The sequence below is a fragment of the Achromobacter sp. JCM 18799 genome (assembly GCF_055395645.1).
Window position 1 is genome coordinate 2,124,155 of the sequence record NZ_AP043866.1, and the last position, 225,943, is coordinate 2,350,097.

The 225,943-nt window shown below is 66.9% G+C and carries 199 protein-coding genes and 1 pseudogene (2 of these 200 cut by a window edge); 75 read left to right on the plus strand and 125 right to left on the minus strand.

The window, feature by feature from the left end; translation table 11 throughout:
- On the plus strand, positions 1–507 hold the 3' portion of the coding sequence (locus ACZ5YA_RS10055) for a helix-turn-helix domain-containing protein (protein WP_464092449.1). 348 nt of this gene lie to the left of the window's left edge; the window shows 507 of its 855 coding nt (coding positions 349–855); the start codon falls outside the window, past its left edge; its stop codon occupies positions 505–507.
- Positions 508–541: 34 nt separating this feature from the next.
- Here the strand turns inward: ACZ5YA_RS10055 and nadB are convergent, their stop codons facing one another.
- The 7 genes from nadB to ACZ5YA_RS10090 all read right to left on the minus strand — a co-directional run bounded on the left by nadB (position 542) and on the right by ACZ5YA_RS10090 (position 8,502).
- Entirely contained in the window at positions 542–2,104 is a 1,563-nt protein-coding gene (gene nadB / locus ACZ5YA_RS10060; protein ID WP_464092450.1) for an L-aspartate oxidase, read from the minus strand.
- Positions 2,105–2,124: 20 nt separating this feature from the next.
- A complete protein-coding gene (gene nadA / locus ACZ5YA_RS10065) occupies positions 2,125–3,264 on the minus strand; it encodes a quinolinate synthase NadA (protein ID WP_118934730.1) in 1,140 nt (379 codons plus the stop codon).
- Between the two features lie 146 nt (positions 3,265–3,410).
- Positions 3,411–4,199, minus strand: coding sequence for a PhzF family phenazine biosynthesis protein (locus ACZ5YA_RS10070; RefSeq protein WP_464092451.1), 789 nt, complete (start codon positions 4,197–4,199; stop codon positions 3,411–3,413).
- Between the two features lie 93 nt (positions 4,200–4,292).
- Positions 4,293–4,790 (minus strand): transporter suffix domain-containing protein, encoded by a 498-nt coding sequence (locus ACZ5YA_RS10075; RefSeq protein ID WP_059372576.1) that lies wholly within the window; start codon positions 4,788–4,790, stop codon positions 4,293–4,295.
- A gap of 14 nt (positions 4,791–4,804) precedes the next feature.
- Positions 4,805–5,863 (minus strand): DUF2955 domain-containing protein, encoded by a 1,059-nt coding sequence (locus ACZ5YA_RS10080; protein ID WP_464092452.1) that lies wholly within the window; start codon positions 5,861–5,863, stop codon positions 4,805–4,807.
- Entirely contained in the window at positions 5,853–6,962 is a 1,110-nt protein-coding gene (locus ACZ5YA_RS10085) for an HlyD family secretion protein (protein ID WP_464092453.1), read from the minus strand. The genes ACZ5YA_RS10080 and ACZ5YA_RS10085 overlap by 11 nt, the downstream gene beginning before the upstream one ends.
- Positions 6,955–8,502, minus strand: coding sequence for an efflux transporter outer membrane subunit (locus tag ACZ5YA_RS10090; RefSeq protein ID WP_464092454.1), 1,548 nt, complete (start codon positions 8,500–8,502; stop codon positions 6,955–6,957). Before ACZ5YA_RS10090 ends, ACZ5YA_RS10085 begins: the two co-directional genes overlap by 8 nt.
- A gap of 245 nt (positions 8,503–8,747) precedes the next feature.
- On the opposite strand from ACZ5YA_RS10090, the gene ppk2 reads away from it, so the two are divergent.
- The 3 genes from ppk2 (at position 8,748) to ACZ5YA_RS10105 (ending at position 10,452) form a co-directional block, all read left to right on the plus strand.
- On the plus strand, positions 8,748–9,569 hold the full coding sequence (gene ppk2 / locus ACZ5YA_RS10095) for a polyphosphate kinase 2 (RefSeq protein ID WP_059372564.1): 822 nt from the start codon (positions 8,748–8,750) through the stop codon (positions 9,567–9,569).
- A 46-nt stretch (positions 9,570–9,615) separates the two neighbouring features.
- A complete protein-coding gene (locus tag ACZ5YA_RS10100) occupies positions 9,616–9,870 on the plus strand; it encodes a hypothetical protein (protein ID WP_059372561.1) in 255 nt (84 codons plus the stop codon).
- 135 nt (positions 9,871–10,005) lie between these two features.
- Entirely contained in the window at positions 10,006–10,452 is a 447-nt protein-coding gene (locus ACZ5YA_RS10105; RefSeq protein WP_059372558.1) for an SRPBCC family protein, read from the plus strand.
- A 22-nt stretch (positions 10,453–10,474) separates the two neighbouring features.
- On the opposite strand, the gene ACZ5YA_RS10110 is transcribed toward ACZ5YA_RS10105, so the two are convergent.
- Positions 10,475–11,059, minus strand: a complete 585-nt coding sequence (locus ACZ5YA_RS10110; protein WP_306636669.1) for an SAM-dependent methyltransferase — start codon at positions 11,057–11,059, stop codon at positions 10,475–10,477.
- A gap of 126 nt (positions 11,060–11,185) precedes the next feature.
- Here ACZ5YA_RS10110 and ACZ5YA_RS10115 point away from each other — a divergent pair, with 126 nt between their 5' ends.
- Positions 11,186–11,647, plus strand: coding sequence for a DUF1801 domain-containing protein (locus ACZ5YA_RS10115; RefSeq protein WP_059372553.1), 462 nt, complete (start codon positions 11,186–11,188; stop codon positions 11,645–11,647).
- 39 nt (positions 11,648–11,686) lie between these two features.
- Here ACZ5YA_RS10115 and ACZ5YA_RS10120 read toward each other — a convergent pair whose 3' ends face one another.
- Positions 11,687–12,643: a LysR family transcriptional regulator gene (locus ACZ5YA_RS10120; RefSeq protein ID WP_118932489.1), complete on the minus strand. Its 957-nt coding sequence runs from the start codon at positions 12,641–12,643 to the stop codon at positions 11,687–11,689.
- A 160-nt stretch (positions 12,644–12,803) separates the two neighbouring features.
- On the opposite strand from ACZ5YA_RS10120, the gene ACZ5YA_RS10125 reads away from it, so the two are divergent.
- On the plus strand, positions 12,804–13,814 hold the full coding sequence (locus ACZ5YA_RS10125; RefSeq protein ID WP_059372549.1) for a Bug family tripartite tricarboxylate transporter substrate binding protein: 1,011 nt from the start codon (positions 12,804–12,806) through the stop codon (positions 13,812–13,814).
- 28 nt (positions 13,815–13,842) lie between these two features.
- Entirely contained in the window at positions 13,843–15,558 is a 1,716-nt protein-coding gene (locus ACZ5YA_RS10130) for an N-acyl-D-amino-acid deacylase family protein (RefSeq protein WP_464092455.1), read from the plus strand.
- A gap of 34 nt (positions 15,559–15,592) precedes the next feature.
- On the opposite strand, the gene ACZ5YA_RS10135 is transcribed toward ACZ5YA_RS10130, so the two are convergent.
- Positions 15,593–16,513, minus strand: coding sequence for a LysR family transcriptional regulator (locus tag ACZ5YA_RS10135; protein ID WP_306636665.1), 921 nt, complete (start codon positions 16,511–16,513; stop codon positions 15,593–15,595).
- Positions 16,514–16,653: 140 nt separating this feature from the next.
- Between ACZ5YA_RS10135 and ACZ5YA_RS10140 the strand changes: the two genes are divergently transcribed.
- Positions 16,654–17,058, plus strand: coding sequence for a RidA family protein (locus ACZ5YA_RS10140; RefSeq protein WP_464092456.1), 405 nt, complete (start codon positions 16,654–16,656; stop codon positions 17,056–17,058).
- An 18-nt stretch (positions 17,059–17,076) separates the two neighbouring features.
- On the opposite strand, the gene ACZ5YA_RS10145 is transcribed toward ACZ5YA_RS10140, so the two are convergent.
- Entirely contained in the window at positions 17,077–17,685 is a 609-nt protein-coding gene (locus ACZ5YA_RS10145; protein ID WP_059372540.1) for a helix-turn-helix domain-containing protein, read from the minus strand.
- Between the two features lie 133 nt (positions 17,686–17,818).
- On the opposite strand from ACZ5YA_RS10145, the gene ACZ5YA_RS10150 reads away from it, so the two are divergent.
- Together ACZ5YA_RS10150 and ACZ5YA_RS10155 are read left to right on the plus strand one after the other, a co-directional pair.
- Entirely contained in the window at positions 17,819–18,787 is a 969-nt protein-coding gene (locus ACZ5YA_RS10150) for a Bug family tripartite tricarboxylate transporter substrate binding protein (protein ID WP_464092457.1), read from the plus strand.
- Positions 18,788–18,801: 14 nt separating this feature from the next.
- Positions 18,802–19,677 (plus strand): TauD/TfdA dioxygenase family protein, encoded by an 876-nt coding sequence (locus ACZ5YA_RS10155; protein WP_059372535.1) that lies wholly within the window; start codon positions 18,802–18,804, stop codon positions 19,675–19,677.
- 27 nt (positions 19,678–19,704) lie between these two features.
- On the opposite strand, the gene ACZ5YA_RS10160 is transcribed toward ACZ5YA_RS10155, so the two are convergent.
- Positions 19,705–20,184 carry a thioesterase family protein gene (locus ACZ5YA_RS10160; protein ID WP_251881867.1) on the minus strand — a complete coding sequence of 160 codons (480 nt, stop codon included), beginning with the start codon at positions 20,182–20,184 and terminating at the stop codon, positions 19,705–19,707.
- A 361-nt stretch (positions 20,185–20,545) separates the two neighbouring features.
- On the opposite strand from ACZ5YA_RS10160, the gene ACZ5YA_RS10165 reads away from it, so the two are divergent.
- Entirely contained in the window at positions 20,546–21,100 is a 555-nt protein-coding gene (locus tag ACZ5YA_RS10165) for a hypothetical protein (RefSeq protein WP_118932494.1), read from the plus strand.
- Positions 21,101–21,115: 15 nt separating this feature from the next.
- A complete protein-coding gene (locus ACZ5YA_RS10170; protein ID WP_464092458.1) occupies positions 21,116–21,571 on the plus strand; it encodes a GNAT family N-acetyltransferase in 456 nt (151 codons plus the stop codon).
- A gap of 5 nt (positions 21,572–21,576) precedes the next feature.
- Here the strand turns inward: ACZ5YA_RS10170 and ACZ5YA_RS10175 are convergent, their stop codons facing one another.
- A complete protein-coding gene (locus ACZ5YA_RS10175; RefSeq protein ID WP_118932495.1) occupies positions 21,577–22,557 on the minus strand; it encodes a GlxA family transcriptional regulator in 981 nt (326 codons plus the stop codon).
- A 170-nt stretch (positions 22,558–22,727) separates the two neighbouring features.
- Between ACZ5YA_RS10175 and ACZ5YA_RS10180 the strand changes: the two genes are divergently transcribed.
- Both ACZ5YA_RS10180 and ACZ5YA_RS10185 read left to right on the plus strand, forming a co-directional pair.
- Positions 22,728–23,084, plus strand: coding sequence for a DUF1428 domain-containing protein (locus ACZ5YA_RS10180; protein ID WP_059372524.1), 357 nt, complete (start codon positions 22,728–22,730; stop codon positions 23,082–23,084).
- Between the two features lie 52 nt (positions 23,085–23,136).
- A complete protein-coding gene (locus tag ACZ5YA_RS10185) occupies positions 23,137–23,640 on the plus strand; it encodes a VOC family protein (protein WP_118932497.1) in 504 nt (167 codons plus the stop codon).
- Here the strand turns inward: ACZ5YA_RS10185 and ACZ5YA_RS10190 are convergent.
- A complete protein-coding gene (locus ACZ5YA_RS10190) occupies positions 23,637–24,158 on the minus strand; it encodes a DUF1993 domain-containing protein (RefSeq protein WP_118932498.1) in 522 nt (173 codons plus the stop codon). The two genes, ACZ5YA_RS10185 and ACZ5YA_RS10190, sit on opposite strands and share 4 nt — an antisense overlap.
- Before the next feature lie 113 nt (positions 24,159–24,271).
- Positions 24,272–25,354 carry an extracellular catalytic domain type 1 short-chain-length polyhydroxyalkanoate depolymerase gene (locus tag ACZ5YA_RS10195; RefSeq protein WP_059372518.1) on the minus strand — a complete coding sequence of 361 codons (1,083 nt, stop codon included), beginning with the start codon at positions 25,352–25,354 and terminating at the stop codon, positions 24,272–24,274.
- A 210-nt stretch (positions 25,355–25,564) separates the two neighbouring features.
- On the opposite strand from ACZ5YA_RS10195, the gene trhA reads away from it, so the two are divergent.
- Positions 25,565–26,209, plus strand: a complete 645-nt coding sequence (gene trhA / locus ACZ5YA_RS10200) for a PAQR family membrane homeostasis protein TrhA (protein ID WP_059372515.1) — start codon at positions 25,565–25,567, stop codon at positions 26,207–26,209.
- Between the two features lie 18 nt (positions 26,210–26,227).
- Here the strand turns inward: trhA and ACZ5YA_RS10205 are convergent, their stop codons facing one another.
- Positions 26,228–27,415 carry an FAD-dependent oxidoreductase gene (locus ACZ5YA_RS10205; protein WP_118932500.1) on the minus strand — a complete coding sequence of 396 codons (1,188 nt, stop codon included), beginning with the start codon at positions 27,413–27,415 and terminating at the stop codon, positions 26,228–26,230.
- A gap of 63 nt (positions 27,416–27,478) precedes the next feature.
- Positions 27,479–28,246, minus strand: coding sequence for an AraC family transcriptional regulator (locus ACZ5YA_RS10210; protein ID WP_118932501.1), 768 nt, complete (start codon positions 28,244–28,246; stop codon positions 27,479–27,481).
- A 175-nt stretch (positions 28,247–28,421) separates the two neighbouring features.
- Here ACZ5YA_RS10210 and ACZ5YA_RS10215 point away from each other — a divergent pair, with 175 nt between their 5' ends.
- Together ACZ5YA_RS10215 and ACZ5YA_RS10220 are read left to right on the plus strand one after the other, a co-directional pair.
- On the plus strand, positions 28,422–29,234 hold the full coding sequence (locus tag ACZ5YA_RS10215; RefSeq protein WP_118932502.1) for a sulfite exporter TauE/SafE family protein: 813 nt from the start codon (positions 28,422–28,424) through the stop codon (positions 29,232–29,234).
- A 209-nt stretch (positions 29,235–29,443) separates the two neighbouring features.
- Complete coding sequence (locus ACZ5YA_RS10220; RefSeq protein ID WP_059372506.1) at positions 29,444–29,857, plus strand: DUF4168 domain-containing protein; 414 nt, start codon at positions 29,444–29,446, stop codon at positions 29,855–29,857.
- A 36-nt stretch (positions 29,858–29,893) separates the two neighbouring features.
- Here the strand turns inward: ACZ5YA_RS10220 and ACZ5YA_RS10225 are convergent, their stop codons facing one another.
- Positions 29,894–30,328 (minus strand): helix-turn-helix domain-containing protein, encoded by a 435-nt coding sequence (locus ACZ5YA_RS10225; RefSeq protein WP_118932503.1) that lies wholly within the window; start codon positions 30,326–30,328, stop codon positions 29,894–29,896.
- Between the two features lie 80 nt (positions 30,329–30,408).
- Between ACZ5YA_RS10225 and ACZ5YA_RS10230 the strand changes: the two genes are divergently transcribed.
- Positions 30,409–30,903 (plus strand): DUF2938 domain-containing protein, encoded by a 495-nt coding sequence (locus ACZ5YA_RS10230; protein WP_464092459.1) that lies wholly within the window; start codon positions 30,409–30,411, stop codon positions 30,901–30,903.
- Between the two features lie 93 nt (positions 30,904–30,996).
- Entirely contained in the window at positions 30,997–31,695 is a 699-nt protein-coding gene (locus ACZ5YA_RS10235; RefSeq protein ID WP_059372498.1) for a glutathione S-transferase family protein, read from the plus strand.
- A gap of 24 nt (positions 31,696–31,719) precedes the next feature.
- Here ACZ5YA_RS10235 and ACZ5YA_RS10240 read toward each other — a convergent pair whose 3' ends face one another.
- From ACZ5YA_RS10240 to ACZ5YA_RS10265, 6 genes are all read right to left on the minus strand, one after another.
- Positions 31,720–32,481, minus strand: a complete 762-nt coding sequence (locus ACZ5YA_RS10240) for an ABC transporter permease (protein ID WP_059372491.1) — start codon at positions 32,479–32,481, stop codon at positions 31,720–31,722.
- Positions 32,478–33,401, minus strand: coding sequence for an ABC transporter ATP-binding protein (locus ACZ5YA_RS10245; RefSeq protein WP_059372488.1), 924 nt, complete (start codon positions 33,399–33,401; stop codon positions 32,478–32,480). Before ACZ5YA_RS10245 ends, ACZ5YA_RS10240 begins: the two co-directional genes overlap by 4 nt.
- 104 nt (positions 33,402–33,505) lie before the next feature.
- On the minus strand, positions 33,506–34,435 hold the full coding sequence (locus tag ACZ5YA_RS10250) for a dihydrodipicolinate synthase family protein (protein WP_464092460.1): 930 nt from the start codon (positions 34,433–34,435) through the stop codon (positions 33,506–33,508).
- Positions 34,436–34,437: 2 nt separating this feature from the next.
- Positions 34,438–35,610 (minus strand): L-rhamnonate dehydratase, encoded by a 1,173-nt coding sequence (locus tag ACZ5YA_RS10255; protein ID WP_118932506.1) that lies wholly within the window; start codon positions 35,608–35,610, stop codon positions 34,438–34,440.
- A 45-nt stretch (positions 35,611–35,655) separates the two neighbouring features.
- Positions 35,656–36,690, minus strand: a complete 1,035-nt coding sequence (locus tag ACZ5YA_RS10260) for a 4-hydroxythreonine-4-phosphate dehydrogenase PdxA (RefSeq protein ID WP_464092461.1) — start codon at positions 36,688–36,690, stop codon at positions 35,656–35,658.
- Between the two features lie 7 nt (positions 36,691–36,697).
- Positions 36,698–37,672, minus strand: coding sequence for a Bug family tripartite tricarboxylate transporter substrate binding protein (locus ACZ5YA_RS10265; protein WP_059372475.1), 975 nt, complete (start codon positions 37,670–37,672; stop codon positions 36,698–36,700).
- 127 nt (positions 37,673–37,799) lie between these two features.
- Here ACZ5YA_RS10265 and ACZ5YA_RS10270 point away from each other — a divergent pair, with 127 nt between their 5' ends.
- Both ACZ5YA_RS10270 and ACZ5YA_RS10275 read left to right on the plus strand, forming a co-directional pair.
- On the plus strand, positions 37,800–38,732 hold the full coding sequence (locus ACZ5YA_RS10270; protein ID WP_280016793.1) for a LysR family transcriptional regulator: 933 nt from the start codon (positions 37,800–37,802) through the stop codon (positions 38,730–38,732).
- Between the two features lie 109 nt (positions 38,733–38,841).
- On the plus strand, positions 38,842–39,183 hold the full coding sequence (locus tag ACZ5YA_RS10275; RefSeq protein ID WP_059372471.1) for a zinc ribbon domain-containing protein YjdM: 342 nt from the start codon (positions 38,842–38,844) through the stop codon (positions 39,181–39,183).
- A 47-nt stretch (positions 39,184–39,230) separates the two neighbouring features.
- On the opposite strand, the gene ACZ5YA_RS10280 is transcribed toward ACZ5YA_RS10275, so the two are convergent.
- The 10 genes from ACZ5YA_RS10280 to ACZ5YA_RS10325 all read right to left on the minus strand — a co-directional run bounded on the left by ACZ5YA_RS10280 (position 39,231) and on the right by ACZ5YA_RS10325 (position 47,278).
- Entirely contained in the window at positions 39,231–39,467 is a 237-nt protein-coding gene (locus tag ACZ5YA_RS10280; protein WP_059372469.1) for a hypothetical protein, read from the minus strand.
- Positions 39,468–39,482: 15 nt separating this feature from the next.
- The gene (locus ACZ5YA_RS10285) at positions 39,483–39,692 is read right to left on the minus strand and encodes a FixH family protein (RefSeq protein WP_059372466.1); all 210 of its coding nucleotides are present in this window, start codon (positions 39,690–39,692) and stop codon (positions 39,483–39,485) included.
- Positions 39,693–39,712: 20 nt separating this feature from the next.
- Positions 39,713–41,203, minus strand: a complete 1,491-nt coding sequence (ccoG, locus tag ACZ5YA_RS10290; protein WP_280016792.1) for a cytochrome c oxidase accessory protein CcoG — start codon at positions 41,201–41,203, stop codon at positions 39,713–39,715.
- A gap of 76 nt (positions 41,204–41,279) precedes the next feature.
- Positions 41,280–42,230, minus strand: a complete 951-nt coding sequence (gene ccoP / locus ACZ5YA_RS10295; RefSeq protein ID WP_464092462.1) for a cytochrome-c oxidase, cbb3-type subunit III — start codon at positions 42,228–42,230, stop codon at positions 41,280–41,282.
- Positions 42,227–42,403, minus strand: a complete 177-nt coding sequence (locus tag ACZ5YA_RS10300) for a cbb3-type cytochrome oxidase subunit 3 (protein ID WP_054452859.1) — start codon at positions 42,401–42,403, stop codon at positions 42,227–42,229. The genes ccoP and ACZ5YA_RS10300 overlap by 4 nt, the downstream gene beginning before the upstream one ends.
- Before the next feature lie 2 nt (positions 42,404–42,405).
- Complete coding sequence (gene ccoO, locus ACZ5YA_RS10305; RefSeq protein WP_059372459.1) at positions 42,406–43,131, minus strand: cytochrome-c oxidase, cbb3-type subunit II; 726 nt, start codon at positions 43,129–43,131, stop codon at positions 42,406–42,408.
- Between the two features lie 10 nt (positions 43,132–43,141).
- Complete coding sequence (gene ccoN / locus ACZ5YA_RS10310) at positions 43,142–44,629, minus strand: cytochrome-c oxidase, cbb3-type subunit I (protein WP_059372455.1); 1,488 nt, start codon at positions 44,627–44,629, stop codon at positions 43,142–43,144.
- A gap of 149 nt (positions 44,630–44,778) precedes the next feature.
- Positions 44,779–44,940: a cbb3-type cytochrome oxidase assembly protein CcoS gene (gene ccoS, locus ACZ5YA_RS10315; RefSeq protein ID WP_042794347.1), complete on the minus strand. Its 162-nt coding sequence runs from the start codon at positions 44,938–44,940 to the stop codon at positions 44,779–44,781.
- Positions 44,937–45,911, minus strand: coding sequence for a P-type ATPase actuator domain-containing protein (locus ACZ5YA_RS10320; protein WP_059372454.1), 975 nt, complete (start codon positions 45,909–45,911; stop codon positions 44,937–44,939). Before ACZ5YA_RS10320 ends, ccoS begins: the two co-directional genes overlap by 4 nt.
- A 98-nt stretch (positions 45,912–46,009) precedes the next feature.
- Entirely contained in the window at positions 46,010–47,278 is a 1,269-nt protein-coding gene (locus ACZ5YA_RS10325) for an adenosylmethionine--8-amino-7-oxononanoate transaminase (protein WP_306636649.1), read from the minus strand.
- Between the two features lie 148 nt (positions 47,279–47,426).
- Here ACZ5YA_RS10325 and ACZ5YA_RS10330 point away from each other — a divergent pair, with 148 nt between their 5' ends.
- The 5 genes from ACZ5YA_RS10330 (at position 47,427) to ACZ5YA_RS10350 (ending at position 59,944) form a co-directional block, all read left to right on the plus strand.
- Entirely contained in the window at positions 47,427–48,614 is a 1,188-nt protein-coding gene (locus ACZ5YA_RS10330) for an aminotransferase class I/II-fold pyridoxal phosphate-dependent enzyme (protein ID WP_464092463.1), read from the plus strand.
- Positions 48,615–48,640: 26 nt separating this feature from the next.
- On the plus strand, positions 48,641–49,297 hold the full coding sequence (locus tag ACZ5YA_RS10335) for an alpha/beta fold hydrolase (protein ID WP_464092464.1): 657 nt from the start codon (positions 48,641–48,643) through the stop codon (positions 49,295–49,297).
- On the plus strand, positions 49,294–50,730 hold the full coding sequence (gene bioD / locus ACZ5YA_RS10340; RefSeq protein WP_118932514.1) for a dethiobiotin synthase: 1,437 nt from the start codon (positions 49,294–49,296) through the stop codon (positions 50,728–50,730). Before ACZ5YA_RS10335 ends, bioD begins: the two co-directional genes overlap by 4 nt.
- A gap of 376 nt (positions 50,731–51,106) precedes the next feature.
- Entirely contained in the window at positions 51,107–55,285 is a 4,179-nt protein-coding gene (locus ACZ5YA_RS10345; RefSeq protein WP_464092465.1) for a TolC family protein, read from the plus strand.
- 9 nt (positions 55,286–55,294) lie between these two features.
- Positions 55,295–59,944: a hypothetical protein gene (locus ACZ5YA_RS10350; protein WP_464092466.1), complete on the plus strand. Its 4,650-nt coding sequence runs from the start codon at positions 55,295–55,297 to the stop codon at positions 59,942–59,944.
- A gap of 33 nt (positions 59,945–59,977) precedes the next feature.
- On the opposite strand, the gene ACZ5YA_RS10355 is transcribed toward ACZ5YA_RS10350, so the two are convergent.
- From ACZ5YA_RS10355 to aceA, 5 genes are all read right to left on the minus strand, one after another.
- A complete protein-coding gene (locus tag ACZ5YA_RS10355) occupies positions 59,978–61,105 on the minus strand; it encodes a hypothetical protein (RefSeq protein ID WP_251881891.1) in 1,128 nt (375 codons plus the stop codon).
- Between the two features lie 11 nt (positions 61,106–61,116).
- Complete coding sequence (locus ACZ5YA_RS10360) at positions 61,117–61,365, minus strand: DMT family transporter (protein WP_059372439.1); 249 nt, start codon at positions 61,363–61,365, stop codon at positions 61,117–61,119.
- A gap of 86 nt (positions 61,366–61,451) precedes the next feature.
- Entirely contained in the window at positions 61,452–62,330 is an 879-nt protein-coding gene (locus ACZ5YA_RS10365) for a decaprenyl-phosphate phosphoribosyltransferase (RefSeq protein ID WP_464092467.1), read from the minus strand.
- On the minus strand, positions 62,327–63,082 hold the full coding sequence (locus tag ACZ5YA_RS10370; RefSeq protein ID WP_464092468.1) for an HAD family hydrolase: 756 nt from the start codon (positions 63,080–63,082) through the stop codon (positions 62,327–62,329). The genes ACZ5YA_RS10365 and ACZ5YA_RS10370 overlap by 4 nt, the downstream gene beginning before the upstream one ends.
- Before the next feature lie 84 nt (positions 63,083–63,166).
- Positions 63,167–64,486 (minus strand): isocitrate lyase, encoded by a 1,320-nt coding sequence (gene aceA / locus ACZ5YA_RS10375; RefSeq protein WP_464092469.1) that lies wholly within the window; start codon positions 64,484–64,486, stop codon positions 63,167–63,169.
- 324 nt (positions 64,487–64,810) lie between these two features.
- Here aceA and queF point away from each other — a divergent pair, with 324 nt between their 5' ends.
- The gene (gene queF, locus ACZ5YA_RS10380; protein ID WP_059372432.1) at positions 64,811–65,635 is read left to right on the plus strand and encodes an NADPH-dependent 7-cyano-7-deazaguanine reductase QueF; all 825 of its coding nucleotides are present in this window, start codon (positions 64,811–64,813) and stop codon (positions 65,633–65,635) included.
- 15 nt (positions 65,636–65,650) lie between these two features.
- Here the strand turns inward: queF and ACZ5YA_RS10385 are convergent, their stop codons facing one another.
- From ACZ5YA_RS10385 to ACZ5YA_RS10445, 13 genes and pseudogenes are all read right to left on the minus strand, one after another.
- Entirely contained in the window at positions 65,651–66,652 is a 1,002-nt protein-coding gene (locus ACZ5YA_RS10385; protein ID WP_059372430.1) for a cytochrome-c peroxidase, read from the minus strand.
- 112 nt (positions 66,653–66,764) lie between these two features.
- On the minus strand, positions 66,765–68,069 hold the full coding sequence (locus ACZ5YA_RS10390) for an MFS transporter (RefSeq protein ID WP_118932519.1): 1,305 nt from the start codon (positions 68,067–68,069) through the stop codon (positions 66,765–66,767).
- Between the two features lie 203 nt (positions 68,070–68,272).
- Positions 68,273–68,845 (minus strand): CDP-diacylglycerol--glycerol-3-phosphate 3-phosphatidyltransferase, encoded by a 573-nt coding sequence (gene pgsA, locus ACZ5YA_RS10395; protein WP_059372426.1) that lies wholly within the window; start codon positions 68,843–68,845, stop codon positions 68,273–68,275.
- A 235-nt stretch (positions 68,846–69,080) separates the two neighbouring features.
- Positions 69,081–70,907 (minus strand): excinuclease ABC subunit UvrC, encoded by a 1,827-nt coding sequence (gene uvrC / locus ACZ5YA_RS10400; protein ID WP_059372423.1) that lies wholly within the window; start codon positions 70,905–70,907, stop codon positions 69,081–69,083.
- Positions 70,870–71,928 carry a beta-N-acetylhexosaminidase gene (gene nagZ, locus ACZ5YA_RS10405; RefSeq protein ID WP_464092470.1) on the minus strand — a complete coding sequence of 353 codons (1,059 nt, stop codon included), beginning with the start codon at positions 71,926–71,928 and terminating at the stop codon, positions 70,870–70,872. The genes uvrC and nagZ overlap by 38 nt, the downstream gene beginning before the upstream one ends.
- Positions 71,929–71,985: 57 nt before the next feature.
- A complete protein-coding gene (gene acpS / locus ACZ5YA_RS10410; RefSeq protein WP_059372419.1) occupies positions 71,986–72,417 on the minus strand; it encodes a holo-ACP synthase in 432 nt (143 codons plus the stop codon).
- 48 nt (positions 72,418–72,465) lie between these two features.
- A complete protein-coding gene (pdxJ, locus tag ACZ5YA_RS10415; protein WP_464092471.1) occupies positions 72,466–73,206 on the minus strand; it encodes a pyridoxine 5'-phosphate synthase in 741 nt (246 codons plus the stop codon).
- The gene (locus tag ACZ5YA_RS10420; protein WP_059372413.1) at positions 73,203–74,690 is read right to left on the minus strand and encodes an efflux transporter outer membrane subunit; all 1,488 of its coding nucleotides are present in this window, start codon (positions 74,688–74,690) and stop codon (positions 73,203–73,205) included. Before ACZ5YA_RS10420 ends, pdxJ begins: the two co-directional genes overlap by 4 nt.
- Positions 74,687–77,920, minus strand: a complete 3,234-nt coding sequence (locus ACZ5YA_RS10425) for a multidrug efflux RND transporter permease subunit (protein ID WP_059372411.1) — start codon at positions 77,918–77,920, stop codon at positions 74,687–74,689. The genes ACZ5YA_RS10420 and ACZ5YA_RS10425 overlap by 4 nt, the downstream gene beginning before the upstream one ends.
- A 62-nt stretch (positions 77,921–77,982) precedes the next feature.
- On the minus strand, positions 77,983–79,245 hold the full coding sequence (locus ACZ5YA_RS10430; protein WP_118932520.1) for an efflux RND transporter periplasmic adaptor subunit: 1,263 nt from the start codon (positions 79,243–79,245) through the stop codon (positions 77,983–77,985).
- A gap of 185 nt (positions 79,246–79,430) precedes the next feature.
- Positions 79,431–79,794, minus strand: a pseudogene (locus tag ACZ5YA_RS10435) (helix-turn-helix domain-containing protein).
- A gap of 191 nt (positions 79,795–79,985) precedes the next feature.
- Positions 79,986–81,179 (minus strand): patatin-like phospholipase family protein, encoded by a 1,194-nt coding sequence (locus ACZ5YA_RS10440; RefSeq protein ID WP_251881899.1) that lies wholly within the window; start codon positions 81,177–81,179, stop codon positions 79,986–79,988.
- Between the two features lie 33 nt (positions 81,180–81,212).
- Complete coding sequence (locus tag ACZ5YA_RS10445) at positions 81,213–81,803, minus strand: DUF4136 domain-containing protein (RefSeq protein WP_059372399.1); 591 nt, start codon at positions 81,801–81,803, stop codon at positions 81,213–81,215.
- 158 nt (positions 81,804–81,961) lie between these two features.
- On the opposite strand from ACZ5YA_RS10445, the gene ACZ5YA_RS10450 reads away from it, so the two are divergent.
- Positions 81,962–82,756 carry a TOBE domain-containing protein gene (locus ACZ5YA_RS10450; protein ID WP_059372396.1) on the plus strand — a complete coding sequence of 265 codons (795 nt, stop codon included), beginning with the start codon at positions 81,962–81,964 and terminating at the stop codon, positions 82,754–82,756.
- Positions 82,757–82,761: 5 nt separating this feature from the next.
- Here the strand turns inward: ACZ5YA_RS10450 and ACZ5YA_RS10455 are convergent, their stop codons facing one another.
- The 8 genes from ACZ5YA_RS10455 to ACZ5YA_RS10490 form a co-directional block, all read right to left on the minus strand.
- Positions 82,762–83,448 (minus strand): ATP-binding cassette domain-containing protein, encoded by a 687-nt coding sequence (locus ACZ5YA_RS10455; protein ID WP_118932522.1) that lies wholly within the window; start codon positions 83,446–83,448, stop codon positions 82,762–82,764.
- Entirely contained in the window at positions 83,445–84,131 is a 687-nt protein-coding gene (gene modB, locus ACZ5YA_RS10460; protein WP_059372387.1) for a molybdate ABC transporter permease subunit, read from the minus strand. The genes ACZ5YA_RS10455 and modB overlap by 4 nt, the downstream gene beginning before the upstream one ends.
- Positions 84,132–84,154: 23 nt before the next feature.
- Complete coding sequence (gene modA, locus ACZ5YA_RS10465) at positions 84,155–84,913, minus strand: molybdate ABC transporter substrate-binding protein (protein WP_118932523.1); 759 nt, start codon at positions 84,911–84,913, stop codon at positions 84,155–84,157.
- Between the two features lie 119 nt (positions 84,914–85,032).
- Positions 85,033–85,383 (minus strand): adenosylmethionine decarboxylase, encoded by a 351-nt coding sequence (gene speD / locus ACZ5YA_RS10470; protein ID WP_059372381.1) that lies wholly within the window; start codon positions 85,381–85,383, stop codon positions 85,033–85,035.
- On the minus strand, positions 85,380–85,544 hold the full coding sequence (locus ACZ5YA_RS10475) for a hypothetical protein (RefSeq protein WP_165867829.1): 165 nt from the start codon (positions 85,542–85,544) through the stop codon (positions 85,380–85,382). Before ACZ5YA_RS10475 ends, speD begins: the two co-directional genes overlap by 4 nt.
- 4 nt (positions 85,545–85,548) lie before the next feature.
- Positions 85,549–87,018, minus strand: coding sequence for a DUF4178 domain-containing protein (locus ACZ5YA_RS10480; RefSeq protein WP_059372379.1), 1,470 nt, complete (start codon positions 87,016–87,018; stop codon positions 85,549–85,551).
- A 6-nt stretch (positions 87,019–87,024) separates the two neighbouring features.
- Positions 87,025–88,056, minus strand: a complete 1,032-nt coding sequence (locus tag ACZ5YA_RS10485; RefSeq protein WP_059372377.1) for an SPFH domain-containing protein — start codon at positions 88,054–88,056, stop codon at positions 87,025–87,027.
- Between the two features lie 41 nt (positions 88,057–88,097).
- Positions 88,098–88,484 carry a DUF350 domain-containing protein gene (locus ACZ5YA_RS10490; RefSeq protein WP_306637463.1) on the minus strand — a complete coding sequence of 129 codons (387 nt, stop codon included), beginning with the start codon at positions 88,482–88,484 and terminating at the stop codon, positions 88,098–88,100.
- A gap of 89 nt (positions 88,485–88,573) precedes the next feature.
- Here ACZ5YA_RS10490 and ACZ5YA_RS10495 point away from each other — a divergent pair, with 89 nt between their 5' ends.
- The 3 genes from ACZ5YA_RS10495 (at position 88,574) to ACZ5YA_RS10505 (ending at position 93,063) form a co-directional block, all read left to right on the plus strand.
- On the plus strand, positions 88,574–90,085 hold the full coding sequence (locus tag ACZ5YA_RS10495; protein ID WP_059372374.1) for a polyamine aminopropyltransferase: 1,512 nt from the start codon (positions 88,574–88,576) through the stop codon (positions 90,083–90,085).
- Positions 90,085–91,719: an NAD(P)-binding protein gene (locus ACZ5YA_RS10500; protein WP_464092472.1), complete on the plus strand. Its 1,635-nt coding sequence runs from the start codon at positions 90,085–90,087 to the stop codon at positions 91,717–91,719. The genes ACZ5YA_RS10495 and ACZ5YA_RS10500 overlap by 1 nt, the downstream gene beginning before the upstream one ends.
- A gap of 96 nt (positions 91,720–91,815) precedes the next feature.
- Positions 91,816–93,063 carry an NAD(P)/FAD-dependent oxidoreductase gene (locus ACZ5YA_RS10505; protein ID WP_464092473.1) on the plus strand — a complete coding sequence of 416 codons (1,248 nt, stop codon included), beginning with the start codon at positions 91,816–91,818 and terminating at the stop codon, positions 93,061–93,063.
- Positions 93,064–93,111: 48 nt separating this feature from the next.
- Here ACZ5YA_RS10505 and ACZ5YA_RS10510 read toward each other — a convergent pair whose 3' ends face one another.
- The 3 genes from ACZ5YA_RS10510 to ACZ5YA_RS10520 all read right to left on the minus strand — a co-directional run bounded on the left by ACZ5YA_RS10510 (position 93,112) and on the right by ACZ5YA_RS10520 (position 96,189).
- Positions 93,112–93,906 carry an ABC transporter ATP-binding protein gene (locus ACZ5YA_RS10510; RefSeq protein WP_464092474.1) on the minus strand — a complete coding sequence of 265 codons (795 nt, stop codon included), beginning with the start codon at positions 93,904–93,906 and terminating at the stop codon, positions 93,112–93,114.
- 2 nt (positions 93,907–93,908) lie between these two features.
- The gene (locus tag ACZ5YA_RS10515) at positions 93,909–94,799 is read right to left on the minus strand and encodes an ABC transporter permease (RefSeq protein ID WP_059372366.1); all 891 of its coding nucleotides are present in this window, start codon (positions 94,797–94,799) and stop codon (positions 93,909–93,911) included.
- Positions 94,800–95,217: 418 nt separating this feature from the next.
- Positions 95,218–96,189, minus strand: a complete 972-nt coding sequence (locus ACZ5YA_RS10520; protein ID WP_059372365.1) for an ABC transporter substrate-binding protein — start codon at positions 96,187–96,189, stop codon at positions 95,218–95,220.
- Positions 96,190–96,461: 272 nt separating this feature from the next.
- Between ACZ5YA_RS10520 and ACZ5YA_RS10525 the strand changes: the two genes are divergently transcribed.
- Complete coding sequence (locus ACZ5YA_RS10525) at positions 96,462–97,418, plus strand: aldo/keto reductase (RefSeq protein WP_059372362.1); 957 nt, start codon at positions 96,462–96,464, stop codon at positions 97,416–97,418.
- A gap of 42 nt (positions 97,419–97,460) precedes the next feature.
- Here the strand turns inward: ACZ5YA_RS10525 and ACZ5YA_RS10530 are convergent, their stop codons facing one another.
- The 11 genes from ACZ5YA_RS10530 to ACZ5YA_RS10580 all read right to left on the minus strand — a co-directional run bounded on the left by ACZ5YA_RS10530 (position 97,461) and on the right by ACZ5YA_RS10580 (position 110,110).
- Positions 97,461–98,432 carry a Bug family tripartite tricarboxylate transporter substrate binding protein gene (locus ACZ5YA_RS10530; RefSeq protein ID WP_251881914.1) on the minus strand — a complete coding sequence of 324 codons (972 nt, stop codon included), beginning with the start codon at positions 98,430–98,432 and terminating at the stop codon, positions 97,461–97,463.
- Positions 98,433–98,617: 185 nt separating this feature from the next.
- Entirely contained in the window at positions 98,618–100,159 is a 1,542-nt protein-coding gene (locus ACZ5YA_RS10535) for a malonate--CoA ligase (RefSeq protein ID WP_464092475.1), read from the minus strand.
- Positions 100,160–100,164: 5 nt separating this feature from the next.
- Positions 100,165–100,956, minus strand: a complete 792-nt coding sequence (locus ACZ5YA_RS10540) for an enoyl-CoA hydratase/isomerase family protein (protein ID WP_059372354.1) — start codon at positions 100,954–100,956, stop codon at positions 100,165–100,167.
- Positions 100,957–100,999: 43 nt separating this feature from the next.
- Complete coding sequence (locus tag ACZ5YA_RS10545; protein ID WP_059372352.1) at positions 101,000–102,316, minus strand: malonyl-CoA decarboxylase domain-containing protein; 1,317 nt, start codon at positions 102,314–102,316, stop codon at positions 101,000–101,002.
- A complete protein-coding gene (locus tag ACZ5YA_RS10550) occupies positions 102,267–103,019 on the minus strand; it encodes a GntR family transcriptional regulator (RefSeq protein WP_251882076.1) in 753 nt (250 codons plus the stop codon). The genes ACZ5YA_RS10545 and ACZ5YA_RS10550 overlap by 50 nt, the downstream gene beginning before the upstream one ends.
- Positions 103,020–103,188: 169 nt before the next feature.
- Entirely contained in the window at positions 103,189–103,959 is a 771-nt protein-coding gene (locus ACZ5YA_RS10555) for a class I SAM-dependent methyltransferase (protein WP_059372341.1), read from the minus strand.
- A 33-nt stretch (positions 103,960–103,992) separates the two neighbouring features.
- The gene (locus ACZ5YA_RS10560) at positions 103,993–105,024 is read right to left on the minus strand and encodes an acyl-CoA dehydrogenase family protein (protein ID WP_118932531.1); all 1,032 of its coding nucleotides are present in this window, start codon (positions 105,022–105,024) and stop codon (positions 103,993–103,995) included.
- A gap of 5 nt (positions 105,025–105,029) precedes the next feature.
- The gene (locus ACZ5YA_RS10565) at positions 105,030–106,217 is read right to left on the minus strand and encodes an acyl-CoA dehydrogenase family protein (protein ID WP_464092476.1); all 1,188 of its coding nucleotides are present in this window, start codon (positions 106,215–106,217) and stop codon (positions 105,030–105,032) included.
- Positions 106,218–106,221: 4 nt separating this feature from the next.
- Positions 106,222–107,190, minus strand: coding sequence for a Bug family tripartite tricarboxylate transporter substrate binding protein (locus ACZ5YA_RS10570; RefSeq protein ID WP_059372333.1), 969 nt, complete (start codon positions 107,188–107,190; stop codon positions 106,222–106,224).
- 29 nt (positions 107,191–107,219) lie between these two features.
- Positions 107,220–109,310, minus strand: coding sequence for an acetate--CoA ligase family protein (locus ACZ5YA_RS10575; RefSeq protein WP_464092477.1), 2,091 nt, complete (start codon positions 109,308–109,310; stop codon positions 107,220–107,222).
- Entirely contained in the window at positions 109,307–110,110 is an 804-nt protein-coding gene (locus ACZ5YA_RS10580) for an enoyl-CoA hydratase (protein WP_251882067.1), read from the minus strand. The genes ACZ5YA_RS10575 and ACZ5YA_RS10580 overlap by 4 nt, the downstream gene beginning before the upstream one ends.
- 112 nt (positions 110,111–110,222) lie before the next feature.
- Between ACZ5YA_RS10580 and ACZ5YA_RS10585 the strand changes: the two genes are divergently transcribed.
- Positions 110,223–110,993, plus strand: a complete 771-nt coding sequence (locus tag ACZ5YA_RS10585) for an IclR family transcriptional regulator (protein WP_059372324.1) — start codon at positions 110,223–110,225, stop codon at positions 110,991–110,993.
- A 63-nt stretch (positions 110,994–111,056) separates the two neighbouring features.
- Here ACZ5YA_RS10585 and bktB read toward each other — a convergent pair whose 3' ends face one another.
- Positions 111,057–112,238, minus strand: coding sequence for a beta-ketothiolase BktB (bktB, locus tag ACZ5YA_RS10590; RefSeq protein WP_054452951.1), 1,182 nt, complete (start codon positions 112,236–112,238; stop codon positions 111,057–111,059).
- A gap of 155 nt (positions 112,239–112,393) precedes the next feature.
- Between bktB and ACZ5YA_RS10595 the strand changes: the two genes are divergently transcribed.
- A complete protein-coding gene (locus tag ACZ5YA_RS10595) occupies positions 112,394–113,299 on the plus strand; it encodes a LysR family transcriptional regulator (protein ID WP_059372321.1) in 906 nt (301 codons plus the stop codon).
- Positions 113,300–113,380: 81 nt separating this feature from the next.
- Positions 113,381–113,821 (plus strand): CBS domain-containing protein, encoded by a 441-nt coding sequence (locus ACZ5YA_RS10600; protein ID WP_059372318.1) that lies wholly within the window; start codon positions 113,381–113,383, stop codon positions 113,819–113,821.
- Positions 113,822–113,851: 30 nt separating this feature from the next.
- On the opposite strand, the gene ACZ5YA_RS10605 is transcribed toward ACZ5YA_RS10600, so the two are convergent.
- On the minus strand, positions 113,852–114,616 hold the full coding sequence (locus ACZ5YA_RS10605; RefSeq protein WP_059372315.1) for a sulfite exporter TauE/SafE family protein: 765 nt from the start codon (positions 114,614–114,616) through the stop codon (positions 113,852–113,854).
- Positions 114,617–114,900: 284 nt separating this feature from the next.
- On the opposite strand from ACZ5YA_RS10605, the gene ACZ5YA_RS10610 reads away from it, so the two are divergent.
- The 3 genes from ACZ5YA_RS10610 to ACZ5YA_RS10620 all read left to right on the plus strand — a co-directional run bounded on the left by ACZ5YA_RS10610 (position 114,901) and on the right by ACZ5YA_RS10620 (position 120,102).
- A complete protein-coding gene (locus ACZ5YA_RS10610) occupies positions 114,901–116,529 on the plus strand; it encodes an FxLYD domain-containing protein (RefSeq protein ID WP_251882061.1) in 1,629 nt (542 codons plus the stop codon).
- A 179-nt stretch (positions 116,530–116,708) separates the two neighbouring features.
- Positions 116,709–119,300 (plus strand): bifunctional aconitate hydratase 2/2-methylisocitrate dehydratase, encoded by a 2,592-nt coding sequence (gene acnB / locus ACZ5YA_RS10615; RefSeq protein WP_118932535.1) that lies wholly within the window; start codon positions 116,709–116,711, stop codon positions 119,298–119,300.
- A gap of 202 nt (positions 119,301–119,502) precedes the next feature.
- Complete coding sequence (locus tag ACZ5YA_RS10620; protein WP_054452962.1) at positions 119,503–120,102, plus strand: transglycosylase SLT domain-containing protein; 600 nt, start codon at positions 119,503–119,505, stop codon at positions 120,100–120,102.
- A gap of 16 nt (positions 120,103–120,118) precedes the next feature.
- Here the strand turns inward: ACZ5YA_RS10620 and ACZ5YA_RS10625 are convergent, their stop codons facing one another.
- From ACZ5YA_RS10625 to ACZ5YA_RS10660, 8 genes are all read right to left on the minus strand, one after another.
- Complete coding sequence (locus tag ACZ5YA_RS10625; protein ID WP_251882059.1) at positions 120,119–122,323, minus strand: TonB-dependent receptor; 2,205 nt, start codon at positions 122,321–122,323, stop codon at positions 120,119–120,121.
- A 252-nt stretch (positions 122,324–122,575) separates the two neighbouring features.
- The gene (locus tag ACZ5YA_RS10630) at positions 122,576–124,084 is read right to left on the minus strand and encodes a M81 family metallopeptidase (protein ID WP_464092478.1); all 1,509 of its coding nucleotides are present in this window, start codon (positions 124,082–124,084) and stop codon (positions 122,576–122,578) included.
- Positions 124,081–125,364: a Zn-dependent hydrolase gene (locus tag ACZ5YA_RS10635; RefSeq protein WP_280016657.1), complete on the minus strand. Its 1,284-nt coding sequence runs from the start codon at positions 125,362–125,364 to the stop codon at positions 124,081–124,083. The genes ACZ5YA_RS10630 and ACZ5YA_RS10635 overlap by 4 nt, the downstream gene beginning before the upstream one ends.
- Before the next feature lie 39 nt (positions 125,365–125,403).
- Positions 125,404–126,102 carry an ABC transporter ATP-binding protein gene (locus ACZ5YA_RS10640; protein WP_464092479.1) on the minus strand — a complete coding sequence of 233 codons (699 nt, stop codon included), beginning with the start codon at positions 126,100–126,102 and terminating at the stop codon, positions 125,404–125,406.
- On the minus strand, positions 126,099–126,878 hold the full coding sequence (locus ACZ5YA_RS10645) for an ABC transporter ATP-binding protein (protein WP_251882051.1): 780 nt from the start codon (positions 126,876–126,878) through the stop codon (positions 126,099–126,101). The genes ACZ5YA_RS10640 and ACZ5YA_RS10645 overlap by 4 nt, the downstream gene beginning before the upstream one ends.
- Positions 126,875–127,864 carry a branched-chain amino acid ABC transporter permease gene (locus tag ACZ5YA_RS10650; RefSeq protein WP_059372299.1) on the minus strand — a complete coding sequence of 330 codons (990 nt, stop codon included), beginning with the start codon at positions 127,862–127,864 and terminating at the stop codon, positions 126,875–126,877. The genes ACZ5YA_RS10645 and ACZ5YA_RS10650 overlap by 4 nt, the downstream gene beginning before the upstream one ends.
- A complete protein-coding gene (locus tag ACZ5YA_RS10655) occupies positions 127,864–128,721 on the minus strand; it encodes a branched-chain amino acid ABC transporter permease (RefSeq protein WP_059372296.1) in 858 nt (285 codons plus the stop codon). Before ACZ5YA_RS10655 ends, ACZ5YA_RS10650 begins: the two co-directional genes overlap by 1 nt.
- An 89-nt stretch (positions 128,722–128,810) precedes the next feature.
- The gene (locus ACZ5YA_RS10660) at positions 128,811–130,010 is read right to left on the minus strand and encodes an ABC transporter substrate-binding protein (RefSeq protein ID WP_059372294.1); all 1,200 of its coding nucleotides are present in this window, start codon (positions 130,008–130,010) and stop codon (positions 128,811–128,813) included.
- A 319-nt stretch (positions 130,011–130,329) separates the two neighbouring features.
- Here ACZ5YA_RS10660 and ACZ5YA_RS10665 point away from each other — a divergent pair, with 319 nt between their 5' ends.
- Positions 130,330–131,163, plus strand: a complete 834-nt coding sequence (locus ACZ5YA_RS10665; RefSeq protein WP_059372291.1) for a FadR/GntR family transcriptional regulator — start codon at positions 130,330–130,332, stop codon at positions 131,161–131,163.
- Positions 131,164–131,208: 45 nt separating this feature from the next.
- On the opposite strand, the gene ACZ5YA_RS10670 is transcribed toward ACZ5YA_RS10665, so the two are convergent.
- Genes ACZ5YA_RS10670 through ACZ5YA_RS10680 form a run of 3 tightly spaced genes read right to left on the minus strand, consistent with a single transcriptional unit; the run spans position 131,209 to position 134,629 of the window.
- Positions 131,209–132,195: a Bug family tripartite tricarboxylate transporter substrate binding protein gene (locus ACZ5YA_RS10670; protein WP_059372289.1), complete on the minus strand. Its 987-nt coding sequence runs from the start codon at positions 132,193–132,195 to the stop codon at positions 131,209–131,211.
- 47 nt (positions 132,196–132,242) lie between these two features.
- On the minus strand, positions 132,243–133,745 hold the full coding sequence (locus ACZ5YA_RS10675) for an AMP-binding protein (protein ID WP_280016659.1): 1,503 nt from the start codon (positions 133,743–133,745) through the stop codon (positions 132,243–132,245).
- Positions 133,742–134,629 (minus strand): SDR family oxidoreductase, encoded by an 888-nt coding sequence (locus tag ACZ5YA_RS10680; RefSeq protein WP_054453670.1) that lies wholly within the window; start codon positions 134,627–134,629, stop codon positions 133,742–133,744. The genes ACZ5YA_RS10675 and ACZ5YA_RS10680 overlap by 4 nt, the downstream gene beginning before the upstream one ends.
- Positions 134,630–134,777: 148 nt before the next feature.
- On the opposite strand from ACZ5YA_RS10680, the gene ACZ5YA_RS10685 reads away from it, so the two are divergent.
- Both ACZ5YA_RS10685 and acnA read left to right on the plus strand, forming a co-directional pair.
- Entirely contained in the window at positions 134,778–135,707 is a 930-nt protein-coding gene (locus ACZ5YA_RS10685; RefSeq protein ID WP_118932540.1) for a LysR family transcriptional regulator, read from the plus strand.
- Positions 135,708–135,975: 268 nt separating this feature from the next.
- Complete coding sequence (acnA, locus tag ACZ5YA_RS10690) at positions 135,976–138,681, plus strand: aconitate hydratase AcnA (protein WP_059372277.1); 2,706 nt, start codon at positions 135,976–135,978, stop codon at positions 138,679–138,681.
- 74 nt (positions 138,682–138,755) lie between these two features.
- Here acnA and ACZ5YA_RS10695 read toward each other — a convergent pair whose 3' ends face one another.
- Positions 138,756–139,532, minus strand: a complete 777-nt coding sequence (locus ACZ5YA_RS10695) for a DODA-type extradiol aromatic ring-opening family dioxygenase (protein WP_251882042.1) — start codon at positions 139,530–139,532, stop codon at positions 138,756–138,758.
- Between the two features lie 210 nt (positions 139,533–139,742).
- On the opposite strand from ACZ5YA_RS10695, the gene ACZ5YA_RS10700 reads away from it, so the two are divergent.
- From ACZ5YA_RS10700 to efp, 3 genes are all read left to right on the plus strand, one after another.
- Complete coding sequence (locus ACZ5YA_RS10700; RefSeq protein WP_059372273.1) at positions 139,743–140,945, plus strand: DUF2863 family protein; 1,203 nt, start codon at positions 139,743–139,745, stop codon at positions 140,943–140,945.
- A 6-nt stretch (positions 140,946–140,951) separates the two neighbouring features.
- Positions 140,952–142,064: an elongation factor P maturation arginine rhamnosyltransferase EarP gene (earP, locus tag ACZ5YA_RS10705; RefSeq protein WP_251882040.1), complete on the plus strand. Its 1,113-nt coding sequence runs from the start codon at positions 140,952–140,954 to the stop codon at positions 142,062–142,064.
- A 135-nt stretch (positions 142,065–142,199) separates the two neighbouring features.
- Positions 142,200–142,760, plus strand: coding sequence for an elongation factor P (efp, locus tag ACZ5YA_RS10710; protein WP_006225610.1), 561 nt, complete (start codon positions 142,200–142,202; stop codon positions 142,758–142,760).
- Positions 142,761–142,829: 69 nt separating this feature from the next.
- Here efp and ACZ5YA_RS10715 read toward each other — a convergent pair whose 3' ends face one another.
- The 6 genes from ACZ5YA_RS10715 to ACZ5YA_RS10740 all read right to left on the minus strand — a co-directional run bounded on the left by ACZ5YA_RS10715 (position 142,830) and on the right by ACZ5YA_RS10740 (position 148,969).
- Positions 142,830–143,288 carry a DUF1178 family protein gene (locus ACZ5YA_RS10715; RefSeq protein WP_059372268.1) on the minus strand — a complete coding sequence of 153 codons (459 nt, stop codon included), beginning with the start codon at positions 143,286–143,288 and terminating at the stop codon, positions 142,830–142,832.
- Between the two features lie 138 nt (positions 143,289–143,426).
- Positions 143,427–144,131, minus strand: a complete 705-nt coding sequence (locus ACZ5YA_RS10720) for a DUF2968 domain-containing protein (RefSeq protein WP_464092480.1) — start codon at positions 144,129–144,131, stop codon at positions 143,427–143,429.
- A 117-nt stretch (positions 144,132–144,248) separates the two neighbouring features.
- The gene (locus ACZ5YA_RS10725; RefSeq protein WP_464092481.1) at positions 144,249–145,646 is read right to left on the minus strand and encodes a sigma 54-interacting transcriptional regulator; all 1,398 of its coding nucleotides are present in this window, start codon (positions 145,644–145,646) and stop codon (positions 144,249–144,251) included.
- 49 nt (positions 145,647–145,695) lie between these two features.
- Positions 145,696–147,738 (minus strand): pilus assembly protein TadG-related protein, encoded by a 2,043-nt coding sequence (locus ACZ5YA_RS10730; protein WP_464092482.1) that lies wholly within the window; start codon positions 147,736–147,738, stop codon positions 145,696–145,698.
- A gap of 102 nt (positions 147,739–147,840) precedes the next feature.
- Positions 147,841–148,284, minus strand: a complete 444-nt coding sequence (locus tag ACZ5YA_RS10735; RefSeq protein WP_059372263.1) for a DUF3613 domain-containing protein — start codon at positions 148,282–148,284, stop codon at positions 147,841–147,843.
- A 22-nt stretch (positions 148,285–148,306) separates the two neighbouring features.
- Positions 148,307–148,969 carry a tetratricopeptide repeat protein gene (locus ACZ5YA_RS10740; protein ID WP_464092483.1) on the minus strand — a complete coding sequence of 221 codons (663 nt, stop codon included), beginning with the start codon at positions 148,967–148,969 and terminating at the stop codon, positions 148,307–148,309.
- Between the two features lie 159 nt (positions 148,970–149,128).
- On the opposite strand from ACZ5YA_RS10740, the gene ACZ5YA_RS10745 reads away from it, so the two are divergent.
- Positions 149,129–150,508 carry an IS4 family transposase gene (locus ACZ5YA_RS10745; protein ID WP_086911694.1) on the plus strand — a complete coding sequence of 460 codons (1,380 nt, stop codon included), beginning with the start codon at positions 149,129–149,131 and terminating at the stop codon, positions 150,506–150,508.
- Here ACZ5YA_RS10745 and ACZ5YA_RS10750 read toward each other — a convergent pair.
- From ACZ5YA_RS10750 to ACZ5YA_RS10805, 12 genes are all read right to left on the minus strand, one after another.
- A complete protein-coding gene (locus ACZ5YA_RS10750; protein WP_464092484.1) occupies positions 150,440–150,718 on the minus strand; it encodes a hypothetical protein in 279 nt (92 codons plus the stop codon). The genes ACZ5YA_RS10745 and ACZ5YA_RS10750 overlap by 69 nt on opposite strands.
- Complete coding sequence (locus tag ACZ5YA_RS10755; RefSeq protein WP_187774096.1) at positions 150,718–151,713, minus strand: type II secretion system F family protein; 996 nt, start codon at positions 151,711–151,713, stop codon at positions 150,718–150,720. Before ACZ5YA_RS10755 ends, ACZ5YA_RS10750 begins: the two co-directional genes overlap by 1 nt.
- A gap of 12 nt (positions 151,714–151,725) precedes the next feature.
- Positions 151,726–152,649, minus strand: a complete 924-nt coding sequence (locus tag ACZ5YA_RS10760; protein WP_464092485.1) for a type II secretion system F family protein — start codon at positions 152,647–152,649, stop codon at positions 151,726–151,728.
- Positions 152,649–154,010 (minus strand): CpaF family protein, encoded by a 1,362-nt coding sequence (locus ACZ5YA_RS10765; RefSeq protein ID WP_118935012.1) that lies wholly within the window; start codon positions 154,008–154,010, stop codon positions 152,649–152,651. Before ACZ5YA_RS10765 ends, ACZ5YA_RS10760 begins: the two co-directional genes overlap by 1 nt.
- 33 nt (positions 154,011–154,043) lie before the next feature.
- Entirely contained in the window at positions 154,044–155,372 is a 1,329-nt protein-coding gene (locus ACZ5YA_RS10770; protein WP_280016666.1) for a pilus assembly protein CpaE, read from the minus strand.
- Positions 155,369–156,730 carry a type II and III secretion system protein family protein gene (locus ACZ5YA_RS10775; protein WP_118935008.1) on the minus strand — a complete coding sequence of 454 codons (1,362 nt, stop codon included), beginning with the start codon at positions 156,728–156,730 and terminating at the stop codon, positions 155,369–155,371. The genes ACZ5YA_RS10770 and ACZ5YA_RS10775 overlap by 4 nt, the downstream gene beginning before the upstream one ends.
- 65 nt (positions 156,731–156,795) lie before the next feature.
- Complete coding sequence (gene cpaB / locus ACZ5YA_RS10780) at positions 156,796–157,755, minus strand: Flp pilus assembly protein CpaB (RefSeq protein WP_118935006.1); 960 nt, start codon at positions 157,753–157,755, stop codon at positions 156,796–156,798.
- A complete protein-coding gene (locus ACZ5YA_RS10785) occupies positions 157,752–158,243 on the minus strand; it encodes a TadE/TadG family type IV pilus assembly protein (RefSeq protein ID WP_464092486.1) in 492 nt (163 codons plus the stop codon). The genes cpaB and ACZ5YA_RS10785 overlap by 4 nt, the downstream gene beginning before the upstream one ends.
- 1 nt (position 158,244) lies before the next feature.
- A complete protein-coding gene (locus ACZ5YA_RS10790; RefSeq protein ID WP_464092487.1) occupies positions 158,245–158,706 on the minus strand; it encodes a TadE/TadG family type IV pilus assembly protein in 462 nt (153 codons plus the stop codon).
- Positions 158,652–159,158, minus strand: a complete 507-nt coding sequence (locus ACZ5YA_RS10795; RefSeq protein WP_464092488.1) for a prepilin peptidase — start codon at positions 159,156–159,158, stop codon at positions 158,652–158,654. Before ACZ5YA_RS10795 ends, ACZ5YA_RS10790 begins: the two co-directional genes overlap by 55 nt.
- Before the next feature lie 156 nt (positions 159,159–159,314).
- Complete coding sequence (locus ACZ5YA_RS10800; protein ID WP_054453678.1) at positions 159,315–159,515, minus strand: Flp family type IVb pilin; 201 nt, start codon at positions 159,513–159,515, stop codon at positions 159,315–159,317.
- 128 nt (positions 159,516–159,643) lie between these two features.
- Positions 159,644–160,474, minus strand: coding sequence for an MHYT domain-containing protein (locus ACZ5YA_RS10805; RefSeq protein WP_059372243.1), 831 nt, complete (start codon positions 160,472–160,474; stop codon positions 159,644–159,646).
- A gap of 546 nt (positions 160,475–161,020) precedes the next feature.
- Here ACZ5YA_RS10805 and ACZ5YA_RS10810 point away from each other — a divergent pair.
- The 3 genes from ACZ5YA_RS10810 to ACZ5YA_RS10820 all read left to right on the plus strand — a co-directional run bounded on the left by ACZ5YA_RS10810 (position 161,021) and on the right by ACZ5YA_RS10820 (position 165,390).
- Entirely contained in the window at positions 161,021–162,682 is a 1,662-nt protein-coding gene (locus ACZ5YA_RS10810; protein WP_464092846.1) for a ShlB/FhaC/HecB family hemolysin secretion/activation protein, read from the plus strand.
- Positions 162,683–163,028: 346 nt separating this feature from the next.
- A complete protein-coding gene (locus ACZ5YA_RS10815; protein ID WP_464092489.1) occupies positions 163,029–164,816 on the plus strand; it encodes a collagen-like triple helix repeat-containing protein in 1,788 nt (595 codons plus the stop codon).
- 28 nt (positions 164,817–164,844) lie between these two features.
- Positions 164,845–165,390, plus strand: coding sequence for a MarR family winged helix-turn-helix transcriptional regulator (locus ACZ5YA_RS10820; protein WP_464092490.1), 546 nt, complete (start codon positions 164,845–164,847; stop codon positions 165,388–165,390).
- 39 nt (positions 165,391–165,429) lie between these two features.
- Here ACZ5YA_RS10820 and ACZ5YA_RS10825 read toward each other — a convergent pair whose 3' ends face one another.
- The 7 genes from ACZ5YA_RS10825 to ACZ5YA_RS10855 form a co-directional block, all read right to left on the minus strand.
- Complete coding sequence (locus ACZ5YA_RS10825) at positions 165,430–167,127, minus strand: ABC transporter ATP-binding protein (RefSeq protein ID WP_280016640.1); 1,698 nt, start codon at positions 167,125–167,127, stop codon at positions 165,430–165,432.
- The gene (locus ACZ5YA_RS10830; protein WP_464092491.1) at positions 167,124–168,620 is read right to left on the minus strand and encodes an ABC transporter permease; all 1,497 of its coding nucleotides are present in this window, start codon (positions 168,618–168,620) and stop codon (positions 167,124–167,126) included. The genes ACZ5YA_RS10825 and ACZ5YA_RS10830 overlap by 4 nt, the downstream gene beginning before the upstream one ends.
- A 5-nt stretch (positions 168,621–168,625) precedes the next feature.
- Positions 168,626–169,603, minus strand: coding sequence for an ABC transporter permease (locus ACZ5YA_RS10835; protein WP_059372223.1), 978 nt, complete (start codon positions 169,601–169,603; stop codon positions 168,626–168,628).
- On the minus strand, positions 169,600–171,837 hold the full coding sequence (locus tag ACZ5YA_RS10840; RefSeq protein WP_464092492.1) for an ABC transporter substrate-binding protein: 2,238 nt from the start codon (positions 171,835–171,837) through the stop codon (positions 169,600–169,602). The genes ACZ5YA_RS10835 and ACZ5YA_RS10840 overlap by 4 nt, the downstream gene beginning before the upstream one ends.
- A gap of 121 nt (positions 171,838–171,958) precedes the next feature.
- Entirely contained in the window at positions 171,959–172,615 is a 657-nt protein-coding gene (locus ACZ5YA_RS10845) for a thermonuclease family protein (protein WP_464092847.1), read from the minus strand.
- A 116-nt stretch (positions 172,616–172,731) separates the two neighbouring features.
- Entirely contained in the window at positions 172,732–173,736 is a 1,005-nt protein-coding gene (locus ACZ5YA_RS10850; RefSeq protein ID WP_059372212.1) for a magnesium and cobalt transport protein CorA, read from the minus strand.
- 63 nt (positions 173,737–173,799) lie between these two features.
- Positions 173,800–175,905 (minus strand): ATP-dependent helicase, encoded by a 2,106-nt coding sequence (locus ACZ5YA_RS10855; protein WP_059372831.1) that lies wholly within the window; start codon positions 175,903–175,905, stop codon positions 173,800–173,802.
- A 119-nt stretch (positions 175,906–176,024) separates the two neighbouring features.
- Between ACZ5YA_RS10855 and ACZ5YA_RS10860 the strand changes: the two genes are divergently transcribed.
- On the plus strand, positions 176,025–176,921 hold the full coding sequence (locus ACZ5YA_RS10860; RefSeq protein WP_306637460.1) for a DUF72 domain-containing protein: 897 nt from the start codon (positions 176,025–176,027) through the stop codon (positions 176,919–176,921).
- Here ACZ5YA_RS10860 and pdxR read toward each other — a convergent pair.
- Positions 176,907–178,427, minus strand: coding sequence for a MocR-like pyridoxine biosynthesis transcription factor PdxR (gene pdxR / locus ACZ5YA_RS10865; protein ID WP_353506935.1), 1,521 nt, complete (start codon positions 178,425–178,427; stop codon positions 176,907–176,909). The two genes, ACZ5YA_RS10860 and pdxR, sit on opposite strands and share 15 nt — an antisense overlap.
- A gap of 95 nt (positions 178,428–178,522) precedes the next feature.
- Here pdxR and ACZ5YA_RS10870 point away from each other — a divergent pair, with 95 nt between their 5' ends.
- From ACZ5YA_RS10870 to ACZ5YA_RS10880, 3 genes are all read left to right on the plus strand, one after another.
- A complete protein-coding gene (locus tag ACZ5YA_RS10870) occupies positions 178,523–179,788 on the plus strand; it encodes a 4-aminobutyrate--2-oxoglutarate transaminase (RefSeq protein WP_464092493.1) in 1,266 nt (421 codons plus the stop codon).
- A gap of 124 nt (positions 179,789–179,912) precedes the next feature.
- Positions 179,913–181,382, plus strand: coding sequence for an NAD-dependent succinate-semialdehyde dehydrogenase (locus ACZ5YA_RS10875; protein ID WP_054453045.1), 1,470 nt, complete (start codon positions 179,913–179,915; stop codon positions 181,380–181,382).
- 148 nt (positions 181,383–181,530) lie between these two features.
- Positions 181,531–182,385 carry an inositol monophosphatase family protein gene (locus ACZ5YA_RS10880; protein ID WP_059372208.1) on the plus strand — a complete coding sequence of 285 codons (855 nt, stop codon included), beginning with the start codon at positions 181,531–181,533 and terminating at the stop codon, positions 182,383–182,385.
- A gap of 161 nt (positions 182,386–182,546) precedes the next feature.
- On the opposite strand, the gene ACZ5YA_RS10885 is transcribed toward ACZ5YA_RS10880, so the two are convergent.
- The 7 genes from ACZ5YA_RS10885 to ACZ5YA_RS10915 all read right to left on the minus strand — a co-directional run bounded on the left by ACZ5YA_RS10885 (position 182,547) and on the right by ACZ5YA_RS10915 (position 192,164).
- The gene (locus tag ACZ5YA_RS10885) at positions 182,547–183,365 is read right to left on the minus strand and encodes an NAD-dependent protein deacetylase (protein ID WP_118933837.1); all 819 of its coding nucleotides are present in this window, start codon (positions 183,363–183,365) and stop codon (positions 182,547–182,549) included.
- Between the two features lie 53 nt (positions 183,366–183,418).
- Positions 183,419–184,366, minus strand: a complete 948-nt coding sequence (epsC, locus tag ACZ5YA_RS10890) for a serine O-acetyltransferase EpsC (RefSeq protein WP_059372204.1) — start codon at positions 184,364–184,366, stop codon at positions 183,419–183,421.
- A 174-nt stretch (positions 184,367–184,540) separates the two neighbouring features.
- Positions 184,541–185,590, minus strand: coding sequence for a UDP-glucose 4-epimerase GalE (galE, locus tag ACZ5YA_RS10895; RefSeq protein WP_464092494.1), 1,050 nt, complete (start codon positions 185,588–185,590; stop codon positions 184,541–184,543).
- An 8-nt stretch (positions 185,591–185,598) separates the two neighbouring features.
- Positions 185,599–187,266: a glucose-6-phosphate isomerase gene (gene pgi / locus ACZ5YA_RS10900; protein WP_464092495.1), complete on the minus strand. Its 1,668-nt coding sequence runs from the start codon at positions 187,264–187,266 to the stop codon at positions 185,599–185,601.
- A 13-nt stretch (positions 187,267–187,279) separates the two neighbouring features.
- Positions 187,280–188,683 (minus strand): phosphomannomutase/phosphoglucomutase, encoded by a 1,404-nt coding sequence (locus tag ACZ5YA_RS10905; protein WP_059372196.1) that lies wholly within the window; start codon positions 188,681–188,683, stop codon positions 187,280–187,282.
- 20 nt (positions 188,684–188,703) lie between these two features.
- Positions 188,704–190,965, minus strand: coding sequence for a GNVR domain-containing protein (locus ACZ5YA_RS10910; protein ID WP_059372194.1), 2,262 nt, complete (start codon positions 190,963–190,965; stop codon positions 188,704–188,706).
- A 62-nt stretch (positions 190,966–191,027) separates the two neighbouring features.
- On the minus strand, positions 191,028–192,164 hold the full coding sequence (locus ACZ5YA_RS10915) for a polysaccharide biosynthesis/export family protein (protein ID WP_059372191.1): 1,137 nt from the start codon (positions 192,162–192,164) through the stop codon (positions 191,028–191,030).
- 242 nt (positions 192,165–192,406) lie between these two features.
- On the opposite strand from ACZ5YA_RS10915, the gene ACZ5YA_RS10920 reads away from it, so the two are divergent.
- From ACZ5YA_RS10920 to ACZ5YA_RS10980, 13 genes are all read left to right on the plus strand, one after another.
- Entirely contained in the window at positions 192,407–193,816 is a 1,410-nt protein-coding gene (locus tag ACZ5YA_RS10920; protein ID WP_059372189.1) for an undecaprenyl-phosphate glucose phosphotransferase, read from the plus strand.
- A gap of 46 nt (positions 193,817–193,862) precedes the next feature.
- Positions 193,863–194,315: a GDP-mannose mannosyl hydrolase gene (locus tag ACZ5YA_RS10925; RefSeq protein ID WP_059372823.1), complete on the plus strand. Its 453-nt coding sequence runs from the start codon at positions 193,863–193,865 to the stop codon at positions 194,313–194,315.
- Positions 194,316–194,320: 5 nt separating this feature from the next.
- Positions 194,321–195,751 carry a mannose-1-phosphate guanylyltransferase/mannose-6-phosphate isomerase gene (locus ACZ5YA_RS10930; RefSeq protein WP_059372188.1) on the plus strand — a complete coding sequence of 477 codons (1,431 nt, stop codon included), beginning with the start codon at positions 194,321–194,323 and terminating at the stop codon, positions 195,749–195,751.
- A 76-nt stretch (positions 195,752–195,827) separates the two neighbouring features.
- The gene (locus ACZ5YA_RS10935; RefSeq protein ID WP_059372186.1) at positions 195,828–196,190 is read left to right on the plus strand and encodes a VanZ family protein; all 363 of its coding nucleotides are present in this window, start codon (positions 195,828–195,830) and stop codon (positions 196,188–196,190) included.
- 10 nt (positions 196,191–196,200) lie between these two features.
- The gene (gmd, locus tag ACZ5YA_RS10940; RefSeq protein ID WP_013395110.1) at positions 196,201–197,310 is read left to right on the plus strand and encodes a GDP-mannose 4,6-dehydratase; all 1,110 of its coding nucleotides are present in this window, start codon (positions 196,201–196,203) and stop codon (positions 197,308–197,310) included.
- A gap of 6 nt (positions 197,311–197,316) precedes the next feature.
- The gene (locus tag ACZ5YA_RS10945; protein WP_054453071.1) at positions 197,317–198,270 is read left to right on the plus strand and encodes a GDP-L-fucose synthase family protein; all 954 of its coding nucleotides are present in this window, start codon (positions 197,317–197,319) and stop codon (positions 198,268–198,270) included.
- A 38-nt stretch (positions 198,271–198,308) separates the two neighbouring features.
- Positions 198,309–199,625, plus strand: coding sequence for an oligosaccharide flippase family protein (locus ACZ5YA_RS10950; protein WP_464092496.1), 1,317 nt, complete (start codon positions 198,309–198,311; stop codon positions 199,623–199,625).
- 20 nt (positions 199,626–199,645) lie between these two features.
- Positions 199,646–200,548 carry a glycosyltransferase family 2 protein gene (locus ACZ5YA_RS10955; protein ID WP_059372182.1) on the plus strand — a complete coding sequence of 301 codons (903 nt, stop codon included), beginning with the start codon at positions 199,646–199,648 and terminating at the stop codon, positions 200,546–200,548.
- Positions 200,549–200,575: 27 nt separating this feature from the next.
- Positions 200,576–201,871 carry an O-antigen ligase family protein gene (locus tag ACZ5YA_RS10960; protein WP_118933839.1) on the plus strand — a complete coding sequence of 432 codons (1,296 nt, stop codon included), beginning with the start codon at positions 200,576–200,578 and terminating at the stop codon, positions 201,869–201,871.
- Complete coding sequence (locus ACZ5YA_RS10965; protein ID WP_464092497.1) at positions 201,864–202,994, plus strand: glycosyltransferase; 1,131 nt, start codon at positions 201,864–201,866, stop codon at positions 202,992–202,994. The genes ACZ5YA_RS10960 and ACZ5YA_RS10965 overlap by 8 nt, the downstream gene beginning before the upstream one ends.
- Positions 202,995–203,007: 13 nt before the next feature.
- Positions 203,008–203,895 (plus strand): glycosyltransferase family 2 protein, encoded by an 888-nt coding sequence (locus tag ACZ5YA_RS10970; RefSeq protein ID WP_059372178.1) that lies wholly within the window; start codon positions 203,008–203,010, stop codon positions 203,893–203,895.
- A complete protein-coding gene (locus tag ACZ5YA_RS10975) occupies positions 203,892–204,452 on the plus strand; it encodes a putative colanic acid biosynthesis acetyltransferase (protein WP_059372172.1) in 561 nt (186 codons plus the stop codon). Before ACZ5YA_RS10970 ends, ACZ5YA_RS10975 begins: the two co-directional genes overlap by 4 nt.
- The gene (locus tag ACZ5YA_RS10980) at positions 204,449–205,705 is read left to right on the plus strand and encodes a glycosyltransferase WbuB (RefSeq protein WP_059372821.1); all 1,257 of its coding nucleotides are present in this window, start codon (positions 204,449–204,451) and stop codon (positions 205,703–205,705) included. Before ACZ5YA_RS10975 ends, ACZ5YA_RS10980 begins: the two co-directional genes overlap by 4 nt.
- A gap of 149 nt (positions 205,706–205,854) precedes the next feature.
- Here the strand turns inward: ACZ5YA_RS10980 and ACZ5YA_RS10985 are convergent, their stop codons facing one another.
- The 3 genes from ACZ5YA_RS10985 to ACZ5YA_RS10995 all read right to left on the minus strand — a co-directional run bounded on the left by ACZ5YA_RS10985 (position 205,855) and on the right by ACZ5YA_RS10995 (position 209,802).
- Complete coding sequence (locus ACZ5YA_RS10985; RefSeq protein ID WP_059372171.1) at positions 205,855–206,520, minus strand: response regulator transcription factor; 666 nt, start codon at positions 206,518–206,520, stop codon at positions 205,855–205,857.
- Between the two features lie 360 nt (positions 206,521–206,880).
- Positions 206,881–207,633 (minus strand): response regulator transcription factor, encoded by a 753-nt coding sequence (locus tag ACZ5YA_RS10990; protein WP_059372168.1) that lies wholly within the window; start codon positions 207,631–207,633, stop codon positions 206,881–206,883.
- A gap of 564 nt (positions 207,634–208,197) precedes the next feature.
- Entirely contained in the window at positions 208,198–209,802 is a 1,605-nt protein-coding gene (locus ACZ5YA_RS10995) for a glucosamine inositolphosphorylceramide transferase family protein (protein ID WP_118933841.1), read from the minus strand.
- 381 nt (positions 209,803–210,183) lie between these two features.
- Between ACZ5YA_RS10995 and ACZ5YA_RS11000 the strand changes: the two genes are divergently transcribed.
- The 10 genes from ACZ5YA_RS11000 to ACZ5YA_RS11045 all read left to right on the plus strand — a co-directional run bounded on the left by ACZ5YA_RS11000 (position 210,184) and on the right by ACZ5YA_RS11045 (position 224,585).
- A complete protein-coding gene (locus ACZ5YA_RS11000; RefSeq protein ID WP_059372165.1) occupies positions 210,184–210,849 on the plus strand; it encodes a TetR/AcrR family transcriptional regulator in 666 nt (221 codons plus the stop codon).
- A 47-nt stretch (positions 210,850–210,896) separates the two neighbouring features.
- Positions 210,897–213,245 (plus strand): acyl-CoA dehydrogenase, encoded by a 2,349-nt coding sequence (locus ACZ5YA_RS11005; protein ID WP_118933842.1) that lies wholly within the window; start codon positions 210,897–210,899, stop codon positions 213,243–213,245.
- A 29-nt stretch (positions 213,246–213,274) separates the two neighbouring features.
- Positions 213,275–214,570: an acetyl-CoA C-acetyltransferase gene (locus tag ACZ5YA_RS11010; protein WP_464092498.1), complete on the plus strand. Its 1,296-nt coding sequence runs from the start codon at positions 213,275–213,277 to the stop codon at positions 214,568–214,570.
- Positions 214,567–216,525: a 3-hydroxyacyl-CoA dehydrogenase NAD-binding domain-containing protein gene (locus ACZ5YA_RS11015; protein WP_464092499.1), complete on the plus strand. Its 1,959-nt coding sequence runs from the start codon at positions 214,567–214,569 to the stop codon at positions 216,523–216,525. Before ACZ5YA_RS11010 ends, ACZ5YA_RS11015 begins: the two co-directional genes overlap by 4 nt.
- A gap of 77 nt (positions 216,526–216,602) precedes the next feature.
- The gene (locus ACZ5YA_RS11020; protein ID WP_059372156.1) at positions 216,603–217,925 is read left to right on the plus strand and encodes an OmpP1/FadL family transporter; all 1,323 of its coding nucleotides are present in this window, start codon (positions 216,603–216,605) and stop codon (positions 217,923–217,925) included.
- A gap of 67 nt (positions 217,926–217,992) precedes the next feature.
- On the plus strand, positions 217,993–220,383 hold the full coding sequence (locus tag ACZ5YA_RS11025; protein ID WP_464092500.1) for a 3-hydroxyacyl-CoA dehydrogenase/enoyl-CoA hydratase family protein: 2,391 nt from the start codon (positions 217,993–217,995) through the stop codon (positions 220,381–220,383).
- Positions 220,384–220,523: 140 nt separating this feature from the next.
- On the plus strand, positions 220,524–221,723 hold the full coding sequence (locus ACZ5YA_RS11030) for an acetyl-CoA C-acyltransferase (protein ID WP_464092501.1): 1,200 nt from the start codon (positions 220,524–220,526) through the stop codon (positions 221,721–221,723).
- 17 nt (positions 221,724–221,740) lie between these two features.
- Positions 221,741–222,286, plus strand: coding sequence for a PaaI family thioesterase (locus ACZ5YA_RS11035; protein ID WP_059372151.1), 546 nt, complete (start codon positions 221,741–221,743; stop codon positions 222,284–222,286).
- Entirely contained in the window at positions 222,250–222,840 is a 591-nt protein-coding gene (locus ACZ5YA_RS11040; protein ID WP_059372149.1) for a chalcone isomerase family protein, read from the plus strand. The genes ACZ5YA_RS11035 and ACZ5YA_RS11040 overlap by 37 nt, the downstream gene beginning before the upstream one ends.
- A gap of 47 nt (positions 222,841–222,887) precedes the next feature.
- A complete protein-coding gene (locus tag ACZ5YA_RS11045; protein WP_059372148.1) occupies positions 222,888–224,585 on the plus strand; it encodes an AMP-binding protein in 1,698 nt (565 codons plus the stop codon).
- A 57-nt stretch (positions 224,586–224,642) separates the two neighbouring features.
- Here the strand turns inward: ACZ5YA_RS11045 and ACZ5YA_RS11050 are convergent, their stop codons facing one another.
- Positions 224,643–225,943 carry the 3' portion of a sulfatase-like hydrolase/transferase gene (locus ACZ5YA_RS11050; protein WP_306636550.1) on the minus strand. It continues 268 nt past the right edge of the window, so only the last 1,301 of its 1,569 coding nucleotides appear in the window; its start codon lies off the right edge, out of view — the gene reads right to left on this strand; the stop codon is at positions 224,643–224,645.

Genomic DNA, 225,943 nt, shown 5'->3' on the forward strand with positions numbered 1-225,943 from the left:
CAGGGCTGTTGGCGCTTGCTGCACAAGATCGTCGCGCCGCAGGACCACCCCGGCGCGGACCTGGATGCCGAGGTCGAGGCCCTGCTGCAAGCGGCGATCGAATCGTCCATCGAGCCGGATCGCCCGCGCAACCAGATGCCCGCGGCGCCGGCGCTGGACCGCCGGCTGCGCGCGGCGATCGCCTACATGCGCGAGCACGCCCATGAACCGATCACGGCGGAAGAGGTCGCCAGCCGCGTGGGACTGTCGCGCGGCCATTTCTTCGCGCTGTTCCGAGATCAGCTCAATACCACGCCGCAAGTCTTCTGGAGCGCCGTGCGCGTCGAAGAAGCCGTGCGCCTGCTGGTGCACCAGGAGCAGCCCCTGACCTCCGTGGCGCTGGACCTGGGCTTCTCCACGCCCGGCAATTTCTCCCGCTTCTTCCGCGAGCACATGGGCGTGTCGCCGTCGCGCTTCAGGCGCGCGGCGACGGGCGCCGCGCAGCATCTGCTGACCGGGGTTTCCTGAGCCGCCGGCCGGCCGGAAACTGCCCTGCCCGCGCCTACGCGGTTGCGGCAGACGCGCGCGGCCGCAAATCCACGGCGTCCGAGCCAGGCCGGTCCCGGTTGAAATGCGCCCCCCTGCTCTCACCGCGCGCACTCGCCGCCCGCACGATGAGATCAGCCGCCAGGGCGAGGTTGCGCAGCTCCAGCAATTCCAGGCTCAAGCCCTCGCGCAGCAACCGCGCGTCCGTCTCTGCTCGCAGCGGACCGATGAATGCGGCCGCGCGCGCCAGCGAGGCATCGCTGCGCAGCACGCCCACGTCCCGGCTCATCAACTGGCGCAGGTCGCGCCGCAGCCGCGCCAGATCGGGCGACGCCGGCACGGCGGTTGCGTCGGCAGCCGGAGTTCGATGCGGAACATCGGCCGGCACCTGGCCCAAGATGTCTTGCGCGGCAGCCCGTCCCGTCACCACGCACTCCAGCAGCGAATTGCTGGCCAGACGGTTGGCGCCGTGCAGTCCGGTGCATGCGGCTTCGCCCACCGCGTACAAGCCGGACAGATTGCTGCGTCCGGCCTGGTCGGCAACGATGCCGCCGCAGGTGTAATGCGCGGAGGGCGCAACCGGGATGGGAGTCGTCGTAATGTCGACGCCCAGCGCCAGGCAGCGCGCCTGGATGGTAGGAAAATGTTCCCGCAGGAATCCCGGCGATTGGTGGCTGATATCCAGGTACACGCACTCCAGCGCATGGCGTTCCATTTCGCCCTGGATCGCACGGGCGACGATATCGCGCGGCGCCAACTCGGCGCGGGCATCGTAGGCCGGCATGAAGCGCGCGCCATCGGGCAGGCGCAGTATGCCGCCCTCGCCGCGCACCGCCTCGGAAATGAGGAATCCTCCCGCTTGCGCATGGTGCAGGCCGGTAGGATGGAATTGCGTGAACTCCATGTTGGCGATCCGGCAGCCCGCGCGCCAGGCCATGGCGATGCCGTCGCCGGTCGCGGCCGGCGGCGCGGTAGTCGTCTGGTATGCCTGCCCCGCGCCGCCCGTGGCCAGCACGACATGGCTGGCGGACGCATCGAAAATCCGTCCGCTGCGCAGGTCCAGCAGGCGCACGCCGCGGCAACGCGCCGCAGCCGTACCTGCGGCGCCGTCCAGGATCAGGTCCACGGCGCAATGCGCCGGCAGCAACGTGATGCCGGCTTGCCGCCGCACGCGGTCCTCCAGGGCCGCGACGATGGCGCTGCCGGTCGCGTCCGCCGCGTGCGCGATACGGCGCAGGCCGTGCCCGCCTTCACGCGTCAGATGCAATCCGCCGAGCTCCGGCGTGAACGCGACGCCCTGCTCCTGCAGCCAGGCTATCGCGCCGCACGCCCGGGAAATGATGTTCCGCGTGGCCGGCAGATCGCACAGGCCGGCGCCCGCGACCAGGGTATCGTTGACGTGCGCCTCGACGCTGTCGTCGGCGCCCAGCGGCGCGGCAATGCCCCCCTGGGCGCGGTTGCTGGCGCTGTCGCGCAGTTCGCCCTTGGACACGAGGGCGACCCGTTTGCGCGGGGCCAGTTCCAGCGCCGCGGCCATGCCGGCCAGGCCGCTGCCGATGATGATGACGTCGAATTCCATGAGCGGACCTCCGCTAGTCCCTAGGCCGGCCCGACGCTGGCATACAGCGCCGTGTCGCGCGCGAAGTCGCCGCTGGCCTGCACGCGGCGCTTGCGCCGTTCCGCGAAGTCCAGCATGCGGTCGATCGGCGCCTTGGCGCGCAGGCCCAGCGCGGGGTCCAGTGTGATTTCGTTGCGACCATGCTCCAGCGTCCCGGCCAGGTTGCCCAAGGCATTCATGGCCATCCAGGGGCAATGCGCGCAGCTCTTGCAACTGGCGCTGTTGCCCGCGGTGGGCGCGGCCAGGAAGGTCTTGCCGGGCGCTGCGGCGCGCATCTTGTGCAGAATGCCCTGGTCGGTCGCGACGATCAGCAGCTCCGCGTCGAACTTGCGCGCGGCATCGATCAGCTGCGTGGTCGAGCCCACCACGTCGGCCTGCGCCAGCACGGCGGCGGGCGATTCCGGATGCGCCAGCACCTTGGCTTGCGGGTGCTCGGCGCGAAGCAGTTCCAGTTCGGTGCCCTTGAACTCGTCATGCACCAGGCAGGACCCCTGCCACAGCAGCATGTCGGCGCCGGTCTGGCGTTGCACGTAGTCGCCCAGATGGCGGTCCGGCGCCCACAGGATTTTCTCGCCGCGCGCATGCAGGTCGGCGATCACGTCCAGCGCAATCGACGAGGTCACGACCCAGTCCGCGCGCGCCTTCACTTCGGCGCTGGTATTGGCGTAGACCACCACCGTCCGATCCGGATGGGCATCGCACCAGGCGGCGAAATCGGCGGCCGGACAGCCCAGGTCCAGCGAGCAGGTGGCGTCCAGGTCCGGCATCAGGATGCGCTTGTCCGGGCTCAGGATCTTGGCGGTCTCGCCCATGAAGCGCACGCCGGCCACCACCAGCGTGCGGGCCTCATGGTCGCGGCCGAAGCGCGCCATCTCCAGCGAGTCGCCGACGCAGCCGCCGGTCTGTTCGGCCAGTTCCTGCAACTCCGCATCGACGTAATAGTGCGCGACCAGCACGGCGCGCTCCCGCGCCAGCAGTTCGCGTATGCGCGCCACGCAGGCGGCGCGTTCGCTGGCTGGCAAGGGTTCGGGCACGCGGGCCCAGGCCTGGCCGACGGCGCTGGGGCAGCTCGGTGTGGCAGGCAGATCGAATTCGACGTACCGGCGATTGGGGGTGTCCATGGACGCGTCTCCTCGCGAGATTTTATGCTCATATTGAGCATTTATTGGGCAAAAAAAGAGCACGGCTTATGCTAGTGTTGAGCATAAACCGTGTCAACGTCTCTTTTGTTACGCCGCCGCGAGCCGGGGCAGCGCCCCGCCCGGCCTCAGATGAAGATCGTGCCGCGCAGGTACAACGCCGCCTGGCCGCTGATGATCACCCGGCCGTTATCCAACACCTCGCATTGCAACTGCCCCTTGCGCGCCCCGCCCTGCTGCGCGCTCAGGCTGCGCTTGCCCAGGCGTTGGGCCCAGTACGGCGCCAACGAGGTGTGCGCCGAGCCGGTCACCGGATCCTCGTTCACGCCCACCCGCGGCCCGAACCAGCGCGACACAAAGTCGAACTGCCCAGACGGCGCCGTCACCGCCACCCCGCGCGTGTCGAAGCCCGCGAGCGCGGCGAAGTCCGGCTTCAGGGCATCGATGCGCGATTCATCGTCGATCACCACCAGATAGTCGTCCGTCTTGTAGAACGCCTGCGCGCCCGGCAGGCCCAGCGCCTGCAGCAGGCCCGGCGGGATCGGCTGCGCTTCGGGCCGCTTGGCTGGAAAATCCATCGCCAGCCGGTCGTCCGCGCGACGCACCTGCAGTTCGCCGCTGCGCGTGGCAAAGCGCAGCACGTCTTCCGTTGCGCCCAGCTGTTCGAACAGCACCCAGGCCGATGCCAGCGTGGCATGGCCGCACAGGTCCACCTCCACCGCGGGCGTGAACCAGCGCAGTTCGTGGACATCGCCCTTGCGCACGAAGTAAGCGGTTTCGGACAGGTTGTTTTCTTCTGCGATGCGTTGCAGCGTTTCGTCCGGCAGCCAGGCCTGCAGCGGCACGACCGCCGCGGGGTTGCCGCCGAAGGGCGCGGCAGTGAAGGCGTCTACCTGATAGATGTCGAGTTGCGGCATGGCGGGTCCTGGTTGATGGCTGAGGTTGCGCGTCGGAACGCGAGCCGGCATTTTCCTACGAAAACGCCGGCTTCGATCGTGGCGGCCTGCCCGCTAGACCGTGCGCACGAACAGCGCCCTCAGCTTGTTCCAGAAATCCCCACCCAGCACGAAGAAGCTGGCAATCAGCATGAGGTCTCCGGCCAGCTGGGCCTGCCACAGATTGGGCCGCAGGCCTGGCCACATTTCGTCTATGTAGGGTTCCAGCGCCGAGGTCAGGATGGGCAGCAGGAACATGACCAGGCCGATGGCATGGCGCACGGGGCCAACCTTCTGCACGGGAGCGAGTTTCTTGGCCTGGCCGAACACGATGGACTTCAGCCGCTGGAAGCCCTCCTTGCCCATGACTGCGATGCAGCTCAGCAGCAAGACCTTGTTGGCGATGAAGATGGTGCCGGTCAACGCGGCGATGCGCGGACCCGGCACGTCCATATAGCCCGCCACCGGAAGGAGGAACCACAGGGCGAAGGCGATGATGAACAATCCGATCCCGCATTTGAAGCGCCACCCCGCCGAGTGCGAGGGTGGGGCCGGTTCGTCTGGCAATGACATGGCTGCCTCCTGATTCAAGCGTCTGAGGGGACTGCGGTTGAAGGATTCCGCCGGGATTCCCGGCTGTCCGGCGCCCGGGGTTCGAGCAGGCGCAGCATCAGGCAGGCATAGAGCGTGACGCCGATGAACAAGCCCATGCGCACCGCGAACGCGGTGTAGACGTCCTTGCCGGCGGCGCTGTCCTGCACTGACTGGCCCAGCAGGATGACGAGCGTCACCAGCGTGTTCAGCCAGAAGCTGGGCGGATGGCGGGTCGGAACCAGCCGGTAGAGCTTGCGCGCGGCCATGAGGCCGAACAGCAGCATCCAGAGAAAGAACATCCACAGGTTCACGAACAGGCTCAAGGCGCACCAGAAGGCGACCGCCAGCGCGCCGCCCAGCAGGGTCGAGCCCAGCAGTTCGCGGGCCGCGCCCTGCGCGGCGGTGACGCAGCTCTGGCGCCCCAGGCTGACCGATTTCAGGATGATGGGCATGTAGCCCAGCGGGTCGGTCAGCGCCAGCAGGAACGCCGGCATCACCACGAGCGCGGCCCGCAGGGCCAGCCGGCTGGCCGCGTCCGGCGGCAGGACCGGCGCCGCGGGCGGCGCGGGCGCGGCCGCTGGCTCGGGGAACAGCAGATGGCAGCCGCCCAGCGCCAGGACCGCGACCAGCAGCCCTTTGCCCAGCGCTTCGATCACCAGGGCGGCCAGCGCGAAGTCGACGGTGCCGGCGGCGGAAATCATGGTCAACCCGATGATGAGAAAGGTCGACAGCAGGTTGTTGCCGCCGCGCAGGCCGTGACGGAAGGCGAAGTAAAGGCACAGTGCGATGAGCAGCACCCCGCTCAAAGGGTAGTAGCGCAGCAAGGGACTCAGCAGCAGGCCGATCGCGGTGGCAAGCAGCGCCATCAGCAGCAGGCCCAGCCCGCTCTTTAACGACAGGGGCCGGTTCATCGATGCCAACAGCATGACGCCCAGCACCGGCGCGACCATGGGGATGGGCAGGGCCAGGCCGTAGCTGATGGCCGTGCAGAAGGCGGTGCCCGCGCCCACGCGCAGGGCGCGTCGCCCGCGGGGATCGGGATCAGTATGCATAGGAAAGCCAGCTCATCAGCCGCATGTATGCGCGGCCCAGCAGGTTGAGCGGATTGCCGGAACTGGGAAACGCCATGACCTCGGCCTGGCCGCCCACGCGCACGCCGCTCAACGCCGGCAAGTCGCCGGGATCGAATTCCACAATGACTGGAAAGCGCTGCGCGGGCCGCAGCCAGTCGCGGCTGTTCTGCACCGTGGGCAGGCTGCCAGGCGGCGTGCCGGGCCCCACGTTGACGCCATACCCGACGCTGCGCACGCGGCCCTTGAAGATCTGCCCGGGCAGCGCGTCCAGGATGATGGCCACCGGCGTGCCGGGCTCCATGTGGCCCAGGTTGTTCTCGGTCATTTCAGCGCTGATCCAGACGTCGTGGATCGCGATCAGCGTCATGACGGGATTGCCGGCGGCTGCGAATTGCCCGGCGTCGGTGCGCAGGTCGGTGATCAAGCCTGCGGAACGCGCCCGCACCTGCGTATTGGCCAGGTCCAGCTCGGCTTTCTCCACGGCGGCGGCGGCGCTGCGCAGCTTGGCGTTGTCTTCCTCGCTGCCGCCTTCCTGTTCGCGCGCGCGCTGCACCTCGGCGCGCGCGGCCGCGACCTGGCTGATGGCCTGCGTCAGATTCGCCCGCGCGATTTCCAGCCGCCGCAGCGATACGGTGCCCTGATCCTGGCGGTATAACCCTTCGAGCCGGGTGCTGTCCTGGCGGGCTTTCAGCTCGTTGGCCTGCGCCGCGCGCAAAGAGGCCTGCGCCGAATCGATGCCCGCGGTGCCGGCGCCGATCTGCCTGCGCGTGGACTCCAGGTCCGCGCGGGCGCGGTCGACGGCAATGCGGTAATGCTCCGGGTCGACGTCGAACAGCGCCGCGCCAGCTTCGACGTCCTGGTTGTTGCGCACATACACCCGGGTCACGCGCCCCGAAACCTCGGAGGCCACCGGCACGACAAAGGCCTGCACCCGCGCCTGCTGCGTGTACGGCGTATAGCGGTCGGCCAGCAGATACCAGGCCAGGCTCAGCACGATGAACAGGACCGTCCAAAGGACGCCCTTTTTTGCGGGATCCGGCGCGGGGGCCGCGGCGGGCGGGGACGGCGAGTCACTCATCGGATCGCACCTTTTGAGCGGACACGGCGGCGGCGGAGGCAGGCGCCGGTTCGGATAGCAGATCGCCCCAATCGGTGCGCTGCCGCATCTGTTCGCGGGTCGCCGGGTCGAGCACCGGCTCCGCGCTATACCAGCCGCCGCCCAGGGCCTTGTAGAGGGCGATGAGGTCGCTCACGGCGCCGCCCCGGTTCACGACGTACGCATCCTGCTGGACGGCCAGCGCCTGCTGCGCGTCCAGTACCCGCTGGAAATCGGTATAGCCTTCGCGGTAGAGCGCGTTGGCCAGCGTGAGCGAACGCCCCGCGGCCTGCGCCGACTGCTGCAGGATGCCGTCGCGTTCCAGCGCCTTGATCAGGCCGCTGGCCGCGTCGTCGGCTTCGCGCGCCGCCTGCCGGACGTCGTCCTGGTAGGCCACGATCAGCTGCTGCAGCCGGGCGTCCTGCACCCGCACATTGTTTTGCAGGCGGCCGTGGTCGAACACGTTCCAGCTGAGGACGGGGCCGGCCAGCAGCGCGGCGCCGCCCGCCGTGCCCGCCAACGAGGTGGCGGACCAGGCGATGCTGCCCAGCAAGGTCAGCGAGGGATAGAGGTCCGCCGCGGCCACGCCCACCTGCGCCGACTGCGCGGCGATGCGCAGTTCGGCTGCGCGGACGTCGGGACGGCGCAGCAGCAGATTGGCGGGCACGTCCTGCAGCACGGCGCGGTCGACCAGCGGCACCTCCGCCGTCTTGTCGTCCAGTTCCGGCATGGGACCGGGCGGCCGGCCCGCCAGGACCGCCAGGGCGTTGCGGGTCCGCATGATCTGGCTTTCGAATTCGGGAATGGTGCCGAGCGTGCTCAGGTACTGCGTGCGGGCCTGCTGCAGGTCCAGTTCGTCGGTCTCGCCGCTGCGGAACAGCTTTTGCGTGATCTCGTAGCTGCGCTTCTGGATGGCGGCATTGTCGCGGGCGATCCGCAGCCGCGCCTCGGCGGTGCGCAGCGCGTAGTAGCTCTCGGCCACCTGCGCGTGCAGCAGCACCAGCACGTCGTCGCGATTGGCCTGGGCCTCGAAGTACAGGGCGTCGGCCGACTCGATGGCGCGGCTGAACCGGCCCCAGAAGTCCAGCTCCCAGCCTATGTCGAGGCCGGCGCTGTATTGCCAGAAGCTGCTGGGGCGCAGGTTGCCTTCGGCCGAACGCGAGGACCGGTGCTGGTAAAGGGCGTTGGCCCCGACCACCTGGGATTGCGGGTAGCGCCCGCTCTGGGCGATGCCCAGCTGCGCGCGCGCTTCCATGATGCGCAGGCCGGCGATGCGCAGGCCCGCGTTATTGGCGTCGGCCTGGGCGATCAGGGCCTCCAGGATGGGATCGCCGAAGATCTGCCACCACTGCCGGGCGTCCGGCTGCAATTGCTGGCGGCTGGCCTGCTGCAGCGCGGGTGTGCTCCAGTCCGCGGCCCAGCTGGTGCGCTGGGGCTCGAAGTCCGGCCCCACACGCATGCAGCCGCCCAGGCAGAGCATGCCGATCAGCAACAGCCGATTCGAACAGGTCAGCGGCGACATCGGGTATCGGGTCCGTGTAGAGCCTAACCGCCAAGGTCCACGACGCAGCTCCAGCCTTGCCGAAGCGCGGCGTGCGAATTGATTCTATTGACCTTTTCCGCTTACCGCCAGCGGATCGTTTTGACGCAGGCACTAGATAAAAAGTACTGCTGCGGCGAGCTTGTGTACAAGCGCCAACGGTCGGCGCTACAGTGAAAAATTCGAACCCTCCCACCCTTACCGCGCAGCATATTCTGGAGTCCGTCATGAACGCTCAGAAGAAAGCAGCAACAGAGGACAAACCGCTGGCGCAAGCCAAGCTCTCGGGCAAGAAATACGCCGAGGAACTGGCCCGGCTGCACGTGGAACTGGTCAGGCTCCAGGAATGGGTCAGCCAGACGGGCGCCAAGGTCTGCATCCTTTTCGAAGGACGCGACGGCGCCGGCAAGGGCGGGACGATCAAGGCAATCACCGAGCGCGTCAGCCCGCGCGTGTTCCGGGTGATCGCCCTGCCCGCCCCCTCGGACCGCGAGAAAACCCAGATGTACGTGCAGCGCTACCTGCCCCACCTGCCGGCCGCGGGCGAGATCGTGATCTTCGACCGCAGCTGGTACAACCGGGCCGGCGTCGAGCGGGTGATGGGGTTCTGCTCCAAGGACGACGTCAAGATCTTCCTGAAAGGCGTGCCGCTGGTTGAACGGGCCATCATCGGCTCGGGCATCATCCTGCTGAAGTACTGGCTGGAAGTCAGCGAGGAAGAACAGACCCGCAGGCTGCAAGCCCGCATCACGGACGAGCGCAAGGTCTGGAAGCTGACCAAGATGGACCTGGATTCCTACAGCCGCTGGTACGACTACTCGCGCGCCCGCGACGACATGTTCGCGGCCACGGACACCAGCGTATCGCCCTGGTTCGTGGCGCAGTCGGACGACAAGAAAAAGGCGCGCCTGAACATCATCAGCCACCTGCTCTCCCAGATTCCGTACAAACGCATGCCGCGGGCCAAGGTCAAGCTGCCCAAGCGGCAGAAGGCGGGCGGCTACCGCGATCCGGGGCATCCGTTGCGCATGGTCCCCGCCAAATTCTGAGCGGCGCTCGCCTCCGACGCCCGCGGAGTCCCCAAGGAGAACGATCATGGCTGCCCTGCTGATCAACCAAGTGGAAGAAAGCACCTCGGACGAGGACATCCGGAGTTTTCTCATGAAGTACGGCTTTCCGTCCTTCGACCGCATCCAGCGCGTGCCGAGCGAGGGGGAGCGGCCAGCCGTCCTGGTGACGTTTGACGGCACGGGTCCCGAGGAGCTGCGTGCGCTCGCGCCCCGCATCCATCAGGTGTTCTGGAAAAACCACACCATCGCGGTACTGGTGATGCGCGAGCCCATCGAATAAGGGGCCGCATTGCACCCGTCCAAATCGTGACCAGATGTGCTTTTTAAGGGTTTGTCCCAGGATTCCGGCTGTCGATTTCCGGTCAACTCGTACGTCGTGTCAGTACGCACAACTTTCCTTAAAGGCGGACTCACCATGACTACCGGAACCGTAACCCTCCACCGCGTAATGCGCGCGCCGGCCGAACGCATCTATCGGGCCTTCCTGGAGCCCGACGCGATCGCGCGCTGGCTTCCCCCTTACGGCTACACCTGCCAGGTCCATCAACTGGACGCCAGGGTCGGCGGCATGCACAAGATGTCGTTCCGCAATTTCGGCACGGGCCATAGCCACGACTTCGGCGGCGAATACCTGGAATTGGCGCCGGGCCAGAAGATCCGCTATTCAGACCAGTTCGACGATCCGAACCTGCCCGGCCGCATGCAGACCACCGTTACGCTGCGGCAGGTCGCCTGCGGCACGGAGGTGAGCATCGTGCAGGAAGGCATACCGGCGGCGATACCGCCGGAGATGTGCTATCTGGGCTGGCAGGAGTCGCTGGCGCAACTGATGCGGCTGGTGGAACCGGAGATTCCCGAGTGAGGGGCGGGCCTGCCGCCCGCCTTCACTTCTTTCTGGCGATGAACTGCACCACGCATGCCGGTCCCGTGTGGAATATGCCCTCGATGACGTCGCGTTCGATTTCCCGCGCAAGCAGCACCTGGCAATCCGGAAACTCCTGCTCCAGGTCCGCGCGCGCCATCAGCATGTCCGCATCCGGGGGGCCGCCAGTGCCACGGCCGAACTGCGCCTTCCGGTATGCCTCCAGCAAGATGATGCCGCCTGGCCGCAAGGACCGTTCTGCCAGGCGGTGCAGTCTCTTGCGCACATGGCTGGGCGTGTGGGCGAAGATCGACACGATGGCGCCAAAGGAGTCCGGCGGCGGCTCGTACTCGGCCAAGTCCGCCTTTTCGGTGCGGATCGATACGCCCTGCGCCCCCGCCAGCCTGCGCGCCTTGGCCAGTCCGACCGCGGAGCCGTCCACGCCAAGCACGTCCAGACCCAACGAGGCCAAGAAGACGGCATTGCGTCCCTCTCCTTCGGCCAGGCTTAGCACCGGCCCGCAGAGCAGGCCGGCGTTTTCCGCCAGGAAGGCGTTCGGCTCGGTTCCATACACGTATTCTTCAACGGCGTAGCGTTCATCCCACATCTGCTTGAACTCCCAGGTTGCTGGTCAGTGGCCGCGGCAAGAAAACACTTCCAGTCCGCCGCGTGCCGGAATGCAGATAGTCTTTCACTTCAAGTCGACTTGAGGTCAAGCAAAAGGAGCCCGTGCATGGCAGAAAAGTCCCCCGCAAAATCGGTGAAAACCAGCAGGCAGGCAGATTCAGATTCGCAACCCGTCCTGCTGTCCGGCGGCAATCCCCAGATCGCCAAAGGCGCGGGCGACGCGCCGGTGCAGGCCTACATCGCGGCCATGCCGGGCTGGAAAAGCGATCTCGGACGCCGCCTGGACGCGTTGATCGAGCGCGCCGCGCCCGGCGTGCAGAAGGCGGTCAAGTGGAACTCGCCGCTGTATGGCCTGGACGGCCAGGCCTGGTTCCTGAGCATCCATTGCTTTACCAAGTACGTGAAGGTAGCGTTCTTTCGCGGCGCGCAGCTGCGGCCCGTGCCGCCGGGGCCATCCAAGAGCCAGGACACGCGTTATCTCGACATCCGCGAGGACGACGAGCTGGACGAAGCGCAGTTCATGGACTGGGTGCAGCAGGCCAGCGCGCTGCCCGGCGAACGGATGTAGGCGCGGATCCAGGCATTCAGCCGCCCTCGGGCCGGGATGCTAGCGCCGTGCCCGGCGCTTCTTCCCGGCGGCGGCCTGCGGCCCGGCCGCGCCGGACAGCAGGTCCTGCACCAGCTCGATGACCCGCTCGGCGGTCGGGGACAGCGTGCGGCGCGCGCGGTGGATGACGCTGTAGGTCAGCGGGCCGGCGGCGGGATAGGAGAGCGGCAAGGGCTCCAGCACGCCCTGCGCCAGCTCGGCCGCGATGGCCTCGCGCGTGCAGAACAGCACCACGTCGCTACCCAGCGCCACCTCGCGCAGCGTGGCGACGCTGTCGCATTCGAAGGCGATGGGCAGGTCTTCCGGGCGCGCCACCTGGTACAGCCGGGCCAGGTACTCGCGCGCCCGCAGCGGCAGGTCGGTGGCGGCCAGCCGGTACTGCGCCAGCGCGGCGCGCAGTCGCGGCTTGCCCAGGCCCTGCAGCGGATGGCCGGCGCGCGTGAACAGGCCGCCGTGCTGCGGCGGCAAGGGCCGCACCGAAAAGTCATCGGGCGGCGGCAGGCTGTGCGTCACGGCCACCGCGAAATCCAGCTTGTCCTGCTGCAGCTTGTCCAGCAGGCGCTGCCAGCTTTCGATCTCGACGTGCACGCTCAAGCCCGGATGTTCGCGCGCGATGCGCACCAGCAGCGGCGACAGGAATCCGGCCGCCGGAAACGCCCCCACGCCCAGATTCACGCGGCCAGTGTCGTGGCCGCGGATCAATTCGGCTTCGCGCCGCAGGTCGCGGGTTTCTGCCAGGATGCGCTGCGCGCGCTCCAGCACCATGCGCCCGGCCTGCGTGGGCGTGACGCCCGTGGACGCCCGGTCCACCAGCACCAGGCCCAGCGAGTCCTCCAGCGACTGGATGCTGCGGGTCAACGCGGACTGCGTCAGATGCAGCCGCTGCGCCGCGCGGGAGTAGTGCTTTTCCTCGACCAGCACGGCGTAGTGCTGGAGCGACCGTATTGTGAGGCTCATGTATTTTTCTCATCAATATTGCGCCAAATATGCATTTGATTGAGCGCAAAGGCAAGACTACAAAAGACTTGCCGCGACGGAAAATTGCAGCGCCGGCGCCCTGTGGTGAACCTCATTCCAGAGCAATGCCTGACATTGCCTACCCCCAGGAGGAGACAATATGAACCGCAAGTCGTTCTTGAAGCTGTTGGGTAGCGGCGGGGCTGCCATGCTGGGCGCCCTGGCCTGTCTTTCGGCGACGGCCGCGCCGGTGACGCAGGCCCCACCCTGGCCGGGCGGCGGCAAGCCCATCCGCCTGGTGGTGCCGTTTCCGGCCGGGTCCGGGTCGGACGCGCTGGCGCGCATGCTGGCGATGAAGGTCACGCAACGCACCGGGGCGCCAGTCATCGTCGACAACAAGCCCGGCGCCGGCACCATGATAGGCGCGCAGGAAGTGGCCCGCGCCAGCCCCGATGGCTACACCCTGCTCTACACCATCGTCGTCACGCACACGCAGAATCCGCATCTGTACAAAAAGCTGCCCTACGACCCGGTGAAGGATTTCACCCCGGTCATCCAGGTGGTGCGCTCGGCCACCGTGCTGGTCGCCAACAAGGACGCGCCCTTTTCGACCACGGCGCAGATGATCGACTACGCCCGGGCCAATCCTGGCAAGCTGAACTTCGCTTCCTACAGCCCCGGGTCCACCTCGCATCTGAACGGCGAGATACTCAAGCAACAGACCGGCATCGACATCGTGCACGTGCCCTACAAGGGCACCGCCGACGCCAGCCGCGCGCTGTTGGCGGGCGACGTCCAGGTCTATTTCGACGGCACGGCCACCGCCGTGGAGAACGCGCGCGCCGGCAAGGTCAAGCTGCTGGGCCCGGCCACCGACCGCCGCCTGAGCGTGCTGCCGGACCTGCCTACCCTGAAGGAGCAAGGCATACCCGGGCTGGACATCGTCGGCTGGCAGGGCATTTTCGGCCCCGGCGACATGCCGCCGGCGCTGGCGGAGCGCGTGGCCCAGGTGTTCCGCGAGGCGCTGGAAACACCCGAAGTGACGCAGAGCATCGTGTCGCAGGGCAATGAGGTCAGCGGCGCGGGACCGAAGGAATTCTCGCAGATCGTCCAGCGGGACAGCGAACGCTGGGGCGCGGTGATCAAGCGCATCGGCCTGGTCCTCCAATAAACCCGGCGCGTATCGAAAGGAGAGCGCAATGCATGATCTGGTCATCCGCGGCGGCACGATCGTCGATGGGTCGGGCCGGCCCCGCTACCAGGCGGACCTGGCGATCGAAGATGGACGCGTGGTCCAGGCCGAAGGCCGGGCCGGCGCCGCCCGCCGCGAGATCCGCGCAGACGGCTGCCTGGTCGCCCCGGGCTGGGTGGACATCCACACCCACTACGACGGCCAGGCCACCTGGGACCCGTACCTCAGCCCTTCCACCTGGCACGGCGTCACCACGGCCATCATGGGCAACTGCGGCGTGGGCTTCGCTCCCGTCAAGCCCGAGCGGCGCGAATGGCTGATCAAGGTCATGGAGGGCGTCGAGGACATCCCCGGCTCGGTGCTGTCCGAAGGCATCCAGTGGGACTGGGAGACCTTTCCCGAATACCTGGATGCGCTGGACCGCCGCCCCAAGGCCCTGGACGTGGGCGCGCAGATCCCGCACAGCGCGGTGCGCGCCTATGTGATGGGCGAACGCGCCATCCACCACGACGAGGCCTCGCCCGCCGACCTGATCGCCATGCGCGAAGTGGTGCGCGCAGCGCTGGAGGCCGGCGCGGTGGGCTTTTCCACCTCGCGCACCTTCCTGCACAAGTACGACGAGCGCAAGTATCCGCCCGGCACCTTCGCCACCGGCGAGGAGATCACCGCCCTGGGCTCGGTCATGGGCGAAGTCGGACATGGCGTGTTCCAGATGACCGCCAACCATCCCGCCATGGAAGGCGAAATGCCCTGGCTGGAGCAACTGGCCCGCCACAACCGCCTGCCCGTGCTGTTCAACCTGCAGCAGACCGACGCCGCGCCGGATGTGTGGAAGCAGATCGCCAGCAGCCTGGACCGGGCGCACCGCGAAGGCGTGCCGCTGCTGGCAGGCATCAGCGGACGTCCGCTGGGCATCCTGTTTTCGTGGCAGAGCACACTGCATCCGTTCATCGCGCATCCCAGCTACCAGGCGCTGCATGCCCTGCCGCTGGCGGAAAAGCTGGCCCGCCTGCGCGACCCCGCCACGCGCAGCCGCATCATGAACGAACAGCGCGGCCTGCTGGACCGACGCGCCGAAACGCTGTTCAGCAGCTTCCACAAGATCTACCGGCTGGGCAGCGATCCCGACTACGAGCCGCTACCCGAGGAAAGCGTGGCCGCCATGGCGCAGCGCAGCGGCCGCGCGCCGTTGGAGATCGTCTACGACCTGATGCCGGAGAACGAAGGCCAGGCCATCCTGTACTACCCGTCGTTCAACTATTCGTACGAGAACCTGGACCATCTGCACCAGCTGATGCAGCAGCCCTACACGGTCAACAGCCTGTCCGATGGCGGCGCGCATTGCGGCTACATCTGCGACGTGAGCATGCCCACCTTCATGCTCAGCCACTGGGCCCGCGACCGCCGCCGCGGCCCGCTGCTGGACCTGGAGCACGTGGTCAAGCGCCAGACGCGCGACACCGCCAGCGTGTACGGGCTGCTGGACCGGGGCCTGCTGCAGCCTGGCTACAAGGCCGACGTCAACATCATCGATCCCGATGCGGTACGCGTGCATTGCCCGGAGATGGTGTTCGACCTGCCCGGCGGGGGCCGCCGCCTGATCCAGCGCGCCGACGGCTACGTGGCCACGCTGGTCAACGGTCTGCCGATTTTCGAAGGCGGCGCGGCCACCGGCGAACTGCCGGGCAAGCTGCTGCGCGGCGCACGCAGCCAGCAGGTTTGAACAAGGCAAGGCCGGTCCGGGTCGCGCGCGAGGCTCAGGCGCGCGGCGGCTCGGGCGTGTACTGCCCCAACAGCCCGGCGACCCAATCGATGAACACGCGCAGCTTGGCGCTCACGTGCCGGTTGGGCGGAAACGCCACGTACATCGGCATGGAATCCAGGCGCCAGTCCTGGAACAGCGGCACCAGCTCGCCGCTGTCGACGTGAGCGCGTGACATATAGTCGGGCAGCCAGAGCACTCCCAGCCCGGCCAGACCGGCCGCCAGATAGGCGTTGCCGTCGTCGACCGCCAGCACATGGCGGCCATGCACCTTGATGCTCTCGCCGTCGCGGCGCATGGCGTAGGGCAGCGCCTTGCCGTTGCGCGCCCATAGAAAGCCCACGATGCGGTGGTGCGTGTCCTCCAGCTCGCGCGGATGCGCGGGCGTGCCGGCGCGCTCCAGGTACTCCGGCGCCGCGTACACGCCCAGCCGCAGATCGCCCACGCGGCGCGCCATCAGCGACTGGTCGGCGAGTTCGCCGCCGCGCACCACGCAGTCGACGTTCTCGCCGATCAGATCGACGATCCGGTCGCTCACGCCCATGTCCAGCTGGATGTCGGGGTACTGCGCGTGGAACGCCGGCAATGCCGGCACCAGCACCAGGCGCGCCAGCGGGCTGGGCACGTCCACGCGCAAACGCCCCCGCGGCGCCGCCGAGGCCCCGGACAGGCTGGTCTCGGCATCGTCCATATCGGCCAGCAGCCGCAGCACGCGTTCATAGTAGGCCGCGCCGTCGGCCGTCACGTTGACCTTGCGGGTGGTGCGGTTCAGCAGCTTGACGCGCAAGCGCGCCTCCAATTGCTGCACCAGTTGCGTCACGCTGGTCTTGCTCATGTGCAGGGTCTCGGCCGCCTTGGTGAAGCTGCCGGTTTCCACCACGCGGGCAAAGGCCTGCATCGCGTCGAAACGGTCCATCTCTGCTCCCGCTCTTCCAGATTATTTGGATTCTACAAACAGTGATGGCTGGACTTGCCCGTTTATCGCGGCGACGCGGCCGCCTACAGTCCCTGCATCGTTAACGCCGGGCCGCAAGCGGCCCACAGATGGAGATAAGCATGACCCAACGCGACGTCGTTTTTCCGCCCGGCCGCCAGGCCCTGTATGAACGCAACCGCTATTCCCCCGCGATCCGCTCCAACGGCTTTCTGTTCGTTTCGGGACAGGTCGGCAGCCGCGACGACGGCACGCCGGAGCCGGACCTGCAGGCGCAAGTCCGGCTTGCGTTCCGCAACTTGCAGGCCGTGCTGGCGGCGGCCGGCTGCAGCTTCGACGACGTGGTCGACGTGACGGTGTTCATGGTCGATCCGGCGGCCAAGTTCGAGAAAATCTGGCAGGTGGTGCCGAAGTACTGGGGCGAGGCGCCGCATCCGACGCTGACCGCGGTGGGCGTGACCTGGCTATACGGCTTCGACTTCGAGATCAAGGTGATCGCGAAATTGCCGCAAGCTGCCGAAAACTGAATCCCCGCCACGCCACGCTCACACCACGCCGACCCGGATCACCCCGGCGATGGTCTGCGCCGCCTGCTGCAAGGCGGGTACCATGTCGGCTTCCAGCCGGTTCCCTTCCACTTCCGGGGCGGCCACCGAAATCCCCACCGACAACAGGCGCGAGCCGGCCTGCGGCACGGGCACGGCCACCGACACCTGGTTGCTGTCCGGATAGTCGAACCGGGTCCACTCCCCCGGCGCCAGGCGCAAGCCGCCGGCCAGCGCGCTGGCCGGCGGCAGCACGCTGCCCACGCGCAGGTTCATCACCACCAGGCGGCGGCGTTCGGCCGGCGCCATGGCGCGGCCGATGATGATCACGCCTTCGGGGTTGGCCTCGCCCAGGTTGGACGTGCCGGAATAGGCGTCGGCCAGGTTCTGCAGGATCTCCTGCACGGCGTCCGTCACGCCCAGGCTTTCCATGGCGGCAAAACCCAGTTCGAACACCAGCGGCGTAAGGCGCCAGCGGCTGTCTTCGCGCGCCGCGTAGCCCTCTTCTTCCAGCGTCTGCAGAAACCGCAGCACGGTCGCGTGCGGCAGGTCCACGGCGCGGGCCAGTTCGGCCAGCGTGGGCCGGCCGTTGCCGCGGAAGGCCCGCATGATGGATAGACACCGTTGAATCGATCTATTATTCTTCAATCGTTCACCTAATAAACGTATTGATCACTAGGTGAACGATACACATAAACGACGCTCCCGGCAAGACCGGCGAGCCCGGGAAGGAGACATAGCTATGAAACGCATCGCACTCGCCTTGGCGGCGGGTCTCGTGTTCTGTACGGGATCCGCCGCGGCGCAAGCAACCTGGCCGGCGCAGCCAGTCAAATGGATCGTGCCCTACCCGCCGGGCGGATCGACCGACATGCTGGCCCGCTTGGTCAGCCACAAGCTCGGCGAACGGTTGGGCCAGCCCGTCATCGTCGAGAACAAGGCCGGGGCCGGCGGCAACATCGGCACCGATTTCGCGGTCAAGCAGCCGGCCGACGGCTACACCATCGTGATGGGCAATATCGGCCCCATCTCCATCAACCCCGCCCTCTATCCGGACCTGCCCTACAAGCCGCAGCGCGACCTGGCGCCCGTCACGATGCTGATGAGCGTGCCCAACCTGCTGGTGGTCAATCCCGCGCTGCCGGTGCGCTCGGTGCAGGAACTGATCGCCTACGCGAAGAAGTCGAAAGCGCCGCTGGACTACGCCACCCCCGGCGCCGGCACCTCGCTGCACCTGGCGGGCGAACTGTTCGCCTCGTCCGCAGGCGTGCGCCTGACCCACGTGCCTTACCGCGGCAGCGCGCCGGGCTTGAACGACACCGTGGCGGGCCACGTGCCGATGATGTTCGACAACATGCCGTCGGCGCTGCAACTGGTGAAGGCCGGCAAGCTGCGCGCGCTGGCGATCACCAGCACGGCGCGCTCGCCGCAGCTGCCCGACGTGCCGACGATGGCGGAGGCCGGCCTGCCGGGCTACGAGATCGCCGGATGGTTCGGCGTGCTGGCGCCGGCGGCCACGCCCAAGCCCATCGTCGAGCGCCTGAACAAGGAACTGCTGGCCGTGCTGGCCATGCCCGACGTGCGCGAACAGATCGGCGCCATGGGCGGCATCATTTCGGCCGAAGGGCCAGCGGACTTCAGTCGCTACATCGCGGCGGAAACCGACAAGTGGGGCGCGCTGGTGAGCAAGGCGCAGATCAAGCTTCAATAGGCAAGGAGACAAGCATGACCACGTATCGCCATCTGGAAACCCAACCGATAGCCGGCGCGCTGGGCGCCGAAATCCGCGGCATCGACCTGTCACGGCCGCTGTCGGACGACCAGTTCGACGAGGTGCGCAACGCGCTGCACGAGCACCTGGTGGTGTTCTTCCGCGACCAGCAGCTGACGCCGCAGCAGCATATCGATTTCAGCTCGCGCTTCGGCGAGCTGCTGGAAGTGCCTTTCGTGCGGGCGCTGGAAGGACACCCCACCATTCTGCCCGTCATGAAGGGCCGCGCCGAAACCACCCGGCGCCTGTTCGGCGGACTGTGGCACACGGACATGAGCTACGCCGAAGAACCGCCGCTGGGCTCGGCGCTCTACGGCCGCGTCATTCCACCCTACGGCGGCGACACCATGTGGGCGAACATGTACCGCGCCTACGACGCGCTGTCGGACCGGCTGAAGCAGATCCTGGACGGGCTGGGCGCGGTGCACAGCGCGGTGCGCTCCTATGGCGCGGGCGGCGCGGTGGTGAACAACGGCGACCCCGCCCACAAGATGGACGTGCGCACCGACGACCGCGCCACGAGCGAGGTGATCCACCCCGTGGTGCGCGTACACCCGGCCACGGGCAGGAAGGCGCTGTACGTGAACAGCACCTACACCTTGCGCTTTGACGGCATGACCCAGGAAGAAAGCGAGCCCCTGCTGCAATTCCTGTACCGCCACGCGGCGCGGCCGGAGTTCACCTGCCGCTTCCGCTGGGCGCCGGGCTCGCTGGCGCTGTGGGACAACCGCTGCACCCAGCACCTGGCCATGAACGACTACGACGGCTTCGACCGCGAGATGCACCGCACCACGATCTCGGGCGACCGGCCGATCGCGGTCGCGCGCTGAGCGGTCAGGCCGGTCAGGCGCGATGACTCAACGCGGCGGCTTCAGCGGCAAGAGCCGCCGGTAGCCGGCCGGCAGCGGCTGGGCGGCGTGCGCCGCGACCGTGCGCGCCAGCCGTTGCGCCAGCTCCGGCGGAAACGGCTTGGCGCGCCGCGTTTCCAGGTCCACGTGCAGCGACAGCTGCTCCATCGTGGCCGCGACGTAGCCGTCGCGGGTCTGCATCAGCTCCATCAGGCACAGCAGGCGCTTGTCGTCCGCTTCCAGCAGGCGGATGCGCAGCGCCAGCGGATCGCCCGCCAGCACTTCACGCAAATAGGCCACGTGCACGTTCATCGTGTAGATGCCGCAGCGCGTGGCCTCGGTGTAATCCAGCCCCACCCCCACCTCGCGCAACAACTGGAAGCCGACGCGGTCGAAGATGCCCACGTAATGGGCGGCGTTCATGTGGCCGTACTCGTCGATCCAGGCGGGATCCACGCTCAGGGTCGTGGACGGAAGGACTGATGTCATGGTTTCCTCGGGGGCAGGGTTGGGCGAAGCCCTTGACCATAGCCGACGCCCGCTGATGGAGCAACGCCTGCGACTACGCGGCGGGAAGTCCGCCAAAGGCGGTACGCCCTGCGGACCGCAAGCCGTGCCGGCCATCGCCCATCGAACTCATCCTTTGCGCCAGCCGGCGCCGGCCAGACGGCCGATGCGTCGCCGCGCCGCCGGAACAATCGTCCATATGCGCACGGCCACCTTGCCGATGGTCGAACTGCGCCATATCCCGCACCCTGGCGGACAGGCGTAAATGGACAAGTTCGCGTCTTGATTCTCAAGGCGACGCTGACAACGCGCAGGGGCGCGCGCTCGAGGTCGGGGAACCAAGATGAATATCCTGCTGGCGTTCGCGCCGTTCATCGTGTTTGTCATCATTGAAAGAACCGTCGGCGTGCTGGAAGGGCTTGCCGCCGGCACTTTCGTATCCGCCGGGCTGGTGCTGCGCGACTGGCTCAGCCCCGAGCGGCGCATCAAGATCCTGGAAACCGGCACGCTGCTGCTGTTCATGGGGATGACCCTGTATGCCCCGATGGCGGACGGGGATTCCTGGACCATCGCCCAGGCGCGCCTGCGGGTCGATGCCGGCATGCTGCTTCTGGTGTTGCTGACCCTGGCGCTGCGCCGGCCGTTCGCGCTGGAATACGCACGCGAAAAGGAACCGGAATACGTCTGGAAGAACCGCCGCTACGCGCGCATGAACTATGCCGTGACCACAGCCTGGGCGCTGGCGTTTGCGAGCATGGTGGCGGCCGACGCGTTGCTGCTGTACAAGCCGCAGTTGCCGCAGGCGGTCGCCATCGCAGTGACGGTGGCGGCGCTGGCCGGCGCGATGAAATTCACCGCTTGGTATCCGGACAGAGTGTCGGCTACAACACTCAGGTAGCCCACCCGGGAGAGCATGATGCCCCCTCCAGGAAATGAAGTCGAAGTCGTGCTCGCCACCCAGGCCAGCGCCGCGCTGGTCGCGGCATTCGCCCGTCTCTTGCCGCAACTGTCCAGAACCGCGGCGCCGCTGACGCGCGAGGCGCTGGACGAGATCATCCGATCCCCGTGCACACACCTGTTCGTCGCCACCATGGGCAGCGACAAGCGCATCGTCGGCACGCTGACGCTGGTGCACTTCCGCATTCCCACCGGCGTGCGGGCGTGGATCGAAGACGTGGTGGTGGACGAACAGGCCCGCGGCCTAAAGGTCGGCATGGCGCTGACGCATGCCGCCATCGTCAAAAGCCGCGAACTCGGGGCCAAGACGCTGGACCTGACCTCCAACCCGAGCCGGCTGTCCGCGCACCACCTGTACGAGTCCGCGGGCTTTGTGATGCGCGATACGCGGGTGTACCGGCACCAGGGCTGAAGCCGCTACTGAAAGTGGTAGCGCTCGCGGTAACCCACCGGCGACATGCCGCAATACTTGCTGAAGATGTCGCGGAAGGCCTTGGTGTCGTTGTAGCCGACTTCGTACATGACTTCGGCCACGCTCTTGCGCGAGGTCTCCAGGCGCTTCTTGGCGGCTTCCACCCGCACCCGCTGCACGTACTCGACGATGCTGTTGCCGGTGGCCTGGCGAAAGCGGCGCTCCAGCGTACGGCGTCCCATGGCATGACGGTCCGCCAGTTCCTCGACGGTGATCTTTTCCGTGTAGCGGCCTTCGATGTAATCCTGCACCGCGCGCACGACCTCGTCGGCGTGCGACTTCTGCCCCACGAACACCGAGAACGGCAACTGGCTCTGGCGGCTCCAGTCCAGCTGGAAGTACTTGGCGCACCAGATGGCGGTGTCGCGGTCGGTGTACTTTTCGATCAGGTGCAGCACCAGGTGCGCCGCGGAGAACGCGCCGCCGCTGGTGTAGATGCCGTTGTCCGCCATGACGACGCGGTCGCTGACCCATTGCACGCTGGGAAACAGGCTGGCGTAGAGGTTCTGGGCCACCCAGTGGACCACCGCCTGCTGGCCGTCCAGGACGCCGCCCGCAGCCAGCAGCGCGGCGCCCATGCACAGGCTGGCGACTTCGCCGCCCTCGCGGTGATGGCGCGACAGCCATTCGATCAGTTCGCGGTTGGACAGCACCGCGTCGGACACCGAACCCAGCAGCGGCGGCGCGATGCAGATGTCGATGTCGTGGGCATCGGCCAGGACCATGTCGGCCTGCACCGTGATGCGGCCCTGGTCCAGCCGGACTTCGCGGGTCAGGGCCAGCGTGCGCACCGTGAACCTGGGTTCGCGCCCGTGCGCGGCCAGGTATTCATTGGCGACCAGGAAGCCATGCCGGGCGGTTTCCAGCGAGGCGATGTTCGCCCCCAGGGGCAGTAGGAAGGCGACGTTTTTCATCCTGCAAAGCATACGCCTGCCAACTGTCGCAATCCACCCTCAAGATTGTCGCAATCGCCTATCTGAAATCGCCGGCGATCCCGATACAGTGACACTTACCGGAATGAGATCCGGGGTAGCGCCAAGGCGGCTTGCGGGACGTCCTGGCGCGGAACAGAACAACGTGGATCAAGGAGTTACTGATGGAAAAGTATGTAGACGGCTTCCTGCTGCCCGTACCCAAGGCCAACCTCGAAGCCTACCGGAAGATGGCGCAGCAAGCGCAGACGGTCTGGCTGGAACACGGCGCGCTGGATTACCGCGAATGCGTGGCGGAAGAAATCGACAAGGAAGGCGCCGGCTCGTTCAGCGCCGCCGCGGGCGCGCGCGAGGGGGAAACGGTGGTGTTCGCCTGGATCACCTACCCCAGCAAGGCGGATCGCGACCGGATCAACGCCAAGGTCATGGCGGACCCGCGCCTGGCGGAGCACTGCTGCGACGACGTGTTCGATATCAAGCGCATGTGCTGGGGCGGCTTCACCACTCTGGTAGGCGACTGAGGCGGCGGGATCCGTTCCCGCCCGTTCAAACGGAACAATCTGGAGATACCTCATGGCAAACCCTGCAAGCAAACCCATCCCCGACGGCATGCACACGCTCACCCCGCACATCGTGTGCGAAGGCGCGGCGCAGGCCATCGACTTCTACAAGAAAGCCTTCAACGCCGAGGAACTGGCCCGGCTGCCCGGCCCCAACGGCAAGATCATGCATGCCGCCATACGCATCGGCGATTCCGTGATGATGCTGATGGACGACTTCCCCGAGTGGGGCAGCCTGGGCCCGAAGGCGCTCAAAGGCACGCCCGTGACCCTGCATCTCTACGTGAACGACGTAGACGCCGCCATGAAGCAGGCGGTGGCGGCCGGCGCCCAGGTGACCATGCCCGTGGCGGACATGTTCTGGGGCGACCGCTACGGCCAGGTGGTGGACCCTTGCGGGCACCGCTGGTCCATCGCCACGCACAAGTTCGACCTGACGCCGCAGGAAGTGCAGGAGAACATGGCGAAGATGGGTCCGATGGAAGGCTGCGGCGACGCGTCAAAGAAGCAAGGCTAGGCAGCCGGCTGCGGATACGGCCCCAGGAAATCGAGCTTGCCGATCTTCACGCCCGCGTGGCGCAGGATGGCGTAGGCCGTCGTGACGTGGAAGTAGAAGTTCGGCAGCGCGAACGTCAGCAGGTAGTCGTCGCCGCGGAACTCCTGCTTGAAGTCGCCGAACGCCAGCGAAACCTTGCGGCCTTCGGCGCCATCCAGCCGGTCCGCGGGCACGTCCTGTAGATACGCGACGGTGGCGGCGATGCGCTGCTGCAACTGTTCGAACGTGGTTTCCTCATCCGGAAACTTGGGCGCTTCCACCCGCGACAGGCGCTGCACCGCGAACTTGGACGCGTCGCTGGCGCGCTGGATCTGGCCGCTCAACGGGTACATGTCCGGCGCCAGCCGGGCATTGACCAGTTCGGCCGGGTCCATGCCGGCCGCCGCCGCGTGGTCGGCGGCCTTTTGCAGCAGCGCGGCCAGCACGTTCAGGCCGCGGACGAAGGCAGGCACGCTGGCCTGATACATGGAAAGTGACATGGCTGGACTCCGGACAGGGACGAGGCGGCTGGCGCGGAACGCGCCGGGAATACGCTGATCTTACTGCCGTGGCCGGGACGGGACTGCCGCCCGCTGCGCGGACCGACCCCGGCTTATTCCGCCTGTCCGCGCGCCGCGCGGCGGTGCGTCTGGAAGAAGCGCCAGATCAGCGCCGAGGCATCCGGTCCGTTGCGCGCGTGATAGCGCACCGAGGCGTCGCCGCCGCTCCAGGCGTGCTCCACCAGCGTGATTTCGCATAGCCGCAGCAGCGTGCGGCTGCCGCGCAGCATATCGACGCGACGGTAGGATTTCTCCGTGCCCAGTCCCAGCACGCGCTCGACCGGCACGCTTTCGGGCGGCAGATCGTTGACGGCGCGGAACTGTTCGAACAATTGCCTGGCGTTTCGCGGCGCCACCGTCGGATCCAGCTGCCCCTGCAGAATCATGGCGGGCATGCCCAGGCGGAACACTGCCGGGTCCGCGACTTTTTCCAGCAAGGGCAGCAGCGGCTTGAGCGCGCCGCGCCGCATGGTGCCGATGCCGCCCGCAGCGCTGTGGGCATCGCCCGCAACCGGCCCGGAATGCATGGCCAGGGCGGCAATCAGGCGCGGATGCCGCAAGGCCACCAGCGCGGCCATGCCGGCCCCGGCAGACAATCCCGCGATGTAGACGCGTTCGGGGTCCAGCGCATGCCGGGCGCACTCCGCGCGGATCAGGGCGGCGATCAGGTCCGCTTCCGCCCCGCCGTGCGCGTCATCGGGCTGGAACCAGCGCCAGCAGCGCTGCACCTGACGGGTCATCGATTGCTGCGGATACAGCACCATGAAGCCGCCCGCGTCGGCCCATTGATTCATGCGCGAACCGCGGGCGAACGACAGCGCCGTCTGCCTGCAGCCATGCAGCATCACCACCAGCGGCATGCCGGCGCGCGGCGCCGCGGCGGGCGTGTAGCGCGCGAAAGTGAGACGGCGGCCCTGGGCATCGGAAAATTGCCGGGAGGCTTCCCAGCGGCCGGTCCCCAACGACGGCGCGGCAGCGCTGCGGGAAGCGGAGGCCGCAGCGGGCTTGGCGGCCCGGCGCTTGGGCGCGCTGCGCTTCTTGGCAGCCTTGGGCGTGGCCATGCGCAAGGCCGCGCGCTGCAGCTTGCCGATCTTCTTCGCGGCCTTGAAAAACAAGTTGGTGAAACTGCGCGCCATTGCTGGGCCTCGGCCAGTAAACCTGCGTTTGCTTGCGCGCTGAATGTATCACAGAGTAACTTCCAGGCAGCGCTTTCGGGACGCCGACACGCAGGTCGATTTGCAGTAGATCAAACGGAGACCGCCTCGGCCGCGACCGGCTGGCTCGCCGCCTTGAGCCGCCGCCCCAAAGCGCCTAAGGTGTAGGCCTGAACCAACCTAGACGCATTCATGTTTCCCAACGACAGACCCCAGACCCTGGGCGAGGAAATCGCCAATGCCATCAGCCACGGCGTCGGCGCGGCGGGCGCCGTGGCCTCCGCTCCCATCCTGATCCTGGCCGCCGTGCGCCAGGGCGATGCCGCCTTCATCGCGGGCGCCGCGGTCTTCGCCGCGACGATGTGCCTGCTGTACCTGGCGTCCACCATCTATCACGCGCTGCCCAAGAGCCGCGCCAAGCAGCTCTTCAACGTGCTGGACCATTCCGCCATCTATCTGCTGATCGCGGGCACCTACACGCCTTTCGCCCTGGGCGCCCTGCGCGGCCCCTGGGGCTGGACCCTGTTCGGCCTGGTCTGGGGCATGGCCCTGCTGGGCGTCGGGCTGAAAGCCAGCAAGCGGCTCAACCGCCCCGCCATCTCCACGGGCCTGTATCTGGCGATGGGCTGGCTGGTGATCATCGCGGTCAATCCCCTGATCGAGCGCGTGCCCACGGGCGGCCTGTGGTGGCTGGTGGCGGGCGGGCTGGCCTATACCGGCGGCGTGGTGTTCTTCGTGCTCGACAACCGCTGGCGCTACAGCCATTTCATCTGGCATCTGTTCGTGCTCGCCGGCACTGCGTGCCACTTCTTCGCCGTGCTCTGGTACGCGGCCTGAGGGCCGCCGCGCGGCGGATCAGCCGCGGCCCGGCTCCCCCGGCTGCGGCATGGCGAGCAGGCCGCGCTTCATCAGCGACTTCATCCCGGGCACGAGCAGCCCGCCACCGAACAGCAGGTCGCGCCACAACCCCGGCCCCGAAGCCTGGAAACATGGCGTCAGCGCCCGGCTGAGGCTCTGGTACAGGCGCGAAGGCAATAACCGGCTGCGGGCGTAGCGCGCCGGTCCCGCTGCGGCGCCGTGCTGCCCCAGGGCCCGCGCCAGCGCCATCGCATCCAGCACCGCCAGCGTCGTTCCCAATCCCAGCTGAGGACTCATCGCGTGGCCCGCGTCGCCCACCGCGCAATACGGGCCGGCAGCCAAGCCGCGCGGCCAGGTATGCCGGTATGTGGCCACCGCCAGGTCCTCGTGCCGCGAAATCTGATCCACCACGGGCGCGGCCTCGGGCCACAGGGACAGCATGCGGTCCTTCCAGGCGCCGATGGGCGCGGCGCGCCAGGCCGGCAAGGCGTCGTGCCGGATGCTCCAGAACAGCGACAGCCGCACGCCCTGGGGGCCGATCTCGGTGGGCAGCAGGCCCATCATTTCGCGGGTGCCGCGAAAGCGCTGCAGCAGCTGCGTCGCCCCGCTCCAGCCGGGCGTCCAGAACTGGCCCCACAACGCGCCCCAGGCGTAGGCGCGCGAACTCGCCGCCAGGCCGACCTGCTCGCGCAGCGCGGACGCGGCGCCATCGGCCACCACGAACACATCGAAACTGGACTCGGCGCGGGCTTCCCCCGCGCCGTGCGTCACGTGGGCCCTGCCCTCGCGGGTCGCCAGCGTCTCGACCGGACAGCCGAACGAGAACTCGGCGCCCGCGCGCCGCGCGGCCTCGAACAGCACTCCGCCCAAGGCTGCCCGCGTCACGGCCCGCGCGCCGTCACCCACGTAATCGATGTCCACGACTCGCCAGCCGCGATGCGACAGGCCCAGCAGGCGGTCGATCGGCGCGCCTACGTTCAGCGCCGCGACGTCGACGCCCAGGGATTTGAGCGCGCGCACCCCGGGCGGCTGCAGCAGCAGCCCGGCGCCCAGCGTGGTGAACCCCTGGTGTTTTTCAAAGACGCGCACCTGATGGCCGGCTTGCGCCAGCGCCAGCGCGGCGGCCAGTCCGGCGCTGCCCGCGCCGGCGATGCCGATGGATAACGGCGTATGCGTAGTGGTCATGGAATGGCGTGGCCCGGCGGCCCGAAGGGGCCGCCACGGGAGCCGGCATAGTACCAACTGCCTTCAGCTCTCGCGCAGATACTCGGTGGGCGGGCGGCCCAGCACCCGCCGGAACATCGTGGAGAAGGCCGCCGGGCTCTGGTAGCCGAAATCCAGCGCAATGGCGGTCACCGACTCGCCCGAGGCCAACCGGGCCAAGGCCAGCACCACGCAGGCGCGCTGCCGCCATTCCGAAAACGCCATGCCCGTCTGCTGTCGGAAATGGCGGCTGAAGGTGCGCGGGCTCATGTGCAGGCGCTCGGCCCAGGCCCGCGGCGCGGCGCGCGCGTCAGGCGCCGCGATGAAGGCCTTGCACAAGGGCGCCAGGCGCCTGTCGCGTGGCAGCGGGATATGCAGCGGCAGCACCGGCGCGCGCTCGACCTCATGCAGCAGCAGGGCCGCCAGCGCGCCGTCACGCCCCGCCAGATCGTAGGCGGGAGGCATGTCGACCGCGTCCAGCAATAGCTGCCTCAACAGCGGCGACACCTCGATCACTTCGCAGGCCTCGCGGTCCGCGCGCGCCGAACCCGGCTCGATGTAGGCGCTGCGCGTGCTGACGTCCAGCATTCGGACCTGATGCGTCACGCCGGCCGGGATCCATACCGCGCGCTGCGGCGGCACCACCCAGTTGCCGTCGCGCGTGACCACGTGCATGACGCCGGTTGCGCCATACAACAGTTGCGCGCGGCGATGCGCGTGGGCCGGCAGCAGCCGGCCAGGCGGATAGTCGTTGCCGATGGCGACGACGGCGCGGTCCAGATGGTCGTAGCGGTCGATGTGGGTATTGCGCATAGTCTGGGACGCATGGCCTGTCTGAGGCGCATGGCCTGGGACTCATGGCCTGTTGATGCCGCCTGCCCGGCGGCAGGTCGATTGGCCGAAACTCGAACATTATTGTCTCATCCTCGAAAGCGGGCCACCTTCGGCCGCCGTATCGTGGCGTTTTCCCCCCTGGAAGGACGCAGCAATGCTTTATCTGGTTCTGGCCCTGTTCGGCTGCTTGAGCGGCGTGACGACCGTGCTGTTCGGCTTTGGCGGAGGCTTTGTGGTGGTGCCCGTGCTGTATGCGGTGTTGACGGCGGCGCACGGCGCGCACGACGCCATCGGCCTGGCGGCCATGCACATCGCGGTGGCCACGTCCACCTGCGTCATGATCGTGAATTCGGTGGCGGCCACGCGCAAGCACCAGCGCGCCGGCAACATCCTGCGGGCCTATGTCTGGCCGCTGGCCGGCTTCATCGCCGCAGGCGCGGCGTTGGGCGCGCTCGCCGCCACGCGCGCCAGCGGCGACTTCGTGCGCTACGCCTTCATCGCCTATCTGGGCGTGACCATCCTGGATTGCCTGCTGCGCCAGGGTTTCATGGCCCAGGAGGACGCGCATCCCCGGCCTCTGGACCGCGGCGTCCTGGTCGGCGGCGGCGTGATCATCGGCGCGGTGGCGGCCTTCCTGGGCGTGGGCGGCAGCGTCATGACGGTGCCGCTGCTGCGCCGCCGCGGCCTGCCCATGGCCAAGGCGGCGGCCATGGCCAATCCGCTGACGCTGCCGGTGGCGGTGGTGGGAACACTGACCTACATGGCTGCGGCCGGCGGCCTGGCCGACCCGCTGGCGCCCTGGATCGTGGGCTATGTGGACCTGCTGGCCTTCGCCGCGCTGGCGCTGGGGTCGCTGGCCGGCATCCGGCTGGCCGCGCCGCTGATCCCGCGCATCCCGGACCACCTGCACGCCCGCGTCTACGTGCTGCTGCTGGCGCTGGTGCTGCTGAGCATGCTGATCGTATAGACCCGTCCCGCATAAATTTAAGGAAACATCGCGGCCAGCAGCGACTACGAAACCGCGCAAAACGTTTCGGCCGCGCCCCGGGGGGCTCCCTCCCGGGGCGCGCGCGCATCCCGTGGCCTGCCGAAACAGGAAAACACATCGCGAAACTTGCCCCCGCACCGTCCGGGTCGTCATCATGGCCCGACATTCAACCGGAACAAGGAGGTTTCATGCAGCGTTCCACTTATGCATTCCTGTCCGCCGCCCTGCTGGCGACGGCGCTGTCCGGTGCTCCCGCCCTTGCGCAGCAAGCCAGCCAGGCGCAAGGCCAGGCCCAGGCTCAACCGCGCATGGCGCCCCCGCCCGCGATCCAGCCGACCGACCAGCAATTGCAGCGTTTCGCTTCGGCATCGCAGAAGATTTCCGGCGTCGTCGACGAGTACCGCCCCAAGGTCGACGCCGCCAAGACGGATGCCGCCAAGCAGAAGGTCGTCGAGGAAGCCGACGCCAAGATGGTGAAACTGGTGCAGGCCGACGGTCTGAGCGTCGACGAATTCAACGGCATAGGCCAGGCCATACAGCAGGACCCCCAGCTCAAGCAACGCCTGATGAGCATGAGCAAGGGCGCCCCCGCCGCGAAGTAAGGCTCTCCGAGAGCCAGCCCTGGCGCCATCCGCCCATTACGGGTGGATGGCGTTTTTTTGCTTGCCGGCCGCCGCCCTGTTCTGCTTCAACCGTCCCGCGGCGGCCTTCAACAGCCGCTGGAAAGTCGGGCATTGCGCATGGTTGGCGGCGGGACATACCGCGGCATGGCGCAGGCCCTGGCTCATCGCCCGCAGGCGCTTGATGGTCGCATCGATGCTGTCGGCCTTGTCCAGCAACAACTGCCTGTCCACCCGCAACGCGCCCTCGGGCGAGAGCATGGCCTGGATCTCGTCCAGCGACAGGCCACCGGCCTGCCCCAGCGCGATCAGCGCCAATTGATCCAGCACGCCAGGCGCGAAACGCCGGCGTTCGCCGGCGGCGCTGACCGCCTTGATCAAGCCCTTGTTTTCATAGAAGCGCAGCGTGGAGGCCGGCAGGCCCGTGCGCCGGGCGACTTCCGAAATATCCATGGCGCCCTCCTTGACTTGAAGTTGACTTCAACTTCTATCATGCCTGCAAACAATGCGGTCGGCAATGCAAGGAACAAGACATGGAATCGATGGAAGTGGCGGCAAAAGTGGTTTTGATCGGTATCGGCGCGACGATCGTGATGGACGTGTGGGGCATGCTCCAGAAGGCCTTGGGCATGCCCACACTGGGCTATGCGCTGGTCGGCCGGTGGGCCGGCCACCTGTGCCGGGGCACGCTTGCCCACGCCAATATCGGCCGGGCCGAGCCCGTCGCGGGCGAATCGGCGCTGGGATGGACGATCCACTACGCCGTGGGTCTCGTCTTCGCCGCGCTGCTGGTCGGCATCGAGGGCGCGGCATGGCTGCGCGATCCCACATGGCTGCCCACCCTGGCCGTGGGCGTCGCGACCGTCGTGATGCCGTTTTTCGTCATGCAGCCCGCCATGGGCGCGGGGATCGCCGCGTCCCGCACGCCCACGCCCTGGAAGAACCGCCTGCGCAGCCTGGCGACGCATGCGGTGTTCGGCTGCGGCCTGTATCTGTCGGCGGCGGCGCTCAGGCAGGTGTGGAACTGACCGCGGCGCAAGGCGCCCGCCCGCCGTCTGTCCTGCGCAACCGGTTATCCTGTTCCGGTTTCCCTCATCGACACGTAGAAGGAGCGCAGTATCTTGACCCCGGATCTCACTCTCTATGACCTGGCTGGCGCCGATGCGTCGCTGCGCTTCAGCCCGCATTGCTGGAAGACCCGCATGGCCCTGGCCCACAAGGGCCTGACCGCGACGACCGTGCCGTGGCGCTTCACGGAAAAGGAAGCCATCGACTTTTCCGGCCAGAAACTGGTGCCGGTGCTGGTGCATGGCGAACATGTCGTCAGCGATTCCTGGCAGATCGCCTGCTACCTGGAAGACACCTTCCCCGAGCGGCCCTCGTTGTTCGGCGGCGCCAGCGGTCGCGCGCTGAGCCTGTTCGTGAATTCATGGTCGGACACGACCCTGGTGCCGACGCTGGCGCGGTTGCTGCTGCCCAGCATCCACGGCCTGATCCACGAAAAGGACCGGGACTATTTCCGCGCCACGCGGGAGAAGCGCTTCGGCAGGCTGGAAGACCTGCCGGCGGGCTATGAAGACCAGATCGCCGCGCTGCGCGCGGCGCTGCTGCCCTTGCGGCAGATGCTGGGCAAGCAGCCCTATCTGGCAGGCGCTCAGCCGGCCTATGCCGACTATGCGGTGTTCGGCATGTTCATGTGGGCGCGCTGCACCAGCACGCTGGAACTGCTGGCCCAGGACGATCCGGTCCACGCCTGGCGCGAGCGCCTGCTCGACGCGCATGACGGCCTGGCCCGCCGCGCGCCGGCGGCGCAAGCCTGAGCCGCCGCGCCCGGTCTGTCTGCGCTAGGTCTTCAGCCGGTAACCGGTCTTGAAGATCCAGCGCACCCCAATCAGGCAGGCCAGCAGGAACACCAGCGTCATGCCCACGCTGACGCCGACGCTGACGTCCGCGACGCCATAGAAGGCCCAGCGAAAGCCGCTGACCAGATACACCACCGGGTTGAACAGCGTGGCGGTCTGCCAGAACGGCGGCAGCATCTTGATGGAATAGAAAGTGCCGCCCAGGAAGGTCAGCGGCGTGATGATCATCAGCGGGATGATCTGCAGCTTTTCGAAGCCGTCGGCCCAGATGCCGATGATGAAGCCGAACAGGCTGAAGGTCACGGCCGTCAGCACCAGGAAGCCCAGCATCCAGAACGGATGCGCGACCTCGAACGACACGAACAGCCGCGCCGTGGCCAACATGATGAGCCCCAGGATGATGGACTTGCTGGCTGCGGCGCCCACATAGCCCATGACGATCTCCACATAGGAGATGGGCGCCGAGTGGATTTCGTAGATGGTGCCCGAGAAGCGCGGCATGTAGATGCCGAAGGACGCGTTGGCGATGCTTTGCGTCAGCAGCGCCAGCATGATCATGCCAGGCACGATGAAGGCGCCGTAGCTCACGCCGTCGATCTCGACCATGTGCGAGCCGATGGCTGAACCGAACACCACGAAATACAGCGAGGTGGAGATCACGGGCGACAGCACGCTCTGCATCAGCGTGCGCCACGCGCGGGCCATTTCAAACAGGTAGATAGCGCGGATGGCGTAGAAGTTCATGATTGACCGTGCACCAGGCTGACAAAGATATCCTCGAGAGAGCTTTCCGACGAATTCAGGTCGGTGAATTCGATCTCCAGGCGCGACAGTTCATGCAGCAGCCGGGAGATTTCCCCGCCGCCCTGGTTGTCGTAGGTGTAGACCAGCTTGTGCCCGTTGTCGGACAGGTCCAGCTGGAAGGCGTCCAGCGCCGTCGGGATGCCCGGCAGCGGCGCCTTCAGGGTCAGCGCCAGCTGGCGCTTGCCCAGCTTGGCCATCAGCGCGTGCTTCTCTTCGACCAGGATGATCTCGCCCTTGCGGATAACGCCGATGCGGTCGGCCATTTCCTGGGCTTCCTCGATGTAGTGCGTGGTGAGGATGATGGTGACGCCGCTTTCGCGCAGCCGCCGCACCATTTCCCACATGCCGCGCCGCAGCTCCACGTCCACGCCGGCGGTGGGCTCGTCCAGGAACAGGATCGCGGGTTCATGCGACAACGCCTTGGCGATCATGACGCGCCGCTTCATGCCGCCCGACAGCGCCATGATGCGGCTGTCCTTCTTGTCCCACAGGGACAGGTCGCGCAGCACCTTCTCGACGTAGGCGTGGTCGGTGGGCTTGCCGAACAGGCCGCGGCTGAAGTTGACGGTGTTCCAGACGCTTTCGAACGCGTCGGTGGAAATTTCCTGCGGCACCAGGCCGATCTTGGCGCGGGCCGCGCGGAACTCCGTGACGATGTCGTGGCCATCGGCCAGCACGCGGCCGGCGGTGGGATTGACGATGCCGCAGATGATGCTGATCAGCGTGGTCTTGCCCGCGCCGTTGGGCCCGAGCAGGGCGAAGATCTCGCCGCGCCGGATGTCCAGGTTCACGCTCTTGAGCGCCTGGAATCCGGATGCGTACCGTTTGGATAGATCCTGAACTGAAATGACCGGCTGCACACGCGCCCCCGACTGGATGGATAGCCAGGGATTTTAACCGTCACGCGCGACAGGCTTGTTCGCCGTGACGGAACAGTGTGTTTGGCGGGCTGATCAATCCCTGCTCAACGCCCCCAGCGCAGGACCAGCGGATCCAGGCGGCTCGCGGTCTCCAGCAGGCCCTGCCGGACCTCCGCGCGCATGGCCGGCCACGGGTGCCGCGGCGCATCGCAGGCGATCACGCCGCCGGCCTTCATCAAGGCCTTGGCCGTGAGGATGCCGCCCTGCCGGTTCTCGTAATTGATCAGGGGCAGCCAGCGCTCGTACAGGCGGTAGGCCTCGTCGCGCTTGCCCGCGCGGTGGGCCTCGATGATGGGCCGCAGGCCATCGGCGAAACCGCCGCCGGTCATGGAGCCGGTGGCGCCGGCATCCAGGTCGGGCAGCAGCGTGATGGCTTCCTCGCCGTCCCAGGGTCCTTCCACGGTGTCCCCGCCCAGCGCGATCAGGTCGCGCAGCTTGGAGGCCGCGCCCGCGGTCTCGATCTTGAAGTAGGCGACGTGCTCGATCTCGCGCGCCATCCGCGCCAGCGCCGCGGCCGACAACGGCGTGCCGGCGACCGGCGCGTCCTGGATCATGATGGGGATGTCCACCGCGTCCGACACGCGCTGGAAGAATCCCGTCACCTGTTCCTCGGACACGCGGATCGTCGCGCCATGGTAAGGCGGCATGATCATCAGCATCGCGGCGCCCTGCTCCTGCGCGCGCCGGCTGCGCGCGGCGCAGACCTGGGTGCTGAAGTGCGTGGTGGTCACGATCACCGGCACGCGGCCGGCGACGTGCTCCAGGATGGTCCGCGTCAGGACTTCGCGCTCGTCGTCAGACAGCACGAACTGCTCGGAAAAATTGGCCAGGATGCAAAGCCCGTCGACGCCCGAGTCGATCATGAAATCCACGGCCCGCTTCTGGCTGGGAAGGTCCAGCTCGCCGGATTCGGTGAAGGTGGTGGGCACGACCGGGAAGATGCCGCGATAGCGCGGGTTCTGGTAGGTAGCCATGGTTATTCGATGATGTTGAAGTCTTTGAGGTATTCGGTCTTCAGCGTCAGGCCCAGCCCCGGCTTGTCGTCGTCCAGGTCGATGAAGCCTTCCTTGGCCACCGGCTCGCCATCGAAGATGTAATAGAACAGCTCGTTGCCGACCTCCACGTCGAACATGGGGAAGTACTCGCTCATGGGCGAGGCCAGCGTGCTCATGGTCAGGTGGTAGTTGTGCATCTGGCCGGCATGCGGCACCACCGGCACGCTGTAGGCCTCGCACAGCGCGTTGATCTTGTGCGCCGCCGTGATGCCGCCGACGCGGTTGGTGTCGTACTGCACCACCGACACCGCCTTGCGGTCCAGCAGCTGCTTGAAGCCGTAGAGCGAGAATTCGTGTTCGCCGCCGGAGATCGGGATCGAGGTGAGCTGGTTCAGTTCCGCATAGCCGTCGATGTCGTCGGCGATGACGGGTTCCTCCAGCCAGCGCGGCTCGAACTTCTCCAGCTTGGGCAGGATGCGCTTGGCGTACTCAAGATTCCAGCCCATGTAGCACTCCAGCATCAGGTCGGTGTCGTAGCCGATCACCTCGCGCACCGCCTCCACCGACTTCAGGTTCTCCGACACGCCTTTCTGCAGGTGCGCCGGGCCATAGCCGAAGCGCATCTTGAAAGCGGTGAAGCCCTGGTCCAGATAGGTCTGGGCCTCTTCCTGCATGGCCTTCAGGTCGGTGCGATAGAGCTTGGAGTAATAGACCGGGATCTTTTCCTTGGTGCGGCCGCCCAGCAGCTTGAAGACCGGCTTGTTCACCGACTTGCCCAGGATGTCCCAGATGGCCAGGTCCACCGCCGAGATCGCCGCCATGGTCACGCCCTTGCGGCCCCAGGCATGGGTGGACCGATACATGCGCTGCCACAGGTATTCGTAGTCCCAGGGATCCTGCCCGATCACCAGCGGGGCCAGGTACTGGTCGATGATGGCCTTGGCCACGCGCGGCGCCAGCGCCACGTTGCCCAGGCCCACGATGCCGTCGTCCGTCTCCACCTCGACCACGGTCCAGCCATGGAAGCGGAAGGTGCTCATGGTTTCCTGCTTGGAATACAGCAGGTCCATGGCGTTGGAGCAGAAATTGCCCTGCGGCGGCACGGTCTTGCCGGTCCACTCGTAGACGCGGGCGCGGACGGATTTGATCTTCATGAGGAGTTCCTGCTTGGAATAAGGGTATGGAATGAAAGCGGCGGATCAGCCGGCCTGCGTCCGCGCGGCGCGGTGCGACAGGCCCATGCGGCAGGCGATGAGAAAGGCCTGCCAGGTGGCGTCCAGGTTGGCGCGGCCGAGGCCTGCGATGTCGTACGCCGTGCCGTGGGCCGGCGTGGTGATGGGGATGGGCAGGCCGCCCTGCACCGTCACGCCGCGCGAGAAGCCCAGCAGCTTGATCGCGATCTGGCCCTGGTCGTGGTACATGGTGACGATGGCCTGGAACTCGCCGGCCTGGGCCTTCAGGAAGATGGTGTCGGCGGGGAACGGCCCTTGCACCGGCAGCCCCTCTTCATTCAGTTGCCGCACGGCCGGCGCGATGATGTCCACCTCTTCGCGGCCGCAGGTGCCGCCGTCGCCGCCATGCGGGTTGAAGGCCGCCACCGCCACGCGCGGCTCGGCAATGCCGTTGGCCTGCAGCGAACGGTAGATCAGTCGGGTGGCGTCCTTGATGCCGTCGATGCTGAGCGCCGCCGCCGCGTCCTTCAGCGGGATATGCGAGGACACGCGCGAGGTCCACAGGTCGCCCAGGGTGTTGAACTCGCAGAAGTAGCCGGTCACGCCCAGGTACTGCGCAAAATGGTGCAACTCGTCGTCATGCCCCAGGCCGCCCAGCTTCATGGCGTACTTGTTCAAGGGCGCGAAACAGATGGCGTCGACGTGGCCGTCGCGCGCCGCGTCCATGCAGGCGTTGAGCACCCGCAGCACCGACGCGCCGCCCGCGGCCTCGGCCTGACCCACATGCACCTGGCCGGGTTTGATGGTGTCCACCCCCAGCCAGGCGGGCGCGCCGGTGTCCGGCCGGCCGCGCACCGCCTCGATGCTGTCCACGGGCTGGGTGGCGACCTGCACACCCGCCACCCGCTGGCCTTCGCGCCACAGCCACTCGTCGCCCACCAGCACGATGTTCGCCTGCTGCGTGGCTTCTGGCCTGGCCAGCAGGCGGGCGATCAGTTCGGCGCCGATGCCGGCGGGGTCGCCCAGGGTCAGGGCAATGACGGGTTTCTGCTGCGCGCTCATGTCTGGGTCATTCCACGGAAATGTTGTTCTTCTTGATGACGCCGGCGTAGCGCTGGTTCTCGCTCTTGTGGAACTGCGCGAACTGCTCCTGGCTCATCGGGTTGATATCGGCGCCGATCGCCTGCAGGCGGGTCTGCGTGTCGGGCAGGGCCAGGATGCCGTTGACGGCGTCATGGATGCGCTTCTGATTGGCGGCGGGCGTGGCGCTGGGCATGTAGATGCCGTACCAGGCGCTCATTTCCACGCCCGGCACGCCGGCCTCGGCCATGGTCGGCACGTCGGGCAGCTGGGCGTTGCGCTTGGCGCTCAGCACGGCCAACGCGCGCACCTTGCCGCTCTTGATATGGGGGATCACGGAAGACGCGGTCTCGAACGCGATCTGCACCTGCCCGCCCATCAGGTCCACCAGCGCCGGGCCGCTGCCGCGGTACGGGATGTGGATCATCTGCACGCCGGTGGCGTCCTTGAACAGCTCGGCGGCGATGTGCTGGGTGCTGCCGGAACCGCTGCTGGCGAAGTTGTAGGTGCCGGGCTTGCTCTTGAGCAAGGCGATCAATTCCTGCACCGACTTGGCCGGCACGTCGTTGTTGACCACCAGGATGTTGGGCACGGCGCCCACGAACACCACCGGCGTCAGGTCGCGGTCGTTGTCATAGCCCAGCTTCAGCAGGTGCGGCGCGATGGCATGGGCGGTCGACACCCCCATCACCATGGTGTGGCCGTCCGTGGACTTGGCCGCCAGGTCGGCCGCCAGCGTGTTCGACGCGCCCGGCTTGTTCTCGACCACCACGGTCTGCTTGAGCAAGGGCCCCAGCTTGTCCGCCACGGCGCGCGCCATGGCGTCGGTGCCGCCGCCCGGCGCGGATCCCACCAGCAGGCGCAGGGGCTTGTTGGGCCAGTCGGCGGTCTGCGCCTGGACGGGCGCCAGGGCCGACAGGCACAAGGCGCCAGCCGCCATCGCGGCCAATAGCCGAGTCTTCATGGTTGTCTCCTTGGTTGATGTTTTTTTGCCCTTGCGGGGGCAATCTTTTGTGGGTCCATCTTAGAAAGAAGTGCTGTTTCCGTAAAATGAAACTTTTGCACCAATCGTTCACCTGAGGCGATCAATCATGGAACGCGCGATCCACGTCCCTGCCCTGCTGGCCCGGCTGCGCATGCGGCAGATCGTCCTGCTGCTGGCGATCGAGGAGCGCGGCACGCTGCGCGCCGCCGCCAACCAGCTCAACATGACCCAGTCCGCGGCCAGCAAGATGCTGCATGAACTGGAACTGGCCATCGGCCAGCCGCTGTACGGACGGGTCGGCCGGGGCCTTGCGCTGACCGCGGCGGGCGAATGCGTGATGGGGTACTTCCGGGGCATGCGCGGCACGGTCTCGTCGCTGGCGCGCGAACTGGAGGAGCTGCGCCTGGGCAGCGCGGGCAAGCTGTTCATCGGCAGCATCATGGCGGCTTCGCCCGGCCACCTGACCGACGCCCTGCTACGCCTGAAAGAGACTTACCCGCTGCTCGCGGTGGAGATTTCCACCGGCACCAGCGACCTGCTGATGGGCCGCATGAACGAAGGCAAGCTGGACGTGGTGATCGGCCGCATGCTGACGCCGTCGGACAGCCAGTACGTGTTCCGCCCCATCGGCGATGAAGCTCTGTCCGTGATCGCGGCGGTGGACCATCCGCTGGCCGGCCGCAAGCGCGTGAGCTTCGAGGCCATGCTGGCGTATCCCTGGGTATTGCAGCCGCATGGCAGTCCGATGCGCGACGTCATCGAACAGGAGTTCCGCTCGCACGATGCCGCCACGCCCAAGGGCCTGATCGAATCGGCCTCCATCCTGACCACGACCAACCTGGCGATGAAGTCCACGATGCTGGGCGTGATTCCGGAATCGGTGGCCAGCCGCTATGCGGCGCATGGTCTCCTGGCGATACTGCCCTACCAGATCCGGCAGAGCCTGACGGCCTTCGGCAGCATCGTGCCGCGCGACCGGCCGCTGAGCGCCGCGGCTCGGCATTTCGTGGGCTTGCTGCACGGCGACGCAGCGGCTTGAGAGCGCGCAATGCAAAGGGGGAAAACGCCCGCGGCGCAGGAGAAAACAGCATGCGGCGCAGTACAATCGCGTGTTGCGCATCGCGCGTTTTTTACACTGAGGTCCACACGTGAGCGCACTGCCCGCCTGTCCCAAATGCCAGTCCGAATACACCTATGAAGACGGCGCCCTGTACGTCTGCCCGGAATGCGCGCATGAATGGCCGGCGCAGGCCGCGGAATCTGCCGATGAAGCCGCCCGCGTCTACCGCGATTCGGCCGGCAATGTGCTGCAGGACGGCGACACCGTCACCGTCATCAAGGACCTGAAACTCAAGGGTTCCGGCGGCGTGGTCAAGATGGGCACCAAGGTCAAGGGCATCCGCCTGGTCGATGGCGACCACGACATCGATTGCAAGATCGACGGCTTCGGGGCGATGAGCCTGAAGTCGGAGTTTGTGAAGAAGGTATAAGCCGCCGCTTGCGACGGCCCCGGGGCTGCGGCAGCGCCGCGCCCTGGCTACAGGTCCTCGGGCTCCTCGGCCTTGGGCATCAGGTACGCGGTGAGCGTGCTGGACAGCCCCGCCATCACCCACAGCACGAAGAAAGCCACCGTGTAGAAGCCGGTGCGCCCGGTGGGCACATGCCCGAAGATCGCCACGTCCAGGGGATCGATCAGGGCGAAGATCAGCGCGCTCCCCGCCGCGGCCGCCATGAAGGACGGCCACAGGATCCACATCAACGATCGCAAGCCCATCTGTGTTCTCCCCGGTTACGGATTGGCGCTGGGCGCCGCCTGCTCGATGACCAGGCCGCGCTTGACCACGCCCTCCTGGATCGGCTGGTTGCTGAAATTGGTGAAAGCGAAATAGATCGTGACGAAGCAGCCTATCATGGCCGCGAACGGGCCGGCCATCAGGATCCAGGGCCAGGGCTCGCGGTACCAGGGCTTGGCGGTCTTGGCGGGTTGGGCGGCGGTCATGGGCTTGTCCTTTTCAGTATTCAGTCGGGTACGTAGAAGCTGGCGGGCTCGTCGGTCTCGACCGCACGGCTCTCGCCGTCCTGGCCGCGCGCGCGCAGCGTGATGGCATGGGCGCCGGGCTCGGCGCCGGCCGGCGCGCGGATGACCATGGGCACCAGCTTGTTGGCCGCGGCCTCGACGTCGACGGTGTCCGAGCCTTGCTGTCCGGTCATCACCTTCAGGCCGGGCATGCCGTCGGCCGAGAGCTGCAGGCGCATCGGCTGGTCGGAGGTATTGATGATCTGCAGGCGGTACACGTTTTCGATCATGCCGCCGGCCACTTCGCGCCCCAGCGCGCCGCGGTCGCGGATCACGTCCACCCGCAGGGGGTTGCGCATGGCCAGCGATGCGACGAAGGCGATGGCCAGCGCCAGGATCAGCGTGCCGTAGATCAGCACGCGCGGGCGCAGCAGATGGGAGCGCGCGCTCTTGGCGGACAAGCCGTCCAGCATGGCGCGTTCCGAGGTATAGCGGATCAGGCCGGGCTCGTACTGCATCTTGTCCATGACCTGTTCGCAGGCATCGATACAGGCGCCGCAGCCTATGCACATGTACTGCAGGCCGTCGCGGATATCGATGCCGGTCGGACAGACCTGCACGCACAGGCTGCAATCGACGCAATCGCCCAGCCCGGCGGCCTTGTGGTCCACCTTGCGCGAGCGGCCGCCGCGCGGATCGCCGCGGCGCTTGTCGTAGGTGACCACGAAGGTGTCGGGGTCCACCATCACGCTCTGGAAGCGCGCGTAGGGGCACATGTACTTGCACACGGATTCGCGCATGAAGCCGGCGTTGCCCCAGGTGGCGAAGCCGTAGAACAGCATCCAGAACCACTGCCAGGGGCCGAGTTGCAGCGCGAACAGCTCATGGCCCAGTTCGCGGATGGGCGCGAAGTAGCCGATGAAGGTGGAACCCGTCCACCAGGCCAGCGCGATCCACAGGAAATGCTTGGTGATCTTCAGGCGCGCCTTGCGCCAGGTCCAGGGCGATTCGTCCAGGCGGATGCGCGCGACGCGGTCGCCTTCGACCTTGCGCTCGATCCACATGAAGATTTCGGTATAGACGGTCTGCGGACAGGCGTAGCCGCAGAACAGCCGCCCCGCCACCGCGGTGAACAGGAACAGCGCCAGCGCCGAAATCACCAGCAGCACCGCCAGATAGACCACGTCCTGCGGCCACAGCACCAGGCCGAAGAGATAGAACTTGCGCGCGCCCAGGTCGAACAGCACGGCCTGGCGGCCGTTCCATTGCAGCCAGGGCAGGCCATAGAAAATCAGCTGGGTGAGAAAGACGAATGCGATGCGCCAGCGGGCGAAGATGCCGCTGACGGACCGGGGGTAGATCTTGCTGCGCACGCCCGCCAGCGTCTGCTCCAGGGTTTCCGTCCCGGGGCGCGGCGGCTTTACGTGCGGCCGCCAGGGCGGCGGGTCACCGTCAGGCGAATTGCCGGTCCTTGCGGCTGACCCATCTTCCATTTCCTGCTCCCTGCTGTATGTCCAGTGATATGGGGGCCACGCCAGGCGCGGCCCCCAAAAACGCGCTGTAAAGCCTTTACTTCGTTACCGTGCCCGGCGCGGCGCCTGCCGTCGCTTCGGGCTTGTTCGACAAGCCCCAGACCCAGGCCGTCAGGATCTTGATCTGCTCCGGCGTCAGGATGTCGCCATGCGCCGGCATGCGGTTGTCGCGGCCATCCAGGATGGTCTTGACGATGGTGGCTTCCGAACTGCCGTAGAGCCAGACGTCGTCCGTCAGGTTCGGCGCGCCCAGCGCCTGGTTGCCCTTGCCGTCGACGCCGTGACAGGCCACGCAGTAGTTGGCGAACTCGCGCTTGCCGCGGAACACGCGGACCGGATCTGCCGTGAGGCCCGACAGCGAACGCACGTACTGGGCGATGTCGGCCGCCGTCTTGGCGTCGATCGCGGCCTTCCAGGGCGGCATCACGCCCACGCGGCCCTGCGTGATGGTCTGCGTGATGGCTTCAGGCGAACCGCCGTGCAGCCAGTCGCCGTCGGCCAGGTTGGGGAAGCTGGGGCCGCCCTTGGCGTCCGAGCCATGGCATTGCGCGCAGGTGTTCAGGAACAGGCGCTGGCCGATTTCGCGGGCGCCCGGATCCTGGGCGATCTGCGGAATGTCCATGGTTTCGAAGCGCGCGTAGATCGGACGCACGGCTTCGGCCATCTTGGCCTGCTGCTTGGCCACTTCCTCGGTGCTGCTGTAGCCCAGTTGGCCCTTGTACTCACCCAGGCCCGGCATGAAGAACAGGTAGCCCAGCGCGAAGGCGCAGGCCAGCAGGTACATCCAGGTCCACCAGCCCGGCACCGGGTTGTTCAGCTCGGTCAGGTCGCCGTCCCAGACGTGGCCCGTGTCCTCGACCTTGCCGTTGGCCGGCTTGGTGCTGAGCCAGCGGCGCTGCGTGTACAGCAGCCACACGCACCAGACCACGCCGCCCACCGCGACGATCGAGATGAAATATCCCCAGAAGCCATTAACGAAATCGCTCATGACCGATTCGCTCCATCTTGTTGTCCCTGCCCGAACTCATCGGGCAGTGCGAACGGCAGCATGGCCGATTCGCGGTTGGCGCTCTGGCGGCCGCGCGAGCAGGCCCACCAGACGATGCCGAAGAAAGTTGCCATCGAAATGGCGGTGACGACTGCGCTCAGGTAGCCCAGCATGGTCAGCCTCCCGCGGCCGCGGGCGCGGCGGCTTGGGTCGCGGGCTGTGCCGCGGGTTGCGCGGCGGCCTTCTTGGCCTCTTCCGCCTTCCTGGCCTGCTCGGCCTTGCGCACGCCCACGCCCAACCCTTGCAGGTAGGCGACCAGCGCGTCTTCCTCGGTCTTGCCTTCGATGGCCTTGGGCGCCGCGGCGATTTCCTCGTCGGTGTAGGGCACGCCCAGCGTGCGCAGGGCGCGCATGCGGTCGCTCACGTTCTCGCCGGTGATGACCGTCTTTTCCAGCCAGGGATAGGCGGGCATGTTGGATTCCGGCACCACCTTGCGCGGGTCGCGCAGGTGGATGCGGTGCCAGTCATCCGAATAGCGTTCGCCCACGCGCGCCAGATCGGGACCGGTGCGCTTGGAGCCCCACAGGAAGGGATGGTCGAAGACCGATTCCGAGGCCACCGAGTACGGGCCGTAGCGCTGCACTTCGGCCGCCAGCACCCGCACCTGCTGCGAATGGCAGCCGACGCAGCCTTCGCGGATGTAGACGTCGCGGCCCATCAGGCGCAGCGGGCTGTAGGGTTCCACGCCCGCGATGGGCTGGGTCGTGCTGTGCTGGAAGAACAGCGGCACGATCTGGACCAGGCCCGCGAAGGACACCACCAGGATGCTGGCGATGATCATCCAGCCGATGTTCTTCTCGAGCGTCTGGTGGGAAAAGAAACCAGATTTATGGTTGGCCATGATGTCCTCGTCAAACGGTGGCCGGCGCGGCGGTCACGGGGACCGGCTGGCGAGCGGCATGGGGATCGTCTTGCGGAATCGCGGGATTGACCGGCTGCGCGCCGCGCACCGTCATCCACACGTTCCAGGCCATGACGAACACACCCGACAGGAACAAGGTGCCGCCCAGCAAACGGATCAGGTAGTACGGGACGCGCGTCTTCAGTTCCTCGACGAAGCTGTAGACCAGGGTGCCGTCGCTGGCGGTGTCGCGCCACATCAGGCCCTGCTGCACGCCGGCGATCCACATGGCGGCGATGTACAGCACCACGCCGATGGTCGCGATCCAGAAGTGCAGTTCGATGGCCTTGACGCTGTACATCTTCTCGCGGCCGTAGAGACGCGGGATCAGGTAGTAGAGCGAACCGAAGGAGATCATGGCGACCCAGCCCAGCGCGCCGGAGTGCACGTGGCCGATGGTCCAGTCCGTGTAGTGCGACAGCGCGTTGACCGTGCGGATCGACATCATCGAGCCTTCGAAGGTCGACATGCCGTAGAACGACAGGGCCGTCACCATGAACTTCAGGATCGGATCGGTGCGCAGTTTGTACCAGGCGCCCTGCAGCGTCATGATGCCGTTGATCATGCCGCCCCAGGACGGCGCCAGCAGGATCAGCGAGAAGGTCATGCCCAGTGACTGGGTCCAGTCGGGCAGCGAGGTGTACAGCAGGTGGTGCGGGCCCGCCCACATGTAGGTGAAGGCCAGCGCCCAGAAGTGGACGATGGACAGGCGGTAGGAATAGATGGGACGGCCGGCCTGCTTGGGCACGAAGTAATACATCATGCCCAGGAAGCTGGTGGTCAGGAAGAAGCCCACGGCGTTATGGCCGTACCACCACTGCACCATGGCGTCCTGCACGCCCGAGTAGGCGGAGTAGGACTTCCACATCGACACCGGCATTTCGATGTTATTGAAGATGTGCAGGATGGCGATGGTCAGGATGTACGAGCCGAAGAACCAGTTGGCCACGTAGATGTGCTTGGAACGGCGCTTGACGATGGTGCCGAAGAACACGATGGCGTAAGCCACCCAGACCAGGGTGATCAGGATGTCGATGGGCCATTCGAGTTCGGCGTATTCCTTGCTGCTGGTGAAACCCATGGGCAAGGTGATGGCGGCGGCGACGATGACGATCTGCCAGCCCCAGAACGTGAACGCGGCCAGCGGGCCGCAGAACAGGCGCGCCTGACAGGTGCGCTGGACCACGTAGTACGACGTCGTAAACAACGCGCTGCCGCCGAACGCGAAGATCACCGCGTTGGTGTGCAGCGGGCGCAGGCGGCCATAGCTCAGCCATGCGGTGTCAAAGTTCAGCTGCGGCCAGATAAGCTGCGCAGCGAGAAAAACGCCCACAGCCATGCCGACGATGCCCCACACTACCGTCATGAGCGCGAATTGCCTCACGATCTTGTAGTTGAAGGTGTCGGCCTTGCTTGCGATTGCGGCGCAATCGTTCATCGCCCTTCCCCTAAAGTTACAGATAGCTCCAGGCTGCAATGATGGGACTAGTCAAACAAGGCAGCGTTGATCTGGATCAAGCATCTGGTTACACGGTGGGGAACGCGGCGCCGGCGCAACGGGTCCAGGCGCGAAATCAAACGCGCCGCTCAGCCGCGGCTGGCGGGTCCGCTGTCGTCGTCGAGCAGGATGGCGCGGCCGGCATCATCGGTGTCGTCGTACTGGCCGTTGAAAACGGCCCACCACAGCGACACCCCGATGGCCAGCACGAACAGCAGGGACAGGGGCAGAAGCAGATAGAGGATGGTCATTGCGCCGTTTCCAGCGCGGCGGCGGGCGCCGGCGCGCCAGCCCAGTCGCGGCGGCACAAGCGCCACGAGTTGTAGGCGACCGCCAGCGAGGACACCAGCATGGTGATCGCGGCCAGCCACGGCGTCACCCAGCCGACCAGCGCCAGCGGGGTCATCAGCAGGTGCCAGACCACCGATCCGTACAGGTTCTGGCGAGCGCGGCGCCGCGCCTCGCCCAGCAGCTCGTCCAGCGCCGCGTCGGACATATTGGGATGGGCGGCCAGCGCCGAATGGGCGGAGGCCATGGCGGTGGGCACCGCCATCGACATGGCGCAGGGACAGCTCATCACCAGCAACGCCACCATCACCGGAATGCTGTGCGCCGCATCGATGTAGGCCCAGGCGGCCGCGGCGGCCAGCGCCAACGCGACCTGGACCATGACGAAGCGCGAGGCCAGCCGGTCGGCGCGCGCGCCCAGCTCCAGGCGCTGCGCCTCCACGCGCTCGTGGCGCAAGCCGCCTGCCGCGCCGCCGAAGGACTGGCGGGCGCACAGCTCCAGATAGCGCGCGGTCAGCAGGAAGGCCACGAACATCGTGACCGAATCGAAGTAGACCTCGCCGCGCCCCGTGTAGGTGGCGTGGACGCTGGGAATGAAGGCGGCGACGATGCCCAGGGCCACCGGCACGTCCATGCCGGCGCGGCCATGGCGCAGGTTGTCGCCCGCGTGGCGCCAGATCGGCCAGGCCGAATAGACCACCACGGGCACGGTCAGCGCGAAGCTGGCCCAGTTCATCAGCACGATGGCCCAGTCCAGCGTTTCCAGCGCATCGGCCGGCATGCTTTCATGCCGCAGGTAGCCGGGCCAGGCGAACATCATCACCTGCATCATGGCCAGCCACGCCAGCGACAGGCGCACCAGCGCATGGCGGCGCTGCTGGCGGTCGGCGTCGGACAGGGCGGCCGGGACGGCGAAGATCGATTTTGCTCGCATGCGCCGATGTTACCCAGCGCGTTACAAAGCCGCCTTGATCTGGATCAAGGCGGGTCCGGCGGGTTTGCCCCGGCCACGCGGGCCGGACGCGATCCAGCTCAGGGGCGCTGGCGGCGCAGCACCTCGACCACCGCCCGCATCAGGCTGGCGAGATCGTCCTCGGCGATGGTCAGCGCCGGCGTCAGGTAGACCACATTGCCGAACGGCCGCACCCACACGCCGGCGTCGACCAGGCGCCGCTTCAGGCCCTCGCGGTCGGCGATGCCGTCCAGCTCGACCACGCCGATCGCGCCCAGCACGCGCACGTCGCGCACCCAGGGCAGCTCGCGGCACGGTTCCAGGCCCGCGGCCAGGCTCGCGGAGATCGATTGCGCCTGCGCCAGCCGCGGTTCGGTCTCGAAGAGATCCAGCGAGGCGTTGGCCGCGGCGCAGGCCAGCGCGTTGCCCATGAAGGTGGGGCCGTGCATCAGCGCGTGCGAGGGGTCATCGGACCAGAAGGCCTCGAACACCCGGCTGCTGGCCACCGTGGCGGCCAGCGGCAAGGTGCCGCCGGTCAGCGCCTTGGACAAGGTCACGATGTCCGGGCGGATGCCGGCCTGCTCGAAGGCGAACATCGTGCCGGTGCGGCCGAAGCCGGTGAAGATCTCGTCGAAGATCAGCAGCAGGCCGTGGCGGTCGGCCAGGCGGCGCAGACGGCGCAGCACTTCCGGGTCGTGCAGCAGCATGCCGCCCGCGCCCTGCACCAGCGGCTCGACCAGGATGCCGGCCAGCCGGGAAGCATGGACTTCCAGGTGCGCCTCCAGCGCGGCCAGCTCCGCTACGCTGCGCGGCAGGTCGACGATGTCGTGTTCGGCCAGCATGCCGCGGTACAGGCTGTGCATGCCCTCGTCCGGATCGCACACCGCCATGGTGCCGAAGGTGTCGCCGTGATAGCCGCCGCGGAACGCCAGGAAACGGCTGCGGCCGCGTTCTCCCTGGTTCAGCCAGAACTGCAGCGCCATCTTCATGGCGACTTCCACCGCCACCGAGCCGGAATCGGTGTAGAAGACGCGGTCCAGTCCCGGCCCCAGCATGGCGGCCAGCCGGCGCGCCAGGGTCAGCGCCGGCTCATGGGTCAGCCCGCCGAACATGACGTGCGGCATGGCGTCCAGCTGCGCGCGCACGGCCTGGGCGATGTGCGGGTGGTTGTACCCATGGCAGGCCGTCCACCAGGACGCGACGCCATCGATCAGGCTGCGGCCGTCGGCCAGTTCAAGCCGGCTGCCATGGCTGCGCACCACGGGCAGCGGCGGCGTGGCCGTCTTCATTTGGGCATAGGGTAGCCAGATATGGGGCTGGCCCTGGGCCACCCAGTCGGGCGTGTGCATGATTCACCTCTCGATACCGGCGGCGCGCCCCGGGGGGCCGCCCGGCGCATCCGGCCGGAACGGGGGCCACGCCCGCCTCCACTACAATGGCCCGCATTCTACGGCCTGGCGCGGCCTCCCCCCTGCCCGGCCGCTGCAGGAAATATAGATGTCCAAGCTGGATCCGCTTTTCTCCTCCGAACTGGCGCGCGCGCAAGCGCGCCGCGTGCGCCGCCGCCTGCGCACGGCCTCCGCCGCCGCTCCGGGACACCTCGTCCTCGAGGGCGAGCCGGTCCTGAACTTCTCCAGCAACGATTACCTCGGCCTGTCGCGGCATCCGCTGCTGGTCGAGCGCTCGCGCGAATGGGCGGCCCGCCACGGCGCGGGCGCCCAGGCGTCGCGCCTGGTGACCGGCAATCTGGACCTGCACGAACAGGTGGAAGCCAAGCTGGCCCGGCTGAAAGGCACCGAGGCCGCGCTGCTGCTGGCCTCGGGCTGGCAGGCCAACGCCGCCGTACTGCCCGCCCTGCTGCGCGCGGCCGCCAGCCAGGGCGAGGTCGAGCTGTATGCCGACAAGCTCAACCACGCCAGCCTGCACCATGGTTGCCAGGCGGCGGGCGTGAAGCAGATCCGCTTCCGGCACAACGACCTGGCTCATCTGGAAAGCCTGCTGGCCGCCAAGGCGGAGAGCGCGGCCGGCCAGCCCGTGTCGCGATTCATCGTCACCGAAAGCGTGTTCAGCATGGACGGCGACCGGACCGACGTGGAACGGCTGGCAACCCTGGCCGACCGTTACCGCGCCTTCGTCTACCTGGACGAAGCGCACGCCACCGGCGTGCTGGGTCCGCGCGGCATGGGGCTGGCAGGGCTGGCGCCCGGCCGCATCGACCTGGCCATGGGCACGTTCAGCAAGGCGCTGGGCGGATTCGGCGCCTACGTCGCCGGTTCGCGCGCGCTGTGCGACTACCTGATCAACGCCTGCTCGGGCTTCATCTACACCACGGCGCTGCCGCCCGCGGTGCTGGGCGCCATGGACGCGGCGCTGGACCTGGTACCCACGCTGGACGCCGAACGCGCCCGCCTGGCGGCTGCGGGCGACAATCTGCGCGCCGCGCTGCGCGGCATGGGGCTGGACACGGGGGCTTCGTCCACCCAGATCGTGCCGGCCATCGTGGGCGACGAAGCCCGCGCCCTGGAACTGGCCTCGGGGCTGGAGCAGCGCGGCCTGCTGGCCGTGGCGATCCGCCCGCCCACCGTCCCCGCCGGCACCAGCCGCCTGCGCGTCACCCTGAGCGCGGCGCACCGCGATGTGGACGTGGCGCGCCTGATCGACGGTTTCGCCGCCGCGCTGGCGTGATGACCGCCGTCTCCATGCAAGCCGGCATGCCCCGCCCCACCCTGCTGTTCGTACACGGCTGGGCCTTCGACGCTTCGGTCTGGGCGCCGCTGCGCGCTGAACTCGAAGACTGGCCGCAAGCCGTCTTCGACGCGGGCTATTTCGGGCCGGCGCAGGAGCCGGTCTTGGCCGGCCCGGTGATCGCCATTGGCCATTCGCTGGGCCTGCTGCGCCTCTTGCGCGGACAGCCGCAAGACTGCCTCGGCCTGGTGTCGATCAACGGCTTCGCCCGCTTCGCGGCCGGCCCCGGCTTCGAGGCCGGCGTGGCGCCGCGTGTGCTGGAACGCATGTCCCGGCGCCTGTCCGCCGACCCTGCGGCGGTGCTGCGCGACTTCCGCCAGCGCTGCGGCGACGCGACCGATTTCGGCGACCCGCAACTTGCGCCGCTGACGCGCGACCTGGAGGCCCTGCGCGACGAAGACCGGCGCGAGGCCCTGGCGGCGCTGCCCGTGCCGCTGCTGGTCCTGGCTGGCGCCGACGACCCCATCGTGCCTCAGGCCATGACGCAGGCGGTCTTTGCCGGCGGGGCCGACGCGGAGATCCATATGCGGACGCGCGGGGGCCACCTGCTGCCAGTGTCGGACTCGCCCTGGTGCGCGGAGCGCATCCGCGCCTTCATTGACGGCCTGGCGCGCGCCGCATGACGCAAGCCCCCCGCAACGCCGGCATCGGCGCGCGCTTTGGCGCCGCCGCACCCGCCTATGAAGACCACGCGTCCGTCCAGCGGCTGGCTGCCGAGCGGCTGGCCGGCGATATCGCCCTGCTGCCCCTGCCGCGCCGCCCCCGCATCCTGGAAATCGGTTGCGGCACCGGCCTGCTGACCCAGGCGCTGGCGCGCCGCATCGGTCCCGCCGACTGGACCGTCACCGACATCGCCCCCGGCATGCTCGCGGCCGCGCAGCGCGGCCCCTCACTGCCTGGCCGGGCTCGCTACCAATTGCTGGACGGCGAGCATCCCGCCGGACTCGAAGGCGGCTACGACCTGATCTGCTCCAGCCTGGCGGTGCAATGGTTCTCCGACCTGAACGCCGGGCTGGGCCGGCTGGCCGCGCTGCTCGCGCCGGGCGGCTGCCTGGCGGTGGCGACGCTGGCGGACGGCACCTTCCACGAATGGCAGGCCGCGCATGCCGCGGCGGGGCTTGCCCCCGCCACGCCGCGCTATCCGGCCGCCGCCGCCATCCATCCGGACAGGGGCAATCTGGCGGGTGGCGTGCGCAGCGAACGGCTGATACAAAATCATCCTGACGGGCTGCATTTCCTGCGCGCCCTGAAAGGCATAGGCGCCACCACGCCCGCCCCTGGACGCGCGCCACTGGGCGCAGCGCAACTGCGGCGGGTGCTGGCGGCGTTTGACGAACAAGGAGCCGGGGTGACCTATCACCTGGCCTACGGTATGTGGAAAAAATCAAACCAGTCCCCCGCCGGCGTCTTCGTGACCGGCACTGACACCGGCATCGGCAAGACCCTGGTGTCCGCGATCCTGGCGCGCGCCTGGAACGCCGACTATTGGAAGCCCGTGCAGACGGGCGTGGCCGAAGAACCCGGCGACACCGAAACCGTGGCGCAACTGGCCGGGCTGCCGCCCGAACGCCTGCACCTGCCGGCCTACGTGCTGCAGGCGCCGCTGTCGCCCTGGGCCGCGGCCACGCTGGAAGACGCCATCGTCGACGCCACCAGCATCGTCCCGCCGGCCACGCAGGCGCCGCTGGTGGTGGAAGGCGCGGGCGGCCTCTACGTGCCGATCGACGACACCCACATGATGATCGACTTGATTGCGCGGCTGGACATGCCGGTGGTGCTGGCCGCCCGCAGCGGACTGGGCACCATCAACCACACCCTGCTCAGCCTTGAGGCCCTCAAGCGCCGCGGCATTCCGGTGCTGGGCGTGATCATGAGCGGGCCGCTCTCGGCGGGCAACAAGGAAGCCATCGAACGCTTTGGCGACGTGCGCGTGCTGGCCGAGATTCCACCCTTGGCCAAGGTCGACGCGCAAACCGTCCAGGCGCTGGCCAGCGCCATTCCTCCGCTGGCGGAATGCCTGGAGGCGCTAGGCGGCGCGCCCGCGGTCGCCAGTTGAGATCCCGGCCCGGCCCCGGATGGCGTGATTTCCGGGGCCGTAGCCGTTACGCATTCGTACAAAATAAATTCCGCTGACGGCCACCCGTCCCCCATGCGGATAGGCCCCGCCGTACCCCTTCCCGTGTCTGAAGATGGCGGCAAAAGTCTCATGCAAAGCATGAGCTTCCCCAGCGAAGGCCTGCCTCTTCTACATCTTTCGGCCACATCCGGATTCTCAAACCGGCGCTGTCGCGGCAGCCGCTGCCGCAGGCCCGTGCGTTGTTGACTACTAACGCAACACAACGATAATTTTCGCCACATTGGCAGTTCGATTCGCAGGTAGCTGGACGTGCAGGATTTCGTTCCTGGGTTTCCTTATTTGCAGGAGAACTGGCATGGTCACCAGAAGGCTGAACATTCCTGTTTTGGCCCCCAATCCCAACCGCAATTTCTTCGACGGCACCCGCCCCGGCCATGCCGTGCTGCGCCCGGCCGATCTGCTGGCCTTGCGGCTGGAGCTGCGCAACCTGACGGTCACGCCGGGCCAGCCGCCCCGCCTGAAGAAAGCTGGCGACGGCGCCGCCACGCTCATCGTCCACTTCCCGCCGCAGTCGATCAGCGAAGAGACGTTCTTCGAACGTCCGCCTCCCGACGTCTTCAAGCAGCCGCCGCCCCGTCCCACGCCGGACAAGCCGGAACCCGCAGGCGGCGTGGAAGATCCCACCGGTCCGCCGGTGCGCGCGCGCATCGCGGGCGAGTCGCGGCTGGCCTTTGCCGTTCCCGACGGCTTCGACGTGCCCTACACGCTGGAAGGCGTGCTGGCCGCGATGGAGTCGCTGCCGTTGACCGTGGCCGCCAATGCGCGCCCGCCCGGGCCCAGCGCGCCGCGCCTGAACCTGCGCGATCTGTTCGACACCCGCATCGACAAACTTTCGCCGGTGCAACGCGCGGCGCTGTCGAGCTTCGCGCTGCGCAGCGCGCGCATCGCCACGCAGCAGAACGCGCCCGGGGCGCTGCTGCTGCGGCAGGCAGGCGGCGCGCCAGGCCTGCGCGCATTGCGCCTGGGCGGCGGCGCGCCGGTCCGTGAGGTTCAGCGCACCAGCGCCCTGATCGAAATCCTCAGGCGCGGCCCCAAGCCCGCGCTGCCCGCCGAGCAGCAGACGGCGATAGAACTGCCGTGGCGGCTGATCCTCAGCCCGCATGCGGACGAACGCTGGCGCCACGCCAAGGCGCCGGCGACTTCCGCCGCCACGCAGCACACCGAGCTCTGGCATACCCAGTTGCTGGCCGCGCAGCCGGAGAACAGCGCAACGGCGCCGCAGGCGGACGATCCCAAGCCCACCGTGCGCGCCGTCTGGGCGCTGGGTGGCGAAGGCACCACCAAGCCGATGCAGGCGGCGTTCCCGGTGCCGGCGACGACCTATCTGCCGCAGCCGAATACCTCGCCCTTCCGCATGCCGATGGACGATTTCGACCGCTTCCAGATCGCGCACCTGTCTTCCAACTTTTCCGTCGCCAACTACACGCCGCAGCCGGTGGACGCCAAGCTGCTGATGCTGTCCGCGCTGGGCGCCTGGCTGGACTCGCGCGGCAACTGGGACGCGCCCGGGCTGTCGCTGGAAGAATGGACGCATCGCGGCGCCATGGGCCGCGATCATTACGTCCGCGTGGTCTACAAGGGCCTGCTGTTTCCCTTCGGCCATCGCGCCTCGCTGGTGAAGGTCAGCGAACGCAAGTTCCATACGGGCGCCCCGGCCGGCAACACCGCCTACCTGCGCCAGCGCATGTTCCTCATCGTGCGCCAGCGCGAACGCCAGTACGCCGACCCGCTGCTGCAGGCGCGCGACGACTCGGGGAACATGATCTTCCTGCACCGCCAGATGCCGTTCTCCAGCGTGCGCATCCTGACCACCGTCACGCCCAGCCTGGATGCGCCCACCTCCCCGGACAGCGACATCGACGGCCTGGGGCAGGTGCTGTTCTGGCCGTGCATAGACAAAATCCCCTTCCGCTTCGCCTGTTCGGCCACCGACATCGACGGCCGCATCGTGCAGTTCGACCTGCCCATGATCTTCATGGACGGCGGCCATGCCTGCCCGCGCAAGATCAGCGGCCAATGGCTGACGCCCGACTACGTGAATGCCGAGCTTTTCGCGAAGCAAACGCGCAAGGCCTGGCGCGACGCCGAATCCGGCCGCCGCACGGCGCAGTTCAAGCAGCAACGCGTCACGTTCGCCTCCCCGCTCAAGCCGGGCGATACCGCGGCGCAAGCGGAGACGATCGAGTTCGACGGCCTGGTCGATCCTGGCAACACCCAGCTGCGCGCCTATAGCGACTCGCTGAACGGCCCCTTGTTCTATCCCGGCGTCAAGCGCGCCGAGATCCGCATCGCCGCGCTGGCTGAACTGACCGGCAGCGACAGCAACAACGTGCTGAGCTGGAACGACCACTACCTGCGGTTCGGATTCGACTCCGGCAACGTCGGCCAGGTCTTCGGCAACATAGACGCCGAACCCGGCTACCGCGGCGACGCGGTGCTGAACTTTTCCGCGCAAGGCGACCGCGCGGGCGGCTTCGTCCAGCCGAATCTGCGCCCCACGGCGCTGTCGCGCATGGCAGGTCCGGTCAGCGGCAAGGTGGCGGACTTCGTCGCCGGCAAGATGAACGGCCCGGACATCTTCCCCAAGGTCATGTCCCCGGACCTGCCCTTTCCGCTGCTGTTCGGCTGCATACCGCTGGGCGACGTGATTGAAGCGGTGTCCAACGCCGCCGGCACGCCGGAGCAGGTGCCGCGCTTCGTATCGGAAGCCTGTTCCCAGCTGGAAAGCCTGGTCAACGAGATGGGCCGGCTCTATGGCCTGGTGGCGGACCTGGCGCAGCAGCCGGGCCGCATCGCCGAGGCCGCGTTGCAGGTGCTGAACGACACGCTGGAGGATCTGCTCAGCCAGGCGCAGGCCTACGCGCAGAACCTGGTGCAGGACGCAAAGGCCCGCGTCAACGATCTGATCGCCGCGCTGGCAGCCGTGCGCGCGCAGGTCGCGCTGCTGGCCGGACTGTCCTTCGACGCCGCGCCCGCGCTGCCGGGACTGCCCGCCGTGCTCACCGCCGCGCGCGATGCCGCCCGGGCGTTGGGCACGGCGGCGGACGCGCAAGTGAACGGCGCGCACTTGCCGGATGGCCTGCGGCAATCGCTGCGCCAGACAGCCAACACCGCCCAGACGCTGCTGGATAGCGTCGGCGTCGTGCCGGCGCTGCTGGTGCAGGGCAAGGCGCTGTACGACGCGCTCGATGCGGTGGTGGGCCACCCCGACCAGCTGGACGAACTGTTTGCCGACGCCGCGACGCTCAGGACGCGCCTGCAGGCCATCACAAACGCGGTCGATCCTCTGTCCGCCACCATAGGCGGCGCGCGCCTGCTGGAAGGCGCGCCGCGCCAGATCGCGCAGACTGCGCTGCAGGCGGTCAAGCTGGCGGTGGACGCCGTGCTGGCCAGCGCGGAACTGCTGGAGCTGTTGACCGGCGATGAACTCACCATCCGCTTCGACTGGAACCCGGTGATCAAGAGCTGGTCGATCAAGCCGGGCGATCCGCCGCTGTTCCGCGTCAACGATGCGCGCGGCTTTCGCGTGGCGGTGGAGGCGCGCGTGCGCAAGAACGGGCAGAGCGCGCCCAAGATGTCGGTGGTCTGCTCTCTGAAGGACTTCGACCTGGTCCTGATCGCGCCTGCCAGCTTCATGGAGCTGAACTTCGAGAAGATCGAGTTCCGCATCGACACGGCCGCGAAGATGGACGTGGACGTGCTGCTGACCGACATCAAGTTCGTGGGCCCCTTGTCCTTCGTCGAAACGCTGCGCGACCTGATCCCGCTGGATGGATTCTCCGACCCGCCTTACCTGGATATCTCGGCCAAGGGCGTGGACGCAGGTTTCGACCTGGCGCTGCCAGCCGTCGCCATCGGCGTCTTCAATCTGTCCAACCTCAGCCTGGGCGCGGGCTTCACCGTGCCCTTCATCGGCCAACCGCTGGCCGTGCGCTTCAACTTCTGCACGCGCGAACAGCCCTTCAATCTGTCGGTGTGCATGTTCGGCGGCGGCGGCTTTTTCGGCATCACGCTGGATCCCAGCGGCATCCAGCTGATGGAAGCCGCCTTCGAGTTCGGCGCCAGCGTGTCGGTGAACCTGGGCGTGGCCTCCGGCGGCGTGCACGTCATGGCGGGCATTTATTTCCGCATGGAAAAGAACGCCTGCTCGCTGGCCGGCTACTTCCGCATGGGCGGCTGCGTCAGCGTGCTGGGCATCGTCAGCATTTCCATCGAGATCTACCTGGAACTGCGTTACGAGTTCGAAAGCGGCAAGTGCGCGGGGCGCGCCACCATCACCGTCGAGATCGAAGTCTTCATGTTCTCGATGAGCGTGTCGCTGTCGTGCGAACGCAAGTTCGCCGGGTCCAATGGCGACCCGGGTTTCCGCGACCTGATGGGGCCGCATCCCGACCTGCCGCTGGCGCAGGAGCTGGCGCAGATCGACGACGGCACCGAGTACGCCTGGCGCGAATACGCCGAAGCCTTTGCCTGAGGAACGTCCATGGCCAAGCAAACGATAGTCTGGACCGCGATCCCCAACGGCCGCGTACCCGCTGGCCCCGACGCCGGCCGGCTGCGCGTCTCCATCGTGGCCTCGCCGCGCCTGACGCCGCAGGCCGTGAACGAGCAGCAACTGCACGCGTTCGCCGACTGGGTCAACTGGCCGCGCACGCTGGAGCGGGTGCGCTTCGCGCTGAACACCGGCGCGGCGGAGATCGAGCTGGAGCCGCAGGCGCAAGCCGACGCGGCGCTGTGGGAACGGCTGCTGCCCAAGACCACGCCGGTCGCCGGTTTCGTGTTCCGCGACATGAGCAAAGTCAACCTGTTCTCGTACTCGGTGGCGGGCGTGCTGGGCCTGGCGCGCAAGCACTACGGCAGGCTGGCGGTGCAGGCCACCGGCACGCCGCCCACGCTGCTGCCCTGGCGCGACGCGCATCCGGGCCTGAAGGACATGCTGAGCGACTGCGGCACGCGCACGGCCTTCATCTCGCTGGGCGACCGGCGCGTCGAAATGCCGCTGCCCGGCTTCGACCGCTTCTTTGACGACGGCGGCGACGGCGCCGAGCGCGTGCTGCGCTCCCAGGTCTACGGCCCGCATAGCGTCTACGAAGGCCATGCCGCGGCGCCGGGCGTGAACGCCGAGGGCAATCCCCAGCCCGGGGCGAGCTTCCCGCTGCGCGCCCTGCCCACCCGCTGGAACGATGGCGGCCTCGCCGGCCCCGACCAGAACCTGATGAAGCTGTGGAACTCGCAGGCCGAGTACACCCTGTTCCAGGCCAACCGTTTCTACCGCCGCAACCCGCCCACGGCGCAACAACGCAGCATCCGCCGGCCTGACGGCGCAAACGTGCCCGCGCCGCCTGCGCAGCCGGAAATGGACTTCCACGCCATCGTGGCGTCCTACGGCGATTACCCGGCGCTGCTGCGCCAGCTCGGACTGGTCATCGACTGCCTGGTCCCGGCGGGTTCGGTCTTGGAACAGCAGTTGGCGGCGGCGCCCGCCGCGCAGGGCTATTTCTTCCTGACCCTGCGCTGGCAGGACGGCCACGACGCCGGTGATGACGCCTGCCCCGCCACCGCCTGGACGGGCGACGCGGAACGCTTCACCACGCGTCCCCGCAATCCCGCCGACCATGAACGCGGCATGCTGAAGCTGCGCCGCGCGGACGACAGCTGGAACCTGTACGAACCACGCACGCCATTCGACGTCTACCAGGTCGACGCCGACGGCGCCGCGCTAAAAACCGTGGACTTCGTGCTCAGCGCCCAGAACCTGATCGCCAAGAGCCTGGCGCTGGGCGCCGACGGCGCGGTGACCTACACCACCGGCGACAAACAAGGCGTGGCTGCGCTGCGCTCGGGCGGCCTGGGCGTGGCGCGGCGCGGCCGCGCCTGGGAGGTCGCGCAGAACGCCGCGGCCGCGGCCCTGAAGAACGCGGCGCTGTCGGGCGCGCCGGGCAGCATCGTGCTCTATGCCGAGGATCTGCTGCGCGGCTATCGCGTGGATGCGCAGCCGCAGGCGCCTGGCGATCCTCCGAAATGGCGCTCGTTGTGCCAGCGCGCCGGCACCTACCGCTGCACGGACGGCGGCGCGCCGTTGCAACTGCCTGACGACGAAGGCTATGTAAAAGGCGCCTCCACCAGCGGCGGCGAGGACCCGGAGGACCAATACCTGCATGAATCGCTGTTCCGCTGGACCGGCTGGAGCCTGGTGGCGCCGCGGCCCGGGCGCACGCTGCGTGACCGCGTCGATCCGGACAGCGGTGTGCAAGGCGAGGCGCCGGAAGACGTGCAGGACACGGCCGCGGAAAAAGGCAACGGCCTGGCGGTCAGCTTCGCGGCGGCCAAGGGCAGCCTGCCGCGCCTGCGCTTCGGCATGCCCTACCGCTTCCGCGCGCGCCTGGTGGACCTGGCCGGCAACAGCCTGGCGCATGACGATCCCTCGCTGGAGCGCGACGACAACGCCACCCAGCCCGTCGTCTACTGGCGCTTCGAGCCCGTGGACCCGCCGGCGCTGGTGCAACGCGCCCGCCTGAGTGAAGGCGAGTCGCTGGAGCGCTTGGTGATTCGAAGCAATACCGGCATGGACCCGGCCACCTACCTCGACAGCCCCGATTTCAAGGCTGCCCGCCTGGAGGACGCCTCCAAGGACTACACATATACCGCCACCAATGAACGCCACGTGGTGCCGCCCAAGGCTTCGCAGCTGCAATGCGAAACGCACGGCCTGTTCGACGCCATGATGGGCAGTCCCGCCGGCATCAAGCAGGCGTACGAGATCGCAGCCCGCGACGCCGGTACGCTCTACGACGAGGGGCCGGGCACGGACATAGAACTGGTGACGCCGCAGGTGCTGAAAGCGGTCGCCACCACCGAACAGGTGCCGCCGAAAGAACCCTCGGCCGAGCATCCCACCGGCGAGCGCCTGGCCGCCGGGCAATATGTCATCCACCGCGAAGCCCAGGTGCTCACGCCTTATCTGCCGGACCCGGCCGCGGGCGGCATCGCGCTGCGCGCCCAGCCCGGCCATGCCCTGCCCGGCGTCACGGGACCGAAGGTGCTGGGACCCAGCGCGGTAATCGCGCTGACGCCCGCGCAAGAGCTTGTGCTGCTGGTGGCGCATGCATCCAAGTGGCCGGACACGCTGGGCTTGCGCATCGTGCTGGAAGAGCGTCGCGCCACCCTGACCGACCCGCCCTGCTCGGAGGACTTCCTGGACGACGGCCTCCCCAGCTGGGACGAAGCCAAGCGGGTCCTGACCTTCTACCTGCCCAAAGGGCGCATCGCCCGGCTGCGCTATTCCAGCTTCGTGAATCCCGGCCTGGCCAACACCTTCGGCATCCCCGCCTGGGCGAACAGCGAGGGCGAGCGCGGCACGCTGCGCCTGTCTTCCGTACTGGGCGGCTGCTGGATGGTCACGCCGTACCGCTCGCTGGTGCTGGTCCATGCGACGCAGCAACCAATCTGCGAGCCGCTGCTGCTGATGGCAGAGGAACCGCAACGCGGACCTGGCGATGCCCACGCGGACCTGTACGCCCGCGTACGGCTGCACGGCCCCACCACCGGCAAGGTCGAGATCGAGGCCGATTGGCACGAATGGGTGGACGACCTGCAGAAGCCGCGCCCGGAACGCCAGGCCGGCCATGGCGTGCTGGCCGAGGTTCCCTTGTCGGAAAACTACGCGAACCTCTTCACCCTGAGCAACGCGGTGAAGGAACAACTGAACGCGGACGGCAAGCTGCGCGCGCGCGGCGACCGCCATGAATTCGGCGACACCCGTTTCCGCCTCATCCGCTACCGTCTGCGCGCCGCCACGCGGTTCCGCGAATACCTGCCGCCCTCGCTGTACGCGCAGGCGGACAAGGTCACGCGGCTGGGGCCCGTTGCCGACGGCCCGCTGGTGGAAACGGGCGCGGACGATGACCCTGGCGCCCCGGTGCTCAGGCGCGACGGTACGGCGCAGAACACCATCGTGCGCGCCAGCGCGCCGCCGGACGCCCCCGTCCTGACCTACGTGGTGCCGACCTTCCGCTGGGAGGAAACGGCGGGCGACGGCAAGCTGGACGTGACGCGGCTGGGCAACGGCCTGCGGGTCTGGCTGGAGCGGCCCTGGTTCTCCTCCGGCGACGGCGAGCTGCTGGGCGTGGTGATCGCGGGCGACGGCCAGAACTTCACCGACATCACCAACCCGCTGACGCCGCTGGTGACGCAATGGGGCCTGGATCCGCTGTGGGAAACGGCCCCGCCCAAGCACAAGGCGCGCGTGTCGGACTTCTCGGCGCGCGTCACCGACGAGCAGGTCTATCTGCAGGAAATCCCGGCCAAGCTGGTGCATGTGGTCGGACACCGCGTGCGCTGGAGCGAGGAACGCGCGCGCTGGTATTGCGACATCGAGCTCGACCCCGGCCGGACCTACATGCCCTTCGTGCGCCTGGCGCTGGCCCGCTATCAACCCAACGCCATCGGTTCGGCCAAGCTGTCGCGGGTGGTGCAGGCCGAGTTCTCCCAGGTGCTGCCGCGCCGCCGCGCCGTGTTCGAGCAGAAACGCGGCCGGCTGACGTTCAGCCTGCGCGGCGTGGTGCCCAAGCACGGGCCGATGAAGTTCCCGCTGGACTCCGAGTACCTGAACATCTCCTTCATTCCCGGCATAGGCCAGACGGCCGAAAGCGGCCGCAACCGCGTCGAGCTGGTGCTGCAGACGCGCGACCCGGCGCTGGACAGCGACCTGGCCTGGAGCGATGCCGCCGTACTGGCCTCGGGCCTGCTGGATCCGTCAGGACCGGCGCCCCAGCCGCCAGGCCCGATACCTGGCCCCATACTCATAGACCGCATGCGCGAACTGCCCATCCTGGAAACCGCCACGCCCACGACGCTCGCCGATCTCTCGCGCCTGGGCAACGTGGTCGTCGGCCCGGTGGTGCGTTTTCCGCCAGTGCTGGAAGGCCCGCTGCTGGGCGAGCTGCTGGATCCGGTCATCTGGTCCGCCAGCGTCACGCTGCCCGACCGCGGCGGCAAGCCTGCGCGCATCGCGGTGCGCGAATACGAACGCTACTACACCGACAACGCCGTGCCCGAACGGCGCGCCGGCGCCACGCAGCAGCGCCGCGTGGTGGAGGAAAGGCTGGTGTACTCGGCGTTCTTCGGGCTCTGACGCCAAGCGCCGCGCAGAATTGCCGGGCTTCCCTTATCGGGACCGGTTGGCGTGGCCGGCCCCGGCCAGCCACGCCGACAGCGCGCAGGCGATCAACAGCAGCAACGTGGGATACAGCATGCTGAGATTGCGCATTTCACCAGGCGAACAGAACAGGAAGAACAGGGGCAGATTGATCGCCGCGGCTGTCGCGCCATGGTTGCGCAAGGCGGCAGGCAAGCTGCGCCATGCCTTGGCCAGCAGGCCGGCAAAGACAAGCATGAACACGATGCTGAAACCGCGCGGCAACAGAATGCCGTACGTGTTCTCAGTGCGGAACCAGTTGCCGGGATCCGCGTAGAACAGCAGGTTGTCCCATAGCTGGAAATCCACCGTCGTACCGGGATTTCCGGCATAGCGCAGCCGCATCGCCAGGTAGACGCAGCCGCCGACCAACATCAACGCGGAAACCAGGCCAGCCGCGCGCACGCGGTCCAAGTGCCCGCGCAGGAGCGGATAGAGCGCCGGCGTAAACCAGAAGAACGCCTCCTTGTTCCACGTCGCCAGCCCCGCCAGCGCCAGCAGGAGCGGCACCCGCCATGAGCGCAGCGTTGTCATGCCCAGCGCAAGCGTCACGGCGCTCATGATGAAGAGCGCCTCGGTGAAGTCGTAGAAGTAGCCGCCCTCGGTCAGCATGAACGGCAAGAGCAAGGCCATGACCGCCGGCGCGGCGATCGCGGCCGGCGCCGTCGCCCCGACCCGCAGGCAGAGTGCGCGCATGACGTAAAGGCTGGCGACCAAGGCGAAGAAGGTCAGGTAATAGACGATGTAATAGCGCAAGGCGACTGCCGGCTTCAGGGCCTCTGATTCGGGATACTTCATCGCCAGGCTGGAGCGGCTGTTCACTTTCCGCGGGTCCGACAGGCTCTTGGAAATCCGCTCCACGCTTGCCGGCGGCAGCCAGGCCTGGACCTGATTGGCAATGGCGGGAAGCAGCTGGCGATAGACGTAGGGTCGAGCGGCGGTCCCTTCAACCATGTACGACAAGCCCAGCGAAGGATGGCCGTCGTTCAGGCGCCACTTCGTATAGAAGCCATTGAACGAGGCCGCCGCCACCATCAGGAAAAAGAACAGCAACAGGAAACCGCTGTAGAAACGGCTGCCGAAGAATCTCGTCATCATCGGATCGGCTTTTATTGAGAGAGTAGGAAGATGCCGAGGGCGATGAGCGCGGCGCCCGCCAGGCGATACGCGCCGAGTTCCTCGGCGCCTGAAAATGCCCCATACGCGAAGATGCCAAGTATGGATATGGCGACCATCAGCGGATACGCCAGCGTAAGGTCCAAGCGGCGCAGCGACAGCGCGTAAAAGCCAAAGCCCGCGCCGTATGAGGCGATGGCCAGGACATAAGTCGCGCCGCCCGGCACGCCGAACAAGGGCATGCCGCGGGACGTTCCCGCGATTTTCAAGGCAATGCTCGCAGCGACGCTGCATGCGCTGGCCAGGAATAGGAATAGGTATGCCATGGTTATCTGACCAGAAGGAAAACCGCGAGAGCCCAGGCGATCACCGCCAGGCGGATCGGCGCATCGGACAGCAAATCCCGGCCGGTGTCTTCGCCCGCTCCTTCCCGGTAGATCAGGTACAAGTATCGGAAAAGGCCGAAGGTCACGATGGGCAGGGTGATGATCAGATTGTCCGTGCCATGCATGGCTGCGGTCGTGGCATCCACGGTGTAGAGCCCGTAGGTCACCAGCGTCATGCTCACGGTTACCGCCATGAACACGTCCAGCATCTGAGGCGAATAATGCCGCAGCACCTGACGCGTGGCCCCGTGCCCGGCGGCTTCCCCGGACAAGGCCGGGCCGAACTCCGCACGACGCTTCGCAAATCCCAGGAACAAAGTGAGCATGAACGAGCAAAGCAGCATCCAGCGCGACGGCGTGATGCCCACGGCGTAGGTTCCGCAGACCAGGCGGATCATGAATCCCGCCACGATGCAGAACACGTCCACCAGGACCACATGCTTGAGCTTGAAGGTATACGCGATATTGAGGGCGAGATAGGCAGCCACGGCAGCCATCACCCCCCACAGGCCGAACCACGCGGGCAGCGACAGCGCCCCCGCAACCAATGCCGCCACCAGCATGCGGGCGCTGCGCAGGCTTACGCTTCCGCTCGCGATGGGGCGCATCTTCTTCCTGGGGTGGCGCGCGTCGGCCTCGCGGTCGTGGTAGTCGTTGAACACGTAGACGGCGCTGGACGCCATGCAAAATGCCACGAATCCGATCGCGACGGCCATGACCAGGCCGGGATCGTTCCAGTAATGCCCGAACAGCAGCCCGACCAGCACGAATCCGTTCTTGAGCCACTGATGGGGCCGCAGCAGCGTCCATGCCGGCATCATCGAACCACCCTCTTCCCGTTGAGCCAGGCGCAATCCGCGGCCTTCAGCATCCAGGCATCGCCGCTGCTGTCTCCGTAAGCGTGCAACGCGTAGTCGCCAATAGGCCCGAAACGCGCTTCCAGGCGCGCCACCTTCTCCGGCCCCCAGCAATTTGGCGTGCTGAAACGTCCGGTCAGGCGGCCTCCCTCCGTTTCCAACCTGGTGCAAATGAGTTCAGCCCCCAGGCCCCGGGCCACTTCCTCGAGATAGAGGTCGGGGGAAGCGCTGACGATCACCACCTGGTGCCCGGACTCTTGATGTGCCCGCAATCGAGCGAGCATGTCGGGCCGCAGCGCGATGCCAGGAATCCAACGGGCAGCCAGCGCCTTCAGGTCGGACTGCCTGCGGCCGCGCAACACGACGCTGCACAGGCGCTGTTTCGCGCGTTCCCTTCTGGCCATGCCATGGTCGTTGCCCCCCTGTCCGCACATGAGCAGCGCCAGGGCCGGAGACACCATGGCCAGGCCTAGCGCCAGCTTGGGCCACGACACTCGCGCCAGAAATGGGAGCAGCGTGTCCCGATAGGTCAGCGTTCCGTCGAAGTCGAAGGCCGCGACCACGGGCATGGCAGCTGAGGATGGAGGTTCTTGAGGCATTCTGAAAGCAAGAAAAAGGCCGATCCAGAAGTGGGGCGGTTGCGCGAATCGCTCGAATTCACAAAGCTTCTTATTGTAACGGAATGTGTGGACCCAAAGGATGTCGAACGACGCCAAGCGCCACGTAAAAAAAAGGGTGCCCGAAGGCACCCGAATCCACCCTACAACAGCAACTACAATTGCATAACTCTCCTGCGATGCTTACGCGGCCTTCTGTTCCTTGCCGTGTTCGAACTGGGCTTCTTCCGTCGAACCGGTCAGCGCGGTGGTCGAGGACTGGCCGCCTTCGATGGTCTGCGTCACGGCGTCGAAGTAGCCGGTGCCGACTTCGCGCTGGTGCTTCACGGCGGTGAAGCCCATTTCAGCGGCGGCGAACTCCTTCTGCTGCAGTTCGACGAAGGCGCTCATCTGGCGGCGGGCGTAGCCGTGGGCCAGTTCGAACATGCCGTAGTTCAGCGCGTGGAAGCCGGCCAGCGTGATGAACTGGAACTTGTAGCCCATGGCGCCCAGCTCGCGCTGGAACTTGGCGATGGTGCCGTCGTCCAGGTTCTTCTTCCAGTTGAACGAGGGCGAGCAGTTGTAGGCCAGCAGCTTGCCCGGGAACTGGCGATGGATGGCCTCGGCGAACTTGCGGGCGTACTCCAGGTTGGGCGTGGACGTTTCGCACCAGATCAGGTCGGCGTACGGCGCATAGGCCAGGCCGCGCGAGATGGCCTGGTCGATGCCGGCCTTGGTGCGGAAGAAGCCTTCAACGGTGCGCTCGCCGGTGATGAAGGGACGGTCGTTCTCGTCGACGTCGCTGGTCACCAGGTCGGCCGCGTCGGCGTCGGTGCGGGCCAGCAGCACGGTGGGCGTGCTCATCGTGTCGGCCGCCAGGCGCGCCGACACCAGCTTGGCGACGGCTTCGCGGGTCGGAACCAGCACCTTGCCGCCCATATGGCCGCACTTCTTGACCGAAGCCAGCTGGTCTTCGAAGTGCACGCCCGAGGCGCCGGCCTCGATCATGGCCTTCATCAGTTCGAATGCGTTCAGCACGCCGCCGAAACCGGCTTCGGCGTCCGCGACGATCGGGGCGAAGAAATCGATGTAGCCTTCGTCGCCCGGGTTCTTGCCTTCCATCCACTGGATCTGGTCGCAGCGGGTCAGCGAATTGTTGATGCGGCGGACCACTTGCGGCACCGAATTGGCGGGGTACAGCGACTGGTCGGGGTACATCTCGCCGGCCAGGTTGGCGTCGCCGGCAACCTGCCAGCCCGACAGGTAGATCGCCTTCAGGCCGGCCTTGACCTGCTGCATGGCCTGGTTGCCGGTCAGGGCGCCCAGCGAATTCACGAAAGGCTCGCTATGCAGCAGTTCCCACAGGCGGGTGGCGCCGCGGCGCGCCAGCGTGTGTTCCACGCCGATCGAGCCGCGCAGGCGGATGACGTCCTCGGCGCTGTAGTCGCGCTTGATGCCTTGCCAGCGGGCATTTTCGGCCCAGTCCTTCTGCAGATTGCGGATTTCGGTTTCGCGGTTGCTCATGTTGATGCTCCTGGTCAGTGATGGGAAGACTTCAAAAGATTCGCGTCCTGCGTTGCGTGAATCGTTGGACAAAGTCTATGCCTCTGCTGCGGAGCAATGTGGACTGATGTCTTATACAAGACGAAAAATATTATTCTTATAAATCAATGAATTACAAACTTGATTTCGTATTGCGGAACGCAATTATCATCTGTGAAATGGGTTCCCGCTGCTGCGCAGCAGCGGCTTTCACATGACGAAGGTTACATTTCACAGTGTGGAAAATCGGGCTTTTTTCCTACCGCCTACAATGCGCTCATTCTTCAAGTTTCCGATGACTCCGCTATGACGCTGTCCCACGGCCCGCTGGGCCAGAGCGTGGCCTACGCCTCGCAATACGACCCCTCGCTGCTCTTCCCCATCGCGCGCTCGCACAATCGCGCGGCGCTGAACCTGGAAGCCGGCAAGCTGCCCTTCACCGGGGTGGACCTGTGGAATGCCTATGAGCTGTCCTGGCTGGACGCCAAGGGCAAGCCGCGCGTAGCCATGGCCACCTTCTCGGTGCCGGCCGACAGCCCCAACATCATCGAGTCCAAATCCTTCAAGCTGTACCTGAACTCGTTCAACCAGACCCGCCTGGTCAATTCGGCCGCCCTGCGCGGCCGCCTGGAACGCGACCTGAGCGCCGCCGCCGGCGCGCCGGTGGGGCTGGATTTCTTCCTGCCGCAGCGCTTCTCCGAATTGCGGATGGGCGAGATGGACGGCATCTATATAGACAAGCTGGACATCGAGATCGACACCTACGAGCCCGCGCCCGAAGTGCTGCGCACCCGCCCGGGCGACGTGGTCGAGGAAACGCTGGCCTCGCGCCTCCTGAAATCGAACTGCCCCGTCACCGGCCAGCCCGACTGGGCCAGCGTGCAGATCCGCTACCGGGGCGCGCCGATAGACCGCGAATCGCTGCTGCGCTACGTCGTCTCGTTCCGCCAACATGCGGAATTCCACGAGCATTGCGTCGAGCGCATCTTCAGCGACATCATGCAGGCCTGCCAGCCAGAGCAGCTGACGGTCTACGCGCGCTATACGCGCCGCGGCGGGTTGGACATCAACCCCTGGCGCAGCAACTTCGAAGCCGGGCCGCCGGCGGACGTGCGCACCGTCCGCCAGTAGGCGCCGGAAACCGCGTTACTTCACAAAGGGCTCGGGCCGCGGCGTGTCGTCGGCCGACGGCGGCAGCACCGGGTATTGGATCGCCGGCTGATCGCCCGTCAGGGTTTTCAGGAACGCCACGATCTGCGCGTTCTCGTCCGGCGTGAAAGTCCGGCCCAGCTGCAACCGGCCCATCACGTCCACCGCCTGCGTCAAGGTGGCCGCCTCGCCGTCATGGAAGTACGGATAGGTCAGCGCCACGTTGCGCAGCGTCGGCACCTTGAAGTTGAAGCGGTCGGCGTCCTTGCCCGTCACCGCCGCGCGGCCCTCGGCCTTGTTCTCGGTCACGTAGGGCGTGACAAGACCCATCTTCTGGAACGAATTGCCGCCCACCGCCACGCCGTTGTGGCAGGCCACGCAGCCGCTGTTCTTGAAGAGTTGATAGCCCGCCAGCTCGCGCACCGTCAGCGCCTTCTGGTCGCCGCGCAGCCACTGGTCGAAGCGCGAATTGGGCGTCACCAGCGTTTCCTCGAACGCGGCCAGGGCGCCGGTAACCTCGTCGATGGTGATGTCGTCCTTGCCGAAGACCTGCTTGAATTCCGCCCGATAGCCGGGGATGGAGTTCAGCACCTGCACCGCCAGTTCGTGGGTGGAGGCCATCTCCATGGGATTGGCGATGGGGCCGCCCGCCTGCTCGCGCAAGTCCTTGGCGCGGCCGTCCCAGAACTGGGCGATGTTCAGGCTGGAGTTGAGCACTGTCGGCGAATTGATCGAGCCCTGCTGCCACTTGTGGCCAATCGAGGCCTTGAGATTGTCCGCGCCGCCCATGCCCAGGTTGTGGCAGGAATTACAGGAAATCGCGCCGGAGCGGGACAGGCGCGGGTCAAAGAAGAGCTTCTTGCCCAGCTCGACCTTGGCCGGCTCCTTGATGACCGCCGGCTCCACCGGCTGTATCGGCTCTTGCGAGGCCGCGTGGGCCAGACCGATCCAACCGCCCAAGGCGACTCCCGCCGCCAGCAACGCGCTTGCCCTTCTCATTTCGCTTCTCCTGTGAATAACCTTTTTCCTATAAGGGTTATTACATCAGAGGGAAGCGGGTCGAACCTTGCGGCGGGTCAAACAGCCGGCCCCCGTGCGGGGCCCGCCAGAATCAGGAGCGCGCAGCCGCCGAAGCCGCGGCCGCGGGTTCCGCGCGCCGGGCCTGCACCGCGATCCATTGCGCCAGGAAGGCGGCGGCAGCGAATGCCACGCCCGCACCCACCCAGGGGCCCTGGCGCAATCCGGCGTCCAGCAGCAGGCCAAATGCCAGCGGGCCCAGCGCCGAACCCACGTCCATGCCGGAATACACCAGCCCGTAGACGGATCCGGTGGATCCCTTGGGCGTGACGCGGCGGATCAGCATGTCGCGTGACGGCGCCGCAACGCCCGAGCAGAAGCCCGCCAGCGCCACCACAGGCGCGGCCAGGACCGCGGGCACCAGGCCCAGCGCCAGCACCACCAGCGTCAGGCCCGCCAGGATCAGGGCCACCATCACGGTGCGTTCGGTGCGCGGATTGGCCGACACCAGAAAGCCGCCCGCGGCCATGCCCACGGCCGAAGCCACCATATAGCCGGACAGCGCCGAGCTGGCCGCGACCTTCGACAGGTCGTACAGCTGGCCCAGCAAGGGAATGGTGTAGTTCTGCACCGAGGACAGCGCGATGGAGGTGCACGCAAAGAACAGGAACGCGCCCCACAGCGCAGGCTTGGACAAAAGCGTGGCCAGCGTGGTCAGCACGCTTTCCTGCGGTTTCGCCGCGGGCTTGGCGGCAGCCTTGCCGGCTTCCGCGTCCGCATGGTGCTCCAGAGGCGAAGGCCCGCCGATCAGGTCGCGGCCCAGCACCGTCAGCAACAGGACCAGCGCCACCAGGCCGGCCGCGCTATAGGCCGCCACGCGCCAGTCCGCCAGCAAGGTGATGCTGGTCATGAACACCGGCGTCAGCGCCCAGCCCAGATTGCCCGTCAGCCCGTGCGTGGAGAAAGCGTGTCCCAGGCGCGGCGCGGAAATGCGATGGTTGATGATGGAATAGTCGGCGGGATGGAACACGGAGTTGCCGATGCCGCCCACGACCGCCGCCGCGATCAGCATGGCATAGCCGTTGGCCGACCCGATCAGCACGCCCGACAGCACGAAGCACGTCAGCCCGAACCACAGCACCGGCCGCGCGCCGATGCGGTCCACGACGAAGCCCGACGAGGCCTGGCCGATGCCGGACACCACGTAGAACGTTGACACCAGCAGCCCCAGGCGGGCGAAGTCCAGGCCGAACTCATTGCCCAGCGAGACATAAAGCGAGGGCAGGACCAGCTGGAAAAAGTGCGAGGAAGCGTGGGCCACCCCGATCAGCAGGATGATCTTCCAGTCGCGCCGGCGGGCGGCGGCGTCCAGGGCCAGGGTATTCGCAGCGGTGTTCATTGCGGGCGGCCGCGGTCAGCGGCAGGTAGCGCGGCGCCGGATGGGGCGGTGCGCGGGTTGTCTCCGGCAACGTCCGGATGCTCCGGGCGTTGGACTCTGAGGCGCCGTGCCGGACACGCCGGTGGATCGCTCTTGGTATTCAACGGCGGCCGCCTTGCGCGAGCCGGGCCGCCGTTCTGTCAAACAATAAATCGGACTCTGGACTACATGGCCTTTTCGCGGATGGCGGGCCAGGCGCGCTGCAGGTAATACAGCATCGACCACACCGTCAGCACCGCCGCCACGATGATCAGCACATCGCCCAGCAGGCGGGCGCTGATGCCGTAGATCGGCTGGTTGTACAGCAGGCACGGAATCGCCACCATCTGCGCGGCGGTCTTGAACTTGCCCAGCCGGTGCACCGCCACGCTGGCGCTGGCGCCGATCTTGGCCATCCATTCGCGCAGCGCGGAAATCGTGATTTCACGGCCAATGATGATCAGGGAAATAAAGGCGTCGACGCGGCTGAGGTCCAGCAGGACGATCAGGGCCGCGCAGACCATCAGCTTGTCGGCGACAGGATCCAGGAAGGCTCCGAACGCCGAGGTCTGGTTCCAGCGGCGGGCCAGCCAGCCGTCGAACCAGTCGGTCAACGCCGCAATAATGAAAGCCCAGGCGGCGAAAGTGTCGCGTACAGGGACCGACATCCAGCTTTCGGGCAGGTAGAACAGCCCGACCACCAGCGGAATCATGGCGATGCGCAGCCATGTCAGGATAATGGGTACATTAATTGGCATAGTGTCCGTATGCTACATCAAGAGCCCCCCCCGAAGCGCCGGAGGCGCTTCCCCCCCAGGGGGGCGCCGCTGCGGACCGGCGGAGCCGGATCCGCGCGGCCCGGCTGGCGCTACGCCGGTTGCGGCGTCTGCGTCCGACGCTTTGAGGAAACAGGTGGTTGGGACTGGGGGCCTTTTTGCAGCCGGCGTTTTTGCACACCGGCATTTTTACAGCTGGCGGTGATGTGCGGCGGCATTACCGCAGCGCTTCATAGATGCGGATCGCCAGGTCTTGGGAGATGCCGTCGACCGAGGCCAGGTCTTCGATGCTGGCCGAGGCCACGCCGGAGAAGCCGCCGAAGCGGGCCAGCAGGCGCTGGCGGCGGCGGGCGCCGATGCCTTCTATTTCTTCCAGGCGAGAGACGTTGCGGGCCTTGGCGCGGCGGGCGCGCATGCCGGTGATGGCGAAGCGGTGGGCTTCGTCGCGCACCTGCGCGATCAGCATCAGCGCGGCGGATTCGCCGCCCAGCGCCACCGGCGGGCGGGCATCGGCGAACACCAGGGTTTCCAGGCCGACCTTGCGCCCTTCCCCCTTGGCTACGCCTACCAATGTCTGGATATCCAGGCCCAGTTCCACGAACACCTGGCGGGCGACTTCCACCTGGCCCTTGCCGCCGTCGATCAGCACCAGGCCTGGCATGGGCGCCTCGCCGTCCGCCACCTTGGCGAAGCGGCGGCTCAGCACCTGGCGCATCGCGGCGTAATCGTCGCCCGGCGTGATGCCGGCGATGTTGTAGCGGCGGTAAAGCGACGGCTGCATGTCGTGGTGTTCGAACACCACGCAGGACGCCTGGGTTGCTTCGCCGGCCGTGTGGCTGATGTCGAAGCATTCGATGCGCAACGCGTCGAGCGCCGCTTCGTCCGTGTCCAGGTCCAGCGCTTCGGCCAGCGCCAAGGTGCGGGCGGCGCGGGCGCCGGATTCGGTCAAGGCGCGAGCCAGGGCCATCTCGGCGTTTTTGCCCGCCTGCTCCAGCCAGGCGCGGCGCGCGCCTTGCGGGCGCGTCAACACGCGCGAAGGCCGGCCGCCAGCCTGCTCGACCAGCAGGCCGATCAGGTCGGGATCCGGCAAGGCGTGCGAACAGACCAGCACCGGCGGCATGGCATTGTCGGTGTAGTGCTGGGCGACGAAAGCCTCCAGCACCTGCGGCGCGGCTTCGCCTTCGGCGTGCGTGGGAAAGAACGGCTTGTCGCCCAGATGGCGGCCGCCCCGCACCATCGCCAGATTGACGCAGACCTTGCCGCCCGCGATCGCCACCGCGATGATGTCGGTGTCCTCGCCGCTGACGTTCTCCATGGTCTGCTGGTGCAGCACGCGCGCCAGCGACCCCATCTGATCGCGCAGCGCCGCCGCTTCCTCGAAGCGCAGTTCGCCGGCGGCCTGCTGCATCCGGCTTTCGATTTCACCCATCACGTCCTTGGCTTCCCCGTTGAGGAAGCGCACGGCGCGCTGCACGTCGCGCTCGTAGTCGGCGGCCTCGATCGCGCCGACGCAGGGCGCCGAACAGCGCCCGATCTGATGCAGCAGACAGGGCCGCGAACGGTTGGCGAAAACCGAGTCCTCACAGGTCCGCAGGCGGAATACCTTCTGCAGGATCTGGATGGTCTCGCGCACGGCCCAGGCGTTGGGGAACGGCCCGAAGTACTGACCGCGCTTGTTGGTGGCGCCGCGGTAATAGGCGATGCGCGGCCAGTCATGGCCGGTGATCAGCAGGTAGGGATAAGACTTGTCGTCGCGGAACAGGATGTTGTAGCGCGGCTTCAGCGTCTTGATGAGGTTGTTTTCGAGGATCAGCGCTTCCGCTTCGGAGCGCGTCACCGTCACCTCCAGCCGCGCCACCTTCGCCACCATCTGGGCGATGCGGGGACTGGCCAGGTTCTTCTGGAAATACGACGAGACGCGCTTTTTCAGATCGCGCGCCTTGCCGACATACATGACCTCGCCGGCCGCATCCAGATGCCGGTAAACGCCCGGCAGATGCGGCAGGTCAGCCAGGAACGATTTGAGATTGAAGTCGTCGGGCATTCTGATAACGGCTTTCGGCCTGCAAGGTATCCCAGTCCGGCGCGTCAAAGCGCGGCATCAGGCGGCGGATGCGCTCGACGGATTCGGGCGCGTGCTCGAACTTCAGGCGTTCGAGCAATTCGTCCGCCAGGTCCGGCCGGTTGCACACCAGCACCATGTCGCAGCCGGCGCCCAGAGCCGCGTTGGCACGGTCCAGGATGTCGCCCGCGACCGAGGCGCCTTCCATGGTCAGGTCGTCCGAGAACACCACTCCATCGTAGCCCAGGCGGGTGCGCAGGATGTCCTGCACCCAGCGCTTGGAGAAGCCGGCCGGGTGCTTGTCGACCTTGGGATAGATCACATGCGCGGGCATCACCGACGGCAGCACCGCGTCGCCCAGCCACGCGTACGGCGCGGCGTCGTCCTTCAGGATCTTGTCCAAGGGACGCGGGTCCACCGGGATCTCGTGGTGCGAATCCGCTTCCACGAAACCATGGCCGGGGAAATGCTTGCCGCAAGCCGACATGCCCGCCAGCTGCAGGCCCTGGATCAGCGCGCGCGACAGCATCGTGACCACGCGCGGGTCCTGGTGGAAGGCGCGGGTGCCGATCACCTTGCTGACGCCATAGTCCAGGTCCAGCACCGGGGTGAAGCTCATGTCCACGCCGCAGGCGCGCAACTCGGCGGCCAGCACGTAGCCGGCTTCGGTCGCGAGGCGCATGGCCTGCAGCGGATCGCGGCCCCACAGCACGCCCAGGTCGCGCATGGCGGGCAGCGCCGTGAAGCCGTCTTCGCGGAAACGCTGCACGCGGCCGCCCTCATGGTCCACCAGGATCAGCAGGGGTTCCTTGCGGGCCTTGTGGATCTGGCGCGTCAGTTCGGTCAGTTGCTTGCGGCTTTCGAAGTTGCGCGCAAACAGAATCACGCCGCCCACCAGCGGGTGGCGCAGACGCTTCTTCTCCGCTTTCGTCAGCGAGCATCCCGCCACATCGACCATCACGGGGCCGGGCGGCAGGACCGCCCTGGATTTCTTCTTGGCCATGTCAGGCTGTCCTTCTGTCTAAGTCTGGCAAGCCGGCGGCGGACACGGGTCCGCGGGTCAGGGCTTGCGTTCGACCACCACGTAAGCGGCGGCCATGTCGGATTCGTCGGTAATGGAAACGTGGGCCGCGCCAAAACGCTGCTCATACCATGACAGCAGTTCGGGCGCGATCACCAGCACGGGACGCCCGCCGGGCGCATTCAGCGTCTGCACGCGCCGCCACGTCATGGGCATGCGCATGCCCAGGCCGATGGCCTTGGAAAACGCCTCCTTGGCCGCAAACCGCGTGGCCAGGAAACGCAGGCCGCGCACCGGGTCGCGGGCGCGGCGCGCGTGGAACTTCTGCAATTCTTCGACGCCCAGGATCTTTTCCGCGAAACGGTCGCCGTGGCGCGCCAGCGCGCGCTCGATGCGGTCGATGCGCAGCAGGTCCATGCCGATGCCGGCAATGGCGCCCGCGGGCGCGGCGGGGCGGGAAGCGTCAGACATGATTGTGAGCGCGCGTCCGGCGGCAGGCAGGACGCATCGGGTCCGCGGTCACAGCCCGCGCAGCGCTTGCAGGCGGGCCTGCACCATCAGCGCCTTCATGTCGCGCACCGCCTTTTCCCAGCCGTCGAACACCGCCTGCGCCACGATGGCGTGGCCGATGTTGAGTTCGGAAATGCCTTCCAGCGCGGCCACCGGCTTGACGTTGCCGTAGTGCAGGCCATGGCCTGCGTTCACGCGCAAGCCGTGGCGCAGCCCTTCGGTCACGGCCAGGCGCAGGCGCTGCAGTTCGGCCTCGGCGGCCTCGCCTTCAGCTTCGGCGTAGGCGCCGGTATGCAATTCGATCACCGGCGCGCCGGCCTTGGCCGCAGCCGCGATCTGCACCGGATCCGGATCGACGAAAAGCGACACGCGGATGCCAGCCTCGGCCAGCAGGCCCACCGCATCCGATACGGGGCCCATGGCGCCAGCGACTTCCAGGCCGCCTTCGGTCGTGAGTTCGGTGCGCTTTTCAGGCACCAGGCAGACGTCATTCGGCTTGACCGCGCAGGCGATCTCCAGCATTTCCGCCGTCACCGCGCATTCCAGGTTCATGCGCGTGCGCAGTTGCGGACGCATGGCATAGACGTCCTTGTCCTGGATATGGCGCCGGTCTTCGCGCAGATGCAGCGTGATCAGGTCGGCGCCGGCGTCCTCCGCGCGCAACGCGGCGAGCACCGGGTCCGGATAGGTCGTGTGGCGTTGTTGCCGCAGCGTGGCAACGTGATCGATGTTTACACCAAGTTCTATCATTGCACTTTCGTTGTTTCTTCCCAGCCGCCGCCCAGGGCCTTGTAGAGCTCCACGCGGTTGATCAGCGCAGCCAGTCCAGTCTGGACCAGCGCGAGCTGGGCATTGAAAAAGTCCACCTGCGCGGTCTGCACCTGCAGGTAGCTGTCGATACCATTGGTATAGCGCAGATTCGACAGTTCCAGCGTGCGGCCGGACGCATCCTGCAAGGCGCGCTGGGCATCCAGTTGCGCCCCGTAGGTGGCTTCGCCCGCCAGCGCGTCCGACACTTCGCGGAACGCCTGCTGGATGGACTGTTCGTATTGCGCCACGGCGATATTGTCGCGCGCCTTGGCCAGGTTCAGCCCTTCGCGGATACTGCCGCCGGCGAACAGCGGCGTGGTGATCGACGGCGAGAAGCTCCAATAGCCCTGGCCGCCCTTGAACAGGTCGCCCAACGAGGGGCTGGCCACGCCCAGCAGGCCGGTCAGCGAGATGGTCGGGAAGAACGCCGCGCGCGCCGCGCCGATATTGGCGTTGGCGGACAGCAGCTGGTTCTCCGCGGCCATGATGTCCGGACGGCGCTCCAGCAGATCGGACGGCAGGCCTGCGGGCACCGTCGCCAGCAGCTGGTCGCGGCCGAACACGGCCGGCGCCGGCAGGTCCGGCGGCAAGGGCGCGCCGACCAGCAGCACCAGGGCGTTCATGGCCTGGGCCTGGGCGCGGGCCAGTTGCGCCAGGTCGGACGAGGCCGTATCCAGCAGCGTCTTGGCCTGGTTCAGATCCAGCTCCGAAGCCACGCCACCGTCGAAACGGCGCTTGACCAGGTCGTAGGATTCCTGGCGCGAGGCCAGCGTGCGCTTGGTCAGGTCCAGCTGGACCTCGGCCGCGCGCAGGTTGAAATACGACTGCGCAACCGAACCCACCAGCGTGATGTGCACGCTCTTCTGCGCCTGCTCCGTCGACAGGTACTGCTGGTACGCCGCTTCGGACAGATTGCGCAGGCGGCCGAACAGGTCGATCTCGAAGGTGGTCAGGCCGATGCCCGCCTGGTACGAACTGCTGATGGAGCCAGCACCTTGCGCCCGCATGTTCTGCGGCAGATGCTGGCGCTGGCCCTGGATGCCGGCGCCGATGCTGGGCCATTGCGCGCCGCGCTGGACGCCGTACTGGGCACGGGCCTCTTCCACCCGCTGCACCGCCACGCGCAGGTCGCGGTTGTTGACCAGCGCCAGCTCGATCAGGCTTTGCAGGCGCGGATCACGGAAGAACTCGCGCCAGCCCAGATTGGCCGCCGGCGTGCCGTCCTGCGGCATGACAGCGGTGGACGGCTGGGTACCCAGCGAGGTGGGCTTGGCGTAGCCGCCGTATTGCACCTTGGGCTGGTCGGGCCACGTGCCGGAAACCGGCGCATCGGGGCGCTTGTAATCAGGCGCCAGCGAGCAGCCGGCCAACGCCACCGCCACGAAAGCGGACAAGGCGGTCTGTTTGAACTTCAGGGCTTTCATTCCTTGCCCTCCTGGCCACCGTTGGGTTGTGCGGGATGTTGCGCGGGCGCGTCCGGCGCAGCCTGCCCGGCGGCAGCCTTCTTGGCCGCCTGCTCTTCTTCGAAGGCGCGCAGTTCGGCGCCCAGCAGGCGCGGACGGGTCTTGAACAGGCCCAGCACCACCACGAAGAACGTCGGCACGAAAATCACCGCGAACGGCGTGGCGGCCAACATGCCGCCCAGCACGCCCAGACCCACGGCGCGCTGGCTGGCGGCGCCAGCGCCGGTCGCCATGGCCAGGGGCACCACGCCCAGGATGAAGGCCAGCGAGGTCATCAGGATGGGACGGAACCGCAGCCTCGCGGCTTCCACCGCGGACTCGTACAGCCCCATGCCGCGGGCGTACTGGTCCTTGGCGAATTCCACGATAAGAATGGCGTTCTTGGCCGCCAAGCCGATCACGGTCACCATGCCCACCTGGAAGTACACGTCGTTGGACATGCCCAGCGCGCTGATCAGCGCCACCGCGCCCAGCATGCCCAGCGGCACCACCAGCATCACCGAAATCGGGATGGCCCAGCTTTCATACAGGGCGGCCAGCACCAGGAACACCACCAGCAGCGACAGGCCCATCAGGATCGGAGCCTGGTTGCCAGCCTGGCGTTCCTGGTAGGAAAGGCCGTTCCACTCGTAGCCGAAGCCCTGTGGCAACTGGCCCACCAGGCGTTCCATCTCGGCCATCGCCTCGCCCGTGGTGTAGCCAGGGGCGGCGTTGCCGCTGATGCGCATGGACTCGTAACTGTTGTAGCGCACCACCTGCACCGGGCCCTGCTTCCATTCGGCCCTGACGAAGGTGGACAGCGGCACCATGCCACCCTGGCTGTTGCGCGCATTCAGCTGCAGCACGTCATTGAGCTGCATGCGGTACGGCGCGTCGGCCTGCACCCAGATGTTCTGCATCCGGCCCAGGTTGGGGAACTTGCTCAGGTAGGCGGAGCCGACCGCGGTGGAAATCAGCGAGGCGGCCTCGTTGAAGTCCACGCCCAGCGCGGCCGCCTTGTCGCGGTCGATGGTCAGGCTGAGCTGCGCGCCCGGTCCGAGGCCGGTGATGCGCACCTGCGACAGCACGGGGCTCTTCATGACCAGGCCCATGAGTTCGCCGGTGGCCGAGGCCAGGGCGGCCGAACCCGCCGCGCCGCGATCCTGCAGGCGGAAGTCGAAGCCGGTGGCGTTGCCCAGGGACGAAATGGCGGGCGGCACCAAGGTGAACACCTGCGCGTCATGGATGCCCATCAACTGCTTTTCGAAGGCATGGAAGGCAATGGCGCCCGCCGAGTCCTGGCGCGACTTGCGCTCGCTGAAGTCTTTCAGCGTGACGAAGGCGATAGCGGCGTTCAGGCCGTTGCCGTTGAAGCTGTAGCCCTGCACCGCGATGATGTTCTCGACCGCGGGCACGTCCGAGAAGTACTTCTCGACCTGCTCGATGACCTCGACCGTGCGGTTGGCCGTGGCGCCGGTGGGCAGCTCGATGTTGCTGACCACGTAGCCCTGGTCTTCCTCGGGCAGGAAGGACGAAGGCAGGCGCAGGTACAGCCAGCCCAGCAGCACGACCAGCAGCAGGAACGCCAGCATCATGCGGCCGCCCTTGTGCAGGATGCGCGACACCCAGTTCTGGTAGTTGTGGGTGGTGGCGTCGAACTTGCGGTTGAACCAGCCGAAGAAGCCCTTCTTGTCCTCGTGGTGGCCCTTGGGCACCGGCTTGAGGATGGTGGCGCACAGCGCCGGCGTGAAGGTCAGGGCCAGCAGCGCCGAGAAGAAGATCGACACGGCCATCGCGATCGAGAACTGGCGATAGATCACGCCCACCGAACCGCTCATGAAGGCCAGCGGCAGGAACACCGTCACCAGCACCAGCGTAATGCCGATGATGGCGCCGCTGATCTGCGGCATGGCTTTCTTGGTGGCTTCTTTCGGTGGCAAGCCCTCTGTGGACATGATCCGCTCGACGTTCTCCACCACCACGATGGCATCGTCCACCAGAATCCCGATGGCCAGCACCATGGCGAACATGGTCAGCACGTTGATGGAGAAGCCCAGCGCCAGCATCACCGCGAACGCCCCCAGCATGGCCACCGGCACCACCAGGGCCGGTATCAGGGTATAGCGGACGTTCTGCAGGAACAGGTACATCACCAGGAACACCAGCACCATGGCTTCCGCCAGGGTGTGGACCACCTGCTCGATGGACACCTTCACGTAGGGCGCGGTGTCGTACGGAATGGAATAGGTGATGTTGCCCGGGAAGTACTTGGACAGTTCCTGCATCTGCTGGCGCACGCCCTGGGCGGTGGCCAGCGCGTTGGCGTTGGGCGACAGCACGATGGCGAATGCGGCCGTCGGCTTGCCGTTCAGGCGGGCGCCGAACTGGTAGTTGTCCGCGCCGACTTCGATGCGGGCGACGTCGCGCAGCAGCACCTGGGAGCCGTCGGTATTGGCGCGCAGGACGATCTTGCCGAAGCCCTCCACCGTACTCAGCTGGCCGTTGGCCGTGACCGTGGCGGTGATGCGCTGCGAATCCGGGTTGGGCGGCGCACCGATGCTGCCGCCGGAAATCACCACGTTCTGCTGGGCGATGGCCTGGTTGACCTGCGACATGCTCAGGTTGAAGCCGACCAGCTTGGCGGGATCGACCCACACGCGCATGGCGCGCGGCGCCGCGAACAGCTGGAACTGGCCCACGCCGGGTACGCGGGAAACCGGGTTCTTGATGTTGCGGGTGATGTAGTCGGCCAGCGCCGTCTGGTCCAGGGAACCGTCGGTGGAGGACACCGCCGCCACCATCAGGAAGCCGGTACTGGTCTGCTCATACTGCAGGCCCTGCTGCTGCACGGCGGTGGGCAGCTGCGCGACCACGTTGGACACGCGGTTCTGCACGTCCACCTGCGCAAGGTCCGGATTGGTGCCCGGAGCGAAGGACGCGGTGATGGTCGAAGTGCCGTAGGAATCGCTGACCGACTCGTAGTAGATCAGGCCCTTGGCGCCGTTGAGCTGGTCTTCGATGATACTGGTGACCTGCTCGGCCACTTCGTTGGCCGAAGCGCCGGGATAGGTAGCCGTGATCGTGATCGCGGGCGGCGCCACGTCCGGGTACTGCGAAATCGGCATGTTCGGGATCGCCAGCACCCCGGCCAGCAGGATGAACAGGGCGACTACCCAAGCGAAAATCGGTCTATCAATAAAAAATTGCGGCATGTGGGCTGACTCTGAAAGCGATGCTCACCAAAGAGGAACGCGGCGCCTGCGCCGCGTGCCGCTTAAGATTTCTGGCCTGCGGCCTTGTCCTGCTGCGCAGGCTCGGCCGGTTTTGCGCCAGGCTGCGGGGCGGATTCCGCGGGCTTGGCGCCTGGTTGCGCGGGAGCCTGGCCGCCCGGGGCGGGCGTGCCGTTCTTCCATTCGCTGGCCTGCACCGGAGCGCCCGGGCGAACCTTCTGGAATCCTTCCACCACGACCACGTCGCCAGCCTTCAGGCCGCTGGTGACGATCCAGTTGCTGTTGAGGGCGCCGCCGGTGGTGACCGGGATCTGCTCGATCTTGTTGTCCTTGACCAGCAACAGGCTCTGCAGGCCGTCCGCGGTACGCTGCAGCGCCTGCTGCGGCACCATCAGGGCCTTGTCATCCACGCCCTGCTCCAGGCGCACGCGCACGTACATGCCGGGCAACAGGATGCCGTCGGGGTTGGGGACTTCGGCGCGCAGGTTCACCTGGCCCGTGGTCGGATCCACGGTGATGCCGGTGAACAGCAGCTTGCCCGGCTGGCTGTATTCAGAGCCGTCTTCCAGCACGATGGTGGCGCGCGCCGTATCCTTGCCGACCTGCTGCAGCTGGCCGCTGGCAAAGGCGCGGCGCAGGGACGCGAGCTGCGCGGTGGACTGGGTGAAGTCGACGTAGATCGGATCCAGCTGCTGCACCGTGGCCATCTGCGTGGCCGAGGTGGTCTCGACCAGCGCGCCTTCGGTGACCAGCGGCTTGCCGATGCGGCCGGTGATCGGCGAGGTCACGTCGGTGTAGCCGAGGTTGATCGCGGCGTTGTCCTGCGCCGCCTTGGCGGCGGCGACAGCGGCGTCGGCCTGGCGGTACGAAGCCACGGCGTTGTCGTATTCCTGCTTGCTGACGGCGTTGGCCTTGACCAGCGGCGCGTAGCGGTCGGCCAGCAGCTTGGCGCTGAACAGGTTGGCCTGCGCCTGCTTGAGCTGCGCCGTCGCCTGATCGTAGGCCGCCTTGTAGGGCGCCGGATCGATCTTGAAGAGCAGCTGGTTTTCCTTGACGTCCCCGCCTTGTTCGAAGGCGATCTTCTGGACGATGCCGGTCACCCGGGCACGGATCTGCGCATCCCGGACGGCATCGACGCGGCCAGGCAGCTCAGACACGATGGGCGCGCGCTGCGGCTGGATCGTGATGACGCTGACCTGGGGCATGCCAGGATTCATTTGCGGCTTTTCGCCGCACCCAGCCAATATCAGTGCGAGGAGCCCACCGGAAAAAGCCAGGCCGGAAACACGTTTAGGCGAAAACCGCATTGAAACCCCCGCGTAGCGTAATAAACCGTAATCGCAGCATTTAACCGCGACTTACACCGCGGTCACAACAAAAAGCATGCGTCATCACGGCGCGTAATCAGCCCAATAATGTAACTCAGTTGTTGGGGAAATCACTGATTTTTAATGCTTCAAATGCCACACCCACGGGGATTCCATACAACAGATCAGCTCTCGGAAAGCTCTCGCAGCTTGCCCAGGAACACATAGCCCATGCCGTGCACCGTATGCAGCGGCAGCCGGGCGCCGGCCAGCAGGACCTTGCCGCGCAAGCGGCAGATCGCCACATTCAGCGTGCGCATGGTGGTGCGTTTACGCAGGGCCATGAACGCATCGCGCCGCAACTCCGGCGGGATTGCCCGCCAGGCAAAGCAGGCAGGTGCGTTCCAGGGCCGTCAGGCCGATGCGGGCGCCATGGGGCGTAAGCAGTGTCCAGCCCTGATAGGCCAGCGACCACCAACCATCCGTGGCGTAGGGAGTATCGGCCGCGCGGGCGGGCGCGACCTGTGCAAGGCGAGCGGGGGCATTCACGACGGATCTCCACCAGGACGGCCCGCGCCGCACGGGGTGGCGGCCGGTTCCCGGAACAAGGTTGCAATTTGCCCCGAAAGACTACCGCTGGAACCCGCGGGCGTTGTGGCTGCAAGACATCTATCAGACCAATCCGCTGAGAAATCTGCCCGAAATCCGTCCAGATGCCACGCCCCCCCCTGCCCGGCAGTTCAGGTGCGCGTGCCGTTGCGATGGATATCGTGAGTGACGAAACAACTGTCCTCGGTCGGACGGGCCAGGATGCCAGGCTTGGCGAGCGTGGCGCGGATGTCCGCCAGGCCCGACTCCCAGTGCTCGCGCATGGCCTCGGTGCCAAACTCGTAGTCCTTGGAGTAACGCTCCCGGTGCTTGGACTCGTAGATGAGGTTGATGATGTTGGTGGCCGGCGTATGGGACAGCTTGCGGATGTCGGCGAACTCCGCCGCGTTGCGCTCGGCGGCCGGCAGCTTCGCCAGCAGACGCTGCAAGCCATGGCGCAGCTTGAGCACGCGCCTCAACTGGTCCGTGACCAGGCGGGTGCGGCTGGAGTACTGGATGTCCTTCTGGCGTTCGGCCACTTCCTCCAGGTTGGTCGGCAGGCCGCCGCGCGCGGGCCACAGGTCGACCTGGAACGCCAGCGTGTCCCGCATGCTGTCCGTCGTCAGCACCTGGGCCAACGGCGTGTTGGACACGACGCCGCCGTCCCAATAGTGTTCACCGTCGATCTCGACAGAAGGGAAGCCCGGCGGCAAGGCGCCCGAGGCCATGATGTGCTCGGGCCGCAGCGTGTCCTTCAGGCTGTCGAAATAGGCGAAGTTGCCGGTCCGCACGTTGACCACGCCGAAACTGGCGCGCACGGACCCGCTGTTAAGCAGGTCGAAATCCACGAACTCCCGCAAGGTCGCGGCCAGCGGCGTGGTGTCATAGAAACTGGTGGACGCCGCGCCCCTGCCGTGCACCAGGTAAGGCGGCGGAAAACGCGGCTTGAAGAAGCCCGGCTGGCCCGAGAACAAGGCCTGAAAGGCGGACACATGCCCGTTCATGACGGGCGAACCGAAGCCGAACGGCAAGCCTTCGAACATGGGGCCGAGCGTCTCGCCCCAGGGAACCGAGGCGAAGCCAGCCGGCCGACAGATGGTTTCCCAGAAACCGCGCAGACGCTCCACACGCTCATCCTCGGGAGAGCCCGCGATGATCGCCGCGTTGATCGACCCGATGGAAATGCCGGAAATCCAGTTGGGCCGTATACCCGCTTCGTGCAGCCCCTGGTACACCCCGGCCTGGTAGGCCCCCAGCGCCCCGCCGCCTTGCAGCACCAGGGCCACGACTTCATAGGGCGGCGTATCGCCGGTGTCTTGCTTCGGAGCCTTGCGGCGAGTACTCATACGGCTTCCTCTAGGCAGGGCCGGCGGACCGCCCTACTTGCTTTTGTCCGGCAACTGCGGCGCAGCCACGCCCGCGCGGAACGGATACTTGGAGAAAATCTGCGCAACCACCTTGTCCGTGTTCTCGGGCGACGCGCTGGCATCGGGCTGGACCTCGCCCACCGCCACGCCTTCCCACACCAACTGCCTGCGACGCGCGTCGACGAGGTCGATGTTCAAGGTGCCCTCAGTATATTGGTAGACGTCATCGCCCCAGCCGTAGCCGGGCCAACCGCCGTAGAAGCCGGTGCGATAGCCGTAGTACGGACCCATGGGCGGCGGGGCCGGAGTGACCTGCACCTTCTGCTGCAGCTTGGCGCTGAAGTTGAGCAGCAGGTCGGGGTTGGCGGCGCTATAGGTGTAGCCGCGCATTTCCATCTGGCCGCGCGTGGCGTTTTTCAGACGCTCGGTCAGCAGGGTGCTGTAGCCGGCCTTGTCGGTGCCCAGCGGCGTCATGTACCCGAAGGTTCGGTACTGCGCGAAATTCGCCTGATGATCGTAATCGCTCTTGACGTCAGGGCCTGTGGCGCAAGCCGCCAACAACGCCGTCATGGAACCCGCAGCCAGCAATTTGAACGCTTTCATGTCGTTTTCTCCGTGAGCCCGATGCCTGAACATAGTGCCGCCAAGCCTGCAAAATTTCAACAGAATCTCATTCTCATCGCGTTCGTCTCGCCCCGCCAGGGCTGCGGCCGTCCATTACACTTTCAGCTGTCCCATACCCTGACCACGGCACGATAACGATGTTGGAACTCGACGGCTCGATTTGGTTTCGCTCCGGCGCCCAGACCTGGGGCGGAAAAAACCGCATAGACCTGCTGGCGCAGATCGACGCCACCGGCTCGATCACGGCCGCCGCGCGCGCCGTGGGCATGAGCTACAAGGGCGCATGGGACGCCATCGACGCCATGAACAACCTGGCGGGCGAGCCTTTGGTGATCAGGGCCGCCGGCGGCAAGGGCGGCGGCGGCACGCGCCTGACGGACCGCGCGCGCGGCCTGATCGGCACCTTCCGCGCCCTGGAAGCCGAACACCGCAAGTTCATGGAAAACCTGACCCGCGCCGGCGTGAACGCCGCCGGCGACATCGACCTCATGAGGCGATTCATGCTCAAGACCAGCGCGCGCAACAAACTGCTAGGCACCGTCATCCAGATCCGCGCCGGCGCCGTCAACGATGAAATCGTGCTGCGCATCGCGGGCGGCCTGACCATCACGGCCACCATCACCCGCGAAAGCACACAGGAATTGGGACTGGCCGCGGGCAAGGAAGCGATCGCGCTGGTCAAGGCGTCGTCCGTCATCGTGGGCGCGCCCGGCCCCGGCCTGCGCCTGTCGGCGCGCAATCAACTGCCGGGCAAGATCACGGCGCTGCGCCCGGGCGCCGTCAACAGCGAGATCCTGATCGGACTGGACGGCGGCGTGACGCTGGCAGCCATCGTCACCAATGAAAGCGCGCAGGACCTGGGCCTGGACGTAGGCGCCGACGCGGTCGCGATCTTCAAGGCTTCCAGCGTGATCCTGGGCGTGCTGGACTGAGCCGCTCAGACGCCCACGTCCTCGTCGTGCCGCCGCACCCTGCCCTCGCGCACTTCGAACACTTCGTCGGCCAGCGCGTCCACATCCGCCGGGTCGTGCGTGATCAGCAGCATCGGCACGTCCAGCTGGCGTTGCAAGGCGTTGAGTTCCAGCCGCATCTTGCCGCGCAGTTGCGAATCCAGCGCTGAAAAAGGCTCGTCCAGCAGCAGGATATCGGGCCGCAGCATGAGGGCTCGCGCCAGCGCCACCCGCTGCTTCTGGCCGCCGGAGATCTCGCTGGGATAGCTGCCCACGATGGAACCCAGCTCGAACGCGTCCACCCAGCGCTGCGCCTCGGGTCCGACCTCGCGCCGGGGCGGGTTGCGCCAGCCGCGGCGCAGCCCGAAAGCGATGTTCTGCGCCACGGTCAGGTGGGGAAACAGGGCATAGTCCTGGAACAGATAGGCGACGCGGCGCGATTGCGCGGGCAGGTTGATGCCTGCGTCGGTGTCGAACAGCACGCGGCCGTTGATCTCGATGCGGCCCGAGTCGGGGCGCAGCAGGCCCGCCACCGCGCGCAGGGTCAGGCTTTTGCCCGCGCCCGAGGGGCCGAACAGCGCGATGCGCTTGGCTGACGAATCGAATGCGACGTCCAGCGCGAAGCGCCGCTCGCCGGACACCATCTGCTTGCGCACCTGGATGCTGACGCTCATAGCGCGCTCCCATTGCGCCGGCCGCTGCTGACGGGCACCAGCTTGCCGGCCAGCAGCAGGACCACCACGCAAGTCACCGAGGTGACCAGCACCAGCATATTGGCCGTGGCGTCGTCGCCCGCCTGTACCGCCTCGTAGATGGCGACCGACAGGGTCTGCGTGCGTCCCGGCAGGTTGCCGGCAATCATCAGCGTGGCGCCGAATTCGCCCAGCGCCCGCGCGAAGGCCAGCAGCACGCCGGCGGCGATGCCGCGCGCGGCCAGCGGCAAGGTGACGCGGAAGAAGATCCCCGCCTCGCACACGCCCAGCACGCGCGCCGCGCTTTCCAGCTGGCTGTCGACGTTCTCGAAGGCGGCGCGGGCGGACTTGAACACCAGCGGAAAGGCCACCACGGAAGCGGCGATCACCGCGCCCTGCCAGGTGAATACCAGTTCGATGCCCCAGCCCGCCAGCGTCTCGCCGATGACGCCGCGGCGCCCCAGCAGCACCAGCAGGTAGTAGCCCAGCACCGTGGGCGGCAACACCAGCGGCAAGGTCAGCAGCGCGTCCAGCAGGTCGCGCCCCGGCCAGCGCCAGCGCGACAGGCCATAAGCCGCGGCCGTGCCCGCCACGGTCGCCAACAGCGTTGCCCAGCCCGCCACTTTCAGGGAAAGCAGCAGCGGCACCCAAACCGGATCACTCATCAATGCCTACGATTCAACAGGTATCAGGGCTTCTGGAAGCCGTAGCGCGACAGTATCGCCTGGCCTGCGGGAGACAGCACATAAGCAACAAAGCTTTCGGCTTCCTTGGCGGCGGTTTCACGCGTGGTGACGGCGATGGGATAGGTCACCGGCGTCTGCGAAGGCACGCGCACCGCGACCTTGACCTTGTCCGCCATGATGGCCGCGTCGGTCGCGAACACGAAGCCCGCGTCGACCTCGCCGCGCGCCACGTAGTCCAGGCTCTGGCGCACGTTCTGGGCCAGCACGCTCTTGGCCTGCACTTCCTTCCAAAGGCCGGCCGCTTCCAGCGCGCCCTGGGTGTAGCGGCCCACCGGCACCGATGCCGGGTTGCCGTAGGCGATGCGCTTGACGTCGTCGCGGGTCAGGTCCTTGAGCGCGGTGATGTTGGCCTTGCTGTCGGCCGGCACGATCAGCACCACCTGGTTGGCGGCGAAGTCCACGCGCGAGGCTGGCTTGACGGCCTTCTCCTCGACCGCCTTGTCCATGGCCTTCTGGTCCGCCGAGGCGAACACGTCGGCTGGGGCGCCCTTGACGATCTGCTGCAGCAGCACGTCGGACGCGCCGAAGTTCAGGATGACCTTGGTGCCGGCATGCTCTTTTTCGTAGCCTTGCGCGACTTCCTTGAAGGCGTTGGTCAGACTGGCGGCGGCCGAAACCACCAGGTCGCCGGCGGTGGCGTTGGCGCTCCATGCGGCGGCCAGCGCCAAGGACAGCGCCACGATCGGACGGTTGCGGAACATGTTCTTCTCCCAGGGGAATTCGCTAAGTCGGTAACGAAATATATATAGGTATATAACGCCCGTCAATTTGGCCGCCCAAGGGAGGGTTGAGCAAAATCAAGGAGTGGCGGCCGCCGGCTTCAGCCGCGCGCCACCGTGGTCGCGTGCACCGCCTCGGGCGCCAGCCGCGCCCGCAGGTGCTCCAGCGCCAGCTCGGGCCGGGCCGCGCCGCACATGAAGATGTCCAGCGCCGCGAACGCGTGTTCGGGCCAGGTATGGATGCTGATGTGGGATTCGCTCAGCAGGACCACGCCGGTCACGCCCGCGCCTGCGCCGAAATGATGGAAGTGCGCGCTCAGCACGCGCGCGCCCGCCGCCTGCGCCGCGGCGATCAGGTCGCGTTCCAGCGCTTGCGCGTCGGTCAGGCGATCCGCCGGCACGCCGCGGAAATCGGCCAGCACGTGGCGGCCGGGTGTGGCATGCGGGGTCACTTGTGGGATCCGCCCGAGGACCAGCCCGAGCCGCCCGAGGAGCTGCTGCCCCAGCTGCTGCTGGAGCCGCCGCCGCTGGACATGCGCGCGCCCGGGGTGTTGAACCCGGTGGCGAAGATCACCACCACGATGGCGTAGACGGTGTATAGAAGCTTGCCCATTCTGTCATTCGTCCTTGCCGGCCAGTTTGTCCGCCAGCGCCGCCGGGATCCAGAGAAACGCCGCGCCGATCAGCAGCGGGATGATGCCCCCGCTGAAAATGGTGTCGATATTCAGGAAGGCCAGCACGATCATGGCCGTCCAGGCGAACTTGCGATAGCCCCCGGGCTTGCCGCTGAGCGGCATGGCCTTCTGCTTGGCAAGTTCAGGATCGCCAAACCATTCCGCCAACTGCGCCGGCGCCACCGGCCCCGAGGCCGACCAGCCCAGCTCGGATTCGCTCAGCTCGCGGGTCAGCTTCAGGTTGCCGGCCTTGTAATCCGTGATCTTGGTGCTGTCGCCCACCTTGACGCGCCAGTTGAACGCGCCCAACGCCAGTTCCACGCGCGAGGTGTAGTCGTACAGCTTCTGATAGAGCTTGGAGCGCCAGCGCACGCTGCTGGCGTTGTTGTGGCTGGGCCAGGTATCGCATACCTGCACCCGCTCCCAGCCCTCTTCGGTTTCCACCAGCCAGATGAATCCCTTCGCGGGATTGAACAGCAGGTACTCGATCCAGTCGGACGGCTCCTCGGGGTCCGGATCGGCGCACTTCATCAGGCCGATGAGCGTGTAGGACGCGCCGTCGATCTTGGCCACCGCGCCCAGCGGCAACGTGGTCTTGATGGCTTTGACCTTGCGGGCCTTTTCGATGACTTCGGCCGTGGGTCCCGAGCAATCAACGGTGGCCGCGCACGAGGGGCAGACCACTTGCGTGGCCATGGCGGCCACGAAGCTTATGGGCCCGCCGCAGTTGGGGCAGTCCAGCGCCTTGATCTGACCGCGGAAACGGCCGGCGGTCTCCTCGACCTGCTCGTTGGTCCGCAGCGACGCCGCCTGCATGGCGGACAGGTCGAACGCCTTGCCGATGTACAGCTCGGGCTCGGGTCCGTCGGAAAAGTCCAGCGTCAGGAACGCGTCCAGGCTGCGGTAATCGGCCACCTTGGCCAACCAGCCGTCGCCCGGCACGAAGGGCAGCTCGCCTTGCGTGCCGCCCGCCTGGCAGGCGCGCACGTCGGCGGCGGTGAAGCGCTGGCCGTCCAGCTTCAGTTCGTCGCCGGGCGCGATATCGTCGAACGCCGGCATGCCCTGCGTGGACTTGACCTTGCGCCGCCGGGTCACGGCGTACTGGCCCGAGGCGTCCGACAGCCAGCCGTCCGAGCCGTCCTCGAACCACAGATACCACTCGTTCCAGAAGCCGTCTTCGTAGCGCAGCTGGATGCGGCCGATCAGGTCGAAGCGCTTGCCTTCATGAGTGCCGGCCGCCCCCAGGCACAAGGGCGAGTAGTCCTCCAGGACCTCGGCGGCCTCGCCGATGCGCTTGACCGACTCGGCATCCTTCAGCAAGGTGCTGCGGCAGGCGCCGCAGACCGCCATGACCGATGCCGCGGACGTGAACTTGACTGGGGCGCCGCACTGCGGACACAGAACCTGCTGCATGGAGCCTTAGCTGGTGAGTTTCTTCAGCACTTCGGCCTTGGCCGAATCGTAGTCCGCGGCCGTGATCAGGCCTTTGTCCAGCAGATCCTTGAGCTGCTGCAACCGCTGCGCCGGATCCGCGCCCGCGGCGGCGGGCGCCTGCTGGGCAGGTTGCTGCGCGGCCTGCTGCGGCTGCCCCTGGGCGCCGGCCAATCCTGCCGCCATGGTCTGGCCCAGCGCCGCGCCGGCCGCCAGGCCCGCGCCGATGCCGGCGATGCCGCCTTCGTTCTGCGCGGCCATCGGTATGGCCGTGGCGGTCTGGTACTGGGTGAACTTGCCCAGGTCGCCGGCCATGCCCATGGAAATCCGCGTGTCCAGCGCCTTCTGCAGTTCTTCCGGCAGCGAGACGTTCTCGACCGTGAAGTTGTCGAGCTTGACGCCGTAGCGGTCGAACACCGGCGCCAGCTGTTCAGCGATGCTTTGCGACATCAGCCCCTGGTTGCCGGCCATGTCCAGGAACGGCACCTTGGAGCCGCCCAGCGCCGTCGTCATCGCCGCGACCACCATGTTGCGCAGCTGCGCTTCCAGGTCGTCGACGGTGTACTCGTCGCGCGTGCCGCTGATCTCGCGGTAGAACTTGGCGGGATCGGAAATCTGATAGGAATAAACGCCGAAGGCGCGCAGCCGCACCATGCCGAATTCGCTGTCGCGCAAGGTCACCGGCTGCGCCGTGCCCCAGCGCCGGCCCAGCTGCAGGCGCGTACTGAAGAAGATCACGTCCGACTTGAAGGGCGACTCGAACAGCTTGTCCCAGTTCTTCAGGTAGGTCAGGATCGGCAGCGTCTGCGTGGTCAGCTTGTACATGCCGGGACCGAACACGTCGGCGACCTTGCCTTCGTTGACGAACACCGCCATCTGCGATTCGCGCACGGTCAGGCTGGCGCCATACTGGATTTCGAAATCCTGCATGGGATGACGCCAGGCGAGCACGCCGTCGCGGTCCTCGTTCCATTGCAGGATGTCGATGAACTGCTTGCGGATGAATGAACCGAGACTCATGAGTCTTTCTCCTGTCAGATCAGGTGCGGCGCGAGCCCGCGTCAGGTCAGGCTGGCGGCGTTGACGATGCCGGCGGCGATGGAAATCGAGCCGATCAGCCCGCCCATGGCGATGTTGTTTTCTTCGATGGCCTCGTTCATGCCGCGCACCGTCTGGGACACGCCCACGTACACGACCAGCTGCACCAGCATGGCCACCAGGCCCCACAGCAGGAACATGGCATAGCTGGCATGGATCGCGATGCTGGAGCACAAGGTGAAGCTGAAGCCCACCAGCGCGCCGCCATACGACAGCGCGGCCGCGATATTGCCTTCGCGGATCAGCTCGAATTCCCTATAGCGCGTGACGGCCGTGTAGACCAAGGTGAAGACACCCAGCATGGCAAGCGCGGACGCCATATAGATAAGATAGGTCACCACCGGATGCATTGCTTCTCCCATTGCCACCCTCCTAATTGCGCGCAGTATATACGGCGCGTTCGATATACTGCGAACGCATTTTTCGTGTCGGACACCTCATGCGCGACCGCGTTCTCATCCTTTCGGTATTGATCGTCGCCTCCTGCGGTTTGGGCTATGAGCTCATCAGCAGCGCGCTGGCCAGCTATTTGCTGGGGGATTCGATACTGCAGTTCTCTTCCGTCATCGGCTGTTATCTGTTCGCCATGGGCATAGGCTCGTGGTTGTCAAAATATGTAAGAGACGAAGACGTTTTGAATCGCTTCATCGATGTGGAGCTGCTGGTCGCGCTGTTGGGCGGCGTCTCCGCCGCGGTGCTGTTCCTGGTCTTCTCATGGATGCCCGCCCCCTTTCGCGCGGCGCTGTATGTGGGCGTGTTCCTCATTGGCCTGATGGTCGGCATGGAAATCCCGCTGGTGATGCGGGTGTTCAACCAGCGCAAGACCGAATTCCGCGAAATCGTCAGCCGCGTGCTGACCTTCGATTACCTGGGCGCGCTGGCTGTGTCGCTGGTGTTTCCCCTGTTGCTCGCGCCCAAGCTCGGGTTGCTGCGCACCAGCTTCCTGTTCGGCATCCTGAACGCCAGCGTGGCGCTGTGGACCACCTGGCTGTTCCGCGCCGAGATCCCCCGCCCCAGCGAAAAGGCCATCCGCGCCAGCGTGGTGATCGGGTTCCTGGGCCTGGGCTTCATCTATTCCGGCAGCATGACGGCCTGGGCCGAGAAAGGCCTGTACGGCGACGACGTGGTGCACGCGGAAACCACGCAGTATCAGCGCCTGGTGGTCACGCGCTGGCACGACGACCTGCGCCTGTACATCAACGGCAACCTGCAGTTTTCGTCGCGCGACGAGCACCGCTACCACGAAGCGCTGGTGCATCCCGGCCTGCAAGCCCTGCCCTGGGCGCGCAACGTGCTGGTGCTGGGCGGCGGCGATGGCCTGGCAGTGCGCGAAATCCTCAAATACAAGAATATCGAACACGTGACGCTGGTGGACCTGGATCCGGCCATGACCGGCCTGTTTTCCCGCTCCGAGCCGCTGGTCAAGCTGAACCAGGGGTCGTTGAAGGATCCGCGGGTCACGGTCATCAACGACGACGCCGGCCGCTGGCTGGAAACCCATGCCGAGGTCTATGACTACATCGTGGTGGATTTTCCGGACCCGTCCAACTTCGGCCTGGGCCGGCTGTACTCGGTGCCGGTCTATCACCTGATGGCGCGCCACCTGGCCGAGAACGGCTACATGGTGGTGCAGTCCACCTCGCCCTACTTCGCGCCGCGCTCGTTCTGGAGCGTGGACGCCACCTTGAAGGAAGCCGGCCTGAACACCTGGCCGTACCACACCTACGTGCCGTCCTTCGGCGACTGGGGCTTCATTCTGGCCAGCAAGCGCCGCGACTACGAGCCGCCCGCCGCGATCACCGTGCCCACGCGCTACCTGGACCCGGTCACGACGCGCGAACTGTTCCACTTCCCTGCCGACATGCCCGCGCTGGCGATGCCTCCGAACCGTCTGAACGAGCAATCGCTGGTGCGCTACTTCGACGAGGACTGGCGCAAGGTCATCCGCTGATGCGGCGGCGCAGCTTCCTGTTGGGCGCGGCCACGGCCGCGGTCGCCGGCACCGCCGGGTACTACCGTTCGCGCATCGTCGAGACCACGCCGGAAATCCATTACCCGGGCATGCAGGCTGGCCACGCCTTGCGCGACGGGGCGGCCTGGCCGCAGCCCTCGGCCAGCCACAAGCGCGACGTCGTGATACTGGGTTCGGGCGTGGCGGGCCTGTCCTGCGCCTGGAAGCTGGCGCGCGAAGGGCACACGGATTTCCTGGTGCTGCAGGGTCCCGAACTCGACGGCAATGCGGCCGCCGGCCAGCGCGAGGGCCTGGACTACCCCTTGGGCGCGCACTACCTGCCCCTGCCCTCGATGGCCTCCACGCACATACGCGAAATGCTGGCCGACTTCGGCATCATCGAGCGCGGCGCAAATACCCCCCGTCCCTACTACGACGAGACCGCGCTGGTGCACTCGCCCCAGGAGCGTCTGCTGCGCGGCGGCCATTGGGAAGAAAACTTGCTGCCCATGAACGGGCTGCCGGAAGCGGACCTGGCGCAGCACCGCAAATTTCTCGCGCTGATCAATCGCCTGCACACGCAGACCGGCAGCGACGGCCGCAAGGTCTTCAGCATCCCGCTCACGCTGTCGTCGCGGGATCCGGCCTGGCGCGCGCTGGACGCGATCACGTTCAAGCAATGGCTGGACCGCGAAGGCTACACCTCGCCCGCGCTGCACTGGTACCTGAACTACTGCTGTCGCGACGACTACGGCGCGCAATACGACGCGGTCTCGGCCTGGGCCGGCCTGCACTACTTCGCCAGCCGCGACGGCCATGCCGAAAATGCGGGCGAAGGCGCCGTGCTGACCTGGCCTGGCGGCCTGTCGACGCTGATGCAGCGCATGCGCGACGCCATCACCAAGAAGCTCGGCCATGCCGATTGGCTGGCCGCCGGCACGGCGGTCCGGGTACAGGAGACGCCCGCCGGCGCGCTGGTCACCTGCCTGGCCTCGTCCTCCGACGCCTACACGGTGCAGGCGCGCCGAGCCGTGTGCGCGATGCCGTTGTTCGTGGCCCAGCGCATCCTGCCCGACATCCGCGCCTATGGCTACGATCCGGCGGTGCATGCGCCGCCGCACGCGCCCTGGATGGTGTCGAACTTCGTCATGGAAGGCTACCCGGCCGAAGCCCCGGGCGAACCGCTGTCCTGGGACAACGTGGTCTATCAAGGCAAGGCGCTGGGCTATGTCGTCTCCACGCACCAGTTGCTGCGCGTGGCCCGCACGCCGCGCTGCGTCTTCACGGCGTATCACGCGCTCGGCGGACAGACGCCCCAGGCCGCGCGCGAATGGCTGACCCGCGCCAACCCGGAAGAACTGCGGGCCGAGGCCGCATCCGACCTGGTCGCGGCCTACGGCAAGGAATTCTGGCGCCATGCGCGCCAGCTGGAAATCACGGTGCGCGGCCATGCCATGGCCTCGCCGCTGTGCGGCTACCTGTCCAATCCGGGACTGGCCGCGCTGCGCGACGTGGACGGTCCGATACTGTTCGCGCACTCGGACCTATCGGGCTATTCCGTGTTCGAGGAAGCCTCGTGGTGGGGCGTGGCCGCCGCGGGGCGCATCATGGGCCAAACACCGCCGCAGGCCTGACGTTCGCGCGCCGCGTTTTCTCCGGCCGCCTGCAATACAATTCCGCGAGCTTGCCGGGCATCACGGCACCTCCTGACCGGACTCAGATAAAAAGACATGGGAAAACACGTCGTTGTCCTAGGCGCGGGTATCGTGGGCGTCTGCTGCGCCCTGGAACTGCAGCGCCGCGGCCTGTCCGTCACGCTGGTGGACCGGCAGGAGCCAGGCCTGGAAACCTCGCTGGGCAACGCCGGCGTGATTGCGCGCAGTTCGCTGATGCCATTCAACCACCCCGGCTTGTGGGCGCAGTTGCCGCGGCTGCTGAAAAACGACACCGTGCAGTTCCGCTACAAGCTGAGCTATCTGGCGCAGAACCTGGGCTGGGCCGCCCGCTTCCTGCTCAACGCCCGGCCGGCGGTGTTCAGGCAGACCGTGGAGGCGCTGGACGGCCTGATCCGGCTTTCGGCGCCCGAGCATCTGCGGCTGCTGAACGAGTCGGGCGCGGCGCACCGGCTGCGCGATACCGGCTGGATTTTCCTGTACCGCTCGGAACAGGGCTGGAACAGCGGCGAACTGTCGCGCAAGACCTTTGCCCAGTACCAGGTGCCGACCCAGGTCCTGCAACCCGCGGAACTCGCGGAGATCGAACCCGCGCTTGCGCCCATCTTCCGCCGCGCCCTGTGGATCCAGGGCTCGTATTCCGTCAATGATCCGCACGAAGTGGTCGCGGCCTATGCCGGCCTGTTCCGCCGCTCGGGCGGCGCGTTCCAGCGCCTGGCCGCCAGCGCCATCCGCCGCGAAGGCCAGGGCTGGGTCGTGCAAGGCGCGCAGGGGTCGGAATCGATAGCGGCGGATCGATTGGTGGTCGCGCTGGGTCCCTGGTCGAAGGGACTCTTGAAGACGGCGGACATAGATCTGCCCATGGCGTTCGAGCGCGGCTACCACATGCATTACAGCGGCGCAGACGGCGCCGGCCTGACGCGCCCGGTCTACGACACCGGCGGGGGCTACGTGCTGTCGCCCATGGCGCGCGGCCTGCGCCTGACCACGGGCGTGGAACTGGACGCCTGCGAGGCACCCGCCCGGCCGCTGCAGCTGGACCTGGCGGAAGCGCGGGCCCGCGAGGCGTTTCCGCTGGACCGGCGGCTGGATGCCGAGGCGTGGCTGGGGCGGCGCCCGACGCTGCCCGACAGCCGGCCGATGATAGGCGAAGCGCCGCGCCATCCCGGCCTGTGGTTGGCGCTGGGCCACCAGCACATCGGCTTCAGCACCGCGCCCGGCACGGCGAAGATACTGGGCGAATTGATGTGCGGCGACGGCGCGGTCTCGCGCCATGAGGCATTCCGGCCCGGCCGGTTCATCTAGAACGGCGGGAAGCCGCCGGCTGCGGTTCACGCGGCCGGCGCCTGGCGCTTATCCCAGCAACAGGGCGTCGTCCGAGATCTTCTCTCCGCGCACGCGCTCGAACATGGCCAGCAGATCCGGCACGTCCATGCCGCGGCGCTCGTCGCCCGACACGTCCAGCACCACTTGCCCCTGATGCAGCATGACGGTGCGGTCGCCCACGTCCAGCGCCTGGCGCATGCTGTGGGTCACCATCATCGTGGTGAGCTGGCTTTCGGCGACGATGCGGGCGGTCAGCTGCAGCACGAAGTCCGCGGTGCGCGGGTCCAGCGCCGCGGTGTGCTCGTCCAGCAGCAGGATGCGCGAAGGCTGCAAGGCCGCCATCAGCAGGCTGACCGCCTGGCGCTGGCCGCCCGACAGCAGGCCGATGCGGTCGCTCAGGCGGTTTTCCAGCCCCAGGCCCAGCGTGGCCAGGCGCTCGCGGAAGCCTTCCTTCATGGAGGCCTTGACCGCACGGCTGTAGCCGCGGCGCGCGCCGCGCATCTGCGCCAGCGCCATGTTCTCTTCGATGGTCAGGTCTTCGCAGGTGCCGGCCATGGGGTCCTGGAACACGCGGGCCACGCGGCCCGCGCGCGCCCACACAGGCTGGCGCGTGACGTCGACGCCGTTGATGTCGATGCGGCCGGAGTCGACCGGCAGGTCGCCCGAGACTGCATTCAGAAAGGTGGACTTGCCGGCGCCGTTGGAGCCGATGACGGTCACGAACTGGCCCGACGGGATCTCCAGCGACAGGCCGCGCAAGGCGCGCGTCTCGATGGGCGTACCGGCGTTGAATGTGATCTTGAGGTCTTTTGCGGACAACATATTCAGCTCCCCTTCTTGCCGAGGAGGCGGCGCTTGAGCATGGGAATGACCAGGGCGAACGTGACCAGCACCGCGGTGACGAGGTTCAGGTCTTGCGCCTTCAGGCCGATGAAATCGCTGTTCAGCGCCAGCGCGATGAAGAAGCGGTAGACGATGGCGCCGATGATGACGGCCAGCGTGGCCAGCACCAGCTTGCGCGACGGCAGGATGCTTTCGCCCACGATTACGGCGGCCAGGCCGATCACGATGGTGCCGATGCCCATCGAAATGTCCGAACCGCCCTGGGTCTGGGCGAACAGCGCGCCCGCCAGCGCGACCAGCGCGTTGGACAGCGCCATGCCGCCCAGGATCATGCGGCCGGTGTTGACGCCCTGGGCGCGGGCCATGCGGCCGTTGGAGCCGGTGGCGCGCACCGCCAGGCCGGTCTGCGTGGCGAAGAACCAGTCCAGCGCCAGCTTGGCCAGGATCACGATGACGATCAGGATCAACGGACGGGCGACGTAGTCCGACAGCCATTCAGGCTGCAGGATGGTGAAGACGGTGGGTTCGGTGATCAGCGGAACGTTGGGCTTGCCCATGATGCGCAGGTTGACCGAGTACAGCGCGATCATCATCAGGATGCTGGCCAGCAGATCCATGATCTTGAGCTTGACGTTGAGCCAGCCGGTGACCAGCCCGGCCGCGGCGCCAGCGATCGTCGCGATGACGGTGGCCAGGAACGGGTCGGTGCCCGAGGCGATCAGCGTCGCACAGACCGCGCCGCCCAACGGGAAGCTGCCGTCAACGGTCAGGTCCGGGAAGCGCAACAGGCGGAACGAGATATACACGCCCAGAGCCACCAGGCTGAAGATCAGGCCGATCTCCAACGCACCTAACAACGAGAACAATGACATGGGTCAAATCCAATCAGTGAGAAGCGGGCATATTAAGAACTTGCACGAAGGCAAGAAACGAGCATATTAAAGAGTTGCCGCGTCGGATATCTTGCGTTTCGGGGTCAGTTTTACCCCAGCTTTCGCAAGAAACGTTTCCCCGCAGGGGATTTTCTCCGGTTTCCTGCCAAAGCCCTCCCGTGCCGGACGGCCGGGCCGCCAGCATGAGTCTGCAGGACCATTCAGGGAGCAAAAACGCCGGGCGGGCACAACGCCGTAAGGCGGGCCGCCGGCCATTCAAGACCAGCACATTGCGCCGGGCCGCGAGCATCTTGTGAATGCTGCCGCCCTGAAGACCATGGGGTAAGGCAAGACACCAAAACATAAAACAAGCCCCGCTCATGCCGGATAGGCATGGCGGGGCGGGTACGGCTGACTATTACTTCACGACCACCGCGGCCGACTTGATGATCGCATCGGACAGGGTCACGCCCTGCTTGGCGGCGGCGCCCGGGTTCACGTAGAGCTCGAGCTTGGAGATGGTTTCCGAGGGAATGGCGCCAGGCTTCTCGCCCTTCAGGATGCGCACCACCACCTTGCCCGTCTGCACGCCCAGGTCGCGGTAGTTGATGCCCAGGGCGGCGATGCCGCCGCGCTTGACGCTGTCGGTGTCGGACGCGATCAGCGGGATCTTGGCGTCGTTGCCGACCTTGACCAGCGACTCGTAGGCCGACACGACGTTGTTGTCGGTATTGGTGTAGATGACGTCGACCTTGCCGATCAGGCTGCGGGCCGCGGATGCCACGTCCACCGAGCGCGGCGCGGCCGCTTCAACCAGGCTCATGCCCGACTTCGGCAGGATTTCCTGCAGCTTCTTCACGACCACGACCGAGTTGGCCTCGCCCGGGTTGTAGACGATGCCCACGCGCTTGGCGTTGGGGACGATTTTCTTGATCAGTTCGACCTGCTTGTCCAGGGCCAGCAGATCCGACACGCCGGTCACGTTGGTGCCCGAGGCGTCCATGCTGGAGACCAGCTGGGCGGCGACGGGATCGGTCACGGCGGAATACACCACCGGCACGTCCTTGGTGGCGGCGACGACGGCCTGGGCCGACGGCGTGGCGATCGCGACGATGGCGTCAGGCTTGTCGCCGACGAACTTGCGCGCGATCTGGGCGGCGGTGCCGTTGTTGCCTTGGGCGCTCTGGTATTGCCACTTCAGGTTCTTGCCCGGTTCATAGCCGGCTTGCTTGAGGGCGTCCTGCACCCCGTCGCGCACGGCGTCCAGCGCCGGATGCTCGACGATGGCGGTGACCGCCACGGATTTCTGCTGCGCGGACACAGGCGCGGCGATAGCCATCGCCAGCGCCATGGCGCCAACCGTCAGAAAATGTTTTTTTCCGATCAGCATAGATAAGCTCCTTGAACCCTTGTTTTTGCTCATTATTACGGCGCCGCTGGCGGCTCCCCGCCGGCCGGACTAGCCATAAAGCCGTATAGTCTAACTTGCCGCCCACCCAAAGCGTTTCGGGGGAATCCCTGAAATGGTGCATGCCGCAATCGCATGCCCCGTAACTGGGCGCAGCGGCGTCAATATACTGAAAAGCCCGGAATCGCATCGGCCGGAACAGCAAAAACCGGACGTCTTCCGCGCCGCCAACCGCAGCATCCAGAGGCCTCACCATGATCAAACGCGCATTGGGCCGTTCCGGCCTGCAGATTCCTCCCCTCACCTTCGGCGGCAACGTCTTCGGCTGGACCGTGGACGAAGCCGGCACGTACTCGCTGCTGGACGCGCTGGTGGACGCCGGCCTGAACTTCATCGACACGGCGGATGTGTATTCGCGCTGGGTTCCGGGCAATCAGGGCGGCGAATCCGAGACCCTGATCGGCAAATGGCTAAAGCGCTCGGGCAAGCGCGACCGCGTGCTGATCGCCACCAAGGTCGGCATGGAAATGGGGCCCGACGCCAAGGGCCTGGCGCCGGCCTACATCCGCCGCTCGCTGGAAGCCTCGCTGGCACGGCTGCAGACAGACCACATCGACCTCTACCAGTCGCACCAGGACGATCCCGACACGCCGCTGACCGACACCCTGGCCGAATACGCCAAGCACATCGAGTCCGGCAAGGTGCGCGCCATCGGCGCCTCCAACTACACCGCGGTGCGGCTGTCCGAAGCGCTGATCGCGAGCGAACGGCACAGCCTGCCGCGCTACGAGAGCATCCAACCGGAATACAACCTGTACCGCCGCGAACCCTTCGAGTCCGGGCTGCAGAGCCTGGTGAAGACGCAGCAGATGGGCACCATCAACTATTACGCCCTGGCCAGCGGATTCCTCAGCGGCAAGTACCGCAGTCCCGCGGACGCGGGCAAGAGCCCGCGCGGACGCAAGATCGTCGACACTTATCTCAACGACCGCGGCTACCGCATCCTGAAAGCGCTGGACGAAGTGTCCGAGGACGCCGGCTGCACGCCCGCCCAGGCCGCGCTGGCCTGGCAGATCGCGCAGCCCGGCATCACCTCGCCCATCGTCAGCGCGACCTCGCTCGAACAACTGGACGAACTGGTCAAGGCGGCCAGCCTGACGCTGACGCATGATCAGCTGGCCAAGCTGAGCCAGGCGAGTGAATGGCGGTGAGGGAAGGCGCGCGCCACGTGGCGCACGCCTGACTCGCGGCCATCAATCCAGCTTCACCCCCGAGTCCTTCACCACCTTGGCCCAACGCCCAACCTCGCTATCGACGAACTTGCCGAACTCGGCGCCGGTCAGGGTAGGCACCGCCGAACCGTTGCCCGCCCAGGTTTCCTTGATCTTCGGCGCATTCAGGGCCTTGGTGATCTCGGCGCTCATCTTGTCCACCGCTTCCTTGGGCGTGCCCGCGGGCGCCCAGATTGCGTACCAGGTCGACACCACGTAGTTCGGCACGCCAGCCTCGGCAGCGGTGGGCACGTCGGGCAGCGATTGCGAGCGTTCGGTGGCGGCCACGGCCAAAGGCTTGATCGTGCCGGAACGGATATGGCCGGCGGACGAACCGAGGCCGTCGAACGCCAGGTCCACCTGTCCGCCGATCAGGGCCGACAGCATGGGTCCCGCGCCCTGATAGGGCACGTCCACCAGCTTGATGCCCGTCTGCATGGCGAACAGCTCGCCGGCCAGGTGGTGCGTGCTGCCCTTGCCCGCGGTGCCGAAGTTGATTTCCCCCGGGCGCTTCTTGGCGTAGTCGATCAGTTCCTGGACCGTCTTCACCGGCAGCTTGGCCGGATTGATGACGATGACCTGCGGCGGCTGCGCAACCAGCGCGACCGGCACGAAGTCCTTCTGGATGTCGTAATTCAGGTTCTTGTACAGCGAGGGGGCCAGCGCATGGTGCGCGCCGCCCATGAAGAAGGTGTAGCCGTCGGGCCTGGCCTTGGCCGCGACGCCCGCGCCCACGGTTCCGCCCGCCCCGCCCTTGTTGTCGATGACCACGGGCTGGCCCAGCTGCGTGGTCAGTTGCTGGGCCAGCGGACGGGCAAAGGTGTCCGTGCCGCCGCCGGCGGGGAACGGGACGATCAGCGTGATCGGGCGTTCGGGCCATTGCGCGGCGGCGACGCCGCCGAAACCCAGGGCGGCCACGGCGAATACGGCCGCGGCGGTGGTGCGATATTTCATATTGTCTCCTCTTGCTGCAGCATGGGGACGGCGCGGTTATGTGCGTCTCGTCTCTTGAAGTTCTTGTAGGGAATGGGCTGCTGGGACCTGCATGTTTTTGGGGGGATAGTCTCCTGAATAGGGGGCCGGCGCGGCGCGCCCGGCCGGAAAGGCCGCTTCCCGACGGGAAGCGGTCCTGGCGAATGTCAGAGCGCCTTGTAGGTTTCGCGCAGCACGTTCTTCTGCACCTTGCCCATCGTGTTGCGCGGCAGTTCGCCGATGATGTGCACGCGCTTGGGCACCTTGAAATTGGCGATGCGCGATTTCAGTTCCGCCTGCATCGCATCCGCGTCCAGCGCCGCGCCGTCCTTGGGCACCACCACCGCCACCACGGCCTCGCCGAAGTCGGCATGCGGCACGCCGATGACAGCCGATTCGGCCACGCCGGGCATGTCGTCGATCAGCGTTTCGATTTCCTTGGGGTACACGTTGAAGCCGCCGGAAATGATCAGGTCCTTGCTGCGGCCCACGATGGACAGGTAGTCGGCGGGTACGTCGCGCCCGGCGGACTCGCCGCCCCAGCGGCCCACGTCGCCGGTCTTGAACCAGCCGTCGGCGGTGAATTCCTCGGCGGTCTTTTCCGGCATGCGCCAGTAGCCCGAGAACACGTTCGGCCCGCGCACCTGCACGTTGCCGATCTCGCCGGGCGCGAGCGCGATGCCGGCATCGTCGACCACGCGTACCTGCACTTGCGGCAGGGCGCGGCCCACGGTGCCCGCGAGGCGTTCGCCCAGCTTGGCGTCATAGGGGTTGGAGGTAAGCATGACCGTCTCGCTCATGCCGTAGCGTTCCAGGATGGCGTGGCCGCTGCGCTTCTGGAAGTCCGAGAAGGTTTCGGCCAGCAAAGGCGCCGAGCCCGAGATGAAGAGACGCATGTTGGCGCAGACGCTGCGGTCAAAGCGCGGGTCGGCCAGCAGACGCACGTAGTACGTCGGCACGCCCATCATTACGGTGCTCTGCGGCAGGTAGCGCAGGGCCTGGTCGACATCGAGCTTGGGCAGCCAGATCATCCTGGCCCCAGCCAGCAAGGCGCCGTGCGAGGCCACGAACAGGCCATGCACGTGGAAGATCGGCAGCATGTGCAACAGCACGTCGTCCGAGCGCCAGCCCCAGTAGTCGTGCAGCACGCGGGCGTTGGCGGCGAGGTTGCCATGCGACAGCATCGCGCCCTTGCTGCGCCCGGTGGTGCCGGAGGTGTACAGGATGGCGGCCAGGTCGTCGGGCTTGCGCGCCACGGTCTTGAAGGTCTGAGACAGGCCGCCGGCGGCATCCAGCAGCGTGCCGCTACGGTCCTCGTCCAGCGTGTACACATGCGCGGTGCCAGCCTTGTCTGCCGCGCGCTGCACCCAGTCCAGGTTCTTGCTGGCGCAAACCACCACGGCCGGCTCCGCGTTGCCCAGGAAGTACTCGATTTCCGATTCGCGGTAGGCGGTATTCAGCGGCAGGTAGACCAGGCCGGCGCGCAAGGTGGCCAGGTACAGCAGCAGTGCTTCGGGCGACTTTTCGATCTGCACCGCCACGCGCGAACCCGCCGGCAGCCGCAACGAGGTCAGCAGGTTGGCCAGGCACGCGGTGGCGCGATCGATGTCGTCCCAGGTGTATTGCAGGTCGGGCGTTTCCAGCGCGACTTTGCTGCGGTCTTTGGGAAAGCCGCCTTGCAGGACAGCATATAGATTAGCGTTGCTCACCTTGTCTAGTCTCCGGAAAAGGAAGGGTCCACGCCGGCCAGGAAAGCGCGCACGCCCTCCTTGTGGTCCCGGCTGTCGGCGTACGAGAAATAATCCTGGTATTCGTCTTCGGTCAAGGCGCCGCCCGCGGCGAGCCTGCGCGACAGGCGCTTGTTGATGCGGGCCGCCAGCGGCGCGCCCGCCGCGATGCGCTCGGCGCTGCGTTTGGCCGCGTCGGCCACCTGATCGTCGGCAACAATGCGCGTCAACAAGCCCAGTTCGCGAGCCTCGGCGGCGCCGAACACGCGGCCTTCGAGCAGTATCGCCAGGGTGGCGGCGCGTCCGACCAAGGCCAGCAGGCCGCTCATTTCGTCAGGCGCCATGGGAAATCCCAGGCGGTTGATCGGCACGCCGAAACGCGCGGATTCTCCAGCGATCCGCAGATCGCACTGGCTGGCTATTTCCAGGCCGCCGCCCACGCACACGCCTTCGATCTGCGCCACCACGGGCTGCGGGCACAAGGCCACCGCCTGCAAGGCAGGCGCCAGTACCTCGCGGTGGTAGCGCTGCACGCCGGCCATGTCGCCGCGCTGCGCGGGGAATTCGCGGATGTCGGCGCCGGCGGCGAAATTGCCGCCCTCGCCGCGCACGATCACGCAGCGCACCGCGTCGTCCTGCGCGATGCGGCCGAACACGTCCCGCAGTTCATGCCACATGCCCACCGTGATCGCATTCAGGCGCCCCGGGTGCGATAGCGTCACCCGGGCCAGATCGCCCTCGCGTTCCAGCAGCACGCGGCCGGCCACGTTGTCCGTCATGTCTCCTGCCCTCTTTCTTATGTTGTTGCGCCGCGCGCGGCGTTTATCCCACGCGTCCCACGCCGCGGCTGACCTGGGGCTTGCCCTCGCCCAGCAGGGCCAGGTTGTCGTCCAGCTCGTCGAGGTCGTAAAGGTAGTTCACCATCAGGCCGCAGGACTGCTTGAGCCCCTTGGGCGAGGTATCGGCGGCCCAGTTGAGCCGCTCGATGCGCGCGCCGTTGCCCAGATGGAAGCGCGCCACCGCGTCCACCGGCATGCCGTTCTTCATGGACTGCAGGTAATTGGCCGTCAGGCGGAAACCCGCGCGCTTGACCACGTCCGCGGCCTTGCCCTGGGCCGCCTTGGCCAGGCGCGCAACCCAGCGCCGGCCGTCGGGCACGCCCTCGCGCTTGCGCGACTTGGCGCGCACCTTGTCCTCGCGCACGATGGCCTCTACCGCCTCGGCGTCCAGCTTGCCCAGCCAGTCGGCGAAGCCCGGGATGGGCGACAGCGTGGCGAAGGACTTCAGCTTGGGCAGCTCATGCAGCAGCTGCTCCACCACGCGCTTGAGCAGGAAGTTGCCGAAGCTGATGCCCTTCAGGCCGGGCTGCGTGTTGGAGATGGAATAGAAGATGGCCCAGCGCGCCTTGTCCAGATCCTGCGGCGGCAAGGTGCTGTCCAGCAGCACCTGCACGTTGTCGGCCATCTGGCTGGCGAAGGCCACTTCCACGAAGATGAGCGGCACGCCCGGCATCTGCGGATGGAAATAGGCGTAGCAGCGGCGGTCCGGCGAAACGCGGCGGCGCAAGTCGTCCCAGGAGGTGATCTCGTGCACGGCTTCGTAGAGAATCAGCTTCTCCAGCAGCGACGCCGGCGAATCCCAGGTCAGCGGCCGCAGCTCCAAGAGGCCCACGTCGAACCAGGCGGAAAGCAGGCCTTCCAGGTCCTTGTCCAGCATCTGGATGCCCGCCACCTGCTTGCGCCAGCGCAGCATGTCCGCGCGCAGCTCGACCAGGAAGCGCAGGCCCTGGGGCTGCGCATTGAAACGCTTGAAGAGGCGCACGCCCTCGCCGCCTTCGCCAGCGTAGCTGCCGCGCGCCTGCGCCAGCGCGGTCAACATCAGCCGGCGGTCCTTGCCGTCCGCGGCGCTGTACTGCTCGCACCACCGGCGGGCCAGCTTGTTGGCGGCCACGTCGGTCAGGCGCGCCTCGAACAGCCGCCGTATTTCGGATTCGCTGGGCAGTCGGCCGCGTTCCCACAGCTTGCCCAGGCGGGACATCAGACCCGCGCTTTCAGCAACGGCCGCCGCATCGACGGTATCGGCCTCGGGCTCAGGCGTGCGTGCGCCGCGCGCGGGCGCGAGATTGGCGGGTGCGGACATGGGCGGGCTCCTCGATGACGATGGGATCGGACGGCGCCGCATCGGCGGCATCCGCATGGCTCAATGCGCGCAGCGCTTCCAGCTGCCGCATCAGGTGGTTGTGCGCGAGCGCCTGCGCGGCCTCGCTGTCGTGCGCCTTGAGCGCGTCGAATATGGCCAGGTGCTCGGCGCAGGACTGCTGGATGCGGCCGGGGTGCGACAGGCTGCGGTGGCGCGACAGGCTCAGCACCTTGCGCAGATTGCCCACCATGTCCGACAGCCATTGGTTGCCGGCCAGAGCCTGCACTGCTTCGTGGATCAGGTAGTTGGTCTTGTAATAGGCGTCGATGCGGCCGGCCTGGGCATGGCCCGCCAGCGCCGCGTGCAGGGGTTCCAGCTCGGCGAGTTGGGCATCGCTGGCCTTGCGCGCGGCCTCGAAGGCGCAGCGCCCTTCCAGCATGGCCATCAGCGGAAAGATGTCTTCCAGGTCTTGCGCCGAGAGCTCATTGACGAAACAGCCGCGGCGCGGCTCCAACCGCACCAGCCCTTCGGTGGCCAGCACCTTGAGCGCCTCGCGCAAGGGAGTGCGGGAGATGCCCAGCTCGCCCGCCAGGCGCAATTCGTCGATCCATTCGCCGTTGCGCAGGGAACGCGCGTGGATCATGCCGCGCAGGCGGTCCGCGACTTCCAGGTAGAGGGCTTGCCGGACGATGGGTAGGGTCATGGTTCAGCGGTCAGGACTGCACCGTAATTCATAATTATGAATAAGGCCATGATAGAGCCGGATGCGGGAAAAAGGAAACCCCTTGCGCGTCGGTGGCTACCCTAAGAGAAAAAAGGCCCCCGCCGTGCGGAGGCCCCTCGATCTGTCCCCGGAAAAATTGAGAGGGACGTCAGAAGTGCAGCACCCCGTCGACCGCGTGGCGGGTCAGCGAACGGGCCCAGCGGCGCGCCGGCAAGCCGTATTTGGCCTCCACCACCTCGGCCCGCGCCAGCAACTCGGCGGGAGTGACTTCCAGGCGCGGGCCGGAGAACGCCAGCACGATCTGGTTGCCCGCCTCGACCTCGGGCAGCAGCACGATGCGGTCGTCGAAGGCCTTGGACAGGTTGTCGATGTTCTTGCCGAAGCTCTCGTGGCGGCCGAACAGGTTCACGGCCAGCACGCCGACCTCGCCCAGCACGCGGCGGCAGTCGCGGTAAAACTTGACGCTGTCGCGCACCGGTCCCTCGGCCATGGCGTCGTACAAGTCCACCATCAACACCGGGCAGCGCCCCGCGTTGAGCGGATCGGCCACCCAGGCGCCGGCGTCGGCGTGTTCGACTTCGAGACGATTCGCGCCGGGCAGGCGGAAGAACATATGGCAGGCCGCCGTCACGCGCGGATTCCATTCCACCGCCAGCAAGGGGCTGCGCGTGTGCTTCACGCAATAACGCGCCAGCGAGCCGGCGCCCAGCCCGAGCATGCCGATGGCTTCGTCCTTGGGCGGCTCCAGGAACAGCAGCCAGGCCATCATCTGGGCGGTGTATTCAAGCACCAGCTCCGACGGGTTCTTGATGCGCATGGCGCCCTGGACCCAGACGGTGTTGAAGTGCAGATAGCGGACGCCGTCCACCTCGGACAGGGTCGGCTGGTCCAGCTCGGAAGGAAAGTTCGATTTGTGCATGGCGGCGATTGTAGGTCGGACGCCGCCTATGCGTCAGGCGGCCAGCCGGCCGTCCCCGCTCTCCCAGATGCGTTCCAGCAGTTCCGCCCGGGACGTTTCGGCTTGCAGGCTGGCCGCCAGACGCAGCACCCGCTTCAGGTAGAGGTGCGCGTCGCACTCCCAGGTGACGCCCAACGCGCCATGGACCTGGATGGCGTTCTGCGCCGCGCGCCTGCCCGCCTCCACCGCAAGCAATGGCGCGAACAGGCTGTCGCGTTCCGCCGAGGCGGCGCCCGCGTCATGCGCCGCAACCGCCGCCACTCCCGCCAGCCTGGCGTCGTCCAAGGCCATCCAGTCTTCCGCCAGCCGATGCTTGATCGCCTGGTTGGCACCGATGGCACGGTCGAATTGGCGGCGTTCGCGCGCATGGGCCGCCGCCATGTCCAGCGCGGCCGAGGCCGCGCCCAGCAGTTCGGCCGAACGCAACAGGCGCAGGCGGGTGCGCAGCCGCTCCCAGGTTCCCGCCTCGACCTCCAGATCGACGCTGTCCAGCACTTGCGGGCGGGCCACGCGCGCCACCGGCATGGTGGGATCCAACCGCGCCTCGCCGGACGCGGGCGCCAGCGCCTCCAGGCGCAGGGCGGTGGCGTTCAAGCGCCGCACGGCCAGGGCGCGCACGCCCTCACCCGCGCCTTCGATGAAGACCGATCCATCGGGGCGGACGGCGGCGTCGGCAAAGTAGGTGTCGCCCGTCATTACGGGGAAGGCCCATTGCGCGGCCGGCCCCGCCGCGCACAGGGTCGGCAGTACCGCCATGTTGGCCGCCAGCGGCAGGCTCAACAGGTGCCGCCCGGCGGCTTCGGCCACGATCCAGGCTTCGCGCATGCCCAGCCCCAGCCCGTCCTGCCCGGCCGGCGCCAACAGCGCCGGCCAGCCCTGGGCGGCGATTTCGCGCCATTGCGCCAGACGCGCTTCATAGGGTTTGCCGGCCGCGGCGCGGGCCGCGGCCGGCGGATGGCGGTCGGCCAGAAAACGCCGGGCCGCGTCATCCAGCATGCGCTGGTCTTCGGTCGGATGCAGATCCATGAGGTTCAAGCCTTGGGCAGGCCGAGCATCTGCTCGGCAATGATATTGCGCTGGATTTCGGAGGTGCCGGCCAATATGGTTTCGGCGCGCGACCACAGGTAGGCGTGCGTCAGTTCGGCGGCATGCGCGTCGCTCGCGTCGTCCGCCAGGCAGGCATCCTCGCCCAGCAGTTGCAGCGACAGTTCCAGCAGCCGCTGATGCGCCTCGCTCCAATGGATCTTGGTGGACGACCCCTCCGGCCCCGGCGGATCGCCGCGCATCGCGCCCGCCAGCGCGCGCTGCGACTTCAGCGCCAGCACGTGGCTGTCGGCCGCAAGCCGCGCCCACTGATGGCGCACCGCGGCCGAAGACGCCGGCACATGGCCGTAGGCATCGGCGCGCAACGCCAGTTCGCGCACCTGGCGCAGTTCCTGCGCGAAGCGCACCAGCCGCGGGATGAAGTAGGTGCCGCGCTCGAAGCTGGCCGCGGCCATGGCGATCTTCCAGCCCTGGTTCGGCGCGCCCAAGAGGCAGTCTTCAGGCACGAACACATCCTCGAAGAACACCTCGCAGAATTCGGCCTCGCCCGTGATCTGCCGGATGGGCTCGACCCGCACGCCCGCGCTGCGCATGTCGACCAGCAGGAAGCTCAGTCCCTTGTGCTTGGGCGCCTGCGCATCGGTGCGCGCCAGCACGAAGCACCACTGCGCACGGTCGGCGAACGAGGTCCAGATCTTGTGGCCGTTCAAGCGATAGCCGCCCGGCGCAGCCTCCGCCCGCGTACGCACCGCCGCCAGGTCGGAACCTGCGCCCGGTTCCGAATAACCCTGGCACCAGACCTCGCGGTTCGACAGGATGCCGGGCAGAAAGCGGCGCTTCTGCGCCTCGGTGCCGAAATGCAGCAGGGTCGGCGCCAGGATGCCGTGCCCGATCAGGTTCACGCCCAGCGGCGCGCCGCAGCGCGCGTGCTCTTCGTGGAACACCGCCTGCCGCGACAGCGGCAGGGCGCGCCCCCCGTGCTCCTTGGGCCAGCCCAAACCGGACCAGCCGTTGGCGCACAGGGTGTCTTCCCATGCCCGCCGGAAATCGAGGCTGCGCGGCTCGGCCCCGCCCGGCCAGTCCTTGACGAAACCGGCGTAGGCCGCTGCCAGCCAGCCGCGCAGGTCCAGGCGGAACGCCTCGTCTTCCCGCGCGGCGTTTTCCAACTGCGTCATGCCATTACTCCAGGCGGATGTTCGAATCGCGCGCGACCTTGGCCCAGGTGGTCACGTCCTGGCGGATGAAAGCGGCGAAGGTCTTGGGGTCGCTGCCGATGATGTCCAGCCCCAGGCCCGTGAACTGCGCCTTGACGTCGGGCTGTTGCAGGATCTGCGCCAGGTTGCTGTAGATCTTGTCCACCACCGGCTGCGGCGTGCGCGCCGGCGCCACCAGGCCCAGCCAGGGCATGGCCGAATAGCCCGGCAGGCCCGAAGCCGCGACGGTCGGCAGGTCCGGCACCGAGGCCGAGGGCTGGGCGGTGGTCACGGCCAGCACGCGCAGCTTGCCGTCCTTCACAAAGGGCCCGGACGAGGCCCAGGCGTCGAACATGACCTGCAGGCGGCCCGCCACCAGATCGTTGAGCGCCGGCGCGCTGCCCTTGTATGGGATATGCGTCATCTGCACGCCCGCCATGCTGTTGAAGAGTTCGGCCTCCAGGTGGGTCGAACTGCCCGTTCCGACCGAGCCGTAGCTGACCTTGCCCGGATTCGCCTTCAGGTAGGCGATCAGCTCGCCCACGTTCTTGGCCGGCACCGAGGGATGGACTTCCAGCACGTGCACCACCGAGGCCACCTGGCTGATGGGCGCGAAGTCCTTGATCGGGTCGTAGTTCACCTTGGCGTAGATGCTGGGCGCGATGCCCAGCGACGACGCCGCCATCAGCAAGGTATAGCCGTCGGGCTCGGCGCGCGAGACGTAGTCGGACGCGATCATGGTGCCGCCGCCCGGCTTGTTTTCCACGATTACCGGCTGGCCCAGCTTGCCGCTGAGCTTTTCCGCCAGCAGGCGGCTCATGATGTCGGTCGCGCCGCCTGGCGAGAACGGCACCACGATGCGTATTGGGCGGTTGGGATAGCTGTCCTGGGCCATGGCCGGACCCGTGACGCCGATGCAAGCCAGCGCGACGCCGGCCAATAGTCTCTTCATCATGCTTGTCTCCTCCTGGGATGGATTGCGCGCTAGGCGCTACGGGTTGCGGGCAGGATCAGCGCGTCCAGTACTGCAACGCCCTGTCCCGCCTCTTTGATCAGCAATGGATTGACTTCGATTTCCGCCACATGCGCGGGCGCGGCAAGCAAGGCATTGCCCACGGCCACGATGCTGCGGCACGCGGCCGCCACATCGGCCCGGGGCTTGCCGCGATAACCGTCCAACAACGCGTAGGCCTTGAGTTCCCGCAGCATTTGCAGCGCAATATCCTCGTCCACCGGCAACAGGCGGTGGCTGGTGTCCTGGTACAGCTCGGTCAGCACGCCGCCCAGCCCCACGGTCAGCACCGGGCCGAAGACGGGATCGCGCGTGGCGCCGACGATGATCTCGGCCACGCCGCGTTCCATCTTCTGCACCATCACGCCGTCGATGCGCGCGCCCGGCTGCGCCGCGGCCGCCGCCCGCGTCACCTCGCCGTACGCGCGGCGCACCGCGTCGTCGTCGGACAGGTTCAGCGCCACGCCTCCCGCCTCGGTCTTGTGCGCAATGTCGGCGCTCAGTACCTTCAAGGCCACCGGATATCCGGCCGCCCGCGCCTGCGCCACGGCGTCATCCGCGTTCGCGGCCACGTTGACCCGCGCTTGCGGCAGTCCGAAAGCAGCCACGTATCCGCGCGCATCCGCTTCATTGCAGGGCAAGGCCGGCACCGCTGGCGCGTCCAGTTGCGGCGCCGCCGCGATGCGCTTGACGCCGCGCGCCTCGCACCACAGCAGGTAAGGCGCCAGGGCCGCGACCGCGAGACCCAAGTCCTCGAACACGGCCACCTCGGCATCGCGCAAGGCTGCGCGGCTCTGGGCCAGGCCGGTGTCGATGGCGACGAACAGGCGCTGGTGCCGGCGCGACACGTCCGTCAGCGCGTCGGCCATGCGGTCCAGCATGTAGCCGGGCGCATAGACGACGACGGCGTCGATCGCATCGGTGGTGGCCAGCGCTTCCAGCACGGTGTGCACGAACGCGGGATCGTTGACCACGTTGCCGGTCACGTCCACCGGATTGCCGACCATGCCGTAGTCGGGAATCCCGCCGCGCAGCACCGCCTGCAGTTCCGGCGGCAGATCGGGCAGGTCCAGCCCCGCGCCGATGAACTTGTCCGCCAGGATCGCACCCAGCGCGCCCGACATGGTCAGCACCGCGACGCGCTTGCCCGCCGTGCGGTGGCGCAGCGTGGCCAGGCTGGCCAGATGCGCCATCTGCGCGAAATCGGTGGCCTCGATCACATTCAATTGGCGGAAGGCCGCCCCGTACACGCGCCGGTCCCCGGCCAGCGCCGAGGTATGCGACTGCACCGCCTGCGCGCCCTTGTCCGTGGTGCCGGCCTTCAGCGCAATCAGCAGCTTGCCCTGGCGCTCCAGCTCGCGGCAGGCGCGCTTGAAGCGGTCGCCGTCGCGCAGCTGCTCGATATAGCCCAGCACGATTTCCGTCTGCGGATCCGCCGCCAGGTATTCCAGGTACTGCGAGAAATCCAGGCAGGCTTCGTTGCCGGTATTGATGAAATGCGAGAACGGCAGGTCCAGCCGGCGCGCGATCGCGTACACCGCCGCGCACACGTTGCCGCTCTGCGTCAGCAGGCTGACCTTGCCCGGCCCCGTCTGCGCCGGCGCGGTCTTGAAGACCGAGGCGAACGCCGTGTAGGCCTGCGTGTTCAGATTGGCGAAGCCCATGCAATTCGGACCGGCCACGGCCATGCCGCTTTCCGCCACGAATGCCTCCAGCTCGTCCTGCAGGCGCGCGCCCTCGCCGCCCGCTTCGGCAAATCCCGCCGCGTAGACGATGGCGGCGCGCACGCCCTTTGCGTGGCAACGGCGCAGCATGGGCGTGACGTCCGCCGCCGCGATGGCCAGCACCGCGAGGTCCACGGGCTCGGGCAGGGACTCGATGTCGGGCCAGCAGCGGCGGCCGAACACTTCCTGGTACTTGGGATTCACGGGATAGATGCCGCCCGCGTAGCCGAAGCGCGTCAGCAGGTCCAGCGGCATGCCGCCGATGCGTCCGGCGTCGGCGCTGGCGCCGATCATCGCGATGGAGCGCGGGTTGAGCAAAGGGGCCAGAGAGAGGGTCATGCGGCTTCACCCTTCTTGTTGCGCTGGATGGCCTGGGCCAAGCCGCGGTCGCGCACGGCCTGGAACTCTTCGCTCATGTGCGACAGCTGGTGCGTATCGAAATGCGCCGACAAGGCGGTGCGGAAACCCTGCGCGTCCGCGGTACGGTTCAACGAGCGCTTGATAAGGCGCAGGCCGAAAGGCGGCGCCTGGGCGATGCGCTGCGCCAGCGCCAGGGTCGCGGCGTCCAGCTCGGACTCGGGCACCACGCGGTTCACCATGCCGATGCGCAGCGCTTCCTGCGCATCCACCTTTTCGCCGGTGTAGAGCATTTCCTTCGCCTTGCGCAGCCCCATGACCCAGGGATGGATCAAGACCTCGGTGGCGGCGGCCGCCAACGTGTGACCGACGGGATCGGAAAAGTACGCCGTGTCGGAACACACCACCAGATCGCACATGTTCGCAATCATGAAACCGCCCGCCACGCAGGCGCCCTGCACTTGCGCCACCGTCGGCTTGGGAAAGTCCCAGATGCGCATGCAATAACCGTAGTAGCGGCGAGACTCGTAATCCCAGCGCTCCTCCACCGTGAAATCGGCGCGCTTGGCCTGGGCTTCCTTCAGGTCATGGCCCGCGGAAAAGTGCGCGCCGCGGCCGGCCAGCACCACGACCCGCACCGAGCCGTCCTGTTCGGCGCGCGTCAACGCGTCATCCAGCTCGTCCAGCATTTGCTGGCTTTGGGCATTGCGCGCGGATTCGCGCGCCAGGCTGATGCGGCATACCGAGTCGTGCCGCTCGACGGCCAGGGTGGCGTATTCCATGGTCTCCTCATCCTTGTTCTGCCGCGCCTTGAGAGGCGGCGCGGTCGACTGGATTGAATTAACGCACCTTGAATCCTAAAATACAAAATATTCGATCACTATTTCCCATATTATGAACAACAGCGGTTCTACAGGCGGTACCCAGAGCATGCGGCGCGCCCTGGGCCTGCTGCGCGTACTGGCGCAGCACCAGGAAGACGGCATAGACCTGCAGGGCGTCATGGCCGAGGCCGGGCTGGAACGCTCCACCGCGCACCGCCTGCTCAGCTGCCTGCTGGAAGAACAATTCGCCGAGCGCGACGCCAAGACCCGGCGCTACCGCCTGGGCGTGGATTCCATGCAATTGGGATTCGCGGCGCTGCGGCGCACGCCGCTCCTGGACGCGTTGCGTCCGTTCGCGCAAAAGCTCGCGCGCCTGTCGGGCGACACGGTATTCCTGGTGATACGCCAGGGCGACTACGCCCTGTGCCTGCTGCGCGAGGCTGGCTCATTCCCCGTCAAGGTATTCACCATCGACCAGGGGGAGCGGCGTCTTTTGGGCGTGGGCGCGGGCGGCCTGGCGCTGATGGCCGCCCTGTCCGACGAGGAAATCGCCGCGCTGTACGCGCGGCACTCCGCCGCCTACGCGCAGATCGGCGCATCCAGCGCCGGCTTGATGAAATCGGTCAGGCAGGCGCGCGCAGCGGGCTATTCGGAAATCGTGGACACCATCACGCCCGGCGTGTCGGGCGTGGGCGTGGCATTCCGGGTGTCGGAACTGACCTGGGTGGCATTCAGCTTCGGCGCGATCAGCAGCCGGCTGGACGCGCCGCGGCGGGCGCAGATGGGCGCGCTGCTGCGCGCCGAGTGCCAGGCGTGGGCCCAGGATTACCTGGAAAAATAAAGCCCCCTCGCGCAGCGAGGGGGCTGACTAGCGACTGGGCGCCCCAAGGCGCCCCCTGCCGCTTCAGATCCGTTCGAAGATGGCGGCAATGCCCTGGCCGCCGCCGATGCACATGGTGACCAGCGCATAGCGCCCGCCCACGCGCTGCAGTTCGTGCAGCGCCTTGACGGTGATGATCGCGCCGGTGGCGCCGATGGGGTGGCCCAGGCCGATGCCGCTGCCATTGGGGTTCACCTTGGCCGGATCCAGCTTCAGCTCGCGCGACACGGCGCAGGCTTGCGCCGCGAACGCTTCGTTGGCTTCGATCACGTCCAGCTGGTCCACCGTCAGGCCGGCGCGCTTGAGCGCGGCCTGCGTGGCCGGCACCGGACCGATGCCCATGATGTTGGGGTCCACGCCCGCGTGGGCGTAGGCCACCAGGCGCGCCAGCGGCTTGACGCCGCGCTTGGCCGCGACCGAGGCGTTCATCAGCACCACGGCGCCCGCGCCGTCGTTCAGGCCCGAGGCGTTGCCCGCCGTGACCGTGCCGTTTTCCTTCTGGAACACCGGCTTCAAGCCGGCGAGGTTTTCTGCCGTGACGTCGCGGCGCACGTGTTCGTCAGTGTCGAACACCACTTCGCCCTTGCGCGACTTCATCACCACCGGCACGATCTGGTCGCGGAAGTAGCCCGCGTCGATGGCGGCCGCGGCGCGGCGATGCGATTCCGCCGCCACGGCGTCCTGGTCCTGGCGGCTGATGCCGAACTTGGCCGCCACGTTCTCGGCGGTGACGCCCATGTGCATGCGGCCGAACGGATCCGACAGCGCGCCGGTCATCATGTCCAGCATGACGCTGTCGCCCATGCGCGCGCCCCAGCGCTGCGCCGGCGCGATGTAGGGTGCGCGGCTCATGCTTTCAGCGCCTGCGCCGATGGCGATTTCGGCGTCACCCAGCATGATGGTCTGCGCGGCGGACACGATGGCCTGCAGGCCCGAACCGCAAAGGCGGTTGACGTTGAAAGCGGGGGTTTCCTTGGCGATGCCGGCGTTCATGGCCGCCACGCGCGACAGGTACATGTCGCGCGGCTCGGTGTTGATGACGTGGCCCACGGCGACGTGGCCGACCTCGTCGCCCTTGACGGCGGCGCGTTCCAGCGCGGCCTTGATGACGGTGGCGCCCAGGTCGCAGGGCGGCACGTCTTTCAGCGCGCCCCCGAAATCGCCGATGGCGGTACGGACTGCGGAAGCGACGATGACTTCATTCATGGTGTTTCCTCCTTGTAATGCGTTCCATCATACCGCCGCCGTCTTGTGCCCGGGGCATGCGCGGCCTGAACGCCCGATACCGAAGGGATAGCACCAATACCCCCATTGATACGAACTTCATATCATCCATGCCCAACGCCATCCGGAGCGCCCCCATGGATTTCCGTCATCTGCAGCAGTTCCTGGTCCTGGCCGAAACGCTGAATTTCCACCGCGCGGCCGAAAAACTGCACATGTCGCAGCCGCCCCTGTCCGTCTCGATACGCAAGCTCGAAGAGATGGTGGGCGTGCCGCTGTTCCTGCGCGGCCGCCAGGGCGTGAAACTCACCGAGGCGGGCCTGGCCGCGCTGGACGAGGCGCGCCGCGCCCTGTTCCACGCCGAGCAGTTCCGGCAGGCGGCGCGCGCAGGCGCCGCGGGCGAAGGCGGCACCGTGCGCATCGGTTTCGTGGGGTCGGCCACGCACGGCGTGCTGCCGCGCATTCTGCCGCAGTACCGGCAACGCTATCCCGGCGTCACCGTGGTGCTGCGCGAAGCCACTTCCATACGCATCATGCAGGAACTCGAAGAAGACACGCTGGAGATCGGCATCGTGCGCGTGCCGGTGGCGATGGGATCGAACGTGCGGCTCGCGCCGCTGACGACCGAGAACTTCGCGCTGGCCGTGCCCAAGACGCATCCGCTGGCGCGGCGCGGCCGCATCCGCCTGGCGGACCTGGCCGACGAAGCCTTCATCATGTACACCGCCACCGAGGCTGCCGGCCTGCGCATGGCCGCCATCAACGCCTGCCAGCTGCGCGGCTTCACGCCCCGCATCACGCAGGAAGCGGTGCAGGTACAGACGCTGCTCAGCCTGGTGGAAAGCGGCCTGGGCGTGGCCCTGGTGCCCGCGGGCGGGCGGCGCCTGCCCGGCACCAACGTCGTCTACAAGACGCTGGCCGATTTTCCCGCGGATGCAACGATCGGCATTTCGATGGCATGGAACCCCGCGACCGAACGCAGCGCCACGCGCAACCTGCGCGAAATGGCCAGCCAGGCGTTCCGAGACAAGAACGCGAAATAAGCGCGCCGCTTGCGGCAACACGGCCGCCAGGCTTAGGATGGAGCATGGGTTTTATCCTCACCAGCGATCCGGGAGCGCATCGTGAAGACAGTTGCTGAGATACTCAGGGAAAAAGCCAATCATTCCGTCGTGACGGTTTCGCCCGACGCGTCGGTTTTCGAAGCCGTCAAAATCATGGCGGAACGCAGCATCGGCGCCGTGGTGGTGGTCCAGGGCGACGCGGTGCTGGGCATGCTGACCGAGCGCGACTACGCCCGCAAGATCGTGCTGCAGGACCGCTCCTCGCGCACCACGAAAGTGCGCGACATCATGACCGATTCCGTCTATTACGTCAGCCGCGCGGACACGCGCGAACACTGCATGGCAATGATGACGGAGCGCCACTTCCGTCATCTGCCTGTCATCGAGGACGGCAAGCTGGTCGGCCTGCTTTCCATCGGCGACCTGGTCAAGGACGTGATGAGCGAACAGAAGTTCATCATCCACGAGCTCGAACGCTACATCACCGGCGAACGCGGCTGACGCCGCGCGGTCCATGCGACGGACTCGCGGCTAGCCCGCCGCGAGCGCCTTGAAGGCCGGCACGATCAAGCCCATGCCGGCCGCCAGCAACAGCACGAACACCATGCGCTTGACGGTCTTCATCGAGCCGGCCGTGCTGTAACGGCGCGCCACCCAGGTGACGCCGATCACAATCGGCAAGGCCAGCAGGCTCAACCAGAACGACGAGGCCATGAAGGCCCCCTGCCCGGTCACGAGCGCCAGGCGCACGATCGCATTGAGCGAAAACAGAATCAGCAGGCTGTTGCGGATGGCGGCCAGCGGCAGGGGCTGGCGGTACAGGTGATAGACCATGGGCGGCCCCGCGCTGGAAAACAGTCCGCCGAGCACGCCCGAAATCGCGCCGAAGAACACGAACGAACCGCGCGAGGACACATGCGACAGCGGCTGCGCGCGGGCGATCAGCAGCACCGCGCAGCCCAGGATGGTGCAGCCCAACAGCAATTGCAGCAGCACGCCCATGGAGCCGCTGATCCAGGCCAGCGCGGCCACCCCCGCCCCCACGCCGACCAGGCTGCTGGCCATCGCGGGCCGCATCAGCGACCAGTTCACCTGCGGCTTGGCGCGCGCCAGCGTCACGGCCGCGTTCACCAGCGACAGCACGCTGACCACGTTGGCCACTTCGGATACGGAAGCCAGCTGGAACACGCCCGACAGGCCCAACAGCACCAGCCCGAAGGCGAAGCCCGTCATGGTCTGCGCATAGGTGGCGAGCGCCACGCAGGCGAGAAACAGCAAATATTGGGAAATGCTCATGCTAATGGGAGAGCCTGACCTGCCTCGGCTCTGCCCGGGGCGGCGCGTTGCGCGGCGCGGGAGCGGATCGACGGGGAACAGCGTTAGGGGTTTCGGATCGGTTTTTTCCGCCGGCGATCATAGCACCGGGACGCTCGGCCACACACTTTGTCACAACTGGATGCGCTCGTGCACCATGACTGGCGCGCCCTGCCGCTATCCTTGCCGCCCTGTAAATCCCTTGCGCCTTGCTCCCGCCGCGCCGTCCGCCGCGCCGTCTGGATACGGCGCGCACGGCTGCGAGAATGACGCCCAAACAGACCACGATCAACACGGTGACGCTGACCTGCTCGACCTGCGGCAGCGCCCAATTCACCAAGCTGGACACCAACGAATACCGCTGCAGCCATTGCCATGCGGTCACGCTGGTCGAAGACAACGTCGCCCAGCGGCTGGAGAAGATCCTGCGCGGGATGCAGCAGCCGGCTCCCAAGCCGCAGCTCGGTCCGCGCGCCATCGCGGCGATCGCGGTCGCCGTCGCCGCCGTGTTCGTGGTCCCGCTGGTTGCCTCCATGCTCGGTTCCAAGCCGACCATCACGCGGCAGCCGCCGGCGCCGCCTCCCATCGACGCGTCGCTGGTCAAGCTGACGGACGTGCAGGAGATCCGGGTCCGCGACCGCACGCAGCTGGTCATGATCATGCGCAACGAGACCGGCAAGAAGATCGACGTGCCGCGCGTCACGGCCTCATTCTTCCAGGGCGACCTGTCGCTGCCGTCGAACTCCGGCTCGGCGCCGGCGCGTTCGCTGCAGCCGGGCGAGTACACGCCCGTCATCATCTCCACCCCCAGCCAGGCCTATAGCCGCTATACGCTGCAGGTCTCGCAGCCGACGCTGGCGCGGGACAAGAACAACGACGTGGCCGCCAGCAAGATACAGCTGGTGCGCAACGACGGCACATATCGCCTGGTCGGTCTCTTGAAGAACAACGGCGCCACCGCCGCCAACAGCAGCCAGATCACGGTGATGCTGTACGGCGAGGATGGCAAGCTGATCGGCACCGGCAATGGCTACGGCGCCGCCAGCCCGCTGGCACCAAACGCGCTGACCTCCTTCGACGTGCGCTGCGAGATGCTGGCCGAGGGCCGGGTCGCCTCCTACGATTACATGGTGCAAAGCGAAAGCCACGCCACCTCGCCAGGCGCGTCCAAGGAGGAAGCGCTCCCCAGCCGCATCGTGCGCGTCAGCCCGGCCGACGCTCGAATCATCGAACACGTGCGCCTGACCACCGAGGAGCTGCTGGATCCGGACTTCGCCCTGTTCGACGCCAGCGCGCTCAAGCTGTCCGCGCCGCGCCGCCTGCTCGACGAGATCGAGCGTCCGGTCCTGTATGCCGAACTGGTCAACACCAGCGACCAGTTCGTCGCCCTGTCGCCCAAGGCCAACATCGCGGTGTTCGATGGTTCCAACCGGCTGGACCTGCGCCAGGCCTGGAGCCTGCCGGCGCGCCTGTACCCCGGCGAACGCGTGCCGGTGGCACTGACCGGCCGCGTCGACCGCTACACCGAGGTCAAGACCGACTGGCTGCCCGCCAAGCGCGCCGCGCTGCCCGGCCCCCGCCCCAAGCTGGCGATCACGGTCGAGAACACCGAGGCCCAGGTCGGCACCGGCACCCTGAACTTCAGCTACCGCTTCCGCTACAAGTACGTGACCGTGCACGGCCGCGTGCGCAACGACAGCCAGGCCGAGGTCGAGAACGTCAAGGTCTGGATCAGCCTGTACGACGCCCAGGACAAGCTGACCGGCGCGGTTTTCCAGGAATTGCGGCTGCCCCGGCTCAAGCCGGAGGAAAGCGCGCCGTTCCAGGTCGACGTCAAGCAGTACGGCGGCAATTTCGCGCGGGTGGGCGTGGTGTACGACGCCGGGCCGCGCTAGGCCGCTCTGACGGAACGCTCCCGGCCGGCGCCGCCCCGGGCGCACCGGCCCGTCGCCCTTAAGCAACAGCTATGGACCCAAGTCTTATATAAGATATAAGACATTTGCTTGCGTCCCCCTGTTCCCTCTACAATTCGGCGAACAACCCTTCTTCCAACCCGACTTTGAGCAGGCCTCACATGCTGGATAATTACCGCCAACACGTTGCCGAACGCGCGGCTCTGGGGATCCCCCCGCTGCCCCTTACGGCCAAACAAACCGCTGAACTGATCGAACTGCTCAAGAACCCGCCCGCTGGCGAAGAGCAGAACCTGGTCGACCTGCTGACCCACCGCGTGCCGGCCGGCGTGGACGACGCCGCCAAGGTCAAGGCTTCGTACCTGGCCGCCGTGGCCCTGGGCAAGGAAGCTTGTGCGCTGATCAGCCGCGCCAAGGCGACTGAACTGCTCGGCACGATGCTGGGCGGCTACAACATTGGCCCGCTGGTCGACCTGCTGGACGACGCTGAAATCGGCACCATCGCCGCCGATGCGCTGAAGAAGACCCTGCTGATGTTCGACGCCTTCCACGACGTGAAGGAAAAGGCGGACAAGGGCAACGCCAACGCCAAGTCCGTGATGCAGAGCTGGGCCGACGCCGAATGGTTCACCAGCCGTCCGGAACTGCCGCAAAGCCTGACCATCACCGTCTTCAAGGTGCCTGGCGAAACCAACACCGACGACCTGTCGCCGGCTCCGGACGCCACCACCCGCCCCGACATCCCGATGCACGCCCTGGCGATGCTGAAGAACAAGCGCGACGGCGCCGCGTTCGAACCGGAAGAAGACGGCAAGCGCGGCCCGGTCAAGTTCATCGAATCCCTGAAGGAAAAGGGCCACCTGGTCGCCTACGTCGGCGACGTGGTCGGCACGGGTTCGTCGCGCAAGTCGGCCACCAACTCGGTGCTGTGGTTCACCGGCGAAGACATCCCCTTCGTGCCGAACAAGCGTTTCGGCGGCGTGTGCCTGGGCAACAAGATCGCCCCGATCTTCTACAACACCATGGAAGACGCCGGCGCCCTGCCGATCGAACTCGACGTTTCCAAGATGGAAATGGGCGACGTGGTCGAACTGCGCCCCTATGAAGGCAAGGCATTGAAGAACGGCGAAGTCATCGCCGAATTCGAAGTGAAGTCCGACGTGCTGTTCGACGAAGTGCGCGCCGGCGGCCGCATTCCGCTGATCATCGGCCGCGGCCTGACCGCCAAGGCGCGCGAAGCGCTGGGCCTGCCGGCCTCGACGCTGTTCCGCCTGCCCAAGGACCCGGCCGACACCGGCAAGGGTTACACGCTGGCCCAGAAGATGGTCGGCCGCGCCTGCGGCCTGGCCGAAGGCAAGGGCATCCGCCCGGGCACCTACTGCGAACCGAAGATGACCTCGGTCGGCAGCCAGGACACCACCGGCCCCATGACCCGCGACGAGCTGAAGGACCTGGCCTGCCTGGGCTTCTCGGCCGACCTGGTGATGCAGTCGTTCTGCCACACCGCCGCCTACCCCAAGCCCGTGGACGTCAAGACGCACCACACGCTGCCTGAATTCATCAGCACCCGCGGCGGCGTGTCGCTGCGTCCGGGCGACGGCGTGATCCACTCCTGGCTGAACCGCATGCTGCTGCCCGACACCGTCGGCACCGGCGGCGACTCGCACACCCGCTTCCCCATCGGCATCTCGTTCCCGGCCGGCTCGGGCCTGGTCGCCTTTGCCGCCGCCACCGGCGTGATGCCGCTGGACATGCCGGAATCGGTGCTGGTCCGCTTCAAGGGCAAGCTGCAACCCGGCGTGACCCTGCGCGACCTGGTCAACGCGATTCCGCTGTACGCCATCAAGCAAGGCCTGCTGACGGTGGCCAAGCAAGGCAAGAAGAACATCTTCTCCGGCCGCATTCTGGAAATCGAAGGCCTGCCCGACCTGAAGGTCGAACAAGCCTTTGAACTGTCGGACGCTTCCGCCGAACGTTCGGCCGCCGGCTGCTCGGTGCGCCTGAACAAGGAACCGATCATCGAGTACATCAACAGCAACATCGTGATGCTGAAGTGGATGATCGCCAACGGCTACGAAGACGAGCGCACGCTGGGCCGCCGCATCAAGGCCATGGAAGCCTGGCTGGCCGACCCCAAGCTGCTGGAGCCGGACGCCGACGCCGAATACGCCGCCGTGATCGAGATCGACCTGGCCGACGTGCACGAACCCATCGTGGCCTGCCCGAACGACCCCGACGACGTGAAGACGCTGTCGGAAGTCGCCGGCGCCAAGATCGACGAAGTGTTCATCGGCAGCTGCATGACCAACATCGGCCACTTCCGCGCAGCCTCCAAGCTGCTGGAAGGCAAGCGCGACATCCCGGTCAAGCTGTGGGTCGCTCCCCCGACCAAGATGGACGCCACCCAGCTGACCGAGGAAGGCCACTACGGCGTGTTCGGCACCGCCGGCGCCCGTACGGAAATGCCGGGCTGCTCGCTGTGCATGGGCAACCAGGCGCAGGTGCGCGAAGGCGCGACCGTCATGTCGACCAGCACCCGCAACTTCCCCAACCGCCTGGGCAAGAACACCAACGTGTACCTGGGTTCGGCCGAACTGGCCGCCATCTGCTCGAAGCTGGGCCGCATCCCGACCAAGGACGAGTACATGGCCGACATGGGCGTCATCAACAAGAGCGGCGACCAGATCTACCAGTACCTGAACTTCGACAAGATCGCGGACTACAAGGACGTGGCTGACGTCATCGAAGTCTAAGCATCGGGCGCAGCAGCCTGGCTGCATCGCCTGCAAGACGGCCCCGGAGCAATCCGGGGCCGTTTTTCTTTGTCTGGCGCATGCGGCACAGGTCTGAAAATTTCAGGGACGGAACTTTTTCTGCGATACGTTTTCATACAATCGCGGTAACTTGTGACATCCGCCCCCCACCCCTGCCCCGATCTCCGGAGGAAGACCGCCAATGACCCGGCTTTTGCTGCCGCCGCTGCTATTGCTGGCGCTCGCCGGCTGCGCCACCGCGCCGCCCTCGAATCCCGAGAACATCTGCGCCATCTTTCGCGAAAAGCCGGACTGGCACGATGCCGCCTTGAAGGTGCAGAAGAAATGGGGCGCGCCCGTGCCGGTGCCCATGGCCATGATGTACCAGGAATCGTCCTTCAAGCATGACGCGGTGCCGCCGCGCTACTACTTCCTGGGCTTCATCCCCTGGGGCCGCGTCAGTTCCGCCTACGGCTACGCCCAGGTCAAGGACGAGACCTGGGACGATTACAAGAAAGATGCGGGAGGCTGGGGTTCCAGCCGCGACGACTTCGCCGACGCGCTGGATTTCATGGGCTGGTACATGAACAAGACCCAGCGCATCAACGGCGTGTCCAAGTCCGACGCCTATGGCCAATACCTGAACTACCACGAGGGCTGGACCGGCTACCGCAACCGCAGCTATGACCGCAAGGCCTGGCTCAAGACCGTATCGCAGAAGGTGCAGGCGCGGGCCCAGAAGTTCGCCGCGCAGTACAAGAGCTGCGAGAGCGATCTCACGCGCGGCGGCTGGTTCTGGTGAACGCCGCCGCCTGAACTCAGAAGTCCATGCTCGCGCTGAGCGAGAAGGTACGCGGTCCGCCCAGCACCAGATAGCCGTTGCCGGGATATCCGCCCACCGACGACCAGTAGTTGCGGTTGGCGATGTTGTCCACGCGGGCGCGCAGCGTCACGACGTGGCCGTCCACGTCCATCATGTAGCGCAGGCCCGCATCGAAGCGGGTCCAGCCCGGCACCTTGAGCGTGTTGGCGTCGTCCGCGTAGGACGCGCCGGTATAGACCACGCGGCCGTCCACCGCCAGGCCCGGCACGCCGGGAATGTCCCATTCCACGCCCATGTTGGCCTGGAAGCGCGGCACGCCGATCACGCGGTTGCCGTCGATGGAAGGGTTGCCGGTGGAGCGCTGCGTGGCATCCAGCCAGGTCAGGCCGCCCAAGAGGCGCACGCTCTTGATGGGTTCGCCGTACATCGTGAGTTCGACGCCCTGGTGGCGGTCCTTGCCCGAGGTCGTCAGCTCGTTGCTGGCGTTATACATGGCGCGCGGCTTGTCGGTGGAGAACAAGGCCAATCCTGCCCCCATGCCATCTCCCTCGTACTTCGCGCCGATTTCCTTCTGCTTGGAGACAAACGGCGGCAGGCTCTGGCCGGCGTTGGGCACCGGCTTGCCGCCGGCATTGGCCGGAGCGGTCGGCCCCGCGACCAGCGCCTCGATGTAGTTCGCATACAGCGAAACGCTGGGCGCGACCTTGACGACCAGACCCGCGGCGGGCGAGTTGTGGCTGGCGTCGTACGCGCCGCTTTCCTTGCCGGTGTTGTACGCGTAGTCGCGTTGCGACAGCCGCTGATGGCGGATGCCGGCCGTGAGCAGCACCTTGTCGTCCAGGAACGACAACGTGTCGCCGATGGCGTAGCTGCTCAGGCGGGTGCGGCCTTGCAGCGCCGGATCGTCCAGGTCATTGCCGCGCAGCGCGGTGGCGCTGAATGGCGGCTTGTCATACGAAATCGGGTTGTAGATGTTGGTGGGATACGTGTTCTGCCAGTCCATCACATAGGCATTTTTCTTCTTCAGGTCGAAGAAGGATGCCGACACGACGAACTCATGGCCTACCGGCCCCGTGCGCAGTTTGCCGCGCAGGCCCAGTTCGCCCGTGTTCACGCTGTCTTCGCGGGTATTGTCAAAGCGGTAGAAGGTGCCCGCGCCCGTGCTGCCGTTGGTCAGCGTGACGTTGCCCAGCGAATTTGCTTCGTCGCTGCGGCGCATGCCAAAGGCCGCATAGGCGGTCAGCTTGTCGCTGAAATCATGTTCGCCGCGCACGGTACCGAAAACATCGCGCTCGTTCGAGTACGACCAGGGCTGCGCATAGTTGGAGCTGGCGTCGGGCGCGTCCGGCACCTTGGTGACGCCGGCGCCCAGCGTCACGTTGGGCCGCGCGCGCTTGAGCTTGTTCTCCTGCCAGCCGATGTCGGCAGACAAGCGCGTATCGGCCGAACGCCAATCCAGGCCCAGCGATACCAGGCTGGTGCGCGAATGTTCATCGTCGATGCCGGTGTCGCCGCTGCGCTGCGCGGCGTTCAAGCGGATGCCGGTGCTATCGCCGGGGCCAAAGCGGCGGGCGATGTCGGTGGACAACTGGAACTGCCCGCCGCTGGACACCCCGGTGGTGACGCGGGTCAACGGTTCGTTCGGCGCGCGCTTGGGTACCAGGTTGATCACCCCGCCGATGCCGCCGCCGCCGGGAGCCGCGCCCGTCAGGAAGGTGGAGGCTCCACGCAGGACTTCCACGCGCTCGAACAGTTCGGTGGCGATGTACTGGCGCGGCAGCAGGCTGTAGAGGCCGTTATAGGCCACGTCGTCCGAACCCAGGATGAAGCCGCGGATGAAGTACGATTCCTGGAAGTTGCCGAAACCGCGCGCCACGCGCACGCCCGGGTCGTTCTGCAGCACGTCGCCCACGCTGCGGGCCTGCCGGTCCTGGATCAGTTCATTGGTATAGCTGGTGATGCTGAACGGCGTGTCCATGATGTCTTGGGTGCCGAACAGGCCGATGCGGCCGCCGCGCGCAACCTGTCCGCCGGCGAAGGGCTCGGCCAGGCCGCCGGCCGAGGCATCGGCGCTGGCCTCGACCTTGATGGCGTCCATGGAAACGACGGAGCCGGCCTGATCGGACGCGGATTGGGCTTGGACAACGGGGAGATAGCACGGCAGCGCGGCGGCCATGCAGGCAAGAGTTCGGATTTTCATGTCGGGAAGTTCGCAGGCAGAGATCAAAATCCCGATGGGGTCACGCGCGCACTAAGAATTACGGATGCGTCTGGAATGTGCCGGAAGGCCGGGGCCTTGCCGGGCCGGCTGCACCAAAGGGGACTGGAATTACTGAGCGCCCCATTCTACGTCAAACGGAATCATTCTCATTTATGTTACTTTTTGTTTGAGAATGTCCGTTGCCCGGGCGCCACAGCTGCAGCGTGCGGCGCCCTCCTCTTTCCGGTGGGTTTATCGGCCGCCCGCGCGAGGATCGTAGTCCGCCGCCGCCATGGGTTCCAGCGGATACAGCGGCCGCGCGCGCCTGCGGAATTCGAACAGCGACCAGTCTGAGCTGGTCACGCCAGGGCTGTCGCATTCGACCAGCGCCTGGGAGATCGGCACGAACACCGGGCGGCAGTACATGCGCGACTTCACCAGCACGTAACGGGCGCGGGACGGATCCAGTCCCAGGCTCTGGAACACGCCCAGATCCCAGGGTTCGTGGGTCTGTTCGGTCAGCACCAGTTGCGCAGCGCCTATGTCCAGCACCGCGCTGCGGCCCATGCAGGCCAGTTGCCCGGTATAGGTGGGACCGGTGATCACGTACTCGCCATTGCTGAGCGCGCGCACGGTGCCGCGCAGCGTGACGGGCTGCGCCGCCCGGCCGATCTCGCCGATGGCGCGCTTGTTGCCCACCGGCAGCTCGACGGTGGCGCCGACGCCGGCGCGGGTCAGCTCGGCCACGGCTTCGGGGTCGCAAAACAGCCCGGCCTGAATCCCTTCCAATCCGGCATCCAGCGCAGCCATCAGCACGTCCAGGGTGTCGCAGGTACCGCCGCTCATGCAGTTGTCGCCATGGTCCAGCAGCAACACCGGCTTGCTTGCGCCTTCGGCCAGGACCTTGGCGCGCGCCAGCGACTCGGCCAGCGGCTCGCTGTCGTAGAAGAAGCCGTCGCGCTGTTCCCAGATCAGGGCGGCGATCTCGCCCGCCACGCGCTCCGCCTCGGCGCGGTCGCCGTCGGCCACCACGACCACGCTGACGCAGGGATGCGGGATGTCGGCCAAACCGAAGCCCGCCAGCACCGATACGCCCAGCGTCCCCGCGGCCTCGGCCTGGCACGCCGCTGCGACGGCTGCGCGCATGGCGCCTTCGGCCGTGTTGCTGCGCAGGGAATGCGACACCAGCGGCAGACGCCGCCATGCCATGACCGGCTTGCACCCGCCGTCCATGCCCGCAAACAGCAGCCTGCCGGCGTGCTCGCCGGTTTCGTACATGTCGATGTGGGGATAGGTCTTGAAGCTGACGATGACGTCGGCGTTGTCCATCATCTTCTGCGTGACGTTGCCGTGCAGGTCCAGCGCCACGGCTACCGGCACGTCCGGCGCGGCGGCGCGCAGCCGTTCGAGCAGGTCGCCCTCGCCGTCGTCGGTGGTCTCCACCGCCATGGCGCCATGCAGGTCCAGCAGGATGACGTCGCAGCCCCGGGCGGCGGCCACGATGCGGTCGCATAGCTCGGCATAGGCTTGGCCGTCGACGCGGCCGCTGGGATAGGCGGTGGCCGACACGGGCGTGACCAGCTCGGCGCCGCGCGCTTCGGCCAGGTCGATGAACGCCGACATCGCGGTGCGCTTGCCCTTGTTCTCCTCATAGGCCGCCGCATCGTAGGCGGGGCCGCCGTTGCCGAAGGCGGATAGCGCCGTCGGCACCGGCGAGAAGGTGTTGGTCTCGTGATTCAGCCTCGCGATCAGCGCCTTCATTGCGCGCCCCCATCAGAAAACTGGATATGCCCGCAACAGCGCAACATGGCGTGCAGCAGCACATTGCAGCCCGCCTCCAGATGCTCGGGCTGCGCGTCCTCGATCTCGTTGTGGCTGATGCCGTCCTTGCACGGCACGAAGATCATGGCGGTGGGCGCCACCCGCGCCATGTAGACGGCGTCATGGCCCGCGCCGCTGATCACGTCCAGCGCATCCAGGCCCAGCGTGCGCGCGCCGTCGCGGATGGCTTGCACCAGCCGGGGCTCGAAGGGCTGCGGCGGGAAGTACACGACCTCCTTGCTGTCGACCTGGAAGCGGCCCGGCTCGGCCAGTTCCTCGCAGGCGCGCGCAAATGCCGCGGCCATGCTATCCAGCGTGGCATCGTCGGCGGCGCGCAGGTCCACGGTAAGCGCCACGCGGCCCGGGATCACGTTGCGCGAGTTCGGGAAGCTGTCGATGCAGCCCACCGTGCCGCGGCCATGCGGCGCATGCTCCAGTGCAATCCGGTTGACCTCCAGCACCAGCCTGGACGCGGTCAGCAAGGCGTCGCGGCGCAGTTCCATCGGCGTGGGCCCGGCATGCGCCTCCTGGCCGGTGATGGCGACGTCGTACCAGCGCTGCCCGAGGGCGCCCTGCACCGAACCAATGGTGATGCCGCGGTCTTCCAGGATGGGGCCCTGCTCGATGTGCGCCTCGAAGTAGGCGCTGACATCGCCGGGCCGCGCCGGCTCCGGCCCGGCATAGCCGATGGCGCGCAGCGCTTCATCCACGCTGACGCCGTCGCGGTCGCGCGCGGCCAGCGCGTGCTCCAGCGTGAACGCGCCGGCGTACACGCCGGAACCCATCATCACGGGCACGAAGCGCGAGCCTTCCTCATTGGTCCACACCACCACTTCCAGCGGCGCTTCGGTGGCGATGCCGCGCTCGTGCAGCGTGCGCAGGACCTCGATGCCTGCAAGCACCCCATAATTGCCGTCGAATTTTCCGCCGGTGGGCTGGGTGTCGATATGGCTGCCGGTCATCACGGCGGGCAAGTCATCGCGCAGGCCGGGGCGGCGCATGAAGATGTTGCCGATGGCGTCCACGCGCACGCTGCAGCCCAGCTCCCGGGCCCAGGCGCAGACCAGGTCGCGGCCCTGCCGGTCCAGTTCGCTCAGCGCCAGCCGGCACACCCCGCCCTTGTCGGTGGCGCCGATGCGGGCCAGCTCCATCAGCGAATTCCAGAGGCGGCTGCCGTCGATGCGGATGCCGCTGACGGCCTCCAGTGCGTTCATTTCCATGGTGTTTCCCTTGCTTCGGTTGCGCGGCGCGGGCGGTCCCTAGACGCCCACGCCCAGGTATCGGTCCTTCACGTTTTCGTCCGCCATGAAGTCCGCGTTGCTGCCTTCGTAGACGATGGATCCCTGCTCGATGATGAAATGGCGGTCGGCCAGCTGGGTGCAGACTTCCAGGTTCTGCTCCACCAGCAGGATGGTGACGCCGGCCTGCTTGATGGACTTGATCTGCGCCACGATCTCCTCGACGATCACCGGCGCCAGGCCTTCGACCGGCTCGTCCAGCATCAGCACGCGCGGATGGTTCATCAGCGCGCGCCCGATGGCCAGCATCTGCTGTTCGCCGCCGGACAACTGGCCGCCGCCATTCTTGCGGCGCTCCTTCAGGCGGGGAAAGATGCGGTAGATGTCTTCCAGCTGCCAGGGCGAATCGCGGCGCATGCCCAGCTTGAGATTTTCCTCGACCGTCAGCGGCTTGAAGATGCCGCGGTGCTCGGGCACCAGGCAGACCCCCATGGACGCGATCCTGTGCGCCGGCAGCCCGGCGATGTCGCGCCCGCCGTAGCGCACCGCGCCCCCCTTGGGCGCGATCACGCCGGCGATGGTCTTGAGCGTGGTCGACTTGCCGGCGCCGTTGCGCCCCAGCAGCGTCACCACCTGGCCCTGCGGCAATTCGAGCGACACGCCTTGCAGGATATGGCTCTTGCCGTAATAGCTGTGTACGGCGTCGACATGCAGCATCATGCCCGGCCTCCCGTGATCATGTTGCCCAGGTACGCGGCGCGCACCCGCTCGTCGCTGCGGATCGCGGCAGGCGTGCCCTCGACCAGCACGCGGCCCTGCTGCATCACCGTGATCGTGTCGGAGATGTCCATCACGATGTTCATGTTGTGCTCGATCAGTACGACCGTGTGGTCGTCGCGCAGGCTGCGGATCAGGCGTTTCATCTCATCCAGGTCGTCCACCCCCATGCCGGAGGTGGGCTCGTCCAGGAAGATCGCGCGCGGCCTGGCGGCCAGCGCCATGCCCACTTCCAGGCGCCGCTGCTGGCCGTGCGACAGCGCGCCCGCCGCCACCTGGGCCAGCCGCGACAGGCCCAGGCGCTCCAGCGCCGCGTCGACAACCTCACGCTGCGCCCGCGGGCCCGTGGGCGGATGCCAGCAGTCGAAGGCGCCGGCGCGATGCGCGCCCTGAGCCGCCAGCCGCAGGTTTTCCTGCACTGACAGGTTGGCGAACAGGCTGGTGACCTGGAAGGAGCGCGCGATGCCGCGCTGCACCCGTTGATAATCGGCTTCCTGCGTCACGTCATGGCCGTCGAACACGATGCTGCCCTCGCTGGTGCGCAAGGTGCCTGTCAGCGTATGGAACAGCGTGGTCTTGCCGGCGCCGTTCGGGCCGATGACGGAATGCACCGTGCGCGGCCGCACCTGCAGATCCACCCCATGCAGGGCCACGAACTTGCCGAAGCGCTTGACGATGCCCCTGGCCTGCAGCAGCGGCGCGGAATGTTGCGGATTCATGCGCGTCCCTCCTTGGCGGCCGGCTCGCCGCCGGCAGGCTTGCGCCGCAGCGCCAGCCAGATGCGTTCTCCCAGCCCCCACAAGCCCTTCTGCATGAACAGGCTGACCGCGATCAGCAGAAAGCCCAGCAGCATCAGCCAGCGCGGCCACAAGGTGGAAAGCCAGTCCGCGAACAGCACGTAGAAGGCCGCCCCCAGCACGGAAGCGAACAGGTTGCCGGTGCCGCCGATGACCGTCATGACCAGGATCATCTCGCTACTGTGGTATTCGATGCTGGACAGCGGCGCGATGCCGGTCATCATTGCCAGGAAGGCGCCCGCCAACGCGGTCACGGCGCCCGAGATCGCGAAGGCCGACAACTTGAAGAGGCGCACGTTGTAGCCCACCGCCATGGCGCGCGCCTCGTTGTCGCGGATCGCCAGCAGCGTGCGGCCGAACACCGAGTTGGTCACGCGCAGCAGCAGCCAGAATATCGCCAGGAAGCACACCGCCACGAAGGCGTAGAACTGCCAGGGCGTCGCCAGCGGCATGAGCTGCAGGCCCGCCACCGACAGCGCCGGACGCGGCACGTCCAGCAGGCCATTGTCGCCCCCGGTCAGGTCAGGCAGGCTGTACGCCAGGAAATAGAACATCTGCGCGAAGGCCAGCGTCAGCATCACGAAGTAGGTGCCGCGCTGGCGTATCGCGAACCAGCCCACCAGCGTCGCGCCCAGCGCGCCCACCGCCATCGCCGCCAGCAACGCCAGCGGCATCGGCAGGCCGGTGCGCGTCAACAGGATGCCGACGGCATAGCTGCCCAGGCCGAAGAAGATGCCCTGGCCGAACGACAGCAGTCCGGTGAAGCCCAGCAGCAGATTGCAGCCCAACACCGCCAACGCGTAGATCAGCACTTCCGTGGCCAGCGAGCCCGACTGCATGCACAGCGGCAACAGCAGCACCACCGCCAGCGCCAACAGCAATTGGGCATGAGATTTCAAGCGCGTCATCATCCTCTCCCCATCAGGCCGTGGGGACGCAGCAGCAGCACCGCCGCCATCGCCACATAGATCATCAGCCGCGCGCCTTCCGGCCACAGCGTGCTCATCACGCTCTGCACCACGCCGATCAGGAGGCCGCCGACCAGCGCGCCGAAGAAGCTGCCCATGCCGCCCACCACCACGATGACGAAGGCGATACCCAGAGCCTCGATGCCCATGAACGGCTCGACGCCGCGGATCGGCGCGGCCAGCACCCCGGCCAGCGCGGCGGTCGCCGCGCCCAGCGCGAACACCAGGCTGAACATGCGGAACACGTTGATGCCCAGCATGGACACCATCTCGGTGGATTCGCTGCCGGCCCGCACCGCGCTGCCCAGCCGCGTGCCTTCCAGCACGTACCAGAGCAGCAGCGAGAAGACGGCGGTGAAACCGATCACGAACAAGCGGTACTTGGGATAGATGAAGCTGCCCCACATGACCACGCCCTGCAGGGCCGAAGGCGCGGCGACGTTGTCGCCTATCGGCCCCCAGATCACGATGACCAGTTCCTGCAGGACCAGCGCCAGCCCGACGGTGATCAGGATATGGAATTCATGCGCCTGCGCGTAGACGTGGCGCAACAGCGCTTTCTCCAGGACCCAGGCGCCGGCGCCCACCAGCAGCGGCACGATGGCCAGCGCGAGCCAGAAATTCAGGCCCCACTGGATGGCCTGGAAACAGAAGTAGGCGCCCAGCAGATAGAACGCCCCGTGGGCGAAGTTCACGAAGCGCAACAGACCGAAGACGATGGACAGGCCGACTGCCAGAAGGAAGTACAGCATGCCTACCCCGATCCCATTGATGATCTGGAGGAGATAGACGTTCATGGGTATGCCCGATGGAGGTAACGGAAGGCCGCGGGGCGCGCGGCGGCCGCGGACGCAACGCGCCCACGGCCGCCCGCCTCAGGGGCGGGCTACAGCTTGCAGCCGGTTTCCGCGGGCGGCAGGAAGGAGCGGCCGCTATGCACGATCTCGGCGTAATCGTCCTTGTCCTTCATGTCCTTCTTGGCGCGGCCTTTGAGCAGGTAGTAATTCTTCAGGACCTGGTGGTCTTCCTTGCGGATTTCCTCCTTGCCCGTCAGGCCTTCGTAGGCCATGCCCTCCATGACGGCAATCACCTTGGCCGGGTCGGCGCTGCCAGCCTTGACAATGGCGTCCAGCATGATGCGGGTGCAGATGTAGGAGCCTGCCAGGCTGTAGTTGGGATTGGCGCGCGTCTTGTCGCGGGACAGCTGCACCAGTTCCTTGTTGAGCGGCGAGTCGATGCCGTGCCAGTACTGCGCGCCGAAGTACACGCCTTCGCACAGGTCGGCGCCCAGGCCCTCGAATTGCTCCAGGCCCGAAGCCCAGGCCACCAGGATGGTGCAGTTCTGCTTCATGCCGAAGCTGACGGCCTGGCGCAGCGTGTCCGAGGACTGCGAGCCGAAGTTCAGGATCAGCAGCACGTCCGGCTTGGCGGCCATGGCGTTGGTGAGATAGCCGCTGAACTCCTTCTCGGTCAGCGAGTGATAGCTGTTGCCCACATGCTCGATGCCCTTTTCCTTGAAGATCGCCTTGGCCGCGCTGAGCAGGCCGTCGCCGAATACGTATTGCGGCGTGATGGTGTACCAGCGCTTGGCGTTGGGCAGCTTTTCAAGCAGGGGACGCACGGTCTGCTCGATGGCGCCGAAAGTGGGCACAGACCAGCGGAAGGTGGCCCGGTTGCAGTCCTTGCCCGTGATTTCGTCCGCGCCCGCCGTGGTGATGAAGACGCCGCCGGCGCGTTCCACTTCCTTGCCCATGGCCAGCGCTTCGGACGACAGGATGCCGCCGGCGAAGAATTTGACGCCCTTCTGTTGCGAGACTTCCTGGACCTTGCGCACCGCCGTGGCCGGCTTGCCCTCGGTGTCCAGCACGGTATAGGCCAGCGGCCGGTCGAGCGCGCGGCCATACTGCTCCAGCGCCAGTTTCATGCCCAGGTCGGCGTATTTGCCATTGGCGGCAAAGGCACCCGACATGGGCACCGGACACCCGAACTGAATGGCGTCGGCTTGCGCCAGCGCGGACCGGGCGGTCCAGAGTGATCCAGGCACGGCGCCAAGCGCGGCCAATTTCAGCAGGTTGCGGCGATTCAAGATGGTTCTCCCTGGCTGCCGCTGGCGGTGCCGCGGCATATTGACGATGTCGAGCGCGCACCATGCGCGTCCCCATTCCGACTCTGTCTGCTCCAAGCTCCCGTGCCAGGGCTGCCGCCGCGTGGGCGTACTCGCAAGTCCTGGCCTCATGCCTATACTGCGACTACCATCCTATTTATCATGATAAATAGGATTATTATCATGATCAGTTTGGCGAGCCGGATCTGTCAATAGAAGGCGCATCAGGTATAACCCGGGGTCCGCGCAGAACCCGCCCGGGGCATGCCCCGCGCACACCACGCAGCAACGGAGGAACGCAATGGCGTTCAACAGTCACGACCTACAAGCCGCGGGCGCGTCGAGTCCGCCCAAGCGCAGCGACCTGGTCGCCGAAGAGATCAAGCGGTTGATCACGGCCAAGAACCTGTTGCCCGGCGACAAGCTGCCGCGCGAGAGCGAGCTGCAAAGCATGTTCTCGGTCAGCAAGAGCACCATGCGCGAAGCGCTCAAGTCGCTGGAGGTGCAGGGCTTGGTCAAGGTCAGCACCGGGCCGGGCGGCGGCGGCACCGTGGTCGAGGTGCCGCTGGACCGCACTTTCCAGCTGATGCAGAACTACCTGTTCTTCAAGGAAGTGCGGATCGAGGACATCTACCAGGTGCGCAAGCTGCTGGAGCCTGAGCTCGCCGCCAGCGCCGTGCCGTTCCTGACGGAGGCGCATTTCGCTGCGCTGGAGGAGAACATCGCCTGCTGCGACCCGTCGGCCGAGCACGTCGATGACCCGCTGGCCCAGCGCCAGGAAGAAATCAATTTCCACGACATCTTCGCGGCGGCCTGCCCCAATCCGTTCCTGCGCTTCAGCTGCGAGATGACCAATGAAATGATCCGGCAGCTGACCGTGTTCGACAACGAGATGCCGCTGTCCGAGCAGCAGCGTTTCGGCAGCGCCAACACGGGATTTCACCGCAAGATCCTGGCCGCGGCGCGCGAGCGCGACGTCGAAAAGGTGCGCGACTTGATGAGCGAACACATGCAGGACGCGATGCGTTCGGTCAAGCGCATGCACGGCAAGCTCGAAGGCCGGCTGATCCTGGATTCAGAGATGTCCCGGCGCAATGTCACGCGCAAGGCGCGCCGCAGCGGCAAGAAGGCCTGACGGCGCCGGCGGCCAGGCGGCGTGGGCCGGCCGGCCGTTGCCGCCTCAGTCCAGCTTGATGTGATTGGCCTCGATCACCGCGCCCCAGCGCTGGCGGTCTTCCTGCACGTAGGCATCGATTTCTGCCTGGCTGCGGGGCGCCTGGATCACCAGACCCAGCGGCTCGAAGCGACCGCGAAACGCCGGATCCTTCAGCACCTTGTCCAGCGCCGCCTGCAAGCGCTGCGCCTCGGCCTGCGGCACGGCGCGCGGCACGGCCAGGCCGAACCAGGTGGCGGCGCGGAATCCCGGAAAGCCGCTTTCCGCCACGGTCGGCACCTCCGGCAGCACGGCCAGGCGCTCGCCAGTCGTGACGGCCAGCGCCTTGATCTTGCGTTCCCGCACCAGCGGCAGCGAGGTGCTGATCACGTCCACCATGAGCTGCGTGTCATTGCCCATCAGCGAGGTCAGGGCCGGCGCGCTGCCGTTGTACGGAATATGCGCCACGTCCATGCCAGTGCGCGATTTCAGCAGTTCGGTCGCCAGCTGCAGCGGATTGCCTATGCCCACGGAGGCGTAGTTCAGTTTGCCGGGCCGAGCCTTGGCATAGGCGACGAACTCGGCCAGCGTGCCCGCTGGGACCTCGTTGTTCGCCACCACCACCAGCGGCAACTCGGCGGCGATGCCGAACACGCGGAAGTCGCGCGCGGCGTCATAGGCGATGCGCTGGTAGAGCATGGGATTGAGCACCATGCTGGCATTGCTGGCGAGGAAAACCGTGTATCCGTCCGGCGCCGACCTGGCCACCTGGGTCGCAGCGACCATGGTATTGGCGCCGGGCTTGTTCTCCACCACCACGGTTTGCCCGAGGTCGCGCGACATGCCTTCGGCCAGCACCCGCGACAACTGGTCCGCGGAGCCGCCCGGCGTGTAGGGCACGACCAATTTGATCGGTTTGTCCGGAAATGCCGCCAGCGCGGCGGCCGGAGCCGCGAGCGCGACGATCGCCGCGGTCGCGATGCGACGCAGCCTGAGGTTCAGCCTGATTGCCATGCCTGTCTCCCTTGTGGGTTTTGTTATGGCGGCGATACGCCGCCCTGCTATACCTGGCGCTGCCTGCCCGCCCAGAATTCGGCGCGCAGCCGGCGCTTGGCGATCTTGCCGTTGTCGTCGCGCGGCAACTCCGACCGCAGTTGCAATTCGCGCGGCACCTTGTAGCGTGCGATTCGCTCCCCCAGCCATTGCGTCAGCGTCTCGGGATCGGGCGAGGCGCCCGCCGCGGGCTGCACCAGCGCCATCAACCTCTCTCCGTACTCGTCGTCAGGCACGCCGAACACCGCGCAATCCGCCACGCCCGGATACTGCATCAGCTGATGCTCGACCTCGGCCGGATAGATGTTCACGCCGCCCGAGATCACCAGGTCCGATTCGCGGTCGCACACGTAGAGATAGCCGTCCGCGTCCAGATAGCCCAGGTCGCCCAGGCCGATGAGTCCGTCCTTCTCCACGTCGGCGCGGGCCTGCGGGTTGTTGCGATAGGTGAAGTCCGCGTAGGCCGGCTGGCGCACGTGGATACGGCCGACCTGGCCCGCCGCGCAGGGCGAGCCGTCTTCGGCATAGATCCTGACCTGCGCGCCGCCGATGGGCCGGCCGGCGCTGCCGGGGCGGGCGAGCGCTTCGTGCGAATCGATGACCGTGACCATGCCCGCCTCGCTCGACGCATAGGTTTCATGGATGACGGGACCCAGCCATTCGATCATGGCGCGCTTGATTTCCGGCGCGCAGGGCGCGCCGGTCGAGGCCACGAAGCGCAGCGACGACAGGTCATGCGCGGCGCGGGTGGCGGCGTCCAGCCTCAAGAGGCGCACGTACATGATGGGCACCAGATACACCGTATCGATGCGATGCGCCTCGATCAGGCGCAGGACTTCCACCGGATCGAACCTGTCCGTCAGCACGAAGGTCTCGCAGACCCGCAAGGCGACCTGCGCGAATACGCTGGGCGCGCTGTGGTAGATCGGCGCGGGCAGCAGCGCGCGCGATCCTGGACGCAGGCCGTAGGCCGCCTCCACCACCGCTTCGACCTGTTCCAGGTGGCGCGCCAGATGTTCCAGCGGGAACGGCGCGCGCACCACGCCTTTGGGCCGGCCGGTGGTGCCCGAGGTATAGGCCATGTGGCCGCGCGGCGCCACGCGCGGGCCGTCGTAGGGCTGCTGGCTGTCACGCCAGGCGTCGTAGTCCGCATGACCGCACTGCGACGCGCCGGGACCGGCCAGCAGCACCGGCAGACTGGCGGGCAACGCATCGCGCAGCGGCAACCACAGATCAGCATGGGCGATCAGCAGGCGGGCGCCGCTGTCTTCGATGAGGAATGCCGCTTCCGCCGCGGTGAAGTGCCAGTTGATCGGGCAGTAGTAGCAGCCCAGCCGCTTGCAGGCCTGGATGATCTCCAGATAAGGCAGGCCGTTGCGCAGCAGCACGGCGATCACATCGCCTTCGCGCACGCCCATTGCCGCCAGGCCGGCGGCGACCTGTACGCCGCGCGCGGCCAGCGCCGCGCCCGACAAGTGTTGGCCGCCCGCGTGGATCGTGCTGTCCGTCATGCGCCCCCCGTGCTGCGCTGCGCCTTGTCCTGCGCGGTGCGCGCTTCGATGGCCTGGCGCGCGGCGGCCCAGTCCGCGTCGCTCCATTCGGCGTATTGCTTGAAGTAGGCGCCGTTGGCCAGATAGTCGCCGCCGTCCAGCGCAATGGTCTGGCCGTTGATCCAGTCATAGCCCGGACTCAGCAGGAACGCCGCCAGCTCGCCGATGTCATGCCCCGTGCCCAGGCGCCGCATCGGATTCTGTTGCGTCTGCGCATCCGCGCCCGAATCCTTGGGCCGCAGCCGCGCGCTGGCCCCTTCGGTCGGAATCACGCCCGGCGCGATGGCGTTCAGCCGGATGCCGTGGCGGCCCCATTCGATGGCCAGCGACTTGGTCATGGCGTCTATGCCGGCCTTGGACATGGCCGAGGGCACCACGAAGGGCGAACCGGTCCAGACCCAGGTCACCACGATGGACAGCACGGCTCCGCCCGTGCCTTGGGCGATCCAGCGCTTGCCGACGGCCTGGGTCGTGTAGAAGGTGCCGCGGAACACCGTGTCGGCGATGGCGTTGAAGCCGCGCGGCGACAGTTTCTCGGTGGGACTGATGAAATTGCCCGCGGCGTTGTTGATGAGGCCGGTCAGCGGACCATGCCCGGTCCAGATGGCGTCGACCGCGGCGTCCACGGCCTCGGCATCCCGGATATCCACCGCCTGGACGTGGACCTCGGCGCCGTAACGTGCGCGCAGCCCGGCGGCGGCTTCTTCCAGCACCGCGGCGCGGCGTCCCCACAGGTGCAGCGCAGCGCCCAGCGACGCCAGGCGCTCGGCCATGGCATAGCCCAGGCCGGTGCCGCCCCCGGTGACGAGGATGCGCTCGCCGCGGAACAGATCGGCGCGGAACATGGTTTGCGGGACGGTCCCGCCGGGCTGGTTTTGGGGCATGGCCTAGTCTCCTTGGTGATGGAGGCCAGAATATCAACCGCCGCCACGCCGCGACAATCCCGCAGCTTGCGTAAACTATGTTTCCTCACAGTCAACAATAGGACCGCGCATGCCCGCCCTGCCCGCGCTGGACCTCAACCTGATACAGCTGTTCGTGACCATCGTCGATGCCGGCACGCTGAGCGAGGCGGCGGTGCGCCACGGCGTGACCCGGTCGCATGTAAGCCGCAACCTGCAGAAACTGGAACGCGCCTTCGGCGCCCAGCTCATCCGCCGCAGCACCCGGCGGCTGGAGCTGACGCAGCAAGGCTCGGTGCTGTACGAGCACGGTGCGCGCATGGCGCGCGAGGTCGAATCCGCCCGCCATGCGCTGCAAAAGCTCGGCACCGAGCCTGCGGGCCACGTCCGGCTGAGCATTCCCACCGGCCTGGGAGAACTGGACCAATTGCGCCCGCTGCTGGTGAGCTTCGCCTTGCGCCATCCTGCGCTGACGCTGCGCGTGCTGTTCTCGAACCGGGTGAGCGACCTGATTTCGTCGGAAATCGACGTGGCGCTGCGGGTGATGACGACGCCGCCGCAGGATTACGTGGCGCGCGCGCTGGGCGACGTGAAATGGGTGCTGTGCGCGGCGCCTTCCTATCTGCAGCAGTTCGGCCCGCCCGCCCATCCGCGCGACCTCGGCCGCCTGCACTTCCTGGGTCCGCCCGACCCCAGGCCCCAGGTCACGCTGCGGCTGCGCCGCAAGGACCAGCTGCATGAGGCCAAGCTCGCGCCGCGGCTGCAGTCGGAGTATTTCCCGTTCCTGGCGCAAGCCGCCCGCGCCGGCGCGGGCGTGGCGCTGCTGCCGGCCTACGTGGTGCACGAGGATCTTGCCGCGGGACGGCTGACGCCGGTGCTGCCGGCCTACCAGGCCATGGGGCCAGGCGACAAGCTGTTCATCCTGACCACGCCCAACCCCTACCCCTCGACCGCACAGCGCGCGGTGGTCGATTTCCTGCGTACCGAACTGACCGTGCTGCTGCGCGATTTTCTTGCGTAGACCCGCGTCGCCTCGCTGGGCCGCAACATGCGCGTAGGACTTTCTTGATAAAAGAGGCTTGCGACCCGCGCACGCCTCGGCCAGAGTATCGGTTTGGGCCAACGACCGCCCGCCCCTGATTGCAGTAGGGGAACTTTGGCGGTTCGCTCAAGTCTTATATAAGATATAAGACATACGGCCGCGCAGGCATCAGTCTCACATAGAATGACAAATGCGCAAAAACGCCAGAAAATGCCGGCTTCAACCGGGCAAAACCACGGAGTCCATCATGCCGCACAACACCCTAGACACCCTCAAGAATTTCAAGATCGGCAATAAATCCTGTCAGTACTATTCGCTGCCGGCGCTGGGCAAGTCCCTCGGCATCGACGTGCAGCGGCTCCCGGTTTCGATCCGCATCGTGCTGGAATCCGTGCTGCGCAACTGCGACGGCAAGAAGGTCACCGAAGAGCACGTCAAGCAGTTGGCCAACTGGCAGGCCAATGCCCGCCGCGAAGACGAAATTCCGTTCGTGGTGGCCCGCGTGGTGCTGCAGGACTTCACCGGCGTGCCGCTGCTGGCCGACATCGCGGCCATGCGTTCCGTGGCCGACAAGATGGGCAAGAGCCCCAAGAGCATCGAGCCGCTGGTGCCGGTGGACCTGGTGGTGGACCACTCGGTCATGATCGACTACTTCGGCACCAAGAATGCGCTGGACCTGAACATGAAGCTGGAATTCAAGCGCAATCAAGAGCGCTACCAGTTCATGAAGTGGGGCATGCAGGCGTTCGACACCTTTGGCGTCGTGCCTCCGGGCTTCGGCATCGTCCACCAGGTCAACCTGGAATACCTGGCGCGCGGCGTGCACCTGGACAAGAAGAACAACGTCTACTACCCGGATTCCCTGGTGGGCACCGACAGCCACACCACCATGATCAACGGCATCGGCGTGGTAGGCTGGGGCGTGGGCGGCATCGAAGCCGAGGCCGGCATGCTGGGCCAGCCCGTGTACTTCCTGACCCCCGACGTGGTCGGCGTGGAACTCAAGGGCAAGCTGCGCGGCGGCGTCACGGCCACCGACCTGGTGCTGACCATCACTGAAATGCTGCGCCGCGAGAAGGTGGTGGGCAAGTTCGTCGAATTCTGCGGCGAAGGCACCGCCAGCCTGTCCGTGGCCGAACGCGCCACCATCGGCAACATGGCGCCGGAGTACGGCGCCACCATGGGCTTCTTCCCGGTCGACGAGCGCACCATCGACTACTTCCGCGGCACCGGCCGCACGGAAGACGAAATCGCCGCCTTCGAGGCCTACTTCAAGGCCCAGAAGATGTTCGGCGTGCCCAAGGCGAAGGACATCAATTTCACCAAGCTGCTGACGCTGGACCTGTCCACCGTCGCGCCGTCGCTGGCAGGTCCGAAGCGCCCGCAAGACCGCATCGAGATCGGCAACGTCAAGAACACCTTCATCGACCTGTACTCCAAGCCGGTCGCTGAAAACGGCTTCAATCAGCCGGCCGAAAAGCTGGAGCAGACCTTCACCACCAGCGCCGGCACCAAGGTCAAGAACGGCGACGTCCTGATCGCCGCCATCACGTCCTGCACCAACACCTCCAACCCCAGCGTGCTGCTGGCGGCCGGCCTGCTGGCCAAGAAGGCGGTGGAAGCCGGCATGACCGTGCCCAAGCACATCAAGACTTCGCTGGCCCCGGGATCGCGCGTGGTCACCGAATACCTGACCAAGACGGGCCTCTTGCCCTACCTGGAAAAGCTGGGCTTCGACGTGGCCGCCTACGGTTGCACGACCTGCATCGGCAACGCCGGCGACTTGACCCCGGACCTGAACGAGGCCATCACCGGCAACGACCTGATCTGCTCGGCCGTGCTCTCGGGCAACCGCAACTTCGAGGCCCGCATCCACCCGAACATCAAGGCCAACTTCCTGGCCTCGCCCCCGCTGGTCGTGGCCTACGCCCTGGCCGGCACGGTCACGCGCGACCTGATGACCGAGCCCGTGGGCCGCGGCAAGAACGGCGACGTGTGGCTGGGCGACATCTGGCCGACCACCGAGGAAATCGAATCGCTGCTGAAGTACGCCCTGGATCCCAAGGCGTTCGAGGCCAACTACGGCCAGGTCAAGAGCAACCCGGGCAAGCTCTGGGAGAACATCAAGGGCGTTACCGGCGACACCTACAACTGGCCTGATTCCACCTACATCGCCGAACCGCCCTTCTTTGACGGCTTCGGCATGACGCCGGGCGCGATGCCGACGGTCAAGAACGCCCGTGCGTTGGGCGTGTTCGGCGACTCGGTCACGACCGACCACATCTCGCCGGCCGGCTCCATCAAGGAAACCTCGCCCGCGGGCAAGTGGCTGAAGGAAAACGGCGTCATGAAGGCCGACTTCAACAGCTATGGCTCGCGCCGCGGCAACCACGAGATCATGATGCGCGGCACCTTCGCCAACGTGCGCATCAAGAACCTCATGATTCCGGCGCTGCCGGACGGCAGCCGCTTCGAGGGCGGCGACACCCTGTTCCAGCCCACCGGCGAACAGATGTCCATCTATGACGCGGCCATGAAGTACGTTGGCGCGGGCACCCCCACCGTGGTGTTCGGCGGCGAAGAGTACGGCACCGGCTCGTCACGCGACTGGGCGGCCAAGGGCACCCAGCTGCTGGGCGTGAAGGCCGTGATCACCCGCAGCTTCGAACGCATCCACCGCAGCAACCTGGTCGGCATGGGCGTGCTGCCCCTGCAGTTCAAGGGCTCGGACAGCGTGCAGTCGCTGGGCATCACCGGCGAGGAAACCTACGACATTTCCGGCCTGGAAAACGGCATCAAGCCGATGCAGGACGTGACGCTGACGATCACCCGCAAGGACGGTTCGAAGCAGGACGTGACGGTGCTGCTGCGCATCGACACCCCGATCGAGGTGGACTACTACCAGCACGGCGGCATCCTGCCTTTTGTGCTGCGCCAGCTGCTGGCTGCCTGATCGCCTGACCGGCAAGGCAATGGCCCGGGAACCGCGAGGTTCCCGGGCCATTTTCATTGCGGCCGCGCTTCAAATCAGTCCGCGAACTCGTAGGCGTCCATTGCCAGCGCGCCGTACGAGATTTCATCGGTCAGGCGCTGAAAACCGGTTCCGCCCGCTCCCAGCGCCACGTACAGGGGCATCAGGTGGTCGTCGTGCGGATGAGCCTGCGACGCGCCTGGCGCCTGCGCCTGCCAGTCCAGCAGCGCCGGCAAGTCATGGCCGCCCAGCTTGTCCGCGTACCACTGCTGGAAGGCCGGCACGTAGGGCAGCGCGGGCGCGTCCTGCGGCATGCGCACGTGGCGCAGGTTGTGCGTCAGCGAACCCGAGCCGATGACCAGGATGTCCTCGTCCCGCAGCCGGGCCAGCGCGCGGCCCAGCTCCAGCTGGCCAGCCGCATCCCGCCCCATGTCCAGCGACAGCTGCACCACTGGCACGTCCGCTTCCGGATAGAGGTAGCGCAGCGGCACCCAGGCGCCATGGTCCAGCGGGCGACGCGGATCCAGGTCGGCCGCGATGCCCGATTCGGCCAGCAGGGTTTGCACCCGCGCCGCCAGTTCCGGCGAGCCAGGGGCCGCGTACTGCAATTGATAGAGTTCCGGCGGAAAACCGCCGAAATCGTGCCAGGCCACCTGGCGGTCGCGGGTGGACAGCGCCAGACCCTCGCCCATCCAGTGCGGCGACACGACCAGGATGCCCTTGGGCTTGCGGCCCTGCGCGGCGCTCCAGGCGGCAAGCGCCGGGCCGGTCTGTCCAGGCTCGACGGCGAGCATGGGGGATCCATGGGATACGAAAAGCGTAGGCCAACGCATGGCGGCGCCTCCTGATATTGAGTAGATGAGGGTATTTTCCGCCGTTTCCTCTCAGCAATAAACCACCTTGATTGGCATTATCTGTTGCTGCTTTAGCATCAATAAATTTGTACCGCCATGGCTGGCGCGCCTCACGGGGGGCTGCGCGCCGCCGTCCGCGCCGGGCGTTAAACTACACAGTTGCACACTTACTGGACGCTCCCCGAAGTTATGGCCCGATCCCGCAGCCAATCCGCTCCCCGCCTCACCCGTGACGCCGCCAAACTGGTCGCGCTTGCCCAGGCGCTCAACCGCTCGGGCAGCCGCCTCGAAGACGTGTTCTGGGAGAACCAGCTTGGCGTAGCGATTCCGAAGCTGCTCAAGGCGGGGCAGGACGCTCCCCTGGAAGCGGCCCTGGACCACCTCGCCCAGAACGACGTGGGCGCATACGAGATCCTGATCGAACAGGCCGAAACCCTGTCCGAATCGATGAAGATCGAGAAAAATGGCGTCCACTACGACATTTTGCTGGTCGTGGCCCCCATCGTCGCCTGGACCCGCTACGCCATTCCGACCGGCCCGATCGCCGCCGGCGCGCAACAGGCCCTGCTGGCGCAGCTGCATGGGCATGTCCTGTCCAGCAAGGCCCGCAGCTCGCTGATGCCGGTGCTGGTCAGCGTGGACCAGATGCCCCGCACCTTCTCCGAAACCTGGCAATGGCTGCAGCGCCTGGGCACCCAGGCGCTGGGCGCCGAAACCGCCAAGCCCGCCTTGAACACCGAGACCGAGACGGCCAACATGCTGGCCGATACGCGCTATATCGTGGCGGCCGTCGCGGTACCCGAAGGCGAGCCGATCTTCCGCTGGCAGGAACAGCTGGGCGAAGCCGACGCCAGCCGCGACGCCTGCCAGGAACAATGGGCGGCGCAGGCCCAACCGACCCTGGCCAACCTGCTGCCAGGCTGCGGTTTCGAAGCCCTGCTGCCCGACGCCTACTATGTCAGCAACCGCGAAGCCGACCGGCGGGTGCGCCCCTTGTCCCTGCGCGCGGCGGTCAGCTGGCTCGAAGGCGCGGTCAGCCTGGAAGCCTCCCAGTTGCGGGCGGTGGTGGCCGGCTGCGGCGAAAGCCGCATCGACGAATACCGCATCGGCTTCACCGCGCGCAGCAGCAACGACGTGTACTACGGCTGCGTCTGGCCGCTGTACGGGCGCGAGGAAGACCTGCCGTCCGACGAAGGCCAGCCCGACGTGGTGGACGAGATCGCCGCGCTGCTCAAGGAATACGGCGTCACCGAAGTACGCCGCATCCCTGGCGTGCTGCCTCCCGAGTACTGTGAAGACTGCGGCGCGCCCTACTTCCCGAATCCGCTGGGCGAATTGGTGCATGCCGAACTGCCCGAGGACGCGGAGGCCTCGCCGGCCAAGTTCCACTAGGCCACCATGCAAGCGGACATCTTCTGCCGGGTCGTCGACAACTATGGCGACATTGGCGTTTGCTGGCGCCTGGCGCGCCGGCTGGCGCACGGCCGCGGCTGGGATGTGCGCCTGTGGGTCGACGACCTGGCCAGCTTCGCCCGCATCCAGCCCGGGATTGCCACGGACAGCCCGCGCCAGCAACTGGCGGGCATCGACATCGTGCGTTGGTCCGAATCGCCGGATCCGGCGCTGGCCGCGCGGGACGTGGTGATCGAGGCATTCGCTTGCGACCCACCCGAGGCATTCCTGGAAAGCATGCGGCGCGTGCATCCGGCCTGGATCAACCTGGAATACCTGAGCGCCGAATCCTGGGTGGAAAGCTGCCATGGCCTGCCCTCGCAGCGGCCGGATGGACTGATCAAGCACTTTTTCTTTCCCGGCTTCACCCAGGCCACCGGCGGGCTGTTGCGCGAGCCGGGCCTGTCGGCCGAGCGCGACGCCCTGCAGGCATCGCCGCAAGACCAGGAAACCTTCCTGCGGTCGCTGGGCGTGCCGCAGGATCTGCTGTTGCGCCGCCGCGACGGTGCGCGCACCGTGTCCCTGTTTTGCTATCCGACTGCGCCGATCACGGCGCTGGCCGGGGCCCTGGCGGCCGACCCGCGCCCCAGTCTGCTGCTTGCCCCCGAAGGCGTAGCCCCCGGACTGGAAGCCGCCTGCGCGGCGCCGGGCGCGCCGTCGGTGGCCCGCCTGCCCTTCGTGGCGCAGCCCGATTTCGACCGGCTGCTGTGGTGCTGCGACCTGAATTTCGTGCGGGGCGAGGACTCCTTCGTCCGCGCCGCCTGGGCCGCGCGCCCCCTGGTCTGGCAGATCTACCCCCAGGACGAAAACGTGCACCTGGAGAAACTGGAAGCCTGGCTGGCACGCTATCCGGCCCCCGAAACCGCCCAGGCGCTGATCCGAGCCTGGAACCACCCGGAAACGGGCGCAACCCCTGCGGCGCTGTCCGCCGCCCTGGCGCCGGCCGCCTGGGCGGACTGGGCCGCCGCCGCGCGGGCCTGGGACGCCAGCCAGGCCGCACTACCGGATCTTGCCGAAAATCTGGCTGATTTTTGCGCAGACTTGGCCAAGAAACGTTAGAATAGAGAGTTTTCCGAGCGCCCTGTATTTGTCGGGCCTCAACTATGACGCCTCCCGGGGTGTGCATGAAGCCGCTGTCTGCGGCGGCTTTTTGCAAGCACGGCGAGTGCACCCATCACCCCCGGAGTTTTATCGATGAAAACCGCTCAGGAATTGCGAGTCGGCAACGTGGTCATGGTCGGCAAGGATCCCCTCGTGGTCCAGAAGGCCGAATACAACAAGTCCGGCCGTAACGCCGCTGTTGTGAAGCTGAAGTTCAAGAACCTGTTGACCGCCTCGGCCAGCGAATCGGTCTACAAGGCCGACGAAAAGTTCGAAGTCGTCCAGCTCGACCGCAAGGAGTGCACCTACTCCTACTTCGGCGACCCGATGTACGTCTTCATGGACGAAGAGTACAACCAGTACGAAATCGAAGCCGAAAGCATGGGCGACGCCCTGAACTACCTGGAAGAAGCGATGCCCGTGGAAGTGGTCTTCTACGACGGCCGCGCCATTTCGGTTGAACTGCCCACGACCCTCGTGCGCGAAATCACCTACACCGAACCCGCCGTGCGTGGCGATACCTCGGGCAAGGTGACCAAGCCCGCCAAGATCAACACCGGCTACGAACTGAACGTGCCGCTGTTCTGCGCCATCGGCGACAAGATCGAAATCGACACCCGCACGAACGAATACCGCAGCCGCGTCAACAACTGATCCGGCAAGCAGGCAAGAAAAAGCCAGACCTTCGGGTCTGGCTTTTTTTATTGCCGCGGCGCGCTGGCGTTACTGCAGCCGCTCGTCGTCCAGGAAATCCGGCACCGCCATGACGTCGATGCCATCCTCGGCCAGCGATTCGCGTTCTTCCGGCGTGGCCGTGCCGCGGATCGGGCGGTCGTCGGCATCGCCTTCGTGGATGCGGCGCGCCTCTTCGGCGAAGCGCGGTCCGACGTTTTCGGTGTTGCGCAGCAAGGCGCGCACCTGGCGCATGACGACCGCCTGCAATGCGGCCATTTTTTCCGCGTCGGAGGCATTGGCCGGCAGCTGGGGCTGGGCGGCGGGCGCGTGCAGATGGGCGACGTTCAGGCGCGGCGCGGACAGCCGCTTGGTGATGCTGGCCGAACCGCAAACCGGGCACGTGACGAGGCCACGCGCCTGTTGCGCGTCATAGTCTTCGTGCGAACCGAACCAGCCCTCGAAAATGTGGCTGTGTTCGCACTGGAGGTCGAAAACTTTAAGTGCCATGGCGTCTATATGGGGTGCAACTCCCAGAATACAAGAAAGCGCCGGCGACAGGCGCTTAGCCCCTGCGAGCGCAACACCTATTCCCGGCCGGCCAGCACAAAGCGGGCCCGCAGGCCCGCTTTTGCGCATGCCCGAAGGTTACTTGCCGCGGTTCTGGGCCGCCGGGTTCCCTACTTGCGCCTGCTGCGCCTGCAAGGCGTCGATCTGGCGTTGCAGGTCGCGCAGCTGCTGGCGCACGTCCTTCTGCTGGTCGGCCAGCGCCGTGGCTTCCTGGCGCGACTGCTCCTGGCGCGCAGCGACCTGCTCTTCCTGCTGCAGGCGCACCGCGCGATCGGCCTGCAGGGCGCTCAGTTCGGCGCTGCGGCTGGCCAGCAGCTTCTCGGCGTGCGCGTACTCGGCCTGCATCTTGATGCGCTTGATGTCCACCTCGGCCAGTTCGGCGGATTGGGCGACGAAGGCGCGGTAGGTGGCTTCGGCCTGCTTGTCCGACTTGGTCTTCACCACGCGCCAGAAGTCCTTTTGCTGGAACAAGGCGACGTAATAGGTCAGGTCGTCCGGCTTGAACAGCAGGCTGGCGCCGTAGGTGCCGTTGTAGGCCGTGCGCAGCTCCGACACCTGGCGGCTTTGGATCAGGCTTTGCAGCTCCGACAGCGTGGATGCGGGACGCGCGGCTGGCGGCGGCGCGGGGGGAGTCACGGGCGTGGAAGCCGCCTGCGTGTCCTCGACCTGTTTAACCGTGGCCCGGGGCGCTTCGGATTGTGCGCTGGCGCAAGCGGCCAGGCCGGACAGGGCCGTGCCCAGCAGCGCCATGCGGACGGCGCCACGGATAATCTGGACGTTCATGCCTTCCCCAAAAAAATCGTTGCGGAACTATAGCAATTTATTTCGGCCGGGACAGATACGCTTACATGCGCCGGCCGCGCGACTGTCGCCCCCTACGGGGCATTCCCTATTGCGTGTTCACATCGCCGTCTCGGCAATGCCATCGGCAGGCTCGCCCTGACCTGCTCCCAGCTGCAGCTTGCGCATTTTTTCCCACAACACCTTGCGGCTGATGCCCAGCATGTGGGCGGTATCCTGGCGGCGCCAGCCATTGGCGTCCAGCGCCGCCAGCACGCGTTCGCGTTCGGCGCGCTCGGCGTCGGTGAAAGCGGCGGGCTCGGCCCGCGCGGCGGCCGAAGCGGCGGCCGAGCGCAGCGGCTCGGCCAATTGGTCGAAGATGCGTTCGATGCGCGCCTGGTCCCAGACCTGGCGCTGGCGCCGCACAATCGCGACGCGCTCAGCCACGTTGGACAGTTCACGCACATTGCCCTCGTAGCGCGTGCGCGAGACGCGTTCCAGCAGCCATTGCGGCGCTTCGTCCTCCACGCCCAGGCGTTGCAGCAAGGCGCGGAAGATCGCCGCCTTTTCCTGCGGGCCGCACTGTTCCAGGTTGGGAATGCGCAGTTCGATCACCGCCAGCCGGTAGTACAGGTCCGCGCGGAACTCGTCTTGCCCCACCAGCACGCGCAAATCCTTGTTGGTCGCGGCGACCAGGCGGAAGTCCACCGGCACTTCCACGGTCGAGCCCAGCCGCGTCACCGTGTTCTGCTCCAGGACCCGCAAGAGCTTGACCTGCTGGTACAGCGGCAGGTCGCCGATTTCGTCCAGGAACAGCGTGCCGCCGTTGGCCTGCTCGAAATACCCCTTGTGCGCGCCGATCGCGCCGGTGAACGCGCCCTTGGCATGGCCGAAGAAATGCGCCTCGAACAGGCCCTCGGGGATGGCGCCGCAGTTGACCGCCACAAAGGGGCCGTCGAACCAGGCGGCCTGCTCATGCAACAGGCGTGCGATGCGTTCCTTGCCCACGCCGGTTTCACCATGGATCAGCACGTTGCTGCGGCAGTCGGCGTACATGTCGGCTTCCGCCAGCAGATCCTGCATGGTCGCGGAAACGGCGATCAGCGGCTGCTCGCGCCGAGGCGCGGCGCGGTTGAGCTGGTTCAGCGTGCCCAGCAGCTCATACAGCAGCTTGCGCAGGTCCGCGGTGGTGAAGGTCAGCGGCAACGTGTAGGAGTATTCCGGCGGGTAGTAGCGCGGATCGCGTCCGCGCGCCTCTGCGGCCACCCAGATGACCGGCAGACCTTGCGCCGCCAGCCAGTCGTAGCCGCTGAAGCGCTTGTCGCCCATCACCGACACCGACACCAGGGCCACGGCCGGCCGCGCCAGGTCACGCGGCGGCGGAAACGCGGTGCCGGCGTCCGCGCGCAGCAGCGACACGTCCATGCCCGCCAGGCAACGTTCGGCGCGGCTGGCAATGTCGGAGGTGCCTTCCCAGACGTACACGTCGAATTCTTCGCGCGCGAAATTCTGGCTCATCGCTTGGACCATGCGGGAATGGAAGAGATAGGGGTCACGGGCTTCATCGTCAATACACCAGGCGGGGTTTGCCGCAATCCACGGAAATCAGCGATACGTCGGTCTGCCCCACGCTCAGGCCCAGCGCATTGAGCAGCTGCTGCAGCACCACGGACAACGAACTCAGCAAGGGATCCAGCAGCACCATGACGACCGACAGCACGCCGCCTACCTGCCCGCTGCCGTTCAAGGCCAGCGTGCCGACCGCGTTGACACGGCACTGCCGGATCGCGTCGGGCACCAGCGCCAGGGCGCAGGTCACATCGCTGAGCGGGGCAAACAAGAGCGAATTCAGGATGCCGCCGACCAGTTGCAGCGTACCGCCCAATACACCCGTCAAGCCGCCCGTCGTCAGGCGCGTGCCGAGCTGGTCCATCGCCGTCTTGGACCACTGCAAGTCATTGACGACCTTGGAGATGGTCTTGCCGGCGTTGTTCTTGTCTCCGCCCACCAACTGCGTCGCCAGATCGGTGCGCTGCTTTTCTGTCAGCGGCGTGCCGTTGTTGAACAAGTCCCCCAGGATGCCTCCGATCAGCGCGTCCGTCAGGTTGCCGGCCAGTTTGGAGAGGTCCAGGTTGGTGGCATTGACGGTGGCGGTGGCGTTGGGCGATGGCGGCGCGGTCAGCGTCACCGACACGGGCGCGGAGGAACTGAACACCGGCAACGTGACCCGGGCGCTGAGCGGCAGTATGCCCAGCACGTTCAGTACCTGATAGCGGTCGACGGAGCCGAATGCGCTGGGCTCGCAGCGGTTCGTGAGCGATTGGAAGTTTTTGGATTTGATGTCGGTATTGGACTCCATGCCCGGAAAGCGTCCCAGGCAGACGCTGGCCGCGGCCGACGTCACGTCGATCACCGCCTGGTTTTCGGCCAAGGGGGCCTCGCACAGTTTGCGCAGCGTACCCGTGGATTGCGCCACGTCGATGATGATGGGCAGATCGACCTTGGTGTTCAGGGTGTTGGCCAGCAAGGGCCCGACCAGCGGGATGTTGCTGGTGTTGATGCGCAGATACACGCGGATGCCGGCGCTGACGGCCTGCACGCCCACGCCGCCGACAGCCACTGCAGGCGGCTCGACGATGCGCACCCCCGCATCCAGGCCCAGCAGCGGCACGCTCAGCCCCAGATTGATCAGATTGCTGCCGTTGGCGATGACCAGGCCGGTCTCCAGGATGTTGAGCGCATTGACCTGGGCCTGCAAAGCGGCGCTGGGGTCGCCGCCCACCACGTCCAGATTCAGCACGCCGCCGTCTCCGAACAGCTTCACAGGCAGGTTCAGCGGCATCAGGTCCAACACCGTATTGATGGCTGCGCTCAGCAGCCCGACATCGGCGTTGACGGTTCTCTGCTTGTCGATGAGGCTCAGCGTGGCGTGCAGGAGCTGACCCAGGGTCAGGTTGCTCAGCGCCGTCAATTGCTCGGGCGTACCCACGCCCGCCGCCACCGACAGCGGCAGGCCCAGCGCTTCCAGCAGGCCGGCCGGGGTGATGCCGACATTGGCCAGGCCGGCGGCGTCCAGCACGTCCAGCTGCGTGGGCGAGGCCCCCGCCGTGGCCAGCAGCTGCGACAGCAGGCCGCCGCGTTCCAGGCGCAATAGCCGCGATCCCACCGAGAAGGCTGCCACAGGCTGCGTGTTGGTCGCCACCGCCGCGACCGACGCCGTGACGCCGCCCACGCCGGGGATGAGATTGGCCAGCTGCTTGCGCGCCGCCACCCGCACGGCGTTATAGGCCTGCCCGCCGGCCGCGTCGAAGACGTGCATGCCGGAGGGGTCGGAACGCGTCGGATCCCATACCTTGCATTCCACCGTGAAATCGGCGGCCGTGAACGCGTCCAGGATGTTCGGCACATTGGCCAGCGCGGAAGCCCGGCCGGCGGCGGCGGCCCGGGTGCAATCCGCACTGGAGCCCAGGCTCAGCACCTGGACTGCCGACAGCGCCGCCAGGTCCGCCGCCTTCTGCATTTCGCGCTTCATGTAGAAGCCGTAGCCGAGCTGCAGCACGCCGAGCAGCACCACCCCCACCATCACCGCGAAGACGACGGCGACGGTCATGCTGCCGCGTTGCCGCGACGGCGGGGAAGGATGTGGACGGCCGGCTGACATGCTCTTGCGACTCCATACCCGCACGCGGCGGGGAACAGCAACGCTCCGAACCTATTGGACGTTGGGGATTTCCACATTCCGGTCGAACCACACGGGAATGGGATGCTTGAAGCTCTCCAGGTAGCGGTTCCAGGCCGCCGTGGACACCGGCCCCAGCACGGGCAAGGCATTGCCAGCGCGCCGCCCGTCGGCCTGCGCCGCCAGCAGGCCGCGCGTCACGTCGCCAAAGCCCTCTTGCGCCGCCGGCGCGGCGGCAGGCGCTTGCGGCAGCGGCGTCTGCACCTGCTGCACCACGGCCCGCTCCGGCATGGAGGCCGCGGACGCGGGTTCCGGCGCCGACGCGGCGGCGGGCGCCTGGGCGGGCGGCGCGCTGCTCGCGGCGCCCGACATGCTGCCCGTCAGCGGCGCATTGGATTGCGCCAGGGCGGCCGCGGGCGCCTGCGCCGCAAGCGCGCAGGCCAGGATGAACAAGGCGTGATGGGTCGATGGAGACATGGCAGTCTTCCTTAAAACGGAGTTAGCGCACGATGGGCCCGTTGCCCAGGCCGTCCATCAAGGGGCTCATCAACGGCATGACGGCCTGTTCGCCGCTGGACACCCGGGTGGCAGGCGCAAGGGAAGCGCCCGGCGCCGGGGCCAACTGGCCGCGGATCTCGGCGGCCAGGCGCAGAACCTGTCCGCGCGCCTCTTCGCCCAGCTGCGCCCGCTCCATCAGGCGCTGGGCCTTGAGCGGATCCCCCTCCACCAGCAGCAGCACCGCCAGGTTCGCCAGCACCTTGCCGCTTTCCGGCGTCAATTCGGCCGCCTGCCCCAAGGGCACGCGCGCGCCCGCCGGATCGCCCGCGCGCAGACGCGCATAGCCCAGGTCGCCCAGGATGCGCGCGTCCATGGGCGCCAGCTTGGCCGCCCGCGAGAAGTAATCGGCCGCCTGATCGAACTGCCCGCGCGAACCGGCGATCAGGCCCAGGCCATGCCAGCCCTCGGCCGCCTGGTCGGTGGCGGTCAGCGCGCGATAGGCCTGTTCGCTCAGCGCCGCCTGCCCGGTCTGGCGCAGCGCCTCGGCGCGCAGCACGGCCACGCGCGCGTCATTACCGTACTTCTGCTGGTAGCCGTCGATGTAGGCAAGCGACGCGAAATAGCGTTCCTGGCGTTGCGACTCGACGATCATGGACAGCATCATCTCGGGTTCCTTGGGCGAATGGCACTTACTTAAGCCTCACAACCTTGAAGTCACGGGCGTAAGCATTTGAATTTGAAGAAAAAAGGAGGTGGCTGACCAAGGGATTGATAGGATGGTTGTTACGAAGCTTCCAAACCATCTTTCGAAAGGCCAGCCACCATGAATCGTAATGCACGAAGCGCTTTGCATCAACGTCGAAGCAGGATCGGACGCCGGGCACGGGCAACCCCGGCGGTGGAGTTCTTCAACGTGCTGACCAGCCCGGAATTGCTGGCGACAACCGAAGCGCTGCTGCCTGAGCATCGCGAGCGGCTCTATCCGCCCACGGTTGCGCTGTCCATGTTCATGCGTCAGGTGCTGGAGGCCGATGGCTCGTGCCAGAAGGCGGTCAACGGCTGGGCAGCGCAACGCGCAGCCGATGGTCTGAGCCCGTGCAGCGTTCGCACCGGCGGATACTGCCGGGCGCGCCAGCGCCTGCCGCTGGAGATGGTCAGTACGCTCACGCGCGAAACAGGGCGCTTGCTCAGCCAGAAGGCGCTGGCGCCATGGCTGTGGCGCGGGCGTTCGGTCAAACTGGTCGATGGCACCGGGATCTCGATGCCCGATACTCCGGAGAACCAAGCCTTGTATCCCCAGCCCAACACCCAGGCGCCCGGAGTGGGTTTTCCTCTGGCGCGACTTGTCATGGTGATTTGCCTGGCCAGCGGCGCGGCGCTTGATATGGCGGTAGGACCCCACAGCGGCAAGGGCAGCGGCGAACTCGGACTGGTGCGCGGCCTGCTCGAAGGCTTCTCCCCAGGCGATGTGATGCTGGCCGATGCCCTGTACTGCAATTATTTCTTGATCGCCACTCTGATGGCCACAGGCGTGGATGTGTTGTTCGAGCAAAACGGCTCGCGTATCACCGACTTTCGCCGTGGCCAGTCGCTGGGCACGCGCGATCACTTGGTGCACTGGCCCAAGCCTGCGGCGCGCCCAGAGTGGATGACGCCCGAGCAGTACGCTCACTTCCCCGACGAACTCATGGTCCGTGAAGTCAAAGTCGCCCACCAGGTGCTGGTCACCACGATGCTCGATCATCGCAAGGTCAGCAAGGACGATCTCTCGGCGCTGTATGCGCGTCGCTGGAACGTCGAGCTTGACCTGCGCAACCTCAAGACCACCACGGGCATGGATGTGCTGAGCTGCCAGACGCCGCAGATGAACGAGAAACAGCTGTGGGTCCATCTACTGGCCTACAACGTGATCCGGCTGCTCATGGCGCAGGCCGCCTGCAATGCCGGTGTCGACCCGCGCGAGCTGAGCTTCAAGCACACGGTGCAATTGTGGACCGAGTGGGTCTCGCGCGGTCTGTCGGCAGCGAAGGATGGCGGGCGGCTGTTCACATTGATCGCCCAGTGCAGAGTGGGCAATCGATCCGGACGTATCGAGCCGCGAATGCGAAAGCGACGACCCAAACCCTACTCATGGTTAAAGGTCCCGCGTGCCCATGCTCGCCGGAAAATCAAGATGCATGGTCACGACTGGGATCCAAAGTAAGTGCCATTCTTCCTTGGGCCGGCTCTTGCTCTGGGCCTCGTCTTCTTTCTGCCGCAGCAGCGCCTGCTCCTGCTGCTGTTGCTGGATCAGTTGCCAGGCGGATTCCGCGTTGTTGGTCTTGCATCCGCTCAAACCCGCGCCCGCCGCCAGCACCGTGGCGACGAGCGCCCAGCGCCATGCGCGCGAGCTGTTTTCCGTTGCGCCGTTCATTACATCCCCCCCATGCGCGACAAGCCGCGCAACACCGCGATAAAACCGGCCCCGCCCGTCACGATCAACAGCGCGGGCAATAGCGTCACGATCATGACCCCGGTCATCTTGACCGTGGTCTTGCCCACCTTCTCCTTCAGCTCCAGGCGCCGCTTGTCGCGCAGGCGTTCGCCGAAGCGGTTCAAGGGCTCCTGCACCGCGCCGCCGTGCTGGTCCACCTGCGCGATCAGGCGGCAGATGGCGGACAGGTCGTCGTTGTCGAAGCCCGTGGCCATCCTGGCCAGCGATTGTTCGCGCGTGCGGCCACGCACATAGAGTTCGGACGCCAGCCGCAATTCGAATGACAGCACCGGCAGCACCTGGCCGAACTCCTTGACCAGCACCTGCAGGCTCTGGTCGATCGACAGGCCCACGCCCTGCAACAGGCGCAGCAGGTCGATCAGCAAGGGCAGCTCATCGGCCGCCTGCCGGCGGCGGCGCGCCAGGCGCCGCTGCACGATCCATTTGGGCAGCATGTAGCCGACCGCGAAGGCCACGAAGGCCGCGACCAAGGCGCCCAGCGGCATATCCGGCAGATGCTTGTGCCAGTCCAGCACGACCGCCGCCACGGGCAGCAGAATCGCCAGCCCGAACCGGATCAGGACGAAGCGCGAGCGCGCGGTGCCGGGGTCGGCATAGCCGGCCATGTCCACCAGCTTGCGGTCCTCGGCGGCCAACAGGGCGTCGGCCAGCCGGCCCTCGCTCAGGCGCTTGCCGAACGTGTCGGCCGCCCGCGCGGCCGCCGCCAGCCTGCCCTGCCCGCCTTCGTTGCGCGCGGCCGCCGGCGCCTTCGCGCCGTCGCGCGCGGCCAGCGCCTGATCCACCACCTGACGGCTGCGGCCCTGGCTGCGCAAGCGCCGCGCCATGCCCAGGCCCAGCACCACCAGGCCGGCCGCCACCAGCATCAGCGCCATCGCCAGCACGGTGGAAGCGTTCCAGGATTGCAGGATGTGCATGCGCCCCCCCGGTCAGATGGCCTTGGCCATGCGATAGAGCCAATAGCAGCCGCCGATCTGCAGGCAGACCGCGGTCAGCAGCATCCTGAAGCCTTGCGGGTCTTGCCACAGCCCCATGAACAGGTTGTTGTTGGCGACGATGATGAAGCCCGCGATGCCCACGGGCAGCAAGGCCAGGATCCAGGCCGACAAGCGGACCTCGGCCGAGCTGGCGGTCAGTTCATTGCGCGCCTGCGCCACGTCGCGCATGAAGGCCGCCATGCGTTCCAGCACCTGGTCGCTGCGGCCGCCAAACCGCAGGGCCAGCGACACCAGCGCCGCCACCATGTACAGCTCCTTCAACCCATACAGGCGCGACACGTGCGCCAAGGCCGCATCCAGCTCCTTGGAGCGGCTCAGGCTGGCCGCCGTCTCCACCACTTCGCGCAAGGGCTCGTCGGCTGCTGCGGCGGCGGTCTGGAAGGCGGCGCCCATGCTGTTGCCGATGGTAAGCAGGCGCACGATGTTGTCCAGGAACGCAGGCAGCTGCGAGATCATGCGCCGCTGGCGCTTGTCGGCCCGCAGCCACAGCAGGAAGTAGGCGAACACGGCCAGCAGCAGGAAGCTCACTGCGCCGGAAAGCGCCCCCAGGAAGATCCACGCCAGCGCCGCGCCGACCACGACGGGAAGCGCGATGCGCACATACAAGCCCGCGCTTTGCCGCAGGCCGGTCAGGCGCAGCAAGCGGTCCCAGCCGGAAAACCCGCTGCGGAACTGACGCGAGCTCTCGGCGAACGGCGCGTCGGCGGCGGCCGCGTCGCGGCCCCGCTGCAACTGGCTTTCCAGAAAGGCGGAGCTGGCCGCCCGGCGGGCGCTGCGGTCGGCGTGGCGCCACAGCAGCGCCGCCGCGATGGCCAGCACCGCGGCCAGGCTTGCAAGGACCAGGGCTTCGGGCATCAGCGCCTCCTGCTCCAGAATCCGCCGCTCCCGCCATCGCGGTCGTCTGGCGGGTTGTCGTTGGCGCGCGCCTCGTTGCGCAGCTTGGCCAGCTTGGGCGTGTGAGGATGGATGCCCAGCCAGTTCCAGCGATCCTTCTCCTCGCCGTCCGGCGTCGCATAGGATTCGTGGCGATAGAGTTCCTGCGTGGAGATCACGTTGTCGCCCATGCCTGTGATCTCGGTCACCGACAGCACACGGCGCTTGCCGTTGGACAGGCGGCCGATCTGCACGATGAAGTCCAGCGCGCTGGCGATCTGCCTGCGCAAGCTGTCCTCGCTGCCCTGGAAGCCGGCGAATCCGGCCAGCATCTCGATCCGGTACAGGCATTCGCGCGGGGAGTTCGCGTGGATGGTCGCCATGGAACCCTCGTGCCCGGTGTTCATGGCCTGCAGCATGTCCATGACCTCGGCGCCGCGCACTTCGCCCACCACCACGCGGTCCGGCCGCATGCGCAGGCTGTTGCGGATCAGCTCGCGGATGCTGACCGCGCCGCTGCCGTCAAAACCGCCCTGGCGCGACTCCAGCCGCACCACGTGAGGATGGTTGAGCGACAGTTCGGCGGTGTCCTCGACTGTTACCACACGTTCCGTTTCCGGGATGAAGAACGCCAGCGCGTTCAGCAGCGAGGTCTTGCCCGAGCTGGTGCCGCCGGACACCAGGATATTGCAGCGGTTCTTCACCGCCTCGTTCAGCAGCCGGTAGATCTCTTCGTCGAAGCTGCCCAGGGTCAGCAGGTCCGCGGGTTTGAGCGGATCCTGGCGGAACTTGCGGATCGACACCATGGGGCCGTCCACCGCCAACGGTTCGATCACCACGTTCAGGCGGCCGCCGTCGGGCAGGCGCGCGTCCACCATGGGGCTGGACTCGTCGAGCCGCCGGCCGATCGGGGCCAGGATGCGGCGCACGATGCGCAGCACGTGCTGGTTGTCGGTGAAGCGCAGCGTCTCGCGGGCCAGCACGCCGCGCCGCGAAACGAAGACATTGTCATAGCCGTTGATCAGGATATCCTCCACGGCCGGGTCCGCCAGCAGATCCTCCAGGGGACCCAGGCCGGCCAGTTCCTTGGTCAGCGCTTCGGCAATGGCGCGCATTTCCCCTTCGTTGATCGGCACCCTGCGCAGGCGCACGAAGCTCGCGACCTCGATGTCCACGAATTCCTGGATCGCCGACCTGGCCCAGCGGCCGAACTCCGCGCCCAGTTCTTCGATGCGGGACAGCAGGTGCTCGTAGGCCGCCGTCTTCACTTCCTGGTAGCGGTCCGACGCCGAAAAGCCTTTGTCGCCATCGCCGCCGAACTCTATCGTCGCTGTCATGATCATGTCGGATCCCGTAGCCGTCCGTCTGTCTGTCCGTCAACCGACCACCATGCGGCGGTGCACGCCTGGCAGCCAGGTGGCCAGCCAGCCTGCCCGCCCGCCAGGCGCGTTCTCTTCGGCGCACAGGCGTTCCGCCAGCGCCTGCACCGCCCGCACGTAGACATCGCGTTCGGCCTCTTCGTGCAGCAGATGGCCGCGGTTCGTGCACACCATCAGCGGCAGCGTGCGGTCCGGCAGCGTGCCCACCAGTTCCAGCTGGAAGCGTTCGGCGATCTGCTGCGCCGTCATGCCGTAGCGTTCGTCATAACGGTTGACGATCAGGCCCAGGCTGCGCCGGTCCACGTGCTGTTGCTCCAGCTCCTGCAGCACGCCGGCCAGCGACACCAGCGCGCCGACGCTCTGGTCGGTCACGATCCAATTCAGCTGCGAGGCGCGCGCCAACCCCGACACGAATTCAGGGTTGCTGAAACCGCCCGCATCGGCCACCACGACCGAGAAGTGCTGGCGCATGCGCTCGAACACCAGCAGCGAATCCGACTGCGACACGTCGCGCATCTGGCCCAGATCGCGCGGCAGCGACAGCACGCTCAAGCCGTTGGCCGTATGCGCCATGGCCGACCCCAGCAGCGTCGAGTCGAGGCGGCGCAGGTTGCGGGCCGCCTCGGCGAAATCGAAGTCGCCGCCGATGTTCAGGTAGAGCTGGCAATCGCCTATGGGCCAGCCCAGGTCCATCAACGCGACGCGGCTGGACAGGGGTAGCGGCTCGCCGGCGGGCTTGGGCGTCTTGGCGCCGCTCGTGGCTGCGCGCTGGCCGTGCGCGAGCTTCAAGCGGTCCTGCACCATCCCCGCCATATGCACGGCCAAGGTGCTGGTCCCCACGCCAGGCCGCGCGCCCAGCAGCACGACGCTGCGGCGCGTGCCGTCCATGCGGCCGTCGGATGGCCGGTCGAGCAGGCGCAGCACCACCTCCTTGATCTCCTGCGGTGCCACCGAGGGATCGACGAAATCGCTGACGCCTGCCCGCAAGGCGGCGATCGCCCCCTCCGGCTGGCTCAGGAAGCCGACCGCCACGCGCGGCAAGGTCGGCGCGATGCGGGCCAGCAAGCGCGCCAGTTCGGCGGACTTGAACAGTTTGCCGGGTTCGTCGTCGCTCAGTGTGAAGTCCAGGAACACCACCTGCGGCGCGATCTCCGTCAGGCGCCGCGCCAATTCCTCGATGCGCGGCGCTTCCTGGGTCAGCATCCCCAGGTCGCCCAAGGCCTGTCCCAACTGTGCGGCAACCGCGTTGCCCTGGGAGCAGAACAGGAACCGCGTGCCGTTTTGCAGGCCCACCCATTCGCTGGCATGTGTCTTCATATTGCTCACCGTGAAAAGCCCGGCATCTGCTGGCCGCCCACCGGGCCGGTCAGGTAATAGCCCCAAGCATTGAACGCCGTATCCGTTTGCTCCTGCTTGGCTCCCGGCAGCGGCAGGGCCACGCCGCGCGCGATGGGGCGCACCAGGCGCGGCGTCACGACGATGACCAGCTCGGTGTCCTCTTGGGAATAGTCGACGCTGCGGAAAAAGGAGCCGATGATGGGCAGGTCGCCCAGCATGGGCACCTTGTTGACCATGGCCTTGGTCTGGCGCGATACCAGGCCGCTGATCACGAAGCTTTCGCCATCGCCCAGTTCCACCGTGGTGTCGGCGCGGCGCGTGCGCAGGGCGGGAATGATGGTGCTGGTATCCGCGCTGGTATTGATGGCGATGCCGTTGGTGTAGTCGAGTTCGCTGGCCTCGGGCGCGACCTTCAGCGAGATGCGGTCGCGCGACAGCACCGTGGGCGTGACGGTCAGGCCGATGCCAAAGGGCTTGAAGGTCACGTTGACCGTGCCCAGGCCGCCGGCCTGCGGAATCGGCAATTCGCCGCCAGCCAGGAAGCTGGCGCTCTGCCCCGTCAAGGCCACCAGGGTCGGCTCGGCCAGGACACGGGCCATGCCGTTGGTTTGCAGCAGCCGCAGCCGCGCCGAAAAATTGTTGGAGTCGTAAAACAGCGAAAAGCCGGATGCCAGCGCGCCGCCCAGGCTGGCCGGCATGGTGGAGCTGCCGCCGCTCCAGGGGCCGTTGCTGGCCGTGAAGCTGATGCCGGCCGCCTTCATCACCGAACGCGACACTTCCACGACCTTCACTTCCACCTGCACCACCCCGCCGCTGCCGGCGGTGGACATGTCCACCACGTTTTTTTCCCCGCCGACGGCGGATGCCGCCATGGTGGCCGACGCGATCTGCCCCAGCTGCGATTCGGCGTGTCCCGACACCACGGCATGGCCGTCGGCGATGTCCACGTTGGCGCCGCCGCCCAGGCCGCGGCTCGCCAAGGCGCCCTGCACGCTGCCGCCGACGCGGACGTTCCATATCTGCGGAGTCGCATTGTTGCCGATCCATACCTGCAGTTGCGTGGTGCCGGCTTTCTTGCCATAGAGCAGCACCGAGCCCGCGCGCTTGCCGGAGGCGGGCAATACCTTCACGTCCGCCACATCCGGGTCGCCGATGGCGATGCGCGTGGGCGCGCCGCCATCCAGCATGAGAGTCTGCTGCCCCTTCACCGCCATCGAGATGTCGCGGACCGGCGCGCTCGCTCCGGCCGCGGGCGCCGCGATCTGAGCCAGGCTGAGACCTGCGTGCGCCATCGCCGCCGCAGCCGACAGCAGGCAGATCATGGTGGTGCGCTGATGTTTCTTCATAGTGCTGGACCCGATGATGGAATAAGTCCGGCTGCGGTCAGCGCCTGGTCCGCCCGCAGCCCCGTTCAATAGCGCACGCGCTCGGATTTCTCTCCTCGGATGATTTCCACTGTCCGGCCGCCGCCGGAACCCTGGGGCCGGCTGGCGGCGCGGGTGGCGGGCGCCAACGCCGCGGCCGTCGTGCCGTCCAGTTGCACCAGGCTCTCGCCGGCGTAGGCGCGGTTCGGTCCCGTCAGCAGCGACTCGCGCTGCGCGGGGGTCAGGTCGGTGCGCACCGGCAGCACCGTGCCGCGCCGGGCGAACAACTGCGCATCGGGCATGCTGTCGTCGCCCACCGGGCGCAAGGCCAACTGCAGGCGGCCGGCGCGGCTGGCCAGCATCAGCTCATTGACGCGTTCGACCGGCACGGCCAGCACCGCGGTGCGCGCCGGCTGACCAGGACCGCCTTGCTGCAGCGCCGACTTTTCATCCGGGCCTTCCACCGTAGCCCTGCCATACGCCAGCACGCGCACCTGCGACTGCAGCAGGCGGGCCTGGCCGACGGCAACTTCAGCGCTTTTTTCGATCATGAAGAACACGTCCACCATGTCGCCAGGGACGATACGATTGCCGCCGCCGATCACTTCGTCCACCGCGATGGCGACGGCGCGCTCGCCCGGCTTGAGCTGGCGCGCCAGGCCTTGCGTCAGCAGGCTGGGCAAAATCGGATCGCCTGCGGCGATGTCGACCTTCGTCACCGCGCCCTCCAGCGGCGCGACGTCGGCAAACCCTCCGGACAGCGCGACCTGCCACTGCGCCACCGTCAGCATTCTTGCGCCGTCGATGCGCGAACCGGCCGGGATCGGCTCTCGGGCCACCACCACCGGATGGAGTTTGAGCGGTTCCGCGGGCGCCGCCGCGACAGGCGCAGGCGTCACGCTGGGCGGAGGACTCGCGGGCGCCGAGGCCAGCCGCCAGGCCACGAAGGCCAGCACCAGGCCCGCCACCAGCAACATGCCCGCGATGATCTTGCTCAGACTGCTCATGGTGTCCCCTGCGATATCTGCACGACAGCCTGCGAATGCAATCTGTTGGGTATCCAGTTCCGGTTCGCGCCCGGCAATGCCGTGATCAGCCCCCGCACGGTCTCCAATAGCGGCCAGGACTGCGTGTTGTAGGTCATGGCGACAGTGGCGCAATCGGCCGGCCTGCCGCCTGCCCCCGTCCAGGCACAGGGCGCGCGCGTGGCGCTGCACAGCACCGCGGAGCCGGCCGAAAACGTACCCATCGCCGCCAGACAGGCCGCCGCAGGCACATCGGCCTGACCACTGAAGCGGGCATAGACGGCCGCGCGCGCGCCATCGGCCGCGGCGGCGGCCAACTGCTGCTGCATCCAGAACAGCGCGCCGAACCCGACCACGCCGCAAATAAAGAGCAGCAGCAGGGTGAGCGTCAACGAAAACTCCAACGCCGCGATGCCGCGCTGGCGCTTGCGTGGCGTCTGGCTCCCAGGGTGTTGCGCATGAGCTCGCATCTCAGCCTCCCCCGCCCAAGGCATTGCCCAGATGCACCGTGGCGCGCGCGCTCAGCACGCTGGAGGCCGGCATCAGCGCCGCCCGCAGGAGCGGCACCGAAGGGATGAGCGGATGGGCGCCATATGCGTAGGACACGTAGACTTCGATCTGATCCTGCGCCAGGGGCATGCCGCTGCAGGCGCCGCCCGCCGCGCTGCTGAGCGCGCCCGCGCTGCCGCAGACCGCCACCTGGACCGGCGCGGCGGACATCGTGCTGATCCACTCCGCCTGGTACAGCGCCGAATCGCGGCCGGCGTTGGCCCGCGCCGTCAGCGACGCGGAACCCGCCTGCCACTGCAGGACCTTGCGGGCGCCATCCTGTGCGGCCAAGGTCACGGAATGCTGCGCGGCGACCACCAGGGAATACGTCAGGATCCCGTAAAACACCAGGAAGAACACCACGAATACCAAGGCGAACTCCACGGAATAAGAACCGCGATGCCGGCGGCGAGCCCCAGATACGCGGCATAGGGAATCTGGCGCGCCCGGTTGCTCAACGCCCAGACCCGGGACACCGCCAGATACAGCAGGCCATGCAAGCCGGCCAGCACGCTGGCCAGCGCCAGCGTCGCCATCAGCGGCGCGAAGCCCAGCAGCAGTCCGAGCACGGCAATGGCCTTGATATCCCCCGCCCCCATGAGACGCCTGCGCCACAGCGGCAGGAACGGCGCCGCGGCCAAAAAACCGGCCAGCGCCATCAACCATCCCGACCATCGCGGCGGATAGGCCCAGCCGGGCGCCAGCAAGGCTGCCAGCAGCCATAGCAATTGGCCCGCAAGTCCCGCGATGATCAGCCGGTTGGGGACGCGGCGATAGCGCAGATCGGCGTGGATCAGCGCCAGAATCCAGCATGCGAACAACAGCCACCACAGCACTACCCCTGGATACAAGGCTGGACCTTCTGAAAAAACGGATACGACGATGGGCGCGCCCGATAGGCGCGGACTCCTTCAATCAAGTGATGCCATGTTGCGGGTACGCGCCGCGGCGGCCGGGAACACGCCGCCGCCACGGCGCGGACGGGTTGCGGCTCAGGTCGGAGGCGGGGTAGTGGTACCGGTCTTGGCGTTGTCCAGCTTGGTGCCAAGTTCCTCGAACATGCCCTTCAAGGACCCGGTAAACGCCCCCACCGCGACAATGAGGGCTACCGCCACCATTCCCGCGATCAGCCCGTACTCCAGGGCGGTGATGCCGTCTTCGTCATTCCAGAACTGCGCAAGTGTCGCTTTCATGTCGAGCTCCATGGGTCTCGATTGATGACTGGGGCCGCTCTTCAATGTTCTTCAAGAAGCAGAGCCCCCTAAAGCCTGGAACCGCCCGCTCGCCGCTGTGATTCCCGCGGCGCGCGTCCAGGGTCCAGCTAACCCGGCCCCGGCGTGGCTCCGGGCAATCTGTCCGTAGCCGCGCCAGGGGCCGATTCAATGATCGAGTCGATGCGCTGCGCCGTGCGCGCGCGAAAGCGTTCGGAAGCGCGCTGCAAGTGCCAGCGCATGAGGAACAAGGTGACGATCGAGAGCGCGAAAGCGATGTAAGGCAGCTTGGCGCCGCCGATATGCAGGCCGACGGCGTCGTTCTGTGTTGTGCAGATGACCGCGCCGGCTGCGGCGCCGGTGTAATGCATGCCGCAAACCGCGATGGCCATCAACACCGCCGCGCCGATGCGCTGGCGTTCATTCTGGGTATTGAAGGCAAGCCACAAGGCCGCGGTAGCCGCGATGACGGCGATCAGCACCGACAAGACAACCAGCGGCAGGTTCCAGAGCAATACCGCCGGCATGCGCGCCGCGCTCATGCCGACATAATGCATGGAGGCCACGCCAAACCCCGCGGCGCAGCCACCGACCAGGCATCGGAGAAAGGTAAAGCGTTCACGGCCGACATACCAGAACGCCCAGCCGGAAAACCCTGCGGCAACCACGAAACTGAGTATCGTCAGGCCGACCTGGTAACCCACTTCGAATGGCAGGTTCTGCGCCAGCATGCCGATGAAATGCATGCTCCAGATACCCACGCCGCCCATCGCAACCGCGCCGATGACGATATAGCCGATGCGGATTTCGCCGTCCTGGGTTTCTGCCCGGATACCGGCCGCAGCCAGCAGGGCCACATACGAACCCAACGCGGCAATCAGGAACGAAAGCGCGACCAGACCGCCGTTGAAGGAAAGCGGAACGACATCGCCCGGGCTCATGGATGCCCCGCTTGTGGCGAGCCATGGCGGCAATACGCGGCCGCCAGGCAGTTGCAGCAATTCTTGCGGTAATCCCCAGCCATCTTCACCTCCGGGCGGGCCCACACATTTTGCGTATTTTTGATACGTATCTTTAGTTTATATATTGCCAAATCATACACATCAGGGTTTTCACTGAATTTCGCTATATTGCGACATAAGATGTGTAACGAACACTCCTAAGTTTTCGAAAACATTATTAAAACCTGCTGAACGGCGGTTATCTTGGCCTGAAAATAGTTTCCGCAACCCAAGAATATTTCGAAATAATATCAATGCGATGAGTCCGGGGAGGCGGAATTTGAAATTATTTGTCATTCTGCTGGTAATGCTGGCACCATATGCGCACCGGCAAATGCAACTTTCTCCTAACACTGTTGCAGGCCTTTTCCATCCGATACTCAACCGGGATCGGCTATCCGTTCAGAAACGCCAGCGGAAATGAGAGACGAAAAAGGCAAGAGACGCATGTTTCCGGCGAGTCCGCTTTGCCTCGCCCTCTTGTGCATGATGGCGGCCGGCTCTCAGGCCAGGGCGGAAGGCCCGCTACGCGGCAATCCGGTGGACGCCATGCCGCGGCTGGAGCGTCCGCCCTCGGCGACGCAACCCCCGCCCTACGTCCAGACGGCAACGCCGGAACAACTGGCCTTGCAGGCCCGGCTGGCTCAACGCATCGTGCCGCGCAATTTCGACGTCAGCGGCGTGCGCGCCATTCCATTCGAGGAAGTATCCGGACTGCTCAGCCCGCTCGCGGGCAAGGAAATCAGCCTGGGCGAACTGGTCCAGGAAGTCGACAAGATCACGCAGCTCTACCGCGACAAGGGCTTCCCGCTTTCCTTCGCGCTGCTGCAGAACCAGACCTTCGCCAACGGCCTGGTGGTGGTGACGGTGGTCGAGGGCTACATCGCCAACGTGCGGATCGAAGGCGACATCGGCAATGCGCAGGACCGGCTTGAAGCGCTGGCCGCGCCGATGCAGGAAGAACGGCCGCTCAAGCAGGCCACGCTGGAACGTCAGTTGAACCTGATGCGCACCGTGCCCGGCGTCAAATTCACGCCCAGCCTGGATTTGCCCCGCCGCGCGGACGGCGCGACCGAACTGGTGCTGACGGCCAGCCGCCAGCCCGTCAGTCTGACGGGCGGCATCGCGGATCTGGGCACCGGCATGCAGCCCATCGTGAACCTGGCGACCAACAGCCTGACGCCCCTGGGCGAGCAAGTGAAGCTGACTGCCTCGGTGCCCTTCAATACCGATGACGTGAAGTACGTATCGGGCGAAATCCGGGTGCCGATTGGTGCGGACGGCCTGGCGATCAAGATCGACGGTTATCACTACGATGCCCGGCCCCAGGACGACGCAATCGAAATGCTGGGCTTCGAACGCCGCGTGAAGAACGACCGCATCGGCGTCGGCGTGAGCTATCCGTTCCTGTTGAACAACACCCGATCGCTGACAGGAACCCTGGGCGTATACGCGGCCAATTCGAAGGACCGGTACGAGGCCCGCAGTACCGACCGCTGGCTGCAGCAGGATGCGCAGGTGCGCGCGGCGACCGCCGAAATGCGCTACATCCAGGTGTCCGAGACCAAGGCCACCGACGTTACGCTGAGCGTGGCCAAGGGTTTTGACGCCGCCGGCGCGAAAAAGGATATATCGACCAACTACGGTTATTCCGCCACCCCGCTGCTGGACCTGGATTTCACCCGCTACAACCTGAACGCCAGGCAAACCTTCGTGCTGCCCGCCCAGATCGGCCTGGTTTTCTCGGGCGCGGCGCAATACTCCAGCAACATCCTGCCCTCTTCCGAACAGATCTCGTACGGCAGCTGGCGCTACGCCATGGGCTATCCGCAGGGCGAGCAAAGCGGCGACAAGGGCGTCGGCGTATCGGCGGAAATCAATCGCCGCTTCGGCGTGGGCTGGGAATACCTGTCCAGCGTGCAGCCCTATGCCTTGGTCGACTACGCGCGCACTTGGTACAACAACAAGGACCTGCAGACCCTGAACCAGCGGCACCTGTCTTCCGTGGCCCTGGGCTTGCGCTTTACCGACGACAAATACTATCTGTTCGATTTCAACGTGGCCAAGCCAGTGGGATCGGCCACCGTGACCGACAACCGCAACGTGCGCTTCAACGCCAACTATTCGCTGTTCTACGACGCGTTCTAGGCGCCCTGGACGACGCGCCCGGCAAGCAGATGAACGCCCGCTACGACGGGCGTTTTTTCTTGGGACGCCGCCGGCGTTACGTAACGTCCGACGTAACGTTACGTCGGATGGACGGCTTTCCGTAACATTCGCAGGCTCCTGGCGATCGTAAAAATGCGGATTTTCCAGATTTAAGGAAAACCCTTAATTTCCTGGATACCCTATTGATAACAAAGCGATTTAATTCATCAAGAATTACCGGAACTGGCGTTTTGAAGCGGTTCTGAAAAATCTTGGCATGGTTTGTGCATGAGGAAGCGTATCGGGTTGTTTCGACGCCTGACTCTTCCAACCAAAGGAGCTCGCCATGCATACCCATTCCGACACGCGCCGCCTGCAACGCGCCCTGACCGCCACCGTCCTGGCCACCGCACTGGTGAGTGCCCTGGCCGCCTGCGGCGGCGGCGGCGGCGGAAAGAAAACCGCGGGTCTGCCCGGAACGGACATTCCGACCAATCCTGGCGGTGGCGGCCTTGATCCCGGCGGCGGCCTCAATCCTGGCGGCGGCACCGACCCCGGTGGCGGCACCAATCCTGGCGGCGGCACCAACCCCGGCGGCGGCACCAACCCTGGCGGCGGCACCAACCCCGGCGGCGGCACCGATCCTGGCGGCGGCACCAACCCGCCGCGCGTGAGCGGCCTGCTCGAAACCACGCTGGGCAATACCGGCGCAGCGCTCGACAACACCCTGCCCCTCAATCTGGACACAACCTTGAGCGGCGTGGGCAAGGCGCTGGATCCCACGATCAAACCGGTAGCCGACACCGTCGTCGGCCTGACCCAGCAGATTGGCGCGACTACCGGTCTGGGGCAGCCGGCTGACGGCGTCGTCCGGCAGGTGGGAGGCCTGGTCAGCGACCTGGGCACCAACGTCAAGGGATCGGGACTGCCCGGCGGTTTGGGCGCCGGTGTGGGCGGCCTGGTGGACGGCCTGGGCAAGACCGTCGCCAGCACCGGCGGCCTGCTGAACGCGAACCCCAACAATCCGAATCCGCTGACGACCGTGCTGGGCAATGCCACCGGCGCGGTGGGCGCCTTGACCGGGGCGCTGTCGGGCCAGGGCGGCCTGCTGCAGCCCATCACCCAGGTGGTGGGCGGCGTGACCGGCGGCGTGCTTGGCGGCCCCACCACTCCGCTGCTCGAGCCTGCGCTCGGCAATGTCGGCAAGACGGTCGACAACGTGTTGCCACTGGGCCTGCAGCCCATGCTGGCGGGCGTGGGCGGCGCGCTCGATCCCACCGCCAGTCCCTTGGCCGGCAAGGTCACGGGACTGACGCAGCAAGTGGGCGATGCGACCAAACTCGGTGCGCCGGTGGCCGGCCTGTTGACCAGCCTGGGCGGCACGGTCACCAATCTGGGCGGCGCGTTGCCGGGCGGCACGCCGGGCTTGAACGGCGTGCTGCAAGGACTGGGCGGCGCGGTCGCCAGCGCGGGCGGCCTGCTGCATGCCACGCCGGGCAACGCCAATCCGCTGGGTTCGACGCTGGCCAACGCCACGGGCGCGGTCGCCTCGCTCACCGGCGGTCTGGGCCTGGGCGGGGTGACGGGCGGCTTGACCGGCGGCGCAAACGGCACGGGCGGCCTGCTGGCGCCCGTGACGGGTCTGCTGGGCGGCGTGACCGGGGCCGTAGGCGGCGCGACTGGCGGCGCCAACGGCGGTCTGCTGGCTCCGGTGACGGGCCTGCTGGGCGGCGTGACGGGCGCCGTCGGCGGCACGGCGGGAGGCGCTGCTGGCGGCGGCTTGCTGGGCGGACTGGTCGGTGGATTGACGGGAGCTGGCGGCGCCGCGGCCGGAGCCGGCGCCTCGGCCGGCACGAACGGCGGCGGCCTGCTGGGCGGGCTGGTGGGTGGCGTGAATGTCGCGGCCGGCGCTGGCGCCGGGGCGAGCGCAGGCGCCCCTGCCGGCGCGCCCGCCGCTACGGGAGGATCGGGCGGCACGAGCGGCGGCGCCGCCAACGGCGGACTGCTCGGTGGCCTGCTGGGCGGGGTGACAGGCAGCCTGACGGGCGGCACGGCGGCGGGCGGATCTTCCGGCGGGACCGCCAACGGCGGCCTGCTGGGCGGACTGCTCGGCGGCCTGGCCGGCAAGAAGTGATCCATCGCAACCGCCAGGAACCCACATCATGCTGCAACAACAGACCTACTTTCACCACGAGCATGTGACCGGCATGGCTGAATCAGCAGGAAGCAACCGGCGGTCCGGCATGCTGGACGAAATCGTCCTGCTGCTGGGGCGGCAGTTCGCCGCCTACAACGCGGCATGCCAGTCGGCCCTGGCGGAAAAGCTGGGCATTCCCCTGGCGGACCTGAAGGCGCTGGAGCTGGTCATGGAGTTCGATGCCCTTCCAACCGGCCATCTGGCCCAGTTGATGGGCATCAGCTCCGGCGGCGCGACGGCCTTGATCAACCGGCTGGAAGCGGCCGGTTATGTCCAGCGCGGCCGCCACCCGCTGGACCGCCGGATGATCGTGATCCGGCCGGTCGAGGAGTCGTGCCAGGCGCTGGCGCAGGAACGGCAGTGGATCGCCGAAGCCATCGCGACCACGGCACGCGGTTATGACACCGCGGAACTGGAAGCGGTGCACGCATTCCTGACGCGTTGCGGCCGCAGCCTGAAGCGCGACACGCTGGCGTGGCTGGAAAGAGGCAGCGCACACCAATCCGTGTAACCATGCGGCGGGGGCCCCGCCCCCGCCGCATGAGCCGGATCAGGCCGCTTCGGGCGGCCCGAAGTGCAGGCGCGGCACCGCAGCCAGCAGCCTGCGCGTCATGTCCTGGCGGGGTTCGTGCAGCACCGCATCGGCCTGGCCCAATTCGATGATGCGTCCGCCGTCCATGACGGCGATGCGGTCCGCCAGATACTCGACCACGCCGAAGTTGTGCGTGATGAACAGATAGGCAATGCCCAGCTCAAGCTGCAATTCACGCAGCAGGTCCAGGATCTGGGCTTGCACGGAGACATCCAGCGCCGACGTGGGCTCATCGCAGATCAGCACTTTGGGTTCGACCGCCAGCGCCCGCGCAATGGCGATCCGCTGGCGCTGGCCGCCCGAGAATTCGTGCGGATAGCGCGCCAGGGTATTGGACGGCAGGCCCACGCGTTCGATCAGCCTTGCGGCATGCGCGCGGCGCGATTCCTTGTCCATGCCGGCACGCAGGGACGCCAGCCCCTCATCCAGGATGTCGCCTACCCGCATGCGCGGATCGAGCGAGGCATACGGGTCCTGGAAGACGATCTGGATGTCCTGCCTCAGCCGCTGCAGCGTGCGCCGGTCCGCCGACAGCACGTCCTGTCCCTGCAGCATGGCCCGGCCCGATACGCGCGCGCCGTCGATCAATCGCAGCAGCGCCTTGCCCGTGGTGGTCTTGCCGCAGCCGGACTCGCCCAGCAGGGCCAGCGTTTCGCCGGCCTTCAGCGTGAAGGTCACGCCGTCCACGGCCTTGACCCAGGACGCGACGCGGCGCAGCGGCCCCTTGCGCACGGGGTAATGGACCTTCAGGTCCTGCACGTCCAGTACCACGCCGGCATCGCGCGCCTGGGCGTCGGCGGCCACCCGGGCCGCGTCTCGCGCCATGGCCTCGCGGCCGCTTTCCGTGAGCGGCGTACCGCGCTTTTCGAACGTGGGGATCGCTTCGAACAGCTGCCGCGCATAGGGGTGCTTAGGCGCGCGGAAGAACTCTCCGGCGTCGGCGCTTTCGACGATCTCGCCGCCGCGCATCAGCGCCACGTGGTGGGCGACGTTCTTCACCACCGCCAGGTCGTGGGTGATCAGCAGCACCGCCATGCCCATTTCCCGCTGGATGTCGGCCAGCAGATCCAGCACCTGCGCCTGCACCGTGACGTCCAGCGCCGTGGTGGGCTCGTCCGCGATGAGCAGCAAGGGCTCGGCCGCCAGCGCGATGGCGATCATGACGCGCTGCTTCTGCCCGCCCGAGAACTGGAACGGATAGTCGTCGATGCGCCGCTCGGGCTCGGGAATGCCCACCCGCCGCAGCCAATCCACGGCGCGGGCGCGCGCCGCCGCGCCGCGCAAAGGCGTATGGGCGATCAGCGTTTCGATGATCTGATCGCCCACCCGCATGACCGGGTTCAGGCTGGTGGACGGTTCCTGGAAGATGATGCCGATGCGCCCGCCGCGCACGCCGCGCATGGCGCTTTCCGGCAGGCGGTTGAGGTCTTCTCCGTCCAGGTCGATCTGTCCGCCCACGATGCGGCCGGCGTCGGGCAGCAGGCGCAGCAGCGCCAGCGCCGTCATGCTCTTGCCGCAACCCGATTCGCCGACCAGCGCGAAAGTCTGCCGTCTGGAGATCGCCAGCTGCAGCCGCTTGACCGCATGCGTCATGCCGCTTTCGCCGGCGATATCGACGTCCAGGCCGTGCACTTCAAGCAAGGGAGCCTGGCTCATGGCGCATCTCCCGGCCGTGACTGGCGCGTATCGGTCGCCAGGGCCGTGCGCGGCGCGCGGCCGAACAGGCCGAAGCGCGCCATGCGGCCGGGCTTGTAGCGGCGCGTGCGCGGATCAAAGGCGTCGCGCACCGCGTCGGCGAACAGGTTGGCGGCCAGCACCAGCGCCAGCATGAACAGGAATGCGGTCAAGAGGTTCCACCAGATCATCGGGTCACGGGACATTTCCAGCCGGGCGCCGTCGATCATGGAGCCGAAGGAGTTCATGCTGGGATCCACGCCTATGCCCAGATAGGACAGCACCGCCTCGTACAAGACCAGGCCGGAAAATTCCAGCACCACGGTGATCAGGACCAGGTGCGCCACGTTGGGCAGCAGATGGCGGGTCATGATGCGCCAGTGGGAAACGCCGAAGGCCCGTGCCGCCTGCACGTATTCCAGCTCGCGCAGCTTGAGGGTTTCGGCGCGCAGCAGGCGGCACAGCCCGGCCCAGCCGGTAAAGCCCAGGATCATGCAGAGCAGGAACAGCCGCAGGTCGGCGCGCGCGGCCGATGTGTCGAACAGGTCGGCATGGTTGTCGATGTACACCTGCATCATCAACGCGCAGGCGGCCACCAGCAGCACGCCCGGAATCGAGGTGATGGTGGTGTAGAGGTACTGGATGCCGTCGTCGACCTTGCCTTTGAAATAGCCGGCGGCGATGCCGAAGACGATGGCCGGCGGCAGCATGGCGATGGTGGTGAGGCTGCCGATGACCAGCGCGGTGCGGATGCTCTTCAGGGCCTGCCACAGCACGTCGTTGCCGATGCGGTCGGTGCCCAGCGCGTGATAGCCGCTGGACAGGCCGGCCAGGGCGCCAGCCGTCAGGCACAGCAGCGTGAAGGTGACGGCCATGGCGCGCCAGGGCACGTCCGAAGCCGCCTCCTCGGCGACCCTTGCGGCGCGCCGCCGGGCCAGGCCTGCGTACATCAGCCCGATCACGGCGGCGGACACCGCCAGCCCTGCGGCCAAGCCCAGCCCGAGCCGCTTGGCGACATCGCCCAGGTGGTCGCGGTCGGCGTCCTCCAGATGCACGCCCGCTCCCCGCAGCCGGGGAAAGTCGCGCACCGGCTTGTCGTTGACGAGCATGGTTTCCTTGGTGAACTGCCGTATCGCCAAAGGCTCGGAATAGGTCTTTTCCGGCGTGGTCAGCACGGAACCCGTGAGCAGTCCGTCCAGCGCCGAGCGCACCGCGGGCGCATAGGCCGGCGGCGCGTCGGCCGCGGCGCCGGGGGCCGGCGGCAGCAGCGGCCGGTAATGCACCGAGTCCAGCAGGCCCACCACCACGAACGCGGCCAGAATCACCGCCGAGCACATGGCCGGCGTGTCGCGCGCCACGCGCGCCCAGGTCGCGCGCAGGTTCGGGCTGCGGCGCACATGCCATACATAGGCCAGCGCGCCCAGCGCCATGAGCCACAGCGCGATATCGGTCCAGAGGAAGACGAACTTGGGCATGGCGGCTACTCGAATCGGACGCGGGGGTCGGCCAGCGTGTAGGAAATGTCGGCCAGGATCAGCCCCACGATGTAGAGGGCGGCGCCCAGGAACACCATGGCGCGCACGATGGAGAAGTCCTGCGCGTTGATGGCGTCGATGGTGTAGCTGCCCAGGCCGGGAATGCCGAAGAAGGACTCCGCGATCAGGCTGCCCATGAACAGCAGCGGCAACGCCGCCACCGTGCTGGTCAGGATGGGCAGCATGGCGTTGCGCAGCACGTGCCGGAACAGCACGACGCGTTCCGCCAGGCCCTTGGAACGCGCGGTGCGCACATAGTCCTTGCCGATCTCCTCCAGGAACAGGGTGCGGTAGAAGCGCGCCTCCGGCCCCAGCCGCGACACGATCGCGACCAGCACCGGCAGCGCCAGGAACTTGACCACGTCCAGCCCGCCCGAAAAGCCCGAGAACGGCACCAGCCGCAACAGCTTCGCAAAGACCCATTGGCCGGCGATGATGTAGAACAGGCTGGAGATGGACAGCAGCAGCACGCAGACCACCACGCCCCAGAAGTCGAGCCGAGTGGCGCGGAAATACACCAGCGTCAGGGAAAAGACGATGCTGACGAAGAGCCCCAGGAAGAAGGTGGGCACCGCCAGCGCCAGGCTGGGCCCCATGCGCGTCTTGATCTCGCGGCCGATGTCGCGCCCGCCGTCGGACGCGCCGAAGTCCATGACCAGCAAGGGCACCGAACGCTGGTAGAACACCGTGTCGGTCAGTTGCGCCGCGCCTTGAGCCTTGGCATTGAAGAACAGCGGCTTGTCGTAGCCGCGCTCGACCTTCCATTTCTCCACGGCTTCCTGGTTGGCGCGCTGCCCGCCGATGGCCAGCCGCGCCATGTCGTCGGGCGTGTTCACGGCGAAGAACAGGATGAAGGTGAAGAGATTCACGCCGATCAGGATCAGCACGCCGTACAGCAACCGGCGGATCACATAGCCGATCATGATTGATGCTCCTTGCCCAGGGCCGGCGCGAATGCCGTCTGGCGTTCACGCCGCTTCAGCGCCACATACGACGGCCATATCGCCAGCGCCAGCAATAGCGCGAACAGGCCTATCGGCCACCACCTCGGATAATTCCACTCGTCGATCTTCTGCTGCCGCAGGACCGGGTCTATCTTCATGTACTGCAGCGTGTTGCGCACCATCTGGGTCGGCTTGGCATTGCCGACCCACTGCTGGTACGCGCCGCCCGACATCGGGAAGTAGCCGAACATCCAGGGCGCGTCGCGCTGCACGATGGCGGTCATCTTGGCGATGAGCTGTTCCTTTTCCGGGCCATCGTCCAGGAACTTCATCTGCTCGAAGAGGCGGTCATATTCGGGGCTGGCGTAGTTGGCCGCGTTCTCGCCGCCGCCCTTGGCCTTGGCGTTGGGACCGTAAAGCAGGAACAGGAAGTTCTCGGCGTCGGGGTAGTCGGCGTTCCAGCCCCACAGGAAGATCTGCGCGGACCCTCGCATCATCTTGTCCTGGAAGCGGTTGTAGTCGGTGGCGCGCACGTCCAGCTGCACGCCGATCTTGGCCATCTGGCGCCGCATCCAGTCGAACTGCGGATTGGAGCCGCCGCCCTGCATGGAGTCGTAATAGAGCACCAGCGGCGCGCCGGTCTGGGCGTTGCGGCCGTCTGGGTAGCCGGCCTCGGCCAGCAGGCGGCGGGCAACGTCCACGGACTTGCGCACGGGCTTGCCATCGACCAGGTTGTAGACCACCGGGTTCACGCCTTCGGGCGGCTCGCGGTAGCCGAGCACGCCCGGCGGCACCGGGCCGTAAGCCACCGATGCCTGGCTGTTTTCGAACACCGCGACGTACTCTTCCCAGTCGAAGGCGATGCTGATCGCCTGGCGCAGCTTGCGGTTCCTTTCTTCCTGTTCCGGCGTGTCGCCCTTGCCCACCACCGGGTCCAGCCAGTTGAAGCCCATGTACCAGTTGGCGGTCTCGACGGTCGTGGGCAGCTTGATGCCGTGTTCGTTGTACAGGCGCGCCTTGTCCTGGCTGTCGCCCGCCGCGACCAGCATGGCCACGCCGTACTCGCCGCGCTCGATCTGCGGCACGTCGTAATAGCCCTGCAGGAACTTGCCGGTCAGGGGGATGGCTTCCTTTTCGACGCTGAATTCCGCGCGGTCGATGAAGGGCGTGGGCTTGCCGCAGTCGGCCAGCAACCCCGCGGCCGCATCGCCGGGCTCGCCTTCGCAGGGATAGGGTTCGCCGTGGAAGTTGGGGTTGCGGCCCAGCACGTGGCGGCGGTTCTGCAGCGACTCCACCAGCATGTAGGGGCCGGTGCCGACCGGCCACGTATTGAACGACAGGTCGTGCGCCGCCATGCCGGGCTGGCTGTAGAAGCGATCAGCCTCCCAGGGGATGGGCGCGGTGAAGGTCATGGCCAGCCAGTACTTGAACTGCGGGTACTTGCCGTTGACGCGGATGCGCAGCGTATGCGGATCCAGCGCCTGCACGCCCGTAAAGCCGTCGGCCTCGCGCAGATCCAGCCAGGGCGGCGCGCCGGCGCCGCCCGGCATGTCTTGCCGCAGCGCCTGGTCGCGCTGGCGCAGCCGGTCGGCATACTCCTTCAGGCCCGTCACGTGCTCGGTCATGAGGCTGGAGATCGGCGACACCACGCGCGGGCTGACCAGGCGCCGGAACGCGTAGACGTAATCGTCGGCCGTCAGTTCGCGCGTGCCGGTGCGCGGGAAATCGGGAATGTAGAACTTGTCGTCCAGTTCTCCTGGCGCCAGCGGAAAGTAGTCGTAGCTGCCGTCGGTCTTGCGGGCGAATGCCGGATGCGGCGCAAAGCGCGTCCCCGGCCGGATCTTGATATCGTAGATGCTTTGCGCGATCTGCTCGCCGGGCGTGTCGGCGGGCAGCGTGTTGCCCTGCGCGTCCAGGTAGACGGGCGGGTCGATCGACGCCGCCGCGCGCGGCACCAGTTCGTAGGGCCGCTTCAGGTAGTGGTAGCCGTACAGCGTCTCATAGATGTTGTACGTATAAGGGGTCTCGTCGCCGGAATAAGAGCTGGCCGGATCCAGGTACTTCGGAGAGCGTTTGACGAAGGCGGAAAACAGCGTGTTCTGGCTTTCGGCGCCGGACGGATAGGGGCTGTTGATGGGGCTTTCTTGCGAGCAGCCCGCCAACGCCAGCGACAGCAGCATGGCCGCCGCCCAGAGCCGCTTCAATGCACGCATGGAAACCTTCCCTTCGAATCGTTGCGACAGAGGATAGCAAACACGGGCCGGGGACCATACCCAGGCATCCCCCAGGGCTGGCGGCGCTTGGGCGCGGCGTTCCGGGCCGGCCCGCGCGGGTTCAGCCGCACTGGCGCTGCCGCCAGCAGTCGTAGCGCCACTTCCAGGGTTGCATGGCGCCGGGCTGCGCCCACAGGCCGCGCCCGGCCGCCTTGGCCTGGCGCTGCAGGTCCGGCATGGCCTTGTCGCGCAGGTAGTCCCCCTGGCGCGCCGTATAGGCCCAGGCGTAACCGGCCTCCACTTGCAGGCGGTTGGCCGAGCGGCCGTCATCCAGGATCAGGGCGCAGACTTCCCGGCCGTACTGATCCTTCTCGTAGCATTGCGCGGTGAGCGTCTTGCCTGCGACCAGGCCAGCCAGGTTCTTGCGCGAAGCCTCGGCATAAGGCTGTCCGGGTTGATCGGACCCGTGGCCCTCTTCGGGAGCATCAATGCTGTCCATGCGGATGCGATGCTGGCCGTCGGGCGCGCGCAGGGTCACGGTATCGCCGTCGGCCACGTTCACGATCGTGCCGGTGACCGTGTAGCTGCCCTGCGGGACGCCGCCAGCCAGCGTCGCGCCGGGCCGGCCCTGTGTGGAAGGGGCCGGACGTTCGGTGCGCCCATCTCTTTCCGAAGGCTGCAGCCAGTTGACGATGGCGCCCGCCGCCGCGAGGATCACGGCGACGATCAGGGCGGTCAGCTTGCTGCCGCCGCGTAAGGGAGATTTGCCGCGCACCAGCCGGGCTCCAGGTAGGAAAACGCAGGCAGTTTGCCATAAAGGCAGGACGTGGAGTCGCGCCCGGCCGGCGGGTTACGCGCGCTGGCCGCCGGCGGCCCTGCGCGCTGCCCCCCCTCCTACAGCCAGCCGGACTTGCGGAAGCGCCAATACAGGACCGAACAGATCGACACGATGACGCCCAGCGTGATCGGATAGCCCCAGGGCGATTTCAGTTCGGGCATGAACTCGAAGTTCATGCCGTAGATGCCGGCAATGGCCGTGGGCACCGCCAGGATGGCGGCCCAGGACGCCAGCTTGCGCGTGGTGTCGTTCTGCGCGGCCTGGCCTATCATCAGGCTGGCTTCAAAGGCGAAGGCCAGGGATTCGCGCAACGAGTTGAAAAGCTCATCCACGCGCAGCACGCGGTCGGCGACCTCGCCGAAATACGGACGGGCATGCTCGTCCACCGCCGACATCTCGACCCGCGCCAGGCGGCGGCAGATCTCGGCCAGCGGCGACACCACGGTATGGATGCGCAGCAAGTCGCGGCGCTGCCGGTACAGCCTGCGGATGTCGGAGTCCTTGGCGCCGCGGATCAGCAGCTTCTGTTCGGCGCCCTCGACCACGGACTCGATCTTGCCGGCGGCCGCCACATAACGGTCCACCAGCCAGTCCAGCAGCTCGGAAGCCACATAGTCGCTGCCGCGCTTGAGCAGGTCGGGCGAGGCTTCCAGACGTTCGCGCAAGGGGCTATGGCCGGCGGTCGCGCCGCGCCGCACCGTGACCAGGAAGCCGTCGCCGATCAGGAACTGGGTCTCGCCGAAGATGGGGCGCTCGGCCTCGACCTCGACCGTGATGGCGACGATGAGGATCATGTTGCCGTAGTCGATGATCTTCGGCCGCCGGTGGGCTTCCAGCATTTCTTCCTGGTTCTTGTCGCAGGCGCCGAGTTCGCTGGCGACCTTGGCCAGCACTTCCGGGCGCGGATTGCGCAGGCCGATCCACAGCATGCCGTGGTCCTGGCTGACGTACTGGGCGACCTGGTCGATGGGAACCTCGCGCTCCCGCCGTCCGTTCACGTAGGCGATCGATGCGACGACCTCTCGTTTCGAGTCGTCGGCGGCCTGTTCTTCAGTAGACATAAACACCCTTGGTCAATGCGATCCCGACCGGACAGCTTGTGTATCGGCCGATGATAGCCCAGCCTACGAGAACAGGTTGCGCACCCGCTTGGCCACATCCACGCTGGGCGCCTGCGGCTCCTTGGGCGCTGCGCGCCCGGCGGGCAGATCCGGCAGCTTGGGCAAGTGATCGAACAGCGGCAGCATCGCATTGGTGATGTAGCGCGTGCGCGAACCGTAGACGTGCCGGTCGCCCATGCCGGTCTGCTGGTGCACGTAGAAGCGCTGCGGCACGATGAGCTGCAGCCGTTCCTTGGCGCGCGTCATCGCCACATACAGCAGGCGGCGCTCTTCCTCGATTTCCTCGGCCGTGCCGGTGCTCATGTCCGACGGGATGCAGCCGTCCACCACGTTCAGGACGTAGACCGCCTTCCATTCCTGGCCCTTGGCGGAATGGATGGTGGACAGGATCATGTAGTCCTCGTCGCGATGCGGCGCGCCGGACTCGTCGCTGGTGGCGTCCGGCGGATCCAGCGTCAGCTCGGTAAGAAAGCGTTCGCGCGTGCCGTAGCCCGCGGCGATGCGCACCAGCTGGTCCAGGTCCGCGCGGCGCACGCGCGCATCGTCGTACAGCCGTTCCAGTTGCGCGCCATACCAGCGCAGGGCCAGGTCCACGTCGGCGGGCCATTTCAGCGCGGGATCGCACAAGGCCGAATAGGTATCGGCGAAAGCGCCCCACTCTTCCTGCGCCGCCGCGCCCGGCTTGAATTCACGCAACGCGCGCAGCGGTTCGGCGGAGGCGGACATGGCGTCCATCAGCTTGCCGGCCGTGGCGGGTCCGATGCCCGGCAGCAACTGCGCCACGCGAAAGCCCGCCATGCGGCCGCGCGGATTCTCCGCCCAGCGCAATATCGACAACAGGTCCTTCACGTGCGCGGCCTCCAGGAAGCGCAGGCCGCCAAACTTCACGAAGGGAATGTTGCGCCGGGTCAGCTCCAGTTCCAGCGCGGCGCTGTGGCTGGCGGTGCGGAACAGCGCCGCCTGCGACTTGAGCGTGGCCCCGCCCTCGCGCTGCGCCAGCACCTGGTCGGCCACCCAGCGCGCCTGGCCGGCTTCGTCGCTGACCGTCACCAGTTCAGGCAACTGGGACGACTGGCGGTCGGTCCACAGGTCCTTGGCGTAGCGCTCCGTGGCCAGGCCGATCACGGCATTGGAGGCGTTCAGGATGGGTTGGGTCGAACGGTAGTTGCGGTCCAGCGTGATGACCCGGGCCGGATTGGGAAACTGGTTCGGAAAATCCAGAATGTTGCGCACCGTGGCCGCGCGGAACGAATAGATGGATTGGGCATCGTCGCCCACCACCGTCAAACCGCGGCCGTCGGGTTTCATCGCCAGCAGGATGGCGGACTGCAGACGGTTGGTGTCCTGGTATTCGTCCACCAGCACGTGGTCGAAGCGCGCCCCCACGTCGGCCGCGATGCCGGGATCGCCCATCATCTCGGCCCAGTACAGCAGCAGGTCGTCGTAGTCCAGCACCTGCTGGTCCTGCTTGGCCGCGACGTAGGCGCGGAACAGGTTCTTGAGTTCGTCTTCCCATTGGGCGCACCAGGGGAAGGAGGTCTTCAGCACGTCGGCCACCGGCGTCTGGCTGTTGACCACGCGCGAATAGATGGCCAGGCAGGTGCCCTTGAGCGGAAAGCGCGACTTGGTGGACGACAGGCCCAGCTCGTGGCGCACCATGCCCATCAGGTCCTCGGCGTCGCCGCGGTCATGGATGGTGAAGGCTTCGGACAGGCCGATGCGTTGCGCGCAATCGCGCAGCAGGCGCGCGCCGATGGCGTGGAAGGTGCCGGCCCAGGGCAGCGACGGCGCCTGCTGCGTGGCGCGCAGCCGCATCACCCGCTGCAGCACCGAGCCCACGCGCCGCTCCATTTCCAGCGCCGCGCGGCGCGAGAAGGTCAACAGCAGCATGCGCTGGGGATCGGCGCCGTTCAGGATCAGGTGCGCGACCCGGTGGGCCAGCGTATTGGTCTTGCCCGAGCCGGCCCCGGCGATCACCAGCAGGGGACCGTCGTCCCCCGGCGCGCCGGCCACGCCAAACTCGGCGGCCTCGCGTTGGGCGGGATTGAGATCGGCCAGGGGATCGGGACGTTCGGCGGACGGGTTGGACGTATCGGTTTGGTCGGACATGGGACGGGGCCGCAGCATGGCGGCCGCTGAAAACGGCGAGCCCGGACATTGCCGGGCCACGAATGAACACTGTATATTTATACAGAATTTTTTCGATAAAGTCTGATTTGCCTGTGGCCATGCGCCTCTTGAGCGGCACCGCCTCCTGGACCGACCCCACCCTGCTGGCCTGCGGCCGCTTCTACCCGCCCGAGGTCCGCAGCGCCGAAGCGCGGCTGCGCTTCTATGCCTCGCGCTTTCCCATGGCGGAGGTCGATTCCAGCTATTACGCCATGCCCACGGCCGAAAACGCCTACTTGTGGGCGCAGCGCACGCCGGACGATTTCGTCTTCAACATCAAGGCCTTCCGGCTGTTCACCGGCCATCAGACGCCGCTGTCCGCACTGCCCGCGGACATCCGGCGCGAACTCCCTGACTGGCCGGAACCCGTCATCTACCACGACCGCATGCCCGCCGACCTGCGCGACGAACTCTGGCGCCGCTACCAGCTTGCGCTGGAGCCCTTGCGCATGGCCGGCAAGCTGGGCGCGGTGCATTTCCAGTTTCCGCCCTGGATCCGGCGCGATGCGCGCGGCCGGGCGCGGGTGGCCGACTGCGCGCGCCGCATGGAAGAACACCTGGTGTCGGTGGAATTCCGCCACCGCAGCTGGTTCGATTCGCCCGCCGCCACCGCGGACACCCTGGCCTTCGAACGCGATCTCGGGGTGGTCCATACGGTGGTCGACAGTCCGCAAGGGTTCGACAACACCGTCCCCGCGGTCTGGGAATGCACCCATCCGGAACTGACGCTGCTGCGCCTGCATGGGCGCAACACGGCCACCTGGAACGTGTCCGGCGCAGCGTCCTCGGGCCGCTTCCAATACGAATACTCGGAACAGGAACTGGCCGAGCTGGCCGAGCGCTTCTCACGCCTGGCGGCGCAAAGCGCCCAGGCGCACGCGGTGTTCAACACCAACTTCGAAGACCAGGGCATGCGCAACGCCGCGGCCTTCGCGGCAGCGCTAGCGCCCGCCTGACGCGGCCACGGGCTGCGCCGCGGCGGACGCGCGCGCCACTTCGTTCAGACTGTCCAGCAACACCTCGAACTTGCGCGCGATGTCATGCTCGGGCACGCAGGCGTAGCCCAGCAGCAGGCCAGGCCGGCGGCCTTCGTCGTTGACGTAGTAGCGCGACAGCGCGCGCGTCAGCACGCCCTTGCTGCGCGCCACATCCACCACGCGCAGGTCGTCCATGTCCTGCGGCAGCGTCAGCACCAGGTGCAGCCCCGCCATGCTGGCGTCGCGATGCAGCCAATCCGGCCCCAGCCTGCGTTCGATCAGATTGACCAGCATGGCGCGGCGGCGTCCGTACAGCATGCGCATGCGGCGGATGTGGGCGGCGTAGTGGCCTTCCGAGATGAACGTGGCCAGGGCCGCGTGCGTCATCAGGTGGCCTTCGCGGTAGAGCTCCGCGTGCGCCGCCTGGAACGCGGCGGTCAAGGTCTTGGGCAGCACCAGATAGCCCACGCGCAGGCCCGGATACAAGGTCTTGCTGAAGGTGCCCATATAGATCACGGGCGCGTCCGGTTCCAGCCCCAGCAGCGAAGCGATGGGCCGGCCGGAGAAGCGGAATTCGCTGTCGTAGTCGTCTTCGATGATCCAGCTGCCGCTTTGCCGCGCCACCGCCAGCAGCTGGCGCCGGCGCGTCAGCGACATGACCGGCCCCAGCGGATACTGGTGCGAGGGCGTGACGAAGATGAAGCGCGGCGGCGTGCCAACGGTTTCCGGCAGGCGCATGCCTTCCTCGTCCACCGGCAGATGCACGGTGTGCAGGCCGTTGGCCTGCAGGATGGTGCGCGCCCCCCAGTAGCCCGGATCCTCGACCCAGGCGGTCTCGCCGGCCTCGCCCAGGATGCGGGTGGTCAGGTCGATGGCCTGATGCGAACCTTCGGTGATGATGATCTGCTCGGGATCGCAATCGATCGAGCGGGTCAGCGCCAGATGCTGGGCCAGCGCCTCGCGCAGGGCCGGCAGCCCGCCGCCGTAGGCGTAGGTCAGCAGGTCGGGCGAGGGATTGCGCCACAAGGCGCTGAAGATGCGGCCGAACTTCTTGTGCGGGAATTCGGTCAGGTCGGGCACGCCGGGCATGAAGGCGCCCCACTGGTAGGGCGAGGCCGAGACGCCATCGACGATGGCGGCGCCACGCGGCGACAGCGCCGGGCGCGGCTGCGCGGGCGGCGGCTGGCGCTTGCGCCGGCCGCTGGCCAGGTAGGAATCCGGCACCGAGGCGTTGACGAAGGTGCCGTTGCCCTGGCGGCTGCGGGTGTAGCCTTCAGCCAGCAGCTGGCTGTAGACGTGAACCACCGTGTTGCGGGCGATGCCGAGCTCGGCCGCCAGGTCGCGCGACGCGGGCAGGCGCGAGTCCGCGGCAATGGCTCCATCCAGGATGGCTTCACGGATGCCGCGGTACAGCCGCTTGTTCATGGGCTCGCTGGAGCCGTCCGCCAGCCGCAGCTGCAGCAAGTCACCGACTATGGACCGCAATTGGTTCTACCCGATTTATAAAAGTGGTTCCCACAAATGGGGCCATCGTAGCATTAAATAAGGTTTTCCCGCCCATCATGCTCTCCGAGGCTGAGATGAAGAATCAGGACCTGAATACCCGCCGTTCCCTGGCCACGCCGCGTGGCGTCGGCGTCATGTGCGACTTCTACGCGGTGCGCGCCGAAAACGCCACCCTGTGGGACGCCAATGGCAAGGAATACATCGATTTCGCAGGCGGCATCGCCGTCCTGAACACGGGCCACCTGCACCCGAAGATCAAGGCCGCGGTCGCCGCGCAGCTGGACAACTTCACGCACACGGCCTACCAGATCGTGCCGTACGAAGGCTATGTCTCGCTGGCCGAGCGCATCAACCGCCTCGCCCCCATCGACGGCCTGAAGAAGAGCGCCTTCTTCACCACCGGCGTCGAAGCCGTCGAAAACGCCGTCAAGATCGCGCGCTCGGCCACCGGCCGCTCGGGCGTCATCGCCTTCTCGGGCTCGTTCCATGGCCGCACCATGCTGGGCATGGCGCTGACCGGCAAGGTCGCCCCGTACAAGCTGTCGTTCGGCCCGATGCCGGGCGACATTTATCACGTGCCCTTCCCCAACGCCACCCAGTCCATCACCGTGGCGGACTCGCTCAAGGGGCTGGACCTGCTGTTCAAGTGCGACATCGATCCCAAGCGCGTCGCGGCCATCATCCTCGAACCTGTCCAGGGCGAAGGCGGCTTCAACATCACCCCGCCTGAACTGATGACGGCGCTGCGCAAGGTCTGCGACGAGCACGGCATCCTGCTGATCGCCGACGAAGTCCAGACCGGCTTCGGCCGCACCGGCAAGCTGTTCGCCATGGAACACCACTCGGTCCAGGCCGACCTGATCACCATGGCCAAGAGCCTGGGCGGCGGCTTCCCGATCTCGGGCGTGGTCGGCCGCGCCGACGTCATGGACGCCCCCGCCGCCGGCGGCCTGGGCGGCACCTATGCCGGCAACCCGCTGGCGGTCGCCGCGGCGCATGCCGTGCTGGACGTGATCGCCGAGGAAAAGCTGTGCGAACGCGCCGTCGCCCTGGGCGACAAGCTGCGCGCGCATCTGGAAGGCCTGCGCGCCAAGGTGCCGGGCATCGCCGACGTGCGCGGCCTGGGCTCCATGGTCGCCCTGGAACTGAACGATCCCGCCACCGGCAAGCCGGACGCCGAAGCGGTCAAGCGCGTGCAAGCCCGCGCCATCGAAAAGGGTCTGATTTTGCTAAGCTGCGGTGTGTACGGCAACGTCCTGCGCTTCCTGTACCCCTTGACCATCCCCGACGCCCAGTTCGATCGCGCACTGGCCATCCTGTCCGAGGCGCTCGCCGCCTGACGCACAGGACCTGAACTACCGGTATTCCGGCGGGCAGGCACAAGTTTTGCGGGCGTAGCGGATCAGCCGCCACGCCCGCAAGCCGTTTCCTGGCCCACCGCATCCCTTCAAGGAGACTCCAATAATGACCGCACTGACCCATCCCCTGGCGCGCCCCGATCTGCTGCGCGACGCCTGCTACATCGACGGCAAGTGGGTAGCCGCCGGCAACGGCCCGTCCATCCCCGTGGACAATCCCTCCACCGGCAAGACCATCGTGTCGGTGCCCAAGCTGGGCCGCAAGGAAGCCGAACAGGCCATCGCCAGCGCCGAGGCCGCCCTGCCCGCCTGGAGCGCCAAGACCGGCAAGGAACGCGCCGCCATCCTGCTGAAGTGGGCCCAGCTCATGATGCAGAACCAGCAGGACCTGGCCGCCATCATGACGTCCGAGCAGGGCAAGCCCGTGACCGAAGCCGCCGGCGAAATCGCCTACGCCGCCTCGTTCCTGGAGTGGTTCGGCGAAGAAGCCAAGCGCATCGACGGCGACATCCTGCAAAGCCCCAAGGCCGGCCAGCGCCTGATGGCGCTCAAGCAGCCCATCGGCGTCACCGCCGCGATCACGCCGTGGAACTTCCCCGCCGCCATGATCACCCGCAAGGTCGGCCCGGCCCTGGCCGCCGGCTGCACCATGGTGGTCAAGCCCGCCCAGCAGACCCCGCTGACCGCGCTGGCGCTGGCCGTGCTGGCTGAAGAAGCCGGCGTGCCCGCGGGCGTGTTCCACGTCATAACCGGCAGCTCGCGCGAAATCGGCGCGGCCCTGTGCGAAAGCGACGTGGTGCGCAAGCTGAGCTTCACCGGCTCCACCGAAGTCGGCCGCACGCTGATGGAGCAATGCGCGCCCACCATCAAGAAGCTGTCGCTGGAACTGGGCGGCAATGCGCCCTTCATCGTGTTCGACGACGCTGACCTGGACCGCGCGGTCGACGGCATCCTGGCTTCCAAGTACCGCAATGCGGGCCAGACCTGCGTCTGCGCCAACCGCATCTACGTGCAGGCCGGCGTGTACGAAGAAATCGCCAAGCGCCTGGTCGCCAAGGTCGAGGCCATGAAGGTCGGCGACGGCTTCGCCGACGGCGTGACCCAGGGTCCGCTGATCGACAGCAGCGCCGTGGAAAAGGTGCAGGAGCACATCGCCGACGCCACCGCGCACGGCGCCAAGGTGATCGCCGGCGGCAAGCCCCACGCGCTGGGCGGCACCTTCTTCGAACCGACCGTGGTGCGCGACGTGACCCAGTCCATGCGCTTCGCGACCGAGGAAACCTTCGGCCCGGTGGCCCCGCTGTTCCGCTTCGAAACCGAAGCGGAAGTCATCGGCATGGCCAACGACACCATCTTCGGCCTGGCCGCCTACTTCTTCACCCGCGACTACGCCCGCATCTGGCGCGTGTCCGAGGCCCTGGAGTACGGCATCGTCGGCATCAACACCGGCATCATCTCCAATGAAGTCGGTCCGTTCGGCGGCGTCAAGCAATCCGGCCTGGGCCGCGAAGGCTCGAAGTACGGCATCGAAGAGTACCTGGAAATCAAGTACCTCTGCGTGGACCTGGGCGCCTGACGGCCCCTGGCGCACTGCGGCCCCCGCCGGTTTCTGCCGGCGGGGGCCGCTTGCATTTGCCCGGCGTGCTGGCGGGAGTCCGATATGTTGCATCGCGGCCTGCGCCGGGCATGGTAGATTTGCGCGTTCCCTGACCGAACGAGTCCGTATGAGCAGAACCTTCACCCGCGAGGACACCCGCCGGCTTGCCGCTATCCTGGCCGAAACCGCGCAGACGGAAGTCATGCCGCGCTTTCGCAATCTGCCGGAAGGCGCGGTGCGCGGCAAAAGCTCCGCCCGCGACCTGGTGACCGACGCGGACGAAGCCGCCGAGCGCCTGATCGCCGCGCGCCTGGCCAAACTGCATCCGGGCGCCGTGCTGATCGGCGAAGAAGCCTCGGCCCGCAATCCCGCGCTGCTGAACATGCTGGTCGACGCCGACCTGGCCTTCCTGATCGACCCCATCGACGGCACCCGCAACTACGTCGCGGGCCTGCCTCTCTTCGGCATGATGATCGCCGCCTGCCATCGCGGCGACGTGATCGCGGGCGTCATCTACGACCCGGTCAGCCGCGACAGCGCCCTCGCCGTGCGCGGTGAAGGCGCCTGGATGGAATATGAAAACGGCAAGCAGGCCCAGCTCGCGGTGGCCAGCCCCGCGCCGCCCGAAGACATGGACGGCCTGATCTCGACCGGCGCCCTGCCCGAGCCGATGCGCACCACCGTCAACAGCAACCTGTCGCGCCTGGGCAGCACCGCCTCGCTGCGTTGCGCCGCGCATGAGTACCGCATGCTGGCCGCCGGGCACTGCCACATCGCGTTCTACAACCAGTTGACGGCCTGGGACCACGCTGCCGGTTGGCTGCTGCACCGCGAGGCCGGCGGCTACGCGGCCCACTTCGACGGTTCGCCCTACAAGCCCACGCATCGCACCGGCGGCCTGCTGTATGCGCCGGATGCCGGCAGCTGGCACGCGGCCCGCAAGGCGCTAATGGGGGACATGGCGGACGCCGCCGAGACTTGACAAACGCTGCCCGAAAAAGGTCGAAAACTCGGGGTTATCCCTAGGAGTTATCCCCAGTTCCTGTGGACAACCCTATGGAAAGGTCTGTAACAGCGGAAAAAAACCTTTGCAGGGCAAGCACTTGCTTAGACCGGTCAAAAACCGGCCGGCCCTAGGGCGTATTACAGCGCGTCCAGCGCCACGGCGCAGGGCAGTTCCACTTTCAGGGTCAGCATGCTGTCGGCGCGGGTGCGCCCCAGGTTGATGGCAGCTATCGGCATGCCGTTGCGCGACGCGGCGCTGACGAAGCGGTAGCCGGAATACACCATCAACGATGACCCCACCACCAGCACCGCGTCCGCGTTCATGAGGCCGGCGTTGGCGTGGTCCACGCGCTCGCGCGGCACGGTTTCACCAAAAAAAACCACGTCCGGTTTGACGATGCCGCGACAGCGCGGACAGGGCGGGACCTGAAATTGCGCGAAGTCCTCGCCTTCCAGGTCGGCGTCGCCGTCAGGCGCGTCCGAGGCTTCCAGCAGCGTCCATTCCGGATTGCCGTCCTGCAGCGCCTCTTGCCAGGCCTGGCGGCCGCCGCGCCAATCGCAGGCCATGCAACGCACCTCGTCCAGCCGGCCGTGCAGGTCCACGACGTCGCGGCTGCCGGCGGCCTCGTGCAGGCCATCGACGTTCTGCGTCACCAGCACCGAAACGCGGCCGCGCGATTCCAGCCGCGCCAGCGCCCGGTGCGAGGCATTGGGCTGCACCTGACCGAAACGGCGCCAGCCCACCATGCTGCGCGCCCAATAGCGCGCCCGCGCCAGTTCGCCGCCCATGAAGGTCTGCAGCGTCATGGGCGGCTTGCGCTTCCATTCGCCTTCGGTGTCACGGTAGTCGGGGATGCCGGAGTCGGTGCTGACGCCCGCTCCCGTCAGCACGAACAGCCGCGGGTGGCGGTCGACAAAGCCGCGCAGCGCGGCCAGATCAGAGACTCGAGTGTCCATCCAGGCTCCTCAGGGCCGGCCGCTGCGCGAGGAGGGCAGCGGCCTCAAGCTGCTCACCCGCCCAGGCCGCAGTCGGGCATGTCGCTGACCAGGCTGGCCTGGGTCACGTTGCTGCCCGGCGGCACGCTGCGGGTCAGCCAGACGTTGCCGCCGATGGTCGAACCCTTGCCGATGGTGACGCGGCCGAGAATCGTCGCGCCAGCGTAGATCACCACGTCGTCCTCGATCAAGGGGTGGCGCGCCAGGCCCTTCTTGAGTTCGCCGTTTTCGCCGGGCGGGAAGCGCTTGGCGCCCAGCGTGACCATTTGATAGAGGCGCACGCGGTCGCCGATGATGGCGGTCTCGCCGATCACGACGCCGGTGCCGTGGTCGATGAAGAAGCTGCGGCCGATGGTGGCGCCCGGGTGGATGTCGATGCCCGTATCCGCATGCGCGATTTCCGCCACGATGCGCGCCAGCATCGGCGCGCCCAGGCGATACAGCACATTGGCCAGACGGTGGTGGATCATCGCCGCCACGCCCGGATAGCACAGCAGGACCTCGTCCACGTTGTGCGCGGCCGGGTCGCCCTGATAGGCCGCGGTCACGTCCAGGTCCAGCGCGGCGCGCACGCGCGGCAGCTCGGCGCCGAACTGGCGCACGATCTCGATGGCGCGCTGGCGCGCATCCGCGGGCCCGGTCTGTTCGGGCCGGCCCACGTACTGCAGTTCCAGACAGACCTGGTGCAGCAGCGCGTCGAGCGCCGCGCCGATGGTGTGGCCGACGTAAAAGTCCTCGACCTCCTCGCGCAGGTCGATCGGACCCAGGCGCATCGGGAACAAGGCGCCACAGAGGTCCTTGACGATCTGGCGCAGGCTTTCCTGCGACGGGAATTCGCGCAGGCCGGCGTCTTCGCGCAGGCGGCCGCGGGGACCGCGCCAGGCCACGCGCGCTTCGCGCAGGCCCGAGACGATGCTATCCAGGTTCCAGTGGGCCGGCGCGCTGTAGGTCGGCCCGCTCATGACTGCGGCTCCTGCAGGAAGCCGGTAGAGGGATTGAATTCAAACATGGGTGCGCCTCGTTGACGGTGCACGGCCGCGGCGGCCAGGCCGCCGGGCAATGCTGCTTCGCAATATTTCCGTCAACTGTAACCGCTCGCGCCGGTTTCGCGGAATCCATCCGATACGGCGCAGGGGTTATGTCCCTGTGTCCTGTTCGTAGCCCTGTGGGTTGCCCTGCTGCCAGCGCCAGCCATCCGCGCACATCGCGTCCACGTCATGCGTGCTGCGCCAGCCGAACAAAGATGCCGCCAGCGCAGGATCGGTCCACATTTTCTCGACGTCGCCGGGACGCCTGGCTTGCGGGCGCACGGGAATCCGGCAGCCGTTGACCCGCTCGAACGCATGCACCAGCTCCAGCACGCTGGTGCCCTGCCCCGTGCCCAGATTGATCGCCACGAACCCGGGATGGCGCTCCGAATAGGCCAGCGCCTGCACATGCCCCTGCGCCAGGTCCATCACGTGCAGGTAGTCGCGCACGCCCGTGCCGTCGGCCGTCTCGTAATCGTCGCCGAACACCCGCAGGAACGGCTGGCGCCCCACCGCCACCTGGGTGATGTAGGGGAACAGATTGTTCGGAATGTCGCGCGGACTTTCCCCGATCTGGCCGCTCGGATGCGCCCCGATGGGATTGAAGTAGCGCAACGTCACCGCGCTGAACGCGGGATCGGCCGCGCAAACGTCACGCAGCGCTTCCTCCACCATCAGCTTGGTGCGGCCGTAGGGGTTGGTCGGCGCCAGCGGATGCGCCTCGGTGAGCGGCAGGAAGTGGGGCTCGCCGTAGACAGTGGCCGAAGAACTGAACACCATGCGCGCCACGCCCGCCTCGCGCATGGCGCGCAATAGCGTCACGGAGCCGCCGACGTTGTTGTCGTAGTACTTGAGCGGATCGGCCACCGACTCGCCCACCGCCTTGCTGCCGGCCAGATGCAGCACCGCCTGCACCGGCGCGCCGCGCGCCGCCGATTCGGCCAGCACCGATTCGACCAGGCCGGGGCTGCGGATGTCCCCTTCCACCAGCGGGATCTCCACGCCGCACAGGCGCTCGACGCGGCGCACGGCCTCGCGGCTGCCGTTGCTGAAGTTATCCAGCACCAGCGGCCGCTGGCCCGCCGCCAGCATCGCCACCAGCGTGTGCGTGCCGATGTAGCCCGCGCCGCCCGTCACCAATACATGCATGTCCTGCATGGTCTCCCTCACAGATGCGCCGCCACGCCCGGCACCCAGGCATGGCGCGGCCGCGGCGCCTGCGCATGGCTGCGGTAGCGGTCGATCCAGTACGAGGTGGACGCGTCATGGCCCCAGTCCACCACGCCGGCCGACACCGGCACCGCCAGCTCCCGCTCGATGCCGGTGGCCAGGCGCTTGCCCAGCTCCACGCCCCACTGGTCGAAGGGATTGATGCCCCAGACCACGCTCTGCACGAATACCTTGTGCTCGTACAGCGCCAGCAGCGCGCCCAGGCCGCGCGGATCCAGCTGGCGCAGCACGATCAGGGTCGAAGGCCGCCCGCCCGGATGCACCATGTGCTGCGCCAGGCTCAGCGCGCGCTCCTGGTCGTCGATGTACGCCACATCCATCAGCGCCTGCTCCAGGCACTTGCCGCGCAGCAGCGCCTGGCGCTGCGCCAGGCAGTTGGCCAACAGCATGCGGTGCGCATCCGGACTGTCCGCGTGGCCTTGCAGGCTGGCGATGAAGTCCACCGGCGCGCCCTCTTCGCTCTGATGCAGCCATTGGAAGAAGGTGTGCTGCCCGTCGGTGCCAGGCATGCCCCAGATGATGGGAGCCGTCGGCACCCCGACCGCCGCGCCATCGCCCGCGACCCGTTTGCCCAGCGACTCCATTTCCAGCTGCTGCAGATAGGTGACCAGGTGCAGCAGCCGCGCGCTATAGGCCGCGATGTTCAGCGAGTTCTGGCCCAGCACGCTGCAGTTGACCAGGCCCGCCAGCGCGAGCTGGATGGGCGCGTTCGACGCGAACGGCGCCTGCTGGAAATGCTGGTCCATGGCTTCGGCGCCCGCCCGCATGCCGATCAGCACGTCAGCGCCCACCGTCAGCGCGATCGACAGGCCGGCCACCGACCAGACCGAATAGCGCCCGCCGACCCAGTCGCACATCTTGAATATCTGGCTGGACGGCACACCCAGCGCGCGCGCCGCCGACACGTTGGCGGTGACAGCGGCCAGGTGCTCGGACACGTCGGCCACGCCGCCCTGCTTGAGCCAGGCGATGGCCGCGCGCGCGTTGTGCAGCGTCTCGGCGGTGGTGAAGGACTTGGAAGACACCACTACCAGGCAGCGGCGCGGATCCAGCCCGGCCACCGCATCATGGAACGCGTGTCCGTCGATGTTGGACACGAAGCGGATCTGCCGGCGCTGCTGCGCCCCGCCAAACGCCTGGACCGCCAGGCGCGGCCCCCAATCGCTGCCGCCGATGCCGATATGCAGCACCGTGTTGAAGTCGGCCGTCTGGTCCACCCGGCGCACGAAGTCCGTCATGCGCGAATGCTCGCAGACGGAGTCCGCATCCTGGCCGTCGGGCTGTTCCCGCGTGCGCCCGGCGCGCAGCGCCGTATGCCATGCCGGCTTGCCTTCGGTCCAGTTGACCGCTTCGCCCGCGAACAAAGCCTGGCGCGCATCCGCCACGCCACGCGCCTGCAGCAGCGACATGGCCGCGGCTTCCAGCGCCGGCGACTGCCGCTGCATGCTCAGGTCCACGCACAGACCCGCCGCCTCGATGACCTTCAGCGCCGCGCCGTCCAATTCCGCGCCGTGCGCGGCCTGCGCGAACGCCTGCCACTCCGGGCTGTCCGCCAGGCCCGAATTCGCCCTTAGCGCCTCAACCGCATACTTGGCCTTTCCCATCGCGTGATGCTCCTTAAAACGGTAAACGAACATGAGGGGCAATGCGTCGGAACGCGTTGCGGAAATCCTCCTCGATACGGGCCAATGCGGCCACCGTGTCCCCTTCGAAACGCAATACCACCGTCGGCGTGGTGTTGGACGGACGCGCCAGGCCGAAGCCGTCGGCGTAGTCCACCCGGATGCCGTCCAGGTCGTTGATGGACTGCGCGCCGGGAAACTGTCCCTGCGCGCGCAGCGCTTCCACCAGGTCGAACTGCTCGCCTTCGGCGGTTTCCAGCTTGATTTCGGGTGTGGCGCAGGACTGCGGCAGGCTTTCCAGCAGGGCCGAGGGGTCCGGCGCGCCGGACAGAATCTCCAGCAGCCGGGCGGCGGCGTAGATGCCGTCGTCAAAGCCGTACCAGCGCTCCTTGAAAAAAATGTGGCCGCTCATCTCGCCAGCCAGCAACGCGCCGGTTTCGCGCATCTTGGCCTTGATCAGCGAGTGCCCCGTCTTCCACATGGTGGCCTTGCCGCCCGCCTCGGTAATGGCGCGCGCCACGTGGCGGCTGCACTTGACGTCATAGAGGATCTCGGCGCCCGGATTGCGCGACAGCACGTCGCGCGCGAACAGGATCAGCTGGCGATCGGGCCAGATGATCTGCCCCGTCTTGGTCACCACGCCGAGCCGGTCGCCGTCGCCGTCGAACGCCAGGCCGACCTCGCAGTCGGAGTAGCGCAGGCAATAGATCAGATCCTGCAGGTTCTGCGGATCGGCAGGATCCGGGTGATGGCCCGGGAACGAACCGTCGACCTCGCAGAACAGCTCGACCACTTCGCAGCCCAGGGCGCGGAACAGCGCCGGCGCCGCGGCGCCGGCCACGCCATTGCCGCAATCGATCGCAATCTTCATCGGACGCGCCATGCGGATGTCGCCCATCAGGCGCGCGGTGTAGCACGGCATGATCTGCATTTGCGTGCGCCCGCCCGATGCGCTGGCCGACTCTATCGGCAAGCGCATCGCATCGCGCAGCGCGGTGATGCCCTCGCCATACAGCGAGGCGCCGTCCAGCACGATCTTGAAGCCGTTGTGCGCGGGCGGGTTGTGGCTGCCCGTGACCGCGATGCCCGCGCCCGTGTCCATCAGGCGCGTCGCAAAGTACACCATCGGCGTGGTCGCCATGCCGATGTCGATGACGTGCATGCCCGCCGAGCGCAGGCCCGCCTGCAAGGCGGCCGCCAGCTCGACGCTGCTCAGCCTGCCATCCCTCCCCACCACGATGGACCGCGCCCCCTGTTCGCGGGCCTGGGTTCCCGCCGCCATCCCCAGGCTGTGCGCGAACCTCGCATCGATTTCATCCGGCACCGTGCCGCGTATGTCGTAAGCCTTGAAAACCGCATCCAGAATTTGCGGCGTGTCCCAGCCAAAAGTTCCGTGCATGCCAGTTTCTCCGGGTGGCGTTATTTAGGGCCGTTCTGTTTGAAATCGCCGTAATACGCCGCACGGGAGTAGCGGTAACTGCCGTACTTGGACCGGAAGCCGAAGCGTTCCGGCATGAGCTTGAGACCGTTGAAGAGCACGCCGTCCACCGGTGCGCCCGCCTGGATCAGGCGCTTGGCCGTCTCGCGGATTTCGCCCACGGTGTTCATGCCCGAGCGCACCACCACCATCACTGCGGCCGCATGCGTGCCGACCACGGCGGCGTCCGGAGACGACAGCACGGGCGCCGTGTCCAGGATCACCATGTCGTACTGCGAGGCCAGTTCACGCAGGGTTTCGCCGAACACCGGCGACGCCAGCAGCTCCGACGGGTCGAAGGTCACCGCGCCGGTAGCGATGAAGTCCACGCCCTCGGACACGCTGTGCTTGCGGACCTGGGTCAGCGGTATCGTGCCCGACAGCACTTCGAACAGGCCGTCCTCCTTGGGCACGCCGAAATAGCGGTTGAGCTGGCCCTTGCGGAAGTCAGCGTCGATCAGCAGCACGCGCTTGCCCACGCCGCCCTGGATGAAAGCGAAGTTGGCCGACAGGAAGGACTTCCCCACGCCTGCCACCGGCCCGGTGAACATGACCATGTTGTTGGCCGACTGGCGCAGCGACGCCTGCAACACGTTGCGGAACGACCTCAGGCTTTCGATGGGCGGCGCGTTGCCCTGGCTCTGGGCCAGCAGCGCCGGCACGCTGGCGTTCTTGCGCCGGCTGCGCCGCCACAGCTTGTCCTGCATGTCGCTGTACGGAATGGCGGCCAACACGGGCAGGCCGGTATGGCGTTCGACGTCGTCGGGTTCGGACAGGCCGCCGAACAGCGCATTGCGCACGAACGCGCACAGCATGCCGAAGATCAGGCCGAAGGCGGTCGCCACGCCGATGATGATGGCGGCCTTGGGACGCACCGGCTTGTCCGGCTGCACCGCCGAATCCAGGATGCGCACGTTGCCCACCTTGCCGGCGCGGATCAGGCGCAGCTGCTGGGCGTTGTTGAGCAATGCCGTGTAGAGCTCGGTGTTGACGCGCACGTCGCGCACCAGGCGCACCACGTCCTGCTCCAGGTCGGGCAGTTGGCGGATGTTGTTGCCGATGCGGTTCACGTCCCCGGTCAGCCCGGCGATCTGGCGGTCCAGCGCCACGATGCTGGGGTGGGTCGGCGCGAAGCGGGTAATCATTTCCTGGCGCTTGGAGCGCAGTTCCATCACCTTGGTCTGCGCGTCCACCGATTGCGCCAGGATCAGCTTGGCTTCTTCGCTCAGGTCGATGGTGCCGCGCTTGTTGCGCAGCGAGTTGTACTTGGTCTCGGCGGCGTCCAACTCGCCCTTGAGCACCGGCAGCTGCTGTTCAAGGAATACCAGCGACTTCTCGGCCTGCGCCGACTTGCGGTTCACGTTCTGCTGCACGTATTCCTGGCCGATCTGGTTGAGCACGGCAGTCGTCAGCGCCGGATCATTGCCTTCCAGCGTGACGCCGATCACCCCCGATGTGCGGCCGCGCTCGAAAATGCCCAGGCGCGCCTGCACGTCCTCGATGGCCGCCAGGCGCGAACTGCGCGACACCGTGAACTCGGTGCCGGGGCGTCCCGTCAGCGCGTCGATATGCACGTCCATCGCGCCGCCCCCAGGCAGCCGGAAATGCTCGGGCTTGCCCACGGTGCCGTTGAAGGTGGCGCCCGTGAACTTGTCGCTCAACGTATAGCGCCCTTCGCCCAGCGTGGTCACGCGAAAGGGCTTGCCCAGCCATTCGTTGGGCACGTCCAGCTGCGAGATCGCGATGGCTTCGCCGCCCCATGCATAGCCGCCGCGCGGCAGGCTCGACGGGTACGGCAGGCTTTCGTAGCGCTGCGCCAGCCACTCGCCGATCACGGGGAAATAGCGCGGCTTGGCCTGGATGTACAGCAGGAACTTGTCGACGGCGGGTCCGACCACCATGCGCGAGCGCAGCACTTCCATTTCGCCCGAGGTCTCCGCCTTGGTATCGAACATGGAAGATACGTCGCCGAGCAGGCTGCGGCTCTGCCCCTGCGGCATTTCCTCTTCCACCTGCACGATGATGTCGGCCGAGTACACCTTGGGCGTGATCATCACATAGGTAAGCGCCCCCAGTAATGCAAGCAGAGTGATCGCGATGATCATCCACCGGTTGGAAAAGATGGCGTCCACATGGGACGACAACGGAGTTTCCTGCTGACGAGCCGGCACGGACGGCTCGAACGATTCGATGGGCAACGACATGCAGCTCTCCAAGAGAAGACGCCGCCGCGGTCGCGGCGTCCCCAGGCGTGGTTTAAGGCGGACTAATCTATGGACTTCACGGTCTGTACAGTCTGGGCGCTCGGGAACAGGTTGCTGATGAAGCGGTTCCACCGCACCAGGGCCGCCGTATCCACGAACACCACGTCTTTGGGTTGCAACTCGAACTTCTCCGCCACCGCAAGAGTCTGCGGCGAGCCGGCGTTCAGGTGGAACACCAGCGGCGTCGCTTGCTCAGTGCTGCGCACAACGAATATTTGCGACGGATTCGAGGTCAGCTGGTTCGGTCCTCCGGCCAAGCCCAGCGCTTCGGTCAACGACATGCGTCCGTCACGCATCACTGCCGCGGTGGGCAAGGTCACCTCGCCCATCACGAACACCTTGCTGTCGTCGCGCGGCGTGACCCTGACGATGTCGCCCGACTTCAGCAGCACCTGATTCAGGTCTTGGCCACGCTCGATCAGCGCAGGCACGTTCACGCGAGTACGGCGTCCGTCACGGATCACGTAGACCGCGCTGCGATCGCCCGTGGGCAGAATGCCTCCGGCCCTGTTGACGGCTTCCAACAGGGTCATCGGGATATCGTTGATCGCGATTGCGCCCGGCGTCTTCACTTCGCCATCCACGTAAACACGCTTGCTGCGATATCCCAGAACGCGTACGGTGATCTGCGGATCCTGGATGTACTTGCTTGAACTATTCACTATGAGATTGCGCGCCTGAAGTTCCGTCAACCCGGCCACTTTCAGCAATCCCGCATAGGGAAATTGGATATATCCAGTGGATGAAACCGTATAGCCCGGAATGCCCGAGGCGGTGTCTCCAATGGCTAGTTCCGTTACCCCTGTCCCGATGGCGTAGGTTTGCGTCGGAAGAACGAGTTCGGGGTGATCCCACACCACGATCGAGAGGATGTCTCCGGGCCCGATCAGGTACGGCCCGGACTTGCCATAGAGCTTGTCGACCCCTTCGTTGTCGAGCAATGCCTGGCGCGCGCGCTGGTCTTCAAGCACCAGCGAGGGCGTGATTTCCTTGATTACCGCCTTGGAGTTCGGATCCAACGGATCCGCAAGCTGATTGGCGTCAAAGGTCATACCGGGAGACAAGGCGCAAGCGCCCAGCGAGGACACGAGCGCGATAGCTGCTATGCCTCGGCTCAACGTTCCGAAAAATGTCGTCATGGCAAATCCACTTGTGAATGACTTCGTTGCTTGGAGTGAGCCCGATGCGTAACGGGTTGCGACATTCCACTCTCTTTTCCTAGGCCCGCACATTCGACGGATGTCCTAAGCCTTCTCCTACATCGTTTGGAGGTTTCGGGTGCGTTGCGCACTCAATAAGATTTTGTCGGTAGCCACAAGCTTTGCGGCGGTGCACAGTTTTTGCCTTCCGCACGGCGGCTCCCCACGAACAGGAGTGCGCGATGGACCCGTCCCAAACGGACACGTCGTCTAGATTCAGCGGAGCAAGCTATCTCTATCGCTTGCTCGATGCCGCGATCGTGATCACCTGCGGCCTGACTGCCACCGGCTTGAAATTCTCGGACGATGCCTTGGCGGATCCTCCGCAGATCCATCTGTTCCTTGTGTACCTGTGCGGCCTGGGCGTGGTGGCCATCTTCCCGGCCTTCCGCCTCTATGTATCGTGGCGCGGCCGCCTGCTGACCGACCTGGTCGTGCGCAGCCTGGCGGCCTGGGCGCTGGTGTTCGCGCTGGGCATCTGCATCAGTTTTCTCATGCACCAGACCGCGGCGATATCCCGCGTATGGGCGGCTACGTGGTTTGGCATGTCGGCGCTGACGCTGGCCGGCCTACGGATTGCGGTCTACGCGGTGCTGGGCGCGGCGCGCGACCGCGGGATGGACCGCAAGCGCGTGCTGCTGGTGGGCTTCGGCGCGCTGGGCCATGACCTGTGGCGCCGCGTCGAGCAATACCGCGGCGCGGGCTACGAAGTGGCCGGCATCTACGCCGAGCCCCATGAGAACCTGCCGCCGCAAGTCCGCCGCCTGCATGAGCTGGACGGACTGCATGGCTTCGTGCATGAGCACAACGTCCGCGAGATCTGGATCGTGCTGCCGATGGAAGCGGGCCAGGAACTGCGCGAAGTCCTCTATCACCTGCGCAATGACCTGGTGGATATCCGCTGGATTCCCGATGTCATGTCGATCCAGCTGCTGGGACACCGCATCGGCGAATTCCTGGGCCTGCCCGCCATACAGCTCAACAGCCTGCCCGCTGCCGGCGTGCGCGGCTGGGCCAAGGAAATCTTCGACCGCAGCTTCGCCTTCTGCGCGCTAATCGGGCTGTCGCCCGTGATGCTGACGGTGGCGATCCTGGTGAAGGCGACTTCGCGTGGCCCCGTGTTCTTCACCCAGCCGCGGCTGGGCGTGGACGGCAAGGTCTTCCATGTCTACAAGTTCCGCACCATGACGGTGCATCAGGAGCATGGCGTGGTCACCCAGGCCACCCGCAACGATGCCCGCGTCACGCGCATCGGCGGCTTCCTCAGGCGCACCAGCCTGGACGAACTGCCGCAGTTCCTGAATGTGCTCATGGGCGACATGTCGGTGGTGGGACCGCGTCCGCACGCCCTGGAGCACAACGAAATGTACAAGGACCTGGTGCAACGCTACATGATGCGCCACCGCGTCAAGCCGGGCATCACGGGCTGGGCGCAGGTCAACGGCCTGCGCGGACAGACGGACACGCTGCGCAAGATGAGCGATCGCGTCGAGTACGACATCTATTACATCCAGCACTGGACGTTCAGGATGGACCTGCAGATCATCGCCCGCACGGCGTTGTCGGGATGGACGGGCCGCAATGTCTACTAAACCTTTGGGATGGCCCGAGCAACGCAAGGCCGCGGTCCGCGACGGCATGCTGGCGCAGGCGGAGTTCCGCCAGGCGGTCGAGATGTTGCCGCTGGTTTCCATCGACCTGCTGCTGCGCGACGCCGCGGGCCGCTACCTGACCGGCCTGCGGGCCAATCCCCCTGCCCAGGGCGCCTGGTTCGTGCCGGGCGGGCGGATCCGCAAGAACGAAACCCTGCACGCGGCGCTGCGCCGCATCGCCCGCGACGAGCTGGGCATCCCGGTCAGCGAGCTGGCCTGGACCCCGCGCGGCGTGTACGAGCACTTTTACGGCACCAATTTTGCGGGTGAAGCCGGACGCTCCACCCATTACGTCGTCCTCGCCTATGAGGCCGAGCTTTCTTTGGACATTTCCAGCCTGCCCCAGGCCCAGCACCGCAGCTACCGCTGGCTGCCCGCCCGTGCCCTCGCCGCCGATCCCGGCGTGCACCCCTACACCCAGGCCTACTTCAAGGAGTGAGCGCCATGACCAATCCCCCTCCCCCGTACCGGGCAGTCATACTCTGCGGCGGTTCAGGCTCGCGCCTGTGGCCGCTGTCGCGCGAACTGCTGCCCAAGCAGTTCATCCGTTTGACCGATGACCGCAGCCTGTTGCAGAACACCCTGCTGCGGCTGGGGTCCGCAGGCGCCGAGGCCCGGCCCATCCTGGTCTGCAACGACGCGCACCGCTATATCGCGGCGGAGCAGGCGCTGGAACTGGGCATCAAGGACGTGGAAGTGATCCTGGAGCCCTTCGCGCGCAACACGGCGCCGGCCATCGCCGCGGCCACCCTGCGCGCCATGCGCGACGGCGAGGACCCGGTCATGCTGATCATGCCGTCGGACCACGTGCTGGAAGACGGCGAGGTGCTGCAGGCCGCCTTCGCCGCGGCCTATCAGGCCGCCCTGCAGGGTGCGCTGGTGACGTTCGGCATCAATCCCACCGCGCCGCTCAGCGGCTACGGCTACATCCAGGCGGACGAGCCCGGCGTGATGGCGCCCGCGCGTCGCGTGCGCCGCTTCGTTGAAAAACCCTCTCCCGAGGTCGCGCAGCGTTTCATCGAAGATGGCGGCTATTACTGGAACAGCGGCATGTTCGCCTTCCAAGCCTCGGTGTTCCTGTCGGAAATGGCGCGCCTGGCGCCCAAGATGCTGGAGCAGGTGCAGGCGGCCGTGGCTATCGGGCATGGCGAGAACTCGCTGTTCCACCTGGACGGCCCGTCCTTCGAAGCGTGCCCCAGCGATTCCATGGACTACGCCATCATGGAACGCACGGACAGCGCCGTGGTCATCCCGCTGGCCGCCTCGTGGAGCGATGTGGGCGCCTGGGACGCGGTCTGGGGCATCGCCCAGAAGACGGTGGAAGGCAACTCCACCACCGGCGACGTCATGGTGGAGGATTCGCGCAACTGCCTGATCCACTCCACCAGTCGGCTGGTGGCCTCGGTGGGCCTGGACGACATCGTCGTGATCGAAACCGCCGACGCGGTGCTGGTGGCGCACAAATCGCGCTCGCAGGACGTCAAGCGGCTGGTCGAGATCTTCAAGACGCAGCACCGCTCGGAACTGAACCATCACCGCGAAGTGCAGCGGCCCTGGGGATCCTACGACTCGGTAGGCCAGGGTCCGCGCTACCAGGTCAAGCGCATCACGGTGAAGCCCGGCGCGCGCCTGTCCTCGCAGATGCACCATCACCGCGCGGAGCACTGGATCGTGGTCTCGGGCACGGCGCGCATCTACAACGGCGACAAGCAGTACCTGCTGACCGAGAACCAGTCGACCTACATCCCGCTGGGCGAGATCCACAGCCTGGAGAACCCGGGAAAGATCCCGCTGGAGATCATCGAGGTGCAATCGGGCGCTTACCTGGGTGAAGACGACATCGTCAGATTCCAGGACATGTATGGCCGGGTATGAAAAGAAGGAGCCCCCACGCCGCACGCGCTCCGCACGCTCGCTGCCACCCGAGGGGGCGCCCTTTTTCAGGCCAGGCATGGCGCGGCTGTGCCTGCCATTGGCGGGGCTGTTCTTCGCCGTGCTGGTAACAGTGGGCAACCTGCCGGGCCTGGCCGCCGAGATGTCGGACGCGTTTGGCGACAAGCGTCTGCATCTTGCGGCTTACGCCTTCCTGACCACGTTGATCTATTTCTCGGTCAACCGTCGCCCGGCGCTGACGGCCCTGGTGGCGATCGCAATGCTGGGTGCGCTGGATGAAGCAATCCAGTCCCTTTTTCCCTATCGACAGGCTGAACTATTAGACCTTTTGGCCGATATCTCCGCGGCTGGTGCAACAGTAATCTCATTGCACATTGGTACCGCAGCCTTCGGCTCCTTTCGTGCAGTCATTAAGTCTTAAGGATACAACCATGCCAAAACGGGCACTGATTACCGGCGTTACTGGCCAAGACGGGGCCTATCTGGCGGAGTTTCTGCTGGCCAAGGGCTATGAGGTCCACGGCATCAAGCGGCGTGCTTCGCTGTTCAATACCGCGCGGATCGACCATCTGTACCAGGATCCGCATGACCAGCCCCGCAATTTCGTGCTGCATCACGGCGATATGACCGACTCTTGCAGCCTGATCCGCATCGTGCAGTCGGTGCAGCCCGACGAGATCTACAACCTGGCCGCCCAGAGCCATGTCGGCGTCTCGTTCGAGGAGCCCGAGTACACGGCCAACGCCGACGGCCTGGGCACCCTGCGCCTCCTGGAAGCCATCCGCATCCTGAAGCTGGAGAACAAGGCCCGCTTCTACCAGGCGTCCACCTCCGAGCTGTATGGCCTGGTGCAGGAGACGCCGCAAAAGGAAACCACGCCGTTCTATCCGCGCAGCCCGTATGCGGCGGCCAAGCTGTACGCCTACTGGATCAGCGTGAACTACCGCGAAGCCTATGGCATGTATGCCTGCAACGGCATCCTGTTCAACCACGAATCGCCCAAGCGCGGCGAGACTTTCGTCACGCGCAAGATCACCCGCGGCCTGGCCCGCATCGTGCTCGGCCTGCAGGAATGCCTTTACCTGGGCAATCTGTCCGCCCTGCGCGACTGGGGCCATGCCCGCGACTACGTCGAAATGCAGTGGCTGATGCTGCAGCAGGACACGCCCGAGGACTACGTCATCGCCACCGGCATGCAATACAGCGTGCGCGAGTTCATCAATACCGCCGCGCGCGAGCTGGGCATCCTGCTGGCCTGGGAAGGCGAAGGGCTGGAAGAGACCGCCACCGTGCTGTTCTCGCCGGTCCATGACATCAAGCCGGGCCAGGTGATCGTCCGGGTGGACCCGCGCTACTTCCGCCCGACCGAAGTGGAAACCCTGCTGGGCGATCCGACCAAGGCGCGCGAAAAGCTGGGTTGGTCGCCACGCACCTCCTTCGCGCAACTGGTCAAGGAAATGGTCGAGAGCGATCTGCGCGACGCGCGGCGCGATGCGCTGGTGGAGCAGAACGGCTACGAAATCTACGCCTACAAGGAGTAGCACGACATGACGAACCTGGAGCAACGCGTCTTCGTCGCCGGCCACCGGGGCATGGTAGGCGCCGCGATCACCCGCGAGCTGCAGCGCCGCGGGTACCGCAACGTGCTGACCCGCGGCCGGGAGGAGCTGGATCTGGAAAACCAGAATCAGGTCAACCGCTTCTTCTCGACCACGCCGGTCGACGTGGTGTACCTGGCCGCCGCCAAGGTCGGCGGCATCCTGGCCAACCAGACGCATCCGGTGGAGTTCCTGTACAAGAACCTGATGATCCAGTGCAACGTGATCCGCGCCGCGTATGCCGCCGGGGTGCGCAAGCTGCTGTTTCTGGGTTCGTCATGCATCTATCCGCGCGAAGCCCCCCAGCCCATCCGCGAGGACGCCTTGCTGACGGGGCCGCTGGAGGCGACCAACGAGCCCTACGCCATCGCCAAGATCGCGGGCCTGAAGCTGTGCGAGGCCTATCAGCGCGAGTTCGGCGCGCGTTTCATCTGCGCCATGCCGACCAATCTGTATGGCCAGCATGACAACTACGACCTGCAAAGCAGCCACGTGCTGCCCGCGCTGATCCGCAAATTCCACGAAGGCCGGGAATCCGGGCAGGAAAGCGTGAGCATCTGGGGCACCGGCGCGCCGCTGCGCGAATTCCTGTATGTGGACGACCTGGCCCAGGCCTGCGTCATGCTGATGGAGCATCCGCAGGCGGAAGGCATCTACAACATCGGCGCCGGGCAGGACATCTCGATCGCCGACCTGGCCAGGCTGGTGGCCCGCGTGGTCGGCTACGAGGGCAACATCGTTTACGACAGCAGCAAACCCGACGGCACGCCGCGCAAGCTGATGGACTCGGCCCGCATGCAGGCGCTGGGCTGGAAACCGGAGATCTCGCTGACGCATGGCATCACGCTGGCCTACGGCCACTTCCTGCGTGAACGCACCCAGCATGCGCTGCCCGTGGCCTGACGGCCTCGCCAGAACCCATATGCCCACAGGCCCCAGCCATGCTCGGATTCCTCAGGAAACATATCGCCGGCAATGCCTCCTTCTGGGGGCTGGTGGAGTATGGCATCGGGCCGGTCGCGGCGCTGGTGGCCCTGCCCATCCTGTTCCGGCAGCTGGGGACCGTGGGCTTCGGCCAGTACTCCATGATCATCGCCCTGGCCGGCTTCGGCAATGCCGCCAACCTGGGCGCGGCGGTGACGGCGACCAAGCTGGTGTCCGAGCGCATGCACGAGCCCGGCGGCACCTATCGCGCAGCCGGCGTAAGCATGTCGCTGATCGGCTGCGCGCTCGGGGTCGTGACCCTGGCCGCAGTATTGCTGTGGGCAGTGGTGGGCCTGGGCTGGCCGGCGGCGACCTTCGGCGGCGTGGCGGTGACGATGCTGGCCATGCCCGCGCTGGCCATCTACCTGACGCAGCAATATGACCAGCTGTTCTCCGGCTGCCTGAAGGGGCGCGAAGACTTCCGCGCCACGGCGCTGTGCGAAGTCTTCAGCCGCACCGGCACGATGGGACTGGCTTGCGCCACGGCCTGGCTGACGGCATCGCCCACCTGGACCGGCCTGGCGCAGGCGCTGGGACTCCTGATCGCGGGCAGCGTGAAGATGCGCGTGTTCGCGCGCACCTATGGCCGCATCCTGGTGCGCCCGGTGCGCGACCGCAGCGCCATGATGGACGCCTTCCGGTTCTCCCGCTGGTCCTGGCTGAACAGCCTGAGCGCCCTCGCCTTCGGCTCGGTGGACCGGGTGCTGGTCGGCAGCCTCATGGGTCCGGCCGCGCTGGCCATCTATACGGTCGGCGTGCAGGTCGGCCAGATCATCCATACCGCGTCGGTCGCCATCTTCCAGAAGGCCATGCCGCGCGTCACCCGCCTGTCGGTTTCGCCCCCATATCCCGGCGCCGTCGAACGCGAGATCCGCCGCATGATGCTGTGGAACCTGGCGCTGTCGGCCAGCGCCACGCTGGCGGTGCTGGCGGTCAGCCATCCGCTTCTGAACCTGCTGTTGGGAGACAACGTCGCCAGCGGCCATCTGGGCACCTTCCAGTTGCTGATCGTGGCCTCGGGACTGCTGTCCTTGAACGCCGCGGCGCACTTTTCCCTGCTGGGCCTGGGCAATTCGCGTGCCGTCGCCATCCTGAACGGCCTGGGCGGCCTGGCGATGCTGTGCGTCATGGCAGGACTGGTACACGCGGCGGGCGAACACGCCGCGGCATGGGGCCGCATGGCCTACGCGGCGATCACGCTGGCCGGCGTGGCTCTCGCCATCCGTCAATCCCGCCCAGATTTTCCGGGCGCCTTGCCTGCGGCCACCCGTTAACTCATATGCTGAGGTCCTACATGCGCAAGCGTCATAACGAGTACTCACGTCAGCTCATCGACTTCGTCCGCGAGTTGCGGCCGCCGGCGCCCATCGCCGGCAGCCTGTTGCCGAAAGTGACCATCGTGACCCCCTCGTTCAACCAGGCCCGCTTCCTGGAACGCACCATCCTGTCCGTGCTGAACCAGGGCTATCCGCGGCTGGAGTACATCATCATCGACGGCGGCTCCACCGACGGCAGCGTGGACATCATCCGCAAGTATGAGCGCTACCTGACGTACTGGGAAAGCACGCCGGACCGCGGCCAGTCGCATGCCATCAACAAGGGCTTCGAACGCGCCACCGGCGACTATGTGGGCTGGCAGAATTCCGACGACCTGTACTTCCCCGGCGCCTTGCGCAAGCTGGGCGCGGCCGCCTCCAAGGGGCGCGCGCCCATCGTCAGCGGCAACCTGTTCGTGGCCGACGCCGACAACCGGATCTTCCGCAAGATCCATTACACGCCGGTCAACCGCGGCACGCTGACGGTGGTGAAGGCGTCCATCCCGAACCAGTCGGCGATCTTCCGCCGCGACCTGTTGCAGAAGTACGGGCTCTTGCAGGAGAGCATGCGCTACTGCATGGACCTGGAGCTGTGGAGCCGGCTGCTGCGCGAAGGCAAGAACCTGATCGTGCCTGACGCCATGGGCGTTTACACCGCCCACGACGAAACCAAGACGGCGCTGATGCAGGACGTGCTGCTCGAGGAACGCGAACAGATCGTCACGCGCATCCGCCGCACGGAGCCGGGCCTGGGCAAGCTGTTCGAACTGTCGTGCCGCGCGTCCAAGGTGGCCGCCCACGCACGCCAGGGAGACCTGTCCTATCTGTTCGAAAAACTGACCACCAAGATTTTCGGACGCGACGACTGGGCTTCGCACTAGCGTCTTTCCACACAGAGAAGAGCCGCAATGACCACGCACCGCCGCCTATCCACCCTGCATCTGCTGGGCATGTTCGCCTTCACGGCGCTGGCCTTGAACGACGACCACTTCGTCCTGGGCGTCGGCAGCTTCAAGCTGTCGCCCTTCGATTTCCTGTTCGTCGCCATGCTGGTGGTCAAGATGTTGAGGCTCGCGGATCCCGCGGCCTATGCGCTGCCCCGCGGCATGCTGGGCATGCTGCTGGGCATCCAGACCGTGTCGGTGATCTATCTGATCCTGGTGTCGCTGCATCATCCGGGCATCGAGACCGGCGACGTGGCGCGGGACCTGCGCATCGTGTTCTATTTCTTGTGCACGCCCTTTCTTTGCTACAAGGATATCGACAGCCCGGCCGCCTACGCGGTGCTGCAGAAGTACATCGTGGCGGCCTGCCTGGCCGTGGCCACGCTGATGCTGGCCGAACAGCTGCAAGGCTTCAGCGTGGCGAATCCGCTGCGCAACGTGCGGCTGGGCGTATGGGCCATCCCGTTCGGCGTGGTGTCGCTGCTGTACTTCCGGCGCACGCTCAACGTTTCCGGACCCAAGGCCTACGCGCTGACGGTCTATATGCTGCTGGCCCTCGTGTTTTCGCTAAACCGCAGCCAATACCTGCAACTGGCGATCTCGGTGTTCATCGCCGTGCTATTGGGCGCGGGCCCCGAGATCCGGCGCCGCGCCGTGCTGGTCTTTGCGCCGGCGGCAGTCGCCGGGGTGCTGGTCTTCGCCGCGATCGGCTACCTGGACGTGCTCACCAATCGCATCTTCAGCGTCGAGCGCCTGGACGAGGACTCCAGCTATGGCGCACGCGTCCAGGAGATGCAGGGACAAATGGACTTCTTCGCGGAGAGTCCGGTGTTCGGCAAGGGCGCGGGCTTTCGCAGCTGGGTCATGGGCGAGAACGGCTTCGAGCTGAGCACCTTCGCCCACAATTCCTGGGCCTTCTACCTGATGAAGTTCGGCGTGGTCGGCACCTTCATGATCATGCTGCCGCCCGTGCTCATTCTTCTGCTCACGCTGTTCCGACGATATGCGCATCCGGGCCTGGAGCTGCACCGGCGCTACCTGCTGGCCACCGCGCCTATCTATATCTTCATCGACTCGCTTTCCGGCGGCCTGGCGTACGCGCCCAAGACCGCCTTCACCGGGTTCCTGCTGTGCTATTGCCTGTCGCTCATGCGCAATGCCCAGATCATGCCCGTGCCAGAACAAAGAACGACATCCGCCCCCAGCCACCGCCCGGACGTTGCGCGCCGGACGCCAACTAGAGTGATCCCACATGCCTGATGTCTTGTTTGTCGCGCCAGACCTGCACGGCGGCGTAGGAAGATGTGTCGCCTTCATCGTGGATGCCTTGCCGGAACAAGGGGTGGATTCCGCCTTGTTCCTGCTGCGCTCGCGTATCCGCGAGTATCCCGTATCCAATCCGAAGGTAACCCGGGCGCTCCCCGTCAACGAATCTCCGACCGCGCTGCGGCTGATGCTGCCCGTGGCCTTTTTCAAACTGCTCATGCAGATCCGGCGCGACAAGCCCGCCATCGTCTGCTCGCACGGCCTCTTGTGCAACATGCTGGTGGTGGCGGCCAAGAAGCTGCTGCGCGGCAAGTTCGCCACCGTCGCCTTCGAACACAGCAGCCCGGCCATCCATTACGGAGCCTCGCGCATGCGGCGCCTGAAATGCTGGCTGGTCAGCCAGACCTACCGGCGTCACGATGCGGTGGTGGGCGTATCGCGCGGCGTCAAGGAAGACCTGGTCAGCATGTTCCCGCCGCTGCGCGGCAAGGTCCACACCATCTACAACGGCGTGCCGCTGGAAAATGTACGTGCGCAGGGCAGCCGCGGCGGCGAGGAATCCGCGCAAGCCGAGCCTTACCATGTCGTGGCCGTGGGCCGGCTCGAAGCGGTGAAGGACTATGCGACGCTGATCGACGCGGCCGCCCTGCTGGACGACCCCGGCATCCGCTTCACCATCCTGGGCGAAGGATCCGAGCACGCCGCCCTGCAAAAGCGCATCGATGAGCGCGGCTCGCGCAGCCCGGTCACCTTGGCCGGCCATATCGACAACCCGTTCCCGGTGATTGCGGGCGCCGGCGCATTCGCCCTGACCTCCCTGCGCGAGAGCTTCGGCAATGTGCTGGTGGAGGCGCTGTGCCTGGGGGTGCCGGTGATATCCACCGACTGTCCCCATGGCCCGGCTGAAATCCTGGATTCCGGCCGCTACGGCCTGCTGGTTCCTGTGGGCGACGCCGCGGCCCTGGCCGAGGCGGTGCGCCGCCTGGCCTATGACGCGGAGACGCGTGAACGGTTTGCCGAGCAAGGCCCGGAACGCGCCGACGCCTTTTCCCTGGAACGGCACTGCCGCAACGTCATCGCCCTCTTCCGCCCGCTGATGCAGCGCGGCACGCCCTGAACAGGACAGCATCATGCAGAAGATACCGGTATCGGTCGTCGTCATGACGAAGAACGAGGAACGCAACATCAACAAGTGCCTGAAGGCGCTGGTCGAATTCGACGAAGTATTCGTGGTGGACTCCAACAGCACCGACGCGACCTGCGCCATGGCGACGGCGCTGGGCGCCAAGGTCTCCAACTTCCAGTGGAACGGCAAGTATCCCAAGAAGAAGCAGTGGTGCCTGGAACAGCTGCCGTTCTCGCATCCGGTGGTGCTGTACGTGGACGCGGACGAGGAGATGACGCCCGCTCTGGCCGCCGAGATACGCGAAGCCCTGCCGCGCTTCGCGGCGGGCGCCGGCGGCGCCTTCGTGCCGTTCGATTACGTGTTCTGCGGCAAGAAGCTGGAACACGGGCACCGCGTCTACAAGCTGGCCCTGTTGGCGCGCGACCGCTCGCGCTTCCTGGACTATGACGACCTGGACGTGGCGCACATGTGGGAAGTCGAAGGCCACTACCAGCCGCAAGTCGAAGGCGAAACCTTCGCCTTGCGCCAGCGCATGGTGCACAACGACCATGATTCGCTGTTCCATTACTTCGACAAGCACAACCGCTATTCCGACTGGGAAGCGAACCTGCGCACCAAAGGCCTGATGAACGATCCGCGCGAGGCCAACGTGGGCGCGCGCGCCCTGCTCAAGCGCATCTTCCAGGCCATGCCGTTCAAGGCGCCCATCTCGTTCCTGCATTCCTATGTGTTCCGCCTGGGCTTCCTGGACGGCAAGGCGGGCTACGACTACGCGGTGGCGCGCGCCATGTACTACTGGCAGATCCGCATCAAGACCGAGGAAATCCAGAAAGCGCGGCAGGCCAGCGCCGCCGCCGCGCGCGACGACGCCGTGGCGGGAGCCGCCAAATGAGCGCCCTGCAACAGCTCGACCGTTTTGCGCTGGCGCCCGGCCAGCGCGGCCGCTCCGCCCTGACGGTGCAGCTCTGGTGGACGGTGCAGGCGACGCTGTTCCGCTGGTCGCCGCAGGTCGCCTATGGCTTTCGCCGCTGGCTGCTGCGCTGCTTCGGCGCGCGGGTCGGCCGCAAGGTCCTGATCCGGCCCACCGCCACCGTGACCTATCCCTGGAAGGTCGAAATCGGCGACTACGCCTGGATCGGCGACGACGCGGTCATCTACAGCCTGGGGCCTATCCATATCGGCGCCCATGCCGTGGTGTCGCAACGCAGCTACCTGTGCGCCGCCGACCACGATGCGGGGCAACCCGATTTCCCCTTGCGCGAACGCGCCGTGCGCATCGAGGACGGCGCGTGGGTGGCGACCGACGTGTTCATCGGCCCCGGCGTGACCGTCGGACGCGAAGCCGTGATCGGCGCGCGCAGCTCGGTATTCCGCAACATGCCGCCCGCCATGGTGTGCCACGGCAACCCATGCCGCCCGGTACGCCCGCGCCAGGCTGGCCCGGCATGAAAATCCTCATCTACGGCATCAACTACGCGCCTGAACTCACAGGTATCGGCAAATACAGCGCCGAACTGGCCGAATGGCTGGCTGCGCGCGGCCACGACGTCAGCGTGGTAACCGCCCCGCCCTACTATCCGCAGTGGCAGGTGCACGATGGTTATCGCGCCGGCCGCTACCGCAAGGAAGTCCTGCGCGGCGTCACCGTACGCCGCGCGCCGCTCTGGGTTCCCGAACGGCCGGGCGGCCTCAAGCGCCTGATCCACCTGGCCAGCTTCGCCCTGTCCAGCCTGCCCTCGCTGTTGCGCGCGGCCGCGGGACGGCCGGACATCATCCTGGTGGTGGAACCCGCGCTATTCTGCGCACCCGCCGCCTGGCTGGCGGCGCGGCTTTGCGGCGCCCGCGCCTGGCTGCACATCCAGGACTATGAAGTGGACGCCGCGTTCGAGCTGGGGCTGCTCAAGGGCGCCGGCCTGCGCGCCATGGTGCTCAGGGCCGAACGCTGGCTGATGCGCCGCTTCGACCGCGTGTCCACCATTTCCAACCGCATGCTGGACCTGGCGCGGGCCAAGGGCGTGGACCCGGGCCGCGCCGTGCTGCTGCCCAACTGGATCGACGTCGATGCGATCGCGCCGCGCGCCGGCGGCGGCGACTACCGCGCCGAGCTGGGCATTCCTCACGACGCCATCGTTGCGCTTTATTCAGGCAACATGGGCGGCAAGCAGGGCTTGCAGACGCTGGCCGACGTGGCCCGCAGACTCAGCCGCGAGACGCGCCTGTGGTTCGTCTTCTGCGGCCAGGGACCCGAACGCGCGCCGCTGCAGCAGCAATGCGAGGGCCTGGCCCGCGTCGTCTTCCTGGACCTGCAGCCGGCCGAACGCCTGGGCGAACTGCTCAACACCGCCGACATCCATCTGCTGCCGCAACGCGCCGGCGCCGCCGACCTGGTGATGCCGTCCAAGCTGACCGGCATGCTGGCCAGCGGCCGGCCCGTGGTGTGCGGCGCCGCGCCCGGCACCGAGCTGGCCGGCGTGGTCGCGCGCTGCGGCCTGCTGACGCCGCCGGAAGACGGCGCCGCCATGGCCGAGGCGGTGCGCAAGCTCAGCTACAACGCGCAGATCCGCGAAACCCTGGGCGCCGCGGCGCGCCAGTACGCGCAGACGCATCTGCACGTCGACAGCGTGCTGGCTGCGGCGGAACAGGAATTCGAAGCGCTGGTTGCGGCCAAGGGCAAGCATGCGGCCCGCGGCGCGGGCGTTTGAACGGCCGAACGACCGCACAAGCCTTCCGCATCTGCCGCGTGCAAGCCGTCAACGCTGCGACGCGTTCTATTTTCCTTGGGCGGTTGGCGATGGGTTACGCGCGCTCGAGACCGACGCTCTTGCATCGGATCTCTCGCGCCTAACCCATCCTACGCATCTGGATCGTGCTTGGCGGCCGTTGCGCCGTTGCCGCTTCTGACCAGTCCCATCTGCACGGCGATATAGGCCGCCTCGGCCTGGTTGCGCGCGTTCAGTTTCCAGTACAGCGTGCGCGCATGGCTCTTCACCGTGGCCACCGATATGCCGACCTGCTGGCCGATCTCGCGCATGGTCTTGCCCTGCACCAGCAACTGCAGGATCTCTTCCTGCCGTTGGGTCAGTTCCCTCAGCTCCTGGGTTGGCGGATGCGAGGCGCCCTGAGGTCGGGCCGCGGGCTGCGGATAGCACTCGCCGCCCGCCATGACGAGGCTGACCGCGGCCGCCAGCGCATCGGGGCTGGAGGCCTTGGGCATGTAGCCCGCGACGCCCGCCCGCGCGCACGCCGCCATGACGCCCGGGTCCAGTACCGAATAAAGCACCAGCACCAGCCGCGGCATGAAGAACGCCATCGATTGGGACAGGAGCCCGACGTCCTGCTCGGCCAGGCCGCTGCAACCCATCACCAGCAGCTCCACTGGGCGATTGATCGAACTGGACATGGTGAGCAATTGGGCTGGCGAGATGGCCAGAATATCGTCGGTGTTCCGCGCACGCTCCAGCACATGCTGGATCGCGACACGGAGCAGAGCGTAGTCTTCGATCAGTACGGTTGTCATCCCGGGGGGAACCTTGTGACGCATGGCCCATACACGGTTCCCATGACGCTGGCGCATCATTGCTGCAACGGCAGGCTGCTGGCGTCACCGACCTCACGGGAATCTCGTCCGCGGCACGGAATCGCGATGGCGAGGCGGAGTGGTTCGCCCTCTCGATCCAGTCTTGCGGACACAACCCATGCTATCAGCGGCTACGTTCGCTGAATCTCGTTCAGGAGGATGATTGGTGGAGGAATGCAGCAGCACTGCGACCGCGGATACTGCTGTGTAAGAATTAGCCATGATGGCTATGCGCATACCCGGCAGCAATGGAACGCTTGCGTTCCAGGCTGCCGGGCAGGCAGCGCAACCACGGCCGCGCTACCCGAGCTTGCGCCCATAGAGCTGCCCGGCGTCCACATCCCTGCCATTGGGCTCATGCCATTCCAAGGTCGCGCCACGCTGCAGCGCTGCGTACACGGCTTCGCCCTTGTTCTTGACATGCAAGCGCTGGTAAAGCGTGCATGCATGCGTCTTGGCCGTTGCCACCGAAATGTTCAACATCCTGCTGACGGTCTTGATCGGATAACCGCGCGCCAGCAACACCAGCACCTCGTATTGTCGCGGCGTGATCTGCAGCAGCTGCGCGCCGGCGCTGACGGGCATGGAGCCCTTGCTGGCGGCGGCATCGTCGGCTTCCCGGGCCGGCAAGGCGCAGACCGTTTGCGCGGGAGCCTGCAACGCCTGTTCGCTGGGGAAGCACTGCCCGCCCGCCATGACCAGGCGGATGGCCGCTTCAAGGATCTCCACCGAGGCCGTCTTCATCAGGCAGCCGTAGACGCTTGCCCCGGGCAGGCCCTGCACCGGCATGGGCAGGGGCATGACGTCCGTCAGAAGCAGGATCCGCTTGGGCGTGAGCACGCGCTGGATTTCATGCAGCGCGCTCCATGCTTCGTCGGTATCCACCGGCAATCCGTAGATCAACAGGTCGGCGCCCGCGTGCACGCCGTCCGCCTTGGAGATGTCAGCCAAACCCATCCCCTCGATTTCCCACACATCATCCAACTTGCTCAGAATCTGCCACAACCCCAACCGCAGGAGCGGATGGGCTTCAATCAGGACCATCTTGGCCATGGTGTCCTCCCGGTTTTTCGACGGGCCTAGAAGGGATCTTCGCTGTGCTGAAGACTATTTTTTTTCCAACCCCGCGGTGCGAGTCCGCAATATTCCGGAATATCTAATGAAGCTGAACCGGAGCATTTGGGCTGGGAGACTTTGGTAGCCAACATAACGGATGGCATGGACCCATCTTATGGTTCGAAATTGTCAAAATCAAGACGTTTCGGCTCGATATAATCCGACAAAAACAGAAATCATTCGTTAGCCTTAATCATCATCGTAAATCCGGACGAGACGCGCATCTCATCCATTCCGGCGCTAGGGTTTTCACCAGGAATTCCCCATGAGGAGCTTGCGCTTTCCCTATGGAAGATGCAGGACGGACGTGGCTTCCAGGCTAAGGCAGGCCGATGTTACAGCCGTAAAAAAGCCGCGCCGCGGCATCCGCCGGGCGCGGCCTGGAAGTTCCGGAACCAGGACAATAACTGTCTATATGTTTCCGCGGACACATCAAGCCCGTGCGTCTTTCTCGTAATCGAAATATAGGTAACATTTTTATTTTTGCGTTTCCGGAACGATTTACTCCATATAGGCGAAGTCAAATACCGTATGCCCGCCCTGATGATGCCAATGGTGCATCGAAGCATGGCGTTTTCTCAGGAAACTTGCGTAGTGGATTTCGCCGTCCGTTTCCACGTAGGTGGATGGCGTTAGTTCCTCGATCCGGTTCAGCGACACGCCCTTGCCGTAGTGGCAGAAGCCCTGGTACTGAGCACAGCGGATCACCTCTCCGCCAGGCGACACAACGATTCCGGCGTTGCGCGCCCGCATCGGGTTGCGCACGATGGGGTTGCAGGCATGCGGCGTCCACTCGGTCGAGCGCGGCGAATCCGAAAAGAAAGCGAATAATTCGTCGCAATGGCTTTGACCGTCGGTCCGGTCAATATTAGTTAATAACCACCAGTATTCGCCGTGCTTGAAAATAATGGTATCGACGGCGGATATATTCGTCATCAAATTTACATCAAGCTCCCACTTGAGCGGAAAATCGGTGCATTTCCAGAGTTCAATACTGCGATTTCCGCAAGTCTCCGGCACCATGTAGGTGACGCCTTCGTGCTCGAATATATAAGGAAACGACAGATGGTAGGGCAGGTTCAAGGCCGTCCCCAACAGGCGGAAAGCCCCGTCGGAGTAGGTCGCGACCGAGATCGTGCCCTTGCGGGAAGTAAAATCGTAATCCTCGAAAAATATATACGGTTTTTTATCCTGGGTATATACGAACGGATCCGCAAAAAATCTGCCCTTGGGTGGCTGCAACACCATGGCCTCGGATACCACCGCCTGCTGCCGCGCAGAGGGAAACATGCCGATCCGCCAGCGCACATTGCGTTTCATGACGCGGCGCACAATCAAATCCGACATTAACCAGGCCTGACGCGCAATATATGCGGCGCTATCCCATTCCACCGGATCATCGCGCCGCAAGCCGCTCATGATCTGCATGCTCGGCGGCGCAACCCCTTGCTTGACGCGCGCCAGCGTCTGCAGCGCGTCGTACACCATGAAATTCCCCAGGCTGAACGCGCGCGCCTGATTCTTCAACCAGAACACTTCGGTGTTGAAACTGCGCTGGTCCAGCAGTTCGTCCTGGTCCTCTCGCGGTCCGACGCGCCAGAGTTTCACCGTGGTGTGATCTTCGCGCTGATAGACCTCCCAGAAGCCGGCATAGCGGCTGGTCGCCACCGCAATATCCGAATAGCTCAGCTGCCATACCCCCAGCCGCGTCCAGCCCGCCATTTGTTCACGCGTGGCCGGCGATGCGCCCAGCGTGATGACCAGGTCCAGGCCCAGCGCCGCGACCTGGCCCTGCATCTCGTCCGCGGACATGCCAGGCGCCAGCGACAGGACGGCGGCCGTATCCTGCGGCACGCTTTCCCGCATGTCGCGGCACGCAAGCGCCTGCCGCTGCTTTGCCGGCAACAGCCGCGCTTCCAGACGCGACAGGGCGCCAAACAGGGCGCGCACGCCCAGGCGGGGCGCTTTCTCGCCGCCCTCCTCGCTTATCACCAGCAAAGCAGCGACTTCAAAATCCTGGCTATGCCTGAGCCAATCCACCATCTCATGCATCCAACCGGGTTGCTCGTACCCGTCAACCAGCAGTCCCACTCTGTAGGTTTTCATTTCTCCTGCTCCTGTGCCAGGGCTGATCGGCCTTCCGTCCGGTAGGGCGAACGGGCTAGCCATTGCGTATTCAGGGGCGCGACAGAATCAACTCCTCGCGCTGATACTGCGGGGTTTTGCGCCTCCGTTCCAGACCACATTCATCCTAGGTCGGCAGTCCGAGGACGAATGGCTCAGGATCATGCGCAAACACTAGGAAATCGTTACTCCCTCCGCATGAGATTTGTCATCCCTCTGGCGGAGGCTGGCGAAAATCCGGTCGGTCCTGAACGCTGGAATCGCGCGCCGGTAGTGGTAAACCCTATTGGGGATAGCCGAGGCTCGCGTCTCAACCATCTCTCACGCATAATTGTTTTTAAACAAACGTTTGAATTCAACCTTATGCAAGAAATCAGACCATCCCTCACCCGTGAATCCATCCTGGACACCGCCGAGGCCTTGTTTGCCCAGCAGGGACACGATGGCACCTCGATGCGCCAGATCACCGCGGCCGCCGGCGTCAATCTGGCGTCGGTGAACTACCACTTCGGCTCCAAGGAATCACTCGTGCAGGCGGTGCTCAAACGCCGCCTGGAAGTGCTGAACCGCGAGCGCTTGCGACTTTTGGATGAACTGGAGACGCAAGCCGAAGGCAGGCCCCTGAAGCCGTCGCAGATCGTGGATGCCTTTTTCGGCACGTTGCTGCGCCTGGCGGCGGATCCCGCGCAGGCGGGCAGCACCTTCCTGCCGCTGCTAGAACGCACCATGACCGACCCCTCCGATTTCATCCGCGCGCTGTTCGCGGAGGAGTACGCGGACGTGCTGGAGCGCTACCGCAACGCGCTGTTCGCGGCCCTGCCCGACGTACCCCGCGCGGAAATCATGTGGCGCTTCCAGTTCATGCTGGGCGCCACCTCGTACGCCATCATCGGCACCGACCTGTTGCGCTCGGTCACGGGCTGGACCATAGACGACGCCGAGCAACCGGATAACCCCAACCTGCTGCTGCCGCGCCTGATGAGCTTTCTGCTCGGCGGCCTGCGCTCGCCCCTGCCGCACGTGCCCTGAGCGCCACGCGCCCGCAGACGGAACAGAACCTCCACGGAGACAAGAAAATGCACGCAGTCATCTACGCTCTGGTCATCGTCGCGCTCCTGGCGGCGGTCTTGCTGGGCGTGCGTCCGATCCGCCGCGCCCTGTTGTCGGCGCCGATCTTCAATCTGTACCGCAAGGTGCTGCCGCAGATGTCGGACACCGAGCGCGATGCGCTGGAGGCCGGTACGGTATGGTGGGAAGGCGAGCTGTTCCGCGGCCGGCCCGACTGGAGCCGCCTGCTGGCCTATCCCCGCCCGCGCCTGAGCGATGACGAGCAGCGTTTCCTCGACGTCCAGGCCGAAGAGGCCTGCCGCATGGTCAATGACTGGCATGTCACCCAGGAAAGCCACGACCTGCCGGCAGAGGTCTGGAGCTACCTGAAGACCCAGGGTTTCCTGGGCATGATCATTCCCAAGCAATATGGGGGCCTGGGATTCTCGGCCTATGCCCATTCCGAAATCGTGACCAAGCTGTCCACGCGCTCGTCGGCGCTGGCGGTCTCGGTCATGGTGCCCAACTCGCTCGGCCCGGCCGAGCTGCTGCTGCATTACGGCACCGACGAGCAGAAGAACCACTACCTGCCGCGCCTGGCGCGCGGCGAGGAAGTACCCGCCTTCGCGCTGACCAGCCCCTGGGCCGGTTCCGATGCCGCGGCCATCCCCGACAGCGGCATCGTCTGCAAGGGCGAATGGCAAGGCCGCGAAGTGATAGGCATGAGGGTCACCTGGGACAAGCGCTACATCACCCTGGCGCCTGTGTGCACCCTGCTGGGCCTGGCGTTCCGCCTGTACGATCCCGACGGCCTGCTGGGCGGCGCGAAAGACCTGGGCATCACCTGCGCGCTGGTGCCGCACGACCATCCGGGCGTGGACACCGGCCGCCGCCATTTCCCGCTGAACGCCATGTTCATGAATGGCCCCACGCGCGGCGCGGACGTCTTCATGCCGCTGGATTTCATCATCGGCGGCCCGGCCATGGCGGGCCAGGGCTGGCGCATGCTGATGGAATGCCTGGCGGCGGGACGCTCGATCTCGCTGCCCTCTTCCAACACCGGCATGTCCAAGCTGACGACGCGGGCGGTGGGCGGCTATGCGCGCGTGCGCAGCCAGTTCCGCACGCCCGTCGGCAAGTTCGAAGGCGTGGAGGAAGCGCTGGCGCGCATCGGCGGCAACACCTACATGATGGACGCCGCGCGCAGCATGACGGCGGGCGCCGTGGACCTGGGCGAGAAACCCTCGGTCGTGTCCGCCATCGTCAAGTACCACGTGACCGAACGGGCGCGCCAGGTCGTCAACGACGGCATGGACGTCATCGGCGGCAAGGGCATCTGCCTGGGGCCGTCCAACTTCCTGGGCCGCGCCTACCAGCAGATTCCGATCGGCATCACGGTGGAAGGGGCCAACATCCTCACGCGCAGCCTGATCATCTTCGGCCAGGGCGCGATCCGCTGCCATCCCTACGTGCTGGCTGAAATGCAGGCCGCGCAATCGCCCGACCGCAAGCGCGGCCTGGATGATTTCGACCGCGCCTTCTGGGGCCACGTGGGCTTCGTCGCAAAGAACAAGCTGCGCGCCCTGGGCACCGCCCTCACCGGCGCGCGTTTCGTCGGCGTCAACGCCGACGTCGCGCCGGAAATGAAGCGCTACTACCAATTGCTCAGCCGCTACAGCGCCGCCTTCGCGCTGCTGGCCGACACCTCGATGCTGGTGCTGGGCGGCAGCCTCAAGCGCCGCGAGCGCCTGTCGGCGCGCCTGGGCGACGTGCTGTCGCAGATGTACCTGATCAGCGCCACGCTCAAGCGCTTCGAAGACGAAGGCCGCCAGGCGGCCGACGCGCCGCTGGCGCACTGGTCCATCCAGGATGCGTTGTACAAGCTGCAGGAAGCCATCGAAGGCGTGCTGGAAAACTACCCCAACCGTTTCGTCGCCTGGAGCCTGCGCCGCCTGGTCTTGCCTTGGGGCCGCACGCAAGCCCTGCCCTCGGACCAGCTGGGCCAGGACGTTGCGCGGCTGCTGATCAACCCAAGCGCGACGCGCGACCGCCTGACCGCCGGCTGCCACCTGCCCGCGACCGAGGCCGAACCGGTGGGCGCAATCGAGCTGGCGCTGGCCGCCACGCTGGACGCCGAGCCCATCGAAGCCAAGATCCGCGAACTTGAAAAGCGCGGCGCGCTTGACGGCAACCCGCAGGCCAACGTGCGCGACATCGCCGATGCCGCCTTCGCCATCGGCGGCATCACCGCCGAAGAATACGCAGTGGTGAAACGCCGCAACCGCTTGCGCGACACGGTGGTGAAAGTGGATGATTTCGCCTTTGACTTGCGCGCCGCGGACCAGGGCAGCCCCGCAGCCGAACGCAGGGCCGCCTGAACGCAGGGCCGCCTGAAAGGAGAAATCGGATGGCATTCAAACCGGTTTACGTCGTCGACGGCACCCGCACGCCTTTCCTGAAGGCGCGCACCGGCCCGGGTCCCTTCTCCGCCGGCGATCTGGCCGTGCAGGCGGGCCGCGCGCTGCTGCTGCGCCAGCCTTATGCGCCCACCGACCTGGACGAGGTCATCGTGGGCTGCGCCGCGCCTTCGCCCGATGAAGTGAACATCGGCCGCGTGATCGCGCTGCGCCTGGGCTGCGGCAACAAGGTGCCGGGCTGGACCGTCATGCGCAATTGCGCCTCGGGCATGCAGGCGCTGGATTCCGCAGTGGCCAACATCCAGTCCGGCCGTTCGGAACTGGTGCTGGCCGGCGGCACGGACGCGCTGTCGCGCGCGCCGGTGCTGTATTCGGACGAGATGGTGCGTTGGCTGGCCAGTTGGTATGCCGCGCGCGGCGCAGGCGCCAAGCTCGCGGCGCTGGGCCGCTTCCGGCTGCGCAATCTCGCCCCCGTCATCGGTCTGCTCAAGGGCCTGACCGATCCGGTGGTCGGCCTGTCCATGGGGCAGACCGCCGAGAACGTCGCCACCCGCTTCGGCATCGACCGCGCCGCCATGGACGCCTATGCTGCGCAAAGCCACGCGCGCGCGCTGGCGGCCCGCGCGGCCGGCGCGCTGGGCGAGATCTCGCCGCTGATCGACACGCAGGGCAAGCTGTACCCCGACGACGACGGCGTGCGCGATGATTCCACGCCCGAGAAGCTCGCCAAGCTCAAGCCCGTTTTCGACAAGCCCTGGGGCAACATCACCGCGGGCAACAGCTCGCAAGTGACCGACGGCGCCGCCATGCTGGTCCTCGCTTCCGAGGAAGCGGTGCGCAAATGGAACCTGCGGCCGCTGGGCCGCATCGTCGACAGCCAATGGGCCGGCCTCGATCCCGCGCAGATGGGCCTGGGGCCGGTGCACGCGGCCACGCCGATCATGCAGCGCCACGGCCTGGGCCTCAATGACCTGGACTTGTGGGAAATCAACGAGGCCTTCGCCGCCCAGGTGTTAGGCTGCCTGGCGGCCTGGCGCGACGATGCCTATTGCCAGGAGCACTTCGGCACGCCGGCCTGGGGCGACCTCGACCCGGCCCGGCTCAACGTCGACGGCGGCGCGATCGCCATCGGCCATCCCGTGGGCGCTTCCGGCGCCCGCATCGTGCTGCACCTGCTGGCGGCCCTGAAGCGCCGCGGCGCCAGGCGCGGCATGGCGGCCATCTGCATCGGCGGCGGCCAAGGCGGCGCGATGCTGGTCGAAACCCTGGACGAGGACCGCTCATGACGACTATCGACACGCTGGCGCACTGGCGCCTGGAGCGCGATGCCGACGGCCTGGCCTGGCTGACCTTCGACCGCGCCGGCAGCGCGGTCAACGCCTTGTCCGCCGACGCCATGAGCGAACTTGCGGTGGTGCTGGACGCGCTGGACGCGGCCCCGCCCACGGGCCTGGTCATCCGCTCCGGCAAGGCCACGGGCTTCGTCGTGGGCGCCGACGTCAACGAGTTCGCCAGCCTGGGCACGCCCGAACAGGCGCGCGCGCTGGTGGCGCGCGGCTGGGACCTGTTCAACCGCCTGGCCGCGGTGCGCTACCCCACGCTGGCCCTGATCCAGGGCCACTGCCTGGGTGGCGGCCTCGAACTGGCGCTGGCCTGCCGCTACCGCCTGGTGGCGGACCAACCGGGGACTTCACTGGCCTTGCCCGAGGTCATGCTCGGCATCTTTCCCGGCTGGGGCGGCATGCTGCGCCTGCCGCGGCTGATCGGCGCGCCTGCCGCGCTGGACATGATGCTGACCGGCCGCGGCGCCGACGCGCGCCGCGCCGCCGCGCTGGACCTGGCGGACGCGCGCGTGCCGCCTCGCCTGCTGCTGGCGGCCGCGCGCCAGACCGTGCTGTCGCGCAAGGCGCCCCGGCGCGCGCGCGGCTTCGGGGCCTGGGCCAACCGCTGGCCGCTCAAGGCCATCGTCGCCAACCGCGCCCGTAAGCAGATCGCGGCCAAGGATCCCCTGGGCCACTATCCGGCCGCGCCCGCCATCGTCGAGATCTGGGAAAAGCACGGCGGCAACGCCTTGCAGGCGCCCGCGCTGATCGAGCGCATCATTTCCTCCGACACCGCCCGCAATCTGCTGCGGGTGTTCCGCCTGCAGGAACGGCTGAAGGCCAACGGCAAGCAGGCCGGCATTGCGCCCGCGCGCCACGTGCACGTGGTCGGCGCCGGCGTGATGGGCGGCGACATCGCGGCTTGGTGTGCGCTCAAGGGCATGACGGTCACCTTGCAGGACCAGGACATGGCGCGCATCGCGCCCGCCATCAAGCGCGCTGCCCAGCTGTTCTCGCGCCGCCTGAAGGATCCGCGGCTCGCGCGCGCGGCGTTCGACCGCCTGGTGCCGGATCCCGCAGGCGGCGGCGTGCCGCTGGCCGACATCGTCATCGAAGCCATCAGCGAACAGCCCGAAGCCAAACGCGCGCTCTACCGCTCGCTGGAGCCGCGCATGAAGCCCGATGCGCTGCTCGCCACCAACACCTCCAGCCTGTCGCTGGAAACCTTGCGCGCGGACCTGGCGCAGCCCCAACGGCTGGTCGGCATCCACTTCTTCAATCCCGTGGCCAAGATGCCGCTGGTGGAGGTCGTGCAAGCCGACGGCGACGCGGGCGAGACGCAGGCCCGAGCCTGCGCCTTCGTCGGCCAGATCGACAAGCTGGCGCTGCCGGTCAAGAGCGCGCCGGGCTTCCTGGTCAACGCCGTGCTGGCGCCCTACATGCTGCAGGCCATGCGCAGCGTGGACGAGGGCTTGGCGCCCGAAGCCGTGGACGCGGCCATGGTGGCATTCGGCATGCCGATGGGGCCGCTGGAGCTGGCCGATACCGTGGGGTTGGACATCGCTCGCGCGGCAGGCGCGGAACTTGCTGGCGACGCCGAGCCGCCGCGCTGCCTGGCCGAGCGCCTGGCGCGCGGCGACCTGGGCAAGAAGAGCGGCCGCGGCTTCTACGTCTGGCGCGACGGCAAGCCGGTCAAGGGCGCCAGCCAGTCCGGCGCGCCCGCCGGCCTGGCGCAGCGCCTGATACAACCGCTGATCGACGCCACGCGCCAGCGCGTGGACGCAGGCATCGTCGCCGACGCCGACCTGGCCGACGCGGGCGTGATTTTCGGAACGGGGTTCGCGCCATTCACGGGCGGCCCCTTGCATTACCAAAGCAGTAACGCGTTGCAAAGTATAAGACCGGCTGAGGCCGATTAGGACCTGTACACCCTAAACCGGAACGACAAGACCGGCAGTGCCATAGAGACATCTATCCATCACGAGGAGGCAGTACCATGAGCAGACGTTCATTGTCCCTGAGCACCTTGTCGGCCCTCGTGGTCGGCCTGGGCGCATCCACGGCAACGCACTCGGCCGGCTTTCAGCTCCTGGAGCAGAACGCCAGCGGCCTGGGCAACGCCTATGCAGGCTCTGCGGCGAATCCGGAGAACGCCAGCATCATCTATTACAACCCGGCCGGCATGACCTACCTGCCCGGCTTCAATGTGTCCGGCGGCGTCAACCTGATCAAGCCGTCGTTCAAGTTTTCCGACAACGGCGACAGCCGCAATCCCAGCATTCCCGGCCTGCCGGGCACCGGCCTGGGCGGATCGCGTCCGACCGGCGGCAACGGCGGCGACGCCGGCAACCTGGGCGTGGTGCCCAACATGTACGCCTCCTGGCAGTTGAACGAGCAGTGGTTCATCGGCCTGGGCGTAGGCGCCCCGTTCGGCCTCATGACCGAATACGACGACGGCTGGGTGGGCCAGTACCACTCCAACAAATTCGAGATCAAGACGATCAACGTCAACCCCTCGATCGCCTACAAGGTCAACGAAAAGTTCTCCATGGGCTTTGGCGTGAACTGGCAGCACATCGACGCCAACTACAAGAAGAAGGCGGTACTGCCGGTTCCCGGCATGCCGCTGGGCACCACCGGCGACGCCGACCTGAACCTCAAGGGCGACGCCTGGGGCTGGAACGTGGGCTTCATGCTGCAACCCACGGACGACACCCGCATCGGCCTGTCCTACCGTTCGCAGATCAAGCACACGGCCAAGGGCGACACCGACATCACCAGCATCTATCCGCGCGGCAACTCGGTGTCGTTCGACGCCAAGGCGTCCGTGACCCTGCCCGACACCCTGATCCTGAGCGCGGCGCACCAGCTGAACGAACGCTGGGAGCTGCTGGGCGACATCTCGTGGACGGGCTGGAGCAGCATTCCCGACCTGAAGATCCGCAACTCGGGCGTCGGCGCACGCGACGACGACCTGCCGCTGAACTTCCGCGACAGCTGGCGCGTCGCCCTGGGCGCCAACTACAAGTTCGCGCCCAACTGGAAGTGGAAAGTCGGCGTCGCCTTCGACCAATCGCCCGTGTACAAGGAAGCCGACCGTCCGACCTCGCTGCCGGACAATGACCGCTACTGGCTCTCGACCGGTATTCAGTGGCAGGCCACCAAGGACACCACGCTGGACGTAGGCTATACCTATCTCTACCTGCGCAAGACGGACATCGACACCACGTCCGGCAACCAGCTGACCAAGGGCCGCGTGGCGGGTACCTATGACAGCAATGCCCACATCCTGGGCGTACAGCTGTCGTCCCGCTTCTAACCCGCACCGGATGGCGGCCCGGCCCGGTCCGGCCGGCCCCGCCTTCCGCTTTTTTCAGGAGACTGCCTTGAGCAAGTTCGTCGTCAAACACGTCGCCGTCCTGGGGGCCGGCGTCATGGGCGCGCAGATCGCCGCCCATCTGGCCAATGCCGGCGTGCCCGTCACGCTGTTCGACCTGGCCGCCGCCGAAGGCGACCGCAACGGCACGGTCAAGAAGGCGATCGCCGGCCTGAAGAAGCTGGAGCCCGCGCCCCTGGCCGGCGCCGCGCGCCTGGCGTACATCACGCCCGCCAACTACGACGACGACCTGGAACAGCTGCGCGGCTGCGACCTGGTCATCGAGGCCATCGCCGAACGCATGGACTGGAAGACCGCGCTGTACGAGCGCATCGCGCCGCACGTGGCCCCTGGCGCCATCATCGCCTCCAATACCTCGGGCCTGTCGATCGACGCGCTGGCCAATGCCCTGCCGGCGGCCCTGCGCGACCGTTTCTGCGGCATCCACTTTTTCAATCCGCCCCGCTACATGCGGCTGGTGGAGATCATCGCCACCTCGCACACCCAGCCCGTCGTGCTGGACCAGCTTGAAACCTGGCTGACCTCGACCCTGGGCAAGGGCGTGATCCGCGCGCTGGACACGCCCAACTTCGTGGCCAACCGCATCGGCGTGTTCTCGATCCTGGCGGCCATGCACCACACGGCCCGCCTAGGCCTGGCATTCGATGAGGTCGACGCCCTGACCGGCCCGAAGATCGGCCGTCCCAAGAGCGCCACCTACCGCACCGCCGACGTGGTCGGCCTGGACACGCTGGCCCACGTGGTCGGCACCATGGACAAGAATCTGCCGGACGACCCCTGGCACCGCTACTTCAAGCTGCCCGAGTGGCTTTCCGCCCTGATCGCCAAGGGCGCATTGGGGCAGAAGACCGGCGCCGGCGTCTACCGCAAGCAAGGCCGCGAAATCCTGGTGCTGGACCTGAAAGCGCAGGACTACGTGCCCAGCGCGGGCAAGCTGGCCGACGAAGTCGCCGCCCTGCTCAAGGAGCGCGACCCGGGCAAGCGCTTCGCCGCGCTGCGCGCAAGCAGCCATCCCCAGGCCCAGTTCCTCTGGAGCCTGTTCCGCGACATCTTCCACTACAGCGCCGTGCAGCTCGAACACGTGGCCGACAACGCGCGCGACCTGGACCTGGCCATGCGCTGGGGCTTCGGCTGGGCCCAAGGCCCGTTCGAAACCTGGCAGGCCGCCGGCTGGCAGGCCATCGCCGCCGCGGTGGCCGAGGACATCGCCGCCGGCCAGGCCATGAGCGACACGCCGCTACCGGCATGGGCGCTGGAGCCCGGCCGCAACGGCGTGCATGCGCCCGAAGGCTCCTACTCCGCGCGCACCGGCCAGCTGCGCGCGCGCTCGACGCTGCCGGTGTACCGCCGCCAGCTGTTCCCCGAGCGCGTATTCGGCGAAGGCGCCAGCGCGCGCGGCGTCACGATCTGGGAAAACGAAGGCGTACGCCTGTGGAACCTGCCGCAGATCGACGCCGGCGTGGCCATCCTGTCCGTCACCTCGAAGAACCACACCCTGGGCGCGGAAGTGCTCGACGGCATCCTGCAGGCGGTGGCGCGCGCCGAGCGCGAATACGACGGCCTGGTCATCTGGCACGACGCGCCCTTCGCCGTGGGCGCCAACCTGCAACAAGTTTCCGAGGCCTGCGCCGCGGGACTATGGGACATGCTGGAAGCCACGGTTGAAAAATTCCAGCGCACCTCGCAGTCGTTCAAGTACGCGCAGATTCCCACCGTGGCGGCCGTGCAGGGCATGGCGCTGGGCGGCGGCTGCGAATTCCTGATGCACGCCTCGCACCGGGTGCTGGCGCTGGAAAGCTATGTCGGGCTGGTCGAGGCCGGCGTCGGGCTGATTCCGGCTGGTGGCGGCAGCAAGGAATTCGCCGGCCGCGCCGCCGCGCTGGCCGCCAGGACCGCCACGCCGGGCGAGGTCTTCCCCTATCTGCAGCCGGTGTTCCAGACCATTGCCACGGCACAGGTCGCCAAGAGCGCGCTGGAAGCCATCGCCACGGGTTTCGCCCGCGAGCACGACATCGTCGTGTTCCATCCGGACGAGCTGCTGTACGTCGCCATCGGCCAGGCGCGCGCCGCGGCCGAGGCCGGCTACACGCCGCCTCCCCGCCTGCGCGACATTCCGGTCGCGGGCCGCAACGGCATTGCCAACTTCGAAATGGTGCTGGTCAACATGCGCGAAGGCGGCATGATCAGCGCGCACGACTACCGCGTGGCGCGCAGCGCCGCCGTGGCCCTGTGCGGCGGCGAGGTCGACACCGGCGCCAAGGTGGACGAGGAATGGCTGCTGGCCGTGGAGCGCAAGGAGTTCGTGGCGCTGCTGCGCACGCCCGAGACGCAAGCCCGCATCCGCCACACCCTCGACACCGGCAAGCCCCTGAGGAACTAGGCCCACCCCCGCAGCGCCTGCGGCGCTTCCCCCTTCAAGGGGGCGCCGACTGCGGACCGGCGAAGCCGGATCCGCGCGGCCCCGACAGGGCAAGCCAGCGGACAGCAACGGCCAGCGCCATGGACACACAAGGAATCACTATGAGCAAGCAGATTCAAGACGCCTACATCGTCGCCGCCACGCGCCTGCCGGTAGGCAAGCGCAACGGCGCCTACATCACCATCCGCCCCGACGACATGCTGGCCGCCGCGCTCAATGGCGCGCTGGCGCAGGTCCCGGGCCTGGACGCCGCGCGCATCGACGACGTCATCGCCGGCTGCGCCATGCCGGAAGCCGAGCAAGGCATGAACGTGGCCCGCATCGGCCTGTTGCTCGCCGGTCTGCCGCAAAGCGTGGCTGGCGTCACCGTGAACCGCTTCTGCGCATCCGGCCTGCAGGCAGTGGCCGATGCCGCGGCCCGCATCCGCACCGGCGAGGCCGACATCATGATCGGCGCCGGCACCGAATCCATGAGCGCCATGCCGCAGATCATGGGCAACAAGGTGTCGATGAACCCGGCCATCTTCGAGCACCAGGAAAACATCGGCATGGCCTTCGGCATGGGCCTGACCGGCGAGAAGGTCGCCGAACGCTGGAAGGTCTCGCGCGAGGACCAGGACGCCTTCGCCCTGGCCTCGCACCAGAAGGCTTGCGCGGCCATCGCCGCCGGCCACTTCCGCGCCGAGATCACGCCCTATGAAACGGTGTCGCGCCAGCCCGGCGACGCCAGCGGCACGGTGCGCACCGCGCGCCGCCTGGTCGAGACGGACGAAGGCCCCCGGCCGGACAGCAGCGCCGAGGCGTTGGCCCGCCTGAAGCCCGTATTCGCCGTGCGCGGCAGCGTCACGGCCGGCAACAGTTCGCAGATGTCCGATGGCGCCGCCGCCGTGATCCTGGTGTCCGACCGCATCCTGCGCGAATTCAATCTGAGTCCGCTGGCGCGCTTTGCCGGCTTCGCCGTGGCCGGCGTGCCGCCCGAAGTCATGGGCATCGGCCCGGTCGCAGCCATCCCCAAGGTGCTGCAACGCGCCGGCATCGGCCAGGACGCGCTGGACTGGATCGAACTGAACGAGGCCTTCGCCGCCCAATCGCTGGCGGTGATCCGCGAACTGAAGCTGGATCCCTCCAAGGTGAATCCGCTGGGCGGCGCGATCGCGCTGGGCCACCCGCTGGGCGCCACGGGCGCGATCCGCACGGCCACCCTCACCCACGGCCTGCGCCGCACCGGCGGCAAGTACGGTCTGGTGACCATGTGCATCGGCACCGGCATGGGCGCGGCCGGCCTGTTCGAGGCGATGTAGGCGGAGCGGCGCGGGACATGAAGCCCTATTGGTTCAAGAACTTGTCGCCGACATGGCGGGCGCGCCTGATGCGGGTGGGCTTCAATCTGCATCCGGCGTTCCGCGCCACCGGCGGCAAAGTGGTGCATGTGTCCGCGGACTTCCACCATATCCGCATCAAGCTGCCGCTGCTGCGGCGCACGCGCAATATCGTCGGGTCGATGTACGGCGGCTCGCTGTTCGCGGTGACCGACGGCGCCCACCCCACGATGCTGATGTCCGCGCTGGGCGCGGACCACATCGTGTGGGACAAGGCGGCCACCATACGCTACCGCAAGCCGGCGTACGCCACGCTGTATGTGGACTTCCGGCTCCCGCCCGACGAGATCGCGGAAATCCGCGCGATCCTCGCGCGCGACCATGAAACCACCCGGACTTATACGGTGGAACTCAAGGACCGCGACGGCGTGGTCTACGCCGTCGTGGAACGCACGATCTATATCGCAGACAAGAAGTTCTACAAGCAGAAGAACACTGGAGGAGAATCATGCGTCGCATCCCCGGAGGGCGAATCGCCGCCCTGAGCCTCATGCTTGCCGCCTGCCTGGCCGGCGCCCCCGCGCAGTCCGCCGACATCGAAGTGGCCGGCGTGCGCGTGCCGGACAGCCTGTCGGAAGGCGGCCGCGCCCTGGTGCTCAACGGCGCCGGCGTGCGCACCAAGTTCGTGGTCAAGGTCTACGTGGCCGCGTTGTACACCGCCGCGCAAAGCGGCGACGCGGCCGCGCTGGTCAATAGCGACGAACCGCGCCGCATGCGCCTCTTGCTGCTGCGCAACGTCGACAGCAAAAGCCTGGACGAAGCCCTGCAGGACGGATTGCGCGACAATACGTCCGCGCAGGAGCTGGCCGAGTTGAAGGCGCCGGCCGCCCGCCTGTCCGCCCTGATGGCGGAAATCGGCGCGGTGCGCGAAGGCGACGTGGTCGACCTGGATTTCGACGCCCGCGGCGTCGCGGTCACCGATAACGGCAAACTGCGTGGACGCATCGACAGCCCCGCGTTTGCGCGCGCCCTGCTGCGGGTCTGGCTGGGCGACAAACCCGCGCAAGCCTCCCTGAAAAAAGCCCTGCTGGGCGGCTAGGGCCCAAGGCTCTCTTGCTGTACAGGCCCCACACGGAAATCCGGCACATGGAACGAATCTGGCAGAAAAGCTATCCCGCGGGCGTACCCGCGGACATCGAGATGGACGGCGTGACCACGCTGGTATCGGTGGTGCGCGAGAGTTGCGAGCGCTACGCCGGCAAGACCTCGTACATCAGCATGGGCAAGTCGCTCAGCTATGCCGAGCTCGACCGCTTGACGCGCGACTTCGCGGCCTGGCTGCACGCCAACGGCCTGGGCCCCGGCGACCGCGTCGCGCTCATGATGCCCAACCTGCTGCAGTACCCCGTATGCCTGTTCGGCGCCTTGCGCGCCGGCTGCGTGGTGGTCAACTGCAACCCGCTCTATACCCCGCATGAACTCCAGCACCAGCTGGCCGATTCAGGCGCGCGCGTCATCGTGGTCGCCGACAACTTCGCCGCCACCGTGCAAAAGGCCCTGGAAGGCACCGCGATAGAACGGGTGGTGGTGACGTCCATCGGCGAGCTGCTGGGGCCGTTCAAGGGCCGCCTGGTGGATTTCGTGGTCCGCCGCGTCAAGCGCATGGTGCCCCCGTGGTCCCTGCCCGGCGCCTTGCGGCTGGGCGCTGCGCTGCGCGCCGGAAGCAGCGCGCCCTTTGACGAAGTGAAGCTGGACCAGCGCGACCTGGCCTGCCTGCAATACACCGGCGGCACCACCGGCGTGGCCAAGGCCGCCATGCTCACCCACGGCAACCTGGTCGCCAACCTGAGCCAGGCCTATGCCTGGGTCCGGCCGCTGGTGACCGAAGGCGAGGAATGCATCGTGACGGCGCTGCCGCTGTATCACATCTTCGCGCTGACGGCGAACTGCCTGACCTTCATGAAGATGGGCGCCAGCAACCTGCTCATCATCAACCCGCGCGACATTCCCGGGCTGGTCAAGGAAATGCGCAAGGTGCCGTTCTCGGCCTTCACGGGCGTAAATACGCTGTTCAACGCCTTGCTCAACAACCCGGATTTCGCGCGCCTGGATTTCTCGCGGCTGCGCCTGACCATGGGCGGCGGCATGGCGGTGCAGCGCTCGGTGGCCGACCGCTGGCGCGCCGTCACCGGCCGCTCGCTGGCGCAGGCCTATGGCCTGACCGAGACCTCGCCCGCGGTCACGATCAATCCGCTGGATGTGCAGGAGTTCACCGGCTCGATCGGCCTGCCCGTGCCATCCACCGACATTTCCATCCGCGACGACGCGGGCCGGGAACTGGGCGTGGGCGAGACCGGCGAGATCTGCGTACGCGGCCCCCAGGTCACGCAAGGCTACTGGCAGCGGCCCGACGAAACCGCGCTGGTGCTGTATGCGGACGGATTCCTGCGTACCGGAGACGTGGGCTACGTGGACGAAAAGGGCTACGTGTTCCTGGTGGACCGCAAGAAGGACATGATCCTGGTGTCCGGCTTCAACGTCTATCCCAACGAGGTCGAGGACGTGGCCGCCCTGCATCCCGGCGTGCGCGAAGTGGCGGCGGTGGGCGTGCCCGACGAGCGCTCGGGCGAGGCCGTGAAGCTGTATGTGATCCGCAAGGACCCGGCGCTGGACGCCGAGACCCTGATCGCGCATTGCCGCAAGCAGCTGACGGGCTACAAGGTGCCGCGCTACATCGAGTTCCGCGACGACCTGCCGCGCACCAACGTCGGCAAGATCCTGCGCCGCGAGCTGAAACCGGCGGCGCAGGAAGCCGCTCAGGCGCAAGCCCGGCAGCCGGGTTAAGCCTGAAGACCCGCCGGCCCGCAGCGGACGCGGGCCGGCGGCTGTCTCCGGGTCCGGCTACCACTGCCCGAAATACACTCCTGCCCGCTTGTGGGCGTTGGTCCCCTTCTCCACGGCCTCGTCGCTGATGGTGGTGCGGCGCTTGCCGCGCAGCATCCATTCCAGCAGCCGCTGGCGCAGCGCCTGGCGCGTTTGCGCATGCGCGCTGCTTGCGCCCAGGTCCTGGAACTCCTCGGGATCCGCGTGCAGGTCGAAGAGCTGCTCGCGCTCGTCCAGCCAGTACACGTAGCGCCAGCGGTCCGTGCGCACCGACCAGGCGCGCGCGTTCTGCGGCGTCTTGCCGCACAACAGGCGAGCCTGGCGGAAGCTGTAGTCCAGCTCCGAGTACACGCAATCGCGCCAGGGCGTGGCGGCATCGCGGCCGTGCAGCAAGGTCTGCAATTCGCGGCCCTCCAGCCGATGGCCGGGGCCGGACTTGCCCAGCGCGCGCAGCACCGTGGGCGCCAGGTCCACGCTTTCCACCATGTCGTCCAGCGCGCGGCCGCGCGTGGCGTCGGCCGCGGCCGACGGGTCCATGACGATGAAGGGTACGCGCTGCACAGTGTCGTAGAACAGTTCCTTTTCGCCCAGCCAATGGTCGCCAAGGAAATCGCCGTGGTCCGCGGTGAACACGATGAGCGTGTTCTTCATCAGGCCCGCGCCTTCCATGTAGTCGAACAGCCGGCCCAGATGATCGTCCAGTTGCCGGATCAGGCCCTGGTAGGCCGGGCGCACCACGCGCACGCACTCGTCCGAGGAAAAGCTGACGCTCTCTTCGTGCTGCCGGTAGGCCGCCACCACCGGATGCGCGTTCTCCAGTTCTTCCCGGTTGCGCCGCACCGGCAGGCATTGGTCCGGGGTGTAGCGCTTGTGGTAGGGATCCGGCGCCATGTAGGGCCAATGCGGCTTCACATAGCTCAGGTGCAGCACCCAGGGCTGGCTGCCGCGCCGCTTCATGAAATCCAGCGCCTGGTCCGTCATGTAGGCGGTCTCGGAATGCGGCTCGGCCACGCGCGCGGGCAAGTGCGCATTGCGCATGTTCCAGCCGCTGACCGCCTGGCCCGCTGCGTCCACCGCGGCGATCACGTAATCGGTCCAGGGGTCTGCGCTGTCGTAGCCGTGGCGCCGAAGAAAGGCGGGATAGCCGCTTTCGTCGCCCGGCGTGTGGTGGCCGTCGTAGCGGTCCAGTTCGGTGAAGCCGCCGCGTCCTAGCAGCGCGCCCAGCTCCGAGGAACCATCGATCGACAGCCGCTCCATGCCGGCCTTGTCAGGGATGATGTGGGTCTTGCCGGCCAGCGCCAGTTCGCGGCCCTGCCCCG

Bases quoted from the DNA above. Each gene is read 5' to 3' on its own strand.
- nadB (WP_464092450.1), bottom strand. From the start codon at position 2,104: ATGGAATTCGACGTCATCATCATCGGCAGCGGCCTGGCCGGCATGGCC.
- nadA (WP_118934730.1), bottom strand. From the start codon at position 3,264: ATGGACACCCCCAATCGCCGGTACGTCGAATTCGATCTGCCTGCCACA.
- ACZ5YA_RS10070 (WP_464092451.1), bottom strand. From the start codon at position 4,199: ATGCCGCAACTCGACATCTATCAGGTAGACGCCTTCACTGCCGCGCCC.
- ACZ5YA_RS10075 (WP_059372576.1), bottom strand. From the start codon at position 4,790: ATGTCATTGCCAGACGAACCGGCCCCACCCTCGCACTCGGCGGGGTGG.
- ACZ5YA_RS10080 (WP_464092452.1), bottom strand. From the start codon at position 5,863: ATGCATACTGATCCCGATCCCCGCGGGCGACGCGCCCTGCGCGTGGGC.
- ACZ5YA_RS10085 (WP_464092453.1), bottom strand. From the start codon at position 6,962: ATGAGTGACTCGCCGTCCCCGCCCGCCGCGGCCCCCGCGCCGGATCCC.
- ACZ5YA_RS10090 (WP_464092454.1), bottom strand. From the start codon at position 8,502: ATGTCGCCGCTGACCTGTTCGAATCGGCTGTTGCTGATCGGCATGCTC.
- ppk2 (WP_059372564.1), top strand. From the start codon at position 8,748: ATGAACGCTCAGAAGAAAGCAGCAACAGAGGACAAACCGCTGGCGCAA.
- ACZ5YA_RS10100 (WP_059372561.1), top strand. From the start codon at position 9,616: ATGGCTGCCCTGCTGATCAACCAAGTGGAAGAAAGCACCTCGGACGAG.
- ACZ5YA_RS10105 (WP_059372558.1), top strand. From the start codon at position 10,006: ATGACTACCGGAACCGTAACCCTCCACCGCGTAATGCGCGCGCCGGCC.
- ACZ5YA_RS10110 (WP_306636669.1), bottom strand. From the start codon at position 11,059: ATGTGGGATGAACGCTACGCCGTTGAAGAATACGTGTATGGAACCGAG.
- ACZ5YA_RS10115 (WP_059372553.1), top strand. From the start codon at position 11,186: ATGGCAGAAAAGTCCCCCGCAAAATCGGTGAAAACCAGCAGGCAGGCA.
- ACZ5YA_RS10120 (WP_118932489.1), bottom strand. From the start codon at position 12,643: ATGAGCCTCACAATACGGTCGCTCCAGCACTACGCCGTGCTGGTCGAG.
- ACZ5YA_RS10125 (WP_059372549.1), top strand. From the start codon at position 12,804: ATGAACCGCAAGTCGTTCTTGAAGCTGTTGGGTAGCGGCGGGGCTGCC.
- ACZ5YA_RS10130 (WP_464092455.1), top strand. From the start codon at position 13,843: ATGCATGATCTGGTCATCCGCGGCGGCACGATCGTCGATGGGTCGGGC.
- ACZ5YA_RS10135 (WP_306636665.1), bottom strand. From the start codon at position 16,513: ATGGACCGTTTCGACGCGATGCAGGCCTTTGCCCGCGTGGTGGAAACC.
- ACZ5YA_RS10140 (WP_464092456.1), top strand. From the start codon at position 16,654: ATGACCCAACGCGACGTCGTTTTTCCGCCCGGCCGCCAGGCCCTGTAT.
- ACZ5YA_RS10145 (WP_059372540.1), bottom strand. From the start codon at position 17,685: ATGCGGGCCTTCCGCGGCAACGGCCGGCCCACGCTGGCCGAACTGGCC.
- ACZ5YA_RS10150 (WP_464092457.1), top strand. From the start codon at position 17,819: ATGAAACGCATCGCACTCGCCTTGGCGGCGGGTCTCGTGTTCTGTACG.
- ACZ5YA_RS10155 (WP_059372535.1), top strand. From the start codon at position 18,802: ATGACCACGTATCGCCATCTGGAAACCCAACCGATAGCCGGCGCGCTG.
- ACZ5YA_RS10160 (WP_251881867.1), bottom strand. From the start codon at position 20,184: ATGACATCAGTCCTTCCGTCCACGACCCTGAGCGTGGATCCCGCCTGG.
- ACZ5YA_RS10165 (WP_118932494.1), top strand. From the start codon at position 20,546: ATGAATATCCTGCTGGCGTTCGCGCCGTTCATCGTGTTTGTCATCATT.
- ACZ5YA_RS10170 (WP_464092458.1), top strand. From the start codon at position 21,116: ATGATGCCCCCTCCAGGAAATGAAGTCGAAGTCGTGCTCGCCACCCAG.
- ACZ5YA_RS10175 (WP_118932495.1), bottom strand. From the start codon at position 22,557: ATGCTTTGCAGGATGAAAAACGTCGCCTTCCTACTGCCCCTGGGGGCG.
- ACZ5YA_RS10180 (WP_059372524.1), top strand. From the start codon at position 22,728: ATGGAAAAGTATGTAGACGGCTTCCTGCTGCCCGTACCCAAGGCCAAC.
- ACZ5YA_RS10185 (WP_118932497.1), top strand. From the start codon at position 23,137: ATGGCAAACCCTGCAAGCAAACCCATCCCCGACGGCATGCACACGCTC.
- ACZ5YA_RS10190 (WP_118932498.1), bottom strand. From the start codon at position 24,158: ATGTCACTTTCCATGTATCAGGCCAGCGTGCCTGCCTTCGTCCGCGGC.
- ACZ5YA_RS10195 (WP_059372518.1), bottom strand. From the start codon at position 25,354: ATGGCGCGCAGTTTCACCAACTTGTTTTTCAAGGCCGCGAAGAAGATC.
- trhA (WP_059372515.1), top strand. From the start codon at position 25,565: ATGTTTCCCAACGACAGACCCCAGACCCTGGGCGAGGAAATCGCCAAT.
- ACZ5YA_RS10205 (WP_118932500.1), bottom strand. From the start codon at position 27,415: ATGACCACTACGCATACGCCGTTATCCATCGGCATCGCCGGCGCGGGC.
- ACZ5YA_RS10210 (WP_118932501.1), bottom strand. From the start codon at position 28,246: ATGCGCAATACCCACATCGACCGCTACGACCATCTGGACCGCGCCGTC.
- ACZ5YA_RS10215 (WP_118932502.1), top strand. From the start codon at position 28,422: ATGCTTTATCTGGTTCTGGCCCTGTTCGGCTGCTTGAGCGGCGTGACG.
- ACZ5YA_RS10220 (WP_059372506.1), top strand. From the start codon at position 29,444: ATGCAGCGTTCCACTTATGCATTCCTGTCCGCCGCCCTGCTGGCGACG.
- ACZ5YA_RS10225 (WP_118932503.1), bottom strand. From the start codon at position 30,328: ATGGATATTTCGGAAGTCGCCCGGCGCACGGGCCTGCCGGCCTCCACG.
- ACZ5YA_RS10230 (WP_464092459.1), top strand. From the start codon at position 30,409: ATGGAATCGATGGAAGTGGCGGCAAAAGTGGTTTTGATCGGTATCGGC.
- ACZ5YA_RS10240 (WP_059372491.1), bottom strand. From the start codon at position 32,481: ATGAACTTCTACGCCATCCGCGCTATCTACCTGTTTGAAATGGCCCGC.
- ACZ5YA_RS10250 (WP_464092460.1), bottom strand. From the start codon at position 34,435: ATGGCTACCTACCAGAACCCGCGCTATCGCGGCATCTTCCCGGTCGTG.
- ACZ5YA_RS10255 (WP_118932506.1), bottom strand. From the start codon at position 35,610: ATGAAGATCAAATCCGTCCGCGCCCGCGTCTACGAGTGGACCGGCAAG.
- ACZ5YA_RS10260 (WP_464092461.1), bottom strand. From the start codon at position 36,690: ATGAGCGCGCAGCAGAAACCCGTCATTGCCCTGACCCTGGGCGACCCC.
- ACZ5YA_RS10265 (WP_059372475.1), bottom strand. From the start codon at position 37,672: ATGAAGACTCGGCTATTGGCCGCGATGGCGGCTGGCGCCTTGTGCCTG.
- ACZ5YA_RS10270 (WP_280016793.1), top strand. From the start codon at position 37,800: ATGGAACGCGCGATCCACGTCCCTGCCCTGCTGGCCCGGCTGCGCATG.
- ACZ5YA_RS10280 (WP_059372469.1), bottom strand. From the start codon at position 39,467: ATGGGCTTGCGATCGTTGATGTGGATCCTGTGGCCGTCCTTCATGGCG.
- ACZ5YA_RS10285 (WP_059372466.1), bottom strand. From the start codon at position 39,692: ATGACCGCCGCCCAACCCGCCAAGACCGCCAAGCCCTGGTACCGCGAG.
- ccoG (WP_280016792.1), bottom strand. From the start codon at position 41,203: ATGGAAGATGGGTCAGCCGCAAGGACCGGCAATTCGCCTGACGGTGAC.
- ccoP (WP_464092462.1), bottom strand. From the start codon at position 42,230: ATGAGCGATTTCGTTAATGGCTTCTGGGGATATTTCATCTCGATCGTC.
- ACZ5YA_RS10300 (WP_054452859.1), bottom strand. From the start codon at position 42,403: ATGCTGGGCTACCTGAGCGCAGTCGTCACCGCCATTTCGATGGCAACT.
- ccoO (WP_059372459.1), bottom strand. From the start codon at position 43,131: ATGGCCAACCATAAATCTGGTTTCTTTTCCCACCAGACGCTCGAGAAG.
- ccoN (WP_059372455.1), bottom strand. From the start codon at position 44,629: ATGAACGATTGCGCCGCAATCGCAAGCAAGGCCGACACCTTCAACTAC.
- ccoS (WP_042794347.1), bottom strand. From the start codon at position 44,940: ATGACCATCCTCTATCTGCTTCTGCCCCTGTCCCTGCTGTTCGTGCTG.
- ACZ5YA_RS10320 (WP_059372454.1), bottom strand. From the start codon at position 45,911: ATGCGAGCAAAATCGATCTTCGCCGTCCCGGCCGCCCTGTCCGACGCC.
- ACZ5YA_RS10325 (WP_306636649.1), bottom strand. From the start codon at position 47,278: ATGCACACGCCCGACTGGGTGGCCCAGGGCCAGCCCCATATCTGGCTA.
- ACZ5YA_RS10330 (WP_464092463.1), top strand. From the start codon at position 47,427: ATGTCCAAGCTGGATCCGCTTTTCTCCTCCGAACTGGCGCGCGCGCAA.
- ACZ5YA_RS10335 (WP_464092464.1), top strand. From the start codon at position 48,641: ATGCCCCGCCCCACCCTGCTGTTCGTACACGGCTGGGCCTTCGACGCT.
- bioD (WP_118932514.1), top strand. From the start codon at position 49,294: ATGACGCAAGCCCCCCGCAACGCCGGCATCGGCGCGCGCTTTGGCGCC.
- ACZ5YA_RS10345 (WP_464092465.1), top strand. From the start codon at position 51,107: ATGGTCACCAGAAGGCTGAACATTCCTGTTTTGGCCCCCAATCCCAAC.
- ACZ5YA_RS10350 (WP_464092466.1), top strand. From the start codon at position 55,295: ATGGCCAAGCAAACGATAGTCTGGACCGCGATCCCCAACGGCCGCGTA.
- ACZ5YA_RS10355 (WP_251881891.1), bottom strand. From the start codon at position 61,105: ATGATGACGAGATTCTTCGGCAGCCGTTTCTACAGCGGTTTCCTGTTG.
- ACZ5YA_RS10360 (WP_059372439.1), bottom strand. From the start codon at position 61,365: ATGCCCTTGTTCGGCGTGCCGGGCGGCGCGACTTATGTCCTGGCCATC.
- ACZ5YA_RS10365 (WP_464092467.1), bottom strand. From the start codon at position 62,330: ATGATGCCGGCATGGACGCTGCTGCGGCCCCATCAGTGGCTCAAGAAC.
- aceA (WP_464092469.1), bottom strand. From the start codon at position 64,486: ATGAGCAACCGCGAAACCGAAATCCGCAATCTGCAGAAGGACTGGGCC.
- queF (WP_059372432.1), top strand. From the start codon at position 64,811: ATGACGCTGTCCCACGGCCCGCTGGGCCAGAGCGTGGCCTACGCCTCG.
- ACZ5YA_RS10385 (WP_059372430.1), bottom strand. From the start codon at position 66,652: ATGAGAAGGGCAAGCGCGTTGCTGGCGGCGGGAGTCGCCTTGGGCGGT.
- ACZ5YA_RS10390 (WP_118932519.1), bottom strand. From the start codon at position 68,069: ATGAACACCGCTGCGAATACCCTGGCCCTGGACGCCGCCGCCCGCCGG.
- pgsA (WP_059372426.1), bottom strand. From the start codon at position 68,845: ATGCCAATTAATGTACCCATTATCCTGACATGGCTGCGCATCGCCATG.
- uvrC (WP_059372423.1), bottom strand. From the start codon at position 70,907: ATGCCCGACGACTTCAATCTCAAATCGTTCCTGGCTGACCTGCCGCAT.
- nagZ (WP_464092470.1), bottom strand. From the start codon at position 71,928: ATGGCCAAGAAGAAATCCAGGGCGGTCCTGCCGCCCGGCCCCGTGATG.
- acpS (WP_059372419.1), bottom strand. From the start codon at position 72,417: ATGTCTGACGCTTCCCGCCCCGCCGCGCCCGCGGGCGCCATTGCCGGC.
- pdxJ (WP_464092471.1), bottom strand. From the start codon at position 73,206: ATGATAGAACTTGGTGTAAACATCGATCACGTTGCCACGCTGCGGCAA.
- ACZ5YA_RS10420 (WP_059372413.1), bottom strand. From the start codon at position 74,690: ATGAAAGCCCTGAAGTTCAAACAGACCGCCTTGTCCGCTTTCGTGGCG.
- ACZ5YA_RS10425 (WP_059372411.1), bottom strand. From the start codon at position 77,920: ATGCCGCAATTTTTTATTGATAGACCGATTTTCGCTTGGGTAGTCGCC.
- ACZ5YA_RS10430 (WP_118932520.1), bottom strand. From the start codon at position 79,245: ATGCGGTTTTCGCCTAAACGTGTTTCCGGCCTGGCTTTTTCCGGTGGG.
- ACZ5YA_RS10440 (WP_251881899.1), bottom strand. From the start codon at position 81,179: ATGAGTACTCGCCGCAAGGCTCCGAAGCAAGACACCGGCGATACGCCG.
- ACZ5YA_RS10445 (WP_059372399.1), bottom strand. From the start codon at position 81,803: ATGAAAGCGTTCAAATTGCTGGCTGCGGGTTCCATGACGGCGTTGTTG.
- ACZ5YA_RS10450 (WP_059372396.1), top strand. From the start codon at position 81,962: ATGTTGGAACTCGACGGCTCGATTTGGTTTCGCTCCGGCGCCCAGACC.
- ACZ5YA_RS10455 (WP_118932522.1), bottom strand. From the start codon at position 83,448: ATGAGCGTCAGCATCCAGGTGCGCAAGCAGATGGTGTCCGGCGAGCGG.
- modB (WP_059372387.1), bottom strand. From the start codon at position 84,131: ATGAGTGATCCGGTTTGGGTGCCGCTGCTGCTTTCCCTGAAAGTGGCG.
- modA (WP_118932523.1), bottom strand. From the start codon at position 84,913: ATGTTCCGCAACCGTCCGATCGTGGCGCTGTCCTTGGCGCTGGCCGCC.
- ACZ5YA_RS10475 (WP_165867829.1), bottom strand. From the start codon at position 85,544: ATGGGCAAGCTTCTATACACCGTCTACGCCATCGTGGTGGTGATCTTC.
- ACZ5YA_RS10480 (WP_059372379.1), bottom strand. From the start codon at position 87,018: ATGCAGCAGGTTCTGTGTCCGCAGTGCGGCGCCCCAGTCAAGTTCACG.
- ACZ5YA_RS10485 (WP_059372377.1), bottom strand. From the start codon at position 88,056: ATGAGTCTCGGTTCATTCATCCGCAAGCAGTTCATCGACATCCTGCAA.
- ACZ5YA_RS10490 (WP_306637463.1), bottom strand. From the start codon at position 88,484: ATGCATCCGGTGGTGACCTATCTTATCTATATGGCGTCCGCGCTTGCC.
- ACZ5YA_RS10495 (WP_059372374.1), top strand. From the start codon at position 88,574: ATGCGCGACCGCGTTCTCATCCTTTCGGTATTGATCGTCGCCTCCTGC.
- ACZ5YA_RS10500 (WP_464092472.1), top strand. From the start codon at position 90,085: ATGCGGCGGCGCAGCTTCCTGTTGGGCGCGGCCACGGCCGCGGTCGCC.
- ACZ5YA_RS10505 (WP_464092473.1), top strand. From the start codon at position 91,816: ATGGGAAAACACGTCGTTGTCCTAGGCGCGGGTATCGTGGGCGTCTGC.
- ACZ5YA_RS10510 (WP_464092474.1), bottom strand. From the start codon at position 93,906: ATGTTGTCCGCAAAAGACCTCAAGATCACATTCAACGCCGGTACGCCC.
- ACZ5YA_RS10515 (WP_059372366.1), bottom strand. From the start codon at position 94,799: ATGTCATTGTTCTCGTTGTTAGGTGCGTTGGAGATCGGCCTGATCTTC.
- ACZ5YA_RS10520 (WP_059372365.1), bottom strand. From the start codon at position 96,189: ATGCTGATCGGAAAAAAACATTTTCTGACGGTTGGCGCCATGGCGCTG.
- ACZ5YA_RS10525 (WP_059372362.1), top strand. From the start codon at position 96,462: ATGATCAAACGCGCATTGGGCCGTTCCGGCCTGCAGATTCCTCCCCTC.
- ACZ5YA_RS10530 (WP_251881914.1), bottom strand. From the start codon at position 98,432: ATGAAATATCGCACCACCGCCGCGGCCGTATTCGCCGTGGCCGCCCTG.
- ACZ5YA_RS10540 (WP_059372354.1), bottom strand. From the start codon at position 100,956: ATGACGGACAACGTGGCCGGCCGCGTGCTGCTGGAACGCGAGGGCGAT.
- ACZ5YA_RS10545 (WP_059372352.1), bottom strand. From the start codon at position 102,316: ATGTCCGCACCCGCCAATCTCGCGCCCGCGCGCGGCGCACGCACGCCT.
- ACZ5YA_RS10550 (WP_251882076.1), bottom strand. From the start codon at position 103,019: ATGACCCTACCCATCGTCCGGCAAGCCCTCTACCTGGAAGTCGCGGAC.
- ACZ5YA_RS10555 (WP_059372341.1), bottom strand. From the start codon at position 103,959: ATGCACAAATCGAACTTTCCTTCCGAGCTGGACCAGCCGACCCTGTCC.
- ACZ5YA_RS10560 (WP_118932531.1), bottom strand. From the start codon at position 105,024: ATGGATCTGCATCCGACCGAAGACCAGCGCATGCTGGATGACGCGGCC.
- ACZ5YA_RS10565 (WP_464092476.1), bottom strand. From the start codon at position 106,217: ATGACGCAGTTGGAAAACGCCGCGCGGGAAGACGAGGCGTTCCGCCTG.
- ACZ5YA_RS10570 (WP_059372333.1), bottom strand. From the start codon at position 107,190: ATGATGAAGAGACTATTGGCCGGCGTCGCGCTGGCTTGCATCGGCGTC.
- ACZ5YA_RS10575 (WP_464092477.1), bottom strand. From the start codon at position 109,310: ATGACCCTCTCTCTGGCCCCTTTGCTCAACCCGCGCTCCATCGCGATG.
- ACZ5YA_RS10580 (WP_251882067.1), bottom strand. From the start codon at position 110,110: ATGGAATACGCCACCCTGGCCGTCGAGCGGCACGACTCGGTATGCCGC.
- ACZ5YA_RS10585 (WP_059372324.1), top strand. From the start codon at position 110,223: ATGAACAACAGCGGTTCTACAGGCGGTACCCAGAGCATGCGGCGCGCC.
- bktB (WP_054452951.1), bottom strand. From the start codon at position 112,238: ATGAATGAAGTCATCGTCGCTTCCGCAGTCCGTACCGCCATCGGCGAT.
- ACZ5YA_RS10595 (WP_059372321.1), top strand. From the start codon at position 112,394: ATGGATTTCCGTCATCTGCAGCAGTTCCTGGTCCTGGCCGAAACGCTG.
- ACZ5YA_RS10605 (WP_059372315.1), bottom strand. From the start codon at position 114,616: ATGAGCATTTCCCAATATTTGCTGTTTCTCGCCTGCGTGGCGCTCGCC.
- ACZ5YA_RS10610 (WP_251882061.1), top strand. From the start codon at position 114,901: ATGACGCCCAAACAGACCACGATCAACACGGTGACGCTGACCTGCTCG.
- acnB (WP_118932535.1), top strand. From the start codon at position 116,709: ATGCTGGATAATTACCGCCAACACGTTGCCGAACGCGCGGCTCTGGGG.
- ACZ5YA_RS10620 (WP_054452962.1), top strand. From the start codon at position 119,503: ATGACCCGGCTTTTGCTGCCGCCGCTGCTATTGCTGGCGCTCGCCGGC.
- ACZ5YA_RS10625 (WP_251882059.1), bottom strand. From the start codon at position 122,323: ATGAAAATCCGAACTCTTGCCTGCATGGCCGCCGCGCTGCCGTGCTAT.
- ACZ5YA_RS10630 (WP_464092478.1), bottom strand. From the start codon at position 124,084: ATGAAGGCGCTGATCGCGAGGCTGAATCACGAGACCAACACCTTCTCG.
- ACZ5YA_RS10635 (WP_280016657.1), bottom strand. From the start codon at position 125,364: ATGGAAATGAACGCACTGGAGGCCGTCAGCGGCATCCGCATCGACGGC.
- ACZ5YA_RS10640 (WP_464092479.1), bottom strand. From the start codon at position 126,102: ATGATGCTGCATGTCGACGCCGTACACAGCTATTACGGCAAGAGCCAT.
- ACZ5YA_RS10645 (WP_251882051.1), bottom strand. From the start codon at position 126,878: ATGAATCCGCAACATTCCGCGCCGCTGCTGCAGGCCAGGGGCATCGTC.
- ACZ5YA_RS10650 (WP_059372299.1), bottom strand. From the start codon at position 127,864: ATGACGCGCTTGAAATCTCATGCCCAATTGCTGTTGGCGCTGGCGGTG.
- ACZ5YA_RS10655 (WP_059372296.1), bottom strand. From the start codon at position 128,721: ATGAACGTCTATCTCCTCCAGATCATCAATGGGATCGGGGTAGGCATG.
- ACZ5YA_RS10665 (WP_059372291.1), top strand. From the start codon at position 130,330: ATGGCGTTCAACAGTCACGACCTACAAGCCGCGGGCGCGTCGAGTCCG.
- ACZ5YA_RS10670 (WP_059372289.1), bottom strand. From the start codon at position 132,195: ATGGCAATCAGGCTGAACCTCAGGCTGCGTCGCATCGCGACCGCGGCG.
- ACZ5YA_RS10675 (WP_280016659.1), bottom strand. From the start codon at position 133,745: ATGACGGACAGCACGATCCACGCGGGCGGCCAACACTTGTCGGGCGCG.
- ACZ5YA_RS10680 (WP_054453670.1), bottom strand. From the start codon at position 134,629: ATGTTCCGCGCCGATCTGTTCCGCGGCGAGCGCATCCTCGTCACCGGG.
- ACZ5YA_RS10685 (WP_118932540.1), top strand. From the start codon at position 134,778: ATGCCCGCCCTGCCCGCGCTGGACCTCAACCTGATACAGCTGTTCGTG.
- acnA (WP_059372277.1), top strand. From the start codon at position 135,976: ATGCCGCACAACACCCTAGACACCCTCAAGAATTTCAAGATCGGCAAT.
- ACZ5YA_RS10695 (WP_251882042.1), bottom strand. From the start codon at position 139,532: ATGCGTTGGCCTACGCTTTTCGTATCCCATGGATCCCCCATGCTCGCC.
- ACZ5YA_RS10700 (WP_059372273.1), top strand. From the start codon at position 139,743: ATGGCCCGATCCCGCAGCCAATCCGCTCCCCGCCTCACCCGTGACGCC.
- earP (WP_251882040.1), top strand. From the start codon at position 140,952: ATGCAAGCGGACATCTTCTGCCGGGTCGTCGACAACTATGGCGACATT.
- efp (WP_006225610.1), top strand. From the start codon at position 142,200: ATGAAAACCGCTCAGGAATTGCGAGTCGGCAACGTGGTCATGGTCGGC.
- ACZ5YA_RS10715 (WP_059372268.1), bottom strand. From the start codon at position 143,288: ATGGCACTTAAAGTTTTCGACCTCCAGTGCGAACACAGCCACATTTTC.
- ACZ5YA_RS10720 (WP_464092480.1), bottom strand. From the start codon at position 144,131: ATGAACGTCCAGATTATCCGTGGCGCCGTCCGCATGGCGCTGCTGGGC.
- ACZ5YA_RS10725 (WP_464092481.1), bottom strand. From the start codon at position 145,646: ATGAGCCAGAATTTCGCGCGCGAAGAATTCGACGTGTACGTCTGGGAA.
- ACZ5YA_RS10730 (WP_464092482.1), bottom strand. From the start codon at position 147,738: ATGACCGTCGCCGTCGTCTTCGCGGTGATGGTGGGGGTGGTGCTGCTC.
- ACZ5YA_RS10735 (WP_059372263.1), bottom strand. From the start codon at position 148,284: ATGTCTCCATCGACCCATCACGCCTTGTTCATCCTGGCCTGCGCGCTT.
- ACZ5YA_RS10740 (WP_464092483.1), bottom strand. From the start codon at position 148,969: ATGATGCTGTCCATGATCGTCGAGTCGCAACGCCAGGAACGCTATTTC.
- ACZ5YA_RS10745 (WP_086911694.1), top strand. From the start codon at position 149,129: ATGAATCGTAATGCACGAAGCGCTTTGCATCAACGTCGAAGCAGGATC.
- ACZ5YA_RS10750 (WP_464092484.1), bottom strand. From the start codon at position 150,718: ATGAACGGCGCAACGGAAAACAGCTCGCGCGCATGGCGCTGGGCGCTC.
- ACZ5YA_RS10755 (WP_187774096.1), bottom strand. From the start codon at position 151,713: ATGCACATCCTGCAATCCTGGAACGCTTCCACCGTGCTGGCGATGGCG.
- ACZ5YA_RS10760 (WP_464092485.1), bottom strand. From the start codon at position 152,649: ATGCCCGAAGCCCTGGTCCTTGCAAGCCTGGCCGCGGTGCTGGCCATC.
- ACZ5YA_RS10765 (WP_118935012.1), bottom strand. From the start codon at position 154,010: ATGATCATGACAGCGACGATAGAGTTCGGCGGCGATGGCGACAAAGGC.
- ACZ5YA_RS10775 (WP_118935008.1), bottom strand. From the start codon at position 156,730: ATGAAGAAACATCAGCGCACCACCATGATCTGCCTGCTGTCGGCTGCG.
- cpaB (WP_118935006.1), bottom strand. From the start codon at position 157,755: ATGAGCAGTCTGAGCAAGATCATCGCGGGCATGTTGCTGGTGGCGGGC.
- ACZ5YA_RS10785 (WP_464092486.1), bottom strand. From the start codon at position 158,243: ATGCGAGCTCATGCGCAACACCCTGGGAGCCAGACGCCACGCAAGCGC.
- ACZ5YA_RS10800 (WP_054453678.1), bottom strand. From the start codon at position 159,515: ATGAAAGCGACACTTGCGCAGTTCTGGAATGACGAAGACGGCATCACC.
- ACZ5YA_RS10805 (WP_059372243.1), bottom strand. From the start codon at position 160,474: ATGAGCCCGGGCGATGTCGTTCCGCTTTCCTTCAACGGCGGTCTGGTC.
- ACZ5YA_RS10810 (WP_464092846.1), top strand. From the start codon at position 161,021: ATGATGGCGGCCGGCTCTCAGGCCAGGGCGGAAGGCCCGCTACGCGGC.
- ACZ5YA_RS10815 (WP_464092489.1), top strand. From the start codon at position 163,029: ATGCATACCCATTCCGACACGCGCCGCCTGCAACGCGCCCTGACCGCC.
- ACZ5YA_RS10820 (WP_464092490.1), top strand. From the start codon at position 164,845: ATGCTGCAACAACAGACCTACTTTCACCACGAGCATGTGACCGGCATG.
- ACZ5YA_RS10825 (WP_280016640.1), bottom strand. From the start codon at position 167,127: ATGAGCCAGGCTCCCTTGCTTGAAGTGCACGGCCTGGACGTCGATATC.
- ACZ5YA_RS10830 (WP_464092491.1), bottom strand. From the start codon at position 168,620: ATGCCCAAGTTCGTCTTCCTCTGGACCGATATCGCGCTGTGGCTCATG.
- ACZ5YA_RS10835 (WP_059372223.1), bottom strand. From the start codon at position 169,603: ATGATCGGCTATGTGATCCGCCGGTTGCTGTACGGCGTGCTGATCCTG.
- ACZ5YA_RS10840 (WP_464092492.1), bottom strand. From the start codon at position 171,837: ATGCGTGCATTGAAGCGGCTCTGGGCGGCGGCCATGCTGCTGTCGCTG.
- ACZ5YA_RS10850 (WP_059372212.1), bottom strand. From the start codon at position 173,736: ATGTCTACTGAAGAACAGGCCGCCGACGACTCGAAACGAGAGGTCGTC.
- ACZ5YA_RS10855 (WP_059372831.1), bottom strand. From the start codon at position 175,905: ATGTCCGACCAAACCGATACGTCCAACCCGTCCGCCGAACGTCCCGAT.
- ACZ5YA_RS10860 (WP_306637460.1), top strand. From the start codon at position 176,025: ATGCGCCTCTTGAGCGGCACCGCCTCCTGGACCGACCCCACCCTGCTG.
- ACZ5YA_RS10870 (WP_464092493.1), top strand. From the start codon at position 178,523: ATGAAGAATCAGGACCTGAATACCCGCCGTTCCCTGGCCACGCCGCGT.
- ACZ5YA_RS10875 (WP_054453045.1), top strand. From the start codon at position 179,913: ATGACCGCACTGACCCATCCCCTGGCGCGCCCCGATCTGCTGCGCGAC.
- ACZ5YA_RS10880 (WP_059372208.1), top strand. From the start codon at position 181,531: ATGAGCAGAACCTTCACCCGCGAGGACACCCGCCGGCTTGCCGCTATC.
- ACZ5YA_RS10885 (WP_118933837.1), bottom strand. From the start codon at position 183,365: ATGGACACTCGAGTCTCTGATCTGGCCGCGCTGCGCGGCTTTGTCGAC.
- epsC (WP_059372204.1), bottom strand. From the start codon at position 184,366: ATGAGCGGGCCGACCTACAGCGCGCCGGCCCACTGGAACCTGGATAGC.
- galE (WP_464092494.1), bottom strand. From the start codon at position 185,590: ATGCAGGACATGCATGTATTGGTGACGGGCGGCGCGGGCTACATCGGC.
- pgi (WP_464092495.1), bottom strand. From the start codon at position 187,266: ATGGGAAAGGCCAAGTATGCGGTTGAGGCGCTAAGGGCGAATTCGGGC.
- ACZ5YA_RS10905 (WP_059372196.1), bottom strand. From the start codon at position 188,683: ATGCACGGAACTTTTGGCTGGGACACGCCGCAAATTCTGGATGCGGTT.
- ACZ5YA_RS10910 (WP_059372194.1), bottom strand. From the start codon at position 190,965: ATGTCGTTGCCCATCGAATCGTTCGAGCCGTCCGTGCCGGCTCGTCAG.
- ACZ5YA_RS10915 (WP_059372191.1), bottom strand. From the start codon at position 192,164: ATGACGACATTTTTCGGAACGTTGAGCCGAGGCATAGCAGCTATCGCG.
- ACZ5YA_RS10920 (WP_059372189.1), top strand. From the start codon at position 192,407: ATGGACCCGTCCCAAACGGACACGTCGTCTAGATTCAGCGGAGCAAGC.
- ACZ5YA_RS10925 (WP_059372823.1), top strand. From the start codon at position 193,863: ATGCTGGCGCAGGCGGAGTTCCGCCAGGCGGTCGAGATGTTGCCGCTG.
- ACZ5YA_RS10930 (WP_059372188.1), top strand. From the start codon at position 194,321: ATGACCAATCCCCCTCCCCCGTACCGGGCAGTCATACTCTGCGGCGGT.
- ACZ5YA_RS10935 (WP_059372186.1), top strand. From the start codon at position 195,828: ATGGCGCGGCTGTGCCTGCCATTGGCGGGGCTGTTCTTCGCCGTGCTG.
- gmd (WP_013395110.1), top strand. From the start codon at position 196,201: ATGCCAAAACGGGCACTGATTACCGGCGTTACTGGCCAAGACGGGGCC.
- ACZ5YA_RS10945 (WP_054453071.1), top strand. From the start codon at position 197,317: ATGACGAACCTGGAGCAACGCGTCTTCGTCGCCGGCCACCGGGGCATG.
- ACZ5YA_RS10950 (WP_464092496.1), top strand. From the start codon at position 198,309: ATGCTCGGATTCCTCAGGAAACATATCGCCGGCAATGCCTCCTTCTGG.
- ACZ5YA_RS10955 (WP_059372182.1), top strand. From the start codon at position 199,646: ATGCGCAAGCGTCATAACGAGTACTCACGTCAGCTCATCGACTTCGTC.
- ACZ5YA_RS10960 (WP_118933839.1), top strand. From the start codon at position 200,576: ATGACCACGCACCGCCGCCTATCCACCCTGCATCTGCTGGGCATGTTC.
- ACZ5YA_RS10965 (WP_464092497.1), top strand. From the start codon at position 201,864: ATGCCTGATGTCTTGTTTGTCGCGCCAGACCTGCACGGCGGCGTAGGA.
- ACZ5YA_RS10970 (WP_059372178.1), top strand. From the start codon at position 203,008: ATGCAGAAGATACCGGTATCGGTCGTCGTCATGACGAAGAACGAGGAA.
- ACZ5YA_RS10975 (WP_059372172.1), top strand. From the start codon at position 203,892: ATGAGCGCCCTGCAACAGCTCGACCGTTTTGCGCTGGCGCCCGGCCAG.
- ACZ5YA_RS10980 (WP_059372821.1), top strand. From the start codon at position 204,449: ATGAAAATCCTCATCTACGGCATCAACTACGCGCCTGAACTCACAGGT.
- ACZ5YA_RS10985 (WP_059372171.1), bottom strand. From the start codon at position 206,520: ATGACAACCGTACTGATCGAAGACTACGCTCTGCTCCGTGTCGCGATC.
- ACZ5YA_RS10990 (WP_059372168.1), bottom strand. From the start codon at position 207,633: ATGGCCAAGATGGTCCTGATTGAAGCCCATCCGCTCCTGCGGTTGGGG.
- ACZ5YA_RS10995 (WP_118933841.1), bottom strand. From the start codon at position 209,802: ATGAAAACCTACAGAGTGGGACTGCTGGTTGACGGGTACGAGCAACCC.
- ACZ5YA_RS11000 (WP_059372165.1), top strand. From the start codon at position 210,184: ATGCAAGAAATCAGACCATCCCTCACCCGTGAATCCATCCTGGACACC.
- ACZ5YA_RS11005 (WP_118933842.1), top strand. From the start codon at position 210,897: ATGCACGCAGTCATCTACGCTCTGGTCATCGTCGCGCTCCTGGCGGCG.
- ACZ5YA_RS11010 (WP_464092498.1), top strand. From the start codon at position 213,275: ATGGCATTCAAACCGGTTTACGTCGTCGACGGCACCCGCACGCCTTTC.
- ACZ5YA_RS11015 (WP_464092499.1), top strand. From the start codon at position 214,567: ATGACGACTATCGACACGCTGGCGCACTGGCGCCTGGAGCGCGATGCC.
- ACZ5YA_RS11020 (WP_059372156.1), top strand. From the start codon at position 216,603: ATGAGCAGACGTTCATTGTCCCTGAGCACCTTGTCGGCCCTCGTGGTC.
- ACZ5YA_RS11030 (WP_464092501.1), top strand. From the start codon at position 220,524: ATGAGCAAGCAGATTCAAGACGCCTACATCGTCGCCGCCACGCGCCTG.
- ACZ5YA_RS11035 (WP_059372151.1), top strand. From the start codon at position 221,741: ATGAAGCCCTATTGGTTCAAGAACTTGTCGCCGACATGGCGGGCGCGC.
- ACZ5YA_RS11040 (WP_059372149.1), top strand. From the start codon at position 222,250: ATGCGTCGCATCCCCGGAGGGCGAATCGCCGCCCTGAGCCTCATGCTT.
- ACZ5YA_RS11045 (WP_059372148.1), top strand. From the start codon at position 222,888: ATGGAACGAATCTGGCAGAAAAGCTATCCCGCGGGCGTACCCGCGGAC.